Below are 230,686 nucleotides of genomic sequence, written 5' to 3' on the forward strand. Positions count from 1 at the left end.
TACTATCTGAGTCACTCACAGGCCTGATTTTCCAAGTCTGGATGCTCGGTTATCGGGGAGAGGGTCAGCGGAGTCATCAGCCCTGAAGCGGGTAGTGCAGAAAATAGGGGTAAACAGATCATTGCCGTTATGCCTTGCGATTAGTAAACACCATGCACTGCTGGTGTGAAATAAGCCTCGCATTCTAACAGCCATTTGCTTGATCTGCATCCTTGCCGTCCTGTGGCTACTCCTACCTTACGCCGTTTGCAGGGTGCCCAGAAGCTCTCTTTTGGCGTACCATTGCCAGCAAATAACGCGCTATTTAAGTCCCACTGATCACGCTGATACGGCACCACTTGTTTACTAAAGGGCGCCGAACCAGCCTGACGCGAACCTGACGTTTAAAGAGGAGCAGTACATGAGCCAATCTATTGCAGTCATCAAGGGCGACGGCATCGGCCCCGAAATTATGGATGCCACGCTGCGAGTACTCGACGCCTTAGATTGCGGCTTGACCTACGAGCATATCGACGCGGGTTTAGGTGCGCTTGAAAAACACGGCACGTTGATTCCTCAGGAATCACTGGATGCCATCGAAAAACACGGCATTGCGCTTAAAGGCCCGCTCACCACGCCCATTGGCAAGGGCTTCTCCTCGATTAACGTTCAGCTGCGTCGTCACTTCGACCTCTATGCCAACGTACGTCCGGCGATCAGCTTTCCCGGCACTAAATCGCGCTATGACGATATCGATATGATCACGGTGCGGGAAAATACCGAAGGCGCGTACCTTTCAGATGGCCAGGAAATGATCGACGATGGTGATACCGGCATTTCGGTCATCAGGGTCACCCGCAAGGGCTCCGAGCGTATCATTCGCTATGCCTTTGAACTGGCCAAAAACAACGGCCGTAAAAAGGTCACCGCCGTACATAAAGCCAATATCATCAAAACAAGCTCGGGCCTGTTCCTGGATGTCGCGCGGGAGATCGCCAAAGAGTATCCCGAGCTCGAATTTCAGGAGATGATCGTCGATAACGCCTGCATGCAGTTGGTGATGAACCCGCACCAATTTGATGTGGTGATTACCACCAACCTGTTTGGCGATATTCTTTCTGACCTGTGTGCTGGTTTGGTCGGCGGTTTGGGCCTGGCGCCTGGCGCCAACATTGGCGAAAAAGCAGCGATCTTTGAAGCCGTGCACGGTTCAGCACCGGATATCGAAGGCAAAAACATCGCCAACCCCTGCGCCCTGCTGCTGGCCGCCGCTCAGATGCTGGAGCACCTGGGCATGAATGAAAAGGGTGACGCCATCCGCCAAGGTATCCGTAGCGTGCTGGAAACCCGTCGAGATATGGTCACCCCCGACATGGGCGGAACCGGCAGCACCGATTCCTTCGCCCAGGCATTGGTAGAATACGTACAGGGCTAGTGCTTATAGGCGAGTACGCATAGGGCTATCCGGGTTGTTTGGTCTTAGACATCATTGACCCGGTAGCGCAGCAGGTACAACGCATTGAGGGTGACCAGTACGGTCGCCCCAGTGTCGGCCATGACCGCCACCCACATCCCCGTGATCCCCATCACCGTCGAAACCAAAAACAGGGCTTTGAAACCAAGCGCTAGCGCCACATTGGTTTTAACGTTGCGCATGGTGGCTCGGGAAAGCCCAATCATTTCGGCAATCCCGGTTACCCGGTTTTTAAGCAACGCGGCATCGGCGGTTTCAAGCGCTACATCGGTGCCGCTGCCCATGGCGATGCCTATCTCTGCCGCGGCGAGCGCCGGAGCATCGTTAATACCATCACCCACCTTACCTACTGGACCAAGCCCTTGTGCTTGCCACTCGCGAACGCGCTGCGCTTTATCTTCTGGCATCAGCTCGCCCTCGGCCTCAATACCCAGCTGGCCGCCGATGGCAGCCACACTTCTGGCATTGTCACCACTGAGCATGATGGCTTGCACCCCCAAGCGCTCTAGTGCCTGGAGGCCCTGGCGCGCATCTTCACGCGGCTCATCCCGCAGCGCGATAAGCCCCAGGAGGCGTTCATTTTCTATCCCCTTCCCTGTTTCTAATCCTTTGTCTATTTCGATCAACACTGCAAGACTCTTGCCCTGCGCTTCAAGCGCCGCTATACGCTTAAAGTCATCGCCTTCGCGGTGGGCAACGCCTTGCAGATAGCGCGGGCTCACCAGCATCAACTCACGCCCTTCCACCTGCCCGGCCACGCCATGGCCTGCCAGTGCACGCGCTCCCTGCACGGTGGGAAGCGTCGCTGTCGTTGGTTGGCCAGCATCGGCATGTTGAAAATAGTCACTAATCGCCACGGCAAGAGGGTGACTTGACCCCTGCTCCAGAGCCGCAGCAAGACGGACGACTTCATCGGCGCTGGCGTCAGCGGCAAAACTCTCCACATCGGTGACCGCGGGCGTGCCCGCCGTCAGCGTGCCTGTTTTATCCAGGGCAACGCGCTTGAGCTTACCTAACTGCTCGAGTACTGCGCCGCCTTTCATCAATAGCCCATGGCGAGCGCCTACAGATAACCCGGCCGCAATCGCCGCAGGTGTGGAGATCACCAATGCGCAGGGGCAAGCGATCAACAACAGGGCCAGCGCGCGGTAGATGGACTCCGACCACACCATGGGCGACACCAGTGGCGGTACAATAGCGACCAATAGCGCCACCCCAACCACGGCGGGCATATAGAAAAACGCAAAGCGATCAATAAAGCGCGCCACCGGTGCTTTAGAGGCCTGGGCCTCTTCTACTAGCTTAATCACCCGGGCGATGGTGTTATTTTCGGCGCTACGGGTCACCTCGACCTCAAGCACACCGTCTAGATTTACGGTACCGGCAAACACCGCTTCTCCTTCTTCTTTCTCGCGCGGCACCGACTCCCCATTGACCGGGGATTCATCGATTGACGAGCTGCCGGCAATAATCTTGCCATCGCAAGGTAAGCGGTCGCCGGGGCGAACCTGCACCCGCTGACCGGGCACAAGCGATGTTGCAGACACCTCGCGCACTTCACCCTGTTCCAGCAGTCGTGCCGTGGAAGGTGTCAGTTGAGAAAGTGCTGAAATACTCCGGCGTGCCTGGGCAGCGGCAACCCCTTCCAGCATCTCGCCCACCGCAAATAGAAATACCACCACGGCTGCTTCGGCGGCGGCATTGATAGCAAGCGCCCCTAGCGCGGCAATACTCATCAGCATTTCAATGGTGAACGGGTTGCCCAACCTGAGTGCTTGGAAAGCACGCTGAACAACCGGCACAAGGCCAACGACCGTCGCGATAATGAAGGGCCAGGTGCCCAGAGCAGGCCAAATGAATTTTAGCGCCCAGGCGAGGGCCAGCAATACACCGCTGACGATCACCAACCGTCCTTTAGGCGACTGCCACCAAGCGGGCGATGTTTCCGAGTCAGCGGCGGTCGCTGAGTCATCCATCACTTGATAGCCCAGTGCCGTGATCGTTGATTCAATCTCAGCCTGGTGCAGCGTTTTTCCAGGCGGTGCGGTTAAGCGCACTGAACCGGTGACGGAGCTAGCAGAAACATGCTCAACATGGTGTAAGCGCTTTAGGGCGGATTCAACTTTACGTTCACAACCGCCGCAGTCCATCCCCTGAACGCGTAGGGTGGTCGATGCAGTCGTGGTGGATGTTGTGTTGTTCATCGCAGTGAACTCCAAGTTCGTCTATCTTACCCATAGCGTAATACCTATAGTTACTAGAGGTTCAAGAGATGAAGGAGCATTCTTTAGCGCAGCCTACCCATGAGCGACATATTGGTATCGGTGAGCTGGCGCGCGAGTCAGGCTGCAAACCCGAAACGGTGCGTTATTACGAACGCATTGGGCTGTTGCCTTCAGCCTCGCGCAATGAAGGCAATCAGCGCCGCTATGACACAGCCGCCATTCGCCGCTTGACGTTTATTCGCCATGCACGGGACTTTGGTTTTTCTGTTGAAGCGGTAAGAGAGCTGTTACACATGGCGGATTGCCCGACCATGCGCTGTGAAGAAGTTGATATGCTGGCAAAACGCCACCTAGCCGAAGTAGAGGCGCGACTTGCACGACTCACCGCAGTACGAGATGAGCTACAGCGCATGGTTAATCAGTGCGCCGGGGGCAGCATTGGTCAGTGTCATATTATTGATGTACTTAGCGACCACCGCCTGTGCCATCAAGCGGAACCTCATGGTGGCGCAGAGGTGATCGGTTAACGCAGGCTTAACCCAGCCAAACATCCAGAAACAGCATAATTACCAGGCCCATTGCCAAGCCAAAAGTGGCTTTTTTCTGGTGACCGCAGTGGTGGGTTTCAGGAATGATTTCGTGGCTGATGACATACAGCATGGCACCGGCAGCGAACGCCAGCCCCCATGGCAGCAATATCTGGGAGACACTAACAATACTGGCACCAAATAGCCCGCCGATGGGTTCAATGAGGCCGGTCAGTGCAGCGATCGACCAGGAGCGCCATTTGGAATAGCCCTCGCCCATCAAGGCGACCGCAACGGCCAGCCCCTCGGGCATATTCTGAAGGCCAATGCCGATTGCCAGCGGCATACCACCCTCTAGCCCATTGGCGCCAAAGCCGACGCCCACCGCCATGCCCTCTGGCAGATTATGAATGGCAATAGCGAACACAAACAGCCACACACGGCGTAACGATGCAGCTTCTGGGCCTTCACGCCCCTGGGTAAAATGCTCATGAGGCAAATACTCATTAAGCACGGCAATCGCGCCCATCCCGAGTAAAATCGCGGCACAGACAATCGTCGCTGGCACCGGCCCACCCGCGTAATAGATTTCTGCGGCATCCAGCGCCGGGATAATCAGCGAAAAAAATGAGGCCGCCAGCATCACGCCAGCGGCAAACCCTAATGCCAGGTCGCGAAACCCTCGGCTGGGTGTCTTGCCGAGCAAAACCGGTAACGCGCCCACCGCCGTCAGCAACCCGGCAGCCAAGCTTCCCAAGAATCCTAATAACAACGTATTTTCCATGCGCTAAAAGAGCCTTATATCAGAAAGTACGTAAACGCTCAGAGCGTATCGCTCCTCTAACCGCGCTGAGTATAGTCTACCATTTGTAGCGCCTAGTGCTTTGACGCGTCGCTTTTCATCCATAACGCCCCATGGGAACACGCTTAAACCACCTCCGATACGTCAACATTGAAAACCTCCATAACGCCAGCCACTTGAATCTGCCTTATTGTTAACGTGTTGCTTACTGGCTCTGACGTTTGCCCTGGATTAGTAGCCCTGGCTAGAAGCTAGAAAACGGCCCAACATCGCCGCGACATCATTAGGGCATTCTTCGGTTATCCAGTGCGCCGAGTCGACCCATTCAATTTCCGCATGAGGTATCGTGCTCTGCAACTTTCTAGCATATTCTGGCTTCTGAAAAGCATCATGCCGCCCCCACAGTATCAGCGTTGGATGGGGTAAATACTGAAGCTCATCGGCAATAGCCAAGGTGTATTCAGGATTTAGCCGGCGCAGGTTGCGAAAGAAAGCCCTTTTACCCTCTTCTCCTTGCCAGGGCTCAACGATCATATCCGCTAGTTCAGGGGTAGCGGCAGACTCGTCATGCATACCGTTGGGTAGAAAATCCCTGAGCATTTGCTCAAGTTCCTGTGGGCTCATCTTCTCTTCAGCCTCGGGTTCCTGAAGAGGTTTGAATTCCGGAATAGGCCAGGAATCGAAACAGACGGCATCTGCCAACACCAGGCGATTGATGCGCTCAGGAGTGTTCACCGCGATAATTTGGGCAACGCCACCAGCAATATCATGGGCAACGATATCGGCACGGCGAATCCCCAGCGCATCCATGAACCCCAATAGCATTCTGGCTTGAGCCTGAATGGAAACATCGGCATCGCGCGGTTTGTCAGATTTGCCATAATTGAGCATATCGGCGCTATTACCCGGCGACTGCTGGCCAGCTCGGGAATGATATTGCGCCAAAGCAAGCTGGAAGTAGGAATACCGTGAAGTAAAATGACCGGCGGTCCCTCTCCACGCTCTAGGTAGGCAATACGGTGCCCGTGGACATTCACGTAGTGGGTATCTAATTCGGATCTGGCCATTGTCATTCTCCTTTTGACGTTTTCCCTTTCAGCATAGACCTTTTTAAACAGTCCTTTTTAGATAGCACTTTTTAGACAGTACTTTTTAAACAGAGCTTTTAGACAGTACTTTTTAACAAATGCGTTTTTACTACACAGCGATCAATGTTAGAAAAGCGCCATCTCTCCGCCGCAGCTTAGCTAAGCAACACAACCTTTATTAAATTTAATGACTAATTATTCATATACTTGTTAGCGCTAGCTCACCTCATCACTGCTGTCTTTATGACACTTGACGTTATAAACCATTGTCAGCCTAACCGAGAAACAACAATGCCGAGTAAGAAACCCCACCGAATATAAAGGGAAGAATGCGGCTATTCCTCTCTTCTGGTAGTTCTTCTTTCAATACGTTTAGAATAATACCGCCGGCTACAAAGGCGAACAGCATGCCCGTTGCAGCCTCACTTAACTCTACGTAGAGGCCAACCAGCCAACCCAAAATGATAGCAGCGGAAAGCACCCAGCGCCCATAATGAAGATAACGCCGGTTATGATGGTGATAAAGAGAGTGATCATTAACTAAAAAGTGGAACGCCATCGCCAGGAAATAAAAGAACTCTTCAGAAATAGAGCTATCGCGATAGACCATTAAGTAACCAATCAGCGCGTTATATAAAGAAAAAGAGCCAATATGTAGCCAGAAAATCCATTTTCCGCTCCCTTTGCCAGGTTTGGCTTTATCGCCTGTTGGCGCGGGGTGATTTCTCTTTAATAAAAACCTTTCCAAGCCATAGAAAAAAGACAGGCCAATTAACGCCACAAAGTAAGCGTGATGTTCTAGAAAGTAAATAATATTAAACTCTTCAAGTGATTGTTGCGCTTGCTCAAGCTCAGGAAAAATATGCAAGAATACATAGGCAATTGAGACGCCACCAGAAAAAGATAACCAGGCACTCCGAGGTATAAAACTTAAGCACAACAACCAACCTGCCGTCACATGAACAAATGCTAATATCATGATAAACGCCAGTTGCAATAAAAACATCTCATTCATCTACATTCTCAACCAACATCAAAAAAACATTAAAAATTGAAATTAACTAATAACCGAGCAGTAAAAACAAAAAAATCTTTCAACCACAATACAATATAAAATTATAACGTGAATGAAATATTTATCTTCGAACCAGAGCATCTTTAATCATTGTTAAACATCAACCACAAGCATTAGTCGCTAGTTTCCCTTTAGTAATAACACATTTTTTTGACTATGATGGTATGGCTTAATGAGGTTAGATTCCTCAGCCCCCTCTCAAGCTTAGAGATGAGCTTGAGGATGAAAAGGGAGTGGCGTGATAAATGCCTGGTTGAAGTGTATGAGAAAAAATGTTCCGTTAAAGTAGATGAGACGGCGCGAGCAATTTGGAGCTTCCTTGCCAAAGATGACGGCTTCATTAATTCATGCTCATGTAATGCTTACCCGACCTTCATCATAGAAACCTGCAAAGCAGATGAAGGTTGATGTCATCAAATCGCCAAACTATCTCAATGCATAGGCGACCCGCTTTACCCTAAACCAGATTAAACGTAACGGCATATCGAAATTAAATACGCTAGCGGAGTAATGAAATGTTCACGTTTCTTGATGACATGTCGTTAACCATTGCCTTAGTGCTGTTTAGCATGTGCGCAGCCGTTATTGGTTTCGTGGGTACCAAGCTGGCCGGAATCGTGGATGAAATAGCCGACCGCACCGGGCTGGGAGAAGCCATTGCTGGTGCCGTGTTGCTTGGCATGGCCACCTCATTGTCGGGTATTGTCGTATCAGTCACCGCCGCCTGGACTGGCAAGCCAGAACTCGCCATGAGTAATGCTCTGGGTGGCATTGCTGTTCAGACGCTATTTTTAACCATTGCCGATATAGCGCACCGACGTGCCAACTTAGAGCATGCAGCCGCCTCGTTAGGAAACATAATACAGGCAGCCCTATTGCTATGTTTACTCAGCTTATTGCTGATAGGGCGCTTTGCTCCTGACTGGACAATTTGGCACGTGCATCCTGTTACCCCGCTATTGTTTATCGCTTACCTATTCGGCTTACGGTTGGTTAAAAGCTCCCAACAGCATCCGATGTGGAACCCAGCCAAAACCCATGAAACACGTGAGGATGAACCCGACGAAGCGTCTGGAAAACTATCATTAGTACGTTTATGGCTTAGCTTCCTAGGCTTCGCTATTACTATTGGTGCCATGGGTTGGTTATTAGAAAAAAGCGCTACCGTGATTGCTGTCGAAACGGGGCTAAGCCAGGCGGCTGTTGGCGTGCTGCTTACGTCGGTAGCAACATCACTACCAGAACTAGTAACGACGGTGGCAGCAGTACGCCGTGGGGCGCTAACCCTTGCAGTGGCTGGCATCATCGGGGGCAACGCTTTTGATACTCTATTTGCCGCCGTCTCGGACGTGGCTTATCGAGAGGGCTCTATTTATCATGTAACGCCCGATCATGTAATGTTGTGGGTTGCCATCACCGTGCTAATGACCGGGGTATTGATGCTGGGATTACTGCAGCGTCAAGAGCAGGGACCGGGCCGTATCGGTTTTGAGAGCATATCAATCATCGGCTTATATCTAGCGGGAATAGCCATACTGTTGATGGGTTAACGACTAGGATGTCAGCGGAAAGTATTGAACACAGGAGCGTTCAACATGATCGGCAGCACGTTAGTAGGCCTCATTGGAACCCTACTCATTTTACTAGTAGCTTACGATGCCATTCGCACCACGCTGTCCGTTTCGAGTGTCGGCGGCCCTCTCACTAACCGTTTGGTAAGCGGTATCTGGTCTGTATTGCTGATGCTACACCGTCAGCATAAAAGCCATAAAATGCTGTCATCCGCGGGTCCATGGATAACCATAACGCTACTGATGGCGTGGTTCCAGTTCGCATGGCTGGGATGGTTCCTGCTCTTTTGCAGTTCAGCACAAGCCGTCGTTGATTCCTCAACAAACGCCACCGCCAGCATCGTTGAACGCGCCTACTATGCCGGCTATACCATCACAACCCTGGGTTATGGCGACTTTATTGCTGGTACTGAGAGATGGCGATTTCCGCCAGTATTAGCAGCGGCAAACGGTTTTTTCCTGTTCACGCTATCGATTACCTATATTCTCAATATCATTACCAACGTTATCCAGAAACGCCATACCGCCTTAACGGTCAGTGCGCTTGGAGAAAGCCCGTGGCAAATTCTCGCGACGACTCACGACACTGGAAAATTCAACACGCTCACCAGCCAACTCCAACCGCTACAGCAATCTATCAGCACCTTGGGACAGCAGCACCTCGCCTACCCCATACTGCACTATTATCACAGCGAAACTGGCAGCAAGTCGCTGTCGTTAGCTATCGCACGGCTTTATCAAGTAGTCGCGTTGATTTGCTATGCCTGCCCTCGGCTTGAATCCACGACGCTTGAACAGTTGTTAATCATGCGCAAAGTGCTTGAACAGTTTATGGATACGCTTGGTAGTGCCTTCATCAATCCTGACGATGCTGCCCCGCCTATTCCAATGCTAAACGCGTATGTGGAACTTCCGGGTGTGGATAAGACGAGCCAGGAAATGCACGATTATTTGGCGTCACTGCCTTATCAGAAACTCTTGGCGGCTTACGTTCATAAGAATGGCTGGCAATGGCAGGATGTGTGGGAAACATCCCCCAACCGGTAAGTAGCGGCTCTCTCGCTCGCCATCCTTCGCAATATTGATGTTCAAAAAAGCCTCGCGCCTCCCATCGGGCCGGCGCTTTTTTGTGCCCGACGCTTAAGCCTACTTAAGCCGAGGAAAAATACATCTCTTTGATTATTAAATATTAATTTCAAACCTACCTGCAAGATTAGCCCCTCAATTGCAACACTTTGTGACGTTTGATGCCAAGGGGATGTTTCCCAAGCGGGATTCCACTAATCTCTACTCAATCAACCTTGCACACAAAGCATTAACGCCCAAACAAAAGGATTCTTTATGCTCAAGCTATTAACCACCGTTGGGTTACAGAGTGCAGTTTTTGAACATACTGCCTGCATCTCTTTTTCACCAGAAGGCATCATCAAAGATGCCAGCGAACAGTTTCTGAGCACGGTAGGCTATCGTCTTGAGCAGGTAAAAGGACAACACCACCGCATGTTCTGCTTTCCTGAACAGACCGCTAGCCGTGAATATCAGGCCTTTTGGGCATCCCTCGCTGCAGGCCATAGTCAACAGGGCCGTTTTAGGCGAGCAAACGCACAGGGTAAGGAGATCTGGCTGGAAGCGACCTATCTACCGGTCAAGAATCGCCGAGGCAAGGTAGTATCGGTCTTCAAGATCGCTAATGACGTTACGACTGTGCATCAAGAAGCAGAGCGTAAAAATGCCGTATTAGAAGCATTAGATAGCTCCATGGCAGTCATCGAGTTTACCCCAAGCGGCGAAGTACTTAATGCCAACACTAACTTTGAAAAGACCATGGGATATGGCAACGAAGAACTAGTGGGTGCCCATCACCAACTGTTTTGCCCTACCGACTTTTCCCGAGCCAACCCACACTTCTGGGAATTACTCGCTCAGGGGGAGTACATGCAAGGTAAATTTGAACGGCTGAATTCTCGTGGACATAGCGTCTGGCTTGAAGCTACCTATAATCCGATCAAAGATAGCACTGGCAATGTTGTCAAGGTTGTCAAATTTGCGACGGATATCACCCGCTCAGTTGAAGCTGCAGACTCAGCCACACGTGCCGTCACTGCCGCCCAAAGTACATCCTCGCAAACAGAGCAGATTGCTCAAAACGGGCTCAACCATTTGCAGCGAGTTATGAGCGATTCCAAACAAGCCGCCGACACCTTAAACGAGGCACAGCAGTTAATCGCCGCGCTTAATAAGCAGGCACAAAGTATCAACAGCATTACTGAGTCGATTGCCCGTATTGCCAATCAAACCAACCTGTTGTCGCTCAATGCGGCGGTAGAAGCGGCTCGCGCCGGGGAACAGGGCCGAGGGTTTGCCGTCGTTGCCAATGAAGTACGTCGTTTAGCCAAAGGCTCAAGCGAAGCAGTCGATGAGATTACACGGGTGCTGAAAGAGAACAATGCACTGGTAGAACGTACGACCCATGCCATGCAGCAGGTAGTAAAGCAAGGTAAATCAAGCCAAACCAGCGTTGGAGAAATTGAAACGATCGTCAACGAGATACTCACCGGAGCGCGCAGTGTATCGAATTCGATTGAACAGCTAGCGCTGGAATCCGCCTAATGAGCGATTAAAAAGCCAGCAAGAGTGTCGCTGGCTTTTGTTCGTTCGCTTAGCTATTTACTTCAAGGAGGTTTTGCGTAAATAAGGCAGGACGGTTTCGTAATCGCCATACCTCTGCTTAGCATCAGCATCAGACACGCTTGGTGGAATGATCACATCCTGACCCACCGTCCAATCAGCCGGCGTGGCAACACCGTGTTTAGACGTGGTTTGCAGCGCATCCAGGGCGCGTAGAATTTCAGCAAAGTTACGCCCTACGGTCATGGGATACGTCATGGATAGCTTCAACTGCTTATCGGGCCCGATAATAAATACCGAACGCACCGTCGCGCTGTGCGCAGGTGTGCGGCCATCAGGCAAATAGGCATCTTCAGGCAGCATATCGTATAGCTTGGAAACGTTGAGCCCATCGTCTGCGATAATCGGGAAATCAACATCGCTGCCGCTAACGGTTTGGATATCATCGCCCCACCGCTTGTGGTCTTCAACCCCGTCTACCGACACACCGATTACCTTGGTGCCACGTTTTTTCCATTCTTCACTAAGCGTTGCAACCGCCCCAAACTCGGTGGTGCAAACGGGGGTAAAATCCTTCGGGTGCGAAAACAGAATGGCCCAGCTGTCGCCAATCCACTCATGAAAGCGAATAGGCCCCTGGCTGGTTTGTGCTTCAAAATCGGGAACCACTGCGTTAATACGTAATGACATGCTGCCTCCTTCGCGGGTGATCAATTTTTAAAACAAATTTTTAAAACCTTAACGTTTTAAAAACTCAAAGTTTTAATACCATAAACCACCTTTAAAAAATTCACTATAGATCATTTAGCAATAAGACAGTAAGAACCGCGACCGCGTTCCCCTTCTGTTTGTCGCAGAACTGTTTCTCGAAGAACTGTTCCTCACAGCCCCGAGCAATTACCCACCCTGCCCTCAAGTGGTCAATAGACAGTCGAAGGCGGGGGTCTTTACGCTAGATCCTCACACCAGTCGCTAAAACGCCTCCCGCAGGAGGCGTTGGACTGATGGTAAAGACACTTTCAAAAAGCTTTAAGCGAACACTTCTGTCCATTCACTACGCTTGGCAAGTAGCTCACGGGCAAGCTTCTGAGCGCCTTCCAGACTGTGGCTTGCCGCCCAGCCGCACTGCATTTCATTGCAGGCAGGGACATCAGTCGCCACTACTACATCGTTCAGCGTTTGTTCGATGATGGCAAGCACGTCGTCGTAGTCGTCGTGATTGATCATCGCAATGTAAAACCCGGTTTGGCAGCCCATCGGGCTGATATCCACGACTTTATCGGTATGGTTGCGAGACAGCTCAGCCATCAGGTGCTCAAGGGAGTGCAGCGCAGGCATCTCCATATGATCTTTATTGGGCTGGCAGATACGCAGGTCATACTTGTGGATACGATCGCCATTCTGGCCTTCTTTAATATCGGCTAACCGTACGTACGGTGCTTTTACCTTGGTGTGATCCAGGTTAAAGCTTTCGACGTTCATCTTTTGCTCGGTCATATTGGCTCCTTCTGCGCTTAGCTTATCTATTCCGCACTATTGTACACCCTTAAGCTATACCTTGGGCGCATCAAAATTCCACGGCTCGTCGGTGTAAACACAGACATTGGCATCTTCTATATCGCCATCGGGTGATTCAACATGCTGGGCAAAAAAGTCCTGGATTTCCTTGCGCTGGCAGTGTGCTTCAAACTCTTCTCGGCTCGCCCAGATTTCATGAAAGACAATCGGGTAGCCAGTACCTTGAGCAAAAGGATTATCGATTTGACGCGTCACCGTGTAGTGAATGCACGCATCTTCACGGTGGGTGTTGGGCTCTAGAGACTGAAGCGCTTTAAACACGGCTTCTTCTTTGCCGGGCTTGGGCTTAAAACCTGCGATGCAATAAATTTTTTCTGACATGGTAATACCTTGAATCATTGAGCGTACGTCATTATGCGGCCTGTCGACGGCGCTTAACAAGCTAGCGAATAATACGCTCAGCCAGCGTTTCCAAGTCTGCCACCGTCATCGTGGGCTCAATGCCCCACGGGTCGAAAGGTGCGTCTGACGACCGCCGAATCCAGGCGCTGCGTAACCCAGCGTGAGTGGCGCCAATGACATCAAAGGGATTGCTTGACACCACCCACGTCTGCTCTGGCGGCGTTTCTAAGCGGCTACGCAGATGCGAATAGACGGCGGGGTCGGGTTTAAAGCGTTTTACCTCGTCGGCACTGATGACGTCGTCCATATGTCCCTCAACGCCCGCACGAGTGAGCAGCGAGGAAACCGCCTCGGCGGTACCGTTGGAAAACGCCACGCAGCGTATGCCTGCATCGCGCAGTTGATCAAGGGCTGGCACCACATCGTCAAAGGCGGATAACTCACTATAGACCGCCAATAAATGGTCTTGATCATTATCCGAAAGGCCAGTTTGTAAGGCACGGTCAACGAACACCAACGCTTCTCGGGTACATTCTGAAAACGGCACATACGCCCCCATCAGCCCATGACGAAAGCTGTACTCAAGCTGTTTATCACGCCAGCGACGCGCAAATTCTGCGGCCTGGGAAGCATCATCTAGGCGTCGTTCTAGCTCAATTTTGACGCCCTGGGTATCAATCAGCGTGCCGTAAACATCAAAAGCCAATACCGGTTGCATCGTTGCCTACTCCTGTCGCATTCCAGTGGTCAATGATGTTAAGCGTAGTGGGCTTAACCAAAACCTCCAATCAATGTATTGAGTAGCGCCTGCTACCGTTATGAATACTCGAATACAACCATGCCCGCTAGGTTAGCGGGCATGGTTTTTAACAGTGAGCGTTTTTAGTAATGAACGTTTTTAGCCGCGTCAGCGGCCGCCCTCACACAGTAAAGGCAGCTTCTTGCTGACCGGTCTTGAGGTCGCCAGCGCGCGTCAGTTCATCCGTCACGCGGTCGATGGCGCGTTTGGTGCGGCCAATCATCTCGTCAATTTCACTCCGATTAATCGTCAGCGGCGGCGCAAAGCCCAGAATATCGCCTTGGGGCATAGCGCGGGCTATCAGGTTCTCTTCCATGGCCGCCGCTGCCACACGCGGGCCAACCTTGAGCGCAGGATCAAAGTGAAGGCGCTGCTTGGCATCCGGTGAAAATTCCAGAGCGGCCATTAGACCAACCCCACGCACATCGCCCAACAGCGGATGACCTTCAAAAGTAGCTTTTAACTGCTGCTGAAAGTAACCGCCGGTTTCGGCAGCATTACCGACCAGATTTTCACGCTCAATAATATCCAGATTCGCCAAGCCTGCCGCGCAACCCAACGCATGGCCGGAGTAGGTCCAGCCGTGGCCGATAGGACCATACTCACCGGTGCCTTGCTCAAGCACTTGCCATACCGTCTCACCCACAATCACCCCGGATAGTGGCTGGTAGGCGCTGGTCAAGCCTTTGGCGATAGTGACCAGATCAGGCTTCATGTTGTAGTGGTGGCTGCCAAAATCGGAGCCGGTACGGCCAAAGCCACATACCACTTCATCGGCGATCAGTAGCACATCGTATTTATCTAATACGGGCTGAATAGCGTCCCAGTAGCCTTCTGGCGGTGGCACGATACCGCCGGTGCCAAGTACTGGCTCACCGATGAAGGCGGCGACGGTATCCGGGCCTTCCTCAAGGATCATCGCTTCCAGCTTTTCGGCGCAGAAAGCTGAAAACTCAAGTTCGGTCATGCCGTGCTGCTCGGCGGCGCGCAGGTAATAGTGCGGCGCTTCAGTATGGCGAATGGTGTCGATAGGCAGGTCGAAATGATCATGAAACGCTTTCAAGCCGGTCAGCGAGCCAGACGCAATACCCGAGCCGTGATAGCCGCGCATCCGCGAAATGACCTTTTTCTTCTGCGGGCGACCTAATACGTTATTGTAATAACGCACAATTTTGAGCTGGGTTTCGTTGGCATCACTGCCCGACATGCCGTAATACACTTTAGACATGTTCATGCCAGCGATTTTCAAAATGCGCTCAGAAAGCTCGATCTGGGGCTCGTTGGAGTGGCCCACATAGGTGTGATAATAAGAAAGTTCCAGCGCTTGCTTATAGATTGCCTCGGCCACCTCGGTACGGCCATAGCCGATATTGACGCAGTAAAGCCCGGCAAAGCCATCGATAAACTCGCGGCCATCCAAATCCACAATATTGATGCCTTTACCACCGGTAATCACCCGGCCCGGCGCATCACCGTGAGCAAAATCACGCAGATGGGTAGAGGCATGAAAAGTAACCTTGCGGTCACGTTCGATCAGATCCTGATGCAGGCTCATAGCGTTCTCTCTGTACAGTAAGGCTCCCGGCATTGGGGAGATTGTTCAATAATGATGGCTACCACTTCGCTGGAGAGCTTTGCGAGCAATGGCCAGACAAGGCGGATTCTGGAGAGAACAGCGGAGTTTACGTCCTGTAAATGAGCATGTTCGAACCGGAATCCAACGCCGTATGGCCGAAGCGCAGCTAGCTCCCAGATACCGAACCCAGTGCTCCCAAGCAGTAGTACTTGGTTTCGAGATACTCATCAATACCGGTGGCACCACCTTCACGGCCAAGGCCCGACTGTTTCACGCCGCCAAAGGGAACCGGCGGGCCAGTCATTTTCACTGAGTTGACGCTAACCATGCCGTACTCCAGCGCACGCATCAGCTTCCAGATTCGGCGAATATCGTGGGTATAAATATACGCTGCCAGGCCGTATTCAGTGTCGTTGGCCATCTCGATCACTTCATCGTCGCTGCTATACGCAGTAATGCCGGCGACTGGGGCAAAGTTCTCTTCGCGCCAGACTTTCATCTGCGGCGTTACTCCAGTCAACAGCACTGGCATAAAGAAGTTCTCGCCGGGCGCCTGACTTTGATCCCCCGCCACCAGCGTAGCGCCTTTGGAAATCGCGTCATCGACAATCGCGGCCGCTTTCTCGACCGCCTGACGGTGAATCAGCGGGCCAAGGTCGATCTCGCCTAGCAGGCCGTTACCCACGGTAAGCGCCGCCATACGCTCAGTAAACTCCGCCACGAATTCATCATGGATAGATTCATGCACCAGAATGCGGTTAGCGGCCAGACAGTCCTGCCCGGCGGTCTGAAACTTGGCGTTGACTGCTGCATAGGCCGCCTCTTTTGGGTCCATATCCGGCCCGACAATAAACGGCGCATTGCCGCCAAGCTCCAGCGACAGCCGTTTAACGGTATGCGCGCTCTGTTCAATCAGGAGTCGGCCCACACGGGTAGAACCAGTAAAGGACAAGGCTCGAATGCGAGACTCCGCGCAGAGAATTTTCGAGACTTCCGCAGGCTCGCCCAGCACCACGTTGAAGACACCTTCAGGAATACCGGCACGCTCGGCAAGTTCCGCCAGCGCCAGGGCTGAAAAAGGCGTTTCATTGGCCGGTTTGACAATCACCGGGCAGCCTGCCGCCAGCGCTGCCGCTGCTTTTCGGGTAATCATGGCCAGCGGAAAATTCCAGGGGGTAATCATTGCGGCAATGCCCACTGGCTCCTTGATGGTGCCTAGTGACGCGTTGGGGATATGGCTGGGAATGGTTTCGCCATAAGTACGTTTGCTTTCTTCAGCAAACCAGCGCACGAAGCTAGCCCCGTACTCAACCTCACCACGAGCGTCGGGCAACGGTTTGCCCTGCTCCAGCGTCATAATAATGGCAAGGTCTTCCCGGTTGGCCTGAATCAGGTCGTACCAGGCCAGCAGGCGCTCACAACGTTCATCGACGCGCAGCGCCCGCCACTGCGCAAAGGCAGCCTCGGCGGCGTCCACGGCAGCAGTAATCTGCTCTGCTTCCAGTAGCGGGATGTGGCCAATGGCCTCGTTAGTTGCCGGGTCATATACCGCTTCTTCGCGGCCACCTTCACCGTGGGTCCACTTACCGTTCACGTAGGCGTACTGACGAAACAAGCGTGGATCTTCAAGGCGCTTGGCAAGCGTGGTCGATAGTGACGTCATGGGAGCCTCTCGTAACGTTATGACATTGTCAGCAAGCGCTTATTAGCCTTGCCGTTGAATGCCTTCAGGTTAGCGGAGAAGCGACACGAAGAGTTTTTGAAAACCGAGGCTTATGAGACAACTTTTTTTGTCCACAGCGGATTGGCAGTGGTTTTTTTTTGGTGAGCTTGCGTTGGCAGGGCAACTCGCTACAACACGTCATCGGTATCAATCCCGATAGGTGCGTGCTTCACCGTTTTAGTGACGATATAAGTGAAGTAGCGCTCGATGCCCGCATCAGACACCAGCCATTTATCCATCAGGCGCTGGTAGCTATCAATGGTGCGGGCTTCAAATTTCACCAGATAATCCACCCCACCGCCTACCGCCACGCACTCGGTGACATCCGGGGTTTCCATCACCAGAGCTTCAAAGCGAGAGAAACTCTCGGCGTTATGTTGCTTGAGCTCAATCTGTACCCAGACGGGGTTACGCGGCACCAAGACATCGGTATTGATGCGCGCGCTGTAGCCTTGGATAACCCCGGCTTTTTCTAACCGTTTTACCCGCTCCCAGCAGGGGCTCACCGAGAGGTTAATCGCCTCGGCCAGCTTGGACTTGGTGATTCGCCCATCGCGGGAGAGAATATCAAGTATCTTCAGGTCGTAACGGTCAAGTTTCATCATGCCAGATGCTACGCCTCCAGGCGCTCAACAACATCGGCAATCACCGCTAGCGTGTCACCCATACTGATCAGTGAGGGCGCACGACGAGCCATCAAAATACCGTCCCGCTCCGCTTGATAAGCGACCGGTTCGACACCGCTCCGGGTCATGTCATAGACATAGGCAATGGTTTGGCCTTTTTTGACCTCATCACCCAACGCGACCAGCAGCTCTAATACGCCGGCATGCTGGCTCTGCACGTAACAGCTCGCATCGGGCATATCGAGATACATTTGCCCGCCAGCGGGCATCTCGACCTCGCCCTCCATCAACCCATAGTGGATCAGGAAGTTGCGCACGCCCCGCTCGGCAATAGCGATACTTTCCGGTGTTGAGGTGCCGCCACCGCCAAGCTCGGTCGCCACAAAGACTTTTCCCTGACGCTCGCAGGCGGTGTCAAACAGCTGTTCCGCATCCAGCTCGAACATCACCATCGCGTAAGGAGCGCCAAAGGCTTTTGCACCTTCCAGCGCATCGTGTTGCTGCTGTTTGTTATCCAGTACATGGGAAGCACCAAACGGCAGGATATCCAACGTGCGTCCGCCAGAGTGCAAGTCGAGCACCACATCCGCCATGGGCACCAGCACACGAGTGAAGTAATCGGCAATTTGCGGCGTCACGCTGCCATTGGGATCGCCAGGAAAGCTGCGGTTCAGGTTGCCTTTATCCAAAGGTGAGGTGCGTCTTCCAGCCATTACCGCCGGCATGTTCATGCAGGGGACGATAATGACGCGCCCGGTCAAGTTTTCCGCTTTCAGTGACGAAGAGAGCTTTAGCAGCGAGGTAATGCCTTCGTACTCATCACCATGGTTACCCCCGGTCAAAAGTGCCGTAGGCCCCTCACCGTTCTTAACCACTGTTACCGGAATCATTACCGCCCCCCAGGCGGACTCGTCCACCGAGATCGGCAGCTTCAGAAAGCCGTGCTGTACGCCCTCGGCGTCAAAATCAACGGTGGCGGAAATCGGGCTTGGTCGCATCGTCATGACAAATTCCTTTAACTTACGGATAGCTACTGAAGTGAACCGCTACTTAACAAACAGCTGGCGCGGAAAATTCGCCAGCGTTTCGCAGCCATCCTCGGTAATCAAAATACTCTCGGTAATTTCCAGCCCCCAATCCTCGACCCATAACCCCGGCATAAAGTGAAACGTCATACCGGGCTGTAAAATGGTGTCATCGGAGGGCCTGAGGCTCATGGTGCGCTCGCCCCAGTCCGGTGGGTAGGAAATACCAATCGGATAACCGCAGCGAGCACCGCCACGATCAAAACCATATTTATCCATGGCGGCGCCCAACGCCATGGCGATATCCGCAGTGCGATTACCCGGCTTGGCAACCGCGAGACCGTTTTCGATGCCTTCCAGCAGAGCCGATTCAGCGCGGATAAAATCGGTCGGCGGGGTCCCCAGATAGACCGTACGAGACATCGGCGCGTGATAGCGCTTAAACACGCCGGCAATTTCAAAGAAGGTGCCCTCCCCTTTGCGAAACGGGGTGTCGTCCCAGGTAAGATGGGGAGCAGCGGCATCCTTACCGGTGGGCAGCATGGGCACGATGGCTGGATAATCACCACCAAATACTTTGCCATTCCCATCCACGAAGCCTTCAATGCCAACGCGATAAATCTCCGATACCAGCTTGCTCTTGGGCAAGCCTGGCTCGATCACCTCAAGAATGCGCGAATGCATGCCCTCAACGATCTTGGCGGCAATGCGCATATAGGCAATTTCCTGCTCGGACTTGATTGCCCGGCACCAGTTCACCAGCGCGTTGGCATCCATAAAGCGCGCATGGGGCAGTTCACGCAGAAGACTTAGGTAGGCTTTGGCGGAAAAATAGTAATTATCCATTTCCATACCCACTACGCCGAGATGCCAACCGCGATCCGGCATAATCGACTGAGCCAGGTACTCCATGGGATGCATATCCGGATTCTGTACATAGTAATCCGGATAGTAGGTAATGTTGTCTGGGTCAATCCAGCAGGTGCGCAAAGCACCGTTGGCATCCATGCGCCGCCCGAACCATACCGGCTCGCCTTCAAGACCCACCAGCACACACTGATGCACATAAAAAGACCAACCGTCGTAGCCGGTTAGCCAGGCCATATTGGAAGGGTCACTGACGATCAATACGTCAATACCACGACTGGCCATTTCAGCACGCACTTTCCACAGGCGATTGGCGTACTCTTCGCGAGTGAAAGGCAGGGAAACCTGAGTCATCGGGCAACTCGCCATTAAAGATCACCAAGAACCAGCATGCTGCCAAACGGCATGCCACGCTGGGCCACAGGATCGACCTGGCCACCACCGATCAGGCGTCGGGGTTGCATCTGCCGCGCTTGCAGCAGGCCCGCCAATGTCGTCTTAACCCGATACTAGCACTCCCCCTTGGCTCACGGTCAAAGGCTTTATAACAAAAGTTACTCAAAAAAAGAGCAAAAGCGCATAGTTGTTAACCACATGCAGCTACACGCTTGTTCGTTTAAGGCCGTGGCCATTCATTACCCGACAGCGTCGTCATGCCGTACGCATTGCCTCTCTTGCAACGCTCACCTTACCTCGCCCATGATAGTTATTAATCACAATCCAGCGACAACACCGGAGGCAAAAATGAAAATTGTCGTACATACCGATGACGCAGCACAGTGGCAAGCGGCGCTGTCAGACGCGCTACCTCACGCTAACGTCATGACCAGTGACGCCCCTGCCGATGAGCGAAAAAACGCTGACTACCTCGCCGTGTGGAAAGCCCCTTCCCACTTGCTTAGCGAACAGACGCAACTAAAAGGCATCATTAACTTAGGCGCTGGCGTCGATTACCTGCTTAACACTCCTGGACTGCCTCGCAACGTGCCAATCGTAAAGTTACGCGACGCAGGCATGGGCGACTCAATGGCGGATTATGCCCTATATGGCGTTCTGCACTTTTACCGCAGCATGGATCGCTATGCGCAGCAGCAGCATGACGCTGCCTGGCAACCACACCGGCTAGTGGAAAAATCCCAGTGGCCGGTCGGTGTACTGGGTCTGGGGGCGATCGGTGGTTTTGTAGCCAGTGCACTACAGCAGGCAGGGTTTCCAGTACTCGGCTGGAGCCGCTCTCCCAAACAGATTAGTGGGATTCGTTGCTTTCACGGCGATGACGGTCTAAGCGACCTACTAGGCCAAGTGCAAAGCCTCATCACTATCCTCCCCGACACGAACGCTACTAAACACATTATCAATGCTCAGCGTTTGGCCCAATTGCCCAAAGGCGCCAGCATCATCAACCCTGGGCGCGGCAGTTTAATTGATGAACAGGCTCTGCTAAACGCGCTGGGAAGCCCAGACCAACCGGGGCACTTGCGGGGAGCATTGCTGGATGTTTTCCATGAAGAGCCGCTGCCCGCGAATAATCCTCTATGGCAGCACCCTAACGTGATAGTGACGCCCCATATGGCGGCACCCACTCCGCTTAACGCTGCCATTGATCAAGTCATCGCTTATCTCCAGGCCTTTGAAGCAGGTGAACAGGTCACCACCGTTGACCCGGATGCTGGTTACTGACGTCGCGTTACCCCCTGGGCTATACTAGCTCGCCGGGAACCAAGCACAGACTAAAGGCTCTTAGGAAGACATCGATTGAGGGAGATAGAGCCTTGCATACTGTTTTTAAAAGATTTTCTAGTCGAACATTAACAGCAGTGGGCGTGAGCGCTTCCGCACTCTGCGCAAGTGAATTAGCCATTGCCGCAGACACGCTACAAGCTCCCCAACCCTTTGAAGCCAACTATCGGCTAGAGGTACGCGGCTGGCCTGGAGCGACCATTACCCACCGCCTTTCTAATGAAGGTAATCATTGGTTAAGCGATATGAGCTTTTCAATTGCCGTCGCTCGGGGGCAGGAATTTAGCCGTTTTTCGTTAAATGACGATGAGCCCCATGCCTTGCTCTATAGCAGCAGCTACTCGGTGCTGGGCGTAGGCGATAGTTATCAGTTAAGCGACCGAGAAATACCCACGTTGGACCGCCAAACGGCTCTGTTTGAGCTATCGCGGCGAGCAGGACATGAAGACTGTACCCAGCAAGCTCCTTGTGACATCGAGTTTGTCGATCATAAAGGGCGTGATGAGCACTTCCAATACTACGTGACGGAGCCATCTACCATCAGCGTACCGGCAGGCGACTTCGAGGCGCTCAACGTATCGCTGATGGATGCTGAAAAACCTGATCGCGTGCTTAACATCAGTTTTCATCCTGATTGGCCTGGGCTAATTCTCTCGGCGGTTTATGAAAAAGAGGGGCGCCGTGAAACACGGTTAACATTGACTCAGTTCACACCTAATGGGGGCGCGACGCCCTAAATGCTTTCGGGTTTATTAATCGTTCTACTACCGCTCGTCCTGGGCTATCTGGTTCGGGTGCGTTCCACACCGTTATTACGGCTGATCAACCAGGCGGTTAACGGCTCGGTGTATCTGATATTACTGCTGATGGGGATAAGCCTTGCCGGCCTTGAAAACTTCTCCAGTCAGCTCTCGCGCCTGGGCAGTAATGCGCTTGTGCTGTTTAGTATTACCACACTGTTTAATCTAGCGGCGCTATGGTGGTTATCGCGCCGTTTAACGCTTCAGGCAGGCAACTCACCGGTGGTGAAAAATGCCCCTATCAGCAAGCTGGCCGCCATGCGTGGGTCTTTACTGCTAGTCGTGGTGGTCGCGGGCGGTACCATGGCAGGTCTGCTGGCGGGCCCATCGGTGGGAGACGGCCTTTTCAGCACAGCCGATGCGCTGGCGGAGGGCGTGCTGTATGTATTGCTCGCGTTGATTGGCTGCCAATTGCGTAACTCCGGCATGCCGCTGAGGCAAATCCTGCTCAATCGGATGGGGCTGGCCATGGCGGTGACGCTGGCGTTGAGTTCGCTGCTCGCTGGAATTATCGCCGCGCCGCTGCTCTCGCTGAGCTGGAACGAGGGTCTAGCCATGGCGGCTGGTTTTGGCTGGTACTCCCTCTCGGCGATTCTGATTGGTGACCAGCTTGGCCCGCTGATGGGAGGAGTGGCTTTTTTTAATGATCTTTTCCGTGAACTGCTGGCTTTTATATTGATCCCGCTAGTGATTCATCGTCACACCGCCCTGGCCATTGGTTATGGGGGCGCTACCTCAATGGATGTCACCTTGCCGGTCATACAGCAACACGGTGGTGTGGCCTGCGTGCCGATTGCGGTCGTCAGTGGCTTTTTGCTGTCGCTGCTTTCTCCGCCGCTTATTCTGTTTTTCCTGTCGCTATCACCCTGATTCGCCAAGCGTTACATCACCTGCCACTACGTCCCCAGGCAAGCCTCTCAGCTTGCCTGGCCGCTACCCTGTATTATCCATGATGTATTACGCATGCTGCTGAGCATTGCTTTTACTGCTCTGTCGGTGCTTGGAAAACAACACCTCTCCCGCTACTTAGCCAATGCTGCGCTGCAACTAAAAAGCATTTAATAAACAAGTAAAATCCTCTAAAAATATACATAAGTTAAAAACTTTAATAACAGCATTTAAAAATAAATTTTATTTTTAAATGCAACAACATCACTACTCTTAACACTTGTTAAAAAACCACCATAAGCATTTAATAAGAAAGCCTTTAGCAACCTTGTAAACATTTTATAAACACTACCACAGTCATTTTTTTAAACAACCAAGACTAAGGGTTGATGTAGGTTATGGCTGCTACCCTCTTCGCCACCTTATGATTTTTCAACTACAGTTTGTAATGCTGGTGGTTAGTTAAATAGCTCGCGTAACAAAAGCCACCCGTTTAGCAAAAACTCCCGACGCGAGGCCTGGCGGCAGGATAGCCCGAGGCACAGCCAGAGAGTCAGTAGTTAACATGAATTCTCTAGTTAAATGTTATTAACCATGATATTCCAGGGAGGTTGAACATGGGCGAAGTGGCTTTGAGCGAAGTTTCTACTGATGAAAGCATGACTGAAGAGACCATGCTAGAAGGTAAAGAAAAAAAGACATTAAGTCTGCTCAAAACTCCCTTTACGCAGCGTCAAACAGTTTCTAAACAATCTTTACATCAGCCGACTAGCGAACATCATAATGATATTATTGATCGCTCTAGTGATGATCCAGACGATGCCCAACGCATTTTATTTGTCACCACAGAAATTACTGATTTCGTTAAAGTAGGCGGATTGGGTGATGTCTCTTCAGCACTCCCCAGGGCGCTTGCAGCGCACCATGATGTGCGCGTATTGATCCCTGCCTATCGGGAAATGCTTCAGTCTGAGTACGATATCGTGACCGTTGGCCATGTGCCCGCGTTTGCCGGGATGCCCGCCTGCGATATTGGCCGCATTACCTGTAGCGACGGGCTAATCCTGTACGTATTGCTATGCGATGAGCTGTATGACCGCGAAGGCACCCCTTACGGTGTTGGCTCAAGCGGTTATGGCGACGGCCAGGATGAAGGTTGGCATGATAACGATATCCGCTTTGCGCGCTTATCCCGCGCGGCCGCCGATATCGCGTTGGGCAAGGCCGGCCTGGACTGGCAGCCTCAGCTTTTACACCTGAATGACTGGGCGTGTGGCTTGGCGCCCGCCTATATGCAATGGGAAGGCAAGACCATCCCCAGTGTGTTCACTATTCACAACTTGGCGTATCAGGGCGTTTTTGACGCCTCACGTCTTGACCCCCTGGGCATCCCACGCGACGCGTTTCATATCGACGGCGTTGAATTCTATGGCGACGTATCCTTCATGAAAGCCGGGATCGTGTATGCCACCCAGGTGACCACGGTCAGCGCGACCTACGCCCAAGAAATCACCACGCCGAAATTTGGCTGTGGGCTTGATGGTTTACTCCGCTGTAAAGCCGAGCATGGGTGTTTAAGCGGGATCCCCAATGGTATTGACGACTCATGGGATCCAAGCACCGATAGCCATTTAGTTCAGGCTTTCTCTTCCAACGATTGGCGCGGCAAGCAGGCCAATGCCGACTATGTACGTCGCTATTTTGGCCTGACGCCCGGCCAGGGCCCGTTATTTGCAGTCATTTCCAGAATGGTCCATCAAAAGGGCCTGGACCTGACCATCGAAGCGGCGAAGGCCATTGTTCACGCAGGCGGCCAGATTGTCTTTATGGGCTGTGGTGAATACCACGTCGAAGAATCTCTGCGCCAGCTGGCAGCCCGCTTTCCAGGCGCCATAACGGCCTACATCGGCTTCGATGAGTACCAAGCTCGCTGCCTGTTCGCGGGAAGTGATTTTCTGCTCATGCCGTCACGCTTCGAGCCATGCGGTTTGAGCCAGCTGTATGCCCAACGTTTCGGCTCCCTGCCGATTGCCCACCGCACTGGCGGTCTAGCCGACACGATTGAGGATGGCGTAACCGGCTTTCTGTTCGATGACATGCAGTTCGGTAGCTACATGCATGCAATCCAGCGTGCGTTTGCAGTGCATAAGTCGACCGATCTGTTCAACGCCATGCGTTGTGCCGCCATGACGGGGCGCTACCACTGGCGGCAGTCTATCGTGCCCTACAGCAAGCTCTACTTACGGGCACTCGAGCAGGCAGAAGACAAAGCGACGCTACACCAGTAAAAGGAGGCGATACGCGATGTTTGATAGCAGCCGGTCTCAGGAAGCACCGTTTCAACCTACCTTTGGCGCACAGGTCGACGAGCATGGGCATACCCGGTTTACGCTCTGGGCGCCGGGGGCACAGCGTGTCGATGTAGAGGTCGAAGGCAAGCCAAGCGTCACCATGAGCAAGACAGACGATGGCTGCGTTACGGCCGAGGTAGCCTGCGGCCATGGCGCCCACTACCGCTACCGTATATTCGCCGATGACAGCGACCACACAGGCACCTTGGTGCCTGACCCCGCCGCGCGTGCCCAGGCAGGTGATATCGACGGCCCTAGTGTGGTCATCGACGCTAACCGCTATCAGTGGCAACACACCGATTGGCAGGGGCGCCCGTGGCACGAAACGGTACTTTATGAGCTGCATATTGGCACGCTCGGTGGCTTGCAGGGCGTTCGTCAACGCCTGCGCTACCTTGCCGAGCTCGGCATTACCGCCATTGAATTAATGCCGGTCTCGGAATTTCCCGGTGCTTGTAACTGGGGCTACGACGGGGTGCTTACCTATGCGGTGGAAGCCTCCTACGGCAGCCCTGATGATCTGAAGGCACTGGTCGATGAGGCCCATTCACTGGGCATCATGGTGTTTCTTGATGTGGTCTATAACCATTTCGGCCCCGACGGCAACTACCTGGCTTCCTATGCGGACGACTTCTTTCGCGAAGATATCGTTACCCCGTGGGGAGCTTCCATCGACTTTCGCCAACCGATGGTACGGCGCTATTTTATCGACAACGCGTTGATGTGGCTGCAGGAGTATCGCCTGGATGGGCTTCGCTTTGATGCCGTCCATGCGATTAGCGAGCAGGACTTTCTGGTCGAGCTTGCCGAGACAATCCGCACCCGGATAGGGCCGCAACGCCATGTTCATCTAGTGCTTGAGAACGAAGCCAATTCGGCCAGCCTACTCAAGCCTGAGCTGTTTACGGCGCAATGGAACGACGACTGGCATAACGTACTACACGTATTGCTGACCGGTGAGCAGGAAGGCTATTACAGCGATTTTGTCGACAACGCCACGCCTCGGCTGGCTCGCTGTCTGAGCGAGGGGTTCATCTTCCAAGGTGAATCATCACGCCATGGCCGTTCTCGTGGCGAGCCTAGCGCCCAGCTCCCCCCCACCGCCTTTGTGGCGTTTCTTCAAAACCATGACCAAACCGGCAATCGTGCCTTGGGTGAGCGATTAAGCCTGCTCGCTGACCCCGACTCGCTCGCGGCAGTGACGGTACTACTGCTGCTTTCGCCGATGGTGCCGCTGCTGTTCATGGGCGAAGAGTGGGGGTCCAAGCGGCCCTTCCTGTTCTTCACCGAACATAAGGAAGAACTCGCCCAAGCGGTTCGTGAAGGGCGGCGGGCCGAATTTGCCGACTTCAGCGCGTTTCTCGATGAAGCATCGCGGGAGCGCATACCGGACCCCAATGCCCAATCGACCTTCGAGGCCTCCCTTCCCGATTTTGACGCGCGTGAAACGCCTCCCTATGCGGACTGCCTGGCGCAATATCGCACGCTACTCGCGCTGCGCCATCGGCACATCGTACCGCGGCTTCAAGGAGCCATGGCATTGCGGGCCGACGTGCTGGCGGACAAGGCGGTGCTGGCTCGTTGGCAAATGAATGATGATAGCCAACTTGTCATCGCGCTCAACCTTGGCGATCAGCCGGCGCCCACTCCTGGCCTGGGAGTCGGTCAGCTACTTCATGAAACAATCGAAGGCGTCGCGATAGCCGCCGAGAAAGGCCAGCTACCGCCCCGCGCCGCTGCCGCTTGGTTGCGTCACAACCCCGGTGACGAAGAGGTAAGTGCATGAAAGCGTCGTTAAAAGAACTCGCCGAAGCAGCCGGATTGCTGCTGGAATGGGAAAACAGCGACGGCGAGCCGTGCCAGCTCTCTGAACAGGTCCAGCGCAACCTTTTGCAGATACTCGGCTTTCCTAGTGAAAGTGACGCCGATATTGAGGAAGGACTGCAACGTTTACGGCGCTTGCACACACCGGATAGCCCCGCAGAATGGCCGCCATTGCTCACCACTGATGGCGATATGCCGACACCGTTGCCGACCTCGCTGGCGGCTGGCACCGCCTTTACCGTGATGCTAGAGCAAGGTGGCAGCGTAGAAGGGCATCTCAGTAAACAAGGCGTTTTACCCGGCATTACCGAAATCGGCTATCACCAACTGCGTATAGCCGGTAGCGACGTCACCCTGGCCGTTGCTCCAGCCAAGTGTTTTTCACCCGCCGATGCCTGCGGTGAAGCGGTGCCACGCCTTTGGGGCTTGGCAGCGCAACTTTACGCGTTGCGCCGTCCGGGTGATGGCGGTATAGGTGATGTCCTGGCGCTTGAGCAGTGTGTGACCCGCGCCGCTGAGCAAGGCGCGGATGCATTGGCCATCAGCCCCACACATGCCATGTTCAGCGCCAATCCGGAGAATTACAGCCCCTATTCCCCCTCTACCCGGCTGCTCCATAACGTGCTTTATAGTGCCGCAGAAACGCTGTTCGGCGAGCACTATGTCAATGAGGCCCAAACGCGTAACGGCTTGCAGCAAGAACTGCGCCGCCTCGAAGCCAACGATTACATTGATTGGCCGGAAGCCGCGCGAACCAAGCTTTCATGGCTGCGCTTTCTTTACGATGACTTCATGGCCCGCGACGATGACGACGCCGAGGCCTTACGCCAACAGTTTCAGACCTTTCGCCAACAGGGTGGCGAACTGCTTGAGGATCATTGCCGCTTCGAAGCGCTGCAAAGAGAGTTCGGCCCCAGCGACTGGCGAGAGTGGCCCGAGGAGCTACGCGACCCCGCCAGCCCAGAGCTTGCTCGCTTTGCACAAATCCGCGCCGATGAAATAGGCTTTCATGCGTTTTTACAGTGGATCACCGCCGATGGCTTGGCGCGTGCCCAGCAAAGAACGCGTGAGAGTGGCATGGCGATAGGCTTGATCGCCGACCTGGCGGTGGGCGTCGATGCAAGCGGCAGTCAGACATGGAGCCGTCAGGGAGACATGCTGGAAGGCGTCTCCATCGGTGCGCCACCCGACCTATTCAATGGCCAAGGCCAGGACTGGGGCCTGGCGCCCTTCTCTCCTGATGGCCTGAAACGCTCGGGGTTTCGCAGTTTTATCGACATGCTGCGCAGCGCTTTTGCTCATGCGGGCGGTCTACGCATCGACCATGTGCTTGGTTTATTACGGTTATGGCTGGTCCCCCATGGGAAATCAGCAACCGAAGGCGGCTACTTAAGCTACCCACTGGACGACATGTTGCGGTTAGTTGCCCTGGAATCATGGCGCCACCGCAGCATCGTGATCGGTGAAGACCTGGGCACCGTGGCTCCCGGCTTTCGCGAGCGTCTCGCTGCTCGCGGCATATTGGGCATGCAGGTGCTGTGGTTTGAACAGGATGAGGAGCAGCATTACCTGGCTGCCAACGAATGGTCTGGCGACGCCATGGCCACTTCCTCGACCCACGATCTTCCCACCGTCGCTGGCTGGTGGACGGGCCGTGATATTGAATGGCGCAGCCGCCTGGGGCTGCTCAAAGAGACACAAACCGCTGACAGTGAACGCCAAGCTCGCCGCCTGGAGCGGGCCAAACTGGCCGCCACGCTGGGATTGCTGGGCAGCGCACCGACCACTGAAACACTCGAAGCGGCTGACATTCCCGCGTCACAGATACTCAATGCCTGCGTTCATCATCTGGGGTCTACGCCCGCACCGTTGGTACTACTTCCGGTCGAGGATGCCCTGGGTCTAGAAGAACAAGCCAACTTGCCAAACACCATAGATGAACACCCTAACTGGCGCCGCCGCTGGACATCAGAGGCCGATCAACTGTTGACCTCTGACGAAGTTCATCAGCGACTTGCCACGTTAGCCCGCGCGCGCAAAGTAGCCTCTCAAAAACAACCGTCCCACTCCGCCTTATTTGGCAGGTCTATACATGAATGAGATCCGCGCCACCGTACGCTTGCAGTTTCATCGAGGCTTTACCCTTGCGGACGCCGAACGCTGGGTAGACTATTACGCCTCCCTTGGCATCAGTCATTTTTACGCCTCGCCACTGCAAGTGTCGCGTGCAGGCTCCTCGCATGGCTACGATGGTGTCGACCCCACCCGCATCGACCCGGAACTAGGCGGCGAGGCAGCGCTAGAACGGTTAGTGACTCGGCTACGCTCAAAGGGCATGGGGCTAATTCTCGATATCGTGCCCAATCACTTGGCGGTAGGCGGCTCGGAAAACCACTGGTGGCAGAATGTATTGACCTGGGGGAGCGACAGCCCTTATGCCGGGTTCTTTGATATCGATTGGAACTCCGCCGATCCACAGCTCACCGGCAAACTGCTGATGCCGTTTCTGGGCGCTCCGTACGCTGACGTCCTGCATTCAGGTGATCTGGTGCTGGGCTACGACACGGACGCCGCCAGTTTTCATGTGTCGTATCACGAACACCGCTTCCCTATCGATCCCCGCCATTATGGCGACATATTGCGCTTTGCCGAGCATAACGTGCTGCATGAGCAGGCGGCCTTTTTTGATACTTTGCAGCAAAACGACGACGCCTATAACGCCGCTGACGACGCGCGTCGCCAGCTAAAGACGGTAATGGACGCTCCTGCAGCCCAGCAGGCGCTCAACGCTGTTGTCGCGCTGTTCCATGGCACAACCTCCCACGGGGCCACTCGACTGCATCGCTTGCTTGAGCGCCAACATTACCGGTTGGCATGGTGGCGCACCGCGTCTGATGAAATTAACTGGCGGCGCTTCTTTGATGTTACCGAACTGGGCGGAGTACGCGTTGAAGTGCCGGAAGTGTTTGATGCGGTGCATGCGCTTCCCTTGAGGCTGGTTGAACAAGGCGTTGTCGATGGTCTGCGGGTCGATCATGTCGATGGCCTGGCCGACCCCGGGGGTTACTGCCTGAAACTGCGCCGGCGACTGGATGCATTGGAGTCAAAGCGCCCAGATGAGGTACCCCGTCGTGTCGCCCTCTATGTAGAAAAAATCCTTGGTGAAGGCGAAACGCTGCATACCGACTGGGGCGTTGACGGCACCAGCGGCTATGAATTCATGAACGAGGTCTCGGGGATCCAGCATGATCCTGCCGGCGCTGAGCCTTTACGCCAGTTATGGCACGACGTCAGCGGTCGTCACGCGGACTTCCCTGAAGAGGTGCGCTTAGCCAGACGCGAGGTACTTACCTCTCTGCTGGCCAGTGAATTCCACGCGTGTGCGCGGGCTCTACACGCCGTTGCCCGCACCCAGTTGGCGAGCCGGGATATTACCTTGCCAGCGATTAGCCGCGCCCTTGAGGCGCTCATCGTCCACTTCCCCATCTATCGCAGCTACGCCGACGATAGTGGCCGCCCCGAGGCAGATGCCCCCTTCTTCGCCCAAGCCATTCAAGGGGCTCGACAAGCGCTAAGCCCCCCTGACGCTTTCGTTCTAGAGGCACTGGCGCGTTGGCTGGGCGGCGAAGCACCGCGTGACTGCACGGATGACGAGGAACGTCGACAGCGCCAGCGCGCCATTACTCGGTTCCAGCAGCTTACCTCGCCGGTTGCCGCCAAGGCGGTCGAGGACACCGCCGGGTATCGTAGCGCCGCGCTTATTTCGCGTAACGACGTCGGTTTCGATGGCGAGAACTTCTCCCACTCAATCAGTCACTTCCATTCGGCCAATGGGTGGCGCGCTCGCCATTTCCCCCATGCCATGGTGACGACCGCTACCCATGACCACAAACGAGGCGAGGATGTTCGCGCCCGTTTGGCAGTGCTTAGTGAGTGCTCCGCCCTGTTTACCGCTCACGTTGAGCATTGGCGGCGGATGGCGGCGCCGTTGCGCCGTTCACTGCCTGAGGGTGTGGCGCCCTCTCCTGGCGATGAACTCATCCTTTACCAACTTCTATTAGGCGCCTGGTCACCCACGCTAGACCCGCTGGATGACGACGAGATGCAGACGTTTACCCAACGGCTCATTGACTGGCAGCAAAAGGCGCTGCGCGAAGCCAAACTGCGCAGCCATTGGCTGTGGCCAAATGAGGCCTACGAGTCGGCCTGCCAGGCCTTTCTTGAAGGCGTGCTGACGACGCCAACACTGCGTGATTCTATCGCTTCGGCGGCGCACCTACTCGACTTGCCCGGCGCACTTAATGGTCTGGCGCAAACGGCATTACGTTTATGCGTTCCCGGTGTCCCCGACCTCTATCAGGGAAATGAGTTTTGGGATTACAGCCTCGTCGACCCCGACAATCGCCGCCCCGTCGATCATGAGGCGCGACAAGCAGCTTTGCAGGAGGCGTTATCGCCGTTGGCAACCCTGCCTACCTGGCGTGATGGAAAGATCAAGCAAGCGCTTGTTAATCGCCTGCTGATGCTGCGACAACGCTATCCAATGCTATTCGACCTCGGCGATTACCAGCCGCTGTTGGCCTCCGGCGGCCAATCGCAACACGTGGTGGCCTTTACCCGACGTTATGAGGGTCATCAACTGTTGGTGGTGGTTCCTCGGCTCACCACAGAGCTACTCGATGACGCGGTGCGGCCGCATATTGCGCCGCATCAATGGGGCGACACTCACCTTCAACCGGAAAGCGGTAACTGGCAGGCGGTGCTGACCAACACCACCGTGAGCATTGGCAACGCTGGCGTTCCCCTCGCCACGCTGCTGGCGGAGCTGCCAGTGGGGATTTTTCTGCGCGATAACGAAACGGCCAGTAGCAGCGGCGATCCCCTGCGATGACATCAATCTTGTAGAGCACACCAACATTATCTGTTGGCAAACAACATCCACACAGAACTTCGAAACAGAGCTTCTAAATAGAACTTCGAAATAGAACTTCGAAACAGAACATCGAAACAGAACTTTGAAATCGCACATCGGGAGAGCTGACATGACTGATGAAGACCGCGTACGTCAACTGGCCTACAGCATTTGGGAAGCTGAAGGGCGTCCCGAAGGGCAGCAGCAACGCCATTGGGATAGGGCGCTGAAAATAGTCGCCGCGGAGCAGGCGGCAGGTAACGAAGCCGAGTTGGAAGACGTGAATGAGCCGCTAGACGAAGCGCCTATTCTAGAGGATGGACTCCCACTGGAAGAGGACGAAATGGGCATTCAGGAAAACCGTTTGCCGCTGGAGGACGCCGATGGTGACCCCACCTTAGATGAAGTCCCCTTTCGGGACGACACCTTGGCGGATCAGGACCTGACTATCGAGGATATGCCCATTGAGGATGCCCCGGCTGATGACGTGCTTGCCGACGACGTGCTTGACGAAGATGCACCTGCTGAAGATGCGCTGATAGAGGACGTGCCGGTACAGGATCGTGGTCATCCGCCTCAGACGCCGACGCCAGATGACGCGTCAGGAACGATGGAGCCTATGCCTGAAGAGTCCCATACGGTAGCCCGAAGTAGCCATCCTCGCAGCGACAGTGACCCGCTGGCCTCTGACAGTGACCCGCTGGCCTCTGACAGTGACCCGCTGGCCTCTGACAGCGAGAGCGACACGTCGCCAACGCCTGCCAAGAAACCCCGGCGTGCCTCGTCTTCGCGCAAGACCAGCACGGCTGATAAAGCCGACGCCAAAACGACGAAAGCGACCAAGACCACCAAGAAAGCAGCACCAAAAGCGAACAAACCGAAAACCACCAAGTAGGACGACCGTCACTAGCAAGGTAGTCCAACAGTAGCGTAACCGAACGGCCCAAGGATGAAGTCAATGGATACAAGCCAAGCCACACGGGATAGTGACAAGTCAGTTGCCACGGATGAATCCCCCAGTGTATTGCGGCGCTCGCGTGTGCATGAAGGATGGTCGTTTCCGTTGGGGGCAACATGGGATGGCCTGGGGGTAAATTTTGCGCTGTTCTCGGCGCATGCCACCAAGGTCGAGCTATGCCTGTTTGATGACACCGGCCAGCACGAGCTGGAACGCATTGAACTTCCCGAATATACCGACGAAGTATGGCACGGCTACCTGCCCGATGCCCGACCTGGCCAACTCTACGGTTACCGCGTCTATGGGCCTTATTTGCCCGAAGAAGGCCACCGTTTCAATCATAACAAACTTCTGCTTGACCCTTACGCCAAGCAGATCGTCGGCGAAATAGACTGGGATGAGGCACTGTTCGGCTACATCATCGGTCATCCTGATGGTGATCTAAGTTTCGATGAGCGCGACAGCGCACCGTTCATGCCGCGCTGTCGCGTGGTCGACCCAGCGTTTACCTGGGGGCGCTCGCGCGGGCTACAGCTTCCCTGGGACAAGACCATTGTCTACGAGACGCATGTTCGCGGGTACACCATGCGCCACCCCTCGGTGCCTGAAGCGCTACGCGGCACGTTTGCTGGGCTAATGGTTAACGATGTCGTCGACTACATCAAATCGCTCGGTGTGTCATCGGTGGAGTTAATGCCCATTCACGCCTTTGTTGACGACCAGCATCTATTGGAGCAAGGGCTGCGCAATTACTGGGGTTACAACACCCTGGGCTTTTTTGCGCCTCACTCACGCTACCTGTCGGGCGAAAGCATTCATGAGTTCAAGGAAATGGTGGCGCGCTACCATGCCGCCGACCTGGAAGTGATTCTGGATGTGGTCTACAACCACACCGCTGAAGGCAATGAGTTAGGCCCTACCCTCTCTCTCAAGGGCATCGATAACGCCTCCTATTACCGGTTGATGCCCGAAGAACCGCGCTACTACATCGATGACACCGGCACTGGTAATACGGTGAACCTGAGCCATCAGCGCGTATTGCAAATGGTCACCGACTCACTGCGCTACTGGGCGACAGAAATGCGTGTCGACGGTTTCCGCTTTGACCTTGCCACCATCCTCGGTCGCGAACCCCATGGCTTTGATGAAGGTGGCGGCTTTCTCGACTCCTGTCGCCAGGACCCTATCCTCAGCCAGGTGAAGCTCATTGCTGAACCCTGGGATTGTGGCCCGGGCGGTTATCAGGTCGGCGGCTTCCCCCCGGGGTGGGCTGAGTGGAATGACCGCTATCGAGATACCATGCGGGCTTTTTGGCGAGGAGATGAGGGGCAGCTACCCGAGCTTGCCACTCGCCTGATGGGGTCAGCGGATTTCTTTAACCGCCGCGGTCGGCGGCCGTTTGCATCAGTCAACTTCGTCACCGCCCACGACGGCTATACGCTTCATGACCTAGTCGCCTATAACGACAAGCATAACGAGGAGAATGGCGAGAATAATATGGATGGCCACGACGATAATCTGTCGTGGAACCACGGCGAGGAAGGCCCCAGCGATGACCCCGAGATTCAAGCGCTGCGGTTACGCCAAATTCGCAACTTCATCGCCACCACGCTGTTCTCTCAAGGAACCCCCATGTTGGTGGCCGGTGACGAGCTATTGCGTACCCAGCAGGGCAACAATAACGCCTACTGTCAGGATAATGAGATCAGTTGGCTGGATTGGAATCTCGATGGTGACGCCCATTCAATGATCGAGTACGTGCGCCGAGTAAGTGCCCTACGGCTGCGCTATCCCATTTTACGCCGGGGACGCTTCCTGTCAGGTGAATACAACGAGGAAATGGGCCTTAAAGAAGTCACCTGGCTAGCCCCTGACGGCAATGAAATGGACGTTGAGCGCTGGGAAGACCCTGAAGCACGCACTCTTGGCCTGTTATTGGACGGCCGCGCCCAGCCGAGCGGCATTCGCCGTGCCGGCGCCGATGTCACCTTGCTGCTGATTTTTAATGCTCACCACGAAGCCGTGGCGTTCCAACTACCCGAAGCCCCGAGCGGTAGCGGCTGGCTATGCCGCCTCGATACTCATCGGGCCGTAGAGGAAGAGCCTTTTCAGCGAGCGTTTGGTGAGGAACATGAGATGGAAGGTCGTTCGCTGGCTCTGCTCGAGCTAGTGCAGCAAGCCGACAATCCTGTTACCTAGATCGGTTACCTAACCACTGGCGGCGCGGACATAAGCGCAACTGTTTTCGCGCTGCAAGGAGAAACATGCGATGAGTTCAACTGTCACTCCAGCGCCAGGGGCCGCCCCGGCGCAAGAACAGGAGTCGAGCCATGGCCTCGTGGCCGCTCAGGCCCCGCGTATTGCCATTGAAGCCGTCTCGCCCTCGCTGGATCAAGGCCGTTTCGCGGCCAAGGCGATCGTCGATGAGCCGGTAACCGTGAAGGCGACGATCTTTGCCGACGGCCACGATGTACTGGCAGCCGCCGTCTGTTGGTACGATGACAATGGGCAGCAGCAGCGCGAAACCATGCGCCAGGTGGAACCCCTGGGCCTGGATATATGGGAAGGGAGTTTTATCCCCCACCGAGTGGGACGCCATAGTTTCATCATTGAAGCCTGGTGGGACACGTATTCTACCTACTGCTATGAGTTAACGAAGAAACACCAGGCAGGCGTGCCGATCGCGCTTGAACTTGAAGAAGGCCGACAGCTGATTGAGCATGCCGCCGAGCGCAGTGAGGGGGCCCTTAATGAAGCACTAGCGGCCCTTCACAAGCAGCTTGAGCAAGCTGGCCACGATAGTGACCGGGTCGCTCTACTCTTGAGCAGCGACACCGCCCGGCTGATGCATGAGGCCGATACACGCCCTCACCTGACCCGCAGCGATGAGTCTTACCCAGTGGAGGTAGAGCGCCTGAAGGCCCGCTTTGCCAGCTGGTATGAGCTTTTTCCTCGCTCGGAAACCGACGATCCTCATCGCCACGGTACGTTTAAAGATGTTCATCAGCGGCTGCCCATGATCCGCGATATGGGCTTTGACGTGCTCTATTTCCCGCCTATTCATCCCATCGGTCGGGCACATCGCAAAGGGCCTAATAATACCCTGGAAGCAGGGCCGGACGATCCAGGCAGCCCTTACGCCATTGGCAGCGAAGAAGGCGGGCACGAGGCCATCCATTCGCAGCTCGGCACTCGTGAAGATTTCCGAGAGCTGGTGCAGGTCGCCGCCGACCATGGGCTTGAAATTGCGCTGGATTTTGCTATTCAGTGCTCGCAGGATCATCCGTGGCTGAAGGAGCACCCAGGCTGGTTTTCCTGGCGGCCCGACGGGTCAATCCGTTACGCCGAGAACCCTCCCAAAAAATATCAGGACATTGTCAACGTCGACTTCTACACCGACGAGGCCCTTCCTGAGCTGTGGTACGAGCTGCGTGATATCGTCCAAGGCTGGGTCGATGAAGGGGTCAAGATCTTTCGCGTCGATAATCCCCACACTAAACCCCTGCCCTTTTGGGAGTGGCTGATTGCTGACATTCGCCAGCGCGACCCTGATGTCATTTTCCTGGCAGAAGCCTTCACTCGCCCGGCCATGATGCTGCGCTTGGGCAAGGTGGGCTTTACGCAGAGCTACACCTATTTTACCTGGCGTCACACCAAGGCCGAGATTACGGAATACTTCACGCAGCTCAACGAAGCGCCATTGCGTGATGGTTACCGACCCAACTTTTTCGTCAACACGCCGGATATCAACCCTTACTTCCTGCAGTCATCCGGCCGCGCTGGGTTTCTGCTTCGTGCGGCACTGGCCACCATGGGGTCAGGCCTTTGGGGTATGTACTCAGGGTTCGAGCTCTGTGAAGGCGAGCCGGTACCCGGCAAAGAGGAGTACCTCAATTCAGAGAAGTATGAGATACGCCCCCGCGACTATAGCGCCCCCGGCAACATCGTCTACGAAATCGCCCAACTCAACCGTATTCGGCGGGAAAACCCAGCGCTGCATACTCACCTGGGGCTTACGTTCTGTCCGGTACACAACGATCGCATAGTGCTATTTGCCAAGAGCACGCCCACCCGTGACAACGTCCTCCTTATCGCTATCAACCTTGATCCCTTCGAGCCCCAGGAAGGCGCGTTTGAGCTGCCTTTAGGGCTGTTCGAGTTGCCTGATGAGGCAGCCTTGCATGGGGAAGACCTGATCAGTGGGAAACGCTGGACGTGGCACGGAAAGTGGCAATCGTTACGCCTAGACCCGGCAGGGCTGCCATTCGCCATCTGGCGTATCCGTTCGGTTCAGTAGTCATCCGAGGTGACTTTTAGCGTGGATTCGAAAACGTTTCGTTCTTATCAGCGTATCAGGATCGTTATGTACTCACCGATGAAAACAGAGAGGGCAAGCCAATGATGGATGCCAGCAGCGAAACACACGCCGTCGAGGCGATGGATTTTCTTGACGACCCACTCTGGTATAAGGACGCGGTAATCTACCAAGTACATGTCAAAGCCTTCTTTGATGCCAACGACGACGGCATTGGTGATTTTGAAGGTTTGATTCAGAAACTCGACTATATCGTCAGTCTGGGTGTGAACACGATCTGGATATTACCGTTCTATCCTTCACCTCGGCGCGATGATGGCTACGATATTGCCGAATATACCAGCGTCAGCCCCGACTACGGCACCCTCGAGGACGCCCGGCGGTTTATCGAAGAGGCGCACCGTCGCGGTCTTCGCGTCATTACTGAACTAGTCATTAACCACACGTCCGACCAACACGAGTGGTTCCAGCGCGCCAGGCACGCGCCGCCCGGCTCACCGGAACGCGACTTCTATGTCTGGTCGGACACCGACCAGGCCTACCCCGGCACACGTATTATCTTCCTGGATACCGAATCCTCCAATTGGACCTGGGACCCGGTGGCCGGCGCCTATTTCTGGCACCGTTTCTACTCACACCAGCCGGATCTTAATTTCGATAACCCAGTGGTGCTCGACGAGATATTAAAGGTCATGGAGTACTGGCTGGATATGGGCGTTGATGGCCTGCGTCTGGATGCCATTCCCTACCTGGTCGAGCGCGAAGGCACCAACAACGAGAACCTGCCCGAAACGCATGTGGTGCTCAAGAAGATTCGCGCAGTGCTCGACGAACGTTACCCCGACCGTATGCTGCTCGCTGAAGCCAACCAGTGGCCCGAGGATACCCGCCCTTACTTTGGTGATGGGGATGAGTGCCACATGGCGTTTCACTTCCCTTTGATGCCGCGTATGTACATGGCGCTCGCTCAGGAAGACCGCTTCCCGATTACCGATATTTTACGCCAGACGCCCGAAATACCGGCCACCTGCCAGTGGGCGATTTTTCTACGCAACCATGACGAGCTGACGCTGGAAATGGTCACCGACAAGGAGCGTGACTACCTCTGGAATCACTACGCTGCTGATCGCCGGGCGCGTATCAATTTGGGTATCCGCCGCCGTTTGGCACCGCTGCTCGAGCGCGACCGTCGGCGGATCGAGCTGCTCAACAGCTTGCTGCTGTCGATGCCTGGCACGCCTGTGTTGTATTACGGCGATGAAATCGGCATGGGCGACAACATTTACCTAGGCGACCGTGACGGTGTACGTACGCCCATGCAGTGGTCTGTGGACCGGAACGGCGGCTTCTCGCGCGCCGATCCAGCCAAGCTGGTACTGCCGCCGATCATGGATCCGCTCTACGGCTATCAGACTGTCAATGTCGAAGCCCAGGTGCGTGATTCGCATTCGCTGCTCAATAACATGCGCCGGTTACTCGCCGTGCGCAGCCAGCACCGGGCCTTCAGCCGTGGCACCATGCGGCCGCTCTACCCGGCCAACCGGCATATTCTTGCCTACCTACGCGAGATGACGCTCGATAACGGCGAAACGGAAACACTCCTGTGTGTGGCCAACGTGGCCAGCACCGCCCAGGCTGTAGAGCTCGGCCTTTCCGCGTTCACCGGCCAAGTCCCGGTGGAAATGGTCGGTGGTAGTGCGTTTCCTCCGGTGGGGCAATTGCCATACCTGCTGACCCTTCCGCCATACGGATTTTTCTGGTTCCTGCTGGCCCCGGCTACCGCCATGCCCGAATGGCACGTTCCGGTGCCTGAGCCAATGCCGGATTACGTCACTCTCATTATTAAACAGCGCCTTGAAGAAATTTTCACGGAGACATCCAGGCGATTGCTCGAACGCGAAGCACTCCCCAACTACCTGCCCAAGCGGCGCTGGTTTGCGGCCAAGCAGTCGCGTATCGAGGAAATCAACCTACAGGCTACCGCCAGTCTTGAGTACGGCGGGCATACGCTGTTGTTTAGTGAGCTGGCAATCAAGCATAACCACGGCAGCGAGCGCTACCAGCTACCACTGGCTTTCCTGGGTGAAGAGGAGCAGAGCAATCCGCTCTCTCAACAACTCGCCTTGGCACGCGTACGTCGCTTCCATGAAGTGGGGCTGCTAACCGATGCGGTCACCCTGGATGCCTTTACGCTGGGCGTGCTTGAAGGGATGCGCTCGGGCACCGTGTTGCCTTATGAGAACGGCGAAATCCACTTCTTGCCAACCGCCGCCTTCGCCGAACTGACGCTTCCCGAACATCCTGACGTGGTGCAGCAAAGTGCCGAGCAATCCAATAGTTCGGTGATCATCAACCATCAGTTGGTGCTCAAGGTGTTCCGTCGTCTAGAACCGGGCATCCATCCCGAAGCGGAAATCGGCAGCTACCTGACCGAACGAGGCTTTGCGCATACCGTGCCACTGTATGGCGTGGTAACCCAGCTTGAAGAGGGAGCCACGCAGACACTAATGATCCTGCAAGGCTACATCGACAACCAGGGCGATGCCTGGTCGTGGACCCGCTCGAAGCTGGAACGAGCAATCCGTGAAGCGCTGGCCGACGACGAGCGCGGCAGTGAAGTACACGAGGAGGACCGCTACGGCGCCTTTGAGGAGCTGGAAGAGTTTGCCACTACGCTGGGACGTCGTCTGGGCGAACTGCATATGGTACTGGCCACGCCTAGTGATGATCCGGCATTTGCGCCTGATCACGCCGGGACCTCCCATGTGCAGCACTGGACACAACGCGTGACGCAGCGCGTCGAGGAAGCGCTGGACATACTTGAACAGCATAAAAGCGCCGCCGACAAGGCTGAACAGCAACTCGCTGATACCGTTCTGTCTCAGCGCGCCAGAATCCCTGACGCGATCAAAGCCATGGCGGAGCTTGCCGAAGGCAGTCTGATCACGCGTATCCATGGCGACCTGCATCTAGGCCAGGTACTGGTGGCCCACGACGATGCCTACATCATCGACTTTGAAGGCGAGCCGGCGCGTCCTCTGGAGGAACGCCGCGCGAAGGATAGCCCGCTTCGCGATGTCGCAGGCATGTTGCGCTCCTTCGATTACGCCTACGCCAAGGTGGAAGAGGCGCGGCCAAGCGAGGGTGAAGGTGTCGATTCAGGCGCTGACGCCGGCCACGCGGTGGTGGAGCAGTATTTACTCAGGGGCCGTCAGGCTTTCCTCAATGCCTATTGGCAAGCCACCTTTGACATTCCTCACGAATGGAAAAAAGCGAACGGTGCCGCCGCGGCGGTTGACCTGTTCGTGCTCGAAAAAACCGCCTACGAGATTGCCTACGAAGCCGCCAATCGCCCGGCATGGTTAGGCGTACCATTGCGCGGTCTAGCGGCCATCGTCGAACAACTAAGCCCAGGAGAGCCACATGAATGATGTTAGTCACACCAGACCCATGCTGGATCGCACCTTGTGGTTGACCGAAGGCGACGCCGACGCGCTGACGCAAGGCGGCCACCGCAACCCTTTCTCAGTCCTCGGTATCCATAGCGATGCTGAAGGTCATTTTTTACGCGTATTTTTACCCGGTGCGGTCGGCGTGGATGTGCTCGACCGCGACAGTGGTGAATTGCGTTGCTGCCTAACAGGTATCCAGATCCCCGGCCTGTTCGCTGCTCGGCTACCGCATGCCGCGCCCTATGTATTGCGCATTCGCTGGCCTCAGGGCGAGCAGATCACCGAGGATCCTTACAGCTTCGGTCTGTTACTGGGCGAAATGGACCTTTACCTGCTGGGCGAAGGTAATCATCGTGATCTAGGGCATTGCCTGGGCGCGCAACCAATGACGGTCGAGGGCGTTGAAGGTGTTCGCTTCGCCGTGTGGGCACCCAATGCCCAGCGCGTCTCGGTAGTGGGAGAATTCAATAGCTGGGACGGGCGCCGTCATGTGATGCGCTTGCGTCACCCGGCTGGCGTTTGGGAACTCTTCATACCGAGGCTTGGGCCAGGGGAAGCCTACAAATACGAGATCCTCGATGCTCACGGCACCCTTGGGCTGCGTGCCGACCCTGTCGCCCTGGCGACCCAAATGCCGCCCCATACCGCGTCAGTGGTGGCCGATACCACCCCCTTTGTCTGGCACGATGAGGAGTGGATCGCGAAACGAGAAAACGCCCATGATCCGGCCCGCCCCATTAGTATCTACGAGGTGCATGCGGCGTCCTGGCGTAAACACGGCGGCGACAATGGCGAGCTTTACAGCTGGCGCGACCTGGCCGACCAGCTTATTCCCTATGTGCTCGAGTTGGGCTTCACCCATGTCGAGCTGCTACCCATCATGGAGCATCCGTTTGGCGGCTCCTGGGGGTATCAGCCATTAGGCCAGTTTGCGCCTAGCGCACGTTTTGGCAAACCCGCCGACTTCGCTTACTTTGTCGATGAATGCCATCGGGCAGGTCTCGGGGTGATTCTTGATTGGGTACCGGCCCACTTCCCCACCGACGCCCACGGTTTGGCACGCTTTGACGGCACGGCGCTGTATGAATACGAGCACCCTTTTGAGGGCTTCCATCAGGATTGGGATACCTATATCTACAACCTGGGCAGGCGTGAAGTGCATGGGTTCATGCTGGCCTCTGCGCTGCACTGGTTAAGGCACTTCCATGTCGATGCACTGCGGGTCGATGCCGTTGCCTCCATGCTGTACCGCAACTATTCACGTAACGAAGGTGAATGGATTCCTAACCGTTTCGGCGGGCACGAGAACCTCGAAACGATAGACTTCCTGCGTCATCTCAATGACGTTATCAATGAAGAAGTGCCCGGCACGGTGGTGATTGCCGAAGAGTCCACCGCCTGGCCCGGCGTGACTCAGCCAACCGCCGATAACGGGTTAGGGTTTGCCTACAAATGGAACATGGGCTGGATGCACGACACCTTGGAATACATTGCCAAGGATCCGGTATACCGTGCCTACTCGCATCATGATATGACCTTTCCCATGGTGTACGCCTTTTCGGAACGCTATGTGCTGCCGATTTCCCATGACGAAGTGGTTCATGGCAAAGGCTCACTCATTTGCAAGATGCCTGGTGACGAGTGGCAGCAATTTGCCAACCTGCGCGCCTATCTTTCCATCATGTGGTCGCAGCCCGGCAAGAAGCTTTTGTTCATGGGCTGCGAGTTCGGCCAGTGGCGCGAATGGAGCCACGACCGGGAGCTGGACTGGCCGCTACTTGGCGAAGCTCGCCATGCCGGTGTCAAGCGCTTGCTTGGCGATCTCAACCGCTGCTATCAGGCGCTGCCCGCCCTTCACGAATGCGATAGCGAACCCAAGGGCTTTACCTGGGTAGTGGGCAATGACGACACCAATAGCGTATTTGCCTGGTTGCGCTGGAGTGCGTCAGGCGAGCCGCTGCTGGTCGTTGCCAACATGACGCCGATTCCCCGCGAGGGCTATCGGCTGGGCGTGCCGAACACCGGCGAATGGGAAGAGCGCCTCAACAGCGATGCCGAATGCTATGGGGGCTCCAATATGGGCAACCTGGGTCGCCTCGTCGCCGAGGATTCCCCCCTGCATGGGCAAATCGCCAGCCTTCAGCTGACCTTGCCCCCTCTCGCGGTACTGCTGCTTAGCCCCACTGACCTAGCAAGCGACGCCAAGTAAACCTCCCGCCTCTGAAAGCCACATGACCTCGGTCATGTGGCACGTTTGGCTAGTAGACAGTACTGAGTGACACATCTGATTTAAAGCTCGCATTAATGGAGCCACATGCACGCATTCAATATTGGGCTATTAGTGGTGGCCACCAGTGCACTACTACTGGGGCTTTTATCAACGCCACTGAAGCGAGTGGGCTTGCCCGACTCAGTGTCCCTGTTGCTGATTGGCGCGGTGTTAGGGCCGACTGGGGTTGGGCTACTTGACCCCGCGGAATGGGGCGATGAAATGGCCATTTTAGAACAAGTGGCTCGTTTAGCGGTGGCCATTGGTTTGATGGGGATAGCGCTGCGTCTTCCCAAGCGCTACGTCATCACTCACTGGCGTTCACTCGGTTTGTTGTTACTGATAGGCATGCCGTTCATGTGGTTGAGCAGTAGTCTCCTTGCCGGTTGGGCACTCGGGCTACCGCTAGGCGCCGCGTTGCTTATCGGGGCGGCGGTCACTCCTACCGACCCCGTCGTCGCCTCCACCGTGGTGACAGGCCCCGTGGCAAAAGAGAACCTGCCCGCTTATCTACGTCATATCATCTCAAGTGAATCAGGCGCGAACGATGGGCTTGCGTTCATCTTTATCATGAGTGCCATCTTCATACTGACGCTTTCGGCTGAGCAATCCCTCACGAAACATCTATTGGAAGTTATCGTGATCGATATTGCGCTGGCGCTAGTGTTAGGCGCGGTTATCGGCTTTACGGTTGGCATTGCGATGCGCAAGGCGGAAAAATACAAGACCGTCGATCAATCTTCGATGCTGATGATCACCACGACGCTCGCGTTTGCGACGCTCACGGCGGTGAAGCTGATGGGTAGCGATGGCATCCTCGCGGTATTCGTAGCGGGATTAGCGTTTGATCAACAGGCCAACGCCTCAGAAAGACAGGAGGAAGAAAGAGTGGTCGAGGGCGTCGATCGTTTTTTCACCTCGCCCATCTTTATCTTGCTCGGCCTGATGATTCCCTGGCAACAATGGCTGGCGTTGGGGTGGCAAGCTTTGGCGCTGGTGGTCGCTGTGCTTTGCCTGCGCCGCTTGCCTCTATTGCTGCTGTTAGGCGGCCGGATGGGTGAGCTTCCCTGCAAGCGGGATGGGGCATTTTCAGGCTGGTTCGGCCCGATAGGTGTCGCCGCCCTGTACTACGCAGCCTTTGCACATCATCAAACCGACGTGGCTGAGATATGGCCCGTCGTGAGCTTATTAGTCGTGTCCTCCATAGTGATACATGGTTTGACCTCCATGCCCTTTTCCCACCTGTACCGGCGTTTGAAGAACGCCGGTCGTTTCTCGTAAGGCTGGTAGTGATTACCCGGCCGCTTACATAGCTACTATTTTACCAATCTTGAAAGGAGAGCAAGTGTCGATAGTCAGTACAGCGTTAGTCGCGCTCGCAGCGTTTTTTTGGGGGATCTCCGGCGGCATTGGCGGCATTCTGGTTGATCATGACTGGGCCCCCTCTGTAGTTTCCTTCTATCGCGGTTTTATAGGATTATTGTTAGTACTCGCTTGGCTACTGTTGAGGCCGCAACACAGCGGGCTATCGAGGCGTAAACTGTGGATATGGTCCGCTATCGCCGGAGTCGGTGTCGCGGGCAATTTTTCCTTTTATTTCTTAAGCATTGAGCATGGTAACGTGGCGGTTGCGGCGACCCTGATGTATTGCGCTCCGGTGTTCGTGTATCTCATCTCATTCGCGCTAAAGCTCGAAAAACCGACTGCGTTTAAGTGGATAGCCATCATCCTGGTGATGATTGGTATCGTACTATTAACCAACCTGTATGAGATTAGCTCAAGCGACTTATCGCTAATCGGGGTGGGCGCAGGGCTTCTGGCCGGGCTGTCCTATGCGGTGTTCATTTTTGGGTTTAAATATGCATCACCGCATGGCAGCCCACAGGCAATACTGTCAATCGCCTTCGCCGTGCTGGCCACTCTTTTACTCATACCAAGCGATATTGATCAGACGGTGGCGGTCGTGAGTTCGTCAGATTGGCCACTGTTTTTAGCGCTAGGTAGCTTGGGCGCAGGTCTGTCGTTTGTGCTTTATATTATCGGACTAAAACGTACTCAACCGGCCCTAGCCTCAATGGTCGCGATGGTGGAACCCGTCACGGCGACCCTGTTCGGCGTCCTCATATTAAAGGGTGACCTGGGTGGCATTCAGGTAACGGGCATGGCGATCATATTAATCACCGTGACCATGCTTAGCGTTATCTCAAATCGAGCCTAGCCCCGTCAGTTACGCCCATGGTCATACCTTCTCGGCAATGCGATGGGCTAACTTATGAATAAATGGCCCGCTGATAAACGCGATGATTCCAGCGGCTGGCCAAGCAAGCAGCCAAGCGTTTAGCCAAATGTTCACAAAGGCCGGATGTGATCCAATATTAACGTAAGTCACCCATGCGCTCATGATCAGCGAGAGCGTGAACGACATCAGTAATGCAAAAATGATTCTATGTTTCATAGCAGTCCTTGAGGCGATTTTGAAAGATGCGAAGGCTATCAAACCTCTATAACGGTAAGATATGGCAATATGTAAGAAACCATTTTACAGAATTGCAAAATGCGCAAACCGTCTCTGGATGATCTGAACATTTTTATCGTGGCGGCCAACCAGCATAGCCTCACCGCTGCGGCCGCCAAACTGAACATGACGATTGCGACCGTATCGCGGCGCATAAGCTCGTTGGAAGCCACGCTAGGCGTAGAGTTACTGCATCGCTCCACGAAGGGATTGACGCTAACGCCTCATGGGGAATCCTATTACCGCGAGTGCGAGGAGCTAGTGCTTGCGCTCGATCAACGTATTTTAGACTTGGATCAAACGCTGCATAGTTTGAGCGGGCCGTTAAAAGTCATGGCACCGGTCAATTTGGGGAGTGGCCCACTGGATGCATTCTGGCGACAGTTTATACATTGCCATCCGGAGATAGCACTCACCATAGAGCTCGACAACAACGTCGCCGACATTCGCGACCAACAGGCAGACATTGCGCTACGCTCCGGGCCTCAAAAAGACTCGACGCTGATTCAAAAGCATTTGGGCTATATCGAGCCGATCCTGGTGGCATCTCCCACCATGCAGTTCCCACTCCCCCGCACTATCGATGAGTTGGCAGGATGCCCTAGCGTGGCGGCAAAGATGTTTAGCGAATGGCAGTTGTTCAATCAAGAGGGGCATCAACAGACGTGTCATCAACAGCATTTTCATCTAAGTAATGATATGAATATCGTCCTCAACCTCACCAAAGCAGGCGCGGGCGTTTCATTGATGCCCGCCAGCATGGTCGCGAACAGCTTACAAAAGGGCGAGTTGGTACGCGTGCTTCCTGAATGGCGAGGCCGCAACAGAGATATCTTTTTGGTGTGGCCCTCGCGACGCAGCCTTTCCGCTCGAGCCAAGCTTTTCCGGAGCGAACTAAGCGGGTTTCTTAGCCAACAAACCTGGTTTCACTCCGCTGAGTAACCCGGTAACCCATGATTTTTCCACAGGCAGCGTGCCGCCCACAGCGAGTTGACCGGCAGAGTCGCTATAAGCCGATGCTGTGGGCGCTACCACAGCGATCGGCGGGTGGTTTGCTATTAGCGCTAACGAGCCAAGGCTACTGGTTTTTGTCAGCCAGATGATCGCTTAGCGCGTGGAAGAACTCGGTGACCGGCACGATCTCGAAGGCTTCCGCCTTGGGTTGGGCGCTCGTCATGGCAATCACCATGTCGTTATCCGGATCGACAAATATCCACTGGCCAAAGATGCCCACCGCCGAGAAGGCGCCCTCGCCCTCCGGCCACCAGGAGTAACCGTACTCGACCTCTTCACCACCGACCTCGTGGGGCCTGGCCGACTCGGCTACCCAGCCTTCGGGCAACACGCTAGGTGTATGGTATTCATCCAGCACAAACTGACCAAACCGGGCATAGTCGCGAAGGGTAATCAACAGTCCGCTGCCGCCGATTTCCTGACCACCTTCGCTATCCAGCCACCACTGGGCATCGTGTTCCATACCGTAGTTTGCCCAGATTTTCTCGGACAGATACTCAGAGGCGCTTTTACCCACCGCACCGTTGATGATCGCCGAAAGTAGCTGGGTTTCGCCGGTGCTGTAGTTCCACACCTCACCAGGCGCTTGTGCCCGCTCGAGCCCGCCCATGAATTCCAGCAGCGCGCCAGATTCCTGGGAAAGCTGCACTTCAAGCATTTGGCGACGCTGGGAGCTGGGGTCGGCGTAGGTCTCATCCCAGGCAACGCCCGAGGCCATTAATAGAATCTGTTCAACGGTAACGTCGTCATAAACACTGCCGTTGAGCACTGGCACGTACTTGCTGACGGCGTCATCAAGGCTTTCGATATGACCGTCTTTAAGGGCGGCGCCGATCAGCGTTGAGGAGATCGACTTGGCAATCGACATCGACATCCAGCGGGTATCCGGCGTGTTGCCCAGGGCATACTGCTCAAACACCACGTCGTTATCGTGCACCGCCATCAGACCGCTCACCCGGTTGAGCGCCATAAAATCATAGATATCGTAGGTGACGCCTTCGTGAGTGAGCGAGAAGTCGTCAAGCGAGGCATTACGCGTGCCGAACTCATGAGGCGCACTCGACGCTTTTACCGTACGGGTAGGAAAGAGACGGTCGATATGGCGCGAAAGCTCGACCTGTTCGTCAGGCATCATTTGACCGCTATAGAGCTTGCGCACTTCGCTATGGCTCTGTTCAGAACTTTGCGCCAGGCTCTCGGCTGACACAAGGGTGAGCGCCGCGGCAATCAAAGGTGAGCTAAAGGTCATCGATGTCATGACATTCCTTTTAAAGGGGGTAACAGATAGACGCAATTAACGCCGGGCTTAAACATAATTAACGCCGGACTAGGCCGCCCGAGCCGCCCTGGCAGCATGCAGCTTCTTGTAGCTTTCGATCAGACGCTGGTGGCGCTCAAGACCATCAAGCTGCATGTTGGTGGGCGTTAGGCCGTAGAAGCGCACATTGCCTTCCACCGAGCCCACCACGGCGGCCATGCTTTCTTCGCCAAACATGCGCTGTAGGTTGGGCAGGTAATCGTCGATTTCAAGCTCATCATCCAGGGCGATTTCCAACACCGCGTTGACCGCCTGATAGAACAGGCCGCGCTCGACGGTATTGTCGTTGTACTGCAGGAACATCTGTACGCAGTCCAGCGCCTCTTCATGGCGCTCAAGCGCCAGATAAATCAGCAGCTTCAGCTCCAGGATGGTGAGCTGGCCCCAGACCGTGTTTTCGTCGAACTCAATGCCGATCAGGGTGATGATATCGGCGTGATCATCCATCTGACTCTCTTCCAGCCGTTCGACTAGATCGAGGAGCTGTTCATCATCCAGGCGATGTAAGTTAAGAATGTCCTTGCGGTAATCCAACGACTTGTTGGTATTGTCCCAGATCAGATCTTCAATCGGGTAGACCTCGGAGTAACCCGGCACCAGAATCCGGCACACTGGCGCGCCCAAGTCTTCGTGCACCGACATGTACACTTCCGCTCCCAGCTCCTCGAAAATGCCGAACAGGGTGTCGGCCTCCTCTTCGTTGCTGCCGGAGAAATCCCATTCGCTGAATTCAAAATCGGGCTTGGCACTGAAGAAGCGCCAGGACACTACACCCACCGAGTCGATGAAGTGCTCAACGAAGTTATTGGGCTCAGCCACTGTCTGCGAGTTAAAGGTGGGCAAAGGTAGATCATTCAAACCCTCGAAACTACGCCCCTGCAGAAGCTCGGTCAGGCTGCGCTCCAACGCCACTTCAAAACTTGGGTGGGCGCCGAAGGACGCAAACACGCCGCCAGTGCGTGGGTTCATCAAGGTCACGCACATGACCGGGAACTGGCCGCCCATCGAGGCATCTTTTACCAACACCGGGAACCCCTGAGCTTCCAGCGCGTTGATGCCTTCAACAATACTGGGGTACTTCGCCAGCACGTCTTGCGGCACGTCCGGCAGGGTCAGTTCCTGCTCAAGAATCTCGCGCTTCACTGCCCGCTCGAAAATTTCCGACAGGCACTGAACCTGGGCTTCCACCAGCGTGTTACCCGCGCTCATGCCGTTGCTCAAGAACAGATTTTCGATCAGGTTGGAAGGAAAATAGACTGTCTCACCATCAGATTGGCGCACAAACGGTAGCGAAACGATGCCGCGGTCTTCACGCCCGGAGTTGGTATCAATCAGATTGGAGCCACACAGCTCGCCTTCCGGGTTGTAGATCGCCAGGCAATGCTCGTCGAGGATCTCTTTAGGCAGCTCGTCGTTCGGCCCCGGCTTGAACCATTTCTCATTGGGGTAGTGAACGAACGCGCTGCCCGCGATCTCTTCGCCCAGGAACTGATCGTTGTAGAAGAAGTTGCAGGACAGGCGCTCGATGAACTCGCCCAACGCCGAGCACAGCGCGCTCTCTTTGGTGGCGCCTTTACCGTTGGTAAAGCACATGGGCGAGGCTGCATCGCGAATATGTAGCGACCATACATGGGGCACGATATTGCGCCACGAGGCGATCTCGATCTTCATGCCGAGGTTGGCGAGAATCGCGCTCATGTTGGCGATGGTCTGCTCCAGCGGCAGATCCTTACCCTCAATGTAAGTGCTGCCGCCTTCCGGCGCGCCCATCAGCAGTGCCTGGGCGTCTTCATCAATGTTCTCGACCGTCTCGATCTGAAAATCAGGGCCGGTTTGAACGACTTTCTTGACCGTGCAGCGGTCAATGGAGCGCAGAATGCCTTGGCGGTCCTTCTCGGAAATATCTTCCGGCAGTTCGACCTGGATCTTGAAGACCTGCTTGTAACGGTCTTCCGGATCGACGATGTTGTTCTGCGATAGGCGAATATTCTCGGTCGGGATATCCCGCGCGTTGCAGTACACCTTCACGAAGTAGGCCGCGCACATGGCCGATGAAGCCAGAAAGTAGTCAAACGGGCCGGGGGCAGAGCCGTCGCCCTTGTAGCGAATCGGCTGATCGGAGATAACCGTGAAGTCGTCGAACTTGGCCTCCAAGCGGAGGTTGTCGAGATAGTTAACCTTGATTTCCATGAGCAGGCATCCGGAGTAATGAGTTTGCCTAGCAGCAGGCAGTAGGCGAATTGCCGCCCATTATCCAGTTTTTTACCCGCTCCGTCTTGTCAGACGCCTCAATCGCCGTCGAGCAGAAATGGCAGCGCTTGGACAAGCAGCGTCTCTGGAATTTCCTCGGCGATATAGTGACCGCAAGGGAGCGCATGGCCTTCCACCTGAGTGGCCACCTTGCGCCATTCATTGAGCGCATCGAAGCAGGCCTCAATAGCACCTTCAGCGCCCCACATTACTTTTAACGGACAGGTAAGTTTTACGCCTGCGTCGATATCCGCCTGATCATGCGCCAGATCGATCGTGGCGCTGGCGCGGTAGTCACCGCAGATACCTGTGGCGGTACCGGGAAGGGTGAGACAACGCTCGTACTCGGCCAGCGCGTCTGACGTGAACGGCGCCATGCCCGCACTGCGAGCGCCCATGACACTTTTCAGGTACTGGGCGGGATCTGACTGGATCAGCATTTCCGGTAACGGCTGGGGGCGAATCAAAAAGAACCAGTGCCAGTAGCTGCGCGCAAAGCCTTCGGTAGTACCACGATACATGGCCAGTGTCGGGGCGATATCGAGAAGCACCATGCGCTCCACGCGTTCGGCGTGGTCAACGCCCAAGCGGTGGGCGACCCGCGCGCCACGGTCATGGGCCAATACTTTAAAATGCTCGAAGCCGAGTACACCCATCAGCTCGGCCATATCGGCCGCCATGCTACGTTTGGAATAAGTGAGATGTTCAGGGTCGTCGTCGGGTTTACTGCTGTCGCCGTAACCGCGCAGGTCAGCGGCGATCACCGTGAAATGTCGTGCAAGTTCTTCGGCGACCTTGTGCCAGATAACGTGGGTTTGCGGGTGACCATGAAGCAGCAGTAGCGCAGGGCCGCTACCGCCCATACGAAAGGCAATATCCACACCATTAACCTGACGGGTCTGTTTATCGAAACCTTTAAACATGGCGGCTCCTGGCGTGGCGGGCACGAAGGCGAATAGCTAACGTTATGGCGTAGGCGGCGTCAGCACCTGCTGGAACAAAATCTTTTCAAACTGGTCCATGGGATCAACGGATTTAAGCGTTTTAGCGCGTAAGATTGCCCCTTCCCAACCGGTCAAGATAAAACTGGCAAGCGCCTCCGGTGACGTGTGAGTATCGATATCACCTCGCGCCAGGGCATCGTTCAAACAGTGCGCAAAACGTAGCTCCCAGCGCTGAAACACCAGATTCAACGCATCGCGGAACGTAGCGCTTTGGCCGGACAGTTCCTGTCCGAGATTGCCAATCAAACAGCCGGTGGTATGGTCGCACTCAAGCATGTAGGCACGGCCTGCCGCAAAGTAGCGTCTTAGACGCTCAAGCGGTGCTGTGTCACTATCTTCCAGTAGCGCTACCAGGGTTTCATCGTAGCGACTGGCAAAACGCTCGATGACCGCCAAGCCAAAATCTTCCTTACTGGCAAAGTAGTGATAAAAGGAGCCCTTGGGCACGCCGCATGTTTTTAACACGGCATTGATCCCCGTCGCGTTGTAGCCTTGCTGACTAATCAGAAGGGCACCACTGTCGATTAATTTGTCACGAGTCACATTGTTTTTCATACGCTCAAAGTAGACCGGTCAGTCTTTAGCTCTCAAATGAGTGCCAAGTAATTGAAAATTGCATGTTATTTGCACATTGTTTGACTAATCGCTACTCAACAATCGTTGATGCTAGCATCATACGCTTTTTTTAAAGAATTTTCGTTTAGCCAACGGGTGACGTGCGGTAATGACACAAACACGCTCTTTTTCTTCGTCCCAGCACGGCCGCTTTCGTTTGGGCGCTGTCGCGGCACTATTTATTTTTATCGGTACCCTTGCCCTCGCCTGGTGGATTATGACGCAACCGCCGCGTATTGAGCGCACGCCACCGCCACCGCCGCAACCGACGCTCGTTGATGCCGTCACGGTGACGACTAGCCAGCAAGCGCCTGACCTGTATGGCTTTGGCCGCGTTGAGGCAGAGCAGACGGCAAAGCTAGCCAGCCGTGTCACAGGCCAGCTGGAGCGTTTTGCCGAGGGCGTTGTGCCCGGCCGAGTGGTCGAGCAATCCGCCCCCCTCGCCTATATTGACCAAGCCGATCTGACGCTAACACTTGAAGACGCAGAAGCGCAGCTGGCCAATGCCCAGGCGGCGCTGGCGCTAGAGCAGGCGGAACAGCAGCGCGCTCGCAGCGAGTACGAATCTTTTGGTCGTAACCTCTCGGCGGAGCGGCGAGCGCTGGTCCTGCGCGAACCTCAACTGCGCCAGGCCCAATCGCAAGTGGCTCAAGCGCGAGTGGCCCGCGATCAAGCAGCGTTGAATGTCGAACGTGCAGTCCTGGTCGCCCCTTGGCGTGCGATGGTGCGAGAACGCCTGCTAGGCGCTGGCAGTTTACTTAGCCAGGGAACAGAGGTGCTCGACCTGGTGGGCGTCGAGCAATTTTGGGTACGCGTCTCCCTGCCTGGCGAGTGGATTGAATGGCTGGAAACAGCTAGCAGCGTCACCCTAACCAGCCGGGGGTGGCCCGAAGGCGCCACACGTGAAGGTACCTTGGTTTCGATACTGCCCAGCCTGGAAGAAAATGGTCTGCAGGCACAGCTGTTAATCGCCGTAAACGATCCATTGGCGCTTGAAAGCGACGGCCCCGCTCTGCGTTTGGGTGATGTGGTTCGCGCTGCTTTTGCCCCTGCCGTACAGGAAAATCTCATTTCACTGCCGTCGGCAGCCTTACGTCCGGGTGATATTACCTGGCGGGTAGACGAAGATAATCGCCTTCGTCGTACCCCGGTAACACTCGCGTTTCGGGGTGAAGATAGTGCCTTGATCCGAAGTGGTCTTGAGTCCGGAGAGCGGGTCGTCACCGCGGGCTTGGCTAAACCCCGCGAGGGTCAGTTGGTGCGTGTACGCCAACCCGCCGACACCTCGGCCCAGGCGGGAGATGAGTCATGAAGGTGCCACGCGGTCCACTGGCGTGGATGGTTGATCACGGCGTCGCCCCCAACTTGCTGATGGTGCTGTTTATTGCGGGCGGCTTAATGGCCTCGATGGCAATCAAGAAAGAGGTATTCCCTGAGTTCGACACTGAAGTTGTCCAGGTCAGTATCAGCTACCCAGGCGCCACACCGGAAGAGATAGAACAAAGCCTGCTATTACCCGTGGAAGCGGCAGTGGCTGACGTGGAAGGCATTGACGAGCTTACCGCCACCGCCAACGAGGGCAGCGCTAGCGTTAGCGCCACCTTGATTGACGGCATTGATGTCATGCGTGCCTATCAGGATATTCAGCAAGCAGTGAATGCCATCACCACACTGCCCAGCGCTGCCGACCCAGCACGCTTTACGCTGTCGGGGCGCTCGCGTAGCGTGCTGAGCCTACAGGTGTATGGCCAGGTCGGTCTTGAGGCACTCCACGATGCAGCCGAGGAGATCCGTGGTGAGCTACAGACCAGTAGCGGCATCTCACGAGTCGAGCTTTCCGGCAACCGCGAGCGGGAAATCCAAGTTCACTTGGATGAAGAGGCTATCGAGCGTTACGGCCTGGACCATCAGGCGTTAGCCAGCCGCATCGCGGAAGAGGCGCTTGATTTGGCCAGCGGCCAATTGACGACCGCGGAAGGCGAGTGGCTGATTCGTTACCAAGGGCGCCGTAATAGCGCCGAAGGCTTTGCCGAGCTACCCATTTTGACCAGTACCCAGGGGTCGCCCATTGTGTTGGGAGATATCGCCAGGGTCAGTAATGGCTTCGCCGAGACCGACCGCGAGGAGTTTTATAACGGTCAGCCCAGTCTTTCTGTCGATGTCTATCAAATAGGCGATCAAACCCCGACCAGTATCTCTAACGCGGTCAACACTGAGTTTGAGCGTCTGCAAGCCGGTTTGCCGGAAGGCGTTAGCCTGACGATTGCCTGGGACAGCTCCACCATTTACGAAGACCGCCTGAGCCTGCTGCTGAAAAATGCCTGGATGGGACTAGCGCTGGTGTTGGTGCTGATGGCGCTGTTTCTAGAAGCGCGACTGGCGTTTTGGGTCACGCTGGGCATTCCCACAGCGTTCCTGGGCGCCATGCTGTTTCTGCCCTGGGTGGGTGTGTCGCTCAACATGATGTCGATGTTTGCGTTCATTATTGCCCTGGGCATCGTGGTCGATGATGCCATTATTGTCGGCGAGAATATCTACAGCTACCGGGAAGAGGGCTACTCGCTGCGCGATGCCGCCGTAAAAGGCGCCAGCGAAATCGCCACCCCGCTGACCTTCGCCATTCTTTCCAACATTGTCGCCTTTCTGCCGCTGCTGTTTTTACCTGGCTTTTTGGGGCTCATTTTTGCCACCGTACCGGTCGTGGTAGTGACCATTTTCTTGATCTCCTGGCTGGAAGCACTGGTCATTCTGCCCGCTCATCTCGCCCATAGCCGTAAGCCGCGCCAAACGCCTGCTTGGCAGCGCCCGCTTGAGGCAGTGCGCCAGCGGCTTCAGGGCGGCTTGCACCATTTTACTTACCAGCAGTTCGAACCCTTCCTTCAGCGCGCATTGAACCAACGTCTGTTAAGTATTTCGCTGGGCATTGCCATTTTGCTCATCGCACTCTCATGGGCGATGAGTGGACGTTTGGGCTTTTCATTGATGCCCCGGGTCGAATCAGACCAAGTACAAGCCACGGTGACGCTGCCCATTGGCAGCAATATCACCGTAAGTCGCGAGCTTAGCCAGCAGCTGATCGATGCCGCCAATGCGCTAAGTGAGCGTGAAGAGTCACTGAGTTTTACCAGTACAAGAAGCCGCCTGGATGGTGAAAGTTTGTCCGTGCGTCTCGATATTGCAAGCGAAAGCCTGGAGGCGTGGCCGCCATCACGCATTGCCCGCGAGTGGCGTGAGCTTAGTGGCGATTTACTCGGCGCTCAGTCGGTACGCTTTGAATCAGACGTTGGTGGCCCCGGCAGCGGTGCGGCGCTGAGTTTACGCCTTTCGCATCCCGACACCCAGGTGCTGGAAGCCGCTGCCGAGCGGTTAGCCGAGACCCTGGGAGGCTATGGATTAACCGATATCGACAGTGGCTTAGGCGACGGCAAGCCACAGTTAGAAATACGCCTCTCTTCCGAAGGCCGCGCCCTGGGCCTCAACGGTAACCTTTTAGCTCAGGCGCTACGCGGGCCGCTTCAGGGCGCCACCGCCATTGAACAGTATGTCGGACGCAGCGAAATCAGCGTTGAAGTGCGCTTACCCAACGACAACCGCGACAGCTTGAATAAACTTTACCGCATGCCGATACGCACGCCTGACGGGATGAGCGTTCCACTGTCACGGGTAGCCGACATTACTATCAGCCAAGCGTCTAGCAGTCTTCAGCGTATCAATGGACGGCGTATTATCACTGTCACCGCCGACTCAGAAAGCGATCAGGCCATTAATCAGGTACTCGCCACGCTAGAGGAAGAGGTATTTCCCAGTATGACGGCAACCTGGCCCGGGTTGGAGGTCAGCTTAGGCGGACGCCAGCAGGACACAGCCGACAACTTAGCCACGCTAAAAACCTCCATGTGGTTAATGATCGCGGCACTTTATGCGCTACTGGCCATTCCGTTCAGAAGCTATCTCCAGCCGCTGCTGGTATTGGCAGCCATTCCCTTTGGGCTCGTGGGGGCTGTCGCTGGCCACATGATAATGGGCTTCGGGCTTTCCATTATCAGCCTGCTGGGTATGCTCGCCCTCTCCGGGGTGGTGATTAATGATGCGCTAGTGCTGATCGATTACGCCAACCGTAAACGCCGCGAGGGCATGGCCGCACGAGAAGCCATTGTGGCGGCAGCCACACGCCGATTACGCCCCATCATGATGACGACGCTGACCACCTTTTTAGGTTTGGCGCCGATGATCCTGGAAACCTCGCGTCAGGCACGCTTCATGATTCCCATGGCGATCTCGCTCGGTTTCGGCATCCTGTTCGCCACCGTGATTCTACTGATTCTAGTGCCCTGCCTTTACCTCGGCATGGAGAACATGCGCGAACGGCTTAGTGCGCCGCGCCCCCCAAAATCGAGTCAGCCAAGCCACGAAGGAGCCCCGTAATGGCTCGGTTTGCGGCCGTACGCCAATGGCGGCCTTCCCGCCTGGGGCTCAAGCTGTTTGTGATTATTCTCAGCGTCAACGTTGCCATCTCCGCCAGTATGTTTCTGGCGGTTTCCTATAGCATTGACCGGGGGTTTCTCGATTATCTCAACCAAGCACAGGAGCGCCGCGCAGCCTTGCTAGCCGATGGCCTGGTGACGCGCTGGGAAACCCAGCAGAGCTGGGAGTGGCTTGAGCAGGCCCCTCAGCGCTGGCCCTTTATTGTCCGTTTTGAGCTTGGCCAGGAGCGCCGGGGCCGGCCTTCCCCGTTAGGAGAGGCGCGGGATTTCACACTGCGCGCTGTCGATGGACATTTTATCGTTCCCCCCCATAGCGATCATAGAGGCGCGGGGAGTTGGCAGTGGCTAACGTTGCGTAGTGGTGAAACAACGATTGGCTCGCTCGGCTTCCGGCCTCCCCGAGAAATGATGGAGCATATGGAAAGCCGCTTTCTAGAGCGCCAACAGCGCAATCTAGTGCTGATCGTCATTTCTCTTTGCGTTGCCTCGCTGCTGCTGGCGGGCGGCCTTTCGTGGTGGCTGGGGCGACGCACCCGCGCATTGGCGGGAGCCACCTTGCGCCTTACCGAAGGCGACTACCGCACCCGACTCCCTGAACGCGGGCGTGATGAGCTGTCACGCTTGGCGCGAGACTTCAACGTGCTCGCTGCCACGCTAGAGGCCAGCCGCGATGCCCGAGCCCGCTGGGTTTCGGATACCGCCCACGAACTACGCACGCCATTGGCGGTCTTGCGCGGCGAGATCGAAGCTATGCAGGACGGTATTCGTCCGCTTAATCAGGAAAATCTGGGGTCTCTCGCTCAGGAAGTGGGTCAATTAGAGCGTTTGGTGACGGATTTACGTCTGCTCTCGCAAAGCGACGCTGGAGCCCTCGACATTCAGCTGGCGCCCATGGACCTGAGTGACTGCCTCACTAACCGTCTGGACGATGCCGACCGCTGGCTTGCCGACAGCGGCTTGACGCTGGTGACCCATATTGAGCCTGGCATCATGATTCGCGGCGACGCCCAACGCCTGCGCCAGCTATGGAATAACCTGCTTGATAACAGCTGCGCCTATACCCAACCGCCTGGCGATCTAAAGGTGACCCTTACCCGGCATAAAGGCAGCGCCGTGGTGAGCTGGGAAGATAGCGCACCGGGGGTCCCCGAAGGCGAATTAGCGAGACTGACAGAACGACTCTACCGCGTAGAAGGCTCCCGCAATCGCGCCAGCGGCGGCAGTGGATTAGGGCTGTCCATTGCCAGCGCACTGGTAAACGCCCATGGGGCCACGCTCTCGCCTTCTATTTCAACGCTGGGAGGATTGCGCTGGACGCTACAATTCCCTCTTTTAAGCCACGATTAGTATTAAAAATCAGCGTTACGTCATGCTGTTACCTTCACTGCTAAGCGAGTTTACCTCTATGTCTCATACTGCCTCGTTGTTGATTGTTGAGGATGAACCAAAAATCGCCCGCCTCATGACGGACTACTTAACCACCCACGGTTTTGATGTCACGACGCTAGGACATGGCGATGAGGTGTTGCCGTGGCTGGAACATCACTCCCCTGCCCTGGTGCTGCTCGATATTATGCTGCCGGGCAAAGACGGCCTGACGCTAAGTCGCGAAATACGCCAACAATGGCCTGCCATTGCGATCATCATGGTCACCGCTAAGGTAGAGGAGGTAGACCGCTTGGTAGGGCTGGAACTCGGCGCCGACGACTATATCTGCAAGCCGTTCAGCCCGCGTGAAGTGGTCGCCCGAGTGAAAGCGGTACTGCGTCGCAGCCAGGCGGCGGCCGACACCACGCAAGAGACTCAAAGCGCCCCGGTGGTATTGAATGAAGAGGGTTGGCAAGCGCTCGCCCATGGGCATGATCTAGGCCTGACAGCGGTCGAGTTTCAGTTGTTGCGGGTAATGATGCAGGCACCGGGGCGTATCTTTAGCCGCGAACAACTGATGGATCATATGTATCGCGACAACCGTATTGTCTCGGAGCGCACCGTGGACAGTCACATCAAAAAACTGCGTAAGAAAATCCACGAAGCGCTTCCCGATCTTGAGATCATCCGCTCGGTTTATGGCGTCGGCTATAAGTATCAGCCGGAGGGTTAAGGGTTTACCTGTTGGTTGAGAAACGCGATACCGGCCTTGATGGCGCCGCCGCGCAGTAAAAAGCTGGCGATATGGCCGCGCCAACGCTGTAGATATAGTTCGCTTTCAATGTTGTAGTCCTGCAGCGCTTGATAAAAGTCGGTAGCGTGATCGACCGGTACCAACTGATCCCATTTACCATGAAAAAGGAAAAATGGCGGCGCCTGGGCGGTAAGTTGCCTGGCAGGGGAAGCCAGCTGATAGGCGTCGGTCTTTTCAGCCCGCGTACCACCGATAAAATCGACCACCAGTGGCCCGTCATCAAACTTGAGCAGATCGCTGGGCAGGCCACCGGCCAACACCGCCGCCAAACGGCTCTGCGCACCGCCATACGGCTTAGCCAAAGGCCCTTCGACACCGGCCACCGCCAGCAAGCTCACCAAATGCGCGCCGGATGAATAGCCCACTCCCACAATGCGCTGAGTATCCACCTGCCATGCGTCAGCATTAGCGTGGATCCATGCCATCGCCTGCTGCAAATCGTGCAATTGCGCTGGAAAGCGATATTCAGGCGCAAAACGGTATTCAATATTGACCGCTACGTAGCCTTGTTCTGCTAACTTTTGTGCGATGCCCTGCATGTCGTCGGGGGAGCGATTACGCCAGCCGCCACCGTGTACCACTAATGCCGCGGGACGCCTTGTCGACGTGGTCGTATCAGGTAAATAAACGTGCGCTTTTAACGCCTCGGGCCAGGTGTCGGGGGTGTAGATTTTGGGGGCTAAACGAGTAAATGGCTGGGAGTCATGCAGGGGTGTGGTTTCTATAGCGGGTTCGCCTTGGCTTAGGTGATGGGAAGCACTGCATCCGCTCAATATTAATGCCAGCGCCCCCAGGCAGGTCGCCCCGCGTAGTTTGGTTAACGTGCTACGTGGCGACCATAGTCGATATAGCTCACTTCGCGACATCCTGTGCTCCTTAATGAATAGGTGACCCCTCACCTAGCGTTTATGACCAGTGACCAGCCAATAAGATCATGATTGTTGCACACTATCTGCAAACCGTTTGCACGTCACCTGGCGATACTGGCAACGTCAACTCACTAGGAGAAAAGCTATGAACATTTCCAGTGCTAGCGTTTCAGGGACTGCCGTTTCAAAAGCTACCGTTTCAAGGACTAAAAAAATGTCAGTTCGCCAACTGTTTGCCCCTGCCCTGCTGGCTATCGCCATTATGCCATTAGCGTTCACCGCTCAAGCGCATAACCACGATGGCGTTGAAGGCCAAGGGCCTGATCACGCACGAATGGAAGAGCGCATGGAGGAGCGTCGCCAAGAGGTATATGAGCGCGCTGAAATCTCCGAGGAGCAACAAGCAGCGCTTAACGACGCATACGCAGAACATCGAGACGCTATGCACGCACTGCGTGAAGAGCATCATGAGCGGGTAGCTGAGATTCTCACCGAAGAAGAGCAGGAAGCGCTACGCAGCGCTATGCACGATGTCCATGAAGAACATCGTGGCAAACGTGGTCATCACGGCAGTAATAGCAACGAGAATGCCGATAGCGAATAGGCGCAGGCAACACATTAAATCTAGTCCCAACGCCCGGTTTATTCCGGGCGTTTTTGTGTCTGCGCTTTCATCAGCACACCGTGACTCCACGCTCATTCAACCCAAATAGTAGCGGTTAACTTGTAGGCGGACGTTGAATCACGTATTTTATTTGAACGTTCATTCAAAATAAAATTCACCGTTCAAAAACAGGAGTCCGCCTGCATGGCGAAAGACAATCCCATTCTCCCCTCCCGAGACCGCCTCAATCCCGTGGTTTTCCACGGCAGTGTGGCGGGCATCCTCATCTTTTTAGTGCTCACCATGCTGTTTACCGAGCAAGCCGGCGCCTTTTTTGATGCTGGACTTGCCTGGGTAAGCAAAACGTTTGGTTGGTACTACATGCTCGCTATTGTGGCGTACCTGGTATTCGTGATCGCCATTGGCATGTCCCGCTTTGGCAGCATCCGCCTGGGACCCGACCATTCACGCCCCGAGTTTTCGCTGCTCTCTTGGTCGGCCATGCTGTTTGCCGCAGGTATCGGTATCGACCTGTTGTTCTTCAGCGTTGCCGAACCGGTAGCGCACTACTTGGCACCACCGGATTTAACCCCGGAAAGCCAAGCCGCGATGCGTAACGCCGTCGTTCAAACCTATCTGCACTGGGGGCTCTCCGGCTGGGGGCTGTACGTGTTGATGGGTATGGCGTTGGCTTACTTCAGCTATCGTCATCGCCTACCGCTGGCCATCCGCAGCGCGCTCTACCCGATACTGGGCAAACGTATCCACGGCCCGATTGGTAACGCGGTAGACATTACCGCGGTCATTTCCACCGTGTTCGGTATTGCTACCAGTCTCGGCATTGGGGTGATGCAACTTAACTACGGCCTCACCTATATGTTTGGCGTGCCGGAAACTCACACGGTTCAAGTGATCTTGATTGTACTGGTGGTGGTATTGGCAACGATTTCGGTGGTGACCGGTGTTGAAAAAGGCATACGCCGCCTCTCTGAATTCAACATGCTGCTGGCATTGGCGCTCATGCTGTTTGTGCTCTTTTCCGGCGACACACTGGTACTGCTGGATAAAGTGGTCAATAACGCGGGTGATTATCTGTCGGGTTTTGTCGGTGCCAGCTTTGACACCTATGCCTTTGCCGATGAGAGTGCTCAAGAGTGGAAAATGTGGTGGACCATCTTCTTCTGGGGCTGGTGGATTGCCTGGACCCCGTTTGTGGGTCTATTTCTGGCTCGCATCTCGCGAGGCAGGACCATTCGTGAATTTGTCGCAGGCGCGTTGTTTATTCCCCTGGCTTTTATGATGGTATGGATGTCGGTATTCGGTAACAGCGGTATTGAGCTGGTGGCCAATCAAGGCGTGGCCGAACTGGGTGAACAGGCCCTTAACACGCCGCAAACCACGCTCTATACACTCCTTGAGTACTACCCCTACGTGGGCATTACCGCCGCCGTGGTCACCGTGTTGGGTATCGTGTTCTTTATTACCTCTGCGGATTCCGGTGCGCTGGTATTAGCCAACTTCACCTCCATTCTGAGCGACGTAAATCACGATGCACCGGTAAAACTGCGTATTTTCTGGTCGGCGGTGATTGGATTGATCACCATTGCCTTGCTGATGGCCGGAGGCTTAAATGCGCTGCAGAGCGCCGTCGTCATCACCGCACTCCCCTTCTCAGTGGTCATTTTCGCGGTGATGGTCGGCATGTATAAAGCATTGAAACTGGAAGGCAGCAAAGCGGATGCGCGTCGTATGATCGCAGGCAGCGCGCCTGGTGGTGACTGGAAAGAGCGCTTGGATCGTGCGTTAGATACCTCTAATCGCGCAGGCGCCGCCGCGACCATTGAGCACTCGATTCGTCCAGCGATGACGCAGTTTGCTCAGGAGCTTGAACGTCGTGGCCAAACCGCCAATGTGGTCGAAGAGCATCTTGAAGGTGAGTCGTTACCGAACCTAACGCTTCAGGTCGACTTCGGAGAAGCCACCAGCTTTGTCTACCAGGTTTGTCCGCACCGGATGCGCACACCAAGCTTTATCTCGGCAGATGATGACTTTTATGTACGTCTCGACGTCTACTTGGCAGAAGGGGGTCAAGAAAAAGACCTTAACGGCTACACCCGCGGGCAGGTGATTGGTGATTTGGTGGCCGAGTATGAGCGCCATTTACACTTCCTCACGCTGGCTGGGCAACAGATGGGCCACGTTCAGGCGATGCCTGGCACTATCGGCGAACCGCCTCAAGATTCACAGATATAACCACGTTAGCGCTTATCCTGAACGACGAATCCCGGCCTGAGTGCCGGGATATTTTTGTGCGCGAACGGCTTCGCGATTAACGCCCTGTTGTGCAAATTTCACCATAGGCGTAGCGTAATGGCCTGTTTTCCCTATTTTTAGGAGGCTGGCCCCATGTCTCGTCCCCGTCGCTCCTCGGGTTACATTTTCCCGATGCCAGGCAGCGCAATCGTAAACGCCTGGCGTGAAGGATATACGCTCAGTAAATTGAAGCGTGATGTAATGGCGGGTCTTACCATTGGCGTGGTTGCCGTCCCCCTTTCCATGGCGTTAGCCATCGCGACGGGCGTGCCGCCTCAGCACGGGCTTTACACCGCCATTGTGGCGGGTGCGGTGATCGCCTTGACTGGCGGATCGCGCTTTAATATTTCAGGCCCTACCGCGGCATTTGTGGTCATCCTCTTTCCCATCGTCGCTAACCATGGTCTCGGTGGCCTACTGATCGCTACCTTCATGGCCGGAGCGATTTTGGTAGCGCTGGGGCTGTCACGACTGGGCAGCCTTATTCAGTATGTTCCTTACCCGGTAATACTTGGTTTCACGGCGGGCATCGGGGTCGTGATTGCGCTGTTACAACTGCCTGACTTTCTTGGCTTGGCCGGGGTGGAGCTAGGCGACAACACGCTGCATAACCTAATGCTGATTGGCCGAGCGATGCCCAGTCTCTCACCGACAGAAATCAGCGTGGGCCTGGTCACCTTGGCGACGCTACTCGTCTGGCCGCGTTTAAAAACGCCAGTTCCAGCGCCTTTGGTAGGGTTGGCGGTGGGCACACTGGCGGCATTATTGCTGTCGTTGGGAGGTATTGAGGTTGATACCATCGCCTCGCGGTTTAGCTGGGAGTTTCAGGGCGAAAGTGGCAGCGGTATTCCCCCCTTCGCACCAAGCTTTATGCTGCCGTGGCATTTTCCTGACGCCAATGGAAACCCGCTTGAGGTCAACTTTGCGCTGATTCAGGCGCTGCTCGGACCAGCTCTGGCCATTGCATTATTGGCCGCCATTGAGTCGCTGCTGTGTGCGGTGGTGGCCGATGGTCTGACCCGTACCCGCCACGACCCGAACACCGAGCTGATCGGCCAAGGACTGGGCAATATGGTAGTGCCCTTTTTTGGCGGCATTACCGCCACTGCTGCACTTGCCCGCACCGCCACCAATATTAAAAGCGGCGCGTTTTCACCCATTTCCGCGCTCGTGCATTCCCTGGTGGTGTTGCTGGCAGTCGTCGCGCTGGCAGGGGTGCTTGGCTATGTTCCCATGGCAGCCTTGGCGGCCCTGCTGTTTATTATTGCCTGGAACATGAGCGAGGCGCGCCACTTTATCCATACCCTAAAAACCGCCCCGGCCAGCGACGTGTGGGTGCTGGTCATCTGTTTTCTGCTCACCGTGATTTTCGACATGGTGATAGCCGTCGCAGTAGGCATTGGTCTGGCCGCCGCGCTATTTATTCGCCGGATGGCTCAATTGACCAATACTCAGCGCTTGACCGCCCCTCCCACAGGCGAGCACTTCCCTCCCCACGTGGCGCACTACAAAATCACCGGCCCACTATTTTTTGGTGCTGCTGAAAAGGCCATTGCCACGTTGAGGGTGATTGATCACGGCGTGCGTATCGTTGTGCTGGATATGCGCGAGGTACCCAGCCTGGATACCACGGCCATGGTAGCGCTGGATTCGCTACGCCGAGAGCTAAACGAGCAACGAGTGGGCGTCATCTTTGTTGGGCTGCCAGCGCGTATGGCGCTGAAGATCAAACGGGCGGGCATTAAGCGTGAGGCGGGCAAGTTAGCGGTCGTCAGTCATCTGGCCCATGCTGAGCGCATGGCAAAACGCTGGTTGGCTAGCGCCGACAAACAATAGGGGAGTTGCCTCCCCTGGTGGGGTTTTCAATTGGTCATATCAAGTACGATGCGGCCCTCTATCTTGCCGTCGATCATGCGCTGGAAAACATCGTTGATATTGTCCAGCGTATCGGTAGCGACGGTGGCTTTCACCTTACCTTCGGCGGCGAAATCCAGCGCCTCCTGAAGATCGTTACGCGTCCCTACGATAGAGCCACGAATGGTAATCCCGTTAAGCACGGTGCTAAAAATTGGCAAAGGGAAGTCCCCCGGCGGTAAGCCATTGAGCACTAGCGTGCCACCGCGACGAAGCATGTTCTGCGCCTGATCAAAGGCCTTGGGCGACACCGCGGTGACTAACGCGCCATGAGCACCACCAATCGTTTTTTTCAGGTACGCCGCTGGGTCGGTTTTCATGGCATTGACCGTGACCGTGGCGCCTAATCGCTCAGCCAGGGCTAACTTGCTATCATCGATATCTACCGCGGCCACGTTCAGGCCCATGGCCTTGGCGTACTGCACCGCCATGTGACCAAGGCCACCAATGCCCGAAATAACCACCCACTGGCCGGGGCGGGTATCGGTCATTTTCAAGCCCTTATACACCGTTACCCCGGCACACAGCACTGGCGCAATTTCAATAAAATCAATACTGTCCGGCAGGCGCCCCACGTAGCCTGCATCCGCGACGGTGTAATCAGCAAAGCCACCGTCGACACTATAGCCGGTGTTCTGTTGGGATTCACACAGGGTTTCCCAGCCGCCCAGACAGTGCTCGCAGAAGCCACAAGCCGAGTAGAGCCAGGGCACCCCAATACGATCGCCTTCCTTGAGCTGGCGAACCCCTTCGCCTACCGCCACGACGTGCCCCACTCCCTCATGTCCGGGAATAAATGGCGGCGAAGGCTTCACGGGCCAATCCCCATGGGCTGCGTGTAAATCGGTATGACATACCCCGGAGGCCGCTACCTTCATTAATACTTCGCCACGCTTGGGACGAGGCACGCTCACTTCTTCTATGACTAATGGTTGACCAAACTCACGAACAACCGCCGCACGCATTGTGCTATCCATAATGTAACTCCTAATGATGATCGATACGGCAGCTTAATGACTGCTCTAATCGTAGCGTCAGCGTCAGGGGAACTGACAATACCGCCCGGCTAACGCCAGGCGGAGTGGTTAGCAATACAGAAGACGAAAAGACGGGCGGATTAGAAGAAGCCCAGAGGGTTGATGTCGTAGCTGACCAGCAGATTTTTAGTTTGCTGATAGTGTTCAAGGGCGATTTTGTGGGTTTCGCGGCCAACGCCGGACTTTTTGTAACCACCAAAGGCGGCGTGGGCAGGATACTGATGGTAGCAGTTGGTCCAGACACGTCCGGCTTGAATACCGCGTCCCATGCGGAAAGCAACGTTAATATCACGGCTCCAAACGCCTGCACCCAAGCCAAATTCGGTATCGTTGGCAATCGCCAGCGCTTCTTCCTCATCCTTGAAAGTGGTTACCGCGACGACCGGACCAAAAATTTCTTCCTGGAAGACACGCATCTGATTATTGCCCTTCAGCAGGGTCGGCTGGATGTAGTACCCGCTATTGATGCTGTCATCCATTGTTTCTTTGTCGCCCCCTGTCAGGAACTCGGCGCCTTCTTCGCGGGCGATATCCATGTAGGACATGATCTTGTCGAACTGCTCCTGGGAAGCCTGGGCTCCAACCTGTACGTCGGTATCCAGCGGGTTACCACGCTTAATGGTTTGAGTTCGTTCGATCACTTTCGCCATGAAGTCGTCATACATGCTTTCTTGGATTAGCGCGCGAGATGGGCAGGTACACACTTCGCCCTGATTAAAGAACGCCAGTACCAGCCCTTCGACCGCTTTATCAATGAACGTCGGCTCAGCGTTCATAATATCGGCAAAATAGATATTGGGTGACTTACCACCTAGCTCGACAGTAGAAGGAATAATATTTTCCGCAGCGCATTTCAGAATATGCGAGCCCACCGGAGTCGAGCCGGTAAACGCAATCTTGGCGATACGCTTGCTGCTGGCCAGCGCCTGGCCAGCTTCAGCGCCAAGACCATTAACGATATTCAGCACCCCGGGCGGCAGCAAGTCACCGATCACTTCCACTACCTTCAGGATCGAGGCGGGGGTTTGCTCGGCAGGCTTTAATACCACGCAGTTGCCCGCTGCCAAGGCAGGCGCCAGCTTCCAGGCGGCCATTAAGACCGGGAAATTCCAGGGAATAATCTGCCCCACGACGCCCAACGGCTCGTGAAAATGGTAAGACACCGTATTGGCATCGATATCGGCGGCGGTGCCCTCTTGCGAGCGCAAACAGCCAGCAAAATAGCGGAAATGGTCAACCGCCAGCGGGATATCGGCATTCAGGGTTTCGCGAACCGCCTTGCCGTTATCCCAGGTTTCCGCCACCGCCAGCATTTCCAGATTTTGCTCAATGCGGTCGGCAATTTTAAGCAGGATATTGCTGCGTTCTTGCACCGGGGTTTTTCCCCAGGCAGGTGCAGCCTGGTGAGCAGCATCTAACGCTTTATCGATATCTTCCGCCGTAGAACGAGGGATTTCGCAAAAGACGTGACCATTAACGGGGCTAATATTATCAAAGTACTGGCCCTTTACCGGGGCAACAAATTCACCACCGATATAGTTACCATAGCGTTTTTCAAAGGACACTACTGAGCCGGTATCACCAGGGTTGGCGTAGATCATTTTATTGCTCCTGAGTATTATGATTATTAAAGGTGCCCTGACAGTGTTATTCACTTGCGCCGAAGGTGATATAGCCCGATGGCAGGATTATCCCTCATCCCTTGGTAGGAGACGCCATGTATTCCCTGTTGGTGGCAGATGATCACCCACTGTTCCGTGACGCGATGCAAGCTGTCATTACCGGTGGGCTAAAGGGATGCCAACTGATGGAGGCGGAGAGCCTTGCCGAGGCGATCACGCTAGTTGAACAGCACACCGAGCTGGACTTATTGCTGCTGGATCTTAGCCTGCCGGATGCTGAAGGATTGGAGGGCTTGACTCGGTTGCGCGAAAAATTCCCGTGGCTGCCCGTCGCCATTGTTTCCGCTCATCAAGAACGCCAACTGGTGCTGGATGCCATCACCCTGGGAGCGGTGGGGTATATTCCCAAATCTACCCCTCGAGCCGCGCTTCTGGCGGCGTTGTTGCAGATACTGGAAGGCCAACTCTATTTACCACCAGACATTATGCGTCGCCCGGCGCCGCGCGCCACGTCACTACCCTCAAGCAGCGACGATTCAGCCTCCAGCGAACGCTTGGCGCGCTTGACCGATAAACAGCTAGCAGTACTGGGCTGCATGGCGAAGGGTATGTCTAATAAGCTGATTGCACGGGAATTATCGATTGCCGAAACCACCGTAAAAACTCATGTATCGGCGATTTTACGTAAGCTGAAAGCGACTAGCCGGGTGCATGCCATCGTTATCGCCGGTGAGGAAGAGTTAATCGTTTACCAGGCTAAACGCACACGCTAGCTCACTCTCTCAACAGACTGGCTAGCAGCATGCGTAGTCGCAGGGGCTTTAGCGGTTTAAGCAAACAGTGCATGCCGGCTTCGCGCGTGGCGCGCTTAATGTCCGCCTCATGGTTGGCGGTAATCACTACCGACAATAAGCCTGGATAGCGCTGCTGCAACCGAGTCGCCACCGCAATACCGTTTTCGTAATGCTCCCCCAGATGGTAGTCGACCAGCAGAACATCCGGCTGTTCCCCGTCGCTGACCGCCTCTAATGCACTCGCCGTGGCGGCAGCACGAACTCGACACCCCCAGCTGCCCAGCAGCGCCTGCATACCCTCTATAATGCCCAGGTCATCATCAATGACCCAAATGACACAGCCGTGCAGCGCATCCTCTGGGGTGTGGGTAAGCCGCGCGGAAGATGGGTTCGAAAGGCTGGCAGGTTCCGTTAACGCATAGGGTACGGTGATTGAAAATAGCGCGCCAACCCCAGGGCGGGAGACGAGCGACACAGGATGTTCCAGCATCGTACTAATACGATCAACGATGGCTAACCCCAGCCCTAAGCCGCGGCTATGAGCACCGTTCGGCTGATTAACGCGACGAAATTCCAGAAAGATCGCTTCACGTTGCTGTTCAGGAATGCCGGGGCCGGTATCCGCCACGACAATTTCCAACCCGTCACGTCGCCTTCGACAGCCCAATACCACTCGCCCATGCTCGGTATAACGCACGGCATTACTTAAAAAATTCCGCACTACCCGCGCCAGCAGTGCTAAGTCAGACTCAATAACCGCACTCGAGGGTATGTAATGCAACACAAGCCCACGCACGGCGGCCACTTGGCGATACTCCTCGGCCAGCGCATCCAGCAACGTGCTCACTGCAAACGGTGCTTTATCGGCATGGAGCACGCCGGCATCCAGGCGTGAAATATCCACCAACGTACCAATCAGCCCCTCGACATCCTTCAATGAGCGGCCTATATGGCTCACCAGCATTTGTGATGCATCGGGAAGAGAGTGAGTTTCTAATGCGCTGGCAAACAGACGTGCGGCATTTAATGGCTGCAGCAAATCATGGCTCACTGCCGCCAGAAATTTCGTTTTGGATAGATTGGCGCTTTCGGCTTCCGCTTTTGCAGCCTGCAGGCGAACGTTGGTCTGCCCCAGCTCGTCCAGGGTACGGTGCAGCGCGTCGGTGCGCTCACGCACCTGTTCTGCTAGCAATACCGAACGCTCAAACGCTGCATAGGGCGCCTGGTTCGCGACGCCACCGCTTTCCACGCGCTCCATTAATGCATGGCATATTTTACGCAAGCGGCGATTCTCTTCTGCTAGCGTTAACGCCTCCTTGGCGTCACTGCTATCCGCTGCATCACTGTCGGTTGTTAACTGGAAGAGACCCAAACGCCACCCCCGTAAACGTTTGATTGACGTGCATACCATGCAACTGCTCGCCATAGGTATTAAAGCCTACGACCCCGGCCTGACGCAGCAGTTGCGACGCTTGATCCACATGTGCCAGTGCTTCGAGTTCCATGCGGCGCAAAAAACAGTCGCAGCCAATAATGATACTCGGCGCCCCTAGCCGGGCAGTAACACCGGCGAGCATCGACTGCAGATTTTCCAGCAGCGGCGTAGACTGCATGGCCGTCAACACAATGCCATTTTCCACCGCACAGTAAAAACTTAGGCTTTGATCAGCATTCACTCGCTGGATAGAGCGTATGTAGTGCTGGCCACCAATGCGAACTGCTAGCGGGTGGCGGGCAAACACTGCTGCATTAAGCTGCTCTGGGGCGCTACCTACCAGTTCTGCATAGACGTGAGCGGCGGGTAATCCGTTGAGTTCGATGACTCGTCGCTGTTCACGATCAGCGTCGGTCACTACCAGCTTATGGGTCAGCGGTACTAAGTGATGGGTGGAAAATACTTCAAAGGGAAGCCGGGTGTTGATCATGACGACTACCGCCGCGCGCGTATGAAAGCGTCCGGCGCTATACACGTGGGTATGCGTCAGATGATTATCATCGCCAGCCGAACCACCAAAGCTTGGGATACGTCCCAGCGCCGCATCCAGGGTAGCGAGCACCTGCTCCTCACGACTGGATAGTCCGTCCAGTAAAGTCAATGCAAAGCAGTGCTCGTTGATTGGCGCGACTGCCTGTCGGCGACAACGCTCCAACAGCGTGTCCACCAGTGGCTGGGCCTTGGCCAGTTCAAAATGGTTCAGGTCATCAATCAGCGCTACTTCGATGGCAAATAAACGATGGTCAAACCCCATCGCGACAATGGAGCTGCGGTCATAGCCCAAGGGCGTAATCTCCCCCGCGGTCGTGCAGCCACTGAGCGGCGTGGAGGGGAAGTGGCTTTCCAACGCGTCCGCCAAACTTGTTAAATCATACTCGGCACTGCAAAAAAACAGTACGAAGCCCAGGTGATCATGCCATAAAGCCTGCGCCAGCTCGGCCGCCGCCAAATGCGCATCGGGTTGTCGGCTGGCGGCGGTAACAATGCCCTGCTCAATGGGATAAGTGATCACGACGCCATTTCTCCAGAGCGGTTTGTGTGTGCACCGCAGTGACTCTTAACGTGCTGAACGCTTCGTCTCGTTGACCGGGAGTGGCTTGCTGGGTAGCGAGTGATATTTCAAGCCGCTTGGCATCGTCGGCAAGCTGGTCGGCTCCTATGCTGGCTGACTCACCTCGCAGTTGATGGGCAAGCCGTAAACCTTGCTGCGTCTGCTCAGGCGCTAGTGGCTTTACCGTCAGACAAGCCGTTAGTTGTTCGATGTATTCACTGACCTGCTGATGGTAAAGCATCATCAGTTGGATCAGGCTTTCATTGCCTAACGTTGTTTTAAGCATGGCGAGCGTATCGCTATTCAGCAGCGTTTGCTCCGCTTGAATGGTTGGTACGACCGGCGCTGTCAGAGGAGCTTCGCCGGGGGGCACCATTAGCTGCAACGCTAGCACATTACTTAACGCTGAAAGCGATAAAGGCTTGGTAATATAGTCGTTCATGCCGGCTGACAGACAGCGTTGACGATCATCTTCGATGCCCCCTGCCGTCATGGCGACAATCGGCACCGACGCCAACCAGCCGCCCTGCTTGCGTAAGCGCTGGGTGACCATTAAGCCATCCATATCAGGCAGCTGGATATCCATAAAAATCAGATGCACCTGATGTACATCAACCATGGCGAGTGCATCATGGCCATTCTCAGCCCACCTAACGTTGCACCCTAAACGAGATAATAACCCCATCGCGACTTTACGGTTAACAGCGTTATCTTCTACCAGCAGTAGCGTTGTGCCGGTGAAATCACGCTTGAGGGGCGCGGGCGAAGGCAACGACAATGAGACGGACGTCGCGGCCACCAAAGGTAGCTCGCACCAAAAGGTGCTCCCTTTCCCTAGCTGGCTTTCCACCCCTAAGCGCCCTTGCATGGCTTCACATATTCGCTTGCAAATAGCCAACCCTAATCCAGTGCCACCAAACCGTCGTGCAACGGATGCATCCGCTTGTTGAAAAGGTTCAAATAGGTGCTGTTGCTGCTGCTTGCTGACTCCACAGCCCGTATCGATGATCTCAAACACTAGCCGCTCAACGGTGGAGGAGACTTTTACTTTAACCTCGCCACGGTCAGTAAACTTAACCGCGTTAGCAATAAGATTAAGCAGAATTTGCCTTAACCGTCCCGCATCCACCTGCACCCACGCGGGCACCAGCACATCGATATGAACGCTTAACGCTACCCCTTTCGTTTTTGCCCGCGGAGCAAACAGCACAACCACGCTATCGATTAGCGGTTTGAGTTCCGTGGGGGTTATTTCAAGCGTTAAATGCCCTGCTTCGATCTTTGAAAAGTCGAGAATTTCATTGATCATTGACAGCAATTGGTTAGCACTATCATGGATGGTGCTCGCGTAATCCTCTATCTGCGCAGGGCTTGCTGGCTCACGTAACAACTCACTCATCCCGATCACACCGTTCAACGGCGTGCGGATTTCATGGCTGACCATGGCTAGAAAATCTGACTTAGCTTGATTCGCCGCCTGTGCCTGTTTGGCAGTGATGTCCAACTGCTGGCTAAGCTGTTCCTGTTTCCGCCTTATCGCCGCGCTTTCACGCATTTCCCGTACCAAAAAGGCAATCACCAGGAAGGCTGCTAAGCTCATGCCAATAATCAGTATCATGAGCAGTTTATAGAGCAGACTAAGCTGAGCACGCTCTTCTGTTGCGGATTCAGCCAAGTAGCCGTTTATCACAATCACCAGACGTTCCGTCAGCCGGGTTAGCGCCTTTAACTCTTCCTCGAGTGAGCTTTCAAGCGCGGCTGCAGACAATTGATTGACGACATTATAGGAGGCAAAAATAAGATCCAGCACATCAAGCTGCTGCTGGATTTGACGCATAAGCTCACTGGCAGTACTGATTTCTTGCAGTAGGCCGCTTACTTCCCCTTCATTCAGCAGGGTTAACCGGCTATACAGTAATTCAAAGCGCAGATTTAGCTCATCATGCTCTGCCGGGGTTAAGGATTCACGCGTTACTGCCAACAAATGATTTAATAACTGAACCGCGTCCCGATCCAGTTTATAGATTACCCAGGCGGTATCTTCGCGCAGGCTTTGGGTAAGATTTTCCTGACGCCAGGCCGCCAGCGTAGCCACAACCAGCGCTGCAGCAAACAGCACAACAGCTACAATCGCTACGAGCTTAAAGCGTCGTGGGTAGCGCAGCAGGCTGGCGGGCTGCTCGGTTGATGCGCTAGCGAACATCAATATGCATAACCTGCCATACCGCTCTGAACCGTATTTTTTCGTTTAATAGCGCTGCATCCTGATCAAACGGATAGAGCACCCATAAAGGTCCATATTCACGAATCGGGATCGCATGCTGATCTTTGCGCAGGGCCAAGATAACCTCATATTCTTCAAAGTCACTGACCGGTATGCTCGCTTCATAACCGTTAAGGGCGGAGACATGCACCTCGTCGCTTTCAGCGTGTAAACAGGCTAGCAGATCACGCATTAAAGGCCCGCTATAGTCACTGGTACCTTCCGTCCAGGGCGTACCGGTCGCGAAGTCATGTTGCGGTAACGCCTCTAACATGGCGCGGTCAAACTGCGCTTCGTTGCCAACGTTGGTATTAGCAATATTACCGCTGACCGTCAAAATAACAGGGCCGTCAGGTACGTCCAGGTCGCAGCTTGTGTCAGCCAGCCCCGTTAGCGGCATGTTAAGTATCAGCATGCCCAACCCCATTAATAACACTTTCACTTTCACCACCTCACAATGGGCTAATCACTGGTTGAAACATCCAGCCATCATAAAAGAAGACCGCATAAAGATTACGCTATCTACTTAAATAGATCAGGCCCTATCGTGTTTTTTCGTCGCTTGAGCGCTATAACGACCCTTATAGGTGAGTGAACGACTCAACTTATTCTATCGGCTCAAACCGCACTAAATCTCTATAGGCGTGCCAACTGGCATGCCCCAGCACCGGCAAAATCAGCGCCAACCCAATATAGAATGTCATGACCCCTACCAGTACGCACAGCGTCAAAATGGCTGCCCATAGCAGCATCACACGAAAATTACGCGCAACACAGCGTACGCTGGCTTCGATACCTTCCATAAAGGTGAGATCTTGATCCATCAACGTAGGGATAGCGACGACGCTGATCGTAAACGCGCCGAATGCAAGAATACCGCCCGCTACGGTGCCCACCGCCAGCATGCTTATGCCTTCTGACGTCGTGAGAAGCGCCGTATACAGCATCGCCGGGCTAGGGATCTCGAAGCCAAAAAAGAGCGCAAACAGAAGGGTTGCCAGACGAATCCAGGCGAGGAAGAAGAGCATCATCATCACGCCCATCATGGCCAATTGCCCCGCATGAGCTCGCCAACTGCCAAATGCATCGCCCAGATTCGGCACCTGCCCTCGATTAAGTGCTCGGCTAATGCCATAGGAGCCAACCGCCACCAACGGGCCGATAAACATGAAGCCAGCAATCAACGGCAGCAACCAATACCAATACCCTAAGGTAAAAGCACCCACGGTGATGGCAATACTCAATCCTACCCAAAACATGCCGTAAGAGAGGCTGATCGCGGCAGCACGGCGAAAATCCTCCACCCCTGCTGCCAACCAAACGCGTGGACGATCAAAACCGACTTTATTGATAGTAATTTTAACGCTTGGTTGATCCAGAGGGCTGTGTGTTTTTGTAGTCGCCGCTTTCATAGTGTCACTCCTGTCGCTTTGATCATGTCTATCGTCAGGATGTACCTCAACGCTCCATCCTCTTTGCGAATGCCTCTAATTTACGAATGCCTCTAAGTATGGTTGATGAGGTAGGTACTCTCTTACTGTAGCTGTACAACGCTATCTTCGGGCGAAGTAATGGTAGGTGCGTACAAAAAATCCTCGATAACGGTCTGAAGCGCTAATTAAATTGAAGTGTTATATATTCGCTATGCGCCACCCGATGACACGCCAATAAAAAAGCGTCGGGTTAGTACCCGACGCTTTTAATGGCTTCTCGCTATCTGTGTATCAGCGTGCAGCGTGCTAACGCACAATCATGACCGACACTTTAGCGTGATGTACTACATGTTCAGCGTTAGGACCCAGTACGTAGTCAACAAATTTACGTTTAGTATGAGAGGCCATCACGATCAGGTCGATATCCAGCTTTTTACCTACCTTGATAATCGCCTCCCACGGTGAGCCATCGACAATGACGCTTTGGGTTTGAATACTCTCCGGCACATTCTTCTCCATGAACGCATGCTGAGCTTCTTTGATCGCCTCATGCGCCTTTAGTGAAAAATCTTTAGGAAAGAACGCCCCTACCATGGGCATCTTGAATTCCGGCACCACGGTAATGACGTGCAACGATGCCCCAAAGGTTTCACACAACGTAATCGCGGTGGGCAGCGCCTTTGACCATGAAGCTTCCTCATTCAGATCCACCGGCAACATAATCTTGCTGTACATGGCACTCTCCCTCATGCGGCGGCATTCGCTGACGTTTTCTCACGACGGCGACGTTGCATTAATACAATCAACCCAAAGATCAGGAAGGCAGGAATCCACATGAGTTCCTTAGTCCAGCGGTCGACGGGGGCCAGAATCTCAATAATTTCTTGATCAAAGTCGAAGCCAAGGTTTGCCGCCTGGCTGCCGTAGGCCACCATATCTACGACCGCCTTGCCATCCTCAACAAAAAGCTCCATGCCTAGATTATCGAGCCGCTCCTGACCTGTTTCGCCCTCCGGAACCGGTAGCGTCATATAGGTCGTCATGGGATCGCCATAATCGTCGAGACCGGCAATTTGCAAGCGCATGGTGGAATCTTCGTCGACATCACCCAGGGCTTCAACGAATTGCGCTGGAGGAATGGACTCGTAGGGATCATGGATCATGTCCATCCAGAAACCGGGCCGGAATAGCGTGAAGGCAATCAACAGCAACACGATAGACTCATACCAGCGGTTGCGAGTAATCATGAAACCCTGCGTCGCCGCCGCAAAGATCAGCATGGCGATGGTCGACACCACGAAAATTAAAATCCCCTGCAAAAAGGTCACATCGATGAGCAGCAGGTCGGTGTTGAAGATGAACAGAAACGGTAACGCCGCGGTACGAAGACTGTAGTAGAACGCCTGGAAACCAGTACGAATGGGATCGCCACCCGATACTGCCGCTGCAGCGAAGGACGCCAGCCCTACCGGCGGCGTAACGTCAGCCATGATACCGAAGTAGAAAACGAACAGGTGTACCGCAATCAATGGCACCAGCAAGCCATTTTGAGCGCCGAGGTTGACGATGACCGGTGCCAGTAACGCCGATACGACGATATAGTTAGCGGTCGTAGGTAACCCCATGCCGAGAATCAGGCTGAGCACCGCAGTAAGCAGCAAGATCAGCATCAAATTACCCATGGCCAGCGTTTCCACGACCTCGGCGAGTACCAGCCCTACCCCGGTCTGCGATACGGCACCCACAATAATGCCAGCGGTGGCCGTGGCGATGCCGATGCCGATCATGTTGCGGGCGCCCGTGACCAGACCGCTCCACAGGTCCATAACCCCTTCACGCAGATCCGCACTCATATCGCTACGACCACGAAAAATCGACGTAATAGGGCGCTGGGTAAGAATGATGAAGATCATGAACACAGTGGCCCAGAACGCTGACAATCCTGGCGACAACCGCTCCACCATCAGACACCAAACGAGTACCACGACAGGCAGAATGTACTGCAAGCCCACCAGCACCGTCGGTTTGGTCTGTGGCAATGAATAGATGGGCTCGTTAGGATCATCAATCTCGAGCTCAGGATACCCTGCTGCGAGCTTAAGCAATGCGACATAAATGAGTGTAAGCCCCACGGCCACTACCCAGGGCGTGGCCTCGCCCAGCACCGGTTTGAGCCAGCCAAGTCCATAATAAACCACCAGGGCGGTGATCATCATCAGTAGCAAACCACCCAGAAAGCCGATCACCTTGTTGACCAGTGGTTTAGGCGGATTACTACTTTTCAACCCCTGCATATTAGCCTTCAGGGCCTCGAGATGAACGATATAGACCAGCGCGATATAGGAAATCAGCGCGGGCAGGAAGGCATGCTTGATCACCTCTACATACGAGATACCAACATACTCGACCATCAGGAAAGCCGCAGCGCCCATCACCGGGGGCATAATCTGCCCATTAACCGATGACGCCACTTCGACTGCACCCGCCTTTTCAGAGGAGAACCCAACACGTTTCATCATCGGCACCGTAAAGGTACCGGTGGTCACCACATTGGCAATGGAAGAGCCGGAAATCAGGCCGGTCATGGCCGAGGCCACCACGGCGGCTTTAGCGGGCCCGCCGCGATAGTGCCCAAGCAACGAGAACGCCACCTTGATAAAATAGTTGCCAGCACCCGCTTTATCGAGCAAGGCACCGAACAAAACAAACAGGAACACGAAGCTGGTTGAAACCCCCAGCGCGATACCGAAGACACCCTGGGTCGTCAACCACTGGTGATTAATCAAGCCAAACAGACTAACCCCACCATGGGAAAGAATACCCGGCATCCAGGGGCCTGCGAGGCTGTAGGCAAGAAAAACCGACGCCACGATCATTAACGGCGGTCCAAGCGCGCGACGAGTTGCCTCAAGCAGCAACAATATCCCGGCTATGCCAATGATAACGTCCTGCAGTATGGGCGCCCCGGGCCGCTGGGATAGCTGCTCGTAAAATATGAACATGTACGCGCCGCAAAAGGCGGCAGCCGAGGCAAGCACCCAATCCTGAATCGGAACACGATCGCGGGGTGAACGCTTAAGTGCCGGATAGGCCATATAGGCCAGAAACAGCGCAAATGCCAAGTGAATAGAGCGGGCTTCAGTGGCGCTAAACACCCCAAACCCCAGAATAAAGGGCACCGGGGACGCGATCCACAGCTGAAAAAGAGACCACGCTGCCGCAATGCTTACCAAGAGTTTCCCAGGCATGCCGGCTGGTTTTCGGGCTCCCGTGTCGCTGGAGGCGACCATGTCTTCCAGGTCGACCCCCGCTTGCGAAGACCTGTTTTTATCGTCTGTCATATGCCTGCCCTGCTCCGAGTCGATTGACACCTTATGGCCATATCGAAATGCTCTATTAACATCCTCAACGCCCTATCAACATCCTCAACCAAAAAGCGCGGCACCCTAGGGGAGCCGCGCATTCCTTACTGAGGTAGTAACACCTCAGACGGCAGGATTATTCAATCCAGCCTTGTTCACGGTAGTAACGTGCTGCGCCATCATGCAATGGTGCGGAAAGACCTTGAGTCACCATCTCTTCTGGATCGAGGTTCTCGAAGGCTGGGTGCAGTTGCTTGAAACGATCAAAGTTGTCAAAGACGGCCTTGACGGTCTGGTAGATAACGTCCTCGTCTACCTCAGCGGAAGTGACAAAGGTCGCCGCCACGCCGAAGGTTTCGACATCTTCATCATTACCACGATACAGGCCGCCAGGAATGACCGATGAAGCGTAGTAAGGGTATTCATTGACGATGCCCTGAATGTCTTCATCGTTCAGCGGAATCAGGCGAGCATCCACGGTAGTGGTCGCTTCTTGAATGGAACCGTTCGGGTGACCAACCACATATACCATGGCATCGACGTTATTATCGGCGAGTGCCGCAGCTTGCTCGGCAGCATCAAGTTGTGAGGCTAACGAGAAGGTATCTTCGGTCCAGCCTTTGGCATCCATCACCACTTCCATGGTGTTGCGCTGACCAGAGCCCGGGTTACCAATATTAACGCGCTTGCCTTCCAAATCATCGAGTGTCTCGATGCCTGAATCCGCCCGCGCCAGCAAGGTCAAAGGCTCACCGTGAACACGGAATACAGCCCGCAGATCTTCGTAGGCATCACCTTCGAAGTTGCCAGTGCCGTTATAGGCTTGGTACTGGACGTCGGATTGAGCAACACCCATATCCAATTCGCCGGACTTGATACCATTGATATTGGCGACAGAACCACCGGTAGAAGGCGCATTACACTTGATGTTGGCGTCATCTAAACGATTTACCAACCGACAGATCGACTGACCAACCACATAGTAGACACCGGTTTGGCCACCGGTACCGATCGTGATAAAGCGTTCCTGTGCAACCGCTGGAGACGCGAACGAAGCGGCAGCAATCAGCGCGCCAGAGAAGGCGGCAGTGGAAAATACATGGCGTTTCATGAATACACCTCTATCTTGATGTTGTGAGCGTATCTTGATGTGGTAAACATCGCACGTTAGGTCTCACCTGATGTATGGTTGCCTCAGATGATGCTGTTCCCAAACGTTGTCAAGACATTCTATTATTCAGACAATCTGCTTTTTAGACAATCTGTTACAGGCACCTGATTGGGCACCTGCTAATACTACTTTAGCTAAAAACCAAGCCATTAGCGAAAAACATTTCGATACGCTAAAAGGCCCTCTCGCCAAAAATCGAACTACAAGGAACTACGCCCCTGGCGACATGCAAAGCGTATTTCCGATTCAATAATACCAGCTTAGCCCTTGACTACGTTTACTAAGCGTTAAGTCATATACCATATCGGCATAGCAAATAATGATAGTGGCAATCGGCTCGACATTGACCGCTGCTTGTGAATCGTTTTAAACCAGCCTAGATGCCTGACTCACACGTTGTAGCCCAATACGCTAGGCAGCCACAAAGCGATAGCGGGAAAAAGCGCGACCAGCGCCAACGCACAGCCCATCGCGATCACAAACAGCAGTGCCCACCCCACCGTATGTTCCAAGCGAATCTTCGCTACTTCGGTGGTCACCATCAAGTTCACCGCCACTGGCGGGGTAAACTGACCAATAGCGATATTCATCGCCAGCAGAATCCCAAACCAAACAGGATTCCATTCGAAGTGTTGCATGACGGGAATTAAAATCGGCATCATGATCAGGTAAATTGAGATAGCGTCTAACAGCATGCCAGCCATCAGCACGGCTAACATCACTAGAATGAGCAGCAGTACGCCGTTATCCGTGAGACTAATGATCCATTCTGCCAAGTGGCGGAAGGTGCCTAACATGGTGCCCGCCCAGGCAAAAATCCCCGCCAAGGCGATAATCAGCATCACTACACCGGAAATAACCGCCGCCTCACCTAGCAGGTCCCATATATCTCGCAGCGACAACTCGCGAGTAAACAGCAACCCGACAATGGCACCGTAGGCCACCGCCACCACCGCCGCCTCGGTTGGCGTAAACAATCCCGAACGCAAACCACCTAAAATCAGTACGGGAGCAAACAGCGCCGGAATAGCCTGTTTGAAGGTGGTTTTTATGCTCAGCCGCTCGGCGCCTTCCACCGGCGTACCGCCTTCCCAACCGTAGCGTTTGGACACGATGATGGCAGGTACCAGCAGCGCTAGTCCCGCCAAAATACCGGGAAACAGCCCCGCCGCAAACAGTGCGCGCAAATCGACGCCAGGCACTACGATGGAGTAGAGAATTAATGCAACCGACGGCGGAATAAGAATGGCGGTTGATGCCGAGGCGGCAATCAGTGTAGCGGAAAACGGCTTCGGGTAACCTGCCTTGGTCATGCTCGGTAACATTACCATCGCCACCGCCGCCGCATCGGCTGGCCCTGAACCGCTCATGCCGCCCATGATCATGCACACCAGCACCGCGACCAGCGCTAAACCGCCATGGCGTGGGCCGATTAATGCCTGAGCAAAGCGTACCAGACGCAGCGCCACGCCGGAGCGCTCAAAAATAAGCCCGGTCAAGATAAACAAGGGAATGGCGATTAACGGGTATTTGGCAATACTGTTGTAAGTATTGGTACCCAAGGTGGCGAGCATATCTGGCGACAGCCCCACCACGATGCCGACCGCCCCGGAAAGGGCTAGCGAAAATGCCACCGGCACGCCAGCAATTAATAAACCAGCAAACGCTAAGATCATCCATACATCAGGGCTCATCGGTGAGTCTCCCTGACAAACGATCGGCGGTTTGCTGGCCCAACCGCCATAACATGGCCGCAGATAATACGGGCAGCCACACTAAATACCACCACTGAGGCAAGCCAAGCCCTGGCGAAAGCGACTCCCACTGATACTCCTGCCAAGCTAACTTGGCGCCGTACCAGGTAATCAGCCCCAGCACGATGACGCCGCACAGTGCCTGAAAAAGAATCAGGGCGTGGCGGTATTTAGGCGGCAGCGCACGCTCTAGAAAGCTAATACGAATATGCCGATTTCGACGTAACGCCACCGAGGCACCGGTGAAGGTCAACACCACTAACAGGAAAACAGAAAACTCTTCAGTAAAGGAAAAAGAGCCGCCTGTCAGGTAGCGAGTGACCACATTCCCCAGGCTGATCAACGCGATAACAATTAATGCCAGCGCACCCAGCCAGCGCTCAGGGCGTGCATCAGGAAAGCCTTTCATGACAGCCTCACAACAAAAACTCCCAGCCGCCGGGGCTGGGAGTGACAACATCAGGGGTGGTTAGCGCGCATCAATGGCAGTTTGGGCAGCGTTGACCACCTCTTCACCAATTCGGGGCGCCCATTTTTCATAGACAGACTGCGTGGCTTCAACAAACGCCTGGTATTGCTCATCAGAAAGCTCGGTCACCGTCACCCCGCGCTCTTGAATAGCCGCCAAGCGCTCGCTCTCTTGTTCACGCGTCATGGCGATTTCCCATTCACCGGCTTCGATAGCCGTTTCGCGCAGCAGGGTTTGCTGCTCTTCATCAAGTGACTGCCATACCTGCTGGTTAACAGCGAAAATCAGCGGATCGTTCATATAGTTCCAGAGCGTCAAATGCTCTTGGCCTACTTGGTCGATACGCGCCACGTCAAACACCGACAGCGGGTTTTCCTGACCATCCACGGCGCCGGTGGTCAGCGCAGGCTGGGCGTCAGTCCAGCTCATCTGGGTGGGGTCAGCGCCTAGGGCCGAGAAGGTATCCTGGAACAGCGGCGAGCCGACCACGCGGATTTTCAAGCCGTCCAGATCATCGGGCTGGCTAATCGGCCCACGCGAGTTTGAGACCTGGCGAAAACCGTTTTCGCCCCATGCCAATGGCATTACACCGCGAGACTCGATGGCTTCAAAGACCAACTCCCCCGCCTCCCCACCGGTTACCGCATCAACAGCGGCTTCATCAGGGATAAAAAACGGTAACGAAAAAAGATTCAGTTCTGGCACCTGCGGCGACCAGTTAATCGTTGAGCCTACAGCAGCATCGATTAATCCAGAACGCATCGCGGAAAATTCACGGGTTTGGTCGCCAGAAACTAGTTGTGAGTTGGGATAAACACGCAGCGTGAGTTCACCGCCGCTGCGCTCTTCCACCAGATCCGCCCACTTCTGTGCCGCCTGCCCCCAGGGAAAAGCGTCAGATAACACCGTAGAAACCGAGAGTTCACGGGCCTGTGCAGAAAGGGAAGCGGAAAGCAGTGCCGCACCAGCCAAGCCAGCGGTGAAACGAGCCATTGAGCGTGTCAGCGTCATAGTAGATCCTTTTTTATCGATTTTTATGGTGTCTTTATTATTCGCGTCAGTTAGTTACCGCCAGGATAAGCAGCTCCTCGCGATAAGCCTTCTATTGTAGGTATTCTTCTGTTGAAAGAAAGCCATTCCGGAAACGGCTACCAACGACTTTGGGTGGATATCCGTAGCAAATTATACCAAAGTAGTAGCAGCTGATATCCTGCCTGAGCTTAACTCCCTACCAACGGACACCATTTTGCCATTTCGCGACCTTTTGCTAGGCCTTTTTGTCATCGTCATCTGGGCGTTGAATATCATAGTTATCAAGGTGGGCGTAGCGGAGCTCCCCCCGCTGTTAATGACCACGCTGCGCTTTATGCTGGTGGCGGTATTGCTGGTCCCCTTTTATCCCGTCACGCGGGCACAGCTGCCCTTTTTGCTACTGCTATCGGTGACGTTTGGCAGCCTGCACTTCGCCTTGCTGTTTATTGGCTTGGGACAGGCAGAGGCAGGCACCGGGGCTTTACTAGTGCAGATGGGCACGCCCTTTGCCACGCTGTTAGCCGTGTTCTTTCTTAAAGAAAAACTAGGACTTAAACGACTCATCGGGCTGCTGCTCTCTTTTGCCGGCGTCATCGTGCTCGCTGGGGGACCGACGCTGCCCTCGCCGTTACCGTTAAGCATCCTGCTGATGAGCGCATTCGGCTGGGCGGTATCGCAGTTGCTGATTAAACGTGGCCCGCCCATTGCGCCCTTGGCGCTGGCAGGGTGGGTGGCGCTGTTCGCGGTGCCCCAGGTAGGCCTAGGCTCGTGGCTGTTGGAACATAACCATTTGCACGCCATACAACAGGCAAGCTGGCTCGGTTGGGGAGCGGTTATTTATACCGCGGTCATGTCATCAATTGTCGCTTACGGAATTTGGTATACGCTGTTGCGCCGTCACCCCGTCAATCGTGTGGTGCCCATGACGCTACTGGTGCCGGTGCTGGCAGTCGGCCTGGGCGCCCTCCTGATGGATGACAGCCTAGGCATTCATAAGTTAATCGGCGGCGGCTTGGTAGTCGCGGGCATCGCTCTGATTGTTATTAAGTTTCGTCGTCGCCCCGCTTAATGGTCGGGCTGACGGAAACTGGCCTCGTCAGGAATACAAACGCAATCTAGACAGGAATCAGCGAAGGTAGCAGCGTCGTCATCGAAACGACACATACCCGGACGGAGCAGTCGGTTAGACTAGGCCTTCACCGAATCGGGAGTTTCCCATGCAAATGCTGGCGCTTTACAGTATCAAGGGTGGCGTGGGCAAGACCGCCTCCGCCGTCAATCTCGCCGCCGAAGCGGCACGCGACGGCAGACGAGTGTTGCTGTGGGATCTCGATCCGCAGGCGGCCACTACCTTCTACCTGCGCAGCAAACCCAAAGTGCGCGGTGGCGTCGACAAGCTGGTCAAGGGCAAGGCCGATCTCGATCGGGCGATCCGCGGGACTGATATTGATGGGCTCGACCTTCTGCCGGCGGCGCTGGGCTCGCGTGACCTGGAAGCGTCGCTGGAAACCCGTAAAAACAGCCGGCTGCGCAAGATTCTCAAGCCGGTGATGGACAGTTACGATCTAGTGATACTCGACTGCCCGCCGAGCCTCTCGGCGCTCACCGAACAGGTATTCTCAAGCGTCAATGCCCTGCTAGTGCCAGTGGTGCCGACTACCTTGTCGTTACGTACCCTTGAGCAACTGGACGGTCATCTCGACGCAGTCGACCATGCCTGCCCGATCTGGCCGTTCGTGACCCTTGCCGACCGCCGCAAGACACTGCACCGCGAGGTGATGGAGAGCCTTAGCGGACGCTGGCCGAAGCGCCTTTCAACGACTATTCCCAACGCCAGTGAGGTCGAGCGCATGGGTATCGAACGCGCGCCGGTCGGGCATTTCGCCCGCAGCAGTCGCGGCAGTCGTGCCTACGCCGCGCTGTGGAAAGAGATCGCGCAGCGGTTGCAATGACGCCCGGCTCAAGGCCGAGGCGACGGTATGATTGACACTGGCATAGGCCTGATGGTGATCAGATTTCGTCGTCACCGGGCTTAATTGTCGGGCTGACAGAAACCGACTTCGTCAGGAATGGAAACGCAGTCACCCACTTTAATGCCGCGCTCGGCGAAGTAACCGCCGTTAACTTCTAATGCGGAATGGTACGCCGCCCCCGCCGGGTAGGAGGGGCACTCACTGGGCGAAAAAGATTCACAGGGTGGCATGGTATTGATCGCCACGATCCGACCGTTCGCATCGATAAAAGCGATGTCGAGGGGAATCAGCGTGTTATACATCCAGAAAGCATTGCTGGCCGATTGCTCATTTTCAAAGCGAAATAGCATGCCTCGTTCTTCAGGCAAATTCTCCCGCCCCATCAAGCCGCGTTGCCGCTGCGACGCCGTTTCGGCTACCTCAGCCTCCAGACGATGCGGCCCACTCGCGCTATGAATGGCCAGCGTCAGTGTTTGCATCTTCTGTGCCGCCTGCCCCCAGGCAAACGAGCTAAGTAACGACATCGGCAGCAGCGCCGCCAGCGGTAATAGTAACGATGCTTTAAGCAGCGTGCGACGCGAGGGATCCATGCTTACTTCCTTTCATCATGCGCGTTGGCGCGAATTCGATGGTCTGGCATCAGATGGATACCTGACGCCAATAATGAAACGCTCACGTCTGCCCCACTGATTAACTGGTTGCGACGCGCAGCATGAGTGGCAATGTCAAAACGTAACATATCACCATTGCTGACGCGCAGTGAAACGGAGGTAATTCCGCCCAGCACCACGACTTCACTCACCGTTGCTGCAACCGGGTTTTCCCGTTCGCCCTGTGACGGCCGGCCACGTCGATGAAGCACAATATCGGAGGGAGGCAGAAACCAGGTCACTGTCTCACCAAGGGGCGGATTGACGAGCCCTTCGGCAACTTCCAGAAAGTACTCTCCCCACTGCAACCTGCGCTGTCCATCCACGTCAACGACAACGCCTTCAAACAAGTTATGACGATCGAGCAAACGTGCCACCAGCGGCGATGCGGGTCGGCTGAACAGGGCCGCAGGAACATCCTGCTGAAGGCTTTTGCCGTTATGTAATACACATATTTGATCCGCCAGCGCAGTCGCTTCTTCCAGATCGTGAGTGACCAGCACGATGGGGATATCGATCTGCTGGCGCAGTAACGCCAACTCGCGCTGCAGGCGCCGCCTAGTAACCTGATCCACTGCCGAGAAGGGCTCGTCGAGTAACAACACCTTGGGGTCACGGGCCAAGGCACGCGCCAGCGCAACCCGCTGGCGCTGACCACCTGACAGCGTATTGGGATAGCGCTCACCCAGCCCTTCCAAACGCACCCTGGCAAGCCACTGCTCGGCCTTTTCACGACGTAGAGGTTGCGCCAAGTGACGTAAGGGAAGCTGCACGTTTTGCGAGACAGTTAAATGAGGAAATAGCGCATAGTCTTGAAAAACCATGCCCACCTGCCTGCGCTGTGGCGAGAGTGAATGTTTACTGGCAGCGTCAAACCAAACATCACCGTCACATGTCACTTGCCCGTAGTGGGGACGGTAAAGCCCGGCGATCGTGCGCAACAGCGTTGTTTTCCCGCTGCCGGAGGGGCCCACAAGCGCCAGCAGTTCGCCGGGCTGACAAACGAAATCAACGTCCAGCGCAATGGGTCCTGCTTGCTGGACCGCCACACGTAAACTCTCGGCACCCGCGTCAGCCACGCGCCCACCGACGGCGTCCAGCCAACCCATAGACCAATCCAAGGGTGATAAACGATACTCCCAGCAGCAGCGCCGACATCTGTGCGGCCCCCTGTTCGTCGAAGGCCTGGACGCGATCATAAATGGCGATGGCGAGCGTGCGAGTTTCGCCATCAATCGCGCCGCCGACCATCAGGACCACGCCGAATTCCCCCAGCGTATGGGCAAACGTTAGCGCGATCGCTGACATAATGCCTGGCCATACCAGCGGCAGCTCAATTCTTAACAGCGTTTGCCATAGGCTTAATCCACTGCACCAAGCCGCTTCACGCAGGTTATCGTCAACGTGTTCAAAGGCGCGTTGAATGGGCTGGACAGCGAACGGTACATTGGCAATCAGGGAGGCCAGCAGGATGCCGCTGAAGGTGAAGTTAAGCCCGCTTCCGGTTATTGCTGACCCAAAAGAGCCCACCGGCGCGTCGCGGCCAAAGCTCATCAGCAGATAAAAACCCAGCACGGTAGGCGGCAGCACCAGCGGTAACGCGACCAGCGCTTCGCACAACCCCTTGCCGCGAAAGCGCGCGTAGGCCAGCGCTCGACCTAGCCAAATGGCAAAGGGAATCAGGATCAGGCAGGTAAACGCCGCCAAACGCAGCGATACGGTAAGCGCCGTCCAGTCCATTACTCGACGCTAAATCCATAGGTGCGCAAAATGGCCTGCCCCTCATCTTCTTGCAGCCACTGATAAAAGGCGTTGGCGACCTCTCCTGCTTGATTGGTCAACACCATGCGTTGACGCAGCGGGCTATGCCATTCCTGGGGGATAAGTACATACTCACTTCGCTCGCTTAGCGCAGGTGCTAGCGCCAGTGAGTAAGCAACCAGGCCGCCGCGCGCATCGTCTGACAGTGCAAACTGAGCCGCCTGGGAAACATTTTCACCCAACACACGAAACGACTCAGTCTGCTCCCACAGCCCCGCGTGCTCCAGCGCCTGTTTGGCTGCGACACCGTAGGGTGCGTGCTCTGGGTTTGCCAACGCAATACGTGTCGCGGCATCGCCGGTGCCGCTTGCCACTACTTCTTTTACCGCTGCAAGTGGCGAAGCGTCGCTCGGCGCACCATCGCTCGGCAAAGCGTCGCGCCCGGCACGCTCAAGCCATACTAAACGACCAATGGCGTAAATGACCCCCTCATCCCTGGTATGGCCCTCTTCGTAGAGTGCCTGCACGTATCGCTCATCGGCAGACAGATAAAGCTCAAAAGGCGCGCCTTGCGCAATCTGGCGACGGAAGTTGCCAGACGACCCAAAATTCAGCCGCAAAGAGTGCCCTGTTTCCTGCTTAAACTGCTCTGCGGCGGTAGTAAGCGCAAACTGCAGATCCGAAGCAGCCGCTACAATCGGTGCTCCAGCCATGGCAGGAGAGCCGATCATTAGCAGGCAGGCGAGCAGTAGACCGCGCATCTTGTTACCGCTTAACAGCTCAAGCATGCTGATCGGTAATCTCGATGACTTTCATGGTATTAGTACCACCATGAGCGTTCATATGATCGCCGCGAGTCAGAATCACATGGTCGCCTGGTTTAGAGATGCCGGTCTTGACCAGCAGTTCAAGGGCACGATCATTGAGTTCAAGGGCGGTCATTTCAGAGGTATCAAACGGCAGCGAGACAACGCCCCGATAAAGCGCCATACGGCGCTGGGCAATCGGGTTATGCGCCAAGCCTACAATGGGCAGACCCGAGCGAATACGTGAGGCAATCAGCGGGGTATAGCCCGATGAGGTCATGCAGGCAATAGCGCTGATACCCGTCATGTGATTCGCTGCGTACATGGCGGAAAGCGCAATGGTTTCATCGGGGCGGGAAAAGCCTTCATGAATACGGTGGCCCGACTCTTGTGCCGATTTCTCTCGTTCAGCGCCCAAACAAACCCGCGACATGGCTTCCACCGTTTCCAATGGATAATCGCCCGCGGCGGTTTCTGCCGACAGCATGACCGCATCGCTGCCGTCCAGCACCGCATTGGCCACATCGAAAACCTCGGCACGCGTAGGAAGCGGCGCTGAAATCATGCTTTCCATCATTTGCGTGGCGGTAATCACCGCACGGTTGAGCGTACGTGCGCGCTTGATCATGCGCTTTTGTACGCCTACCAGCTTGGCATCGCCAATTTCGACGCCCAAGTCACCGCGTGCCACCATGACCGCTTCTGACGCCTCAATAATACCGTCTAGCGTGGCGTCGTCGGCGACAGCCTCGGCGCGCTCCACTTTGGCGACTAGGCCAATTTCCTTGCCCGCTTCGCCCAGTAACCGGCGCGCTTCCAGCATATCTTCGGCGTGACGCGGAAATGAAATGGCTAGATAGTCGACGCCAATCTCAACGGCGGTTTTAAGATCTTCCTTGTCTTTTTCAGTCAACGCCGGGGCCGACAGGCCGCCGCCCTGCTTGTTGATGCCCTTGTGATTGGAGAGCTTGCCACCAACGACCACGCTGGTATGCACCTGCTGCCCTTCCACACGGACGACATCCAACACCACACGACCATCGTCCAAAAGCAGTCGGTCACCGGCGGCGACGTCTTGGGACAAGGTTTTGTAATCGCAGCCAACCTGATGAATATCACCAGCATCACCATCTAGCGCCATATCGAGAATAAAGGGCTGCCCCTCTGTGAGCACCACAGCACCTTCTCTAAACCGCGCAATACGGATCTTCGGGCCTTGCAGGTCACCCAAGGCAGCCACGCTGCGGCCCAGTTTTTCGGCAATTTCACGTACCTGGGTTAACCGGCGGCGATGATCATCAGCGGTGCCATGGGAGAAATTCAAACGCACCACATCCACCCCTGCCTTAAGCATGGCCTCCAATACGCCTTCACGGTCGCTGGCGGGGCCAAGGGTGGCGACAATTTTGGTACGACGAATCGAAGATAAATGCAGTGCGCTCATAAGATTCCAACCATGCAAATTAGCGTGTAGTGATTCTAACGAATTCCCCTAGCTTATCAGTTTAACGCATGCCATATGACAGCCGTACCACATAGCCGCTGGATTTAAGCTAACGTGACGCTCACCGACAGGGGAAACTCGTCGCAGTTATTGCCATCGCCGCCTCGGTCCACTACCAAAAACTCCCCCTCACGCTCCAGCACCGATTGAATAGCGTGCCAGGTGCCCGCACGGTAGTTGACGCCTTGACGACCATCGGTCACAAAGGCGCATACGTCATCAGGATTGATCTGCTCACCTGGAGGGGCGACCACCACGATAAAACGCTCCTGATGCAGCGGCATGAACGCCTGACTCCCCTGGGGATGGCGCTCCAGAAAGGTTAGTTCTAACGGCAGTGTAACCGGCTGGCTGACAAAGATATTAATCAGCGTGTGAGCGTTTTCACCCAGCGTTTCCACCTTGGCAAGATCATGATGGCGTTGGGTGCGGCCCGCATTGATGGGAAACGACGCAGCGGTACGTGAATCAATCACATCGCCGAAAGGAGCAAAGGCCTCCGGCGTTAGCGGACGGGCAGTCAGGTTCAGCATCGTGACTCCTTAGCGGGACGAGAGCTTGAGTGCAGCATGTCGATTAACATCTTTATACAGCAGATACCGGAACGGCCCAGGGCCTGCGGCATAACAAGCCTGGGGGCAGAAGGCACGGAGCCACATGAAATCCCCCGCCTCTACTTCCACCCAGTTCTGGTTCAAGTGGTAAACAGCCTTGCCTTCCAATACATAAAGGCCGTGCTCCATGACATGGGTTTCATCAAAGGGGATCACACCGCCGGGCTGAAAGGTCACGATATTGACGTGCATATCATGGCGAACATCAGCAGGGTCGACAAAGCGCGTGGTGGCCCAGCGCCCGTCAGTATCGGGCATTTCGATAGGCGCGATATCCTGCTCGTTGGTGACAAACGCCTTCGGCACCTCAAGCCCTTCCACAAACTCATACGCTTTACGTACCCAATGGAAACGCACCGGTTCGCTAGCGTCGTTGCGCACCTGCCAATTGCTACCGGGGGGAATAAAGGCGTAACCGCCCGGAGCCATCGTGTAACGCTCGCCTGATAACGTCAGCGTTAACTCACCCTCTACAATAAACAGTACACCTTCTGCCTGGGCGTCGGGCTCCGCCTTATCACTACCGCCGCCCGGCTGAACTTCCATAATGTATTGAGAGAATGTCTCGGCGAACCCAGACAGTGGACGCGCCAGCACCCATAAGCGAGTACCTTCCCAGAACGGCAAGTTGCTGGTCACAATATCGCGCATCACGCCCTTAGGAATCAGCGCATACGCTTCAGTGAACACGGCGCGATCAGCGGTAATTTGGGTTTGCGGCGGATGTCCGCCGGTAGGGGCGTAGTAGGTAGATTTATTCATTATATTACCTTTCAGCGAGTCTTGACCGGGTGGTGCTCTGCCCAGTGTCGGGCGATATCCACGCGACGGGCTACCCAAACGCGGTCGTGAGTTTCGATATAATCCAAAAAGCGCTGCAGCGCGCGAAAACGCCCTGGTCTTCCTAATAAGCGGCAGTGCATACCTATTGAAAGCATTTTCGGTGCTTCCTCGCCTTCCGCGTAGAGCACATCAAAGGCATCGCGCAGGTAGGTAAAAAAGTGATCCGCGGTGTTAAACCCCTGCGGGGCGGCAAAGCGCATATCGTTGCTGTCCAGCGTGTAAGGCACGATCAGATGATGATGGTCACTGCCCTGGCTATCGGTTACTTGCGTCCAAAAAGGCAAGTCGTCGCCGTAGTAGTCGCTATCATAAAGAAAACCACCTTCATCCAGCACCAAGCGCCGAGTATTGGGGCTGTCGCGACCGGTATACCAGCCTTGGGGTTTTTCACCGTAAAGACGCTGAAAAATCTCCATGGCCTTCTCTAGATGTTCACGTTCAATGTGTTCGGGCACTTCCTGATAATGAATCCAACGGTAGCCGTGGCAGGCAATCTCGTGGCCTAACTCTTTAAATGCCAGCGCTACATCAGGATTGCGCTCCAATGCCATGGCCACACCAAACACTGTTAGCGGTAAATCACGCTTTTCAAATTCGCGCAGAATGCGCCACACCCCAGCACGAGAGCCATACTCATAGATAGACTCCATGCTTAAGTGGCGGTCTGGATAAGCTGGTGCGCCAATAATTTCAGATAAAAACTGTTCAGAGCCGGCATCGCCATGAAGCACGGAGTTTTCGCCGCCCTCTTCATAGTTGAGCACAAACTGTACGGCTATTTTGGCTTTATTGGGCCAGTTAGCATGTGGCGGATTGCGCCCGTAGCCAATTAAATCTCGGGAGTATTGATTTTGTGAGGGTGACGACATACCTAGCTCCTTCGTTTATATCCCTGGCACTTCTCTAATGACAGCATAGCTTGAAGAGCATATAGCCTGAAGAAAACGTAGCCTTCAATCATATCGTCTCCAGCACACTGCTTTCAGAACCATCTCTTTCAGAGCTAATGTTTTCAGGACTGATGTTTCCAGAACTCTGGTTTTCAGAACTCTGGTTTTCAGAAGCACCGCCTGTAGCAACGTATCATCACAGAAGCTAAACGTGACTTGTATACAAAATAGCGACATTGATAATGAACCGCAACGCAGGCTGTGTGCTAATCCCATGACATGCCTACGCTTTTTAAGCTTAATTCATATCAATTCAGCGCTAACGTGTGCGTTTTATTAAACTATTAGACGACATATTTTACCTAATCTCGTCATTTGAACGCTTGCGTCGCGATATAAACGGCCCTATTTTTGTATACAAGATAAACATACTGTTTACCCACGGATTCCCTAACGTGCATATAAGAATCATCAACCCTAATACCACCTCATCCATGACGGCGGCTATTCACCAAGCGGCACAGCAACAGGCCGGGCCAGCCACAACGGTGAGCGCGTCACAGCCCGAGGCGGGGCCAGTATCCATTGAAAGCCATTTTGATGAAGCAATCAGTGCGGTAGGCGTTGCCGAAGAAGTGCTTAAAGGCGAGCGCGAAGGCGGGATCGATGCTTACGTAGTGGCCTGCTTTGGCGACCCAGGTTTGCTTGCCGCACGCGAGTTAACCCGGGCGCCGGTCATCGGCATTGCCGAAGCGGCTTTTCATCTCGCTACGCTGATCAGCACGCGCTTTTCTATTGTCACCACCCTGGGCCGCACCGGCATCATCGCCGAGCATTTACTTCAACAGTATGGCTTCAGCCATCACTGTCGGCGTATTCGCGCCGCGGAAATCCCCGTCCTGGACCTTGAGCATCATCCAGACGCGGCGTTTAACCGTATCGTTGAAGAGTGCTGCCGCGCCCGCGATGAAGATGGTATTGGCGCGATCGTTTTAGGCTGTGGCGGCATGGCTAACTTGACCCATCGAATTAGCCAGGAAGTAGGCCTGCCGGTGGTCGAGGGCGTCACCGCCGCGATGAAACTGGCAGAGTCGTTGGTCAGCTTAGGTCTGCATACCAGTAAGCACGGTGATCTTGCCTACCCACGCCCAAAAGCGTTCACCGGCAAGTTTTCTGGACTTTCTGACCTTGCACTACCGTTTAAGTCATAACCGATCCAAAAATTAATGACTAAAAACATTTAACAACAATAGTTTAAATAGATTTGTAGAAAGCACGTCCATTATTGAGCCTTTGATTAACGTGATGAACGCCGTATAGGCACGCGCACTAGTTAATCAGAGGTTTGGTAGCACGCCACGCCGCAAGCGTCTCCCGATGACTCATCGGGAACCAATAAAACCGATAATCTTGCGAGGACGACATCATGAGCGCAACACCCTCTGCTCTTGCGTCAGAAGACCGACCCGATACCGGGTCAAAAGGACTCGGGGCAGAAAGCCTCGCCCCTCAACAAACTCGGATCATGGGGCGCGGTTCCTATTTTCTGGCCTGGTTTGGCGGCTGCGTTTCCATCGGCACCTTTGCCATGGGCTCAAGCGTGGTGGGCACCTTAAACCTATTGCAGGCCACCCTGGCCATTGCCATCGGCTGTTTTGTGATTGGTATTGCCTTGGCCATCAATGGTGCCGCTGGCTACAAATACGGCATCCCGTTTATGGTTCAGGCACGCAGCGCCTTTGGCTTTACCGGCACACGCTTGCCGGGGCTGGTCCGGGCGGTGCCCGCGGTGGTGTGGTACGGTTTTCAAAGCTGGATTGGCGCAGGCGCACTTAATATGGTGTCGGCCACCCTGTTCGGTTTCGATAATCTTATCTTCTACTTCATTACCTTTCAGTTTCTTCAGATCGGCCTATCGGTAATGGGCTTTCAAGGCATCAAGTGGCTGGAAAATATCGGTAGCGCGTTTATCCTCGCCTCGCTGATGTACATGTTCTATGCCACGGTACAGCGCTATGGCGATGAGCTGTCGGCGAGCCTGCTGACCATGGAAGGCTCATGGGGCATGCCCTTCTGGAGCGCGACCATGCTATTTTTGGGCATTTACAGCACCATGATGCTTAACGTTAGCGATTACTCGCGTGAGCACAAAAAAGGGACTGCCCAGAGCCTGCTGACCACCATTTATGCCATGTCGATTCTGCCCTGCACCCTGTTCATGGGGTTAATCGGTTATATGGTCTCTGAGGCCACTGGCACGGCAGATCCTATCCAGGTGTTTGCCAACGCCGTCGACAACACACCGTTGTTGATGACCACGCTTCTTTTCATTGCTTTCGCGCAAGTCACCACCAACGTACTCAATAATGTGGTTCCCCCCACGTATGTATTGATGGACGTCTTCAAGATCAAGTTTTCGGTCGCGACGGTGATCGTCGGACTACTGGCGTTCGCCACTTTCCCCTGGAAGCTGGTTCAGCCTGGCTCTGCGGCGGGTCTGCAGCTGTTTGTTCAGACATACTCAGCTTTTTTAGGCCCCATCTTTGCCATTCTGGTCGTGGATTATTACGTTATTCGTCGCCGCACGCTGGATGTGAACAAGCTGTATGACATCCACGGCCCTTATCAAGGCATTAACCTGGCCGCGTTCATCGCGACGGCGGTCGGTATTGTCGCGGCGCTCTCTTTCTCAGTGATTTCCTGGTACGCCAGCCTGCTTCCTGCCGGTATCACGTATTACCTGCTGATGAAGTACTGGGCTCCCTGCCAACGCTTTAGCCAGTAAGCCACTTCGCCAACCTACGAACCAAGACAATGAAAGAGAGCAGTAATATGAGTGATCTGGATATCAAGCATATTGATCCCACGCTATATAATGAGGATCTCGCGCCGCTTAAACCACAGGACCGTAGCTGGGGCGCGTTTGAGATTTTTAACGTCTGGTCTAACGACATCCAGAGCCTGTTTGGTTACACCCTGGCGGCCTCGCTGTTTTTAACCTACGGCCTGAATGGCTGGGCGGTCATGGCGGCGATTATCCTGGCCGGTGTCATCGTGATGTTTTTGGTTAACCTGTCCGGCAAACCCAGCGTTAAGTACGGCATTCCCTTTCCAGTAATGGTACGCGCCAGCATGGGGGTACGGGGCGCGAACCTGCCTGCGATGCTTCGCGCGATCGTGGGGATATTCTGGTATGGCGTGCAAACCTACTTTGCCTCAACGGCCGTCGCTCTGCTGATTACCGCCTTCTTTGGTGCAGGCAGTGGCAGCACCTTCCTGGGGCTTTCAGGCGTTGCCTGGGTATCGTTCGTGATCGTGTGGCTGTTTCAGATCGCGATTTTCTGGCAGGGCATTGAGCGCATTAAGCACTTCTTGAACTGGGCAGGCCCGCTGGTCTACGTGGTCATGGTGGTACTCATGATCATCGTCTGGTATCAGGCAGGTAGCGAACTGATCCCAGCCATCGATACTATCTTTAGCGGTGGTGTTAGCGGTGACGGTGAACCTGGCGAAAGCTCAATTGCGGCCTTTATGGCGATTGTCGGCACCATGGTGGCGTATTTTGCGGCAGTGGTGATCAACTTCGGCGACTTCACCCGTTTTGTAAAAACCGAGCGTCAGATGAAGCTTGGTAACTTGCTTGGTCTGCCGCTCAATGTGGCGTTCTTCTCGTTTATTGCACTGATTATCACCGCAGGTACGGTGGTACTGTTTGGCGAGGCGCTGACCAACCCCGCCGATATCGTTGAGCGTGTGGATTCGTTGCCGCTGACGATCATTGCTGCCCTCACCTTTTTTGCCGCCACCGTCGGCATCAATCTGGTCGCCAACTTTATTCCTCCCGCCTACGATCTGGCTAACCTGTTTCCCAGTAAAATCAGCTTCAAGATGGGCGGCCTGATTACCGCCGTCATCGCGTTCTTTGTCGGCGCGCTATGGATCTCGGTCATCAGCCAGATTGGCGTCCCCGGTTTTGTGAATGCGCTAGGGGCTATCGTCGCGCCCTTCTACGGCATTATCGTGGTCGATTACTACCTGATTAAGCGTCAGCACCTGAATATGCAGGAGCTATTCTCCTCAGCGCCAAGTAGCGCCTACTACTACGTCAACGGCTGGAACACTCGCGCCCTCATCTCCTTTGGGGTGGCAGCGCTATTCTCGCTCTCGACCGTGTTAGTACCCGCGCTATCCAGCCTGGGCGGCTACGGCTGGCTGATCGGTGCAGGCCTTGGAGGGCTGTTCTACTACGGCTTGATGCGCCAGTTTAAGGCAGCGCCTACATTTGCTGAGCAGAAGGCAAGTTGAGGTGAGTTAGTCGCCTCTAACAGCTTAGCTAATAGAAAAAGCGCCATCGGCATAAAGCCGATGGCGCTTTTTTTGGGAAGCGGGCTGGCGCGACCGATTTGGAACCTGCTGGCATGCTCCCCTGGCTCTAGTCATTGCAGCGTTAGGAGTGGTCGTAATGCCCTCCCATGGCAAAAACATAAATGGATTTGTCATCAAATCGATATATGAGTCTGTCTTTCTGTGAGATACGCCGTGACCACAAGCCTGATAAGTTGTGTTTAAGCGGTTCAGGTTTGCCGATGCCAATTGATGGGTCGTCAGAGCGGAGCATTTCTTTCAGCAATTTGCACAGAGCTCTGTGCAACCTTTTGTCCTTCTCGCGCATCTTTTCGTAGGCTTCCCAGGTACTGCCCTCAAAGACCAGTGATCTCATTCATCTGCTCATTATTAGGCGTATATCCTTGGCCCCGGCTGTGAGTATCGAGTGAGACCGCAATCTGCTGCATCAAGTCTTGGCTCTGAAGAACATGCAGGGTTTCTTGTTCTCTTTCCCAGTCTTCAGCACTCATAATCACGAAAGCCTCTCCGGCACGGCGTGTCACCTTGAGGGGTTCATGCCTACTAATAACCTGCTCTACAACGCTTTTCAGGTTGTCTCTGAATTTGTTTACACTAATGATATCCATAACGTCACCATTACGTACGGTAATTCCGTACGACTATATAGCAACAGCCCTAACAAGGCCAGCCAAGAGGCGGCGGCTCATAAAGGCTTTGGCGCGCTCGCCATTGCCTGCTTCAGGCCTCTCAAGGCAGAGGTAGCCGATCTCCCCCACCCACTAATGATTCTTCTCCAGCGCCAAATGGTTGTCTATTTCTTTTATTTTGTCTTCGGTGTGGTGATTAACGTACAGCACCGTAGTTTCGTTGCCTTCACAAATTTTCTCGATCAGGGCTAGCACGAGCTGGCGGTTCATGTCATCGAGACCGAGGCACGGCTCGTCCAGGATCAACAGCGGCGGGTGTTTTACCATGGCACGGGCGATGAGCAGTAAACGCTGGTCGCCATAGGAGAGTTTGTTAAAGGGCTGATCGGCGCGGTCTTTCATGCCGAGTAGTTTGAGCCATTGGTCGGCAATTTTCTTCTGATTATCGGTGGCTTTGGTGTATACGCCGATGCTGTCGTAGAAGCCTGAAATAACCACGTTTTTGCAACTGGTGCTGACGCGATATTCCCACTGCAGGGCGGTGGAGACATAGCCAATAAACTGTTTGATCTGCCAGATGCTTTCGCCGTTACCGCGCTGGAAGCCAAACACAAAAATATCATTGGTGTAGCACTGCGGATGATCGCCGGTAATCAAGGACAACACGCAGGTTTTACCACTCCCGTTAGGGCCACTTAGTTGCCAGTGCTGGCCCGACTTGATCGTCCAGTCGAGCTTATCGACGATCACGGTATCGCCGTATTGAATCGTCGCTTGCTTGAGTTTAACCAATGGCTGGCTGGGGTCGAGCGCAGGTAGTTTATTAGCTGGGTCGGCCTCGGGCACGCTGAGATCGGTGGTTTTCAAATGCAGCAATTGATAAAGCTCATTGAAGGCGGCATCGTCCTGGCGGTCTACCGTGAATGCTAATCGCCCCGTTTCTCCGCGCTTTTTATCGCCTCTCGTTTTATCCGAACGTTCTTTATCCCCACGCTCTTTATCCAAATAGGCCACATGGGTAATGAAGTCGGGCATTTCATCAAAGCGATTCAGCACCAACACCATGGGAACGGTATCAATGATAGAGGCGAGATGGGCTTGCAGCATGGCGAGCGTGTCGACGTCTAAACCATCAAACGGCTCGTCCAAGATGAGCAAATCCGGCTTGTTAGCCAGCGCGCGAATCAGCATGACTTTGCGGGTTTCGCCCGTGGAGAGCTTACGAAAAGCACGGTCGAGGAGCTTCTTAAGCCCAAACTTTTCGACTAGGTCGCTGGCAAGTTCAGTGTCCTGGCAGTGTTCGAAAATCATTTCACTGACGGGGGTGCCGAGTGAAATGATGTCCATGATATCGGCATCGTCTTTTTTCAGTTCTTTGGCAATAAGTTCTGCTTGAGCCTCGAAAGAGACCAAACCGACATTGTGGGGAAGCCCTTGAACACTGCCCGCTTCAATTTTCCCAACGCCCGCAAGCGCCGCCGCAAGGGCCGACTTGCCTGCGCCATTGGTGCCGGTGATAACCCAATGCTGGTGCGGTTCGATGGTCCAATCAATCTCGCTTAGGCTGAAGCGATCGTCGAAACTGATCGTCGCTTTGTTTAGCTGAATATTGGCTAAGCGGTTTGAAGGCTCCATCGAACTATTCCTTACGGTGTTAGAAAAATCAGGCTTGAATATAATAGCGACGAAAAAGCCGAGCATATCCTGTGATATCTCGGCTTTTAAGCGTTTTAACTAGCTAGCGGTTACCTAGCCGATTAAACGATCTTCTTCATGTCCGCCATATGGCCACGCAGCACTGCGCCAACGGCTTCAACCGGGTGAGCACGAAGCGCATCGTTGACTTCGATCAAACGCGCGTTATCGACGCCGTTGTCATCTACATCAAGGCCTTTACCGATAACATCGGATTTAATGTCTTTCATGAAGTCAGCCAGGAGCGGTACGCACGCGTGGTTGTAAAGGTAGCAACCGTACTCCGCGGTATCGGAGATCGTCGCGTTCATTTCGTACAGTTTCTTACGCGCGATGGTATTAGCGATCAGCGGCGTTTCGTGGAGCGACTCGTAGTAGGCCGATTCGGCGATAATGCCAGCCGCGGTCATGGTTTCGAACGCAAGCTCGACGCCCGCCTTCACCATCGCCACCATCAAGATGCCGTGGTCGAAGTACGCTTGCTCAGAGATCTCTACGTTACCCGCCGGGGTTTTCTCGAAGTTGGTTTCGGCTGTTTCTGCGCGCCATGCGTGAAGTTTTTCATCATCGTTCGCCCAGTCTTCCATCATGCCAGCAGAGAAGTTGCCGTTCATGATGTCGTCCTGGTGCTTGTTGTAAAGCGGACGCATGATCTCTTTCAGCTCTTCTGCAAGATCATAGGCTTTGATCTTCGCCGGGTTAGAAAGACGATCCAGCATGTTGGTGACGCCGCCGTACTTCAACGCTTCAGTGATGTTTTCCCAACCATACTGAATCAGCTTGGAGGCATAACCAGGCTCGATACCTTCTTCGATCATTTTGTCGAAGCAAAGAATCGAACCGGTTTGCAACATACCGCAAAGGATCGTTTGCTCACCCATCAAGTCGGATTTAACTTCCGCAATGAAAGAAGACATCAACACGCCGGCTTTGTGGCCGCCAGTACCCACCGCGTAGGCTTTTGCCAGGGCAAGTCCTTCGCCTTTAGGATCATTGGCTTCGTGTACAGCGATCAAGGTGGGAACACCAAAACCACGCACGTATTCAGCACGCACCTCAGAACCTGGGCACTTGGGCGCTACCATGATGACGGTTAAGTCATCACGGATCTTCATACCTTCTTCTACGATGTTGAAGCCGTGTGAGTAAGACAGGCAAGCGCCTTCTTTCATCAGCGGCATCACTGCTGTCACAACAGACGTGTGCTGCTTATCGGGCGTCAGGTTCAAAACAACGTCTGCCGCGGGAATCAACTCTTCATACGTACCGACAGTAAAGCCGTTTTCAGTGGCGTTCTTCCAGGACTGACGCTTTTGTTCGATGGCTTCAGGGCGCAATGCGTAAGAGACGTCCAAGCCACTGTCGCGTAGGTTCAAGCCTTGGTTAAGGCCTTGCGCGCCACAGCCGATCACGACCATTTTTTTGCCTTTAAGCGCTTCCACGCCATCGGCAAATTCAGAGCTGTACATAAAACGGCATTTTGCCAGTTGAGCCAGTTGCTCGCGTAGCGGCAGTGTATTGAAGTAGTTAGCCATCGTTTACATCCTAATGATTAATAAGCACGGTATCGATGTCACACACCGATACGAAAAAGAGTGACATAGCGGCTAAAGGCGGCGTCAAGCGCTATGTGAGTAAGGCCAATCTACCTAAAAACGATCATTTCTTAAATTGATATATTTGCAACAGCATATCCCTTTTTCTGCAAAGCTCTATTATCATGCCAAGTATGAACTTTAAAACTTTAAAACAATTCCTCGCCCTGGCAGAAACCCTGCATTTCGGTCGCGCGAGTGATGAGTGCTATGTCAGCATTTCTGCCTTGTCGCGCAACATCCGCCATTTAGAAGACGAGCTGGGTGTGTCGCTATTTAACCGCGACAACCGTACCGTGGTGTTGACCCAAGAAGGCCAAAAATTTCTCAAGTATGCCCGCGATGCCAGCAGTCAGTGGAATTTGATTCGTCATCAGTTGACCGACAATCCGGATCAATTAAGCGGTGAGATCAGCTTGTATGGCTCAGTGACTGCCAGCTATAGCTTTTTGCACGAGCTGCTGCGCCGCTTTCGTATTGCCTATCCGGTTATTGAAATCAAGTTACGTACAGGTGATCCCGAACACGCTATTGCGCATGTGCTGGATGGTAAAGAAGACCTTAGCATTGCGGCTCAGCCTGCCAACTTGCCGCGTGGCCTGGCATTTAAATCCATTGCGACGTCGCCATTGCTGTTTATTGCGCCGCTTGAACAGCAAGTGCCGAATGCACCCACTAGCCCCCCCCTCACACCGGCTGAGTGGGCGAATACTCCCATGATTTTATCGGAAAGCGGTGTTTCTCGGGCGCGGGTGGATGAATGGTTTCGTCAGCAAGCCATCTCTCCGCGTATTTATGCCCAAGTCACCGGTAATGAAGCCATTGTCAGTATGGTGAGCTTGGGTTTTGGCATTGGCGTGGTGCCTAAAATCGTCCTCGACAACAGTCCATTGATGGATCGCATTCGAGTACTCGACGTAACGCCGGAACTGGAACCCTACGATATTGGTTTGTTTACCTTGAAGAAAAACCTAAAAAACCCGTTGGTCGACGCGTTTTGGAGCTTGATGTAAGCCTTCTTCAATAAGCCCTAAGCGCTGTTTTTAGCGATGCAACACCCGCATTTATTCGCCAAATATCTGTTGTAGATCAGGCACGTTCTCGTCCTCCTCGACCATGGAGAGCGAGGCTTCGATAGCTTTTAGGTGGCGGCTCATAAAGGCTTTGGCGCGTTCGCCGTTGCCAGCTTCAAGATGACCGATCAGGTCATCGTGGTCGTGGGACTCACAGCCCAAATGGCCACGATGGCCGTAGACGGCGAGTATCAGCGAGGATCGCGAGCAGAGTCGCTCGACAAACTCCGCCAGGGTCGCATTGCCGGAAAGCTGCGCCAGGCGCACGTGAAAATCTGCCGATAGCCGGATAGCCACGCTTTGTTGGCCGCTGCGCAGCGCTTGGCGTTCACGCTTGGCCATTTCGCGCAGCTCTCCTGCTTCTTTTTCACTCATGCGCCGCGCCACGTCGCTCATCAACCCACACTCGACCAACTGGCGGGCATCGAAAACGTCTTTGGCTTCATCAGCGGTGGGCCGGGTAACGCTGGCACCGCGCCGGGGTGTTAACGTGACCAATTGCTCGAGTGCCAGGCGCTGCAAGATTTTACGGATACCCGTGCGGCTGATAGCAAACACATCGGCCAGGGCATCTTCACGCAGCCGCGCGCCGGGCTTTAAGCGTTGTTCCACAATCGCATCGCTAACGGCACGATAGATCGCTTCATGCCGCTCATCGCCCTCTTTGTTATCTTTCACTTCTTTGACGGAAGCGCGCCGCTTTTTTTCCGGCACCTGCGCATCACTCATAGCTATCCTCTCAAGGCCTTGGGGTTTGTACGAAAAGTTGGCGGGCACAGGCCATTTTCGTACAAAGCCTGATCATTCCTCCCAAGCGGCAATAATATCGCGCTCTTCATCGCTCATGTTGGTCATATTGCCTAACGGCATATAGCGGTTGGCCACCACCTGCTGAATGTGGGCCTTTTGACCAATAATCTCTTCCCAGCTTTCAAGCACAATGCCCGCTGGCGGCGCCGAGAACCCCGCCTGCGCTGGAGTACGAGCGTGGCATTGAACGCAGTGCTGCTCAATCAGGCCGGTGATTTGCGCCTGGTCTGACTCCTGAAGCGCTGGCTGCTCACCGCCCGAAAAGGAAGCATTGGGGGCAGCCACCCAAAATGCCAAAAGAATAAGCCCCACCCCGACCGCAGGATACGCGGGCTGCGTTTTACCTGCATGCATCAAGACAAAGAACTGACGGATCAAGGCGCCGGCAAAGATAAACAGCACCATCACTACCCAGGCAAGCTCATGAGAGTAGATAAAGGAGTAGTGATTACTCACCATCAACAACACAACCGGCAGCGTGAAGTAAGTGTTATGCACCGAGCGCTGCTTACCACGCTTGCCATCCAGCGGATTCGGCGCCTCACCCGCTTTCATGGCCTTCACCATGCGGCGCTGACCGGGAATAATCCAGAAGAAAACATTCGCCGACATCGCTGTCGCCATCACGGCCCCCGTGAGCAGAAAAGCCGCTCGGCCGGAGAACATCTGGGTGCTCAGATAAGCCACGCCGATCATCATCACAGCGACCGCCACGCTAAGCAGGCCATCGCGGTCCATATTGGGACTAATACGTTTACATAGCGCGTTATAAACCAGCCAACCACCTAGCAAGAAGGCCAGTGCCAACAGATTGGCCTGCCAGCCTGTCATGTTCGCCGCCCACTGCCAGGAGCTTGCAGGGTTAACTAGATAAAAGCCCGGATTCACCATGTATAAAATGACAAACAGTGCAAAGCCGGAAAGCCAAGTGGTATAGGCTTTCCAGAACGACCAGTGCAGTTCATTGGGCAGCTTGGCGGGCGCGGTGGCGTACTTTTGATTGTGGTAAAAACCACCGCCATGTACCGACCACATTTCACCAAAAACGCCTTTATCGCGATCTTCTTCTGCCTTCGGTGCACGCAGACTGTTATCCAGCATAACAAAATAGATCGACTCGCCGATCCAGGCGATAGCCGCAATCACATGCAGCCAACGCAGTATCAGGTTAGCAAAATCAATAACATACGCTTGCATAGAATAAATCCCGTTAGGTTTGCCTGAAAACTCAGCGAACGCCGCCAGTTTCAGACAAAGCTTCAGCTACCGCGATAGGTAGAATATCCATAGGGCGAAAGCAGCAACGGCACATGGTAGTGCTGACTGGCATCAGCAACGCCAAAGCGTAGTGGAATCACATCGAGAAAGCGTGGCTCAGCAGCGGCAACACCTTGGGCGCGCAGGTAGTCCCCTGCATGAAAGACCAGCTCATACTCTCCAGGGACAAACGCCTCGCCGTCTAAAAGGGGGGCATCACAACGGCCATCGCTATTGGTGACCACCGTGCTCAGATGTTGGCGTTCACTGCCTTCCAGGCGGAATATTTCAATCGTAATGCCCTGGCCAGGCTGGCCTTTTGCGGTATCCAATACATGGGTGGTTAAGCGCCCCATAGCCACTCCTTTGTGATGACGTTGGTGTGATGAGAATGTTTGACCTATCGGTCAAAGAGTACCGTTACTGTCATTTATTGTATACAGTCATCCAGTGCCTGCACGTTTTGACGAGCGCACGCGTTAGCCTTCCCGCTTTGGAGAGTTTCAGTGCCCACACCTCAACCGTTACAGCTGTCACCCGCGCCTAGCCAATGTACTCTTGATATGTTTATTCGCCACTATGGTGATGTTTACGAGCACTCCCCCTGGGTGGCGGAAGCCGCTTGGCAGCATGGTCTGACGACTGATTTTGACAGCCCTGACGCACTGGCCGAATTAATGGGAGAAATGCTAAAGCAGGCAAGTAGCGACCACCACATCAAGGTGATCCAGGCGCACCCCGATTTAGCGGGCAAAGCGGCCATGGCGGGCGAATTAACTCAAGATTCAACTAGCGAACAAGCAGGTGCTGGACTGGATCAGTGCAGTCCCGAAGAGTTTGCGCGTTTTGAAGCGCTCAATAGGGCGTACAAGGAAAAATTTGGCTTTCCTTTTGTAGTAGCCGTTAAAGGGTTGGATCGCTATGCCATATTAGCGGCCTTTGAAAATAGACTACACAACGATGCAGCAACCGAACGGCAAACGGCTATTGAACAAATTATTCGTATTGCCCGCTTGCGCTTAGTAGCTCGGGCGAGCTAGCCAGCATTGTAAAACGCCATCAACTAGCACCTTCAACCGCTAGCAAAAAAAACGCCCTACCCAATAAAGGTAAGGCGTTGATGAGCAGTAGGGCTAACAACTACTGCTTAACTGTATTAGCCGCTTTCTGCGTTGTATTTTCAGCCATTTGTTGGCTCTCTTGTGCAAAGCCTTGACCGATTGACGTTACTTTTTCAGTGTCGCCTTTCAAACGCTCCATGAAATCACTGGCCGTTTTCTGCTGGCTGTCCATGGCTTTTTTGAAACTATCGGCATCTTTTACATCAAGCCACGTACGCGCTTGGGCGATGGCCATATCCGAATAGGCGCGAGCTGCGTCCATTTGAGCGCTAACCATTTGATCATAATAATCCAACGCGGTGAGCGTGTAGGCGCGCATCGGCGAAACAAACACGGATTCAAACTGCTGGTTGGTCTTTTCAGTCGCTTTACTCATCAGTATATCTCCAGGTGTGGGCTAGCACATCAACACGCCTTGAACAGGCGGTTCGTAGCCAGGCTTTTGCCTTTGCTATTAGTAAAGCTAGCAGTGCTTTTTGTGCAGCGCAACATGAATTTTCCTGATACTTTCCCTACCCAGCGATTGATGTTCATCAGCGCGTTTGCACAGACCCTATCAGTGGTTACCAAACAAGTGCTTACGCGCCTGCTCATCCATTTCCACCCCCGCTTGAGGATTAATCTCATCTATCAGCGCATAGGCTCGTCGCACGGCAGGACGCGCTTTAATCGTCTCGAACCAGCGTTCCAAATCAGGAAACTCTTCTAATGTTTGACGCTGTTTTTCCCAAGGAACAATCCACGGGTAGATAGCCATATCGGCAATCGAATAGTCATCGCCTCCCACATAGGTTTGTTCAGCCAGACGATGATCCAACACGCTATAGAGGCGGTTGGTTTCCCGCACGTAACGTTCAATAGCGTACTCAATCTTTTGCGGTGCATAGTGGCAAAAGTGGTGATTTTGGCCTGCCATGGGCCCTAAGCCGCCCATTTGCCAATGCAGCCATTGCAGAACAATAAATCGCTCGCGTCCTGAAGGGGGGAGAAATAGCCCACTCTTGTCGGCCAGATACTCAAGGATCGCGCCGGACTCAAACAACGAGAGCGGCTGACCGCCATCATTCGGTGCGTGATCCACAATGGCAGGTATGCGGTTATTGGGGGCGATGGAGAGAAATTCAGCACCAAACTGCTCGCCTCGACCAATGTTAATCGGCTTCACTCGGTACGCCAGCTTGGCTTCTTCGAGCATAATGGAGATTTTATGGCCGTTGGGCGTTGTCCAGTAATACAGGTCAATCATTGCCATCTCCTTGATGAACACCTTGGGTATCTCATTATGAGCCTACCAAGGCGTTCAAATACTATCGCTGATACAAGGCAGCACCAGCAGGTACCGCCGCGTTACGTTATAGATCGCGCACGGTTAAGGCATTACTGGCAAAGCCGTTGTGTGCCGTCAGCATGCGCTTAAACCATTCATCTACCGGATCACCTGGCTCAACCACTTCCTGGGTCGACACGACGTGGGCCCACATCATGCTGCCAAACAGTAGATAATCAGCGCCAGCGGGTGCGTCGCCGTCTAAAAAATCACTTTCCCGCAAAAGGTCTCTCACCGGCGCCAACACCTGCTTGAGCTGCTGTTTACCTTGCTCTGGCTGATGGAACTCTTCCAGCGTGCAGCCAAACCGCGCTTCGCGGGTTTCGCGGAAATAGTCGCGATCGTCGGGATGTATCGCTGCCAGCAGATCCATTCCGATAATGCGGAACAGCGCTGGTGTCACGCTACGCTCAACAAAGTATTTAAACAGCAGCACCCGTTGGTAGCTCACCCCCTCGCCCACTATTGGCGACTCCGGATAAGCCTCATCCAGATAGCGCATAATATTAAAGCTATCTGTCACCACTTGATCGCCATCACAGAGCACCGGTACCTTGTCGTAGTCAGCAAATTCCAACGCTTGTTTATCGAGGAATCGCCACGCCACGGTGGTGAACTCTAACCCTTTATGGGCCAGCGCCATACGGGCACGCCAACAGTAGGGAGAAAAGCGTAGCCGCTCGTCCCGTCCACATAAATCATAAAGTTTTAACGCCATCATTGCCGCCTTATGGTTGGTCACGCTGTGAATGAAAAATGCTTAGCTGGGTCAACATCACACCCTGCTACCGCGTTTAGTGTTCTCAAACAATGAGGCCAAGCAACGAACCGTGCAAGAGCCTCTACGCGGCACTGTCTATTAGTCTAACGGCACGGTTCGCGCCCCCTTCGACCCAATCACCTTGAATTCCATATAAATCAGAAAGTTAAAATAAATAAATTGATATTTTTAGTTATTCTAAACAAGCGTATAAGTGGTAAGACCAATTTTCCAATCTAGTCATATTGTTAGCCTAAACGTATCTTTCACTTACCCCGACTGGCGAGATAATAGCCAGAGGGTTATCGCGGAGCATACCAAATCAAAAACAAGGGGCAGTTCCTCCCATGAATGAAACGATACTTGCACTCCTGGCTTTCCTGCCGCTGTTGCTGGCCGGTATTTTGCTTATAGGCTTTAAAATACCTGCCAAAATAGCGATGCCTATTGTTTTTCTAACCGCGGCCATTATCGGCCTAACCGCCTGGGATATGAGTTTTAGCCGGGTGGCGGCATCCACTATTCAAGGCTTGATCCAAACCGCTGGTCTGCTTTGGATTATCTTTGGCGCCATCCTGCTGCTTAATACCCTTAAGCACTCGGGCGGCATTACCGCGATTCGTAACGGCTTCTCCGGCATTAGCCCAGACCGTCGCGTACAGGCGTTAATTGTTGCTTGGCTGTTCGGCTGCTTTATCGAAGGCGCCTCTGGCTTCGGCACCCCTGCCGCGGTTGCAGCGCCATTAATGGTAGCCCTTGGTTTTCCTGCGCTGGCGGCGGTGGTCGTTGGCATGATGATTCAGTCGACGCCGGTTTCGTTCGGTGCGGTGGGTACGCCCATTGTAGTAGGTGTCGGTAGCGGCCTGGATCGCGCTGGCATTACCACTCAGCTTGACTCGGTGGGCTCTAGCTGGGACACCTTCTTCCAGTTAGTGACCAGTGAAGTAGCGATCACTCATGGCATCGTGGGTATATTGATGCCGCTGATTCTGGTCACCGTCATGGTGCGCTTCTTTGGTGCTAACCGCTCCTGGAAAGAAGGCCTATCGATTACCCCTTTCGCCATCTTTACCGGCATCTGCTTCGTCGTACCTTACATGCTGGTAGGCGTGCTGCTGGGACCAGAATTCCCTTCGATGATTGGCGCAATGGTAGGCTTGGCCATCGTGGTACCGGCCGCCAAACGTGGCTTTCTGCTACCTAAAGACACCTGGGACTTCCCTGAAGAGAAGTCTTGGCCAGATGAGTGGATCGGTAACCTGCAGATCAAGCTTGAGGATGTAGCCGGCAGAGCCCCAATGTCGACCTTCAAAGGCTGGATTCCCTATGTTCTGCTGGCGCTGTTCCTGGTGGCTTCACGCACTATTGAACCGCTGCGCGTGGCGCTAACCTCTATCAACCTCAGTTGGAGCAATATCCTTGGCGAAGCAGGCATTAGCGGTGGCGTTCAGCCTCTGTACTTGCCTGGCGGTATCATTATGGCGGTAGTGATCGTGACCTACTTCTTGCACCGCATGAACCCACAAAAAATCAGTGCTGCCGTGTCGGAGTCGACTAGAACGATTTTCGGTGCAGGCTTTGTATTGATCTTTACCGTGCCAATGGTGCGCATACTGATCAACTCGGGTGTAAATGGCGCGGATCTTGTGTCTATGCCGGTCATGATGGCCCAGGCAGTAGCCAATAGCGTAGGCGGCATCTATCCCTTCTTTGCCCCGGCAGTGGGTGCAATGGGGGCCTTCATCGCCGGTTCCAATACCGTCTCGAACCTGATGCTGGCTGAGTTCCAATTCAGTGTTGCTGAGACACTGGGGCTTTCCACCGCCATGATGGTAGCGCTGCAGGCGGTTGGTGCTGCTGCGGGTAACATGATCGCTATCCACAACGTGGTCGCTGCATCAGCAACGGTCGGTTTGTTAGGCCGTGAAGGGGCAACGATTCGTAAAACAATCCTGCCCACGATTTACTACCTCATCTTTACCGGCATCATCGCGCTGATTGCGTTCTACGTGATTGGGGTCACCGATCCCTTGATGTGATCATGACATAGCACTTGTTCTAATAACGACGCGCTAATAACCACGTTAGAAACGCAAACCCCCAGGCCTAGGCTTGGGGGTTTGCTATTTAGCACAATGGGTTTCGCACTCATCGATACGTTTTGGTCAGTCTATTCGCTTAAGTTCCTGGCCATGGAGTTTAGCGCGCTCTACGTAGCTCTGAGCATTTTTCTTCAAGCCTGCGATCGCGTCCTCGGAAAGCTCGCGTACCACCTTGGCAGGCGAGCCAACGATTAACGAGTTAGCCGGAAAAACCGCCCCCTCTTTAATAAAAGCGCCAGCGCCTACCAAGCTGTTCTCGCCAATTACTGCGCCATTAAGCACCACCGCTTGAATGCCAATTAAGCAACCATCACCAATGGTACATCCATGCAACATCGCTTGGTGGCCCACCGTCACGCCTTTGCCAACCTTTAGCGGAAACCCTAGGTCTGCGTGAAGCACGGCGCCATCCTGGATATTGCTCTCTTCGCCTACCTCAAGGTGGTCGGTATCACCACGCAACACGGCTTGATACCAGACGCTCGAGCGTGCTTTAAGGGTAACTTGGCCGATCACATCGGCCGTTTCCGCAATGTAGACGTCGTCATGAACCGCTGGGCGATGTTCGCCGTATTGGTAAACTGCCACGTTAACCTCTTGGGTTGTTATTTACTGCCACTCTTCAAGACGCATCGAGGAACGCTCCAGCCGATCGTGCTCCACCTCCAGATCACGCAGCAGCTGACTAATACTGGAAAGGTGTTCCAGCGCCACCTGTTTCGCCTGTTCGGCGTCGCCGCTCACGACGGCCTCGTGTAGTTGGGCATGCTGTTGGTTAATCATCGCCCGAGGTGTCGGCAAATGGTACAAATGTTTAACCGAAGCAAACACCGAGCTCAACAGTAAATCGGTCAGGCTCTGGAGTGTATGCACCAATACCGGGTTATGAGAGGCTTGAGAGACCGCTAAATGAAACGCGTGATCAAGCCTAGCCAGACGCTCGACATCTATCGACTCCGCGTTTTCAACATAATCAGCCATTTCGCGATAGCGCCGGGTGATCAACACCCGGTCTGCCGAGGTCCCTCGGCTTGCCGCTAAACTTGCCGACTCTCCTTCCAATAGTGCCCGCACCTCTAACAGATCAAACAGGGTGCGGGGATGATCCTTGAAGAGATGCATCAAGGGCGTTTGGGTCCCCACCGGCAGCAGCGTCGCCACCGTTGAGCCATGGCCTTGGCGGGTATCGATAATTCCTTTGCTACGCAGAATTCTTAAGCCTTCGCGCAGCGAGGCACGTGACACATCCAATCGGTCACATAGGCGACGCTCCGACGGCAGCAATTGGCCAGGACGAAAAACACCGTCCAGAATTAGCCGCTCAAGCCTAGTGGCTACATGCTCGGGCATTCGTTGCCCAGGGGACAAGGCTTGGTTTTCTGCTGCCATACTGACGCTCCTGATGGTCCATTCACTCAGTTTGCCAGGACTAGGCCAAGAACACATCACTGTCGACTAATTACTGGTCTGACCAATGCACCACGCGCTAGACAGAGGCGTAAAAAAAGCCCAAATTGAGCCCATGTTACAAAGCGGGTAGGCGCTCAAACAGTACCAGCGCTTACCTTTGATGATAATAAACATGGGATGTCGTGATGAATATCCTCTTTGATGAGCGTCTGGACGGTGAGTTAGTTCGGCGCGATAAAGCCGACGTGTTAAACGATCTGCAGCAAGCGGTTCCCGAGATGACGCTGCTGCATCGTGAAGAGGACCTGCGTCCTTTCGAATGCGATGGCTTGGCGGCCTATCGCGTACTCCCCATGCTGGTGGCTCTGCCGGAAACCCTAGCGCAGGTTAAAGAGCTGCTGAAGCGCTGCCATGCGCTGGGCGTTCCCGTGGTCACGCGCGGCGCGGGCACCGGCCTTTCCGGTGGTGCGCTGCCGCTGGAGCAAGGGGTGCTGCTGGTTATGTCACGCTTTAACAAAATATTGAGTGTTGATCCTGATGCCCGCATGGCTCGCGTTCAGCCTGGCGTGCGTAACTTAGCGATTTCTGAAGCCGCCGCTCCCTACGGGCTTTACTATGCCCCGGACCCTTCCTCCCAAATTGCCTGCTCTATCGGCGGGAATGTGGCTGAAAATGCCGGCGGCGTGCACTGCCTTAAATATGGCCTGACGGTGCATAACGTGATGCGTGTGGACGTGCTCACCATTGAGGGAGAAGCGATGACGCTAGGCGCGGAGTCCCTCGATGCGCCAGGCTTCGATCTATTAGCGCTCATGAACGGCTCCGAAGGCATGCTCGGCGTGGTCACCGAAATTACCGTTAAGCTGTTACCCAAGCCGGAAACCGCGAAAGTACTGATGGCAAGCTTCGATGACGTGGAGAAAGCGGGCCGTGCGGTAGGCGATATCATCGCGGCGGGGATTATCCCGGGCGGTTTGGAAATGATGGACAAACTCGCCATCAAAGCCGCCGAAGATTTTGTCAAAGCGGGCTACCCGCTCGACGCCGAAGCCATTCTGCTCTGCGAACTGGATGGCGTTGAGGCCGATGTAGATGACGATTGCGATACCGTGCGCCGAGTGCTGGAGAAAGCAGGAGCCACCCATATTCAGCAGGCCCGTGACGAGGCGGAGCGTGCCAAGTTCTGGGCGGGGCGTAAGAACGCATTCCCGGCAGTAGGCCGCATGTCGCCTGACTATTACTGCATGGACGGCACGATTCCACGCCGCGAACTTCCCCGGGTACTTAAAGGGATTGCTGCGCTTTCCGAGGAGAGCGGCTTGGCAGTGGCCAACGTTTTCCACGCTGGCGACGGCAACATGCACCCACTGATTCTGTTCGATGCCAACCAAGAGGGACAGCTTGCGCTGGCTGAAGACGTGGGCGGTAAGATTCTTGAGCTGTGTGTGGCGGCAGGCGGTTCGATCACTGGCGAGCACGGTGTCGGGCGGGAAAAGATCAACCAAATGTGCAGTCAGTTTCAGGCGGATGAAATCAGCGTTTTTCATGCGTTGAAAGCGGCCTTTGATCCACAGCGCCTGCTAAACCCTGGCAAGAATATTCCGACCCTGGCGCGCTGTGCGGAGTTTGGCGCCATGCATGTTCACAATAACGAACTGCCGCATCCGGAACTGCCACGTTTTTAATAGCGACCTAGTCAAGATAACCACTAGGCATAATAAATGTTGAGATGACCATGACCGAATTAGCGATGCATGCCGCCGACCGCGATATCGCTGACGACCTGTGTGAACAGGTACGCAGCGCGTATGACGCACGCACTCCGCTACGTATTGTAGGCGGAGACACCCGCGCCTTTTATGGCCGACCAGTGGAAGGCCAAACGCTACAGATGGCCGAACATAGCGGCATCGTAAGTTACGACCCGGTAGAGCTGATCGTTACCGTGCGCGCCGGCACGCGACTTAGCGCGCTGCAAGCGGCGCTGGCGGAGAAACATCAAATGCTCGGATTTGAGCCCCCCACCTTTGGTGAACAAAGCACCATTGGCGGCGCGGTCGCGTCCGGGCTTTCAGGCCCGCGCCGCCCCTGGGCGGGCGCCGCACGCGATTTTGTGCTCGGCACCCGGGTGATTACCCAAGAAGGCAAACTGCTACGCTTTGGCGGCGAAGTGATGAAAAATGTTGCCGGCTACGATCTCTCACGCTTAATGGCAGGCGCCCAAGGCACCCTCGGTGTGTTGACCGATATCTCGTTTAAAGTGCTGCCTATTCCCAACGCGACGCACAGCCTGCGCTTATCGCTCAACCTTACCGACACGCTTAAAAAGCTCGCGGAGCTGGGTCGCCAGCCGTTACCCATCACAGCGGCAGCCTGGCATGACGACGAACTCTTTCTGCGCTTAGAAGGAGGCAAAAGCTCGGTAAAAGCCACCCAGGAGCGCTTAGGCGGCGAACCGCTTGATCCCCGCTTTTGGGCATCCCTACGCGACCATAGCCACCGTTTTTTCCAGCTCCACGACGGTCAGGCATTGTGGCGGCTGTCGCTGCCACCCAATACCCCGCCGCTGATGCTCGATATTGCCGAAACCGATATTTTTTACGACTGGGCGGGTAGCCAGCGCTGGGTAAAAACATCTCAGGACGCCGATACGCTACGTGCTGCCTGTGCCAAGGCGGGGGGGCATGCCACCTGCTACACGCCTCATGCTCAGGGCGGCGCCGCAGACCCCTTCACACCACTGAATACCGTGGTAGAAAAATATCATCGCAATTTAAAGGCGGAGCTGGATGCCCATGGCATATTCAATCCCGGTCGTCTTTATGCGGCGTTTTAATCAGGAGAGCTGACATGCAGACGCACTTTACCGATGCCGATCGTCAGAAGCCGCACATTGAAGAAGCAGAGCGCATTTTGCGCACTTGTGTCCACTGTGGCTTCTGTAATGCTACCTGTCCGACGTACCAGCTATTAGGCGATGAGCGTGATGGCCCGCGTGGACGTATCTATTTGATGAAGGAGCTGCTTGAGAGCCCCGACGATGACACTCAAGTCACCGATGAGACGCGCCTACATCTCGACCGTTGCCTCACGTGTCTTAATTGCGAAACGACGTGTCCCTCGGGCGTGGAGTACCATAAGCTGCTCAACATTGGCCGTGCTGAAATAGAACGCCGCGTCCCCCGCCCTGCTGGTGAGCGGGCTCAGCGCTATGCGCTACGCAAGATGATGGTCGAGCCTAAACGCTTTCAGGCGTTATTGAAGCTGGGGCAAACGTTTAAGCCGTTAGTCCCAGGCAAGCTGCGCGATAAAATGCCTGCCGCCCCGGTGGATGCTGGCGCACGCCCCGAGGCGCATCGTCATCAACGGCAAGTGTTGATCCTTGAAGGCTGCGTTCAGCCGGGCCTGTCACCCAACACCAATGCAGCTACTGCCCGTATTCTCGATCGCCTCGGGATTAGCGTCACGCCAGTGAGCGAAGCGGGCTGCTGTGGTGCCATCGATTTTCATCTTAACGCTCAAGACGATGGTAGGGCTCGCATGCGCGCCAATATCGACGCTTGGTGGCCACATATTGAGCAAGGGGTGGAAGCCATCGTGCAAACCGCCAGCGGCTGCGGCGCTTTTGTTAAAGAGTACGGCTATATGCTCAAGGATGACCCGGAGTACGCGGTTAAAGCACAAAAGGTCAGCGCCCTGGCGAAAGACATTGTTGAAATCCTGCGCAATGAGCCGCTTGATGCATTAAACGTCAATGCTTCACAACGACTAGCATTCCACTGCCCCTGCACCTTGCAACACGCCCAGAAGCTAAATGGCGCAGTTGAAGGGGTATTGAGCAAGCTGGGCTTTGCGTTAACGCCCGTCCAGGATGCTCATCTTTGCTGTGGATCGGCAGGTACCTACTCCATCACCCAGCCTGAGCTTGCCACTCAACTACGTGACAACAAGCTGAATGCACTGGAGGCTGGAGATCCTGAGCTTATCGTGACGGCTAATATTGGCTGCCAGACGCATTTGGCAAGCGCCAACCGCACCCCAGTACGCCACTGGGTGGAAATCGTCGATGCGGCACTAGCTTAGATAACACACCTGTCCGTTAATACTTAACCCCGTGGCGCGCTGCTATAGTAGGGCGCAGCCACTTCACTCCTCCTTAAAAAGGATCTAAATATGCAAACAAAAGCCATTCTTGCTCAAGCCGACGTCATTAGCGTGATGGATGCTGCCCAACAGGAGGCTGACAGCAATCATTGGCCAGTGACCATTGCCGTGACTGACGATGGTGGCCATTTGCTGGGCCTGCGTCGTTTAGATGGCGCAGCTCCTTTCAGCGCTGAGGTCGCCACGCAAAAAGCGCGCAGCGCAGCATTAGGGCGCAAAGAAACTCAGGTGTTTGAAGAGATGATTAACGGTGGCCGTACTGCGTTTGTGTCTGCGCCGCTGAAAGGCATGCTGTCCGGCGGCGTACCGATTACGGTCGACGGCCATGTCGTAGGTGCAGTAGGCATTTCCGGCGTAAAACCCGACCAGGACGTCCAGGTCGCCAAAGCAGGCGTTAGTGCAATCACTGGCTAAATAGCAGTCAGCAACGCCGCATACGAAAAACCCCGAATCGAATGATTCGGGGTTTTAGAATTCGTTCGGCTTAAATGCCGATAATAATATCATTACCAGTGCTTAATGGCGGACCGGACGAGACTCGAACTCGCGACCTCCGGCGTGACAGGCCGGCATTCTAACCGACTGAACTACCGGTCCACGTTAAGGCACTTATTATAAAAACGTCTTTAACAGCAACGTTCTTATATCACCATCATAAGCTTCACATTTCCAAGCGGTTCAGAGGCGCTTTTAATGCTAGGCGATGGTGGGTGGTACTGGGTTCGAACCAGTGACCCCCAGCTTGTAAGGCTGGTGCTCTCCCAACTGAGCTAACCACCCAATCTAGCGTTGTCGTTATCGTGGCGGACCGGACGAGACTCGAACTCGCGACCTCCGGCGTGACAGGCCGGCATTCTAACCGACTGAACTACCGGTCCGAATAGCGATAACAACGTGCTGCATAGATACTTATTTAATGTTGGCGGACCGGACGAGACTCGAACTCGCGACCTCCGGCGTGACAGGCCGGCATTCTAACCGACTGAACTACCGGTCCGTTATGCACATCAAATTTATATCGTCTTTCATTACTGCTTTATAACGTTTCCAACCCATCTTTTAAGCTTACTTAGATGGTGGGTGGTACTGGGTTCGAACCAGTGACCCCCAGCTTGTAAGGCTGGTGCTCTCCCAACTGAGCTAACCACCCGCTGGTCACGTGGCGCTGCATTCTACAGAAGGCGTGTCAGATGTCAACATACTGCGTTTAAAATTTGTGATTTAAACCAGCGCGTTGCTTTTATCCGCCAAGCCTTGGCTGTGAGCGCGGACGAAGGATGCCGCAACCTGGGTGGCTTCGTCAATCAAAACTGCTTGAGAAAGCCCAGATGAACGACGAGGCTTGAAATCATGATCACCATCTTTTAGCCAGGCGAGCTGAGTATTAGCGGGTAGCTGATACCCTTCAACCTCCTCCCGAGTACCAAAAGGGTCTCGCTCACCTTGTAAAATTAAGGTAGGGCACGTCAACGCAGACCAATGATCCAGACGTAGTCGATGACTTGCTTTTGGAGGATGAAATGGGTAGCCAGCGACCACCACGCCAGGGCAAGATTGTTCACTGGCGAAGAGCGTTGCGACTCGTCCACCCATGGATTTCCCGACTACCCAAAGCGGCCCTTCAAATAGGCTGCTCAATAGCGTATACCAGTTAGCAAAGATACCCACTAACTGGGCAATAGGTGGCGGTGGCCGACGCTTGCCTGTTTGCTGTATTTGTTGCATGTAGGGAAAATCGATCCCTATCACCTGTATACCCTGACTCGCCAATCGAGTGGTAAATTGGCTCATGAAAAACGATTGCTGGCCCGCGCCCGCCCCATGGGCAAACAGTAAGCGCCCCTGCGTGGGTTGGCCGTATATCGCCATGGGCCCTAGTCCATCAATCAAGAAATAACCGTTCGACTGATTATTTAGTGCCGTGTGAAGCATGTCGGGCGAGAGTGACAAATAATGAGAAAAAACAGACTCTGACAAGCAAGGCTCCTAATAATTCAGTATTTAATCTATGGTCAAGTTTAGATTAAGTCGGTGCTGCGCTAGAATCTTGGTTTTAACTTGACCTGCATCATCAAGCGGGCGGCCACATCCGTGCAAAATGTAACGGGTCACCTCTTAACCGCGTTCGATGGGAACATCACATGAGCACAACATTTGAACATCCGACCTACAACTACAAGGTAGTTCGGCAGTTCGCGATCATGACCGTTGTGTGGGGCATTGTAGGAATGATCGTCGGCGTCATTCTTGCCTCGCAACTGGTCTGGCCGCAACTGAACCTTGGCATCCCCTGGACTAGCTTCGGACGCTTGCGTCCGCTACACACAAACGCCGTCATTTTCGCCTTTGGTGGTTCGGCACTGTTTGCCACATCGTATTACGTGGTGCAGCGAACCTGCCAGACACGCCTTTTTTCTGACAAGCTGGCTGCCTTTACGTTTTGGGGCTGGCAAGCAGTCATTATTTCGGCGGTCGTGACGCTACCCATGGGTTACACCACGACCAAGGAGTACGCTGAGCTGGAGTGGCCGATCAACATCTTGATCGCCGTGGTCTGGATCAGTTACGCCATCGTGTTCCTAATGACGATCAAGAAACGCACAACCTCACATATTTATGTCGCCAATTGGTTCTTTGCGGCGTTTATTTTGACCGTTGCGGTGCTTCACATCGTTAACAATGCGGCTCTTCCGGTTACCCCAATGTACTCGACATCGATCTATGCGGGCGCAGTCGATGCCATGGTGCAGTGGTGGTATGGCCATAACGCGGTTGGTTTTTTCCTGACGGCGGGCTTTCTGGGCATGATGTACTACTTCGTACCGAAGCAGGCAGAGCGTCCTATCTACTCGTACCGTCTATCGGTCGTCCACTTCTGGGCGTTGATCATGGTCTACATGTGGGCTGGCCCTCACCACCTGCATTATACGGCACTGCCTAACTGGGCACAGTCACTGGGCATGGTCATGTCGATTATTTTGCTGGCGCCCTCCTGGGGCGGCATGATTAACGGCATGATGACCCTTTCAGGCGCCTGGCATAAGCTACGCACCGACCCCACGTTGCGCTTTTTGGTTGTCGCCCTCTCGTTCTATGGGATGTCTACCTTTGAAGGCCCAATGATGGCGATTAAAACCGTCAATGCGCTGTCGCACTACACTGACTGGACCATCGGCCACGTCCATGCGGGCGCCCTGGGCTGGGTCGCGATGATCACCATTGGTTCTATGTATCACCTGATCCCGCGCGTCTTCGGACACACGTCCATGTACTCGGTCAAATTGATTGCAGTGCATTTCTGGCTAGCGACTATCGGCACCGTGCTGTATATCGCCTCCATGTGGGTTAACGGTATTTTGCAAGGCCTGATGTGGCGTGCGATCAACCCTGACGGCACCTTGATGTACACCTTCGTTGAAGCCGTTGAAGCCAGCGCACCGGGCTACTTTGTACGCTTAATCGGTGGCCTCTTCTGGGTGACCGGCATGCTGATCATGGCCTTCAACGTTTACATGACCGTCAAACGTCGTGAAGCCTTCAGCCCTTCAGCACCACAAGCGGCTTAAACCGGGGAAGATGAGACCAATGAAACACGAGATTGTCGAAAAGAACGTTGGCCTTCTTGCCGTGTTGATCCTTGTCGTGATCAGTTTCGGTGGCTTGGCCGAGGTCGTCCCGCTGCTTTTCCAAAAACAGACCACGGAGCCTGTGGCCGGCCTCAAGCCGCTAACAGCGCTGCAGTTGGAAGGCCGGGATATTTATCGTCGTGAAGGTTGCGTGGGCTGTCACTCGCAAATGGTGCGCCCCTTCCGTGCAGAAACCGAACGCTACGGCCACTATAACGTTGCCGGCGAGGGAGTTTATGAACACAACTTCCTCTGGGGTTCCAAGCGGACAGGGCCTGACCTGGCGCGCGTAGGCGGCCGTTACAGTAACGATTGGCACCGTGCTCATCTCTATAATCCTAGGGATGTCGTACCAGAATCAATCATGCCGGCCTACCCCTGGCTGTTTGAAAATACTATCGACGGCGAAGACACCCCGGCCAAAATGCGCACCCTGCGTCGGCTAGGCGTGCCTTACACCGATGAAGATATTGCCACGGCAACGGCGGATGTAAGCGGTACTCAGGAAATCACCGCGCTAGTCGCTTATCTACAGCAATTGGGCATCCTGCTTGAGGGCACTCGTTAAGCTATGGATACGGGAACTTTTCGCGGTCTCATTACGCTGATCTTGATGGTCGCTTTTATCGGCATCGCTCTTTGGGCGTACTCCAAGCGACGTAAACCAGATTTTGACGAAGCGGCCCATCTGCCCTTTGCCGACGACGATGAGCTACCGCCCAGTGACAAGCAAGCTTCGCAACAACGCGACAGCGAAGCGAATGCCCGCCACGATAGGGGAGAGAACAAATTATGAACAACCTATGGGGTGACTCCCTATCCAGTTTCTGGAGCGCCTGGATCATTTTCATCACGCTAGGCACGATTGCCTTGAGCGTATGGATCCTGCTTGCCAACCGGCGCACCGATAAAACGCCTGGCCCAGAGGGAAACGTTGAAACTACCGGGCACGCCGCCGATGGTATCGAAGAGTATGACAATCCGCTGCCACGCTGGTGGTTTCAGTTATTCGTATTAACGGTCGTGTTTGCGCTGGGCTACCTGGTGCTTTATCCCGGCCTTGGTAATTACGCAGGTATATTGGGTTGGTCCCAAGAGGGACAGTGGGAAGAGGAAGTCGCTCAGGCCGAAGAGCGTTTTACGCCTATATTTGCCCAGTATCAGGAAGTGCCAATCCCCGAACTTGCTGAAGATCCCCAGGCGATGCAGGTTGCTGAGCGTATTTTCCAGAATAACTGCGCGGTGTGTCATGGCTCTAACGCTCAAGGCGGGTACGGCTTTCCTAATCTGACCGACGACGATTGGTTATACGGGGGTGATCCCGATACGATTGTACAGACGCTGACGAACGGCCGTAACGGCCTGATGCCTTCCTGGCAGCAGCTTGGGCAAGAAAATATTGAAAACCTCACTCAATATGTACTTTCGTTGTCCAATGAAGAGCATGATGCTGCCCGTGCGGAACAAGGCCAAAGCACCTTCATGTCCGTTTGCGCCGCTTGCCATGGCCCTACGGCCACCGGCAATACGGCATTGGGGGCACCCAATCTAACCGACAATACCTGGCTTTATCTTGCGCCTGGCCAAGAAGTGGGTGACTCCATTCGTCAAACACTTCGTAACGGTCGCAACGGTCACATGCCAGCACAAGCGGCGTATATTGGTGAAGAACGAGTACACCTGGTTGCTGCCTACGTATATAGCCTGCGCTTAGCTGACTAATACTTCTCCACCATCAGCCGCCGGGCTGCTCAAGTAAGGGTGCGGTCTCAAACCGCACCCTTTCTGCATACACAACCCGATACAATATCACCATGTGCATAAGTGCACTTCTCCTGCCTTTTGAGCCGGGAACAAAGCCATGGAAAAGATATCTACCCAAGACGTCACACCACCCCAGGTGGGACATTACCCTTCGCCTGAACCCGTTAGCCAGGAAATGTACGCCAAGCGGCGCCACATTTATGTGCGTGAGATTAAAGGGGTCTTTCAGAAGCTACGTCGCAGCACCAACTGGTCGTTAATGCTGGCATTCTTTCTCATCCCTTGGATTAACCTTGGCGATAGACCGTTAATCCTTTTCGATCTGCCTAATCGTGAATTCCATATCTTTAGCGCCACCTTCTATCCCCAGGAATTCATCCTGCTGTCGTGGCTGCTGATTATCTGCGCCTTTGGGCTATTCTTTATTACCGTGTTTGCTGGCCGGGTGTGGTGCGGCTATACCTGCCCACAAAGCGTGTGGACCTTTCTCTTCATATGGCTTGAACACCGTATCGAAGGGTCACGCAATCGGCGCATGAAGCTTGATAAACAGCCGATGAGCATAGACAAGGCATGGCGCAAAACAGCTAAGCATAGCGCTTGGCTGCTGATTGCTCTTGCCACGGGTATTACCTTTGTCGGCTACTTCACGCCGATACGCGAGTTAGTCACAGAATTACCGACCCTGGAAGCTAATGGTTGGTCGTATTTTTGGGTGGGCTTTTTCCTGGTATTTACCTACCTGAACGCTGGCTGGCTTCGCGAGCAGGTGTGCATGTATATGTGCCCCTATGCACGATTCCAATCCGTGATGTTTGACCGTGATACGCTGATTGTCTCCTATGATGCAGCACGTGGTGACCCGCGAGGACACCGTAAAAAGAGCCTCAGCCATATGGAGGCCCGCGAGGCAGGTTATGGCGACTGTATCGACTGCGACCTGTGTGTACAGGTATGCCCTACCGGTATCGATATACGTGATGGTCTGCAGTATGAATGCATCACCTGCGCCGCCTGCATCGATGCCTGCGATAGCGTGATGGACAAAATGGGCTATCCGCGGGGATTGGTACGCTACACCACAGAGCATGCTCTTGAAGGCAACAAGAGCCATATCCTGCGCCCACGTTTAATAGGCTATTTTGTGGCGCTAGTGTTTATGATGGGCACCTTTGCCTGGGCTATCAATGACCGTATGCCGCTCAACTTCGATGCTGAGCGAGAGCGTACTCAGCTGTATCAAACGACTCGCGACGGACGCATTAGCAATGTTTACAGCCTCACGGTTCGTAACCTTGACGATCAAAATCACACGTATCAGCTCAGCGTATCGGGCTTACCCGGCTTAACGCTGGACAACCGCTTGCTGACCGTACCCGCAGGGGAGTCGCGCTTACAGGTGGTGACCGTGACGGCCAACCCAGAAGAGCTACAACAACCTAGTCATAGCATTACTTTTTCATTACAGGCTCAACAAGATGAGCGTATTCATCTTGAGCGCGACACAAGCTTCTTGGGCGACATTAGGAGATAAACACGCATGCCATCCACTCCCTCGGTAACGCCTTGGTATAAGCAGTTTTGGCCATGGTTTTTGATTGGCCTTTTGCTGTCATCGATCGTTGTCAGCACTTCCTTTGCCGTCATGTCGGTCAAAAGCTTCGATGGCATGGTCGTTCAGGAGGATTATTATGAGCATGGCAAAGCCATTAACCGTGTGTTTGCCAAGCAGGATGAGGCGCGTCAACTGCATTTGAGCGCCGACCTACGCATTGATCCACTAACGAGCGATATTGTGGTGGATTTAACGGGCGATACACACCCGGAAACGCTCTACCTCGACCTGATTTTTCCGACCGAAGATAATCGCGATCAATCGTTTGTGCTTGAGCATGTTCGCGATGGCCGTTATGTCACCCAAGGCCCCGACAACCTGCGTTATCGCTGGTACCTAACGCTTCAGCCATCCCTGCAAGATGCCGACTGGCGACTTACTGGCGAGGCAATTTTCCCCAATGAGAATAGCGTCGCGCTACTGCCAGGAGGCCGTACAGAAAGCCAATGAGCAATGCTGCGCAGGCCTGCTACCATTGTGGCAATCCGGTGCCCCCGGCGGCCCCTTGGATAATCACTCTGGATGAGGAGACTCACCCCCTTTGCTGCCCCGGCTGCGAAGCAGTGGCTCATGCCATCGTCAATGGCGGGCTGGAAAGCTATTACCGCTACCGAACCGAACTGCCCGAGCGCCCCAACGACCGCCAAGCCGCTAAAGCAGATACATGGTCGGTATTTGACGATCCAGGCTTGCAGGCTCAGTTTGTGCATGCTGATGGCGATGAGGGCAACGTATACGCCACCCTTTCCATTGAAGGCATCACCTGTGCCGCCTGTGCATGGTTGATTGAGCACCGCTTGAATGTCTTGCCGGGCGTTACGTCCAGCGCGGTGAATTTAACTCATCACCGGCTGCGGGTTAGCTGGGATCCCCAGCAGTTAAAGTTGTCTCAACTGCTAGCGGAGCTGGCGGCCATCGGCTACGAGGCACAGCCCTACGAACCCGACCAAGCCCAGGCGCGACTACAGCACGAAGAACGTATGAACGTACGCCGGTTGATTATCGCCGCGGTAGGCATGATGCAGGTGATGATGTTTTCGATCCCGATTTATGTCTCCGGTCCCGGTGAAATCAGCGATGATTTTTATGCGCTTTTTCAATGGCTCTCTTTTGCTCTGGCGACGCCAGTAGTGTTCTTTTCAGCACAGCCATTTTTCCGCAATGCATTGCGTGATATACGCACGGGCGTGCTAGGCATGGATGTGCCGGTATCGCTGGCGATTGGCGGCGCCTACTTAGCTAGCAGCTATGCCGTGCTGTTTAATATAGGCGAGGTTTATTTTGACTCGGTCACCATGTTCACTTTCTTTTTGCTCTTTGGCCGCTATGTGGAGAGCCGCGCCAGACGGCGCAGTGGACATAGCGGCAACGCCCTGAGTGGTGTGCTGCCAATCTCAGCCACACGACTTGAAAACGATGGGAGTGAACGTATTTTGCCCGCCAGCGAGCTAACGCCTGGCGACCGCGTATTGGTTAAACCCGGTCACGGCGTTCCCGCCGACGGCATGATTGAAGAGGGCGAATCAAGCCTCGATGAGTCGATGCTAACCGGCGAGTACCTTCCCGTGACTCGTCGTGTTGGCGACCGGATTACCGGCGGCAGCCAAAACATGGAAAATCCGCTGGTGGTCAGGGTCACCCATGCCGGACGTGACGCCCGTGTGGCCGGGATCGTTGACCTCACCGACCGCGCCTTTGCCAGCCGCCCGCGGCTGGCTCAGATGGCGGCCCGGATGGCGCACTTATTTGTCCTGCGCCTGCTCGTGGTAACCGCCTGCGTCACCGTGGCCTGGTGGTTTATCGACCCATCAAAAGTATTGTGGGTGCTGCTGTCGGTGCTGGTCGTGACCTGCCCCTGTGCACTGGCGTTGGCTACCCCTGCTGCGTTAACTGCCGGGCATGGTCAATTGCGCAAGCGCGGCGTGTTAATTACCCGCGCCGACGCCATGGAAACGCTTTCCAATGTTACTCGAGTAATCTTTGATAAAACCGGCACGTTAACCCGCGGCGAGATGCACCTTACCCATACCCAGCCGTTTGGGGAATTGACCGCCGAGCGCGCCCAGGCTATTGCTGCCGCCCTTGAGGCTCATTCGGAACACCCCATTGCGCGTGCGTTCCGCCCTTTCAGAGCAGCAACGCTGCAAGCCAAAGATATTCAAAGCCACACCGGCCAAGGGTTAATAGGCACCCTAAACGGTGCCCGCTGGCGGCTAGGCAAACCGGACTTTGCGCTGAATAACCCCATCGCCCCACCTGCACAAGGCCAGTGGCTGATGCTGAGTGAAGACGGTCAACCGCGCGCCTGGTTTGGTTTGCATGACGGCGTAAGAGAAGACGCGGCCGAAACTATCAAAGCGCTTAGCAGCACCGGCCTTACCATCGAGCTACTATCCGGCGATACAGAAGAGGCCGTTGGAAGTCTGGCGCACCAGCTTACTATCGACACCTGGCACGCAGGCGTTAGTCCGGAAGGGAAATTAGCCCGCCTACGCGAGCTGCAAGCAGCAGGCGAAACAGTGGTGATGATAGGCGATGGCATTAACGACGTGCCGGTGCTGGCCGGCGCCGATGTCGCGATTGCGATGAACGGAGCGACGGACCTGGCCCGCACTCGGGCCGATGCCATTCTGCTCAGCCCACGTTTAATACGCATTTATGAGGCTATCGAGATTTCCCGCGCCACCCGGCGTATCATGCGTCAAAATATGATTTGGTCAGTGTGCTACAACTTTTCGGCGCTACCGCTGGCGGCCATGGGGCTAGTGCCACCTTGGCTCGCGGCCATTGGTATGTCGCTTAGCTCATTGGTAGTGGTAGGCAATGCCTTACGCCTTTCACGCTGGCGACGTCAGCCCGTGTCAACGCTCAACGCTGCAACCCCGGTAACCGCATGACGATTCTGTATCTGCTCATCCCGCTATCGCTGATATTACTCGGACTTGCCGTCTGGGCATTTTTTTGGGCGGTGAAAAATGACCAGTTCGATGACCTTGAAGGCCCTGCGCACCGCATTTTGTTTGATGAAGATGAAAACGACTTCACGCCCGAGCAGCGCCGCCAGAGACAACAGGCAAAAAAACAACCAACCGCTACGCCTGAGGCGAACACTCATAGCGATCAAGAGCCACTCCCATGAACCCAACCGGCTTGGATCTACCGCCGCTACTGGCGGCGTTTGTGTTTGGCCTGATGGGTGGCGCGCACTGCATTGGCATGTGCGGTGGCATCATGAGCGCACTGACCTTTGCCGTGCCTCCCAGCATGCGCCATCCCGCGCGGATGGGCGGGCTATTACTCAGCTATAACGCAGGCCGCATCAGTAGCTATATGATGGCAGGCGCCCTGGTCGCCCTAGTAGGCACCCTCTTTTCTCTGTCGGCCACCGCTCGTTTATTGCTTCAGGTGTTTGCCGCCCTAATGCTGATATTAATGGCTCTGTATATCGCTAACTGGTGGAAGGGCTTGCTTAAAGTCGAAGCCATTGGGCGGCGACTATGGCGTTATCTGGAACCGATTGGAAGACGCTTAATGCCGGTGGTACACCTTCCTCAGGCCTTCGCGCTGGGCGCCGTTTGGGGCTGGCTGCCCTGCGGGCTGGTTTACTCCATGTTGGCCTGGAGCTTGGCGATCGCCGACCCACTGCAGGGCGCTTTGCTGATGGGCGCTTTTGGGCTTGGTACTCTTCCCGCGCTGCTCGTCACCGGTCTGGCCGCACGCCAACTCAATCAGCTAATTCGCCACCCCGCGACGCGCAGCGTGGCGGCATTAATCATTATTGCTTTTGCGCTATGGCAACTTTGGACGCTCACCGCCCACCATCTTCATTAACCTACCCGCGTCATTCACATGACGTAGCTCAACATTTAGACAGCGACTGCGCGTTAGGCTTGCCGTAACCGCTATCACGTCGTCCCTAATGCCGGAGCACTCCCTCATGTCCGTTCACGCCCCTGGGGCTCCTTCTCTCTCCCCCGCTTGCGCGCAGACGGATTGGGATGAAGCCTTGCTGCGCCGCTACGATACTAGCGGCCCACGCTATACCTCTTATCCTACGGCGCTGTCGTTTCATGAGCATTTTACCCCTGATGACCTGACTCAGGCGTTAATGCGCAGTAATGCTGGCAGGCGCCCCCTCTCGCTATATGTGCATATCCCCTTCTGTCGGAATATCTGTTTCTACTGTGCGTGTAATAAAATTGCGACGAAAAACACCGCGCTGGCCGAGTCTTATTTAGCCCGACTTGATCGCGAAATGGTCTTGATCGCTCGCCATTTGGACACCTCTCGAGCGGTTGAGCAGCTGCATTGGGGAGGTGGTACCCCCACATTTCTTAACCTCAATCAGATGGGTGATTTGATCGATCGCCTGGACGCTCGCTTTGGCCTTTCTTCATCGCCGGATCGCGATTACGCCATTGAAATAGACCCCCGCGAAGCGGACGTATTAACGCTGCGCCACCTTCAGTCGCTCGGGTTTAACCGCGTTAGCCTGGGCGTGCAGGATTTAAACCCGTTAGTGCAAAAAGCCATTAACCGTATTCAACCGCGAGTGCTGACCGAAACCCTGATGGACGAGGCGCACCGGTTGGGGTTTCGTTCGCTTAATCTTGATTTGATCTACGGCCTACCTTTTCAAACTGAAAAAAGCTTTGCCAAGACGTTACAGCAAGTTATTGAGCTGAACCCCGCCCGACTATCGGTATTTAATTACGCGCATTTGCCCGAACGCTTTGCCCCTCAGCGGCGTATTAATGCTGATGACCTGCCGGGAAGCGACGAAAAGCTGGCAATTCTGCGCACCACCATAGAGCTACTGACCGCAGCAGGCTATGTCCACATTGGCATGGATCACTTTGCGCGAGCCGATGACAGCCTGGCGACTGCCCAGCGTGAGGGCTCGCTCCAGCGTAATTTCCAAGGCTACTCCAGTCATGCCCAGTGCGACTTGATAGGCCTGGGTGTTTCCGCCATTTCACGGGTGGAAGATGTATATGCACAAAACCCGAGCGATCTTTCCCGCTACGAAACGTCGCTGGATAACGGCCATTTGGCCACGCTGCGCGGGTTGCGCTTAAGCGACGACGATCTCATTCGCCGCGACGTGATTGAGCATTTAATGTGTGATATGAGTATTGATCTGACGGCTATTAGTCAGCGTTGGAATATTGATGCGCCAAGCTACTTCGCGCCAGCGCTTGCACGCCTACAGAGTGCCGAGCAGGATGGGCTGCTAACGCATAGCGGTGACAAAATTAATGCGACACCCAAGGGTCGCTTACTGATTCGCCATTTGGCCATGGCGTTTGATGCCCACTTGCCGCAACAATCGGAACAGCATTACTCAAGAATTGTTTAATCAGCTTGTCGATGATGAGGTATAGATTCCATAATAGGCAAAATATCTTAACTGTTATTAAATAAACAGCCACTCAAAACGCTACTCAAGGAGCTATGCATGCTGGATTCCATGGGCCGCCGCCGCTCGCTTCTGCACGAAGCACGCTGCCAAACCTGCAGTTTGAGCTCACTATGCTTGCCCCTAGCGCTTGAGCTAGACGATATGAGCCAGTTCGATGCCATTATTCGTCGCCGCGCCCCGTTGAAAAAAGGCGAACCGCTGTTTCGCCAAGGCGATGTGTTTACCAGCGTTTACGCGGTACGTTCAGGTAGCTTGAAACAGGTCACGGCAGAAGGTAACGGCAGCGAGCAACTGACCAATTTCTATCTGCCCAGCGAACTGGTGGGGCTGGATGGGATTGACGAAGAGTATTATCCCGGTAGCGTGATTGCGTTAGAAACCACGACCGTGTGCGAAATTCCCTTTGATCGCCTGGATCTTCTCTCACAGGAGTTACCGGAGTTACGTGGCCAGCTGTATCGCAGTATGAGTAAAGAGCTGCGTGATGACCGTCGCATGATGCGCCTACTCTCGCGTAAAACCGCCGATCAGCGGCTGGCAAGTTTTTTGATTACCCTGTCGGAGCGTTTTCGTCGGCGCGGCTACTCACCGTATAGTTTTCGCCTTTCTATGCCCAGGGCCGATATTGGCAACTATCTGGGCCTAGCGGTCGAGACCGTTAGCCGCATTTTAAGCCGCTTCCAACAGCAGGATGTAGTGGCCGTCTCCGGGCGAGAAGTCAACATTCTCGACATGCAACGCTTGGTCACCCTCGCCGAAGAAGAAGAGCAGACGATTAGCTGACGTTAAAGGCGCGAATTCGTCCGGCTAGTAACGCTTCTTGTTTAGCCTCTAAGCCTTCAAAATCAAATAACTGCCGGTCGGCCAACTGGGAAGGAGCGATATTAGTAACGGCTTTGAACATGCTTTCCAGGCGGCCAGGAAATTTTTTATCCCACTCGGCAAGCATCTCTTTAACCACCTGCCGCTGCATATTAGGTTGGGAACCACAAAGGTTGCAGGGAATAATCGGGAATGCCATCAGCCGTGAAAACTCGGCAATATCCGCCTCTTTACAGTAAGCCAGCGGGCGGATCACGATATTCTTACCGTCATCGGACAGCAACTTGGGCGGCATCGCTTTCAGATTACCGCCGAAGAACATATTCAAAAACAGGGTTTCAAGAATATCTTCACGGTGATGGCCCAAGGCAATCTTATTGGCCCCAATCTCTTCAGCAAAACCATACAATGAGCCGCGCCGCAGGCGTGAGCAGAGCGCGCAGGTTGTCTTCCCTTCGGGCGTTTTCTCTTTAACGACCGAGTACGTATCCCGCTCGACAATATGATACTCAACGCCCTGCTTATCCAAATACTCAGGCAGTACGTGCTCGGGAAAGCCTGGCTGTTTCTGGTCCAGGTTGACAGCCACCAGAGAGAAATTGATCGGCGCGTTACGCTGTAGGTTGCGAAGAATCTCCAGCATCGTATAGCTGTCCTTGCCGCCGGAGAGGCACACCATGACGCGATCGCCTTCATTGATCATTTGATAATCAATAATCGCATTGCCCACTTCCCGGCGCAGACGCTTTTGCAGCTTGTTGAATTCCCGCTTTTGTTTGGCGTCGATCAATGCTGGATGATCCGACGAGAGAGTCGCCTGTGGATCAACGTCAGAAGTGTCAGCAGGCGGGGTAAAATAATCAAGAGATTGCATGGGATAAGTACTGCCGGTAGTGAAAGGCGCTGAAAATAGGGTTGCCGTTCATTCTACCAACACTCGTCGCCTGACCCAACTAATCTCCCCACCAACCTGCATCGTTAAGCGGCGTCGGCCATGACGCGCTGCAGGCGAATATAGAGCAGGGCACTAGCGGTCGCCTCCCCCAGCACGCTTTGTAAGTCCATGACGGGCACTTGCCAGCATGTCATCGCCTGGTTAAGTGTGTTTGTCGCTTTAACGTCTGGGTGCAGGCGGCGCAGCTGGCGTTGGTGCAACTTCGCCACATCCACCTGGGCATTGGGTAACGCAAAATCCAAGCGCTCACTAAGCAGTGCGTTGAGGGCACCAATACGTTGCGCTAATTGCCAACCGATCACCGGTCGATTGCCGATAAACTCGACTAGCTCGCTTAAGTTTTCGCGGCTGGGGGGCCTCATCGCTCCCGCCTGACATAACAATTGATGCTGGCGCAGGGACGCACTCTCAGCTTGATCCGGCGCCCCTAATGTCATCACAAAGGCACGACTGGTTCGCACCTGATGCTGGCTCAATACCACTGCTGCCAAGCTCATCACCGACGAGGTAGGCGTGGGCGTGGTGTAGCTTGCCAGCGCTACCAGCTCGTCGCCCATATAGGGTTGAAAGAGCCAAGCATAGGGGGAGTCAGCATAGCGGCGCCGGTCGCTTTCGCGCCGTAGCAAGGTGCGTAGCGAGCCTCTAAATAACCCCACGTGTCGATCTAATAGCCCCATGCCGCTCACGAATACTCCAAATGGTAGCGATGCGATAGTCGTTGCTTAAAATCTTTCACAATATGCAGCGCCTCGCGCAGCAGATCGCGCTCGAGTGACGAGAGCGTTTGCACCACCACACGATTGGTGTTGTTGGAGGTAAGCGGGGAGCTGGGCTTATGGAGAGCAGCAAGCTGTTGTTTAAGACGCAGCTCAGTAAAAAGCGCCAGTGCTTCGCCCAAATCATCCGCAAAGCGCCGGTCCAAACGGCCATCAATTGCCAGCGCATCCAGCCGATCCAGGGTCGACGTCGCGGTAATGCGCCGCTCAAGTGCCATCGTGCGTACCCCATGCACAATCGGGAAAATACCGCCTTTCTTGATATCGATACCATGCAGGGGCTTTTTCAATGACCCAAACAAGGTGAGCGGCGTCGAGAAACGCAGCGCCGCTCGGGCAAAATAGGAAAGCAGCATTTCATCATGGGAACAGCGGTCAAATAGCTCATCCCGAACACGATCAAGCAGGCCAGGATTACCGGCAACCGCATGGGAATCGAGCATAATGGCCAACTTCATCAGGCTGTCACCGTCCCGGGTGAGCGCCCAACCCGCAATTTTACTTTTCCACTGCGATACCGTCGCGACCCAGTCAGGGTTAGACACCATGATGTTGCCGGGACAAGGCGGATAGCCGAGCTTTATTAAGGTGTCGGTGAGCCCTTGCATATGGCGTTCAATATCCGGTAATTGGGCCCCGTCGGCGATAATCAAACCATTATCCTGGTCCGTTTTCAGAATCTGCTCACCGCGCCCTTCACTCCCCATTACCATCAGGCAGCTCTGCTCGCGATAACGCGCGTCAACGGTAAACTCCCAGGCTTTATGGATAATGCGTCCGTTCAGCGCCGCCAGCAGATCCATCGCGAAACGCAGCTTGACGCCTTGGGCCATCAACGCATTGACCAGCTCAGGCGTACGTTGGCTAGCCGCCGAAAGCGCTTCTAAACTGTTCGCCTGTTCGACTTGTAAACTCACCACGTAACTGCGGCTAGAGAAGTAGCTCAACACGTCGGTAAGCTCTACCACCCCCTTGAGCACGTTCTGCTCAAGCACCACTACCCGCGCTACTTTATGACGCGTCATCAGCACCAGCACTTCAAACAGGTACTGATCCGGCGCAACGGTTACCAAATTAAAATGGGCCACCTCATCGACCGGCGACGACACCATGCTCCCCCCCAGCACTAACCCGTTGAGCAGATCGGTTTTGGTGACCATTCCCAACTGCCCCTGCGTCTCTACCAGCAGACTATCGGCATGGCTTTCATTGAGCTGCTGGACGGCACTGGCAATGTCAGTGGTCGCCGCCATTAGCAAAGGCTTGCGCATGCATTCGCTTACCTTGGCCAACATAAAGCCTGCCATCGTGACGCCGCCGTCGGCACGCTTTTCGGTTAACAGGCGCGCTTTATGAGCTAATGACTGACGAAAGAAATTGTTAAAATCAGCGTAGTGATGACACAACTGCAAGAACAGCGCTTTGGGTAATAGGTAACATAAGCACTCTTGCTCGGCTTTAAATCGGTAGCGGCTATTGCCGTTTAGAATACTAATAGCGCCAAACAGATCCCCCGCCGTGTAGTGCCCAATGCGAGCGGTAGACGAGGGTAGTGTCGGATCAATTTCCGCCACCTCGCCTTTATGAATCAGGAAAACACACTCGCCTACCTGACCAGTCTCTAGAATGATGTCGCCACGATCAAAATAGGCAAGGTCGAGGCCTTGCCGAATGAGGTCACGCCCCTCATCGTCAAGAAGCGTAAACGGCAGCTGGGACAGATCCACATCAACCATGTGAGCACGACCTCGATCAACTAAAAGCAAACAAGAATAGTAATGAAAATAAATAAAGCCGCAGCCTCTCGACAGCTTTAATCGATAGACTTTAACAACGGCTGTTATTGTTTATGGGACAACGACTATATGGGTATAAAGGAAACACTTCTTCACTAGCAAGTAGAACATGGTTATACCTTTAGCTATCACGCTAAAGTCGAAGCGACGTTAGATGCGCGACCAAAGTATCAAATACTCTTAATCTCAATTAGACCAAAAGCACAACACCTTTATTTAAAGTAGTCAAAAACCGCCTTTTTGCCCCCACTAGACCATCGTCCTATAGCGCTAAAAAGGCTTGCAAAACTTACTTAAAAATATTAAAAAACGCATTGGTTTCAATAACATTAACAATTAGAAAAGCATTTGCCCTGTTTATTGATACCAAAGTCTGGGATTTATTTTTTGACGTTTATTGCCCAGTATTAACCATGAGTCATGCAGGGTAATCGCACGTCACTAACTAACTCGACGTTTTATCTCGACCAATAAGGTGGCGTACTGTCTAAAAAGGAGCCATCACTCCTGACGACTGAGTGGCTTTCGACGTACGATTGCCCTGATGGGTCACACGCTATTCCTCGTGAACTTTCCCAACCTTAAAAATCACAAGTGGAGAGCAACACAATGGCAGACGACAAAACCAATGCTGCTGAATACTGGAAAGCTAACGTCCGTTTAATTTTCGGATGCCTCGCGGTTTGGGCATTTGTTTCTTATGGATGCGCTATCCTTTTCCGTCCTCTTCTCGCCGGCATCCCGGTGGGCGGTACTGACCTGGGTTTCTGGTTTGCACAACAGGGCTCCATTTTAACCTTTATCGTGCTGATCTTCTTCTATGCCTGGAAGATGAATAAGCTCGATCAAAAATTTGGCCTTGGGGAGTAAACCGGTATGAGCCAGTTTGCAATTAATTTACTGTTCGTCGGCGCCTCGTTTGCCTTATATATAGGCATCGCGATTTGGGCCCGCGCCGGCTCGACAAAAGACTTCTATGTGGCCGGTGGCGGTGTTCATCCGATCACCAACGGGATGGCCACTGCCGCTGACTGGATGTCAGCGGCGTCGTTTATCTCCATGGCCGGTTTGCTTGCCTCAGGCGGCTACGCTAACTCCACCTTCCTAATGGGTTGGACCGGTGGTTACGTGATCCTGGCGATGCTGTTGGCCCCTTACCTGCGTAAATTTGGCAAGTTCACGGTGCCCGACTTTATCGGCGACCGCTTCTACAGCAACACGGCTCGTCTGGTAGCCATCGTCTGCTTGATTACAGCGTCGGTTACCTACGTAATCGGACAAATGACCGGTGCGGGCGTGGCATTCTCACGCTTTCTTGAAGTCAGTAACACCTGGGGTATCTGGCTGGCAGCGTTGATCGTGTTCCTGTACGCCGTATTTGGCGGCATGAAAGGCATCACTTACACGCAGGTAGCTCAGTACATCGTGCTTATCATCGCGTACACGATCCCGGCAGTATTTATCGCCTTCCAGCTGACCGGCAATCCGATTCCAATGTTCGGCATGTTTAGCACGCATACCGAATCTGGTATTCCACTGCTTGAAAAGCTGGATAGCGTTGTCAGTGCGCTCGGTTTCCGGGACTACACAGCTGATGTGGACAACAAACTGAATATGGTGCTGTTCACGCTATCGCTGATGGTCGGTACCGCCGGCCTTCCCCACGTTATCATTCGCTTCTTCACCGTGCCTAAAGTCGCTGACGCACGTTGGTCGGCCGGTTGGGCGCTGGTGTTCATCGCCCTGCTCTACCTCACCGCCCCAGCGGTAGGCTCAATGGCTCGTCTGAATCTGATGACCACGGTCTATCCTGAGATGGCCGGTCAAGTAGAGAATTATGACGAAGCAGCCCAGAACCCGATTCTTTACGAAGAGCGTCCTGAGTGGGTTCGCACCTGGGAAGAAACAGGCCTGATTAGCTTTAACGACCTCAACAATGATGGCCGCATTCAGTTCTACAATGATGGGACGGACTATACCGACCGTGGCTGGGAAGGTAATGAGCTGACGGTGAATAACGATATCCTGGTACTTGCCAACCCGGAAATCGCCAATCTTCCTGGCTGGGTCATCGGTTTAATCGCGGCAGGCGGTATCGCGGCGGCTCTCTCTACTGCGGCCGGTTTGCTGTTGGCGATCTCGTCGGCCATCAGTCATGATTTGATCAAGACGATGATCAATCCCAAAATCAGTGAAAAGGGCGAGATGCTGGCAGCACGTATCTCAATGGGGGGCGCCATTCTATTGGCTACTTACCTGGGGCTTAATCCGCCAGGATTCGCGGCCCAGACGGTGGCTCTTGCCTTTGGTATCGCGGGCGCATCGCTATTCCCTGCGCTGATGATGGGTATCTTCTCTAAACGGATGAACAACTCAGGCGCGATTGCCGGTATGCTGGCAGGCTTGATTTGCACCCTGCTGTACATCTTTACCTACCTGGGCTGGTTCTTCATTCCAGACACCAACACCCTGGCCAACACCCCAGAGAACTGGATACTGGGCATCTCGCCGCTCTCCTTTGGTGCCGTAGGCGCGATGATTAACTTCGCTGTCGCCTTCGCGGTTTCTAGAGTGACGGCAGCGCCGCCTCAAGAAATTCAGGACCTGGTGGAAAGCGTTCGCTATCCCAAAGGTGCGGGTATGGCGATTGACCACTAAGTATTTATCTTCCTGGCGTAGCATCGCAGTGCGATAATGACGCTTTGGAATCGATCTCACCATCGGGCTTCCTCAGGGAGGCCCGATGGCTTTTATAAAGGATAATTTATGATATGGCATTTGATTGCTGCCGTATTTGCGGGCCTTGCGGCCGCTGGCATTGGCTTGATACTGCGCACCCTGAGCGGCAAACGACTACCCAAGTGGATCGTGCCCGTGTTTGGCGGGCTGGGCATGCTCGGCTATCAAATTCAGGTGGAGTACAGCTGGTTTGACCATAAGAAGGCACAGCTCCCCGACACTGCCATCGTCATCTCCACCGACCGCAGTAGTGCTGTGTGGCGTCCATGGACCTTTGCGTTCCCAATGACAACGGCCTTTAGCGTGGTAGACAGCGACAATATCCGGATCATCGAGCAAGAAAATGCCCGACTGGCGGAATTCATCCTTTATCAGTTTGAGCGCCACCACACCGATATTCTGCTCACCCAACCCTATCTGCTGAACTGTGACAGTCGCGAGTTGATGCCGCTGGCGGATGAGACCCGTGAGCCTATCATTGACGAGTTGCGTACATTACGCGAAACCTCGCCGCTACTCACCACGGTTTGCTCAGCCCAGGCAGGTTAGCCGCGAAGAAATCTCCAATGCATGCCCTTTCTGAGCGCACAGAACCGTCCATTTCGCCTAGAATGGAGCCTTTCAGTCGTGTCGCTGGCGAGAAAGGCACACCTTACGCATCAATCGGGCTCGGGAGTAAAGCATGTTTCACGGCGGGCTACTGGTCGCGGTTTCGTTACTCTATATTGCCGTTTTATTCGGCATTGCCTGGTACGGTGACCGCCGTGCCCGCACCCATGGGGCTAGCCGGCGACGCCCGATTATCTATAGCCTTGCGCTGGCTATCTATTGCACCTCGTGGACCTTTTATGGTGCCGTAGGCCAGGCAGCCACGGCGGGCTGGTCGTTTGCGAGCATCTTCGTTGGGCCTATCTTAACGTTTTTACTCTTCTGGCCAGTGCTGGCCAAGATGATTCGTGTCGCCAAACACCAAAACGTCACCTCCATTGCCGACTTCATTGCCTCCCGCTACGGTAAAACTCAGTCATTAGCTGCCTTTGCCAGCTTGGTTGCCCTGGTAGGCACTCTGCCCTACATCGCTCTCCAGCTAAAGGCGGTATCGACCACATTTAGTGTCCTCACCGATGCCTCCGATGTGACCCATACGCCGCTATTTGGCGATACGGCGTTCTATGTCGCTATCGTGATGGCTATCTTTGCCATTTTGTTCGGTACTCGGCATACCGATGCCACTGAGCACCACGAAGGCTTAATCCATGCGGTGGCATTTGAATCACTCATCAAGCTGCTCGCTTTTCTGGTGCTGGGTGCCTTTGTTACCTGGGGCATGTTCGATGGTCTAGGCGAGTTAATGGGTCATGCAGAGCGCCAACTGGGTCTACAGCGCCAGCTGGCTAACCAGGATTTTGGCCAAAGTTTCTGGGCGCAGACCCTGCTCGCGATGCTGGCCATCTTGTGCTTACCTCGCCAGTTCCATGTGGCGGTGGTGGAAAACATTCATCCTGACGATGCCACTACAGCGCGCTGGTTATTTCCGCTCTACCTATTGGCCATTGCCTTTTTTGTAGTGCCCCTGGCCGCCGCAGGGCTGTTGCTGTTTTCAGAAAGCGGCGTTGAGCCCGACACCTATGTGCTGGCGCTTTCCATGGCCTCCGACCATCAGTGGCTGACGATCCTCACCTTTATCGGCGGCTTCTCGTCCGCCACCGGCATGGTGATTGTGGCCGCGGTAGCGGTGTCGATCATGATCTCCAATGAAATTGTTATTCCGGCCCTGTTCAGGTTGCGCTGGTTTGATACCAAAGCACGCGATTACGGTCGCCTGGTGCTGCGTGCGCGCCGCTTGACTATCGTTGCCGTGCTGGCCATGGCGTACGGTTTTTACCAGTTGATTGCCGAGTTCACCTCGCTGGCCTCCATCGGCATGCTGTCGTTTGCCGCTGCTGCGCAATTTGCACCCGCATTGATTGGTGGCCTCTACTGGAAACGCGGCAATCGGCTCGGGGTTATCGTTGGGATGAATGCCGGCTTCGCTATCTGGGCTTACAGCCTGCTGATGCCAACCATGATTAATGCCGGTGTATTGCCCATCGAGTGGTTGCAGGGCGGCCCGCTAGGCCTTAAATGGTTGTCACCTACCACCTTGTTCGGGCTTAACCTGGGAGACAGCTTTACCCACGGCGTCATGCTGTCGTTGGGGGTGAACCTGTTCTGCTATATTTTTGTTTCCCAGATCACGTCGCAGCGAGTGGTGGAGCGAATTCAAGCGTCGCTGTTTGTGGATAGCGTAGAAACGCGTCAAACCTCAGTAAACCGCCCCTGGACCGGTGCAACCACGGTAGGAGACTTGAAAGTGCTCTGCGAGCGCTTCCTGGGGGCTGGACAGGTAGACCGCGCTTTTGATGACTACGCTCGCCGAGCGGGAAAACCGTTGGATAACGGTACCCGCGCCTCGATTGATATTATCCAGTTCACCGAACGCTTTTTAGCCTCCGTGCTGGGCGCCTCTTCAGCACGTATCGTGGTTAACTCGGCGCTTCAAGGCCGCGGCATTGGTATTTCGGATGTGATCTCGATTGTCGATGAAGCGTCTCAGGTACTGGAGTTCAACCGGGCGCTGCTGCAAGCCACCATCGAAAACATCAACCAGGGCATCAGCGTGGTGGATCAGAGCCTACGCCTGGTGGTGTGGAACCAACGCTACCTTGAGCTATTTCGCTTCCCCGACCACTTGATTCGTGTCGGCGCGCCGATTGATCGGATCTTTCGCTATAACGCTCATAATGGTGAATATGGCCCTGGCGATCCGGAAGAGCATGTGCAACTGCTGCTCGACAACATTCGCGAAGGGCAACCCCATCGCTACGTGCGCTACCGCCAGGATGGCAGCGTGCTGGAAGTACAGGGTAACCCCATGCCCGGCGGCGGCTTTGTGTATACCTACCAAGATATTACTCAGCAAAAGCGCATCGAAGAGGCATTGATCCGGTCAGAAAACAATATCCGTATCTATACCGACAACGTGCCCGCGTTGATCGCCTACTTTGATAAAGAGTGCCGTTACCTATTTACCAACCGTGCCTACGAACAGACCTTTAATATTGACCGCAATGCGGTCATCGGCCGACGTTTTGAAGACGTGCTGCAGGTCAAACAGGCAGAAGAGCGGGCTCCATGGGTCGCCCGTGCGCTCAACGGTGAACGCGTAAGCTTTGAGGTTTCGCTGCGGGTCAACGAGGCCATGCGCTATATGCTGGTCACTTACACCCCTCACTTTGGCGATAGTCAGACGATTCTCGGCTTTTTTTCGCTCTATCAAGATATTACCGAGCGGCGCCAGGCCGAAATTGCGCTTAAAGAGACCAATGAAACCCTTGAGGAGCGCGTACGTGAACGCACCCAGGCGCTGTCTGAAGCCAACGCAGCGCTGCGCCAGGAAAACCGTGTACGCGCCGAGGCAGAGCTGGCGCTGCGTCAGGCCAAGCAATTGGCGGAGGATGCCAATGCCTCTAAAACCCGCTTTTTGGCCGCGGCCAGCCACGATCTACTTCAGCCGCTAAATGCTGCACGACTATTTACGTCCGCTTTGATGCAGAACGTCACAACGCCGGATACTCAGCGCGTGGTGGGCCATATCGATAACTCGTTACAGGCCGCCGAAGAGTTGCTGAGCACGCTCCTGGATATCTCCAAGTTGGATGCGGGTGCGTTAACGCCGCGTCGCAATCATTTCCCTCTGGCGGATATCTTTCGTCCGCTACGTGCCGAATTCGAAGTCATGGCAGATGATCGGGGGCTCGATTTAGAGGTAGTGCCAACCCAACTATGGGTCGACTCAGACCCCCAGATGCTGCGCCGCATAGTACAAAACTTTTTATCCAACGCCATCCGCTATACCCAGGACGGCCACGTACTGCTGGGCTGCCGCCGACAGAACGGCTGGCTGTCCATTGAAGTATGGGATAGTGGTCCGGGCATCCCCGAGTCCAAGCTCAGCGAAATTTTTCAGGAATTCCGTCGTTTGGACCAGGTATCACGGCATAAAGAGAGCGAAAAAGGCTTAGGCTTGGGGCTCTCCATTGCTGACCGTATGAGTCGCGTACTCGATCATCCGATCAAAGTCCGCTCGACGGTGGGCCGCGGCACGGTATTCTCGGTTAGCGTGCCGATTGTCAGCGCCCGCGAAGCGAGCAATACCGATCAGGAGACTCAAGCCCGACGCAGCAGCAGTAAGCTTAGCGGTACACGGATTGTGTGCATCGACAATGAGACGCTGATCCTGGAAGGCATGACCGCCATGTTAAGCGGTTGGGGATGTGAGGTGTTTACTGCCACCAGCATCGGTGGCGCCAAATCTATTCTGCGCAATATGGACGGGGAGCCCGACGCGATTCTCGCCGACTATCACCTGGATAACGAAGTGACCGGTTTGATGGCGCTGGAAGCGTTGAGTGAGCGTTTTAAAGGCGCGGTGCCGGGGATTGTTATCACCGCAGATCGAACCGAAGTGGTCGCCGAAGAGATCAAGCGGGCGGGCTATCAACTCCTGTTGAAGCCCGTCAAACCTGCAGCGCTGCGCGCCTTATTGACGCGCACACTGCAGGCCCATCGCGCGGCGCGCTAATAAGCGCGCTGTTAACGATTAAACAACCGCCCGTGCTGGTAAAACCGCGGGCGTTATGAAACGACTTTGGGCGGCTCGACTTCCAGTTTCTGGGCAGCGATCACCGCTTGGGTCCGCGAGTGCACGCCAAGCTTACGTAGAATCGCGGTCACGTGGGCTTTAATAGTCGCTTCAGAAACGCTCAGTTCGTAAGCGATCTGTTTATTCAACAGCCCTTCTGTCAGCATGTTTAATACGCGGAATTGCTGAGGTGTTAAGGAAGCGATCGCTTCGGCAAAGCGCGACTCTTCTTCGCTGGTCTCTTCCAGTACGTTAACCAACGCCTCTGGCAACCACACTTCGCCCTGCAGGATTTCACCGACGGCCTCAGCAATTAGTTGCAGAGACGATGATTTAGGGATAAAACCCGACGCGCCGTAGTCAATAGCACGACGAACCACATAGGGCTCATCACTACCCGATACCACCGCGACAGGAACATCGGGCATCTGACCACGTAGCTGGATCAAGCCTGAGAAACCATGGGCTCCCGGCATGTGCAGATCGAGAAGAATCAAGTCGGCATCCGGATGGCGATTGACCACATCGGTGGTGGCTTCCATGGTATCCGCTTCGACAATTTCCGCCTGCGGGGCCAATTGGCGTAACGCTTGGGTCAGCGCTGCACGAAACAGCGGGTGATCGTCAGCGACGATAAATTTATGAGCTACTGCCATGGATATTCCTCCGGTTCCTCGAGCAGCGGGGTTGCCTGCCGCCGCGACGCTAGGCTCTTGCGGTTGTGAAGCATGGTACCCCATGGGCTTCATCATGCCCAAGCATCACATGCACAATTTATAATAGATAGGCCATACAAATTAAACGCACACTCACAAAAACAACAGCGCCAGCCTGCTCGGGCTGGCACTGCTGCCATTCAAACACATGTTTAAATGAATGTCGTGGTGGCTGATCAGTTTACCGTGATGTCAGCGTTATTGATTGGCGCGGTGCTCAATCAATTCATCAACCACCGACGGATCAGCCAATGTGCTGGTATCACCTAATCCATCACATTCGTTAGCGGCAATTTTGCGCAGAATGCGGCGCATGATTTTGCCCGAACGTGTTTTGGGAAGACCTGGCGCCCACTGAATGACATCCGGCGATGCAATCGGGCCAATATCCTTGCGCACCCATTGCGTTAGCTCTTTTTTCAGTTCGTCAGACTCCTCAATGCCGTCATTGAGGGTGACATAGATATAGATCCCCTGCCCCTTGATATCATGAGGAAAGCCGACTACCGCCGCCTCCGCAACAGCGCTATGCGCCACCAGCGATGACTCAATTTCAGCCGTTCCCATACGGTGACCGGAAACGTTCAGAACATCGTCTACCCGCCCGGTGATCCAGTAGTAACCATCTTCGTCACGGCGACAACCATCGCCGGTAAAATACATACCGTCGTAAGTCGAAAAATACGTTTGTACAAAGCGCTCGTGGTCGCCCCAAATCGAGCGGGCCTGCCCGGGCCAGGAGTCAAGAATCACCAGGTTACCGTCGGTGGCACCTTCAAGGATGTCGCCTTCGTTGTCGACCAGGGCGGGCTTGACGCCAAAGAACGGCGTAGTGGCAGAACCAGGCTTCAAAGGCGTCGCCCCGGGTAGCGGGGAAATCATGATGCCGCCTGTTTCGGTTTGCCACCAGGTATCGACTATCGGGCATTTCTCGTTACCGATAACCCGATAAAACCATTCCCACGCCTCGGGGTTGATCGGCTCACCCACCGAGCCCAGCAGGCGCAGGCTATCGCGCTTGCTGGAATCCATCACGTTGTCGCCGTGGGCCATCAGCGCGCGAACCGCAGTAGGCGCGGTATACAGAATATTGACGCTGTGCTTGTCGACGATTTCACCCATCCGACCATGGCTCGGATAGCTCGGTACACCTTCAAACATTAACGTCGTCGCGCCGTTGGCCAAAGGCCCATAAACGATATAACTATGACCGGTAACCCAGCCCACATCGGCCGTGCACCAGTAAATTTCGCCTTCTTGATAATCAAACACGTACTGGTGCGTCATCGCGGCATAGGTCAGGTAGCCGCCGGTAGTGTGTTTCAAGCCTTTGGGAGCACCGGTAGAGCCCGAGGTATAGAGAATAAACAGCGGATCTTCTGCCCCCATGGCTTCGGCTTCACACTCTGTTGACTGCTTGTCGACAAGCTCATCGAACCAGACGTCACGACCGTCGTTCCAGTCGATCTCACCGCCGGTACGCTTCACCACCAGAACGTTTTTGCACACATCGGTGCCTTCACGGGTGAGCGCCGCATCAACGTTCTCTTTTAACGGTACATGCTTGCCGCCCCGCACTGACTCATCGGCGGTAATCACCAGCTTGGAATCCGCGCCGATAACCCGTTGTGCAACAGCGTCAGGAGAGAAGCCGCCAAATACCACCGAGTGCACCGCACCGATACGCGCACAGGCCAGCATGGCCATGGCAGCTTCGGGGATCATCGGCATATACAGCGTCACGGTATCGCCTTTCGCAATACCTAGCGCTTTCAGCGCATTGGCTAGCTGATTCGTGCGCGCATACAGCTCCCGATAAGTGATGTGCTTGGTTTCATCGGGGTTATCACCTTCCCAAATAATCGCCGTTTGATCACCGCGCTTGTCTAAATGGCGATCCAGGCAGTTGGCGCTGACGTTGAGCAGGCCGTCTTCAAACCAGCGAATATCGACGTTGTCACGTGCAAAGGAGGTGTTTTTTATTTTGCTGGGCGCTTTAATCCAGTCAAGGCGCTTGGCCTGCTCGGCCCAGAAGCCTTCCGGATCGTTCATCGACTGCTCATACATGGCCGCATACTTGTCTTGATCGGCCCACGCATTGGCGGCGATAGCGTCGCGCACCGGATAGACGTTCTGTTGCTCGCTCATAAAAATTGCCTCTGTCCGTGAACATGCACTTTTATATAAAGTGCCATCTAAAGAAACTGTAGTCGATACTCATAAGCAAGGCATTGTTAGAGATAAGTGGCCGTTATCAAGCGTATCGACTGCTTATAATGTTCCCCTAGCATAAACCTCCTCGCCCAGGCTTCCCTTTAGACATTGGTATTATCAATTTTTATTTATAAAACAGTTGTTTATAATAAAATCATAACGCTGTTTCTGGCTTGTAGACCAAGGTCTTAGCACAGTGTCGACAGCGGTAAGAGCGACCGTTTACGGCTAAGGCATGACGTCTTGGCGTAAACCGATGCACGCGACAGTCGCAATGGTAGCCATACGGAGCTGACTGAGCTTGCTGGATATCAAACCGGTGGGTAACCCGGGGGACTAGGCCAAACAAGTCCCGCATCACCGTTTTCCACTCTTGTCCATGGGGTTTCAAGCGTGTCCCATTAGCTAGATGGAAGACCAGCCAGTGGGCCACTTCATGGGGAATAACGTCATCAAAAAAAGCCGTTCTATTTTCCCTCAGCAGCACCGGGTTCAAGCGTACGCCGCCATGCCCCATGTGGGCCTGACCTGCGGAGGCACCGCGCAGGTTAAACCATACTGTCGGGGCGGGCAGCGATGGATACACTTCACAACAGCGCTGCCACGCCTGCTCTACGCGTATCCGCGCGGCTTGCTGCAGTGCTGTTTCCGACATAGCTGCCAGCTCATCGGCTGGCCATGGAGGCAGTGGTGATGTCTTCATTAGTGATAAACTAACCGTTATAGGAATATAGTGTCCGATGATTACCGATTCGCATTAACGAGGCTTTACTCATGGCAGAGCGTAGCGACACGCCTGAAACAAATACGCCACCGCAGCCACTGCTTGATGATGAGCAGTTGGATAGACTGGATGACTTCCTGGACTCTGATCAGGTCGATGAAGACGCGCTGGATCTGATTTCCGCGCACGGTTTTTTAGTCGCTTTGGCGGTTGCTCCCAGTGAAGCACCGCCTTCGCAGTGGCTCTCCGAGCTGTTCCAAGGGGAGCCCCGCTACGCCAACGACGCCGAGCGTAATGAGATTACCAGCCTCCTTACGCTACTGCGCGACAATGCGGTGGCGGTACTTGAACAAGGCGGCTTGCCGGAACTCCCTTTCGAGCTAACGCTGGGCGGCGACCCCGCCGAAGAGACGCCTATTGGCGACTGGTGTGCGGGCTTTATGGAAGGCGTTTTCAGCGATGAAAGCGCGTGGTTTGAAGACGATGAAGAGGCCGCCGCCACCTTATTGCTGCCGTTTATGCTGCTCTCCGGGCTGTTTGATGATGAACCGGATATGGCCGAACTCGCCAAGGATCAGCAGCGCCAGGAGTCGCTCGTCGTGCAGTTACCGGAACTCGTTTTGGATCTTTACCTGCACTACCGCGTGCCACCGGAAACGGCCAAGCCCAAACCGCGCAAAAAGACGCCCGCCAAAGGCAAAAAACGCTAACGCTATTTAAGCCGCATTACCAGGCCATCCAGCACTCCATACACCCATTCGCGCGCGCGCTGCCCCCAGGGGCGCGCGGCCCAAACGGCTGCGTCCACCTCTTCACTGGCGGCAAAATTGCGCTCAAAAAGGGCGCGTACATCCTCCGCCAGATGAGCGTCCATTGCCTCTTGATTAGCCTCCAGGTTCCAGTGCAGATTCCAGTGATCAAAGTTACACGACCCCAGGCTCACCCAATCGTCGACCAGCACAAACTTGGCGTGAATGAAGGTGGGCTGGAACTCAAAAATGCGCACCCCTGCCTTGAGCATGGCTTGATAAAAACGCTGGCCCGCATAGCGTACTCCAGGATGATCATGCTTGGCTCCCGGTAGCAGCAAGCGTACGTCCACCCCGCGGCGAGCGGCCTTCACTAAGCGTCGGCGAAGCGCAAAGGTCGGCACGAAATAGGGCGTGCATAGCCACAGCCGGGTTTGAGCGTTGTTGACGCGCGCATGTAATGAATGACGAATCGCCTGATAACGATAGCCTCTTGCCGAAATCGCCCGGCCCGCTGCGCCATCGGCATGGGTCGTTGGAGAACGCCGTTCTGGCAACGCTCCGGTGCCATGATCGCCCTTTTCTGCCCGCGTCAGTCGTGAATTCCAGAGTCGACGAAACAGCCCTTCCCACTCCTCCACGACCGGGCCATCAATGCGCAGCGCGATTTCGTACCAGGCCTCCAGAAATTCATCAACGGCCCCAAATCCACCGGTAAATGCTAGCTCACCATCTATCACCACTATTTTCCGATGGTCGCGGCTCAAGTTAAGCGCTAAGGAGTGGAACCCTATTGGATTAAAAAAGCGTAATTGTACGCCGCCGTCTCTCAGCCGCTGACGGTCATCATCACCTAGCCCCATCGAGCCGTAGCCATCCAATAGCAGGTACACCGGGACGCCGCGTTGAGCAGTATCAATCAGGGCATCGCTGACTTGGTCAGCCAGCTTCCCGGACTCCATCAGGTAGAGTTCGACCAGCACGTAGTGCTGAGCGGCTTTTACTGCGTCCAATATTGCTGGCAGAAAACGCGAGGCCTCCGGCAGCAGGGTAAATTGGTTTCCTTCTCGCCACGCACTGGGCATGAGTGCTCCTTGCATTACGACTGATGAGCGCACTGATGTACGTATTAATGAACGACCGTTTTAATAAGTTACCGTACTAATGAACGGTGAACATACAAATCATAGCGACTGGTTTTACCCTCGATGGTGTGCTGTGGTGCAGGCCCCTCAATAGGAGGTGCTTTGCGCGGACGCTTAACCACCACACGATGGGTAGCCACCTCCAGCGCGGCAGCAAGCAACCGTGGAGCGTCGTCATCATTGCCTGCCAGCTCACGAAACAGGCGCATCTCTTTTTTTACTAGCGCCGACTTTTCCCGGTGGGGAAACATCGGATCCAAATGAATGACCTGCGGTGCGAACTGGGCGCTTTCAACGAGTGCTGCCAGCGAATGAACGGCATCACCGTGACGCAGCGTCATGCGGGCGGCGATATCCGCCGTGTCGCCATGTCTTGATGCACGCTTCAAGCCATCCTCCAGCAGCGCCGCAATGGCCGCGACCCGCTCTATTAACAACACTTCGGCACCTAAGCTTGCCAGCACAAAAGCGTCGCGTCCCAGCCCGGCGGTGGCGTCCACAATGCTGGGGGTGACTCCCTTGGAAAGCCCACAGGCTTTGGCGACCAACTGGCCCCGACCACCGCCAAAGCGCCGCCGATGGGCGGCCTTACCCGCTGCAAAATCGATATTAAGCGGCTTACCGTAGCGTTTTTCATCGCCAGCCAGGGTCAGTCCATTATCGCCTTGGACTAGCCGTAGACCGTCAGGCAGAGCGATGTTTTCAACGCCAGATATCTCCTCAGTCATGCAGGTTTTTTCCAGGCAACGTCGTTGCGCAGATACACCGGTTGCACTAGATGCGCCGCTTGACCAAGCCCAGCGGTAAAGTCACGTGCCGCCAACCATGCCATCTCTTCGGCACGCGGCTCCAAATCATTCAAATGCTGAGGCATACCAAGCTGAACATCGGTGGAGAACCTATCCCAAAGCGTAAAACCGCTGCCTACCCCCACCCAGTCGGTTTCATCAGCCGATAGCCGAACCCTTTCGGGGGCTATCACCGCTTCGTCGCTCATCGGTGAAGTAACGTCTTTCAAGCAGTGCCAAGTCGCTATGTACACTTCGCCCATGCGGGCATCCAGCGCCGTTACGATATGGCGAAAGTGATACCGGCGGTGCGCCTGGAGGGCCAGCGCCTCCAACGTCGAAATACCCAACAGTGGACGATCCAACCCAAACGCCAGGCCCTGAGCGGCACCCGCGGCAATACGTAGCCCGGTAAACGACCCCGGCCCGCGACCGAAAGCCACGGCGTCCAGTTGAGAGGGCTGTATCTGCGCCTCGGCAAGCACTTCATCCACCAGTGGCAGCAGCCTGCGAGTGTGGGCCCGGGGTGTCATTTCAAAACGCGCCAGACACGCCGTATCGGCCTCGTCTTGGCGCAGCAAGGCGGCGGAGCAGGCGCTTGAAGAAGCATCCAGGGCAAGCAGATATAACGGCATAACAAAGGGCCACTCGAAGGAAAGATGCGGACATTATACCTACACCACGCCATCACGACGATGGCCCGCATAAAGCGGGCCATCATGACAAGCGACACGTATCAGTCCAGAAGATGGAGCCGGGTAGACTAGCTCAGGGCTTCTTTCACCTGGCGGGTAATATCGGTCACGCTGCCCACACCCTCAATGCGATGGTACTGGGGGGCGCTTTGGGGGTCCTGCTGAGCCCACTGCTGGTAGTAATCCACCAACGGTTCGGTTTGATCATGGTAAACCGACAGGCGATTACGCACCGTGGACTCTTGATCATCCTCACGCTGAATAAGCGCTTCACCGGTGACATCATCCTTGCCAGGCTCTTTAGGCTGATTATGTTCAATGTGATACACACGGCCCGAAGGCTGATGAACACGGCGGCCAGCGAGGCGATTCACGATCTCTTCATCCGGGACCGCAATTTCCACCACGTGATCCAACTTGACCCCACCCTCTTTCATTGCTTCGGCCTGAGGAATGGTGCGCGGGAAACCATCGAACAGAAAGCCGTTTTCGCAGTCAGGCTGGCTGATGCGCTCTTTGACCAGATCGATAATGATGTCATCGGACACCAGGCCACCGCTGTTCATGATCTCTTTCACTTTTAGACCCAGCTCAGTGCCATCTTTAATGGCGGTGCGCAGCATGTCTCCGGTGGAAATCTGAGGAATCTTGAAACGCTCGCAAATAAACTGAGCTTGAGTCCCCTTCCCCGCGCCGGGGGCACCCAACAGGATTAAACGCATGGCACTGCTCCTTGTATTTTAAATATGAGAAATCTGTTCACCGACAATAACCGTGCCTTCCAGGCGACACAACTCCCCAAAAGCCTGAGAGACCCGCTTTTATTTCATTTTTTTAACGTCAAACCGTCAAACATCACCAAATCACTACTTTGGTAGTCCCCAACCCTCAAGTCGACTAGCTGACGAACCTTCTTGCTAAACACAAGCGGCGCCCCGAAGGACGCCGCTTGTGAAACCAAGTCGCTAACGTTTACAGCAGCAAGCGACGAATATCGGTCAATACATCAGCCAGGAAGGCGGTAAAGCGAGCCGCATCGGCACCATTGATCGCCCGATGATCATAGGAAAGCGACAGCGGCATCATCAGACGCGGCTGGAAGGCGCTGCCATCCCATACCGGCTTCATTTGGGATTTAGACACCCCGAGAATAGCCACTTCAGGCGCGTTAACGATCGGCGTGAACGCAGTGCCACCAATCGAACCTAGGCTCGAAATAGTGAAACAGCCACCGGTCATCTCGTCGCGCTTGAGCTTCTTGGTTTGTGCTTTCTTGCCAAGCTCCGCCATCTCTTTGGCAATCTCAACCAACGATTTCTGATCGGCGTTACGTACCACCGGCACCATCAGGCCGTCAGGCGTATCAACAGCAATACCGATATGGACATAGTTCTTCCATACCAGCGTTTCGCCATCGCCTTTCAGGCTAACGTTAAACTGCGGGAACTTACGCAGTGCAAACGCACAAGCCTTGACCATAAACGGCAACGGTGTGAGCTTGGCGCCTTGAGTTTCCACCTCTGCCTTCATCGCTTTACGGAAAGCTTCAAGCTCAGTGATATCAGCTTCGTCGAACTGGGTAACGTGAGGCACGTTAAGCCAGCTACGATGCAGGTTAGTGGCGCCCATCTTGAGCAGACGCCCCATCGGCTTCTCTTCGACTTCACCAAACTGACTGAAATCGACCTCTGGGATAGGCGGAATACCCGCGCCCCCAGTGGTGGCAGCTGCGCTACTGCCAGCCGACGCCTTGCCCTGGTTGGCAATCGCCTGCTTCACGTAGGACTGCACGTCCTCTTTGAGCACACGATCTTTTGGCCCGCTGGGCTTCACCAGCTCCAGATCAACGCCTAGTTCGCGGGCCAACATGCGCACCGCGGGACCTGCGTGAACCAGTTTGCCATCGCGAGGCTTATGAGCCGCCATCTGTGCTTCAGGGCTAGGTGTACCTGCCGGTGACTCAGCCCCCTTGGCGCTGACGTTGCTCTGCTCAGCTTTTTTAGGCGCCGCTTTTTGAGACTCAGCGTTAGATTCGGCTTTCTCTGGCGCGGACTTTTTCGGCGCGGCTTTTTTGCTACCAGCCACTTCGATATAGCCAATCACATCGCCTTCAGAGACGGTGTCGCCCTCTTTCACGGTCAGCTCAACGAGCTTACCCTTATAGGGGCTGGGCACGTCCATGGAGGCCTTGTCCGACTCAAGAGTGATCAGCGGATCTTCTTCGTTGACCTCATCACCCACCGCGACGCCAATCTCGATAATCGGCACATCCGTTGAGCCCGAGATATCGGGTACACGGATTTCCTTACGCTCGGGTTCTGCACTCTCACTTTCAGAGCCTTCTGTTTCAGCGTCCTCAGCTTCAGCACCCTCTGTTTCTGTACTGTTGCCTTCTTCGTCGGCAGTGTCTTCAGCCGCCGCCAGGTCGTCAGAATCCTGTGGATCGCTGTCGCCCTCCGCGTTTTCACCCGCCATTTCCATCTGGCCGATTACATCGCCCTCGGAAACGGTGTCGCCCTCTTTCACGGTAAATGAGACGATCTTACCGCTATAGGGACTGGGCACATCCATGGAAGCCTTGTCAGACTCCAGGGTAATCAGGGTATCTTCGGCAGCGACCTCATCGCCTTCGCTGACCGCGACTTCGATGATTTCAACGTTATCCGAGCCACCGAGGTCAGGCACCTTGATATCCACGGTCTGTTTGCCACCGCTGGATTTTTTAGCGCTCTTTTGCTCAGTCTTGGGCTGCTCTTCTTCTGCTGGAGCTGAGGCTTTTTCCTGCTTAGGTTCGGACGCTTGCTGCTCGTCCTCTTCCTCGGCATCGCCACCGCCTTCGACTTCAAGCTCTACGATGTCATCTCCTTCAGAGACGCTATCGCCTTCCTTCACCAGCACCTTAAGCACCTTACCCCCTTTAGGGGCCGGTACGTCCATGCTGGCTTTGTCAGATTCCAGAGTGATCAGGGTGTCTTCCGCTTCAATGACGTCGCCTTCTGACACCGCAATCTCGATGATTTCGACATCGGTATCGCCACCGATATCGGGAACTTTGATGATTTCGCTACTCAAGGTCGCGCTCCTTCCAAATCGGATCGAGCCGGTGGGCAGTGCCCACCGGTCAGCGGGTTAGCTAGTCAGCGGATTAGGCTTATTGACATCAATGCCATATTTCTTAAGCGCTTCCCCAACCTGCTTACGATCAATATCACCACGCTCAGCCAGCGCACGCAGCGCTGCTACGGTAACGAAGTAGCGATCTACTTCGAAGAAGTAACGCAGCTTCTCGCGAGTGTCTGAACGGCCAAATCCATCGGTACCCAATACAGTGTAGTCACCCGGTACCCATGCGCGTACTTGATCCGCATAGAGTTTCATATAATCCGTTGAAGCAATGACCGGACCGTCGCGTCCTTCCAGGCACTTAGTGACGTGAGGCTTATTCGCCTCGGCATCCGGGTTCAGGAAGGCTTCTCGATCCAGCAATAATGCTTCACGACGCAGCTCGTTAAAGCTGGTCACGCTCCAGATATCGGCGCCAATACCCCAGTCGTTTTCGAGCAACTCTGCAGCGGCTTCGACTTCGCGCAAGATGGTGCCAGAGCCCATCAGTTGAACGCGGCCCTTGTCGCCTTTCGTTTCACGCAGCAGGTACATGCCCTTGACGATATCGTCAACCGGGACGTTCTCAAGCTCCGGATGCTCGTAGTTCTCGTTCATGACGGTCAGGTAGTAGAAGCAGTTCTCTTTATCAGTGAACATGCGCTTCAGACCATCCTGCACGATAACAGCGACTTCATGACCGTAAGTGGGGTCATAGCTACGGCAGTTGGGGATGGTAGAGGCTTGAATCAAGCTATGCCCATCCTGGTGTTGCAAACCTTCACCGTTAAGCGTCGTACGCCCAGCGGTGCCGCCTACCATAAAGCCGCGCGCCTGCAGGTCACCTGCCGCCCACGCCAAGTCACCAATACGCTGGAAACCAAACATGGAGTAGTAGATATAGAACGGCAGCAACGTGACATCGTTGTTGCTGTAGGAAGTGGCCGCCGCCATCCACGCCGACATCGCGCCCGCTTCCGTAATACCTTCCTCAAGGACCTGGCCTTTCTGGTCCTCGCGGTAGTACATGATCTGGCCTTTATCCATCGGCTCGTACTTCTGGCCTTCGGCGGTATAGATACCCAGCTGACGGAACATGCCTTCCATGCCGAAGGTACGTGCCTCATCAGGGATAATCGGCACCACCTGCTTGCCGAGTTTCTTATCTTTCACCAAGCCGTTAAGCACGCGCACAAACGACATGGTGGTAGAAACTTCACGCCCTTTCGAGCCGCCCATCTGCGAGGCAAACATCTTGTCTTCGAGGCTGGGGATTTCCAGCGCTTCGAAGTCGCTTTTGCGGCTCGGCAGATAGCCGTTCAGGCGCTCACGCTGCAGGTGCATGTACTTGAGCTCGGGAGAATCATCGTCCGGCTTGTAGTACGGCACTTCTTTAAGCTGCTCGTCGGTGAGCGGAATACCAAAACGGTCGCGGAATTTCTTCAACGCCTCGTATTCCATGCTCTTGACTTGGTGCGCTTCGTTGGCCGCTTCGCCGTCGCCACTGCCCATACCGTAGCCTTTTACGGTATGCGCCAGGATGACCGTGGGCTTGCCATTAGAGGTGTTAACCGCTTCGTGATACGCCGCATACACTTTGAAGGGGTCGTGACCACCACGGTTGAGTTTCCAGATATCTTCATCGGAAAGCTCTTTGACCATTTCTTCGGTTTCAGGGTACTTACCGAAGAAGTGCTCGCGTGTATACGCGCCACCGTTGGCCTTGTAGTTCTGGTACTCGCCGTCGACCGCTTCATCCATACGCTTTTGCAGAAAGCCTTTCTTGTCTTTCTCAAACAGCGGATCCCAGTGGCGACCCCATACCACCTTGATGACGTTCCAGCCGGCACCGCGGAACACGCCTTCGAACTCGTCCATAACGCGAGAGTTGCCGCGTACCGGGCCGTCCAGGCGCTGCAGGTTGCAGTTGATAACGAAGATCAGGTTATCCAGGTTTTCACGCCCTGCCAGCGAAATAGCGCCAAGAGATTCTGGCTCATCACACTCACCATCGCCCAAGAAGCACCAGATCTTGCGATCGTACATGTCCTTCATCTCGCGATGATGCAGGTACTTCATCACGTGCGCCTGATAGATCGCCTGGATGGGACCAAGCCCCATGGAGACGGTCGGGAACTGCCAGTAATCCGGCATCAGCCAGGGGTGGGGGTAAGACGATAAGCCGCCACCATCCACTTCCTGACGGAATTTATCCATCTGCTCTTCAGATAACCGACCTTCCAGGAAGGAGCGTGCGTAGATACCTGGCGCCACGTGGCCCTGGATATAGACCAAGTCGCCCGCGAAGTCGTCTTTGGCCGCGCGGAAGAAGTGGTTGAAGCCCACATCGTAAAGCGTTGCCGAGGACATGAAGCTGGCAATATGGCCGCCAAGACCTGGGTTGGCGCGGTTGTTGCGAATGACCTGAGCGATCGCATTGTAGCGAATCAGCGAACGGATACGCCGCTCCATGAACAGGTCGCCAGGCATCGGCGCTTCACGGTGAAGCGGAATAGTATTGCGGTGCGGGGTTGTCACCGAGAAGGGCACCTTCATCCCGTCCCGACGCAGACGATCCGCCAAGCGGGTCATCAGGTAGCGGGCACGATCTTCGCCCTCACGATCCAATACCGATTCCAGGGAATCAATCCATTCCGTGGTTTCGATCGGATCGAGATCTTCTCTTGTCTCCAGACTCATAGAGGTCTCTCCGAATGACGATAAATGACGATAAACCCCGCTACCCTGAAGGGTCTGGGGCGCGGTGTGGAATTCCACTACCCGCCAATATTCTACCGATGAGTGAACGCCGGATAAGGGTTTTGGCTCTACATTCAACAAGCTACGATTTTCTTGATGTAGTAAAGCTACCCAAATGTCGTAAAAGTTAGCCTTTTGTATATGTGAAGATACCGCAAAGTCGTCACTCTGCCAATTATGTCTCTGCGGAAAAGCCTATCGAAAACAAACTATTGCACTGCAACATAAGCGACATTTGGGGTCTTTGGGGACGTGTTTAAAAGTGAGCGGGTTGTAATTAAACTACCGTTTTATTTCGTTACCGTTGAAGCACTTAATTATTTGTTGAAACGTTACCGGGGTGTAAGCAACTGTAGAAAATAAGCCCAGTCAAAGGCCGGACCTGGATCTGTTTTGCGCAACGGCGCGACATGCGCATGGCTGGTCATTCGCTCTATATTAAGTTGCGGATAGCGTTTCTGTAGCCATTTGACGGCCTCAACCAAGGCACAGTACTGAGCGCGGGTATAGGGGGTATGATCGTCCCCTTCAAGCTCAATACCCACTGAAAAATCGTTAAGCGCCTTTCGCCATATGGTTTGGCGAGCATCCCACCAGCACGACCGTCCAGCATGCCACGCCCGTTGATCCGTATCGACAAACTGCACGCACTCTCCGTCGCGCCGGATAAGCAGATGTGCCGATACCCTTAAATGGGCAATGCTAGCAAAAAACGGGTGCTCATCGACCATCAATTGGTTGGTAAACAGTGCTTCAATGGCGTGGCCGCTAAACTCACCGGGGGGCAAGCTAATCGAATGCAGGAGTAGTAGCGACACCTCCGCGTTGGGGCGGGCATCGCAGTTGGGTGAGACGACGTGCCGCGCCTGCGACCACCAACCCCTTAGGGTTTCTCTCTTTTCCACGCGCAAAGTCTCCTGTTGGTTAGGGCGCTCTTCATTGCATTCTTTCCCAGGCACGCTTTCCCAGTTCTTTTTCACTATAATACTGCTCACACTTGACGACGTTCAGAGAGTTCACTGTCATGCACTATCAATCCGCCCTTGCTGAAGAAATCCGCGCCAGCGCTGCCCGCCTGCTGGCAGAAGACGTTGGCCCGGGTGATATTACCGCGCAATTGATTCCTGAACACCAGTGGGCCAGCGCCGAAGTAATTACCCGTGAAGCCGCCGTACTATGCGGTGTCCCCTGGGTGGACGAGTTATTTCGCCGCCTCGACAGCCGAGTCAGTCTCAACTGGCAAGCCGCCGACGGAGACCGCCTTGACGCGGGCCAGTGCTTTTTGACCCTGGAAGGCCCTGCTCGCACTCTGCTGACCGGAGAGCGTGCAGCCCTCAATGTGCTGCAAACGCTATCGGCGACCGCCACCGCCACTCGCGCCTATGTAGACTTGATCGAAGGCACCGGCGTGCGCCTGCTGGACACCCGCAAGACGTTGCCCGGCATGCGCTTGGCGCAAAAGTATGCCGTTACCTGCGGTGGCGGACACAATCATCGCATTGGCCTGTGGGACGCCTTTTTGATTAAAGAGAATCATATTACCGCGTGCGGAGGCATTCAGGCAGCGGTTGCGCAGGCGCGCAAGCTCGCTAAAGATCTGCCGGTCGAGGTCGAGGTGGAAACGTATGAAGAGTTAGATCAGGCACTGGCCGCCGGGGCAGATATTGTAATGCTCGACAATTTTGCCATTGAAGATCTACACGTGGCGGTCGAAATCAACGGCGGTCGGGCCACCCTTGAAGCCTCCGGCAACGTTGATGCCACCACGTTGCGGGCAATCGCAGAGACGGGCGTTGACTGTATTTCCAGCGGCGCATTGACCAAGGACATCGCCTCCATCGACCTTTCAATGCGTATTACCCGTAGTTATAGCGAGTAACAACATCCACGATTATTGGTGGAACACTGCCCTCGGCATCCAGGGCAGCATAGCCGTCGCTACGTTAGCGACGCTTCCTAGGTCTCGACAGCCTTCAGCGCTTTGGAAAGCCGATACCGCTTGAGCGACTCCCCGCTACGTTCAACCCATTGTTCGCCGTGGCTCTCCCAACCTCGGCGCAGCAAACGCTCATAGAGAATCGCACTGGCCTCAATTTCAACCCGCTGCTTACCCTCTTCAAGCAATAAACGCTCGGCATGTACCACCAGCGTGGTGCCGATGCCACGCCCTGCCAGCGAGGGCCAGACATAGAGAGTTTCAATACGTTGCTGGTCCAGGTCCAGCTCTAAAAAACCAACACAGCGTCCGTCACAGGTGGCCACTAACGTGGTATAGAGCGCTTGGCGTACCGCCCATGCACTGCCTTCGCGGGGGAGCGCTTGTGCCCATGCTCGCCGCTGTGCCAGCGAGTAGTGTGTCGTCGCCCCCTGCATCACTGCATGGTAAAACACTTCCGCCTGGTCAGCCGCATCGCGTGCCAACGCCGTGCGATACATGATCCTTGCACTGGCGGGTGCAGGTGTTTGATGCCCCTCGGTATTGGTCATACATCACCTTTGAGCCGTTCAATCATCAATTGATTATGCCGCGTCCATTACACCCATTTTGAACACATGAGCCGTCGGCCTGCTTTATACTATGCTAACCGTTTTTCGTAAAAGGTAGTGTGATGGACGATGTCCCTAACAGCGAGCACTTTGCGCTGACGCCCATTGGTCACGTCATCAGTGATTACCCCGACAAGTTCGGTATTCCGCGTCAACCAGGGCTAGCCCTTGCCGCTCACGCAAGGCTTGTGCTGACACCGCCTTATAACGACCCCTTGGCGGTTCGTGGTCTGGAAGATTTTAGCCATCTCTGGCTGAGTTTTATCTTTCATCAAAGCCCTGAACGCTGGTCGCCGCTGGTCAGGCCTCCACGCCTGGGTGGCAATAAAAAGGTCGGCGTGTTTGCCAGTCGCAGCACCCATCGCCCCAACCGCCTGGGACTATCACTAGTACGCTTGACCGGTATCAACACCCATCAGGGCGTGGAGCTGACACTTGAGGGCTGCGACTTGGTCAGCGGCACACCGGTCGTCGATATCAAGCCTTATCTACCCTGGGCCGAAGCATACCCCGATGCCCAGGCAGGTTTTGCGCCCGCCATGCCCGCTCAGAGTAAGGTTGTTTTTCAACCATCCGCGCTAAAGGTGATTGCCAAGCGGCAAGACGGCGCCACCCTACAGGCGTTAATCGAACAGGTACTAGCTCAGGACCCACGACCGGCTTACCAGCAAGGAATACCCACTGAGCGTCTTTACGGGATGCGTTTACGCGATGTAGATATCAAGTTTCGTCCGCGCCAAAACGGCGAAGCCACCACCTTGGAGGTAGTGGCTATCGAACCTTATGGGAGCGCTTAATCAGAATTGATTAGCGTTAAGCGGGAAAGGTGATGCCCAAACGGCGGCCAACTTCCTCATACGCCTCAATTACCCCGCCCAGCCCTTGGCGGAAACGGTCTTTATCCAGTTTCTCACGGGTGTTGGCATCCCATAGACGGCAGCCATCGGGAGAGAATTCATCACCCAGCACGACCTCGCCTTTAAATACACCAAACTCAAGCTTGTAATCCACCAGCAGCATGTCGCCTTCAGCAAATAGCGCTTTAAGGATGTGGTTAACCTTAAAGGTCAATACCTTCATCTTGGCTAACTGCTCGGGCGTCGCCCAGCCAAACGTTTCGGCCAGCGATTCATTGATCATCGGGTCGCCCTTCTCGTCATTCTTTAAGAACAACTCAAACGTAGGAGGGGTCAGCGCGATCCCCTCCTCCACGCCCAACCGTTTTACCAGGCCACCGGCAGCAATGTTGCGAACCACGCACTCCACAGGAATCATCTGCATCTTTTTGACCAGACTTTCCGTATTGGACAGCTGCTTTTCAAAGTGGGTAGGAATACCCGCTTCCTGCAGTCGCTCCATGATGAAGGCGTTAAAGATATTGTTGACCATCCCCTTACGGGCCAGCGACTCTTTCTTTTTACCGTCAAAGGCGCTGGTGTCATCACGAAAGTTGAGCACCAACAAATCCGGATCGTCGGTGGTGTACACAGATTTTGCCTTGCCGGCGTAGAGTTCTTGGCGCTTTTCCATGGGGGCTCCGTAAGGGATAAAGGATCAACAAATTAACGTAAATAGCCGGAGACACGCTCAAGCAGCTCGCGCTGATCGTCAGCGCTAAAGGCCCGCTCGCTGGCATTAATGGCACGCAGAATGGACTGATCGCCATTAGCTTCCAGAACAAGACGGATCTCTTGTGACATCTTGCGTACATCGGCGCTGAAAACGATTTGCAACGGGTTACGGTTACGCTCGGTTTCGGTCATGTATTCGACCAGAAACGCGTGATTTTCCGGGTCGGCTGCCAGCAGCTGTCGCTGCCCTTCCTGGGCAAAGTCCAGCTCAAGATAGTGATTTAGCTCGGCCCATACGCGATCAATCGGCTGAGGAATAACCACTTCCCACTCGTCACCCTGCTGACGAATCTGCATGGTTTGCTCATTAGAGAGGCGCTGAGCGGTCCACGAAGAGGAGACGCTGGCAGAGGCACTGCGGGCACTCAGATGACTTTCCAGCGCTTCCAGGCAGCTCGTCATGGTTTGTCCGCCGCGCTCACAACGCACTTCGCTACTGCCGGCGCGGAGCGCACTCTGTAAGCGAATTTCTGCCTGAGGCGTGACGATAACGCCTTGAGAAGCACTGCTTTGCAGCACATTCAACTGGCGGCTGCGCACGAACTCTTCCAACTGCGGCCACACCGTACCCGTATCGGCGGCAACCACCAGCCAGGCTTGATCGCCCACTTCACGGCGCTCGACGTATTCAGGCTCCAAGCCACTGCCAATGGTCAGCGACTGAGGCGGCTGAATCTCTGCCACTTCATCGCGCCGTGCTCGTTGATTGGCAGCTTGAGGAACCGGTAGCGCATCACGATAACGTTGCGTATTACGGGTCTCTGGCAACACCAAAGGCGGGGCTAATGCGGCGTCGGTATAGTCCAGGTTACGATCATCGTAAAAACCATCCCGCGCGCAGCCAGTGAGCGCGACAGCCGCGGCAAGTGCCAGCGGAACCCATTTAAGCGCACGTATTTCAAGCACAGAGCTCATCAAGCCACCTTAAGTTAACAAATCAAGTACCCAGCCCCGTCGTCAGCGAGCTGGGTCGCAAAGGATATTGCGCTACATCACTCTTCAACGACACCCGCGAGTTGAAGCGCTTCGCTCACCGTGGCGTGGTACTTTTCGGACAGCCAGGTCAGCGGCAAACGAATACCGGGCTCAGCGTAGCCCATGCGGTGCAGTGCCCATTTCACAGGGATAGGATTAGACTCTATTCCCAGATTGGTATGCAGCGGCATCAACCGGGTATTGATCTGGTGCGCCTTATCGGCATCGCCAGCAACCGCGGCCGCACACAAGTCATGCATCGCCTGGGGAACCACGTTGGCGGTTACGGAAATATCACCATGACCACCCATCAGCATAAAGTCACAGGCAGTGGCGTCGTCACCAGAGTAGAGCATGAAGCCGCTACCCTTTAGGCGAGTGATTAGATCTTCTGCACGCTCCAGGTTCCCGGTCGCGTCTTTTAAACCAATAATATTATCGACGTCGGCTAAACGTAAGACGGTCTCGTTGTAAAGATCAGAACAGGTCCGGCCCGGCACGTTATAAAGAATCACCGGCAATTTGCTGCCTTCAGCGACCGCCTTGAAGTGCTGGTATAGGCCTTCCTGAGTCGGCTTGTTGTAATAAGGGCAAACTGACAAGCAGTAGTCGGCGCCCACTTCACCGGCGTAGCGAGCAAGCTCTACCGCTTCAGACGTCGCGTTAGCGCCGGTACCGGCAATAACGGGAATGCGCCCATTGACCTCTTCCACGACACTGCGAATCACATCGAAGTGCTCTGCGAAAGACATGGTCGTTGGCTCACCTGTAGTGCCCGCGGCAACGATGGCATCGGTGCCATTTTCCAGGTGAAAGTTCACTAGACGGCGAAGCGCCTCCCAGTCGATGTCGCCATTGACCTTCATAGGCGTCGCCAGGGCGACGATGCTGCCTGTGATCATCCGTTTATTCCTCACCAGCTAAAAAGTGATATCAATTATCGATGTGTATTGCGTACCACCTGGCTAAAATGCCAAGAGGCTTACGCGCTGTATCTAGCGTTTCGTATAGCGAGCGTGCTGCATGCTTGCCTACGGTAAGCGTAATTACGGTCGCTTTCCTCAAACGCTTTCATCGCGCCGAAGGCAAATGGTACTCAGGCGCTTCGAGCCTGTACAGCGCAAAGCGGTGTGAGTTTGTGGGCAGTATGGTTTGCACTTTGACAATCGCCCTTGGCTTACGTGTAATCGAGCTTAACGATTAATCTTACCACCCACCCAACAAGGGATGCCTTATGTCTGTTGAAATCGGCCAACCTGTCGCAGATTTTTCCGCCCCTGCCACTGGCGACACCACCGTGACACTCTCGGAACTGCGCGGCAAACACGTGGTTATTTACTTTTACCCCAAAGCCAGCACGCCTGGCTGCACGACCGAAGGGGGCGACTTTCGAGATCGCAAACCCGCCTTTGATGCGGCTAACACCGTCATTCTAGGCGTCTCTCGCGATGGTTTACGTGCCCAGGAAAACTTCAAAGCCAAGCAGGATTTTAACTTTGATTTGATTTCTGACCAAGATGAAAGCGTCTGCACGCTATTTGACGTCATTAAGCTCAAAAAAATGTATGGCAAGGAGCACGTGGGCATCGAGCGCAGCACTTTCTTGATTGATAAAGACGGCAACCTAGCTAATGAGTGGCGCGGCGTTAAGGTTCCAGGCCATGTTGATGAGGTGCTTGCCGCCGCACAAGCCCTTGATGAGGCTAAATAAAGCTGCTGGGTTTGATTTCCGGCAGCGTCATTAGCTGAGCTAATCCCCGCGCATAATCGGCGCGGGGATTAGCGCGTCATTCATTGGGCCGTGGCGTACGCTGCAAGCCTAGCTGCTCATCTCGTTTAAGCATGCTGCGTGGCCAGGCGTAGATCAGCGCTTTCAACAAGGTCGCCAGCGGGATCGCAAAGAAAATGCCCCAAAATCCCCAGATACCGCCAAAAAACAGCACCGCGACAATAATCGATACGGGATGAATATTATTGGTTTCTGAGAATAAAACCGGCGCCAACACATTGCCATCCAGCGCTTGAATCACCCCATAGGCCACCAGCACATAGAGGAAGTCCTCACTGAGCCCAAAGTAGAAGCCAGCCACAGCGGCAACCGGTAGCGTGGTGACCGCAGCGCCAATATAAGGCACTAGCACGGACAGCCCCACTAAAACGGCCAATAACGCGGTATACGGCAAACCAAAGAACATAAAGGTAAAGAACGCCACCGAGCCGACAATGATAATCTCAATGAATTTGCCGCGGATATAGTTGGCGATCTGATGATCCATCTCGCGCCAAATACGCGACAACAACGTACGCTTCTGAGGCAAGAGCGACAGCATAAAACCAACCAGTACGTCGCGATCCTTGAGCATAAAGAAGACCAGAATCGGCACCAGCACAAGATAGATAATCAGCGACATAATGTTGCCAAGCGACGCCAGCGATAGCGTTAAGGCCCGTTGCCCTAATAAGCTAATCTCCCGGCTAGCGACACCAATCCAATTCTGGATCTGGTCGGGGGTAATAACGCTTGGATAGCGCGCCTGTAGATCATCCAACCACCCCTGGCCACTGGCAAACATGCGTGGCATTTCCTGCACCAGCCCGACCAACTGATTCCAAATCAGCGGCATCAAAATAAATGCCAGGGTCAGCAAGACGCTGATAAACGCCAAAAAGACAAGAATAACGGCGAACAGATGCGGCAGCCCGCGCCGGGTAAGCGCACCGACGACCCCTTGAAGTAAAAACGCAATGACCAAGGCGGTAAAAAACGGCGCCAGCATCCGACCGAACCAGATAATCGCCGCGAAACCGGCCACCAGCACTACCAGTAGAATGAGCGCTTCTTCGTCGGAAAAGTAGCGCTCCACCCAACTTTTAAGGATCGTGCGCAGCGTCATGAGTGCGCATCCCCAGCTTTACGAATCCAGTACACGTACACCTCGCCCTGCTGTTCGCGGCCTTCCAGAACGTGGGCACTCTGGTCGGTAAATGACGCCATGTCACGCCATGAGCCAGCATCCGTCGACCGCACCTCCAGCAACTGCCCTGCTGCCAACCCGGCCAAGGACTGCTTGGCTTTTAGCAGTGGCAACGGGCAATGCAGCCCGCAAGCATCAAGCACCGTATCGGGCTGAAAAGCCCCGGTTTGCTCAGACATACGCTCTCCCTCAAAATGCCCTGCTAATCACGGCATTGTTGCATAAACTGTTGCATAAACGATCTACTTAGCGATTACTTTCGCCTGTGCCGATTTAACGGCACTTCCCTGTCTTAATCAATGTCATACCGCTAACGTTACGCCTTACCACTACTCAAGAGGATGCCATGCCAACTCTTCGTACCGCTTACCCAGGCTGGATATGTGCGTTCGCGTGTGCCTGCGGCAGCCTGCTGTTTAGCCCGCCAAGCGCCGCCATTACCGATTACAGCCTACCTAGCCTGGGCACAGCATCCACATCGGTCAGCAATGAAGAGTACCGCCTGGGCCGTGCGTGGCTGCGTCAGTTTCGGGCGCGCGCTCCTCAGTGGCAAGACCCCATCGTCAATGATTACTTGCAGAGCCTGATTGCTCGCCTAGCCCCGCACAGTCAGATTAACGGCCTGAGCACAACGACGGTGATGGTCGACAACGGCACGCTTAACGCTTTCGCGGTTCCCGGCGGGGTGGTAGGCATTAACTCAGGCCTGTTCGCCTTTGCCGAAGATGAAGGGTCGTTTGTTTCGGTGCTGGCCCACGAGCTTGGTCATCTATCCCAACGCCACTATGCCCGGGGAAGTGCCCGCGCAGCGCAGACTCAACTGCCCGCCATGGCGGCTATGCTAGCAGGCATGCTGATTGCCGCTAGCGGCGGCGGCGACGTAGGCATAGCAACCGCTATGGGCTCCCAGGCGGCGCTGATTCAGGATCAGCTCAGCTACTCACGCCTGTTTGAGCAAGAGGCCGACAACATCGGCTTACAGGCCATGGCCGACGCGGGTTATGACCCTGCCGCCATGGTGCGGATGTTTTCATCGATGCAGCGGATGGCTCGCCTCCAGGGCGATACGCCGCCCGAGTTCCTGCTGACCCACCCGGTCACCGAAAGTCGCTTGAGCGCCGCCCAGGCGCGTGCTGCGCAACTCAACATCGCCGATGCCTATACCAGCGACACCCTCTACGACATGATGCGGGCCCGAGCGTTGCTGAGCATCTACACCAACACGCCTCAGCAAGCAGCTTCACGGCTTGCTGAGGAAGACGCCGACCAAGCCGCACAACGTTATGTAGCGGCACTGATCGACGCGCGTAATGGTCAGACGGATAGCGCTCTGGAGCAACTGGATAGGCTTGCCAACGATTTTCCCGACTTTGCGATGCTGCCCGCCTCATCAGCCGACGTTGCGCTCGACGCGGGTCGATATGACGAGGCCATTCAGCGCAGTCAACGACTGCTACGCTTCATCCCCAACTACCTGCCTGCACAGCTAATATTGGCCGAAGCACAGCTTCAGCGCGATCCTCAGTCAGCGTATCAACTGCTCTCTAACGTGACCTCACAACACCCTGAAAACCCACAAGGGTTCAATCTGCTCGCCGAGGCCGCTGGACGCAGTGGTCATGATAGCTGGGGGCATCTGGCGCGCGCCGAGCACCTTCAACTGACAGGGCGTGTCGACCGCGGTATTCGACAGCTCTCAATCGCCAAAGACGCCGCCGAGCGCGCCAACGACACGCAGGCGCTTGCGCGTATTGAGCAGCGCCGCGAAGCGTTTATTGAGTACCGGGAAACGTTGGAAACGTTTAATTAGCGCCGGGCAATCCCTCACCACTGCCCGCGCTAACGCGGCACGGGCAGCAGCAGTGCTGGCGGCTAGGCGTTGAAATTCAGCATTCTCTCAAGCGGCTTTAACGCCTGTAGGCGCAGCGTTTCATCGACCTGAATTTCCCCGCCCCCTTCTCGCAAGGCCCCTGCCAGGTTATCCAGCGCGTTCATGGCCATCCAGGGGCAGTGGGCGCAACTGCGGCAGGTAGCCCCATTCCCGGCGGTGGGCGCTTCAAAAAGCGTCTTATGCGGCACCGCCTGCTGCATCTTGAAAAAGATGCCTCGGTCGGTGGCGACAATCAGCTTATCGTGCGGCAACTCTTTTGCGGCTTTGATCAACTGGGAGGTGGAGCCTGCCACGTCGGCAAGTCTTACTACCGGCTCGGGCGATTCTGGATGCACCAGGACGGCCGCCTCTGGGTAAATACGCTTCAGATCTTCAACGCCTTTGGCCTTGAACTCCTCATGGACGATACAGGCCCCGTCCCACATCAACATATCCGCGCCGGTCTTCTTCTGTATGTAACCGCCCAAATGCTTATCGGGCGCCCACAGTATTTTTTCGCCTTTGGCCTGCAGGTGCTCAATGACCTCGACAGCAATCGACGATGTGACCACCCAGTCCGCACGTGCTTTCACCGCTGCGGAGGTATTGGCATACACCACCACGGTACGCTCAGGATGGGCATCGCAGAAAGCACTAAAGGCATCAGCCGGGCAGCCAATATCCAGCGAACAGGTAGCGTCCAGCGTGGGCATCAGCACGCGCTTTTCGGGGGAGAGTATCTTAGCGGTTTCGCCCATAAAGCGAACACCCGCCACCATCAATGTCGTCGCCTCGTGGCGGGCACCAAAGCGCGCCATTTCCAACGAGTCGGCGACACAGCCGCCGGTCTCCTCAGCAAGCTGCTGAATCGCATCATCGGTGTAGTAGTGAGCTACCAGCACCGCGTTATGGGCTTTCAAAAGCCGTTTGATCTCTTCAACCCGGGCCTGATCTTCCGCTGGAATGCGAGTCGGGCAATAGGCCGTCGGTAGCGGAGCATCAAGCTCTGCCTGCGTAGTCATAATAGTCATTGTGTCTACCACTGTGACGAACAGGGAATCCCCCTGTTAAACACTGGGTCACGGCATAGGGTCAGCTTGCGTCCTATGCCGCTCGCGTGCGCGATGGGCTGCTGCGTCTGTCGCGTTGGCCTACCGCCTGAAAAGCAATTCTAGACTATTGTGGTGGGAAATGGCTTGGCACTGCAACTGGATTATCCTGCCAGCAAGATGCGTATCCAACAAAGCAAAACGCCCCTGGCAATAAATTGCCAGGGGCGCTAAATTTGGTGGGTCGTGCAGGATTCGAACCTGCGACCAATTGATTAAAAGTCAACTGCTCTACCAACTGAGCTAACGACCCAAATTTGTCTTGCTAATGATTCACTTCACATTCAGTCACGCATTTCAGCACTATTATTAAAACATTTCATCAAACAATGTCTTAAAACACTTTGAAATGGTGGGTCGTGCAGGATTCGAACCTGCGACCAATTGATTAAAAGTCAACTGCTCTACCAACTGAGCTAACGACCCGCCTGAACGGATGCATATCCTACGCTTACACCCCTTTGATAGCAAGTGTTTTTTATCTTAAAACCTCGTTTCCGCTCCTTTCACGTACCTGACGAGGAGCGCAACGTCGTCAGGCAGCGGGATCAACCAGCGATATTTAACACGACGCTAAAAATAGCTTAGGAGGCGTTACCAATCGCTTAGCGGGGGGCTCTGCTTTTAGGCTTGCGCATTGCCTGTACCGGCTTACGCTTGTGTTTATCGCGGTTCCAACGGTTTTTCTCATCCGGCGTTAAGGCAGGCACCTGACGCGTTTCCAGGTTCGCCAACGTGGCCAAATCGTCCACTTCATCCTGGGTAAGTTCGACCCATTCACCTGCTTTGGCACGCTTATCGAGGAAAATATTGCCATAGCGCACGCGTTTCAAGCGGCTAACGGTGAGTGCCTGAGACTCCCAAAGGCGACGCACTTCGCGATTCCTGCCTTCCAGAATCACCACGTGGAACCAGGTATTGATACCTTCACCACCAAACTCTTGTACATCAGTGAAGCGTGCAGGCCCATCTTCCAGCATAACGCCGTCGACCATCGCTAAAATGTGCTCGCGCTTTACCTCACCCATCACCCGCACCGCGTATTCACGCTCTACCTGGGTAGAGGGATGCATCAAGCGATTGGCGAGTTCACCATCGGTGGTAAATAACAATAGACCGCTGGTGTTGATATCCAAACGCCCAATGGCAATCCAGCGCTCCCCTTTTAGCCGCGGCAGACGGTCAAACACCGTGCGGCGGCCTTCCGGGTCCTTGCGGGTACACAACTCACCTTCCGGCTTGTTGTACATAATGACCCTACGCGGTACTTCCTCTTCAGGGCGCAATGTCACTGGGCGATCATCAAAACTGACCTTGTCGCGCGCTTCGACGCGATCACCCAGCTTGGCCACTTGGTTATTGACTTTAACGCGACCGGCGGAGATAGCGGTTTCCATCTCGCGTCGCGAGCCCAGGCCGGCACGGGCCAGCACTTTTTGCAGTTTTTCACTGGTAGGGGGCGTCGTGTTATTACTCTGACTCATGGTCGTCTGACCTCACATCGGTAGTCTGCGTGCGCGCGCGCTCGTCATGGTTAGCGCGCTGCGCACGTGCCGCAAGCCGCGCCTCTAAATCGGCAAAGCTCAGCGGCTGGGTTAACGCCGTCTCGGCGTGCTCGTCGGCTATCGTAGCCGAAATTATCTCGTCTTTACGGGGTGGCGCATCCTGCACCGTTTTGGCCGTTTCGTCTAGTGCTTCAGTCTCTGCAACAGGCGAATGGTCTTGCTGGGCTTCACTGCCTGGCTCACTTTCGCTTGCCAAGGTCAGCTTCTCGTCAGTTAATGCCTCCGTCAATGGGGCCTCTTCCCAGTTCACCAGGGTATGCATAGGTGGCAGCGCATCCAGGGTTTTTAAACCAAAATCGTCCAGAAAACTACGCGTCGTGGCATACACCGCCGGGCGCCCTGGCACATCACGGTGGCCCACCACACGAATCCAGCCGCGCTCCATCAGCGTGCGCATGATCGAGCTGCTCACGCTAACGCCGCGCACCTCTTCAATATCACCCCGGGTGACCGGCTGCCGATAGGCAATCAACGCCAGCGTTTCCAGCAGGGCGCGTGAATAGCGCTGTGGGCGCTCGTCCCACAGCCGCGACACCCAAGGAGAAAGGCGGGGGCGAATTCTTAATTGATAGCCCGAGACCGATTCGACAAGCTCCAGCGCGCCGCCGGAATGGCGCTGTTGAAGACGCTCAATCACCTCACGAAACTCCCGACGTGTCGGGCATTCGTCGACCAGAAAAAGCGTTTCCAACCGCTCAACGGGGAGCGGCTCACCGGCGGCCAGCAGCGCAGCTTCAATAATCTCATCTAACGCGGTAGCGGCATTACTCATAGCGACTCCTCGTCGGAGGCAAACGCACTTTCATCGGAAGGAAGGTCGTCAAACGCATCCTCTTCCAACGCCTCGTCGTCGGCTGAATAGGGCGCTGCGCGTGCGCGCACATGAATCGGCGACAGCGGTGCGTTCTGCACAATCTCAATCATGGCTTCTTTAGCGAGTTCCAATATGGCCATAAAGGTGACCACCACACCTGCCCGCCCCTCTTCCAGCGTAAACAGCGCTTCGAAGGGAGTGTAGCGCTGGCTGGCGTCCGCCTGGGCTAGCTGCTCCATTATTTTCAGCATGCGTTCGCGAGTAGACAGCACCTCGCGACTGATCTGATGCGCCTGTACCAGCTCGGCACGCTTGAGGATATCCGACAACGCGCTCAGCAGCTCATCCAGCTCGACGTCAGGATGAATGATGCGGGATTCCAACGGCGGCAGGCCGGCCTGCACACTAAACCAGTCACGGCCGGTACGCGGTAGCGTATCCAGCGTCTCTGCCGCCTCCTTCAGGCGTTCGTACTCCTGCAGGCGACGGATAAGCTCCGCCCGCGGGTCTTCTTCATCCTCGCCTTCCGCCTTGGGAGGGCGGGGCAGCAGTGTGCGTGATTTGATTTCCGCCAGCATCGCCGCCATTAGCAGATATTCACCCGCCAGCTCGATCTCCATGGCTTTCATTAGCTCCACGTACTCAATGTACTGATGGGTAATGGTGGCCACGTTGATGGTCAAGATATCCAGGTTTTGGCGCCGAATGAGATACAGCAATAAATCCAGCGGGCCTTCAAACGTCTCTAAAAAGACCCGCAATGCCTCGGGAGGAATATACAGATCTTCGGGCAACTGGGTAATCGGCTCATTAAACAAGCGCCCAAGCGAAACCTCCACTGGCTCATCGGCGGTCATCGGTGGGTCTGAATCGACAGGGGCGCTGTTAATCTCGCTCACTCAGTGGCTATCTCTTGGTCAATGGGCGCTTACGCGCAGTGTCACAATGTCGGCACGCAACGCAGTGTTGTGTAGTTCATCCATTACCCCGCCTCATTCGCCTTGCGGTAACGGCCTTGGTAGTCGAAAAGCTTGTCACGGATTTGGATGTGGCGTCCTACCTTTCGCCCGACCACAAAATCTGGATGACGCAGCCGGTGCTGCTCTGCGACCACCTCGTCGGCGCTTGACGGCTGCCACTTACCCCCTGGTGCACGCAGATGATAACGCAGAAATGCCACATAAAAGGCCCGCCGCTGCGCGGGAGTTTCCAACGCAAACCATTCACAGAGATGAGCGCCGTCTTCGTCATGGTAGGTCACTTTCAAGCGCACCAATCCACGCCCATTGGTAGTGGCCTCTACCTGCATACCGCTTACCCGCAACACCTTGGCGTCTTTCAGTTTCAGGGCATCTTTGAGCTTGTCATCGGCATCGACCAATACCTTTTCGCAGCCGTGGCAGCGGCGAGCGGCGATATCGTTCTCCGCACCACACTCCTCGCAGACTTTAAACCGGAAACGGAAGTCGCATTGCTTTTTATAGGCGCCCGAGACCGCGCCACGCTGGCTGCCCGTTACTTTAGAAGGCCGATCAGGGTCATCAATCAGCCCCTGGCACCGGCGGCCAAAGTGCTCGATGACTACCTCACCATCGCGCTTGCCCCAGTATAAATTAGCATGACCACAGGCCGGACACTCGACCTGAACCGGCTCGCTGTCGCTATCGGGCTTTGGCTCGCCGACTTCGGGGGCAAAGATATCCCAAGGGTTGCCAGCATAATCAAGAATCAGACAATCTTGCTTCCCCGGCGATAAGCGCAGCCCCCTGCCGACCATTTGCTGATACAGGCTAACCGACTCGGTGGGTCGCAATATAGCGATCAGATCCACATGCGGCGCGTCAAAGCCGGTCGTCAGCACCGCCACGTTAACCAGGTATTTCAACTCGCGGGCTTTAAACGCGTCAATCAATGCCGTGCGCTGTACTGAAGGCGTCGCGCCGGTGATGAGCGCTGCGGTGTCACTGGGTAAGTAGCCCATTATTTCTTCAGCGTGGGCCACGGTCGCTGCAAAAATCATCACGCCCTGACGGTCATGGGCGCGCTGTATAATTTCGCCAATAATGTCGGGCGTGGCTCGGCTGCCCGCCACCACGCGGTTAAGCGCTTCTTCTTGAAACAGACCACTGGACGACGGCATTAAGGCAGAAAAGTCATAGCCTTCCACCGCCATGTCCAGCCGTTTAGGCGCAGCAAGATACCCCTGCTTGACCATTAACCGTAGCGGCTGTTCAAACACACAGTCACGAAAGAAGCTTTCCTCACCGCCCCGCACCATGCCGTGGTGATGGCGGTAATAGATAAATCCCTGCCCTAATCGGTATGGCGTCGCGGTCAGGCCAAGTATTTTCAGGTGCGGATTATAGTGGCGAAGATGCTCGATCACCTGGCGATAACTGGCGTCCTCGCTGAGAGAGACACGATGGCTTTCATCGATAACCAACAGCGTAAAGTTAGCATCGCTGAAACTCGGTAAGTTACGCACTACCGACTGCACCGAGCCAAACACGACTTGGCGTCCAGCTTCCTTACGCTTTAGCCCTGCGCTAAAAATGTCGGCGGTCAGCCCGTAAGCCTGGTACTTGGCGTGGTTCTGCTCGACCAGCTCACGTACGTGGGCAAGCACCAGCACCCGCCCCCGTGCCAGCCGCGCCAGCTCAGCAATCACTAACGATTTACCACTTCCGGTGGGCAGTACTACCAAGGCGGGATCGCTGCTGGCGCGAAAGTGCGCCACCACGCGCGCTACCGCTTCCTGCTGGTAAGGGCGTAGCCGAGGCAAGGATGAAGAAGTAAGTGACGACAAATTAATTAGCCTGCTATTGAACTATCGAGACGTTAGTCGCATCTTAACAATGACAGTAATGACTTTTTACCTTTCATCTCGCTAGTGCATAGCGGGAATATAAAAAGAGGCGCCCCATGACACCTAATCAGTTCAGCCTTGAATGCCCCGAATGCAGCAGCCGTTTAAAGCGCCTACCGGCTACCCGGCGCGATAAAATTCATGTGTACTGCATGGATTGCGGGCATGACTTTGGTCGCTACGAGCAACTCGTCGAGCGCTACCGCCAAACCCTTGAGACGCTGGAAATCAAGCTTGGGCTACCCGTTGGCAACGAAACGCCGGTTAACGTTTCCCCTCAGCTCATTTGATGGCTTCTTGGTGGTCAACCCAACGTAATGGGTAACGGCGGCATGCCTGCCGCCGTTACCTGGGCGCTAACCCAGGCCAACCGAACGATTAGTTAAGCCAAACGCGTGCATTGCGGAATAACCGCAGCCATGCGCCATCTTCACGCCACTCAGTGGGACGCCAGGAATTGCTAACCGCCCGAGTCACTCGTTCGGGATGTGGCATCATAATGGTTACCCGGCCATCCGGGGTGGTTAAGCCGGTAATCCCGGAGGGCGAGCCGTTAGGGTTGGCAGGATAACGCGTGGTCGCCTGACCGTAATTATCGATGTAGCGCAACGCAATTTGGCTGCTCGACTGCATGCTACGTAGATGAGCGCTATCACGAAACTCTGCGCGTCCTTCACCGTGGGCCACGGCGATGGGCAGTTGAGAGCCTTCCATACCGGCCAGCAGAATCGAGGGACTCTTCTCTACGCGCACCATGGAAACCCGCGCCTCAAACTGCTCGGACTCATTGCGCACAAACGTCGGCCAGTCTTCAGCACCGGGGATTAGCGACTTCAGTTGCGAAAGCATCTGGCAACCGTTGCAGACCCCCAGCGAGAAACTGTCATCACGGGCAAAGAAAGCCGCGAACTGCTCGCGGGCACGTTCGTTGAACAGCACCGATTTAGCCCAACCGCCGCCAGCTCCCAATACATCACCATAAGAGAAGCCACCACAGGCGACCAACCCTTTGAACTCGTCCAGCGACACACGCCCTTCAAGGATGTCACTCATGTGAACATCCACCGCTTCAAAGCCGGATTTATCGAAGGCCCAGGCCATCTCCGTTTGGCCATTGACGCCCTGCTCACGAAGTACCGCCATGGCAGGCTTGGCACTGTTGATAAATGGCGCACTGATATCGTCGTTAATATCAAAGGTAGGCGTGGCGGAAAGCCCTGGATCCCGGCTGTCGAGCAGGTTGTCAAACTCGTTCTTGGCACATTCGGGGTTATCACGAAGTGCCTGCAGCCGGTAGCTGGTTTCCGCCCAGGTGCGCTGAGTAAGCTGGCGAGTGGTTTCCAACAGGGGTTCTTCGAACAGCGTGACGCGCACTTGATCGTCGTAACGCGGGCGGGCAATGACGCCACAGGTTTCAATTCCGGCCACGGCAAACTGTGCCAACACTTCTTCCGTGTGTTTACGATTGACCTGTATGACCGCACCCAGCTCTTCTGAAAACAGCGCGTTCAACGCCTCCACCGGCTCATCGATCATCCAGTCGAGCTTGATTTCTAGCCCGGCATGGCCAGCAAAGGCCATTTCCAGCAGTGTCACTATCAGACCGCCGTCACTGCGATCGTGATAGGCCAATAGCTTACCGTCGCGATTAAGGCCCTGAATGACTTCAAAGAATGCCTTGATATCTTCCGGGTCATCCACATCAGGGCAGTCGTTACCCACCTGACCGTATACCTGCGCCAAGGCCGAGCCGCCCAACCGGTTCTGGCCGCCACCCAGGTCGATCAAGATCAGGTCCGACTCATCTTGATCCAGATTGATCTGCGGCGTCAGCGTTGCCAGCGCATTGGTCACCGGAGCAAAGCCCGTCACTACCAATGACAGCGGTGAAGTAACGCTCTTTTCTTCGCTTTCGTTATCGCTGTTCTCATCCTGCCAGGATGTGCGCATCGACATGGAGTCTTTACCGACTGGAATCGCGATGCCCAGCGCCGGGCACATTTCCATTCCCACCGCATGAACTGCATCGTACAACGCCTGATTTTCACCAGGGTGGTCGGCAGCACTCATCCAGTTAGCGGAAAGCTTGATATCGCCAAGCTTGGCAATCGGCGCCGCCGCCAGGTTGGTAATCGCTTCAGCCACCGCCAGGCGGGCACTGGCCGCCGGGTTGATCAACGCCACCGGCGGACGCTCGCCCATGGCCATCGCTTCACCGGCGTGGGTATCAAAACTGGCAGTAGTGACCGCCACATCGGCCACCGGCACCTGCCAGGGGCCCACCATTTGATCCCGCGCCACCAACCCTGTGATAGAGCGATCGCCAATGGTGATTAGAAAGTTCTTGGAGGCCACCGTGGGCAGACGCAACACGCGGTCCAGCGCTTCACGCAGGTCAAGATTATCGAGCATCATGCCGGAAAGTTCCGGCTCGCGACGCTCGAACTCGCGTTGCATTTTAGGCGCCTTGCCGAACAGGACGCTCATCGGCAAATTGACCGGTTTGGTATCGAAATGACCATCGCGCACTTCAAGGTGATGCGCGTCCAACGCTTCACCGACGACCGCATAGGGGCAGCGTTCCCGTCCGCAAAGGGCCTCAAAGGTGGCTAAATCCTCTGGCGCCACGGCTAGTACATAGCGCTCCTGGGCTTCGTTGCACCAGATTTCAAGCGGGCTCATGCCCGGCTCGGCGTTGGGCACCGCGCGCAGATCAAACAGTCCCCCGCGGTTGCCATCCTTGACCAGCTCGGGCAGCGCATTGGAAAGCCCGCCGGCACCCACATCATGAATAAAGCGAATCGGGTTATGGTCGCCCAGTGCCCAGCAGCGATCGATCACTTCCTGAGCGCGACGCTCAATCTCGGGGTTCTCACGCTGTACCGAGGCGAAATCCAGGTCGGCGTTGGAGGTGCCCGAGGCCATGCTGGAAGCGGCACCGCCGCCTAGACCAATCAGCATCGCCGGGCCGCCCATCACGATCAGCTTGCCGCCCACGGGAATATCGCCCTTTTGAACATGATGGGCGCGAATATTGCCGTAACCACCGGCAAGCATGATCGGCTTGTGGAAGCCGCGCCGCTCGATGCCCCCTTCGTTAAGCGATTCCTGCTCGTAGGTGCGAAAGTAGCCGGTCAAGTTGGGGCGACCAAACTCATTGTTGAACGCGGCCCCGCCAATCGGGCCTTCCAGCATAATCGTCAGCGCCGACTCCATGCGCTCCGGCTTGCCGTAATCGAAGGCTTCCCAGGGCTGCACGAACTCGGGAATACGCAGGTTAGACACGGTAAATCCCGAGAGGCCCGCCTTGGGTTTGCCGCCGATGCCGGTGGCGCCCTCATCACGGATCTCCCCGCCCGACCCGGTAGCGGCGCCGGGGAAAGGGGCAATCGCGGTCGGGTGGTTGTGGGTTTCCACTTTCATCAAGATATGAATAGGCTCCTGATGCGTGGCGTAGTTCGCCCGTTCGTTCTCAGCGCCTATCAGCGGTGTGGCAAAAAAGCGCCCGCCCTGACTGCCTTTAATCACGGCGGCGTTGTCGCTATACGCCGAAAGCACGTTGTCCGGCGAAGAGGCAAAGGTATTTTTTATCATCTTGAACAGCGAGTGGCTTTGTGGCTCGCCATCGATGACCCAATCAGCGTTGAAGATCTTGTGCCGACAGTGCTCAGAATTGGCCTGGGCAAACATCATCAGCTCAACATCACTGGGATTACGCCCCAGCTCATTGAAAGCATCGACAAGATAATCAATTTCATCGTCAGCAAGCGCCAGCCCCAGCGCTTGATTGGCGGTGGCCAGTGCCTCTCTGCCGCCGTTGAGGATATCCACGCTGCCTAGCGGTGCCGGGTCGTGTTGAGCAAACAGTTTCGCGGCATCCGACGCATCGGCCAGCACGGTTTCGGTCATGCGATCATGCAGCAGGGCCGCCAGCGCGTTGAGGCTTTCTTCGTCAAGTATCGTCGTGAAGCCAACCCGGTAATCGATGCCACGCTCAATACGGCTAACGGCTTGGAGCCCGCAGTTATGGGCAATATCCGTCGCTTTGGACGACCAGGGCGACTGGGTGCCCAAGCGCGGCACCACCAAAAAGCGCTGGGCACGATCAGGAATATCTACCTGTGAGTGCGTGCCATACTCCAGCAGTTGCGCCAACCGCTCGCGCAGGGTGTCATCAAGCCCCTCGCCGCGCTCCTGGGAGTGAACATCAATGAAATGAACATAATGGGCAGATAGCGCTTCCACCTCGGGAACACGTTCACGCAGCACCGTTAACAGCCGAGCATGACGGAAGGCAGAAAGGGCGGGCGCGCCTCGCAGTTCGAGCATATCCTGAAGCCTCTAGAGCAGGGAAATTCGAGCAGGGAAATCACCGGGCCGCTATGCGGCCATACTTTTTATGGTGCCGTAACGCCACAGTTTTGGTTTCGGAAAACCTATATCGCGGTGTCGGAATATGGCTATGATACTGGAAACCTGCCGCCACACGAAATCAACAAGGTGACAGGATCACCCAGGCTGGGTATCGTGGCAGCTTGTTTCATGCCGACAATACGCCATGCTGACGTTGATTTGCCGACATTTTTTAGCCCGTGCCAGCGCTTATTATGCGCTAACCGCGATTACCTTGCTGGTTATGGTGCCCACTCTATCGCTCGTGCCTCCCGGCGAGCATCTTACGCATATCTTTGCAAAAGACTTTATTACCGTTCATACCCGCAACACCCCCACCACCTATTATGAAGGGCGTCATGGTCCTGTGGGTTTTGAGTATGAGTTAATGCACCGCTTTGCTGACTATTTAGGCGTCAGCCTCAACCTTAACGCCAACCATCATCCTGAAAGCGTACTTCCGGCGGTTCGCGAAAGTGGCGACCTTGGTGCAGCGGCGCTGCCACTACTGCCCGCCCCTCCTGGTATTCACTACACTCGCCCGATCATTCAAATGCAGCCGCTGGTCGTTTACCGCCGAGGGCTACATGGTATCCAACAACCCAGTGACCTGGTTGGCCTGGAGCTTGGCACGCTCAGTGAAGCAGGCACCGATGAAGCATTACGCGACCTGCAGCGCAGCTATCCGGCCTTGAGCTGGAAAGAGTCTCATGAACTGGAAGTCGCCGAGCTGCTGGCGCGAGTTGAAAACGGCACCCTCGATGCCGCCGTTATTTTCGAGCATCAGTTTCGTTTGAACCGGCTGTTTTTTCCCAATGTGGAGCGTGGCTTTACGCTGGGTGAGCCGCTTTCCATGGTGTGGGCGGTTCCCAGCGGCCAGGGGCTAGGCCTACTCGAAGACGCCAACCGCTTCCTCGAAGACCTGCAGAACAGTGGAACGCTGGACCGATTGGTCAGCCGTTACTTTGGCCATGACGACTATTTAGAGTATGTCGGCACACGCACGTTTCTTGACCACCTTGACGCGCGCTTGCCCCGCTATACTGACTTATTTCAGCAATCTGCTCGCGAAACCGGCTTTGACTGGAAGCTGCTTGCCGCGGTGGGATACCAAGAGTCCCACTGGGACCCGGACGCTGTGTCGCCCACGGGCGTGCGCGGCTTAATGATGCTGACCAACCCTACCGCCAGCGACATGGGCATTGCCGACCGTACCGACCCGGCCCAAAGCATTGATGGCGGCGCACGCTACCTACGTAGCATCAAGGATCGTTTACCGGATAGCATTACCGGCGATGACCGGCTGTTTATGGCGATGGCGGCCTATAATGTCGGCCTTGGTCACTTATACGACGCGCGCAAGATTGCTGAAATGCGTGGCGGCGACCCCAACCGCTGGGCCGACGTGCGCGCGGCGCTACCACTCTTACAGCAGCGGGAATGGCATAGCCAAACGCGCCATGGGTACGCGCGTGGCGGTGAACCGGTTATCTACGTGCGTAACATTCGTCGTTACTACGAAATGATTCAGTATGTGGAGCGCAGCCGTCAGCAATTTTTTCAATTGGAACAAACGCCGACAAACGATGATCCGCTCCTGCTTTTCGAGCTTGTGCCACCACTTAACTAAGCACGGCCACGCCTTGCGGCAAAAAACGCTTTCAACAATTTTTTGGAAGCCGGCGCCAGCACCCCTGCGCTGACCTCAATCTGGTGGTTAAACCACGGCTGGGCGAGCAGATTGGCTTTTGACTCCACCATTCCGGCACGCGGCTCGGCGGCGCCATACACCAGTCGCTTCACTCGGGCATGAATCATCGCGCCTGCGCACATCATGCAAGGCTCCAGCGTGACGTAAAGGGTGCACCCCTCCAAACGGTAGTTACCGCACTGTTGGCCCGCCGCACGCAAGGCGCGAACTTCAGCATGTCCACTCGGGTCACAGCTAGCCACCGGGGTGTTGTAGCCGACGCCGATAATGTCTCCCAGCGCATCGACGACCACCGCCCCAACGGGCACCTCGCCCTCCTCCGAGGCCAGACGTGCCTGATCCAGGGCCCGGTGCATGTAAAATTCATCGCTGCGCATCAACATAAACTCCGCTAAGGTAGCTAAACGATCGTATGAAAGAGTTACCCTTAGCGGCAGACGTTCGCTTTCACCGATGACGGCATCATATAGAAACATCAGCAAGGATAACGAGAATGACAGACGCGCTTAATACACTGGTGGACCTACTGGCGCTAGAACCCCTGGAAGAAACGCTATTTCGTGGACAGAGCCAAGACCTAGGTTTCCCGCAACTCTATGGCGGCCAGGTACTCGGTCAAGCGCTAGCGGCCGCCGCGCATACCGTGCCTGACGAGCGCCGCCCTCACTCTCAACACGGCTACTTCCTGCGCCCCGGCGACCCTCATCGGCCCGTCGTTTATCAAGTGGATACGATTCGCGACGGCGGCAGCTTCACAACGCGCCGCGTCACGGCTATCCAGAAGGGACGCCCGATCTTTTTCTGCAGCGCCTCCTTTCAAAGCGAAGAAACAAGCTTTAGCCATCAGCGCGCCATGCCGGACGTACCGACCCCGGAAACATTAATCGAGAACGGAGAAGCCAAGCATGAGCGTTTTCCCGGCCATCCGATCGAGTTTCTGCACCTTACCGGCAACCCCGACAACGGCACGCCCGCCGGGCAATGTTTATGGTTTCGTTTTTCGGGCTCGCTGCCCGATGATCCGGCACTGCACCGCCATCTGCTCTCTTATGCGTCTGACTTTAACCTGCTGACTACCAGCCTGATACCCCACGCTATTCAGTTTCGCGATCCCAAACTGCGCATCGCCAGCTTAGACCACTCCCTGTGGCTGCATCAGGACACGCGTTTAGATGACTGGCTGCTCTACGTTATTGATTCGCCCTGGGCAGGCGGCGGCCGCAGCTTGGCGCGCGGACATATCTATAGCCGCGATGGCCGTTTGGTAGCCTCTACCGCTCAGGAAGGTCTCACCCGCTATTCACAGGGCTGAATTAACGCCTTATTAAACATTTACGCCCGCTAGCAGCGGGCGTAAATGAACCTCTCAGGCAGTAACGTTAACCGTAGACATCCTCGATGGAGGTCAGCGGATAATGGGCCGGATACGGCTTGCGGGCCACGCCCGAGTCAACCGCGGCCTGAGCCACTGCCGAGGAAACCCGCGCCAACAAACGAATATCCACTGGTGTGGGAATGATGTACTCGCGACCAAAGCTCATTTCGGTGCGCTCGTATGCGTCCAACACTTCTTGCGGCACCGGTTCGCGAGCCAAGTCTTTAAGCGCATGTACAGCGGCCAGCTTCATCTCTTCGTTAATACGGGTAGCACGAACATCAAGCGCACCACGGAAAATAAACGGAAAGCCCAACACATTGTTAACCTGGTTCGGAAAGTCCGACCGACCGGTGGCCATGATCACATCCGGGCGTGCTTCACGGGCAACATCCGGGTGAATTTCCGGGTCCGGGTTGGTGCAGGCGAAAATCACCGGATCAGGCGCCATCGTTTTGACCTGCTCGGCAGAAAGCAGCCCCGGGCCTGAAAGACCGATAAACACATCCGCGCCGTTGATCGCATCATCCAAGGTGCGCATATCGGTATCACGCGCGAACTCGGCTTTATATTCATTAATGCCTTCGCGGTCGGTATGAATAACCCCGCGTCGGTCGAGCATGATCAGGTTATCTTTGCGCGCACCGCAAGAGATCAGTAATCGCATGCAGGCTATTGCCGCTGCGCCAGCGCCCATGCAGACAATCTTAACGTCTTCGATTCGCTTGCCAGCAATATCCAACGCATTCAGCATACCGGCCGCCGTCACAATGGCGGTACCATGCTGGTCATCATGAAACACGGGAATGCTACAGCGCTCAATAAGGGCTTTTTCTATTTCAAAACATTCCGGCGCCTTGATGTCCTCAAGGTTAATACCGCCCCAGGTATCGGCAATGCGCGCCACGGTATCGATAAACGCCTGAGGGTTTTCTGCATCTACTTCAATATCGACAGAATTAATGCCAGCAAAGCATTTAAACAATACGCCTTTCCCTTCCATGACCGGCTTGCTCGCCAACGGCCCCAGATTTCCCAGCCCCAGGATAGCGCTACCATCCGAAATCACAGCGACCAAGTTGCCTTTCCCGGTATAGCGGTAGGCGTTTTCTGGCTCCTGAGCAATCTCTCGCACTGGCTCAGCCACGCCAGGGCTATACGCCAACGCCAAATCCCTTGCCGTCTGGGTGGGTTTGGTTAACTCCACCGACAGCTTACCGGGGATCGGTTTGGCGTGATAATCCAGCGCAGCCTGCTTATTTGCATCCGTCATCGTCAGAGTCCAGTTAACATACAGTAGATAAGTAACTTCAGAATATAGAAAAAAACTAGGCGCCTCAAGCGCACCGTCAACCCAAAAAGAAACGCTCGTTTAAGCGCTTTTTAGCTTCACATTCATTGCATTTGACAGCTATTTACTGAAACTTATGCATGGACGCTCTAGCTATAACGCTTTCCTTATTACTGTGCTGCAGCATTAATGGAAAATTTTTCCATTAATGCACCAACTTACCACGCTTTCTTCAGCACACAAAAAACCCACGCCGAGGCGTGGGTTTTGCACAAACACGATACTTAACGAACGTTCCCGTCAAGCACGCGCTAGCGGCATGGCTAATCGTGAGGATTAACCGCGCTTAACAGCAGCGCCGAAACGCTTGTTGAAGCGCTCTACGCGGCCACCGGTGGTCGCTTGCTTCTGCTTACCAGTGTAGAACGGGTGGCAGTTGGAGCATACGTCCAAGGAAAAGTCCTGACCAGAAGTAGAACCAACCTGGAAGCTAGCACCGCAAGAACAGTTAGCGGTGACCGTGTTGTAATTCGGGTGGATACCTTGTCTCATATTGAACCTCATCAGCTATATGCCGCCACCTGATCTTGTGCCAGGCACCGCATATGGGTTTGGAAAAACTACTAACCGGTTACCCGCTTCATCGTTAAGATTGAAAGCGGTCGCATATTATAGCAAAACTCATGCCGGAGGCCAATTGGCTGACTCTTTTTCTTCGCAGACGCCGCCACAGACACTACCTCTGATACTCAAAGTAGCGCTACCGTCACCGCTGCGCCGTCTGTTCGACTACTTACCCGCCGCCCTGACGCCTACCTGTGGTTGGCAGCCGGGACTAAGGGTGCGCGTGCCTTTTGGGCGACGCGAGGTGGTCGGCGTCATCGTTGAAGTGACCCACCACAGCGAGCTTCCGACCACGCAGCTACGGCCCATTAGCGAGACATTGGACGACGCACCACTACCAGCCGACTGGCTCTGGCTATGCCGTTTTGCTGCCCGCTACTATCAACATAGCTTAGGCGATACCCTCCATCACGCGATGCCTGCGCGACTCCGTCAGGGTCATCCTATGGCGGGCCGTACGCATACGCTTTGGCTCGCCCAGGGAGAAGACGCAGAAGAAACATTAAGCCGTGCGCCCAAGCAAGCCGAGCTTTATGCGTTGCTGCACCAACACCCCCATGGTCTACCTAGCCGAGCGGTGAGCGCCCATGGCTTTAGCCGCGACCAGCTGTTGGCGCTGGAGAAGAAAGGCTTGGCCACGTCGATGGAGCATATTCTCACCGCTCCCTCCCCGCCCAGCGGTAATTTACTGGCCACGCCAGCGCTCCCCCTTAACCGCGAGCAGGCAACGGCCCTGGCTGCCCTGCATGAAAAACTTGATGGCTACCACCCCTGCCTGCTGGAAGGCGTTACGGGGAGTGGTAAAACGGAAATTTACCTGCAATTGATTGAAGCGGTGGCGGCCAAGGGGAAACAGTCACTGGTGCTAGTACCGGAAATTGGCCTGACCCCACAGACCCTGGCGCGCTTTAGAAGTCGTTTTCGGGTGCCGGTGGTGGCGCTACATTCAGGCCTTACCGACCCAGAGCGCCTGGATGTCTGGGAGGCCGCCGCGAGTGGCCGCGCGCTGATTATTATTGGCACGCGCTCAGCGATTTTCACTCCCCTAGCCAACCCCGGCTCGATCATTGTCGATGAAGAGCACGACGGCTCCTACAAACAGCACGACGGGTTACGCTACCACGCTCGCGACTTGGCGGTTACGCGGGCGCACTACCATCGCATTCCGCTGCTGATGGGCAGTGCGACACCTTCGCTTGAGAGCCTGCACCAGGCGCTTTCTGGCAGCTACCGTCATCTTCGCCTGACCCAGCGCCCTAGTCGCCACCCCCCCGCCAAGCTAGAGCTAATCGATTTGCGCCATCAGCGCCGCCAAGGCGGCTTACTACCGGGGGCAATCAAGGCCATTAAAAGTACCTTAAGCGCGGGTAAGCAGGTGCTGATTTTCATCAACCGGCGCGGTTTTGCACCCACGCTTGCCTGCCATGCCTGCGGCTGGATGGCCGAGTGCGGGCAGTGTGATGCGCGCATGACCCTGCACCGCCAGCCCCCGCTACTCGCTTGCCATCACTGCGATAGCCGGCGTGCACTGCCAGATGCCTGCCCTGAGTGTGGTAGCGGCGATCTCCGTGCGCTCGGCAGCGGCACCGAGCGCACGGAAGAAACCCTTCAGACGCTATTTCCCAAAACCACTGTCCACCGCATCGACCGGGATAGTACGCGGCGTCGGGACAGCTTTGAGCAGGTACTCAAGGAGATTCAACGCGGCGAGCCGTGCGTGTTGGTCGGCACCCAGATGCTGGCCAAAGGCCATCACCTGCCCCATGTAACGCTGGTCGTGGTGGTGAACGCTGACGGCGGTCTCTACGCCGCTGACTTTCGCGCCCTGGAGCACAGCGCGCAATTGCTTGAGCAGGTGGCCGGCCGCGCTGGACGTGCCGCTCACCCTGGCCGGGTATTGGTGCAAACGCTACATCCGGATGATCCTCATTTGGGCCAGCTCGCCGAACACGGCTACGCGGCGCTCGCGCGCAACATGCTCGAAGAGCGGCGTATCGCCCAACTGCCGCCGTTTTGCTTTATGGCGCTGCTGAGAATTGAAAGCCCACGAGAAGAAGCCGCCTTAGCCATGGCGCAACAGGCCGCTCAGGCGCTGCGACAGTGGTTAAAAGAGTCCCGCGTGGCCACGCGCTGCCTGGGACCGGTGCCAGCACCGATGGAAAGACGCCAGAATCGCTACCATATGCATGTCATGATGGCCGCTGATAAGCGCAGCCAACTTCACCCCGCCGTTAGCTGGCTGGTGCAGTGGCTGGAGGCAAATCGCGAGGCACGCAAAGTGCGCTGGTCGATTGATATTGACCCGCAAACACTCGCTTAGCACAGCCTGTTTCGTAACATGGCTTTGAAACTGCGGCTCAATTGCCGATAATAGCCGCTTTATCGACGCGCCTTCACGGGTGCGCGTTAGCACACGCCGCCACCGACGACACCGGATACCTACATGAAAGATACGATAGTTTCTCTGCTCGAAGGCGCGGTCGCCGCGCTCAAGCACCAAGGCGTGCTGCCGAACGATCTTCAGCCCACCATCAAAGTAGACCCGACCAAAGACAAGGCGCACGGCGACTACGCCACTAATTTGGCGCTCATGTTGGCCAAACCAGCAGGCATGAATCCACGTGAGCTGGCCACGACGCTGGTTGCTGCGCTACCTGACAGCGACGCGATCCAAAAAACGGAGATTGCAGGCCCGGGCTTTATCAACTTCTTCGCGTCCGCCGATGCCGCTGCGCAAATTGTGGCCCAAGTGCTGGACTGCGGCGATACCTTTGGTCGCAGCCTGATCGGTAAAGGCGAGAAGGTGCAGGTCGAGTTTGTGTCTGCCAACCCGACCGGGCCGCTACACGTGGGTCATGGCCGTGGTGCGGCGATAGGTGACTGCTTATGCCGTCTGCTCGAAGCGACCGGTTATGACATCACCCGTGAGTTCTATTACAACGACGCTGGCGCCCAGATTACCAATTTGGCTCGCTCAGTTCAGGCGCGGGTGAAAGGTCTCGGCCCTGACGATGCCAGCTGGCCGGAAGATGGCTACCGGGGTGAGTACATCATTGATGTCGCCAACGACTATGTCGCGGGCAAAACGGTTAGCGCCGATGATCGTGAAGTTACCGCCAAAGCCGACCCAGAGGACCTAGCGGCGATTCAGGCGTTTGCCGTGGCATGGCTGCGTCGCGAGCAGGACCTGGATCTAAAAGCATTTGGCGTCGAGTTTGATGTTTATTTCCTGGAATCGTCACTCTACGAAGATGGCAAAGTCGAGGCCACGGTTGAAAAGCTGATGGCCGCAGGCCATACGTATGAGGAAGATGGCGCCATGTGGCTGCGCACCACCGATTTTGGCGATGACAAAGACCGTGTCATGCGCAAACGTGAAGGCGGCTACACTTACTTCCTGCCCGACGTGGCCTACCACCTGGATAAGTGGCAGCGCGGCTTTAAAACCGTGATTAACGAGCAAGGGGCGGACCACCACTCTACCGTCACCCGCGTTCGCGCTGGGTTACAGGCGCTCGAAGTCGGCATTCCCAAGGGCTGGCCTGACTATGTCCTTCACCAGATGGTCATGGTTACCCGCTCAGGCGTCGAAGTAAAACTCTCCAAGCGGGCCGGAAGCTACGTCACCGTGCGCGACCTGATCGATGAAGTCGGCCGCGATGCCACGCGCTTTTTCCTCGCCGCACGCCGCGCCGACTCTCAGTTGACCTTTGATATTGACTTGGCCCGCTCGCAGTCGAACGACAACCCGGTGTACTACATCCAGTACGCTCACGCACGGGTATGCAGCATGCTGCGCAAAGCCGAGGAAGCCGAGCAGCCGTTTGACCATGCAATCGCGCTGGCCAACCTGGCGCTGCTGGATAGCGATCAAGAAAAAGCCGTATTGAACCGCCTGGCACGCTTTCCTGAGGTCGTGGACACGGCCGCCAAAAACCGCGAACCGCAGCAAATCGCTCAGTATTTGCTTGATTTGGCCGGCGACTTCCATACCTGCTACAACGCCGTCAAAGTGATGGTAGACGATGACACCCTGCGCAATACCCGCCTAGCACTAGGGCTCGCGACCCGCCAAGTGCTGCGTAACGGGCTCGACTTAATGGGTGTTAGTGCCCCTGAGGAGATGTAACCCATGGCTAGCCCGCGTAAAAAGCCCACTCGCCGCGGGGCTACCTCGCAGCGCAAGTCAACCCGCGCCTCTAGCGGAGGGTTTCGCCTTCCCGGCTGGCTATGGGGGCTTGCGGGGATGGCGGCGGGTTTCTTTTTGGCTCAACACCAGCACGGCACCGCCCCCTGGCAAGAGCAGAGTGACGCTCCCCAGGCAACGGTACTTTCAAAGCCTGCCGACAGCGAAGAGCGTGCTGCCGCCCGGGAAACCGAGCAGGCTGCCGAACCGTCGATGCCCACCTTCGAGTTTTATACGCTACTGCCTGAGACCGAAGTCATTGCACCGGGCGTTACCCTGCCTTCCAACGTGGTTCGCCCTGAGCCTGCCGCGCAGGTAGCCGATAGCGATGCGGACGCCAATGCGACTGACGACCCTATCGCTCAAGTCATTGCCGCCAATACGCGACCAGAAGATCAGGTGTCGACCGCCCAAGTGAATGAAGCGGCGACCAATACACCGGCCCGCTATATGCTGCAGGCAGCCTCCTTTCGGGAAGCAAGCGACGCTGAACAGCTACGCGGGCGGCTGCGCAATTTGAGCCTGCTGGCGGAAATTAGCGAAGTACAGGCCGACGGCAATACCTGGCACCGCGTTCAAGTAGGCCCTTATGATGACACCCGAGAGCTTAACCGCGCCCAGGATTTAATGACTACCCAAGGTATTGAGCCACTGCTCATCCAATTACAGCGCTGATAATCCTTCACCTAATGCTTGCGGGCGGTTGATTTTTTATCAGCCGCCCGCATTTTGTTTGAAATCGCTTTTTTTTACGGCCGCCCAGGGCGGCCGATCAGTCATCGGGAGCACGTATCCCCCCAAGGAGTTATCTCCATGACCACCATTGTCTCCGTTCGTCGCGGTAATCAAGTCGCCCTCGCGGGTGATGGTCAAGTATCACTGGGCAATACCGTAATGAAGGGTAATGCCAGTAAAGTACGCCGCCTTTATCGTGGCAAAGTGCTGGCCGGCTTTGCCGGGGGCACTGCGGATGCATTTACGCTATTTGAGCGCTTTGAAGCACAGCTTGAAAAGTATCAGGGCCACCTCACCAAAGCCGCAGTGGAACTCGCCAAAGACTGGCGCACCGACCGTGCGTTGCGTCGCCTGGAAGCATTGCTGGCGGTTGCCGACCACAGCGCGTCGCTGATCATTACCGGTAACGGTGATGTGGTCGAGCCTGAGCGCGGCATCATCGCCATTGGTTCGGGTGGCAACTTCGCCCAGGCCAGCGCCCGGGCACTATTAGAAAACACCGAGCTGTCGGCGCGGGATATAACCGAAAAATCGCTAGCCATCGCTGGTGATATCTGTGTATTCACCAATCACCACGTGACGCTAGAAGAGCTGTCGATTGACGATCGCTAATCCACTCTCGCGATCTTCAACCGCGCTCAACGGACATTAAGGTTACCTTTTATGACTCAGATGACACCTCGCGAAATCGTACACGCCCTGGACCAATACATCATTGGTCAGCAGGATGCTAAACGTGCCGTTGCAATCGCCCTGCGTAACCGCTGGCGCCGGATGCAGCTGGATGACGATCTTCGCCCTGAAGTGACGCCTAAAAACATCTTGATGATCGGCCCCACCGGCGTGGGTAAAACCGAAATTGCCCGGCGTCTTGCCAAGTTGGCCAAAGCGCCGTTTATCAAGGTCGAAGCCACCAAGTTCACCGAAGTGGGCTACGTTGGCCGTGATGTAGAATCCATTATTCGTGACCTGATGGAAGCGGCGATCAAAATGGTGCGCGAACAGGCCAAGGAAGAAGTCAGCCATCGCGCCGAAGATGCCGCCGAAGACCGTGTGCTCGATGCACTTCTGCCCCCGCCGAGAGGCCAGGAAGATAAGCCTCGTGAAGAGAGCGGCACCCGCCAGAGCTTCCGCAAAAAGCTGCGCGAAGGCCAACTCGACGATAAAGAGATCGATATTGAAATCTCCGCTCAAGGCCAGGGCATCGACATCATGACCCCGCCGGGCATGGAAGAGATGACCAGCCAGCTGCAGAGCATGTTCTCCAACATGGGCCAACAGAAGCGTGAAAATCGCCGGGTGACGGTCAAAGAGGCGCTCGTTCTGCTGCGCGACGAGGAAGCAGGCAAGCTGGTGAACGAAGAGGAGATCAAATCCCGCGCGATCTACTCGGTGGAACAGCACGGCATCGTGTTCCTGGATGAGATCGATAAAGTGGCCAAAGGCAGCGGCCAATCCAGCGGTGGTGAAGTGTCTCGCGAGGGGGTTCAGCGCGACCTTTTGCCGCTGATTGAAGGCTCCACCGTATCGACCAAGTATGGCATGGTCAAAACCGATCATATTCTGTTTATCGCCTCGGGCGCCTTCCATCTATCGCGCCCGTCGGATCTGATCCCTGAACTTCAAGGGCGCCTGCCCATCCGCGTGGAACTGGATGCGCTGACACCCAATGACTTCAAGCGCATTCTCACCGAGCCTTCAGCCTCGTTGACCAAGCAGTACCAGGCACTACTGGCCACCGAAGGGCTAGACGTTGAGTTCACCCCGGACGGTATCGAGCGCATTGCGCAGATTTCCTGGCAGGTGAATGAAGGCACTGAAAACATTGGTGCCCGCCGGTTGCATACGGTCATGGAGCGGCTGCTGGAAGAGGCCTCGTTCAGAGGTGGCGATATGGAGAGCCCGCTAATGATCGACGGTGATTATGTTAACGCTCAGCTTGGCGAGTTGGCGGTCGACGAAGATCTGTCGCGCTATATCTTGTAAGCACTTGCCGACCTTTATATAGACTTAGCGGGGCGTAGGCGGTGATGATCCCCTACGCCCTGTTTTTTTTGGAGGTTCATCATGACCGCTCCTACCCCGACACAAGTGCACTATCACAAGCAGGCCCGCGAGCTGGAACTTGGCTACGCCACGGATGAACACTACCGGCTGCCGGTAGAGTTGTTGCGCGTCTACTCCCCTTCCGCCGAAGTGCGTGGTCACGGTGGCGACTCGGCCGTGCTGCAGGTAGGTAAAAAAGACGTCGGCCTACAAAACATCACCCAGGCGGGCAACTATGCGCTGAAGCTACACTTCGATGATGGTCACGACAGTGGTCTGTTTAGCTGGAACTATTTATATGATCTGGCGACGCATCAAGACGCATACTGGAACAACTACTTGCAGCGTTTAAACGAGGCGGGTGCCTCGCGAGAGCCTGCCGGTATTCAGTTCAAGCAACTATGACCCACTGACTATGACCCACTGGTTAAGTAATCATGATCGACTGATTCAGACGTCTCCTCACAGAAGCCGGGCAGACAAGCCAGGGTGGACAAGGCTACAATAACGCTACTCTATTTACTCGCGTCGATCTTGAGATCGATTTGATATCGCCTCGAACTCGGGAGCTACTTGCCCAATGAGCCCCACAGAAAAGCGCACCACCGACTTTGGTTTTCAAGAAGTCCCCATTGATGAAAAAGCCTCGCGAGTGGCCGATGTGTTCCATTCAGTGGCTGCCCGCTACGACGTTATGAACGACCTGATGTCGATGGGGATTCACCGACTCTGGAAGCGCTTGACCATTGAGCGCGCAGGCGTGCGCCCCGGCCATCACGTCCTCGACATCGCCGGTGGCACGGGCGATTTAACCCTTAAATTTTCGCGTCTGGTCGGCCCGCGGGGCAAAGTAGTACTGGCCGATATCAACGCCTCGATGCTTAAGGTCGGCCGCGATAAGTTGATGGATAACGGCGTTGGCGGCAACGTCGAGTATGTTCAGGCCAATGCCGAAAAGCTGCCGTTTCCGGATAACAGCTTCGACTGCATCACCATCGCCTTCGGGCTGCGCAACGTCACCGATAAAGACGCCGCATTACGCTCCATGGCGCGCGTGCTTAAACCCGGTGGCCGGCTGCTGGTGCTTGAGTTCTCAAAGCCCAATAACCCGCTACTTTCCAAAGCATATGATGAGTACTCTTTCCGCCTGCTGCCCAAAATGGGCGAAATGGTCGCCGGTGATGGTGAAAGCTACCGCTACCTGGCAGAGTCTATCCGTATGCATCCTGACCAGGAAACCCTCAAAGGCATGATAGAAGCCGCGGGGCTTGATCGGGTCGAATACACCAATCTAACCGGCGGCATCGTTGCGCTGCACCGTGGCATCAAGTTATGACCCGAGCCATAGAAACGCTAACCAAGAGGTCAGCATGCTGGTAACCCCGACCCTGCTGTTGGCCGGTTGTGAACGCACGCTCAATGCCTTGCTCGCCCGCGACCCGGCAGCCCCTTCACGGCTGGCGGCGTTAGCGGGTAGCCGTTTACTGGTGCGGCTGGAGCAACCCCATCTGGAACTGATCATTCACTATCATTACGCCGGACTCGACTTGATGCGCAGTGACGGCACCGATGAAACCGATGTGGATGCGGTAGTGGAGCTCACCCCGGAAACATTTTCAGAGTGGCTTAGCGGCGCCTCTATTGAACGACTAATGTTTGACGGCAAACTGGCCGTTCGTGGCCGGATTCAGTTGCTTGAGGCGACCCGCGACTTGCTTTTCGATCTCGACCTTGACTGGGAAAGCGAACTGGCCCGCTGGCTGGGTGATATGCCTGCCCACTCGCTCGCCGAAGGCTTACGGCGGGCCGCTCGCTGGGGGCTACGGGCGAAAGATGAGCTGATGCAGGATGTATCAGAGTATGTCTTTGAAGAAGCACGCCTACTCCCAGGCCGCCAGCAGCGCAACGTTCTGCGCGAGTACCTGACCGATCTAGAAATAGCCACCGACCGCCTTGAAGCACGGTTTCAGCGCTTACAGCGTACTCTGGCAAAACAGCAGACCACTACTCAGGAGTCACATCCATGAGCCTGCGCCTGCTACGGATAAGCTGGGTGATTACCCGTCACCGCCTGGACACACTGCTGCCATTGGCACGTCTGCCCTGGTGGCTTCGGTTTCTGCTATGGTTTTCACCGCTACGCTTAATGCCTATCGGCAAACGCTCCAGAGGAGAGCGTTTACGCTTGGCGTTAGAAGCGCTTGGGCCAATTTTCATCAAATTCGGTCAAATGCTATCGACCCGCCGCGATCTACTGCCCCCCGATATTGCCGATGAGCTGAAACGGCTGCAGGATCAGGTGCCGCCCTTCCCTGGCAATCTTGCCATCGCCCGAGTCGAGAAAGAGCTTGAGATGTCGCTGGCGGAGGCATTTGCCGATTTTGACCATGTGCCGCTAGCCTCTGCGTCAATAGCCCAGGTCCACGCTGCTCGCCTTCACAGCGGTGAAGACGTGGTGGTAAAAATCATTCGTCCCAGCATTGACCGCATCATGCGTCAGGACATGGCGCTGATGTATCAGGTTGCCAAGCTGCTTTCCAAGGTGCCCGAGGCGCGCCGACTTCGCCCGGTAGAGGTTATTCGCGACTATGAGTCCACGCTATTTGATGAGTTAGACCTCTACAAAGAAGCGGCTAATACCTCGCAGCTAAAGCGTAACTTCAAAGATTCCCCCCTGCTGTTTGTCCCGACGATTTATTGGCCCTTCACGCGGCGCCATGTCATGGTGCAAGAGCGCATTCGCGGCATCCCAGTCGCCGATTTGGAGACGTTGATCGCCCGGGGCACCAACCTGAAAAAACTTGCCGAGCGTGGCGTTGAGCTCTTTTTCACTCAGGTATTTCGGGATAATTTTTTCCATGCGGACATGCACCCAGGCAATATCTTCGTCAACTGCGACAATCCCGAGGATCCGCAATATATCGCCATTGACTGCGGTATTGTCGGCAGCCTGACAAGAGAAGATCAGGACTATTTGGCGCGCAACCTGCTAGCGTTTTTCCATCAGGACTATTATGAAGTGGCCGCGTTGCATATCGAGTCCGGCTGGGTGGGAGAAAATACCCGCGCCAACGAATTTGCGGCGGCTATCCGAACCGTATGCGAGCCGATATTAGAAAAACCGCTAAAAGATATTTCGTTTGGTCAGGTACTGCTGGGGCTATTTCAAACCGCACGGCGCTTTAATATGGAAGTGCAGCCACAGCTGGTGCTGCTGCAAAAAACGCTGCTGAATATTGAAGGCCTCGGCCGCCAACTTTATCCCGAGCTGGATCTCTGGAGTACCGCCAAACCCTATTTAGAGCAGTGGATGAAAGAGCGCGCCGGCGTTAGCGGCTTATGGGAATCACTCAAGCGTCAAGCGCCCGAGCTTTCGCATCAGTTGCCGGAGCTACCCGTGCTGGCCCACCAGGCACTTAGCCGCATGGAACATGAACACCGTCAACGCCACCAGCAGGTTGACGCTATCCACGCCATGCGCGTGCAAATGGCCCGTCAGGGCAAGCGTCTTTATCGTCTACGTATTGGTTTAATTTTGCTGGCGATAGCCCTAGCCTGGCAGCCCTTGAGCGGCTGGGTTGAACTCCAGGAGTGGCCGGTACTGGCGGCTGCCGCGATTGGCTTACTGCTGCTGGTATGGCAATAACGTGGCGCATTAAACGTTAAAAGGATTCTCATGGACAGCAAGCCAAAATCGCCTAACCTTTCATCCACCAATGGCGTATCTGAAAACGGTACAGCTAAAAAGGAGGCATCAATAGACGCTCTTTCCAGCAACAAACGATCGACGAATACGGCCCATGTGCTGGATACTCTCAATGACGTACTTGCCCAGCGGCGCCATGCGGCAGTGGAAGATTCTTATGTTGCCTCCTTGCATCATAAAGGCTTGAACAAGATACTCGAAAAGGTGGGTGAAGAAGCCACTGAAACGCTGCTGGCCGCAAAAGATGCCCAGCATGGTGGCGAATCTGAACGCCAAGCATTAATTTCTGAAACTGCTGATCTATGGTTTCATAGCTTGGTAATGTTATCTCACTTAGACTTGGATCATCATGCTGTTCTAGAAGAGCTGGCACGGCGTTTTGGCATTTCTGGGCATGATGAAAAAGCCTCTCGTCAGTCGTAATCGCGCGTGATAACGACAGCCGAATGGCAGCGACAACATTAGTATCAACGATGTGAATAGCGTCGATGTTAATAGCAACACTCGAAAGTTAACCTGCTCCCATGAGGAAACGCATATGTTAGGTGGTATTAGTATTTGGCAGTTGCTGATTGTTCTGGGCATTATCATCCTGGTTTTCGGCACCAAAAAACTGCGCAATGTGGGCACCGACCTAGGCGGGGCGGTTAAAGGCTTCAAGAAAGCCATGCACGATGAAGAAAAAGACAAAGAAAACGAAAAAGACGATGCTGGTCAGCCTCATGCCAAGGTGAGCCATGATGAACCTGGCAACACGTACGACGTTAAAGCGGAAGAGAAGCAACCCGCCGATGGCCGCACCACCGACGTCCGTAACGAAGAGCGCAAATAAACCATGCTGGATATCGGCTTTCTTGAACTGATGCTTATTGGTGTCGTTGCGCTGTTGGTACTTGGCCCGGAGCGACTGCCTCGCGCGGCCCGCACAACAGGCATGTGGATTGGCAAAATCAAGCGCACGGTATCCGGTATGCAGCGTGAAATCAGCGCCCAGCTGGAAGCTGAAGAGCTGCGTCAAAAGCTCAACGAGCAGCAGCAGAAGCTCGACAATAGCTTGAGAAAAGCCAAACTGGACGTAGAGAGCATCGCCGATACCTCTACTAACAGTAACGCTGGGCGATCAACGGCCTCCTCCACCGACGCGTCACAGCGCGATACCGAGCAGCGCGTTGCCAAGGCCGCTGCTCGCTTGGATGATGCCCTGGATACGGTACACGAAGAGCCACCGTCGTCCTCGTCAGCGCCCGACTCGACCGCGCACTCCCCCACGTCTGAACCTGATACGACTGACGTTACAAAGGCTGAATCAACCAAGGACCGACATCACCAATGAGTATGCCTGGCGAATCAAAGGAGCCGCGTGAAGAACAAAACCAAGCCCCTCTCATTGAACATCTGATTGAGCTTCGCTCACGGCTGATGCGCGCCGTGATAGTGATTGTAGTGGTCTTTTTGGGGCTCTATTCGTTTGCAAACGATATCTATACCTTTGTTGCCGAGCCGTTAATGGCCCTGCTGCCCGAAGGTTCTCAGATGATCGCCACCGAAGTGGCTTCACCGTTCTTGGCGCCGTTCAAACTGACCCTGGTGGTCGCGATATTCATCGCTATCCCCTTCGTATTGCATCAGGCATGGGCATTTATCGCGCCCGGGCTTTACGATAACGAGAAAGCGCTGGCCATTCCCATTCTGGTATCCAGTATTGCGTTGTTTTACGGTGGCGCAGCGTTTGCCTATTACGTCGTGTTTCCGCTGCTGTTTGAGTTCTTTACTCAAACCGGGCCGGAAAACGTAGCCGTCATGACCGACATTAACCAATATTTGAACTTCGTGCTGAAGCTGTTTTTTGCCTTCGGTATCGCGTTTGAAATCCCCATCGCGACTTTTTTGCTTATTTTATCTGGCGCTACCTCTGTGGAAAGCCTGTCTAAAAAGCGCCCTTATATACTGCTGGGTTGTTTTGTTGTGGGCATGCTAATGACCCCACCCGACGTTATTTCCCAAAGCCTGTTAGCAATACCTATGTACTTGCTTTACGAAGTAGGATTGCTGTTTGGCCGCCTGGTACGCAAACGCAGGGCCGAACAGGAAGCTGCCGAGGAGCAACAAGCCGACCGTTAGTTCTGACGCTTGTTTCGTAGCCATTTAAAAGCCGCCGCCATCAATGATGGCGGCGGCTTTTTATAGGTTCACAGCGTATATATTCCCGCTGCGGCTTACTCCATCATTTCGTTGATGCGATCCACCAGTTTAAAGATACCGGTGGCGGCTTCGCTGATACGCGTTGCCAGCATATACGCGGGAGTGGTCACCACGCGATGCTCAAAATCAACCACAATCTCCTCGACGCCAGCGCTTCGGTGCAGCCCGCCCATTGAGCTTATGGCACCGGAAACCGCTGGGTCGTTGCCCACGGTGACGGCAATGCCGTCTTCAAAAAGACGCGGCACCAGCACGGCTGCAATACACATCAAACCAATCGGCTTGGCTTCTTGGCGAAAGCCCGTCAGGGCCTCTTTCAAGGCCTCCAGCACCTGCATATTGGCGCCAGCGCTGGCAAAATCCGACAGGCTTTTGGCGACGCCAAAACCGCCGGGCACAATGACGGCGTCAAAATTTTCTGAGGCTAATTCGGCCAGCGGGCTAATGTCGCCGCGTGCCAGGCGAGCCGACTCCTGCAGTACGTTTCGCGTCTCGCCCTCAACGACCTCTTGATTAAGATGGTTAACCACATGGTGCTGCTCTATATCCGGGGCAAAACAATGGTACTCAATCCCTAACTGATCCAGGCGCAACAGCGTTAACGTGGTTTCATAAATCTCCGCACCATCGTAAACACCGCAGCCAGCTAAAATCACCGCCACCCGTTTGGTCATGCCTTTCTCCTCATCCCAGGGTCTGCCGAACGCACTACCGCAAAGCAATTGCTCACTTTAGTCAGTCTGCTCTGTTGTCACAACACGGCTTTCGCCGCAGGGTATGGCTGATATACTCACCTCAGGCCTTCGGGCATCCTTACTTGCCATTGATGTTGGAGAGTACCCTTGAGCGCACCCATTCCACGCCACTTTCCCGCCACACGTATGCGCCGTATGCGTCGCGATGATTTTTCACGTCGGTTAATGCAGGAAAACAGCTTACGGCCTTCAGACCTAATCCTGCCGGTTTTTGTACTGGAAGGCGAGCAACAGCGCGAAGCGGTAGCTTCCATGCCCGGCGTTGAACGGCTCTCTATCGATCTACTGATTGAACAAGCCCGTGAAGCGTATGAACTGGGCATCCCGGCGCTGGCACTGTTTCCTGTGGTCGGTCCCGAGCAAAAAAGTGAACTGGCTGAAGAGGCGTATAGCGCCAGTGGCTTAGTCCAGCGTAGCGTGCGTGCGCTCAAAGAAGCGCTGCCTGAGCTAGGCATTATTACTGATGTTGCGCTGGACCCCTACACCAGTCATGGCCAGGACGGCATTCTTGATGAGCACGGCTACGTGCAAAATGATCGCACGGTGGATACGCTGCTAAAACAGGCGCTCTCCCATGCCGAGGCTGGGGCCGATGTCGTCGCTCCTTCCGACATGATGGACGGTCGTATTGGTGCCATTCGTCAAGTGCTTGAGCAAGAGAATCTACACAACGTGCGTATCATGGCCTACAGCGCCAAGTACGCCTCTAATTACTACGGTCCTTTCCGCGATGCAGTGGGGTCAGCGACCAACCTGGGCAAAGCGGATAAGCGTACCTATCAAATGGACCCTGCCAATAGCGATGAAGCGCTTCACGAAGTAGCCATGGACATCGCTGAAGGGGCTGACATGGTCATGGTCAAACCCGGCATGCCCTATCTGGATGTCGTCCGTCGGGTAAAAGATGAACTCAAGGTGCCTACGTTTGCCTATCAGGTCAGTGGTGAGTATGCCATGCACCGCGCCGCCTTCGACAACGGCTGGCTGGACGCCGACTCAGTAATCCTTGAATCGTTAATGTGCTTTAAACGAGCGGGTGCGGATGGCGTACTTACCTACTTTGCCATCGACGCGGCTCGATTACTTCAACAGCGCTAAGAGTGCACTTGCTTAGATGACAACTAGGTGACACTTATTTGTCATCTTCTCCCCGCATACTGATGTGATATAACAGCATCAGCCTACGATACCTTCGAGCTATCAACGCGGGGAGATCCACTATGGACGAGCAAGCTGCCGAGCCTTTATCACTATCGTCTACTGATCAAACCAGCAGCGAAGGCGATATGCCTCTCCGCATCAACCGAACGCCTACCGGGGTTCAAGCACGAGAAGCAGTGCCGGAAACCGATCTTGACGATACACAGCTCTACTTTAATCGCGAGCTATCACATCTTCAGTTTAATATCCGGGTGTTAGAGCAGGCATTAGACGAGGCCCATCCACTACTCAATCGACTAATGTTCCTGCTCATATTCTCATCCAACATGGATGAGTTTTTCGAGATCCGCGTGGCGGGGCTAAAGCACCAAATAGCCTTGGGCGATGATACGACGGCCGCGGACGGCCGGTTGCCCAAAGCGGTACTGGCCGAAATAGCGCAGACCGCCCATGCGCAAATTGCCCGTCAATATGAAATCCTCAACGACACCTTACTGCCTGCGCTTGAAGCTCAAGGGCTGCGTTTTCGCCGTCGCGATCAGTGGACCGAGGATCAACAAGCCTGGGCACGGGCGTTTTTTGATAATGAAATCATGCCGGTCATCAGCCCCATTGGACTTGACCCTTCGCACCCCTTTCCACGCCTGGTGAACAAAAGCCTCAACTTTATTGTTGAACTCGAAGGTAAAGATGCCTTTGGCCGTGCCGGCGGCATGGCGATTCTGCCAGCGCCGCGCTCCCTGCCGCGCTTGATGTCCCTGCCCAAGGAGCTGTGCGAAGAGGGCTTTTCCGAGTATGTATTCTTATCCTCCATGATCCACTCCCATGCCGATGAGTTATTTCCTGGCATGCGCGTACGCGGCTGTTATCAATTCCGTTTGACCCGTAATGCGGATATGAGCGTTGACCCCGAGGAAGTCTCTGACTTGGCCTCAGCGCTGCGCGGCGAGCTACTGGCACGCCGTTATGGCAGCGGTGTGCGATTGGAGGTGGCGGACAACTGCCCCGAGGATCTTGCCTGTTTTCTGCTGCGCCAATTTGAGCTGGAGAACGACGACTTATATCGCGTCAAAGGGCCCGTCAATTTAACCCGAATGATGTCGGTACTCGGCGACGTGGACCGCCCCGAATTGCTCTATCGTCCCTTTATCCCCAGCATTCCCAAAGCACTCAAAACGGGCAGCCTGTTCGATGCAATCGCCAAGAACGACATTTTGCTTCACCACCCTTTTCAATCGTTTACCCCGATTGAAGACCTGCTGCGTGAAGCGGCCCGCGACCCCCATGTTCTCGCCGTAAAACAGACACTTTACCGCACAGGCTCGGACTCACCGATCGTCAGCGCGCTGGTTGATGCCGCCAGCCAGGGTAAAGAAGTCACGGTGGTGATTGAGCTTCGCGCACGTTTCGATGAAGCTGATAACCTACAGCTGGCGTCACGCCTTCAGGAGGCTGGTGCGATCGTGGTCTATGGCATTATGGCCTATAAAACCCATGCCAAAATGCTCCACATTGTGCGCCGGGAAAAAGGCGAACTGTGCTATTACGCCCACCTGGGCACCGGCAATTATCACTCCAAAACGGCCAAGCTATATACCGATTACAGCCTGCTAACCGCCAACAAGGCACTATGTGCCGATGTACACAAAGTTTTCCAGCAACTCTCGGGGATGGGCCGGGCTCGCAAAATCGATACCCTGCTCCACGCGCCGTTCACCCTTCATGAACGGTTAGTGGAAATGATTGACCGAGAAGCACAAATAGCGCGAAAGGGTAAGCGCGCCCATATCATCATCAAGTGCAATTCGTTAACCGAACCTAAACTGATCAAAGCGCTTTATCGTGCCTCCCAAGCGGGGGTTGAGTGCGATTTGATCATTCGCGGCATGTGCTGCCTGAAGCCTGGCGTGCCCGGCGTCTCTGACAATATCCGAGTACGCTCCATCATTGGCCGTTTACTGGAACATACCCGTGTGTTCTATTTCCACAATGATGGCAAGCCCGAGACGTGGTGTTCCAGCGCCGACTTTATGTCGCGCAACATGTTCCACCGCGTTGAAACCTGTTTCCCGCTGCTGGATAAGAAACTCGCCACCCGGGTACGCAAGGATCTGGAGACCTATCTAGTGGATAACTGCCAGAGTTGGTTACTGCAGAACGACGGCACTTATCAGCTCCAGGATCCAGGCGAGAGTGATGCGATCAGCGCTCAGGAGACACTGCTCTACGCCTACGCATCGAAAAACTAGTGATTGGTAACCCGGGTCAGGCCTTGGCGAGAGCTAAGGCCTATTTTATTACCTCTTCTTGTCAACGACGCTCACTAGACACCAGCGAGCCTCTTACTAGTCCTGCCATTACTTCAAGCGCAGGTAATGTCCCCGTTGTTTCTCAAACAGCTAGATCATCCTTATGCGTTGTGGCCTTTTTCGCCCACCCTAAGTTCCGTACAGGATAGCCGACAGTATGAGAATCTGTCATGATAAGAGCCTACTAACATGAGTATTATTTACAGCCATCAAAAATGATAGATACTCTGTATGACTAACCTCACGTCCTCCGCGCTAAGCGAATAACGCCATGATTGAACTATGCCATGATTGAACTACGTCACCTCCGCACCCTGCTTGCCTTACGCGAAACCGGCTCGCTAGTCGATGCCGCCGATCGTGTTCACCTGACCCAATCAGCGCTGTCACATCAGCTCAAGGATCTTGAGAGCCGCGTTAACAGCCCCTTATTTGTGCGCAAGACGCGTCCAGTCGAGTTTACTCGCGCGGGACTTCGCCTGCTCACGCTGGCCGATCAAATATTGCCAGAGGTGCGCAAAGCAGAAAGGGATTTGGCGCGTTTGGCGGGAACCGAGCAGGGCCGACTGCATATGGCGATTGAGTGCCATAGTTGTTTTCAGTGGCTAATGCCAACGGTGGATTACTTTCGCGACCATTGGCCAGAAGTAGAAATTGATATTCCCAGCGGCCACCATTTCGATCCATTGCCAGCACTTGCCCGTGAGCAGCTCGACTTGGTCATCACCGCGGACCCGCAACCCCTGGAGGGCATTCATTACGTCGCGCTGTTTCGCTACGAAGGGTTATTAGCCGTGGCCCGACAGCACCCGTTCGCGGGGCGTGGAGTGGTGGAACCCCAAGATCTCGCCGCTGAAACCTTAATTACCTATCCTGTCGAGCAGTCGAGGCTGGATATTTTCACCCAGTTTTTAAACCCTGCCAATGTGCGCCCCAAAGAGATCCGGACAGCAGAGTTGACGCTTATGATGATGCAGCTGGTCGCTAGTGGTCGCGGCGTCTGCGCCCTGCCCAACTGGGCGCTGACTGAATACCTAGAGCGCGATTACGTTAGCGCCGTAAAGCTGGGCAAACAGGGGGTGTGGAGTACGCTGTATGCGGCGATTCGGGAAGATACCCTGGAAGCGCCGTGGATGCAGGATTTTCTTCGCACGGCGAAGGAGACCTCCTTCGCCGTGCTGTCAGGCATTAAACCAGCGGATCGCGACGAGGCACCAGTAACGTAAAGCGCGCACCCCCCAAGTTAGGGCTCGTATCAACGGTCACGCTGCCACCGTGGCCGGCCATAATTTTTTGCACAATGGACAGCCCTAACCCATAACCCCCAGAACTGCGAGCGCGGCTGTCGTCCAAGCGCGCAAAAGGCTTGAAGATATCGGCACGCGCTTCGGGGGGAATACCGGGCCCGTCATCCTCTACGTCAATACGTACCAGATGAGGCTCATCCCAAAGCAGGATCGATACTCTGGACTGAGCATGCCGGCAGGCGTTACTGACCAAGTTTTGCAACGCTCGCTGTAGGTAGCGCGGCTCGGCCAACAGCTCAATCTCAGGACCCGGGGCAAGCTCAAGCGTTAGACCTTTATGCAGCGGCGACAGCGTATTGATCACCCGCTCCGCCATTGCCCGGCACTCGACATCGGCTGTCTCAAGTTCTGCGCCGTTAACCGACTCCCCACCCAAGCGGGCATAGGTAAGGATTTCATCGACCAGTTCATCCAGCTCGGCAATGTCTGCATCAATGCCCTGAAGCTGACGTCTGATGGCGGGTTGGTCGGTCATGTCCTCGACCATTTGAACGGCAAATCGAATGCGGGCCACCGGCGTGCGCAATTCGTGGGAAACCGCACGAATCATCTCTTGCTGGCCACGTAACAGGCTCTGAACCTGATTGGCCATGCCGTTAAACGCCATGCCTAAACGGCCCAAGAAGTCTCCACTTTCTACCTTCACACGCGTTTCCAGGCGGCCGCTGGCTATCCGCGTCGCGGCAAGTTCCAAACGGGCCATACGGGCTTCTATGCTGCGCATGATTAAATAGATAATCAGGCTGAGAACTAACATCAGCCCTACCAAAAGCGGCAAATGTAGATTCGGTGGCAAAGTATTTCCGCGTGAAATAGGCCCCGCCTGTAGCCATGTCGTTTCGCCTGGCAGCTGATAGAGCATCGCAATGGATAGCTCGTCAGAGATCATTTGAGTGACGACATTACCATTGGCCAACTGTGTCTGACTTTGAGCGGTCAAGTTATCAGGCAGCGTCGTTAATAACGTAAGTGGCCAGCTGCCCTGGCTTAGTTCAGCCATATACGCTTCTCGCGACTCACTAGGCATGGCGCCCAGCCAGTCGCCCAGCAGAGTAATACTGCCCTCCCACTGCTGCTCGCTCCAGTCGTCCAGCCGGGCTTGCAGCAACCAGTTATCGTCCGGCAAGCGCTGTTGTAACAGCCACGGCTTTTCAGCGACCAGGAGTTTGCCCTGCTCTAAACGTAAGCGTTCAAAATAGCCTAAACGGGCCTCGCTCATCGGCAGCAAAGTAAGTTCTAGTGCTAACTGTTCAGCAACGTTTTCCAGCAGGTCTTGTCTCTGCTCGATCGGTGTCCCGGCTAGCTGTTGCGTCATCAACGACATAGGCAACGCAGCCAGCTGCTCGCGGTAGTCTTCGCGGCGCACCTGCTCAATAAATGAGCGCCCCGCTAACGCAATGATAAACACCACCAACAGCGCTACACCCAGCAACACATAAAAGCGTAAAAACGAGCCGTTACTGAGCACCCGCCGCATAATGCAGTCCCTCGACATCATCAACTGTCTTTAACAAAGAGATACCCTTTACTGCGCACGGTTTTAATCCGATGGGGATGATTGGGATCATCGCCAATTTTGGGTCGAATACGTGACACGCGTACATCGATAGAACGGTCTTGGCCGTCATACTTAATACCGCGTAAATCACTGAATATCTCTTCTCGGGTAAGCACTCGCCCCGCGTTACGGCCCAGCAGCCATAACAGGTCAAATTCGGCGCTGGTTAAGTCAATGCGTTCACCAGAGAGCCAAGCTTCTCGCGTAGCGTTATCTATCTCAAGATTTTCAAAACGTAACCGCATTTCGCCGTCGGGCGCAGGCCCATCGGCGCGGCGCAGTAGCGCTCGCATACGTGCCAGCAACACCCGCGGCTGTACCGGCTTGGGCACGTAGTCATCAGCGCCCATTTCGAGACCCAATACCTGATCGAGATCATCGGTGCGTGCCGTCAGCATCATGATGGGACCCGCAAAGTTAGGTCTAACGCGACGACAAATAGCTAAGCCGTCCTCACCTGGCAGCATTAAATCAAGGATCACTAAATCGGGCTGCAAGGTTAAAATGCGATCAACCCCTTTCGCACCATCGGCTTCAAGCGTTACCTGGAAACCGTTCGCTTCCAAGTAATCACGGGTAAGCCCAGCCAAGCGCTGATCATCTTCAATAATCAACACATGATCTTGATCGGGATAGTCAGCCATTGACGACTCTTGTGATTCAAGTGACTGAAATTGCTGCTCTAAATGATCTACCATCCTCTTTATGCACTCCGCTTAGATTGCTGATTTTCTCACCCGCCTACCCACTATGACTGCGAGTGCCCCACCGCAGGCTCTCAGGATACCTCAAAACCCTCAAAACACCTGCTTCTGTCATTATCATTGTGTTTATTCGAGAATACCTATGGCTTGATACTTGATTCTCCCACTATCGAGAGCTAATGTAAGAGAGCTAACTGTCGACAATGTGACAGGAGGGACCTGCCATGGGAAGTAGCAACACGAAAAGCGTTATAAAGCGCGTTTACGTTCCAACCCAAGTGCGCGACCTGCCTAATGGGGAAAAGTTAAAAATCCCTGGGCATTATAAAGCGCCCCCCGGTGACGGAAACGGTGCAACTGAGTAATAAGACGTACTCATATTATCAAAAAGGCAGGCCATTATTGGCCTGCCTTTTTTTATAGGTCATCACGCACTATTCAGCAACTACCCCTTAGGGCCGAATATAAACCATGCAATTAAGCCAATAAGCGGGAAGAGCAGCAAGACTAAAATCCATATTAGCTTAGCCAAACCTCCTGCAGTACTTTTAGCTACTTTAACAATGGCCCATATTACAATAATGAGCCAAATTAATCCTAATAATCCACCTACTTCAATGCCCATAGCAACTCCTTAGCGTGTTGGCACTTATGTTAATTTAGCTAACCATATCAATAGCACATTTACAAACTACACTCACTGCTCGGGAAGGCTCATCACCATTTCTCCCGCCTTTATTTCAATCGAGAACAGGTTTAAAAAGCTCATGCCGAGCAGAACCGTGTCGCGTTCCATGCCTGGGCTAATCGACCCCTGTACATTTTGCACGGTTAATCCGCCCAACGAAACCTCTTCAAGCGTGGTGAGCGCCCCCTCTACTCTGCCATTGGCAGTATTAAACCAAGCGCTCCGCCCTGGTTCCAAATTTAAGTCATGTGCCAAATCGGACGGTACCGCCACGTAGGTGGCGCCCGTATCGAGTAAAAAGGTTACCGGTGTGCCGTTAATCCGGCCCGGCGCTTCAAAGTGCCCGGCGCGGTTTCGCTTTAACGTTACCGGCTCACCCGCCGGTAGCGTGTGCACGATGTTGGCATTGGGATTCATCATCCTTTCCAGGCCACCATGGATCCACCACGTGCCCACCGCGATTAGCAATACCCAAAACAGCAGCATCATGATGATGCCACCACGCTGTGTCGTGTGCGCTGCCATATTCCACCTCACTGAGGTAAGGGTGCCCTTTTTAAGCGTTATTATTTCCTTGGCACGCGGGTTAGCGGTTCCAGTTTAGCGCCGCTTCCCGACCACGGCGCTCATTGACCGCCGCACAAACCATCATCGCGATCAAAAACAGAGCAACACATAATAGAATAGACGCTTGCAAGCCAATCAACGTTTGCAGCACGCCCAGCATCACGATACCCAACACCCCGGCCAACTTGTTTGCCAGCCCCCAGAAGCCGAAAAACTCTGCTGATTTAGCCAGCGGTGAAAACAAGCCAACCAATGCTCGACTGGCCGATTGACTCGATCCAAGGCTAAGCCCAGCCAAGCACCCTACCACCAGAAATACGTACTGAGCTTGCCAGGCCAGGTCAAAGCGTCCGTTCACCCATTGGGTAACCTCAGGCGTTGCCCAGATGGCCAGAATCGCCAACACCCATAACGCCAGCGTCATTTGATAAGTGCGTTTAGCCCCTAGCTGATCCTGTAGCCAACCAAACCCCAGCGCGCCCGCTGCAGCAGTAACCTGAACAATAATGAACATGATATTGCGGACACTTTCATCCCAGCCAATCACCTGCGCGCCATAAATAAACGCAAACGCGATGATGATGTAGACACCCGCCATTGAGAACAGCAGCGATATCAAGAATACCGTCAGATCTTTAAAATGACGTAGCTCATGGAAGGTGGCCATCACGCGATTCAAGGCAATGTGGCGATACGAGACGCCACGCGGCTGGGGAGTCCCACGCTCTTTGAGCCATAAGAACGTCGGAATCGCAGCGACCAGGAAAAAAACCGCGGCAAAGGGGCCCACCCAGCGGATGCGCTCAAAATTAGCGGCGCTCGCCTCGCCCAGCACTATCAGCGTGAAGCCGGCTGCAAATAGCCCACCGATATAGCCCAACGCCCAGCCGAAACCAGAAATTTTACCTAACGCCTCGGGAGGCCCCAGTTCGGGCAGAAAGGCCGCAATAAATGACTCCCCCATGGAGTAGGCATAGTTGGACAGCACAATCAGCACTAGCCCTATAATGACGTAACCCGGCTCAACGAAGTACAGCATCCCAGTGGTGACGATGGTGGCAAGATAGCTCATCAGCAGAAAGCGCTTTTTTTCTGCCCGGTAGTCCATAATCGCCCCACATAGGGGCGCCGTGATCACCACCATCAGATAACTAATGGCCAAACCAAGGCTCCACAAGAAGTTAGCCAGGCGAAAGTTATCCCCCCGGTCACCCACAATCACGGTAGTAAATAGCTCGCCAAATACCACGGTAATAATCAGCAGCGTATAGGCTTGGTTAGCAAAATCGAACATTGCCCAGCCGAAAATTTCTCGACGAGATGCGTAGGCAGCCGTAGCCTTGGCGGTGTTAGCAGGCAGCATTAATTATCTCTCATAGAGGAAGCCATAAGCCTATCAGGTGGAACCGCTGCGGCGCCACGGCTGACCTAGCCAGGCGACAAGGGCAGCCGTGAGCCTCTTATGACATTGGGGGACAAAACATAGCACTACCCAAAAACGCCCGACCACCCCACATTGTGCCGGCCATTTCAGATACTGCGCTGGGCATTTAACATACGGCCTAGTACACGAACGTTAGAGCAGCCAGTGGGCTACCACAGCGGCAAGACCAATCACCAGTGCCGTCAATACGGCAACGGTTACTACCCGATCAAGCCAGCGATCAAAGGTCACTCCTTTTGGCTGCCTTCGTGTCGCTCCGTGGCGCCCTTGCCGAGCCATTAGTATAGTCGCCCCCTGTGGCGTATCCGTTACATCGCTTAACCAGGCATAGGCAAGCAGATCTCATACTATTGATGCTAACTATTAATGCGCCGGTTGACCACACTGTCGTGTCGCCATGGCGACGATAAGGCGGCGTTAAATGATCTTGTGCGCCGCGGGTAACGCTTTATGGGTACACATGATTGGCACAAACCCCATCATATACCGATTAAAGGTGGATGGCAGTGGCGATGCTTTCTAAGTAGCGGCAAGCAGTGAACTTGCTAGCGCAACTATGTTCCAATAAGTGCGAATAACCCATGGAGGCTTTTATGCCACAGATGAATCGCGACCAACGCAACGCAGCATGGCAAGCGGCTAACCAATGGCGCGCACGTGCAGCACAAACCCAGCCCACCGGTCTGGCAGGTAGTTTAAAACTGCTTTTTACTTGGCTGGCTTTTGGTGCGTTAATGATTGTTGGCGTCGTATTGGGACTGTTTTTCTTATTGATTGGCTGGGCAATGATGCCGTTTATGCGGCACAAAATGAAAAAGCGCATGGAACAGATGCGTGCTCAACAGGCGCAGGATATCGGCGGTGGTTATGCATCTCCACATGCATCGACACACAGTCGTCCGGCTCATCAGGACGCTTTAGAAGGTAGTTATGAAGTAAAAGAAAAGCGTTAACAGAGCCCCACGCTCGGCCTTAGCTCTATATGATGGGGGAGTAAGTGGCTGTTTCGATTAGTTTCCAGATGACCTCACCGATTAAGTTATTAGATCAGTTTTTAGATTAGCCAGGCGCGTATATCCAAGTAAATGCCGCCGCCAAGGTGAGCGGCATTACCACCAGACTACCCAGATTACCAATCAGTACCAGCGACGCCACTTTATGCGGTGCAAGCTGGTACTGTTCTGCCACTAAATAATTCAACACCGCTGGCGGCAACGCGGCAAACACCAGCAATACCGCCATTTGCAAGGCATTGATGGGCAACAGCCACAACAGCGGCAATGCAATCACTAGTCCGGAAAGGGGGCATAGCACAGCGCCCAGCAATCCCGTGCGCCAATCGCTAAAGTCGATCTCCAGTAGCCGTACCCCTAACGCGAACAGCATCAATGGAATACACACGCCCCCCAACATATGCATGGCTTCGAGCAGCCAGCCCGGCAGCGGTAGCCCGCTGATATTGACCATTAACCCCGCCAAGCTCGCCAAGACAATCGGCATACGCACTATTCGCCACAGCGAGGTGCGTGGATTGAGCATATAAAGCCCGACTGAAAAGTGCAGCAGCATTTCGACCATGAATACCACGATCGCTGCAGGCAGTGCTTCTGGACCGAAAGCCAGCACCAGCAAAGGCACTCCCATGTTGCCAGCATTATTGAACATCATGGGAGGCAGAAAGGTTTTGATGTCTAGCCTTAACCACTTAGCCAATGGCCAAAGCAAAATCCCCGAGCCCAGCACTACTGCGACGGCAGCCGTCGCAAGCCACGCATAGTCGGCTAACGGTGCCTGGCGGTCAGCCAGCACGGCGAACACCAATAGCGGAACGAATAGCTCCATATTGAGCGTATTGAGGCTGCGGATATCCGGCGTTCGATAGCGACCGTAGGCAGCGCCGCAGCCCGCGATTAAAAACACCGGCAATAACGTGGCCAAAATGTGTCCTATCATGCGGGCCACCTCGCCCTACTCCATCGCTGCATCGCTGCTTCCTGGTAACGTCTACTTAGTTGTTATTAGTGTCAGCGTTATCATGAGTGGCTGAGTTGTTATGAGTGGCTGAGTTAGCATCGGCTGATGGCTCAAGAAAGCGTTGCCAAAGCGCAATGACGGTTTCGCGGTGTTCACGGAAAACCTCACCATCGCCAAGCGCTTTTTCACCGGTTAGCGCGGCCCGATGGGTAGCGCTACGATAGGCTAAATAAGCCTCTCTCAGGCGCTCAGCCTCTTGCGCGGGTAAGTGCCCACTCTCTGTCAAACTCTCTAAAATTCGAATGTTATCGCTATAGGTCAGTAGCGCAGGGGTTTGGTGAGCAAGTGCTAACACCGCGTATTGGCAGAGAAACTCGATATCGACCATACCGCCCGCATCGTGTTTGATGTTAAACGTATCGCTCGGCGTCTTTGAGCCCAAATGGTCGCGCATTTTCTGGCGCATCTTGACGACCTCTTCTCGTAGCTCGGCATTGTCCCGCTGATTAGCCAATATCTCGCCACGAAGTTGGCTGAATGAATCCGCCAAGCTGGGGCTGCCTGCCACTACCCGAGCTCGCACCAATGCCTGATGCTCCCATGTCCAGGCATGATGATGCTGGTAGTCCGCAAAGGCTTTAAGGGAGGTGACCAATAGCCCCGAATTACCCGATGGGCGCAGACGCATATCGACTTCATAAAGCGAACCGGTAGGGGTCACGGCGGTCAGCAGATGGATAATGCGCTGACCCAGACGGGTAAAAAACACCGGTGTATCAATGGGGCGAGGCCCATCCGTCGAGCCCAGGCCATCACTATCGTGCAGGAACACCAAGTCTAGATCTGAGCTATAGCCCAACTCGATGCCACCAAGCTTGCCATAGCCAATAATCAAAAAAGCCGCTTCACTGGGGTCTAGCCCCTCAGGAACGCCATGCTTGCGGGTAATATGTTTCCACGCCATCGCCAACACGGCGTCGAGGATCACCTCAGCGATAAAGGTTAAGTAATCACTTACTTTCATCAGATGTCGTGTACCTGCGATATCGGACGCCGCGACGTGCAGGGTTTGCGCGTGCTTGAAAACGCGCAGTGCCTCTAGCTGCGCCTCCTCGTCATCTTCTGGCAGGCGGTTCAACGTTTGGCGTAGCTCATCAGCCAGCCGTGCTTTATCGGCCGGCGTGTAGAGCGTTTCCGGCGTCAGCAGTTCATCAAGTAGAATCGGGTAGCGCGATAGCTGTTCTGCAATCCATGGGCTGGCCGTGCACAGCCGCATCAGGTGTTCCAGCGCCTGGGGGTTTTCACGCAGCAGAGCAAGGTAAGCCGTACGCCGCAGCACTGCTTCAATCAGCGGCTGCACCCTTACCAGCGCCGTATCGGGCGCGTCGTTGTCGGCTACGGCGTCAAGGAGTAACGGCATTAAGGCATCCAAGCGTTCAAAGCCAATCCGCTGCATACTTTGCACCTGGCGTGAATGGTACAGACCTTGCAGTCGTTTCAAGGCTTTTTCCGGCGCGTTAAAACCAGCTTCGGTCAGGTGTGCGGTGGCCTCCTCCGCCTCTAATTCGCCACGCCAGATGAGTCGCCACTGTGCCAAGCCAAGCTGGCTATCATCGTTGGCTTCCTCGACATCCTCTTCGGGGTCCGCAATGACAGCATCAAAGTGCTGGCGTACTCGTTCGCGAACTTCATCAAGCTGGGCGATCAACCCCGGCCAGCCTTCATGCCCCATGGCAAAGGCGATCCGCTCGCGATCGCTGTCATCGCTGGGCAAGGTTTGCGTCTGGCGATCTTCAAGCGCCTGCAGGGCGTGTTCAATATCGCGTAAAAACGCGTAATCCGGCAGTAATTCATCGACGACGGCTTGGGGCAACAGACCTAATTCGGGTAAGCGTTGGAGGGCTGTTTTTAGCGAGGTCACCTGCAGTTCCGTATCACGTCCGCCGCGAATCAACTGAAATGCTTGCACCACGAACTCAACCTCACGGATGCCACCCGGGCCAAGCTTGATATTATCGTGCATCCCCTTGCGCTTCACTTCGCGATTGATCATCGCTTTTAGCTCACGCAACGACTCGATAGCGCCAAAGTCGAGGTATTTTCGATACACAAAAGGACGCAGGCTGGCCAGCAGTTCGTCGCCTGCGTCAACATCGCCCGCCACCGGGCGTGCTTTCAGCATCGCGTAACGCTCCCACTCGCGGCCTTGATCCTGATAGTAGCTGGATAACATGGCAAAACTGCCCACCAGCGGGCCACCGTCGCCCAACGGACGCAGGCGCATATCGACGCGAAAAGCGAAGCCGTCGGCGGTCATGGCATCAAGGGCGGCAATCAGCTTCTGCCCGAGCTTGGTAAAGTATTCCTGGTGCGCCAGCGGCTTGCGCCCCCCCTGCGTATCGCCCTTTTCCGGAAACGCGAAAATCAAATCGATATCCGAGGAGAGATTCAGTTCGCGTGCGCCCAGTTTTCCCATTCCCAAGATGACCAGACGCTGGGGGGAGCCATCGCTACGAGGGGCAGGCAATCCCCAGCGAGGCGCATAAAATTGCTCAAGCCAGGTTAGCGCGGCGTCCAGGCATAGCTCGGCAAGCTGGGATACCGCCGTTGCGGTATCCCACATGGTATAGCTGGAAACACGATTAAGGTCGCGCCAGATCACCCCCAACATACGCTTGCGGCGAAACCGGCGTATCGACCGCTGCATGGCCTCTTCGTCATCGGCTTTCCCGAGTGCTTCCTGCAGCTCATTGGCCAGCTCCTCCCGCCCTGGGCTGGCATCCAACTCACCGCTAATATCCAGTTCAGTCAGCCAGTGGGGGTAGCGGGCCAGGGTGTCCAGCGCAAAGGTCGAAATAGCCAGCACCCTGGCCAGGGCTTCCCTGCGTGACTCAGAAAGTGTCTGCCAAGGGCTAGAGGGCAGTTCTTGCTGGGTCATTTCAGCAATATTGTCGGCTTGGGAAAGGGCCTCGCTCAAGCGCTGCCAGGCGGACTGCGCCGCTATTTTCAACGACGCCGGCAGCGTCGACAACGGTAAAAAATCGTCGTTCACTTGCATAACCACCTCGCAGCCAAGCGTATTAAACGCTGTTAATAGCCTCGGCGTTAACGAACGCCTTAGCTAAAGAATTTTTCCCAACCCAACAATCCCCACGTTAGCCCAGCCATAATCAGTGACAGCATCACCGCGGCAGACCCAATATCTTTCGCCCGCCCAGACAACACGTGATGCTCGGTGCCAATCCGGTCAACGACGTTTTCAATGGCGCTGTTCAGTAGCTCTACTATAAGCACAAAAAACAAGCTACTGACTAGCAATAGCCAACTGACAGGCCCCTCGCCAATCCACCAGGCAAGTGGCAGCATGACCGCTGTAATCCCCACTTCCTGGCGGAAAGCCGCCTCATTTCTAAACGCCGCTTTTAGGCCTTTCCATGAATAACGCGTGGAGTGGATCAAATGTGTTAAACCGGTATGCCCAGGTTTCATGCACGTTGCCTCACCTTGTGAGCGTAGAGTGGAATCAATTCGCCAATATCATCGCATCCAGATCCAGTGACAAAGGATCCAGCACCTCAGACCAGCTTAAGTAAGGCGTACTTCCGTTGCCGTTAACCAACACAGTGAACACGCCCCAGCGTCCTTGCGCGGTACGGAAATAGCCCGCCGCGGCGCGTACGGCAAACGGCTGGTTAAGCGTACCGGTTTTTAACATGACATTGTTTTGAAACGTAGTAGAGCCGCGACGAATAAAACGCATGACGCCATTGGCGGGTGACTGAAAGGCGGCGACATAGCTTGGGAAGAGCGCGCTTTGACGAAACATGCTCTCCAGCATCACGTTAACACCGTGGGCCGAGGTACGGTTTTCAGTGGTTAACCCGCTGCCACTATAAAGCGTTAACGGGCCATGTCCCGGTATCCCCTGAGCGTAATTTTCAATAGCTTGCCCTGCTTGGTGTAGTTGCACCTGAGGACCCTCTACCAGGTTCAGCGCCAGCACATCGGCCATATAGTTATTGGAGTAGTTCATGATACGCAGCACCAGCTCTTGAAGAGGCTGGCTGTCCACGGCGGCCAGACGCTTCGCGGTGCTGGGCGGCTGGGACGAGCTGACCCGCCAGGGATCACGCATGAAAATCCCCGCCTGGGTGAGCATCCCAGTCAGCACCTGAGCCGTTTTTTCAGCGGCATCACCCGCGCCGCGGTAGACGTCGCGGGCGCTGGCATTGGTGGATATTTGCCCTGTCAGCCGCATGACATCGCCACGCTCGTCGGTGATACGTTCAGCGCTAATCTCAGTGCCGCTATTGGCGGGCCGCGTCACTACTTGATTGTCGATGGTGATCAACGACGTTTGGCTATCGCACAACCCCACCCGGGCAGGTTCACCACTGTTAACACCGGGTGCTACATTGACGCACCAGCTGCCGAAGTTAACGCCGGCTGACGAAAGCGGCGCGCTGTAGGCGTTGGCTACCCGCGTTAGCGCATCGCAGCGGTCAGTGGTAATACACTCAACCGGTCCAAAACGCCATTGGCTAACCACCAACGCACCTTCGACCTCGCGCACCCCGGCTAAATACAACCGTTGTACCAAGCGCCACAAATTTTCAGTGGTCAACCCTGGGTCACCGCCACCCTCAAATACCAGGTCGCCTCGCAGTACGCCATTCTCAATACTGCCGGTGCTAACCAACTGGCTCGTAAAGCGATGCTGGGGACCAAACCGCGTCAACGCCGCCGCGGATAGATATGCTTTGGTGACCGAGGCAGGCGATAGTTGACGTTCAGGATTCACGCTGCCTAACAGCGTTGGCGCTCCTGAGTCGGCATCCAGCAAGCGCGCTTCGGCACTAATTGAAAAGCCTTTATTCTCTAGCTGGCTCAACCGATTAAAATCAGCCATCAGGCTAGTGCTGGCACACAACGCCAGCGACGCAACGCCAGCGACCAGCGCACGGCGCCACTTAAGGCCAGACATACACAAAGAACCCATTACGCTACCTCAATGCACATTCATATTAGAAAACACTTGCAGCGTCACCACGCCCGCCACTATCAGGCTAATGCCCACTACCGCCGCTAAATCAGGCTTTTCACCGAAGACAACAATACCTACCAGGGTAACGAGCACGATCCCCAAGCCCGCCCAGATGGCATACGCCACGCCTACCGGCAACGTGCGCAACACTAGGCTAAGCAAGTAAAAAGCAGTCCCATAACCCACGACTACCAACACGCTTGGCAGGGGTCGCGTAAATCCCAAGGACGCTTTTAAGGCACTGGTAGCCACGACTTCAGCCACAATGGCCAGAATTAAATAGACAAACGTCATGTCCGCTCCAAATCAACGCATAACCGCCATAGCGCCTGACCACTTTGCGCATACTTCGCTTCAAACGGCGTTAAATAATCCTCTTTGGGTGTCCACTCAGTCACCGCGGCTTGCCTGCCCGTCACCTGAGCCACCGCCAAGGCGAACTCTTCAACATAGAGTGACCAGTTTGAGCGCAGCTCAAGGTGGCCTCCAAGCGCCAACAGTGTGGGGAAAATAGCATGACCATGCCAACGCATTTTTAAGTGGCCTGACTTGGGATACGGGTTTGGATACAGCAGGTAGTGACGCTCAGGTGCCCAGCCTGCCTGATAGGCTAAGCGCCAAAAGTCGACAAGATCGGCTCTCACTAGCAGCGCATTGGCAGGCAGCTCGCCATGCTCACGCCCCAGGCGATCCTCACTACGGTCAATGCCAATGATGCTATGGGTCGGAAAACGGTTCGCAAGATGGCGGGTTGATAACCCTACTCCACAGCCTGAATCAAGGATCAGAGGCGCTTGTCGGTCTTCGTACCACTCGGCTGCGTGAGCAAAGCTGTCCTGAGTGTGCGCAGCGATCGGCTTTCTCAACGGGTGCGTAAGCGCACGGTCTACCCGGCGTGCTAAATCGTGGTGCGGCCCAGGCTGGTTAGATATCACGGGACGAGAATTATGCTGCATGCCATCTCTCGGCTGAAAAGCGTGATTCTATCAGTCTCTAACGCTTGCGGCATGACGCCGTTGCGTGGCCAGTGCTATGATCACGCTTTACGTACCTATATAAGCGCATTGTTTGGTGTCTCGCTGACGTTGAACATTGCCAATAATTGTCATTACCACCACCGCATCACGAGGAACCCGGCTTGTCACACTTACCGGTGATTGTCGGCATGGGCGGCATCAACCCTGCTGGCAGAACTTCTGGCCATCAGGCCTTCCGCCGCACTGTGCTTGATGCCCTCTCTGCTGACCAGCAACGCCAGACACTGGAAGGCTTAGCGGCGCTTATGCGTTTAGTAGAGCATTCAGAAAATGGCTGGCACGACAGTGCAGGCCAATCCATAGACGACCCAGCTCAGTCGCTGCGTGATCAAGTACTCAATCATACGCTGATCCGGCGCAATGAAGACGCCCGTTTTCTTGAGCCTGGCCTACCGGCTAACCGACAGGCCAGCCTGCAACTTGCCGAGCCGATGCGCTTTACGCTGCGCCGTCGCCAGCTGCCGGAAAACCTGCCGGCGAACTGGCAGGTGCGTCATATCGATGCCCACGAGGTAGAAGTCAGCGTTCCCGCCAGTGCACTAGAGGTATTACTGCCTGATGCGCAGGTGCCCAAAGTACGTGCGGCGGCGCAGCTACCCAGCGGCTTCGACCCTGCCAGCCTTTACCGCAGCGTGCACCACCCGCGCGGTCTGTCATTGGCCATCTTTGGTGCTAGTGACTGCCTCGGCGCCAGCGGCCTTCACTGGGAGACATTGCGTCAACAGTTGAATCCTGATCATGTCGCCGTGTACGCCGGTAATTCGATCGGTCAGTTAGACGACCAGGGCTGGGGTGGCTTGCTAAAAAGCTTGGTGAGTGGCCAGCGGGCCACGTCCAAGCAGATGCCGCTGGGCTACGGGCAAATGCCTGCCGACTTCCTGAATGCCTACGTGCTGGGCAGTGTCGGCGGTACCGGCGCCGCATTAGGTGCCTGTGCCAGTTTCCTTTACAACCTGCGGTTAGGCATTGATGACATCCGCGCAGGGCGCCGCCGGGTAGTGATGGTAGGCACCGCCGATGCGCCGATCACCCCAGAAATTATCGAAGGTTTCCGGGCAATGGGAGCCCTAGCCGATGATGCAGGCTTAAAGGCGCTGGATGCCCTGGAGCTATTAACCGATAGCGACTACCAGCGCGCATGTCGTCCCTTTGCGCGTAACTGCGGTTTTACCATGGCCGAAGCCAGTCAGTTTGTGCTGCTGATGGATGATGCCCTGGCGCTTGAAGTGGGCGCAGACATTCTCGGTTCAGTACCTGACGTGTTTGTTAATGCCGACGGCTATAAGCGATCGATTTCAGCGCCGGGAATTGGCAACTACATTACCCTGGGCAAAGCTGCCGCCCTGGTACGTGATATGTTGGGTGAGAAAGCCCTCAAAGAGCGCACTTTTTTACACGCTCATGGCACCAGCACCCCCAAAAACCGCATTACCGAATCGCATGTATTTGATGAGATTGCCCGCGCCAATGGCATCACCGACTGGCCGGTGGTAGCGATCAAGGCGTTTATTGGTCATTCCCAAGGCTCGGCGGCAGGCGATCAATTGGCAAGCGCGCTAGGCAGTTTCGCTCACGGATTATTACCGGGTATCCCGACCCTGGATGCGGTGGCTGACGATGTGCATGCCGAGCGGTTACGTTTTTCGCAAACGGCCCAAACCTTCCATGCGGACGCTGCCTTTATTAACGCCAAAGGCTTTGGCGGTAACAATGCGACCGGTGTGGTGCTGTCACCGGCGGTTACCGAGCGCCTGTTGACCCAACGCCACGGCGAAGTGGCAATCAATGCCTGGAAAGAGCGTCGTGAAGCCACCCGTCAAGCAGCTGCGGCCTATCTCACTCAGGCAGACCGTGGCCACTACGCGCCACGCTATCAGTTTGGGGAAGCGGTGCTTGAAGGTCCGGAGCTTGATATTCATAGCGATCGGATTCATATCCCCGGCTATGACCATGCCGTCTCGTTAACGAGCGATAATCCGTTTGGCCGACTGGATGAGGAGACGTAATCATGGATAACGGCAAAGTGAATATTGCGGTCTATCCCGGTACCTTCGACCCCATCACCAATGGTCATTTCGACCTGATCGAGCGCGGCGCGCGCATGTTCGACAGCGTGGTGATTGCCATCGCGGCAAGCCCTGGTAAAAGCCCCCAGCTTGACCTGGAAACACGTATAAACCTGGTCAAAACGGTGTGCGCGCCACTCTCCAACGTTAAGGTGATTGGCTTTTCCTCCCTGCTCACCACGATGATGCATGAGCAGGGCGCGACGATCATTCTGCGCGGTTTACGAGCGGTATCCGACTTTGAGTATGAGCTGCAGTTGGCTAATATGAACCGTGCCCAGAACCCCGAACTGGAAAGTGTATTTTTAACCCCAGCGGTCGAAAATTCGTACATTTCATCCACCATCGTGCGTGAAATCGCCAAGCTGGGCGGCGATATTTCGCCACTGGTGCATCCACAGGTCGCCGAAGCCCTGCATAACCACTACACTAGCTAGCCAACGCCATTGTTGAGTAAAACACTCAGGTATTGAGTTACAATAACCTGAGTGCGACTGCTATACGCGAGGTATGCCCATGGCCCTGATGATTACTGACGAATGCATTAACTGCGACGTCTGCGAGCCCGAATGCCCCAATGATGCCATTTCTCCCGGTGAGGAAATCTATGTCATCGATCCCAATTTATGCACCGAGTGCGTTGGCCACTATGATGAACCCCAGTGCCAGCAAGTCTGCCCAGTGGACTGTATCCCGCTTGACCCTGAACGCCACGAAAGCCAAGAGCAACTAATGACGAAATACCGCCTTATAACTGCCGCTTAAACGTTTAGACAGCCATCACGTGCGGATATGGGCCCTTGCCTGGCCAATCATTCTCTCCAATATCACCGTCCCGCTGCTTGGACTGGTCGATACCGCGGTGGTCGGGCATCTTCCCGACTCCCGCTTTCTAGCCGGCGTTACCCTGGGCGCTACATTATTTAGCTTCCTCTACTGGGGGTTTGGCTTTTTACGTATGGGTACCACCGGTCTGGTGGCCCAAGCCATGGGGCGCGATAGCGACAGTGACGTGCGCAACCTGCTGGGGCAATCGCTGATCATGGCAGTAGTGATTGGCACGTTGCTGATTGTGTTTGCCTCGCCGCTGATTTCGCTAGGCTTATGGCTGTTAGAGGGTAGCGACGTGGCGACCGATATCGCTTGGGAGTACGCCCATATACGTATTTGGTCGGCGCCTGCCGTGCTTGCCAACTACGCCATTCTAGGCTGGTTTCTAGGCCAACAGAACGCCCGTGTGACGCTGATGATTTTGCTGCTGACCAACAGCGTTAACATCGTTTTGGACGTATGGTTTGTGGTGGCCCTGGAAATGACCAGTAATGGAGTGGCCTGGGCCAGCGTGATCGCTGACTACAGCGCACTGGCCTTTGGCAGCGCATTGGTAGTGCGCCAAGTGGCTAAGCTGGATGGTCGCTTCTTGCGCGAGCGCCTGTTGGCGCTACCGGCCTATGCCGCTTTGCTTAACGTTAATGCCAATCTGTTTGTACGTACGCTCGGTCTGCTTTTCGCCATGGCGTTCTTTACCTCACAGGGTGCCCGCCAGGGCGATACGGTATTAGCTGCCAACGCCGTATTGTTGCAGTTCATTATGCTCACCAGCTACGCGCTTGATGGCTTCGCCCACGCCGCCGAGTCCCTGGTCGGACGCGCCTATGGGCGCAAAGACTGGCACGAGTTTGCTGACACCGTGCGCGCCGCCATGCGTTTTTCACTATGGACCGCACTTGCTGCCACCGTCGTGTTCGCCTTCGGCGGCAACGCGCTTATCGCACTGCTGACGGGCCTTGAAAACGTGCGCGCGACCGCAGCGCACTACCTGCCATGGATGGTCGCTATGCCGCTGATCGCGGTATGGAGCTACCTGCTGGATGGGGTCTTTATTGGCACCACTGCCGTGCGTGAAATGCGCAACAGTATTTTTATTGGTCTTGCTGTCTACTTACCGGTGTGGTGGCTCAGCCAAGGGTTAGGCAATCATGGCCTATGGCTTGCCTTTATGCTGTTTACGCTAGTTCGTTCGGCGGTTTTAATCTACTACTACCGGCACTACCGGCATACTCGGTGGCGTTAACGCCAACCAGCTAAACAGTGCCTACGGCACATCGCCAAAGCGGCCAGCTTTCACGTGAAAAACATCGCTCTCCCCCGTATATTAACCAGGCACTTGATGAGCCACGTCCTAATAATGAATAAAGAGAGCATCCCATGCTTAAAATGATCTCAAAACCAGCGGTCAAGCTGGTGGAGCGCTATCTACCCGACCCTTATATTTTCGTATTATTGCTGACCTTAATCGCCTCGGTCGCCGCCATCGCCATTGAGCGTCAAACCCCGCTGGCGGTGCTACGTTTTTGGGGCGACGGCTTCTGGGGATTGTTGACCTTCTCCATGCAGATGCTGCTGGTACTGGTAACGGGCTTTATGCTGGCAAGCTCACCGCCTGTTAAGCGTATTCTGCAAAAGATAGCCGGCACTGCCAAAACACCCGGCGGCGCCATTATTCTGGTCACGTTGGTGTCGCTGGCCGCCAGTTGGATCAACTGGGGCTTTGGGCTGGTGGTCGGGGCGTTATTCGCGAAAGAACTGGCCCGCCTAATTCGCGTTGACTATCGCCTGTTAGTCGCCAGTGCCTACTCGGGCTTTGTGGTATGGCATGGAGGGTTGGCCGGTTCGATACCGCTCACCATCGCCACAGAGGGCCACTTTACCGCCGACCAAATCGGCGTAATAAGCACCGGCTCGACCATTTTTGCATTCTTCAACCTTGCCATTGTGGTCTGTCTGTTTATTTCCATCCCACTGGTCAATCGCCTGATGCTGCCGGATGAGCAGGATAGCGTCTATGTCGATCAGAATATGCTCAACGATGAACCTGAGCCGGTGGGTCGCGCTAACCGTCCTGCAGAGCGGCTTGAGAACAGTTTAACCCTGTCACTGTTGGTAGGTGTGCCGGGGCTGCTGTTTTTACTTGATCACTTTTTGCTACGCAGCGGCGGTTTAAACCTTAACGTCGTCAACTTCATGTTTCTATTCCTGGCCATTGTGCTGCACCGCACGCCCCGCAATCTGCTTAATAGCCTTAACGAAGCGATCAAAGGCGGCGCGGGTATTGTTATTCAGTTCCCTTTTTACGCTGGCATTATGGCGATAATGGTTCAGTCAGGGCTGGCAGAAAGCATGTCTGAATGGCTAGTGTCGTTTGCGACCGCAACGACGCTGCCTTTCTGGTCATTCCTCAGCGCTGGGATTGTGAATCTCTTCGTTCCCTCCGGTGGTGGGCAGTGGGCGGTGCAGGCGCCAGTAATGCTACCCGCAGCACAAGCACTGGGCGCCGATATTCCACGCATCGCCATGGCCGTAGCCTGGGGCGATGCCTGGACGAATCTGCTACAGCCTTTTTGGGCACTGCCGGTGCTCGCCATTGCCGGTCTGAAGGCGAAGGACATTATGGGCTTCTGCCTGATTCAGCTAGTGATTACCGGTGTTATCATCTCCGTTGGTTTAGTGTGGCTCTAGCCTCCAGCCGTTACTTTACTCCGTCGCTCAGCGTCTTCATCGACTTCGACCAAGCCACTGAGCGGCGGTAAGTCATTCAATAGAGAGCCCTCCTATGTCCAGCCCCCCTATCTCCAGCCCCCCTATGTCCAACCACGACCTCAGCACGAATGCCGCCCTTCCTGGACAGCATGAACTTTCCATGACCGTACTAATGACGCCCGACATGGCGAATTTCAGTGGGAAGGTACATGGCGGCGCTATTTTGAAAAAGCTTGATGAAGTTGCTTTTGCTTGCGCCAGCCGCTATTCCGGTCACTATGTAGTGACCCTATCGGTGGATCAGGTGTTGTTTAAACAACCGATTCATGTGGGTGAACTGGTCACTTTCTTAGCCAGCGTCAACCATGTGGGACGCTCATCAATGGAAATTGGCATTAAGGTCGTGGCCGAAGATATTCGCAATAAACTGATCCGCCATACCAATAGCTGTTACCTCACCATGGTCGCGGTGGATGAGGACGGTAAGCCAGCCAGCGTGCCTCCGCTGAATTTGGTAACGCCGCTGCAGAAGCTACGTTTTGAAAAAGCGGCACTGCGAAAAAAGCTCCGTAAACAGGCGGAAAGAGAGGAGTTGCTGACCCAGCAACAGCATCAGGCCCAGCCACTCGCCTAACGTCACCCAACGACAAGGAGTCCGTATGCTCGCCAGGGAACGCCACCCGCACCTGCCGAAAGCGGTCGAATACGCCCATATTGGTTGGGATTTTTTCATTTTAGTACTCGTGGTAATAAATCTCGGGTTACTGCTGTTTGATTCACTCTTTATAATCGGCCCTATAAGCCAGGGCATCGAAAGCATCGCGCCTGGTTTTCACGCCTTTTACGCTGACACGATCCATAGCCGCTTTATCACCATCGACTTGGTGTTTGTCAGCTTTTTTATTGCCGATGTACTGCTGGGCTGGTCAATCGCGATTGCCGAGCGACGCTACCACCGCTGGTTCTTTTACCCTTTCGTGCACTGGTATGACGTGCTGGGCTGTATTCCCCTGGCAGGCTTCCGCCTACTGCGTATTTTACGTGTCGTATCGCTGCTTCACCGGCTGCAGCGCCTAGGCATCATTAATGTTAGACACTGGGATACCTTTCAGTTTTTTGCCAAGTATTACGACATCTTGCTTGAAGAGCTTTCCGACCGTATTGCCTTGAAACTGTTGGGTAATGTACAGCAACAGGTAGGCGCTACTGACTCACTTACCCAACAGGTCATCGATCGAGTGATCATGCCCCGCAAAGCCCAACTGATTCAGGAAATCGCACAGCGCCTGGAGGGCACCGTCGGCAACGCCTATCAAAACAACCGACAAGCCATCATGGCGGCAATTAGTGACCTGGTCACCCGGACCTTGCGAGAAAGCCCTGAGATTCAACGTTTCAACCGCCTGCCCATGGGCCAGCAGGCGACCAGTGCGATGGAGGCATCGCTTAGCGGTGTTGCCCAGCGTCTGGTGGATGAGCTATTGCTGGGCATTCATTCAGATGAGTTTAAACGATTGGTTGAGCGCACCGCGGATAGTGGTTTTGACACCTGGCTCACAGTGGACGAAGGCAGCAATCGCGTCACTGAACAAGTGCTATACGACACGCTCGAAATGCTCAAGGAGCATATTCAACGTCAACGCTGGAAAGATCGCTATGATTAGCACTGGCACCCAAACCGTACGCCCGAAACGTTCTACAACACTGACTTTCCATGTGACAGGATCCGTTAAATGAACGAAGAATGGTTAATCCTTGGCCCTGCCGCGCTTTATATGCTGTCGATGACGCTGACGCCGGGGCCGAACAATGTGATGCTCACGGCTTCCGGCGCGAATTTTGGTTTTAAGCGCACGCTTCCGCACATGTGGGGGATCCTCGGCGGCTGCTTTTTACTATTTGCCGGCATCGCCCTGGGCTTAGGTGTCCTGTTTGAACGCTATCCGCCCATTCAAACCGCGCTGCGCTGGATAGGTAGCGCCTATTTACTCTATTTAGCCTGGAAAATTGCCAGTGCCCCACCGCCCAATCTAAACGCCCATCAACATAGCGTCCCGTTATCGTTTTGGCAGGCCGCCGCATTCCAGTTTGCCAACCCTAAAGCATGGGTAATGGGACTTGCCCTGATGGCGGGCTTTCTTCCCGAAAGCGGTCAGCCGGTCGTCAACGCACTGATACTGGCGAGCTTTGCGGAGCTGGTAGCGCTGCCGTGTGCCGTGCTGTGGGCAGCCTTTGGCACCGCGATTGGTCAGTGGATCAAAAGCGACGGCGCATGGAGGGCATTCAATGTCACCATGGGAATATTAACCGCCGCCTGTGTCGTGCTGATTTTACGCTAGGGCCGCTGTCGTTAGCCGCAGCGCAGCTCTTCAATAACCTCTTGATCGTTTAGATGAATGTTCAAACGATCCGAACGGTAATCCATGGTGGCGACATCGCCAGGGTGCAGCACACGGACGTGACGTGCGTCGCTTTCGCGCTGCAGCTTGGCCTCACTCGTCTCCTCAAATGACTCGCCTACGGCATACTGAATCGCGGCGATATCACACTCGACGGCTCCCTCTGCGCGGGGATTATTTGCCTCGACATTGGGCGGCGGTGGCGCCGCGTCCACGTCGTCGGTCGCCGGGGACATCGGCATCTGGGCGCTAACACAAGCCGTCAGCATCATCGTGCCAACAGTGGTCAGGGAGAGCTTAGCCAGCGTCATACTAGACTTCATCCTTGAATCTCCAACAATGGGTAATTGAAAACCGGAAGTGGAAAATCCGGGTTAAAAAATCGAGCAAGGTTACGAGGCTTACCCTCTAACAACCAGGTATAAAACGTCAACGGGCTGGACAAATGCCCAACCCGTTGGTTACCACTTTTGGCTTATGCGGTATTACTTAGTTTGCTGCATCTTGAACGGCTTGACCGCCTTCTTCCACATCCTGGCCAGCGCCAGCGATAGTGTTGCAGCCAGCTAAAACGCCAGCGGTCATTAGCAGCATAAAGCTCATGGCCAATAATTTTTTCATTTCCGTTCTCCATAACGAGTTGTTCGATATCGTAAACTCCACTGACAATCAACATTGTCGCTTGGGAGTTTTTTAAGGGTAACAGCGTTTTAGCAATTGCGCTTGCTTTCCCTACGCCTGTTTACCGCTGCTATGCTAACAATTATCCAACCTGTTGTCTGGAGCTACGTCTTTGATCAATTTCGAGCTAGATGAACGTCTTGCCGCTGACACGTTCCCCGTTACCGACCTTCCCCTTTGCCGCGTGCTGCTAATGAATGACGCGCGTTACCCATGGGTCATTCTAGTACCGCGAGTCGCCGCTATTAGCGAAGTGTTTGAACTCTCGACCGCTGATCAGCAAACGCTATGGCATGAAGCCAGCCATCTAGGGGAGGCGATGAAAACGGCGCTAGCGGGCGACAAAGTCAATATTGCCACGTTAGGCAATGTGGTCAGTCAACTGCATGTCCATGTGGTGTTACGTCGACACGCTGATGCCTGCTGGCCAGCGCCGGTGTGGGGCAACGGCACGCCCGAGCCTTATTCACTGGAAGAACAAGCGCAATTACGCGATCGCTTGCTAGCGCTAACTGATGGGCTCAACGTCGCCAATCATTAACCCGTCAGTGGATGACTGGGCTGAGCATTGGGCTGAATCAATAGCGGCCCGCTAGCAGGTTGAGTAGCGCCCGCAATGCTCAGCGAGATGCCCAGCGCAATGATCAGCGCCCCACCCGTTAACGCCAGCCAGCCAGCCGCTTTTTGTACATGGCGCGGGCTATAGTGCTGTCGGGATAGGCGACGCTGTGCCCAACCACGAGCAAAGATACTTGCCATCGCTAGAGCAGAAACGGTGAGACCGGTGCCAAACGACATTGCCACTACCGATAGTACGCCAACCTCAAACTGACCCAGCAGGCTGGCCGCACCCAGCATTAACACCGCGCCACTGCAGGGGCGCATGCCAATGGCCCCCACGGTTATCATTGCCGTGCGCCAATCTAGCGCCTGCTGAGGCTCAATATGATGCGCCCCACCGCAGCAATGATCGTGGTGATGGTCATGATCATGGTGGTGATGCTGTTGATGATCGGCATGCTCAGCCATGGGCGCTTGAACTTGATCGGCAGGCCGATAAGCACGCCGCAGCTGTTTAACCGCCCGCCAACACAGCCAGGCTCCTAACGCGGCCACCAAAATAAAGCTTGCCTGCTCCACCCAAGCCACACTGCCCATGGCTTGCCGGGTAATCCAACCAAGGCCATAAACCAACACAACAATCAAGGCGATGGCTGAGACACCTTGTAATAGTGAAGCAGCAAACGAGAGCCCCAGGGCACGCTTTACCGCGCCGCCGTGGGTAGTTAAATACGTCGCCAATACGGCTTTACCATGCCCAGGCCCTGCCGCATGGAACACGCCATAGGCAAAGCTGATACTCAATAAGCTCACCCATGTTGCCATCGAGGGAGCCTGAGACAGCTCGCTAATCGCCAGCGTCAGCGAGCGATGTAAATCACGCTGCCAACCGAGCAGTTGATAGCTCACGCTCTGAAATCCGCCTTGCCAAACGATGAGCAGCACCCCCACCGCTAGTAGTAGACCCAGCATTAGCCCCGAGTAACGTATTATCGGTCGCGGTAAAGACATCACACTGCTCCGTAGCGAAAATAACTCTAAAAACGTGTTTATCAATCAACATTACTGACCATCAAAATGGTAACGACATAACATATCAATTTTACCATGGCGTTTTAACAGCGTGTCTGAAGCAGATCCTCGGCCATCACTCAGCGCCCCTTTTTAGCGGCAATCAACCCGGCCAGTTTCAGCAAAAAAACGACCTAAGCCCGGCTCTCCGCTCTCATCGACATCTAACATGGCGGCTTTCATCACCACGTCAGGGTCAGGATCAGCGGGCAGGATAGCGAGCTCGCATGAAGGAAGGCCGTTAAGTATCAGCGCATCCTCGCGAGGCTGATTGTTTTCCGCCTGGTGGACGACTTCAATGTAATAAGTGGGGTCGAACACTTGATACGCTAGTAGAGAACCCGCCAGCGGTGTTGGCGTTTCAAGCGGCAGAATAAACATAAAGGTTAACCGCCCACCGTGCTCCATCAGGGTATATTCGCTGACCTCTCCGAATGCCTGGGGCTCGTCATCAATGGTCACGTTGGACAAATAGTGTTGTCCGGTCAGATTATCGCGTATCTCTGTTCCCAATTGATCCAGTCCTTCCTCAAGACTTACCTCCCCCATTTGTTGAAGCTCCTCAAACACGACCAGACTGTAGAAAGGATCCATCTGCCACGTTTGGTGTAAGCCGCTCACCCGCCCCTCATCGTCGGTGATGATACGTACACTCAGGTCAATCCAACCATGCGGATGAGCCTGAGCGACTGAGCTCGCCAGAAAACTCATCACGCCGAGTACCAGCATGACTGGGGTAATCCCTTTCCTCATGGGGCCACTCCTAACTTATGCTGCAAGGCAACCAGCCATGGGTCTAATAAATAGGGGGGCAGCGGCTGGTTTCCGCGTAAGGCTGACACGCGCACACGACTACCGCTGCCTTCCTCGCTCACCTGTAGCTGCACTCGATATCCCGGCCAGCGAGCAAGCGCCGCCTCGGCACGCCCTAGCGAAAGATCCGCATGGCGAACCACGTAGCCCTGCTCGACCATTAAATCAACGGCTTCGCGAAAGGTTTCGTCTGATGGAGTGGTGTACACCAGCTCACGAGGCTCCAAGGGCGCTGAAGTGGCGCATCCTGTCCCGACAATCCCTAACAGTCCGATTAAAAGCCAGCGATAACTATTCATAACGCCCCCCTTGTCGCAGACACAGCCTGCATAAATTGCGTTTGAAAACGCTGACAGAAATCATCGTTACTGGCGCTGTAGGATTCGCGCATATCGCCCCACTGATCGAAGCGGCGAACATCACGGGAAAGGCGCACGTGAGTGTTGTTTATGAGTACCGATACTCGCTCCACTTCCAGGGGAGGCTGACCTATCCCGCCCCGAAACCCCATTCCCCCAACGCCGATACCGAACCCACCCCGCCCGACACCAAAGCCGCCGAACAGACGCATTCCAGGCGCATAGTCGTCTTCATAAAGATTGTAGTAACCGGGCAGTGTTCGCTCACGGCTAGCGCTGATCAGCCCCAACTCGGTATCGGTCGAATCCAGCGAAAAATCCCATTCGGTGAGCACTTTTACGCTTTCGTCCAACGCGGCTTCAGCACTAATGGCGGGAGACCGGAGCGAACTGGCAGTGGCATTGCTGGACGGAGTAACGATAGCAAAGTAGCACGCCGCGGCGGGGGCGGGTTCCGCTTGCGGCAGGCGATCAGGAACCGTTTGACAGCCAGCAAGCGCCAGCAGGCAAGTTAGGCTTATCGGTATCGATTTCATGTTAGTTCCTCTAACGGACCAAGTCGCTGGTTTGCGGCGGGCTAGCGGGCTAAGCTCCCCAAGGTGATCATATCTAATAGCAACGTATTGAAGACACGCAAGTAAAAACACCAAGTTGTGGAGATCGTGCTGATGAATGTTTTGCTTTGCCCGGACAGCTTTAAAGATGCGCTCAGCGCCCAAGACGCCGCGGCGGCGATGGCGTGCGGCGTTCTTAGCGCCGCCCCATCGGCGCACGTTATCACGTGCCCTTTAGCAGATGGCGGCGAAGGCAGTTTAGCGGCATTGATCGCCTCAACGGGTGCCGGACAGCGCCAGATCAACGTTCAAGACGCGCTAGGGCGGCCAAGACAAGCCTCCTGGGGCTGGCTTAGCAGCCAGCGTACCGCGTTTATTGAGCTGGCAGAAGCCAGCGGGTTACAGCATCTTGCATCCGATGAGCGCAATGCCCTGCATACCTCAACGTTTGGGGTCGGCGAACTGCTGCTGGCGGCGCTCGATGAAGGGGCTGAAAAAGTTCTGCTGTTGCTGGGCGGTAGCGCCACTAATGACGGCGGCGCGGGTATGCTTCAAGCGCTAGGTGCACGCTTGCTGGATCAACACGGTAATTCACTTGCCCCCGGCGGTGCGGCGCTGAGCCAACTCAGCCGGCTAGAACTAGCGGCTCTGGACCCTCGCTTGGCCTCACTGACGGTTGAGGCCGCCGTTGATGTGGACAACCCACTGCTTGGCCCACGCGGTGCCAGCGCCATTTTTGGCCCGCAAAAAGGAGCATCACCTGCAGAGGTTGAACAGCTGGACCGTGCCCTTGGTCACTTTGCCGATATCAGCGCCCAGGCGCTTGGCCATGACTATCGAGAGTTGCCGGGAGCGGGGGCTGCAGGGGGCATGGGATTTGCCGCCAAGGCGTTTTTAAACGCCACCTTAAAACCTGGCATTGAAATGATTATACAGCAGGCCGATATGGAGACCCTGCTGGCTAGTGCTGATCTAGTGATCACCGGCGAGGGCCGTTTAGATGGTCAAAGCCTGGCGGGTAAAACGCCTATTGGGGTTTCCCGTGCAGCCCAACGCTTCAATAAGCCCGTCATAGTGCTGGCGGGTGGTTTGGGCGATGGCTGGCAAGCCTGTTTTAACGAAGGCGTTACCACCGCGATCGCCCTGGCCGATGGCCCCATGAGCTTAGCCGAAGCACTACCACGCACCGCCGAACTTCTGGAAGCACGCTGTGATAGCTTGCTGCGGCTATGGTTAGCCGCGCGTGGATAACGGACATTTGCTCACCTGACCTTGAAAAAGGCAATGAGCGCCAGCATCTATTTACTAGCCACAAGCAGACATCCGTTTGATGTCGTTGAGTTTGATGTGGTTGAGCTCGCTTAATGTTGTTGAGCTATGGTGGCGATGCAAAAAACTTGTTTTGCACAGCCCCACCGACCTCTTAAGCTTGAAAGATGCATTTATCGCCGCTGATGGCGGCCTCACTAGGGAGCAGGATATGACTGATACCAATAGCATTGGCCTACACGAAGGTAGCGCAAGTCAACTCGCCGAAAAGCTCAACCACCTGCTGGCCAACTACCAAATTTTCTACATGAACGTGCGTGGTTACCACTGGAATGTACGCGGCAGCGATTTTTTTGAACTGCACGCCAAATTTGAAGAGTTTTACACCGATTTGTTGACCAAAGTGGACGAGGTTGCCGAGCGCATCCTGACCCTGGGCCACAAGCCGGTACACGCCTACAGCGACTACGTAACGCTTTCCCGCATTCAGGAAGATAAAGACGTTCACGATGGCAGCACCTGCGTCAAAGGCGTGCTGACGGGTTACCAAACCATCATTGAACTGCAGCGCGAACTGCTGGCACTTGCTTCTGACGCCGACGATGAAGGCACCGCGTCTCAAGCGGGCGATTACATCCGCGAACAGGAAAAAACCGTCTGGATGCTCAACGCCTATTTAAGTAAATAAGTTAAGCAAATAAGCGCGCTCTGCAATGTTTGCAAACAGACGCCATGGCGATACACGCCAAGGCAACAAAAACGGCACCGTTCAGGTGCCGTTTTTTTATGCGCTTCTCACTACCAGCGAGAGCAGCACAAGCAAGGCCTAGCGCTGGTCGGCAAGATCCTCTATCAAGGCGCGCAGCATCAGCCAGAATTCCTCAACCGAGGCAAGTTCCACCCGTTCATTGGGAGAGTGGGCGCCGCGAATCAGCGGACCAAACGAGATCATATCCAGATGCGGGTATTTGCTGCCTAAAATACCGCACTCAAGCCCCGCGTGAATCACTTTTACGTCTGGCTCGCTGCCCAGCAGGGCTGCGTGGCGCGCCTTGAACGTCGCCAGCAGCTCGCCATTGGGATTGGGCGCCCAGCCTGGATAGCCATTTTCGACTTTGACACGCGCACCAATCAACCCAAACAGCGCCTGAAAGCGATCCGCCATGGCCGTAACCGCACTGTCGTGCAGTGAACGCACCAGCGCACAAATGTGTAGTCGGCCCTGCTTCAGACTCAAGACGCCAAGGTTATTGGAGGTTTCTACCACCCCCGGCACATCCGCACTCATGCGCTCGACCCCACAAGGCGCTGCGTGCAGAGCAGCCAGCAACATCGCGCTGGCATCCAGCGTTAATGGTTCGTCCTCAGGGGCCGCATCGACACGTTGTGCGCTGATGGCAAGGCCGCTATCACCGCTGCCTAATTCTCTCAACAGAATAGTTTCCAACCCAGCAATAGCGACCATGGCGGCCTCTACTTCATCACTGGGCAGCGCCACCTGGGCAAAGGCTTCACGAGGAATGGCATTGCGTAAGGTTCCCCCCTCATAACTGATAAGACGCGCGTCAAACGCTTCCAGCGCGCGCAACACTCGAACCAGCAGCCGGTTAGCGTTACCCAACGGCAAATGGATATCCACGCCCGAGTGACCACCCTTCAGGCCGGTTAACGCAATATTGATGATTCGCTCATGATCGCCCACGGCGGCGCTTGGCAGTTGGGCATCGACCTCAACATCGGCTCCGCCAGCACAGCCAATGTAGACCTCTCCCCGGTCCTCACTGTCCAGGTTGAGCAGTAGCGAGCCTTCCAGCCAGTTCTCGGCCAGGTTCAGCGCGCCCCCCATGGACGTCTCTTCTTCCAGGGTAAACAGGGCTTCCAAAGGGCCGTGGCGTAGTTCAGGGTCTTCTAGTACCGCAAGAATCGCGGCCACACCCAAGCCATTATCTGCGCCCAGGGTGGTGCCTTCAGCGTGCAGCCAGCCATCAGCCACATAGGTACTGATCGGGTCACGCGTAAAATCATGGGGGTGGCTGCTATTGGCCTGGGCCACCATATCCAGATGACCTTGAAGAACCACCCCGGGCGCCTGCTCACAGCCGGGCGTTGCCGGTTTACGCAGGCGTAAATTACCAAAGCTATCGCGGTCGTGAGCAACGCCCTGGGCATCGGCCCATGCTTCCAGAATAGCGACTAATGCCGCTTCGTGACCCGAGGGGCGAGGCGTATTGCAAAGGGTTCGAAAGTGGCCCCAAACCAGGCTGGGGGTAAGCGCTTCAAGATGTTCGTTCATAGTGACTCTTCGTTAATGGCAGTGAACCTACTTTACCGGTCTGCGTTATTTAGCAAAAGCTAAATAGACCAAGCAGGCTGGATGCATGAAGTGAAAGCATGTTTTTTTGTAAGCACATTGTAACCCGTTATGAGCGGCCTTCGCTTTTTAACGCGCTTTTACGTCAATATTAACCTGTTCAAGCAGCGTTACCGCTGCCTGACGTAAAGCGCTAACCGCGTCTCCATGGGTAGTCGCCAGCGCTTTATTTTGGAACGCCCAGGCAGCTAGCTGTTGATGCGCCTGCTGTTGCGCCTCGCTCAATGGGCAGTGGCTGGCCTCCCGCACCCAGGCTTGCAAAGCGGCACGGGCAAGCACGGGATCGCGATGGGCGCGCGCGACATCTTCAATATCTTGCCACTCGCGGCCGCTCAGCGGCACGCGAGGCAACTGGCCCAGCAGCAATACCAACACCGCGGCAGGTAACGTGTTTAACTCAAACGCCAACAGGCCGGGGAGTCCCGCTTGAAAGCGCTGACTGAGATCCGCCACTACCTGCTCACCCTCGACAGTTAGTGCGCGTGCCACCATGACCGCAAACTCACCGGTCGATGCCTCGCGGGTAAGTCCTAGGCGTACCGGGGTAAATCCAAGCGCCAACCAAAACTGTAATAGCGATGCCTCAGCGCCGAAGGCCGCCCCATACAGCGCGACGCCCTGCTGCGTGGCAGCGTCCATGTCATTATGCAGCAGCGTTTTAGCTAACCCTTCGCGTCGCCGCTCGGGGTGCGTGGCAATGCGCGCCACACGCCGCCAGCGCGCCGTCAACGCATCTCGGCTGCCCATATGGGTCGCCAGCGACTGCGCCAACAGATGCCCCTGTGGTCGTCGCTCGCCACGGGCGACATGGTTGGCAAGTTCGTGGTCAAAGCCTCCCTCTTCGCGCGTCACCAACACCGCCTGTGGCTCGCCTGCCTGCTCGATGATACGCAGCGTTGTATCGGGACCATCGAGTAACTGGCGCAGGTCGCTTGGTGTTGTACGGTAGTGCGACTGCACGAGTAGCCCAAACAGCTTTTCCAGCGCGTGGTCATGCTTGGCGAGCCAATCACGATCAATCAGAGGCGTTGCCACTGTATGCCCTGAATGCTGGGCAATCGGCAGTGCTGCCTTTAACAGCAGCAGTTGGTTAACGACGCTTTCCAGCGGGTCGCCTTGGCGCCAACGAATCGGGGTCTCAAGGGTCAACGTTTTCCATTCAGGCGTCAGGCGGTCGAGCGTGGCACGAAAGCGCAGCGCAAACCCACGCCCTGAGCCCTCGTAGCCATGTACTGTGGTGGCAAAAGCAATGCGCGGAAAGGCACTTAGCCACTGCCCCAGCAGTGCAGCAGGAATCGCCGCCGCCTCGTCCACCAATAAATAACTCCCGTTGCCACCCTGTTGCTGAGCATTGACTTGCTCGGTCAACACGTCGGGGGTTAAAAACAACAGCTCACTGCCCTGCTCCAACACCATATGACCGGGCGCCACTCGACGGCCTTGCGGACACAGCGCCATGACCCGTTCAAAGACACTCTCTACCGCGCTGAGGCGGGGGGCGGTAAGCACGATCCGACGAGGCTGCTGGGTAAGTAACCTTGCACACGCGATCCCCAGTGCAGCACTTTTACCGCGCCCACGGTCAGCGGTTATCACCAGCGGTCGACGGCGTTTTAAGCCCACCAGTTGCCTGACCGCCTGCGCCTGATCATCGGTTAAACAGGCGCTGTCCCCGGCAAAGCATTGATGACTATCTCGCTGTTGATGACTGGCGCTTGCCGCGGGCAGCCGAGGCAAATGCAGCGCGTGACCCACGTGCCAACGCACCACCTGAGGAGAGGCTTCTAATTGCCTTGCTAACCGCGCCAGATAGCGAGTGCTGAGATCGGGCCATTGCCAGGGATAGTCAGCAAAGCGGGCATAATCAGGGTCAGGTGTATCGCCCCACGGGTGTGGCGTGATAAGCACCAACAAGCCACCGGCCGTGATCGTGCCCGCCAGCGCTCCTAATGCGTCCGGGTCAAACCCGCTATAATGCGTATCTAGGACGATGAGTTGATGCTCCGCGCCCAGGCGCGAACGCGCTTTTTGTGGCGACAGCAGCGGCGGTAAGTCGACTCTTTGTTGGTTAACGGCGTTTGTCTGGTTACCAGGGCTTGTTTGGGTACCCCGGGCCTGATCGTCTACCCATGATCGACTACCTACCCACAAAGGAGCCTGCCAAGCGCGGGCTTGGCATAACGCCTGTGCCACCCCGCGACACTGCTGCACATCGCCACTTAGCCATACCAGTTGGCGCCAGCGGCGTAGGGATAGACGCTGAGCGTGGTGAACGAGCGCCGCCACGAGCCGTGTGTGCGGTAATTTCTCTAGTGCGCCGTGTGCTAACACGTGGTTGTATACTCCTGCCCAATATTTACCTTAACGTCATTTTCTCCGCCTACCGGGCGACCATAGAGCGCCCCGCCACTTAGAACTTTGGTTTAATACTTAACCCCTTTCAACGTTTTCAGGCCAAGTTGCCGCTGCCCCAGTCTTTTCGTAAACCATCGTAAGCCATTGTTTAAAATTATCTATTAGCGCTCATAGGCAACCATTAGCTGAGAAATCCGCTTATTCTTCGGTTATTGCGCTGCAGCGGGTTGTATGTGCTAATTTAGCAGTGCAGCCCAACAACCCTTGTTTACGTAAACGTAACCCAACAACGCTGCATTTTCCTGCATTCAGGTATCCAACACTAACAACGCCACGCGCCAAACCAGGAAATATACCATGAAAAAAACGACACAATTGACCCTCACCGGCCTCGCCGCTGGTATTGCCTTCGCTGCTTTGTCCACCTCCGCCCAAGCACAAGAACAGTGGACAATGACCACTACCTGGCCGGAAAACCTTGATCTCATCAAGATTGATCAGCACTGGGTAGAGTTGGTTAACAAGCTGGCAGGTGAGGAACTGCAGATCAATTTCCGCGCGGGCGGAACGCTCATGCCAGGCACCGAAGTCTTTGACGCCACCGAAACAGGCAGTATCGAAGCTTCAGGCGACTGGCCAGGTTACTGGGCAGGCTTGAACCCGGCCTTTTCACCCCTCGCGACGACCACCAGCCTTTTTAACGGTGTTGACTACCTCAACTGGATTCAGCAATGGGGTGGCCGTGAACTCTATGAAGAGATTTACGGCCAGTTCAACATGGTGTATCTCCCTTACGGCATTACCAACAATGAATCGGGCTTTATGGGCCGCACCCCGATTGAGAGCATTGCCGACCTGGAAGGTAAGCGACTGCGTCTCTCGGGTCGCGATCAGGGCCGTGTGTTGGAAGAACTAGGCGGCTCGCAGGTGACGCTGGCGGGCGGCGAGGTCTATCAAGCCATTGAACGCGGCGTTATTGACGCGGGCGAGTTCTCGACCCCAGGGGTTGATTTTAACGCTGGTTTTGCCGAAGTCGCCGACTACTGGGCAACCCCCGGCTGGCACCAGTCTGCCAGCGTATTTGGTGTCATGATCAACAAAGATGCCTGGGACGCTCTCTCCGAAGATACCCAAGAAATTCTGCGTATTGCGGCAGATGCCACCATGGCATGGTCGCTCGCCTGGTCTGAGCGCCAGTCCACCGAAGCCACGCAAAAGTTCATTGATGCCGGGGTTACCATTAACCAGTTCTCCGAAGAGGACCTGGCGCGCATTCAAGAAGTCACTAACGAGGTCATCCTGCGCGGCGCTTGCGAAGCGCCCGATCATGCCAAGGTTTATCAATCCATGATCGCCTATCTGGAGCACTACGCAACATGGCGCGATGTATCGGCTCCCTACAACATGAGCCGCGTAATGGATAATTTACCCTCACTGGAAGAGATCGAAGCCTGCATGTAAGACGCTTCTGTGCCGCCCCGTTATTGCCGGGGCGGTTTTTTTGTGATGACTGCGGAGATCTTCCATGAATGCGATTGCCAAGGCGATCGACGCTATCAATGAAGCGTTTGGGCGCCTGATAGCCCCGTTGATTGCCATTATTACGCTCATCGTGCTTTACGACATTGCGTCACGCTTTCTCTTTGGCCGCCCCAGCGACTGGGCGTTTGACGTCACCAAAATGCTATTTGGCGCTCACTTCATGTTAATGGCGGCTTATGGGCTACGTCACCATGCCCATGTAGAGGTCGATGTGCTGAAGCGCTTGCTGTCGCGCAAGAAGCAAGCCGCCCTTGAAGTACTGGGCTACCTGATTTTCTTTGTGCCGTTTATCTGGATGCTGATTACCTTGGGCTGGAGCTTTTTTGAACGCTCGTGGAGTCGCAGCGAAACCACCTATGGCATGGTCGCGATCCCGGTGTATCCCATCAAAGGCGTCATTGTGGTCGCCGCCGTACTGATATTGCTACAGGCAGTCGCTATTGTCATACGTGCCTTCATGCAGCTTCGCGAGGAGAAATCCGCATGAACCTAAGCCCTGAATTACTCACTCTGGTGATGTTTGGTGGATTGCTGGTGGGGCTCTTCATGGGGCATCCATTGGCATTTGTGCTGGGGGGCGTGGCGGTGATCGGGGCCTTCTTGGGTCCTGGCGAACGCATTCTCGGCACCCTCATCAATAATATTTTCGGTAACGCCATGGACAACTATGTACTGGTGGCGATACCGCTGTTCATTTTAATGGCACGCTTCTTAAACGACTCGGGCGTGACCGAAAAGATGTTTGACGCCATGCGGCTGTTGCTGGCGAATCTTCGTGGTGGTCTGGCGCTTACCGTGGTGATTGTGTCGGTGCTACTGGCCGCCACTACCGGCATCGTGGGCGCCTCCATCGCGGTAATGGGCATGATTGCACTAGTGCCGATGCTCAAGTATGGCTACAACAAAGAGCTGAGCGCGGGGGTTATCATGGCCAGCGGCTGCCTGGGCATATTAATTCCCCCCAGCATCATGCTGATCCTGATGGCCAGCTACTCGCCGGTGTCAGTGGGTGCCCTGTTTGCTGGCGCCCTTGTGCCAGGCTTACTGCTTGGAGTGATGTACGCACTCTACGTATTGATCATCTGCTATCTCAAACCCCATTACGGCCCCAAAGTACCTGCAGAAGAGCGTGCGGAAGTTAGCACGAAGCAACTGCTGGTCATGCTGGCGAAGTTCGTGGTTCCGCCCATGTCGTTGATTCTGGGCGTATTGGGCGCCCTCTTTACCGGCATTGCCACGGCCACAGAAGCCTCGGCCATCGGTGTTTTTATCGCCTTCATCCTGTTTTTGATTTTTGGTGATCGCAAGCTGTCGACCTGCTTCTGGACCATGGTAGAAGCGGGTAAAACCACCACGATGGTGATGCTGGTGCTGGTCGGTGCTACTGCCTTTACCGGGGTATTCTCTCGTGGCGGTGGCATGAGTGTTATCAGTGAACTGGTGCTGGCGATGCCTGGCGGCACGGTGGGCGCCTTGATCTTGATGCTGTTTCTGGTGTTTATCCTGGGCATGTTCCTGGACTGGACCGGCATCGTACTGCTGAGTTTCCCGATCATGCTGCCCATCGTCGAGACCATGGGCGTGGATATGCTGTGGTTCGTGGTGATGGTTGCGGTCGTCCTGCAAACGTCGTTCCTCACGCCACCGTTTGGCTATGCCCTGTTCTACTTGAAGGGCGTGGCACCGCCCGGGGTCGAAATCGTCGACCTGTATAAAGCGGTCATCCCATTTGTGGCGTTGATTCTGCTGGCATGCACTCTGATGGCCTTCTTTCCATGGTTGATTACCGGCTTACCGAGCATGATGCTGGGTTACTAAGCACCCTAAGAGAGAATGAAATCCGCGTAAGCGATAGACAACATCCTCAACACGGCCCGCTTCGGCGGGCTTTTTTGTCCACGTAGCAATGCCTAACGCTGCAGCGGCAAACCACTAATGCTACTCTTTACACCCGCCAGTGATTCGCGTTACGCGCTAACTGCCCTTATTGCTGCCACCAGGAAGGTTCACTTGATTAGATCCAGCTATCGTGGGTTGTTCGCTGTTTCCTCGTCACTTAGCCGTCGTGCTACCCCCTGGTCGTTGGCGCTGATCGCAGTGGCCTTGGTGGTGGCGTTGCCGGTGCTGGTGATATTTGCGCACATTGCCATGCCCACCGATGGGGTCTGGCAACACCTGACCAGCACGGTGCTAAGCCGCTATTTAACCAATACGTTTTGGCTGGTCCTCACGGTCGGGCTTGGCACTTTAATTATCGGTACCGGCACAGCGTGGCTGGTGGTGATGTGTCGCTTCCCCGGTAAACGGCTGTTTGAATGGGCATTATTGCTCCCCCTGGCGGTACCCACTTACGTGATCGCCTACGCCTACACCGATTTCTTTCAGTTTGCCGGGCCGGTACAGAGCTGGCTGCGCGACACGTATGACTGGTCGTATGGCGATTACTACTTTCCTAACGTGCGCTCTTTGGGTGGCGCCGCGACGGTCATTACGCTGGTGCTTTATCCCTACGTTTATTTGCTGGCGCGCGCCTCATTTCTGGAGCAGTCGGTATGCGTGCTGGATGTGGGCCGAACGCTCGGCCGCGGCCCCTGGAAGCTGTTTACCAGCGTTGCCGTACCGCTGGCCCGACCGGCGCTGGTAGGGGGAGTTTCACTGGTGCTAATGGAAACAATCAACGAGTTTGGCGCCGTACAGTTCTTTGGCGTTGATACCTTTACCACCGGTATTTATCGCACTTGGTTTGGCATGGGCGAGCAGACGGCGGCGGCGCAACTGGCCGCTTGCTTGCTCGCCTTTGTGATCGTCTTGGTGCTGTTGGAGCGCTGGTCGCGGGGCAAGCGCCGTTATTTTCATACCACCAACCGCTATCAACAACTGCCTGAGTATGCGCTGCACGGCTGGCGCGCCACCAGCGCGACGCTGGCGTGCTTACTACCGGTACTGGGAGGTTTTCTATTGCCCAGCGGTATTTTGCTCTCGCTGGCGCTGCAGGGCGGCGATTCACTCTGGGAGTCACGCTTTATCGGCTACGCCTGGAACAGTTTGACGTTGGCGAGCATGGCCGCGCTCATCGCCGTTGGTCTGGCCGTGGTGCTGAGCTATGGCGTGCGGATGCATGATACCCCCTTTGCGCGGATCGCTTCCCGTGTTGCCTCCATGGGTTATGCGATCCCAGGCTCGGTGGTCGCTGTAGGGATTCTTATCCCTTTTGCCTGGCTGGATAACGCCCTTAATACGTGGCTGCAACAACACTACGGCTATCTTATCGGCCTTGTATTCAGTGGCTCGGCGTTTATTTTGCTGTATGCGTACGTCGTCCGCTTTTTGGCTGTCTCGTTCAACGCAGTCGAGGCAAGCCTGGGCAAAGTAACCCCGAGTATGGACGCCGCCTCGCGCACCCTGGGCCAGACAGCCGGCGGTACACTTCGCCATATTCACACGCCGATGATGCGCAGTAGCCTGCTGGCGGCGGGGATTTTGGTCTTTGTCGATGTCATGAAGGAGCTGCCCGCGA

Annotated in this window: 195 protein-coding genes, 7 tRNA genes and 1 pseudogene (1 of these 203 cut by a window edge); 95 read left to right on the forward strand and 108 right to left on the reverse strand. The window is 55.0% G+C overall.

All coding sequences use genetic code 11. The features are described from left to right. The first annotated feature begins 400 nt into the window (after positions 1-400). Positions 401-1,414 (forward strand): isocitrate dehydrogenase, encoded by a 1,014-nt coding sequence (locus ACFFLD_RS01640; RefSeq protein WP_386035695.1) that lies wholly within the window; start codon positions 401-403, stop codon positions 1,412-1,414. Positions 1,415-1,458: 44 nt separating this feature from the next. Here the strand turns inward: ACFFLD_RS01640 and ACFFLD_RS01645 are convergent, their stop codons facing one another. After that, complete coding sequence (locus tag ACFFLD_RS01645) at positions 1,459-3,657, reverse strand: heavy metal translocating P-type ATPase (protein ID WP_386035698.1); 2,199 nt, start codon at positions 3,655-3,657, stop codon at positions 1,459-1,461. Positions 3,658-3,725: 68 nt separating this feature from the next. Between ACFFLD_RS01645 and ACFFLD_RS01650 the strand changes: the two genes are divergently transcribed. After that, a complete protein-coding gene (locus ACFFLD_RS01650) occupies positions 3,726-4,205 on the forward strand; it encodes a MerR family transcriptional regulator (protein WP_386035701.1) in 480 nt (159 codons plus the stop codon). 7 nt (positions 4,206-4,212) lie between these two features. On the opposite strand, the gene ACFFLD_RS01655 is transcribed toward ACFFLD_RS01650, so the two are convergent. The 3 genes and pseudogenes from ACFFLD_RS01655 to ACFFLD_RS01665 all read right to left on the reverse strand — a co-directional run bounded on the left by ACFFLD_RS01655 (position 4,213) and on the right by ACFFLD_RS01665 (position 7,110). Then, complete coding sequence (locus ACFFLD_RS01655; RefSeq protein WP_386035703.1) at positions 4,213-4,989, reverse strand: ZIP family metal transporter; 777 nt, start codon at positions 4,987-4,989, stop codon at positions 4,213-4,215. A gap of 249 nt (positions 4,990-5,238) precedes the next feature. Continuing rightward, positions 5,239-6,080, reverse strand: a pseudogene (locus tag ACFFLD_RS01660) (alpha/beta fold hydrolase). A 289-nt stretch (positions 6,081-6,369) separates the two neighbouring features. Next, positions 6,370-7,110 (reverse strand): hypothetical protein, encoded by a 741-nt coding sequence (locus ACFFLD_RS01665; protein WP_386035706.1) that lies wholly within the window; start codon positions 7,108-7,110, stop codon positions 6,370-6,372. 575 nt (positions 7,111-7,685) lie between these two features. Between ACFFLD_RS01665 and ACFFLD_RS01670 the strand changes: the two genes are divergently transcribed. The 3 genes from ACFFLD_RS01670 to ACFFLD_RS01680 all read left to right on the forward strand — a co-directional run bounded on the left by ACFFLD_RS01670 (position 7,686) and on the right by ACFFLD_RS01680 (position 11,351). After that, on the forward strand, positions 7,686-8,720 hold the full coding sequence (locus ACFFLD_RS01670; RefSeq protein WP_386035708.1) for a sodium:calcium antiporter: 1,035 nt from the start codon (positions 7,686-7,688) through the stop codon (positions 8,718-8,720). 45 nt (positions 8,721-8,765) lie between these two features. Further along, positions 8,766-9,788: a potassium channel family protein gene (locus tag ACFFLD_RS01675; protein ID WP_386035711.1), complete on the forward strand. Its 1,023-nt coding sequence runs from the start codon at positions 8,766-8,768 to the stop codon at positions 9,786-9,788. Between the two features lie 294 nt (positions 9,789-10,082). Continuing rightward, complete coding sequence (locus tag ACFFLD_RS01680; protein WP_386035714.1) at positions 10,083-11,351, forward strand: methyl-accepting chemotaxis protein; 1,269 nt, start codon at positions 10,083-10,085, stop codon at positions 11,349-11,351. A gap of 57 nt (positions 11,352-11,408) precedes the next feature. Here the strand turns inward: ACFFLD_RS01680 and ACFFLD_RS01685 are convergent, their stop codons facing one another. From ACFFLD_RS01685 to doeA, 9 genes are all read right to left on the reverse strand, one after another. Then, positions 11,409-12,059, reverse strand: coding sequence for a peroxiredoxin (locus ACFFLD_RS01685; RefSeq protein WP_386035717.1), 651 nt, complete (start codon positions 12,057-12,059; stop codon positions 11,409-11,411). A 339-nt stretch (positions 12,060-12,398) separates the two neighbouring features. Continuing rightward, positions 12,399-12,866: an S-ribosylhomocysteine lyase gene (locus ACFFLD_RS01690; protein ID WP_386035720.1), complete on the reverse strand. Its 468-nt coding sequence runs from the start codon at positions 12,864-12,866 to the stop codon at positions 12,399-12,401. 54 nt (positions 12,867-12,920) lie between these two features. After that, entirely contained in the window at positions 12,921-13,268 is a 348-nt protein-coding gene (locus tag ACFFLD_RS01695) for a putative quinol monooxygenase (RefSeq protein ID WP_386035723.1), read from the reverse strand. Between the two features lie 61 nt (positions 13,269-13,329). Next, positions 13,330-14,007 (reverse strand): haloacid dehalogenase type II, encoded by a 678-nt coding sequence (locus ACFFLD_RS01700; protein ID WP_386035726.1) that lies wholly within the window; start codon positions 14,005-14,007, stop codon positions 13,330-13,332. A gap of 202 nt (positions 14,008-14,209) precedes the next feature. Next, a complete protein-coding gene (locus tag ACFFLD_RS01705) occupies positions 14,210-15,643 on the reverse strand; it encodes an aspartate aminotransferase family protein (RefSeq protein ID WP_386035729.1) in 1,434 nt (477 codons plus the stop codon). A 187-nt stretch (positions 15,644-15,830) separates the two neighbouring features. Continuing rightward, positions 15,831-17,327, reverse strand: a complete 1,497-nt coding sequence (locus tag ACFFLD_RS01710) for an NAD-dependent succinate-semialdehyde dehydrogenase (RefSeq protein ID WP_386035732.1) — start codon at positions 17,325-17,327, stop codon at positions 15,831-15,833. 188 nt (positions 17,328-17,515) lie between these two features. Next, positions 17,516-17,992, reverse strand: a complete 477-nt coding sequence (locus ACFFLD_RS01715; protein ID WP_386035735.1) for an Lrp/AsnC family transcriptional regulator — start codon at positions 17,990-17,992, stop codon at positions 17,516-17,518. 8 nt (positions 17,993-18,000) lie between these two features. Continuing rightward, positions 18,001-19,017 carry a N(2)-acetyl-L-2,4-diaminobutanoate deacetylase DoeB gene (gene doeB, locus ACFFLD_RS01720; RefSeq protein ID WP_386035738.1) on the reverse strand — a complete coding sequence of 339 codons (1,017 nt, stop codon included), beginning with the start codon at positions 19,015-19,017 and terminating at the stop codon, positions 18,001-18,003. A 42-nt stretch (positions 19,018-19,059) separates the two neighbouring features. After that, positions 19,060-20,259: an ectoine hydrolase DoeA gene (gene doeA / locus ACFFLD_RS01725; RefSeq protein WP_386035741.1), complete on the reverse strand. Its 1,200-nt coding sequence runs from the start codon at positions 20,257-20,259 to the stop codon at positions 19,060-19,062. A gap of 390 nt (positions 20,260-20,649) precedes the next feature. Here doeA and ACFFLD_RS01730 point away from each other — a divergent pair, with 390 nt between their 5' ends. The 14 genes from ACFFLD_RS01730 to ACFFLD_RS01795 all read left to right on the forward strand — a co-directional run bounded on the left by ACFFLD_RS01730 (position 20,650) and on the right by ACFFLD_RS01795 (position 45,632). Then, positions 20,650-21,585, forward strand: coding sequence for a 2-hydroxyacid dehydrogenase (locus ACFFLD_RS01730; RefSeq protein ID WP_386035744.1), 936 nt, complete (start codon positions 20,650-20,652; stop codon positions 21,583-21,585). Between the two features lie 143 nt (positions 21,586-21,728). After that, the gene (locus tag ACFFLD_RS01735; RefSeq protein WP_386035747.1) at positions 21,729-22,382 is read left to right on the forward strand and encodes a hypothetical protein; all 654 of its coding nucleotides are present in this window, start codon (positions 21,729-21,731) and stop codon (positions 22,380-22,382) included. Next, positions 22,383-23,315 carry a lysine exporter LysO family protein gene (locus tag ACFFLD_RS01740; RefSeq protein ID WP_386035750.1) on the forward strand — a complete coding sequence of 311 codons (933 nt, stop codon included), beginning with the start codon at positions 22,383-22,385 and terminating at the stop codon, positions 23,313-23,315. Between the two features lie 635 nt (positions 23,316-23,950). Further along, the gene (glgA, locus tag ACFFLD_RS01745; protein WP_386035753.1) at positions 23,951-25,621 is read left to right on the forward strand and encodes a glycogen synthase GlgA; all 1,671 of its coding nucleotides are present in this window, start codon (positions 23,951-23,953) and stop codon (positions 25,619-25,621) included. Between the two features lie 16 nt (positions 25,622-25,637). Then, the gene (treZ, locus tag ACFFLD_RS01750) at positions 25,638-27,470 is read left to right on the forward strand and encodes a malto-oligosyltrehalose trehalohydrolase (RefSeq protein WP_386035756.1); all 1,833 of its coding nucleotides are present in this window, start codon (positions 25,638-25,640) and stop codon (positions 27,468-27,470) included. Next, positions 27,467-29,608, forward strand: coding sequence for a 4-alpha-glucanotransferase (gene malQ, locus ACFFLD_RS01755; protein WP_386035759.1), 2,142 nt, complete (start codon positions 27,467-27,469; stop codon positions 29,606-29,608). Before treZ ends, malQ begins: the two co-directional genes overlap by 4 nt. Beyond that, positions 29,601-32,399, forward strand: coding sequence for a malto-oligosyltrehalose synthase (gene treY, locus ACFFLD_RS01760; RefSeq protein ID WP_386035762.1), 2,799 nt, complete (start codon positions 29,601-29,603; stop codon positions 32,397-32,399). The genes malQ and treY overlap by 8 nt, the downstream gene beginning before the upstream one ends. A 151-nt stretch (positions 32,400-32,550) precedes the next feature. Further along, positions 32,551-33,315, forward strand: coding sequence for a DUF2934 domain-containing protein (locus tag ACFFLD_RS01765; RefSeq protein ID WP_386035764.1), 765 nt, complete (start codon positions 32,551-32,553; stop codon positions 33,313-33,315). A gap of 63 nt (positions 33,316-33,378) precedes the next feature. Then, positions 33,379-35,577: a glycogen debranching protein GlgX gene (gene glgX, locus ACFFLD_RS01770; RefSeq protein ID WP_386035767.1), complete on the forward strand. Its 2,199-nt coding sequence runs from the start codon at positions 33,379-33,381 to the stop codon at positions 35,575-35,577. Between the two features lie 70 nt (positions 35,578-35,647). Beyond that, the gene (locus tag ACFFLD_RS01775; protein ID WP_386035770.1) at positions 35,648-37,675 is read left to right on the forward strand and encodes an alpha-1,4-glucan--maltose-1-phosphate maltosyltransferase; all 2,028 of its coding nucleotides are present in this window, start codon (positions 35,648-35,650) and stop codon (positions 37,673-37,675) included. Between the two features lie 101 nt (positions 37,676-37,776). Further along, on the forward strand, positions 37,777-41,124 hold the full coding sequence (gene treS, locus ACFFLD_RS01780; protein WP_386035773.1) for a maltose alpha-D-glucosyltransferase: 3,348 nt from the start codon (positions 37,777-37,779) through the stop codon (positions 41,122-41,124). Next, entirely contained in the window at positions 41,117-43,354 is a 2,238-nt protein-coding gene (glgB, locus tag ACFFLD_RS01785; RefSeq protein ID WP_386035776.1) for a 1,4-alpha-glucan branching protein GlgB, read from the forward strand. The genes treS and glgB overlap by 8 nt, the downstream gene beginning before the upstream one ends. A gap of 105 nt (positions 43,355-43,459) precedes the next feature. Further along, complete coding sequence (locus ACFFLD_RS01790; protein ID WP_386035779.1) at positions 43,460-44,695, forward strand: cation:proton antiporter domain-containing protein; 1,236 nt, start codon at positions 43,460-43,462, stop codon at positions 44,693-44,695. Between the two features lie 64 nt (positions 44,696-44,759). Beyond that, entirely contained in the window at positions 44,760-45,632 is an 873-nt protein-coding gene (locus ACFFLD_RS01795; RefSeq protein ID WP_386035782.1) for a DMT family transporter, read from the forward strand. A 21-nt stretch (positions 45,633-45,653) separates the two neighbouring features. Here the strand turns inward: ACFFLD_RS01795 and ACFFLD_RS01800 are convergent, their stop codons facing one another. After that, the gene (locus tag ACFFLD_RS01800; RefSeq protein WP_386035785.1) at positions 45,654-45,869 is read right to left on the reverse strand and encodes a DUF2798 domain-containing protein; all 216 of its coding nucleotides are present in this window, start codon (positions 45,867-45,869) and stop codon (positions 45,654-45,656) included. Between the two features lie 99 nt (positions 45,870-45,968). Between ACFFLD_RS01800 and ACFFLD_RS01805 the strand changes: the two genes are divergently transcribed. Then, on the forward strand, positions 45,969-46,871 hold the full coding sequence (locus ACFFLD_RS01805; protein ID WP_386035788.1) for a LysR family transcriptional regulator: 903 nt from the start codon (positions 45,969-45,971) through the stop codon (positions 46,869-46,871). A gap of 136 nt (positions 46,872-47,007) precedes the next feature. Here the strand turns inward: ACFFLD_RS01805 and ACFFLD_RS01810 are convergent, their stop codons facing one another. The 4 genes from ACFFLD_RS01810 to ACFFLD_RS01825 form a co-directional block, all read right to left on the reverse strand. Continuing rightward, a complete protein-coding gene (locus tag ACFFLD_RS01810) occupies positions 47,008-48,201 on the reverse strand; it encodes a serine hydrolase domain-containing protein (protein ID WP_386035790.1) in 1,194 nt (397 codons plus the stop codon). 69 nt (positions 48,202-48,270) lie between these two features. Beyond that, complete coding sequence (locus ACFFLD_RS01815; RefSeq protein ID WP_386035793.1) at positions 48,271-50,451, reverse strand: OsmC domain/YcaO domain-containing protein; 2,181 nt, start codon at positions 50,449-50,451, stop codon at positions 48,271-48,273. Positions 50,452-50,549: 98 nt separating this feature from the next. Continuing rightward, positions 50,550-51,434 (reverse strand): alpha/beta fold hydrolase, encoded by an 885-nt coding sequence (locus tag ACFFLD_RS01820; protein WP_386035796.1) that lies wholly within the window; start codon positions 51,432-51,434, stop codon positions 50,550-50,552. Positions 51,435-51,476: 42 nt separating this feature from the next. Further along, a complete protein-coding gene (locus ACFFLD_RS01825; protein ID WP_386035799.1) occupies positions 51,477-52,070 on the reverse strand; it encodes a TetR/AcrR family transcriptional regulator in 594 nt (197 codons plus the stop codon). A 169-nt stretch (positions 52,071-52,239) separates the two neighbouring features. On the opposite strand from ACFFLD_RS01825, the gene ACFFLD_RS01830 reads away from it, so the two are divergent. Genes ACFFLD_RS01830 through ACFFLD_RS01845 form a run of 4 tightly spaced genes read left to right on the forward strand, consistent with a single transcriptional unit; the run spans position 52,240 to position 58,715 of the window. Then, positions 52,240-53,442: an efflux RND transporter periplasmic adaptor subunit gene (locus tag ACFFLD_RS01830; protein ID WP_386035802.1), complete on the forward strand. Its 1,203-nt coding sequence runs from the start codon at positions 52,240-52,242 to the stop codon at positions 53,440-53,442. Then, entirely contained in the window at positions 53,439-56,555 is a 3,117-nt protein-coding gene (locus ACFFLD_RS01835) for an efflux RND transporter permease subunit (protein ID WP_386035805.1), read from the forward strand. Before ACFFLD_RS01830 ends, ACFFLD_RS01835 begins: the two co-directional genes overlap by 4 nt. Next, complete coding sequence (locus ACFFLD_RS01840) at positions 56,555-57,961, forward strand: ATP-binding protein (protein ID WP_386035808.1); 1,407 nt, start codon at positions 56,555-56,557, stop codon at positions 57,959-57,961. Before ACFFLD_RS01835 ends, ACFFLD_RS01840 begins: the two co-directional genes overlap by 1 nt. A gap of 58 nt (positions 57,962-58,019) precedes the next feature. After that, on the forward strand, positions 58,020-58,715 hold the full coding sequence (locus tag ACFFLD_RS01845) for a response regulator (RefSeq protein ID WP_386035811.1): 696 nt from the start codon (positions 58,020-58,022) through the stop codon (positions 58,713-58,715). On the opposite strand, the gene ACFFLD_RS01850 is transcribed toward ACFFLD_RS01845, so the two are convergent. After that, complete coding sequence (locus ACFFLD_RS01850) at positions 58,712-59,662, reverse strand: alpha/beta hydrolase fold domain-containing protein (protein ID WP_386035814.1); 951 nt, start codon at positions 59,660-59,662, stop codon at positions 58,712-58,714. The genes ACFFLD_RS01845 and ACFFLD_RS01850 overlap by 4 nt on opposite strands. A gap of 217 nt (positions 59,663-59,879) precedes the next feature. Here ACFFLD_RS01850 and ACFFLD_RS01855 point away from each other — a divergent pair, with 217 nt between their 5' ends. The 3 genes from ACFFLD_RS01855 (at position 59,880) to dauA (ending at position 64,418) form a co-directional block, all read left to right on the forward strand. Beyond that, entirely contained in the window at positions 59,880-60,269 is a 390-nt protein-coding gene (locus ACFFLD_RS01855; RefSeq protein ID WP_386035817.1) for a hypothetical protein, read from the forward strand. 204 nt (positions 60,270-60,473) lie between these two features. Further along, the gene (betT, locus tag ACFFLD_RS01860) at positions 60,474-62,522 is read left to right on the forward strand and encodes a choline BCCT transporter BetT (RefSeq protein ID WP_386035820.1); all 2,049 of its coding nucleotides are present in this window, start codon (positions 60,474-60,476) and stop codon (positions 62,520-62,522) included. Positions 62,523-62,675: 153 nt separating this feature from the next. After that, on the forward strand, positions 62,676-64,418 hold the full coding sequence (gene dauA / locus ACFFLD_RS01865; RefSeq protein WP_386035823.1) for a C4-dicarboxylic acid transporter DauA: 1,743 nt from the start codon (positions 62,676-62,678) through the stop codon (positions 64,416-64,418). Between the two features lie 26 nt (positions 64,419-64,444). Here dauA and adhP read toward each other — a convergent pair whose 3' ends face one another. Together adhP and exaC are read right to left on the reverse strand one after the other, a co-directional pair. Further along, positions 64,445-65,473, reverse strand: coding sequence for an alcohol dehydrogenase AdhP (gene adhP, locus ACFFLD_RS01870; protein ID WP_386035826.1), 1,029 nt, complete (start codon positions 65,471-65,473; stop codon positions 64,445-64,447). Between the two features lie 140 nt (positions 65,474-65,613). Then, positions 65,614-67,134: an acetaldehyde dehydrogenase ExaC gene (exaC, locus tag ACFFLD_RS01875; RefSeq protein WP_386035829.1), complete on the reverse strand. Its 1,521-nt coding sequence runs from the start codon at positions 67,132-67,134 to the stop codon at positions 65,614-65,616. 116 nt (positions 67,135-67,250) lie between these two features. Between exaC and ACFFLD_RS01880 the strand changes: the two genes are divergently transcribed. After that, positions 67,251-67,928: a response regulator gene (locus ACFFLD_RS01880; protein ID WP_386035832.1), complete on the forward strand. Its 678-nt coding sequence runs from the start codon at positions 67,251-67,253 to the stop codon at positions 67,926-67,928. A gap of 1 nt (position 67,929) precedes the next feature. Here the strand turns inward: ACFFLD_RS01880 and ACFFLD_RS01885 are convergent, their stop codons facing one another. The 11 genes from ACFFLD_RS01885 to ACFFLD_RS01935 form a co-directional block, all read right to left on the reverse strand. Next, entirely contained in the window at positions 67,930-69,321 is a 1,392-nt protein-coding gene (locus tag ACFFLD_RS01885) for an ATP-binding response regulator (RefSeq protein ID WP_386036343.1), read from the reverse strand. After that, positions 69,290-70,456, reverse strand: a complete 1,167-nt coding sequence (gene nosP, locus ACFFLD_RS01890) for a nitric oxide-sensing protein NosP (RefSeq protein WP_386035835.1) — start codon at positions 70,454-70,456, stop codon at positions 69,290-69,292. Before nosP ends, ACFFLD_RS01885 begins: the two co-directional genes overlap by 32 nt. After that, entirely contained in the window at positions 70,437-72,698 is a 2,262-nt protein-coding gene (locus ACFFLD_RS01895; protein ID WP_386035838.1) for a hybrid sensor histidine kinase/response regulator, read from the reverse strand. The genes nosP and ACFFLD_RS01895 overlap by 20 nt, the downstream gene beginning before the upstream one ends. Beyond that, the gene (locus ACFFLD_RS01900; protein ID WP_386036346.1) at positions 72,688-73,173 is read right to left on the reverse strand and encodes a molybdopterin-dependent oxidoreductase; all 486 of its coding nucleotides are present in this window, start codon (positions 73,171-73,173) and stop codon (positions 72,688-72,690) included. Before ACFFLD_RS01900 ends, ACFFLD_RS01895 begins: the two co-directional genes overlap by 11 nt. Before the next feature lie 190 nt (positions 73,174-73,363). Then, positions 73,364-74,170, reverse strand: coding sequence for a DUF2189 domain-containing protein (locus ACFFLD_RS01905; protein WP_386035841.1), 807 nt, complete (start codon positions 74,168-74,170; stop codon positions 73,364-73,366). Positions 74,171-74,497: 327 nt separating this feature from the next. Then, positions 74,498-74,926 (reverse strand): universal stress protein, encoded by a 429-nt coding sequence (locus tag ACFFLD_RS01910; protein WP_386035844.1) that lies wholly within the window; start codon positions 74,924-74,926, stop codon positions 74,498-74,500. Positions 74,927-74,937: 11 nt separating this feature from the next. Then, entirely contained in the window at positions 74,938-77,532 is a 2,595-nt protein-coding gene (locus ACFFLD_RS01915) for a TRAP transporter permease (protein WP_386035847.1), read from the reverse strand. Between the two features lie 157 nt (positions 77,533-77,689). Continuing rightward, positions 77,690-78,664, reverse strand: coding sequence for a TAXI family TRAP transporter solute-binding subunit (locus tag ACFFLD_RS01920; RefSeq protein ID WP_386035850.1), 975 nt, complete (start codon positions 78,662-78,664; stop codon positions 77,690-77,692). A gap of 449 nt (positions 78,665-79,113) precedes the next feature. Next, on the reverse strand, positions 79,114-80,418 hold the full coding sequence (locus ACFFLD_RS01925; protein WP_386035853.1) for a TRAP transporter large permease: 1,305 nt from the start codon (positions 80,416-80,418) through the stop codon (positions 79,114-79,116). Continuing rightward, on the reverse strand, positions 80,408-80,887 hold the full coding sequence (locus tag ACFFLD_RS01930) for a TRAP transporter small permease (protein ID WP_386035855.1): 480 nt from the start codon (positions 80,885-80,887) through the stop codon (positions 80,408-80,410). Before ACFFLD_RS01930 ends, ACFFLD_RS01925 begins: the two co-directional genes overlap by 11 nt. Before the next feature lie 60 nt (positions 80,888-80,947). Continuing rightward, a complete protein-coding gene (locus tag ACFFLD_RS01935) occupies positions 80,948-81,958 on the reverse strand; it encodes a DctP family TRAP transporter solute-binding subunit (RefSeq protein ID WP_386035858.1) in 1,011 nt (336 codons plus the stop codon). A gap of 235 nt (positions 81,959-82,193) precedes the next feature. Here ACFFLD_RS01935 and ACFFLD_RS01940 point away from each other — a divergent pair, with 235 nt between their 5' ends. Next, positions 82,194-83,048, forward strand: coding sequence for a DMT family transporter (locus ACFFLD_RS01940; RefSeq protein WP_386035861.1), 855 nt, complete (start codon positions 82,194-82,196; stop codon positions 83,046-83,048). A 148-nt stretch (positions 83,049-83,196) separates the two neighbouring features. Then, the gene (locus tag ACFFLD_RS01945) at positions 83,197-83,931 is read left to right on the forward strand and encodes a ParA family protein (protein ID WP_386035864.1); all 735 of its coding nucleotides are present in this window, start codon (positions 83,197-83,199) and stop codon (positions 83,929-83,931) included. A gap of 80 nt (positions 83,932-84,011) precedes the next feature. Here ACFFLD_RS01945 and ACFFLD_RS01950 read toward each other — a convergent pair whose 3' ends face one another. The 8 genes from ACFFLD_RS01950 to puuE all read right to left on the reverse strand — a co-directional run bounded on the left by ACFFLD_RS01950 (position 84,012) and on the right by puuE (position 90,999). After that, positions 84,012-84,542 carry a DUF192 domain-containing protein gene (locus ACFFLD_RS01950; RefSeq protein ID WP_386035867.1) on the reverse strand — a complete coding sequence of 177 codons (531 nt, stop codon included), beginning with the start codon at positions 84,540-84,542 and terminating at the stop codon, positions 84,012-84,014. A gap of 2 nt (positions 84,543-84,544) precedes the next feature. Beyond that, positions 84,545-85,711, reverse strand: a complete 1,167-nt coding sequence (locus tag ACFFLD_RS01955) for an ABC transporter ATP-binding protein (RefSeq protein WP_386035870.1) — start codon at positions 85,709-85,711, stop codon at positions 84,545-84,547. Further along, positions 85,674-86,342: a molybdate ABC transporter permease subunit gene (modB, locus tag ACFFLD_RS01960; RefSeq protein WP_386035873.1), complete on the reverse strand. Its 669-nt coding sequence runs from the start codon at positions 86,340-86,342 to the stop codon at positions 85,674-85,676. The genes ACFFLD_RS01955 and modB overlap by 38 nt, the downstream gene beginning before the upstream one ends. Next, positions 86,342-87,151, reverse strand: a complete 810-nt coding sequence (gene modA, locus ACFFLD_RS01965) for a molybdate ABC transporter substrate-binding protein (RefSeq protein ID WP_386035876.1) — start codon at positions 87,149-87,151, stop codon at positions 86,342-86,344. The genes modB and modA overlap by 1 nt, the downstream gene beginning before the upstream one ends. Further along, positions 87,144-88,613 carry a pyruvate kinase gene (gene pyk / locus ACFFLD_RS01970; RefSeq protein ID WP_386035879.1) on the reverse strand — a complete coding sequence of 490 codons (1,470 nt, stop codon included), beginning with the start codon at positions 88,611-88,613 and terminating at the stop codon, positions 87,144-87,146. Before pyk ends, modA begins: the two co-directional genes overlap by 8 nt. A 104-nt stretch (positions 88,614-88,717) precedes the next feature. Then, the gene (locus ACFFLD_RS01975; protein WP_386035882.1) at positions 88,718-89,206 is read right to left on the reverse strand and encodes an ureidoglycolate lyase; all 489 of its coding nucleotides are present in this window, start codon (positions 89,204-89,206) and stop codon (positions 88,718-88,720) included. A gap of 9 nt (positions 89,207-89,215) precedes the next feature. Beyond that, the gene (locus ACFFLD_RS01980; RefSeq protein WP_386035885.1) at positions 89,216-90,049 is read right to left on the reverse strand and encodes a bifunctional allantoicase/(S)-ureidoglycine aminohydrolase; all 834 of its coding nucleotides are present in this window, start codon (positions 90,047-90,049) and stop codon (positions 89,216-89,218) included. A gap of 11 nt (positions 90,050-90,060) precedes the next feature. Then, complete coding sequence (gene puuE / locus ACFFLD_RS01985) at positions 90,061-90,999, reverse strand: allantoinase PuuE (protein WP_386035888.1); 939 nt, start codon at positions 90,997-90,999, stop codon at positions 90,061-90,063. Between the two features lie 476 nt (positions 91,000-91,475). Between puuE and ACFFLD_RS01990 the strand changes: the two genes are divergently transcribed. From ACFFLD_RS01990 to ACFFLD_RS02000, 3 genes are all read left to right on the forward strand, one after another. Continuing rightward, positions 91,476-92,231: an aspartate/glutamate racemase family protein gene (locus ACFFLD_RS01990; RefSeq protein ID WP_386035891.1), complete on the forward strand. Its 756-nt coding sequence runs from the start codon at positions 91,476-91,478 to the stop codon at positions 92,229-92,231. Between the two features lie 215 nt (positions 92,232-92,446). Continuing rightward, positions 92,447-93,805: an NCS1 family transporter gene (locus tag ACFFLD_RS01995; protein WP_386035894.1), complete on the forward strand. Its 1,359-nt coding sequence runs from the start codon at positions 92,447-92,449 to the stop codon at positions 93,803-93,805. 29 nt (positions 93,806-93,834) lie between these two features. Beyond that, a complete protein-coding gene (locus tag ACFFLD_RS02000; RefSeq protein WP_386035897.1) occupies positions 93,835-95,325 on the forward strand; it encodes an NCS1 family nucleobase:cation symporter-1 in 1,491 nt (496 codons plus the stop codon). A gap of 142 nt (positions 95,326-95,467) precedes the next feature. On the opposite strand, the gene ACFFLD_RS02005 is transcribed toward ACFFLD_RS02000, so the two are convergent. The 4 genes from ACFFLD_RS02005 to ilvC form a co-directional block, all read right to left on the reverse strand. Then, on the reverse strand, positions 95,468-95,740 hold the full coding sequence (locus ACFFLD_RS02005; RefSeq protein ID WP_386035900.1) for a Txe/YoeB family addiction module toxin: 273 nt from the start codon (positions 95,738-95,740) through the stop codon (positions 95,468-95,470). Next, positions 95,721-95,993, reverse strand: coding sequence for a type II toxin-antitoxin system Phd/YefM family antitoxin (locus ACFFLD_RS02010; RefSeq protein ID WP_386035903.1), 273 nt, complete (start codon positions 95,991-95,993; stop codon positions 95,721-95,723). Before ACFFLD_RS02010 ends, ACFFLD_RS02005 begins: the two co-directional genes overlap by 20 nt. 153 nt (positions 95,994-96,146) lie before the next feature. Further along, positions 96,147-97,649 (reverse strand): molybdate ABC transporter ATP-binding protein ModF, encoded by a 1,503-nt coding sequence (gene modF / locus ACFFLD_RS02015; RefSeq protein ID WP_386035906.1) that lies wholly within the window; start codon positions 97,647-97,649, stop codon positions 96,147-96,149. Between the two features lie 122 nt (positions 97,650-97,771). Next, a complete protein-coding gene (ilvC, locus tag ACFFLD_RS02020; RefSeq protein ID WP_386035909.1) occupies positions 97,772-99,244 on the reverse strand; it encodes a ketol-acid reductoisomerase in 1,473 nt (490 codons plus the stop codon). A 194-nt stretch (positions 99,245-99,438) separates the two neighbouring features. On the opposite strand from ilvC, the gene ilvY reads away from it, so the two are divergent. Then, a complete protein-coding gene (gene ilvY / locus ACFFLD_RS02025) occupies positions 99,439-100,317 on the forward strand; it encodes an HTH-type transcriptional activator IlvY (protein ID WP_386035912.1) in 879 nt (292 codons plus the stop codon). A gap of 51 nt (positions 100,318-100,368) precedes the next feature. On the opposite strand, the gene ACFFLD_RS02030 is transcribed toward ilvY, so the two are convergent. The 3 genes from ACFFLD_RS02030 to uraH all read right to left on the reverse strand — a co-directional run bounded on the left by ACFFLD_RS02030 (position 100,369) and on the right by uraH (position 102,800). Next, positions 100,369-101,106, reverse strand: a complete 738-nt coding sequence (locus ACFFLD_RS02030) for a GntR family transcriptional regulator (RefSeq protein ID WP_386035915.1) — start codon at positions 101,104-101,106, stop codon at positions 100,369-100,371. Between the two features lie 72 nt (positions 101,107-101,178). Beyond that, positions 101,179-102,384 carry a urate hydroxylase PuuD gene (locus tag ACFFLD_RS02035; RefSeq protein WP_386035918.1) on the reverse strand — a complete coding sequence of 402 codons (1,206 nt, stop codon included), beginning with the start codon at positions 102,382-102,384 and terminating at the stop codon, positions 101,179-101,181. Between the two features lie 62 nt (positions 102,385-102,446). Then, positions 102,447-102,800, reverse strand: coding sequence for a hydroxyisourate hydrolase (gene uraH, locus ACFFLD_RS02040; protein ID WP_386035921.1), 354 nt, complete (start codon positions 102,798-102,800; stop codon positions 102,447-102,449). 150 nt (positions 102,801-102,950) lie between these two features. Here uraH and uraD point away from each other — a divergent pair, with 150 nt between their 5' ends. Continuing rightward, positions 102,951-103,484 (forward strand): 2-oxo-4-hydroxy-4-carboxy-5-ureidoimidazoline decarboxylase, encoded by a 534-nt coding sequence (gene uraD / locus ACFFLD_RS02045; RefSeq protein WP_386035924.1) that lies wholly within the window; start codon positions 102,951-102,953, stop codon positions 103,482-103,484. Positions 103,485-103,584: 100 nt separating this feature from the next. On the opposite strand, the gene ACFFLD_RS02050 is transcribed toward uraD, so the two are convergent. The 3 genes from ACFFLD_RS02050 to ACFFLD_RS02060 all read right to left on the reverse strand — a co-directional run bounded on the left by ACFFLD_RS02050 (position 103,585) and on the right by ACFFLD_RS02060 (position 105,610). Next, positions 103,585-103,941, reverse strand: coding sequence for a phasin family protein (locus ACFFLD_RS02050; RefSeq protein ID WP_386035927.1), 357 nt, complete (start codon positions 103,939-103,941; stop codon positions 103,585-103,587). 180 nt (positions 103,942-104,121) lie between these two features. Further along, entirely contained in the window at positions 104,122-104,811 is a 690-nt protein-coding gene (locus ACFFLD_RS02055) for a glutathione binding-like protein (RefSeq protein WP_386035930.1), read from the reverse strand. A 106-nt stretch (positions 104,812-104,917) separates the two neighbouring features. Next, positions 104,918-105,610, reverse strand: coding sequence for a glutathione S-transferase family protein (locus ACFFLD_RS02060; RefSeq protein ID WP_386035933.1), 693 nt, complete (start codon positions 105,608-105,610; stop codon positions 104,918-104,920). A gap of 389 nt (positions 105,611-105,999) precedes the next feature. Between ACFFLD_RS02060 and ACFFLD_RS02065 the strand changes: the two genes are divergently transcribed. Next, positions 106,000-107,691 carry an L-lactate permease gene (locus ACFFLD_RS02065; protein WP_386035936.1) on the forward strand — a complete coding sequence of 564 codons (1,692 nt, stop codon included), beginning with the start codon at positions 106,000-106,002 and terminating at the stop codon, positions 107,689-107,691. A 126-nt stretch (positions 107,692-107,817) separates the two neighbouring features. Here ACFFLD_RS02065 and ACFFLD_RS02070 read toward each other — a convergent pair whose 3' ends face one another. Together ACFFLD_RS02070 and glcC are read right to left on the reverse strand one after the other, a co-directional pair. Continuing rightward, complete coding sequence (locus ACFFLD_RS02070; RefSeq protein ID WP_386035939.1) at positions 107,818-108,342, reverse strand: gamma carbonic anhydrase family protein; 525 nt, start codon at positions 108,340-108,342, stop codon at positions 107,818-107,820. A gap of 21 nt (positions 108,343-108,363) precedes the next feature. Further along, positions 108,364-109,143, reverse strand: a complete 780-nt coding sequence (gene glcC / locus ACFFLD_RS02075; RefSeq protein WP_386035942.1) for a transcriptional regulator GlcC — start codon at positions 109,141-109,143, stop codon at positions 108,364-108,366. 206 nt (positions 109,144-109,349) lie between these two features. Between glcC and glcD the strand changes: the two genes are divergently transcribed. The 4 genes from glcD (at position 109,350) to ACFFLD_RS02095 (ending at position 113,742) form a co-directional block, all read left to right on the forward strand. Continuing rightward, complete coding sequence (gene glcD, locus ACFFLD_RS02080) at positions 109,350-110,849, forward strand: glycolate oxidase subunit GlcD (protein ID WP_386035945.1); 1,500 nt, start codon at positions 109,350-109,352, stop codon at positions 110,847-110,849. 50 nt (positions 110,850-110,899) lie between these two features. Beyond that, positions 110,900-112,000, forward strand: a complete 1,101-nt coding sequence (gene glcE, locus ACFFLD_RS02085; RefSeq protein WP_386035948.1) for a glycolate oxidase subunit GlcE — start codon at positions 110,900-110,902, stop codon at positions 111,998-112,000. 14 nt (positions 112,001-112,014) lie between these two features. Continuing rightward, positions 112,015-113,247: a glycolate oxidase subunit GlcF gene (gene glcF, locus ACFFLD_RS02090; RefSeq protein ID WP_386035951.1), complete on the forward strand. Its 1,233-nt coding sequence runs from the start codon at positions 112,015-112,017 to the stop codon at positions 113,245-113,247. A gap of 90 nt (positions 113,248-113,337) precedes the next feature. After that, positions 113,338-113,742: a heme-binding protein gene (locus ACFFLD_RS02095; RefSeq protein WP_386035953.1), complete on the forward strand. Its 405-nt coding sequence runs from the start codon at positions 113,338-113,340 to the stop codon at positions 113,740-113,742. 106 nt (positions 113,743-113,848) lie between these two features. Here the strand turns inward: ACFFLD_RS02095 and ACFFLD_RS02100 are convergent. The 6 genes from ACFFLD_RS02100 to ACFFLD_RS02125 all read right to left on the reverse strand — a co-directional run bounded on the left by ACFFLD_RS02100 (position 113,849) and on the right by ACFFLD_RS02125 (position 115,305). Then, positions 113,849-113,925, reverse strand: a tRNA-Asp gene (locus ACFFLD_RS02100). A gap of 107 nt (positions 113,926-114,032) precedes the next feature. Then, positions 114,033-114,108 (reverse strand) — tRNA-Val (locus ACFFLD_RS02105). Between the two features lie 21 nt (positions 114,109-114,129). Further along, a tRNA-Asp gene (locus ACFFLD_RS02110) sits at positions 114,130-114,206 on the reverse strand. Between the two features lie 42 nt (positions 114,207-114,248). Then, a tRNA-Asp gene (locus tag ACFFLD_RS02115) sits at positions 114,249-114,325 on the reverse strand. Between the two features lie 77 nt (positions 114,326-114,402). Next, positions 114,403-114,478, reverse strand: a tRNA-Val gene (locus tag ACFFLD_RS02120). A 71-nt stretch (positions 114,479-114,549) separates the two neighbouring features. Continuing rightward, entirely contained in the window at positions 114,550-115,305 is a 756-nt protein-coding gene (locus tag ACFFLD_RS02125; protein WP_386035956.1) for an alpha/beta fold hydrolase, read from the reverse strand. A gap of 164 nt (positions 115,306-115,469) precedes the next feature. Between ACFFLD_RS02125 and ccoN the strand changes: the two genes are divergently transcribed. The 11 genes from ccoN to fnr all read left to right on the forward strand — a co-directional run bounded on the left by ccoN (position 115,470) and on the right by fnr (position 126,538). Continuing rightward, positions 115,470-116,894, forward strand: a complete 1,425-nt coding sequence (ccoN, locus tag ACFFLD_RS02130; protein WP_386035959.1) for a cytochrome-c oxidase, cbb3-type subunit I — start codon at positions 115,470-115,472, stop codon at positions 116,892-116,894. A 19-nt stretch (positions 116,895-116,913) separates the two neighbouring features. After that, positions 116,914-117,522, forward strand: a complete 609-nt coding sequence (gene ccoO / locus ACFFLD_RS02135; RefSeq protein ID WP_386035962.1) for a cytochrome-c oxidase, cbb3-type subunit II — start codon at positions 116,914-116,916, stop codon at positions 117,520-117,522. A gap of 3 nt (positions 117,523-117,525) precedes the next feature. Continuing rightward, positions 117,526-117,750, forward strand: coding sequence for a cbb3-type cytochrome oxidase subunit 3 (locus tag ACFFLD_RS02140; protein WP_386035965.1), 225 nt, complete (start codon positions 117,526-117,528; stop codon positions 117,748-117,750). Then, on the forward strand, positions 117,747-118,676 hold the full coding sequence (gene ccoP, locus ACFFLD_RS02145) for a cytochrome-c oxidase, cbb3-type subunit III (protein ID WP_386035968.1): 930 nt from the start codon (positions 117,747-117,749) through the stop codon (positions 118,674-118,676). Before ACFFLD_RS02140 ends, ccoP begins: the two co-directional genes overlap by 4 nt. 139 nt (positions 118,677-118,815) lie before the next feature. Continuing rightward, the gene (gene ccoG / locus ACFFLD_RS02150; protein ID WP_386035971.1) at positions 118,816-120,252 is read left to right on the forward strand and encodes a cytochrome c oxidase accessory protein CcoG; all 1,437 of its coding nucleotides are present in this window, start codon (positions 118,816-118,818) and stop codon (positions 120,250-120,252) included. 6 nt (positions 120,253-120,258) lie between these two features. Further along, a complete protein-coding gene (locus tag ACFFLD_RS02155) occupies positions 120,259-120,783 on the forward strand; it encodes a FixH family protein (RefSeq protein ID WP_386035974.1) in 525 nt (174 codons plus the stop codon). Then, positions 120,780-123,230 (forward strand): heavy metal translocating P-type ATPase, encoded by a 2,451-nt coding sequence (locus ACFFLD_RS02160; RefSeq protein ID WP_386035977.1) that lies wholly within the window; start codon positions 120,780-120,782, stop codon positions 123,228-123,230. Before ACFFLD_RS02155 ends, ACFFLD_RS02160 begins: the two co-directional genes overlap by 4 nt. Beyond that, positions 123,227-123,472 (forward strand): cbb3-type cytochrome oxidase assembly protein CcoS, encoded by a 246-nt coding sequence (ccoS, locus tag ACFFLD_RS02165; RefSeq protein ID WP_386035980.1) that lies wholly within the window; start codon positions 123,227-123,229, stop codon positions 123,470-123,472. The genes ACFFLD_RS02160 and ccoS overlap by 4 nt, the downstream gene beginning before the upstream one ends. Further along, positions 123,469-124,164 (forward strand): sulfite exporter TauE/SafE family protein, encoded by a 696-nt coding sequence (locus ACFFLD_RS02170; RefSeq protein WP_386035983.1) that lies wholly within the window; start codon positions 123,469-123,471, stop codon positions 124,162-124,164. The genes ccoS and ACFFLD_RS02170 overlap by 4 nt, the downstream gene beginning before the upstream one ends. Positions 124,165-124,270: 106 nt before the next feature. Continuing rightward, positions 124,271-125,692 carry an oxygen-independent coproporphyrinogen III oxidase gene (gene hemN, locus ACFFLD_RS02175; protein WP_386035985.1) on the forward strand — a complete coding sequence of 474 codons (1,422 nt, stop codon included), beginning with the start codon at positions 124,271-124,273 and terminating at the stop codon, positions 125,690-125,692. Positions 125,693-125,791: 99 nt separating this feature from the next. Further along, complete coding sequence (gene fnr, locus ACFFLD_RS02180) at positions 125,792-126,538, forward strand: fumarate/nitrate reduction transcriptional regulator Fnr (RefSeq protein WP_386035988.1); 747 nt, start codon at positions 125,792-125,794, stop codon at positions 126,536-126,538. Here the strand turns inward: fnr and ttcA are convergent. The 3 genes from ttcA to ACFFLD_RS02195 all read right to left on the reverse strand — a co-directional run bounded on the left by ttcA (position 126,531) and on the right by ACFFLD_RS02195 (position 130,044). Continuing rightward, a complete protein-coding gene (gene ttcA, locus ACFFLD_RS02185; protein WP_386035991.1) occupies positions 126,531-127,451 on the reverse strand; it encodes a tRNA 2-thiocytidine(32) synthetase TtcA in 921 nt (306 codons plus the stop codon). The genes fnr and ttcA overlap by 8 nt on opposite strands. A 104-nt stretch (positions 127,452-127,555) precedes the next feature. After that, complete coding sequence (locus tag ACFFLD_RS02190; protein ID WP_386036349.1) at positions 127,556-128,209, reverse strand: DNA polymerase III subunit epsilon; 654 nt, start codon at positions 128,207-128,209, stop codon at positions 127,556-127,558. 5 nt (positions 128,210-128,214) lie between these two features. Further along, on the reverse strand, positions 128,215-130,044 hold the full coding sequence (locus ACFFLD_RS02195; protein ID WP_386035994.1) for a DUF294 nucleotidyltransferase-like domain-containing protein: 1,830 nt from the start codon (positions 130,042-130,044) through the stop codon (positions 128,215-128,217). A 669-nt stretch (positions 130,045-130,713) separates the two neighbouring features. Between ACFFLD_RS02195 and ACFFLD_RS02200 the strand changes: the two genes are divergently transcribed. The 4 genes from ACFFLD_RS02200 (at position 130,714) to ACFFLD_RS02215 (ending at position 137,467) form a co-directional block, all read left to right on the forward strand. Further along, positions 130,714-130,974, forward strand: a complete 261-nt coding sequence (locus tag ACFFLD_RS02200) for a DUF4212 domain-containing protein (protein WP_007113808.1) — start codon at positions 130,714-130,716, stop codon at positions 130,972-130,974. Positions 130,975-130,980: 6 nt separating this feature from the next. After that, positions 130,981-132,762 carry a sodium:solute symporter family protein gene (locus tag ACFFLD_RS02205; protein WP_386035999.1) on the forward strand — a complete coding sequence of 594 codons (1,782 nt, stop codon included), beginning with the start codon at positions 130,981-130,983 and terminating at the stop codon, positions 132,760-132,762. Between the two features lie 108 nt (positions 132,763-132,870). Next, positions 132,871-133,392: a hypothetical protein gene (locus ACFFLD_RS02210; protein WP_386036001.1), complete on the forward strand. Its 522-nt coding sequence runs from the start codon at positions 132,871-132,873 to the stop codon at positions 133,390-133,392. 133 nt (positions 133,393-133,525) lie between these two features. Further along, positions 133,526-137,467 carry a hybrid sensor histidine kinase/response regulator gene (locus ACFFLD_RS02215; protein ID WP_386036004.1) on the forward strand — a complete coding sequence of 1,314 codons (3,942 nt, stop codon included), beginning with the start codon at positions 133,526-133,528 and terminating at the stop codon, positions 137,465-137,467. Between the two features lie 53 nt (positions 137,468-137,520). On the opposite strand, the gene ACFFLD_RS02220 is transcribed toward ACFFLD_RS02215, so the two are convergent. The 3 genes from ACFFLD_RS02220 to ACFFLD_RS02230 all read right to left on the reverse strand — a co-directional run bounded on the left by ACFFLD_RS02220 (position 137,521) and on the right by ACFFLD_RS02230 (position 141,160). Further along, complete coding sequence (locus tag ACFFLD_RS02220) at positions 137,521-138,183, reverse strand: response regulator (RefSeq protein WP_386036007.1); 663 nt, start codon at positions 138,181-138,183, stop codon at positions 137,521-137,523. 258 nt (positions 138,184-138,441) lie between these two features. Continuing rightward, positions 138,442-140,391, reverse strand: a complete 1,950-nt coding sequence (gene acs, locus ACFFLD_RS02225) for an acetate--CoA ligase (protein WP_386036010.1) — start codon at positions 140,389-140,391, stop codon at positions 138,442-138,444. Between the two features lie 220 nt (positions 140,392-140,611). Further along, positions 140,612-141,160 (reverse strand): SprT family zinc-dependent metalloprotease, encoded by a 549-nt coding sequence (locus ACFFLD_RS02230; protein ID WP_386036013.1) that lies wholly within the window; start codon positions 141,158-141,160, stop codon positions 140,612-140,614. A gap of 71 nt (positions 141,161-141,231) precedes the next feature. Between ACFFLD_RS02230 and ACFFLD_RS02235 the strand changes: the two genes are divergently transcribed. After that, entirely contained in the window at positions 141,232-141,891 is a 660-nt protein-coding gene (locus ACFFLD_RS02235) for a YecA/YgfB family protein (protein ID WP_386036016.1), read from the forward strand. A 2-nt stretch (positions 141,892-141,893) separates the two neighbouring features. Here ACFFLD_RS02235 and ACFFLD_RS02240 read toward each other — a convergent pair whose 3' ends face one another. The 7 genes from ACFFLD_RS02240 to ampD all read right to left on the reverse strand — a co-directional run bounded on the left by ACFFLD_RS02240 (position 141,894) and on the right by ampD (position 151,331). Then, positions 141,894-143,015: a phospholipase D-like domain-containing protein gene (locus ACFFLD_RS02240; protein ID WP_386036019.1), complete on the reverse strand. Its 1,122-nt coding sequence runs from the start codon at positions 143,013-143,015 to the stop codon at positions 141,894-141,896. A 68-nt stretch (positions 143,016-143,083) separates the two neighbouring features. After that, on the reverse strand, positions 143,084-143,803 hold the full coding sequence (locus ACFFLD_RS02245; protein ID WP_386036022.1) for a class I SAM-dependent methyltransferase: 720 nt from the start codon (positions 143,801-143,803) through the stop codon (positions 143,084-143,086). Next, the gene (gene tsaB / locus ACFFLD_RS02250; protein WP_386036025.1) at positions 143,800-144,498 is read right to left on the reverse strand and encodes a tRNA (adenosine(37)-N6)-threonylcarbamoyltransferase complex dimerization subunit type 1 TsaB; all 699 of its coding nucleotides are present in this window, start codon (positions 144,496-144,498) and stop codon (positions 143,800-143,802) included. The genes ACFFLD_RS02245 and tsaB overlap by 4 nt, the downstream gene beginning before the upstream one ends. A gap of 128 nt (positions 144,499-144,626) precedes the next feature. Then, complete coding sequence (gene adk / locus ACFFLD_RS02255) at positions 144,627-145,280, reverse strand: adenylate kinase (protein WP_386036028.1); 654 nt, start codon at positions 145,278-145,280, stop codon at positions 144,627-144,629. Positions 145,281-145,530: 250 nt separating this feature from the next. Further along, positions 145,531-147,630: a dihydrolipoyllysine-residue acetyltransferase gene (aceF, locus tag ACFFLD_RS02260; RefSeq protein ID WP_386036031.1), complete on the reverse strand. Its 2,100-nt coding sequence runs from the start codon at positions 147,628-147,630 to the stop codon at positions 145,531-145,533. Positions 147,631-147,687: 57 nt separating this feature from the next. Then, the gene (aceE, locus tag ACFFLD_RS02265) at positions 147,688-150,360 is read right to left on the reverse strand and encodes a pyruvate dehydrogenase (acetyl-transferring), homodimeric type (RefSeq protein ID WP_386036034.1); all 2,673 of its coding nucleotides are present in this window, start codon (positions 150,358-150,360) and stop codon (positions 147,688-147,690) included. A 392-nt stretch (positions 150,361-150,752) separates the two neighbouring features. Beyond that, positions 150,753-151,331 (reverse strand): 1,6-anhydro-N-acetylmuramyl-L-alanine amidase AmpD, encoded by a 579-nt coding sequence (gene ampD, locus ACFFLD_RS02270; protein ID WP_386036352.1) that lies wholly within the window; start codon positions 151,329-151,331, stop codon positions 150,753-150,755. A 113-nt stretch (positions 151,332-151,444) separates the two neighbouring features. Between ampD and nadC the strand changes: the two genes are divergently transcribed. Further along, positions 151,445-152,299 (forward strand): carboxylating nicotinate-nucleotide diphosphorylase, encoded by an 855-nt coding sequence (nadC, locus tag ACFFLD_RS02275; protein ID WP_386036037.1) that lies wholly within the window; start codon positions 151,445-151,447, stop codon positions 152,297-152,299. 77 nt (positions 152,300-152,376) lie between these two features. Here the strand turns inward: nadC and ACFFLD_RS02280 are convergent, their stop codons facing one another. After that, positions 152,377-152,907, reverse strand: a complete 531-nt coding sequence (locus ACFFLD_RS02280) for a GNAT family N-acetyltransferase (RefSeq protein WP_386036040.1) — start codon at positions 152,905-152,907, stop codon at positions 152,377-152,379. Positions 152,908-153,029: 122 nt separating this feature from the next. Here ACFFLD_RS02280 and tsaA point away from each other — a divergent pair, with 122 nt between their 5' ends. After that, positions 153,030-153,764, forward strand: coding sequence for a tRNA (N6-threonylcarbamoyladenosine(37)-N6)-methyltransferase TrmO (gene tsaA / locus ACFFLD_RS02285; RefSeq protein WP_386036043.1), 735 nt, complete (start codon positions 153,030-153,032; stop codon positions 153,762-153,764). Positions 153,765-153,780: 16 nt separating this feature from the next. Here the strand turns inward: tsaA and purC are convergent, their stop codons facing one another. The 3 genes from purC to dapA form a co-directional block, all read right to left on the reverse strand. After that, positions 153,781-154,497: a phosphoribosylaminoimidazolesuccinocarboxamide synthase gene (gene purC / locus ACFFLD_RS02290; protein WP_386036046.1), complete on the reverse strand. Its 717-nt coding sequence runs from the start codon at positions 154,495-154,497 to the stop codon at positions 153,781-153,783. A 32-nt stretch (positions 154,498-154,529) separates the two neighbouring features. After that, a complete protein-coding gene (gene bamC, locus ACFFLD_RS02295) occupies positions 154,530-155,513 on the reverse strand; it encodes an outer membrane protein assembly factor BamC (RefSeq protein ID WP_386036049.1) in 984 nt (327 codons plus the stop codon). 77 nt (positions 155,514-155,590) lie between these two features. Next, positions 155,591-156,475 carry a 4-hydroxy-tetrahydrodipicolinate synthase gene (gene dapA / locus ACFFLD_RS02300; RefSeq protein WP_386036052.1) on the reverse strand — a complete coding sequence of 295 codons (885 nt, stop codon included), beginning with the start codon at positions 156,473-156,475 and terminating at the stop codon, positions 155,591-155,593. 332 nt (positions 156,476-156,807) lie between these two features. On the opposite strand from dapA, the gene ACFFLD_RS02305 reads away from it, so the two are divergent. Further along, complete coding sequence (locus tag ACFFLD_RS02305; protein ID WP_386036055.1) at positions 156,808-157,284, forward strand: peroxiredoxin; 477 nt, start codon at positions 156,808-156,810, stop codon at positions 157,282-157,284. Positions 157,285-157,360: 76 nt separating this feature from the next. Here ACFFLD_RS02305 and ACFFLD_RS02310 read toward each other — a convergent pair whose 3' ends face one another. Together ACFFLD_RS02310 and ACFFLD_RS02315 are read right to left on the reverse strand one after the other, a co-directional pair. Beyond that, on the reverse strand, positions 157,361-158,467 hold the full coding sequence (locus tag ACFFLD_RS02310; protein WP_386036058.1) for an AI-2E family transporter: 1,107 nt from the start codon (positions 158,465-158,467) through the stop codon (positions 157,361-157,363). Continuing rightward, positions 158,464-158,727, reverse strand: coding sequence for a sulfurtransferase TusA family protein (locus ACFFLD_RS02315; RefSeq protein WP_386036061.1), 264 nt, complete (start codon positions 158,725-158,727; stop codon positions 158,464-158,466). Before ACFFLD_RS02315 ends, ACFFLD_RS02310 begins: the two co-directional genes overlap by 4 nt. Before the next feature lie 167 nt (positions 158,728-158,894). Here ACFFLD_RS02315 and ACFFLD_RS02320 point away from each other — a divergent pair, with 167 nt between their 5' ends. After that, a complete protein-coding gene (locus ACFFLD_RS02320; RefSeq protein ID WP_386036064.1) occupies positions 158,895-160,358 on the forward strand; it encodes a M48 family metalloprotease in 1,464 nt (487 codons plus the stop codon). Positions 160,359-160,420: 62 nt separating this feature from the next. On the opposite strand, the gene nadA is transcribed toward ACFFLD_RS02320, so the two are convergent. The 7 genes from nadA to ACFFLD_RS02355 form a co-directional block, all read right to left on the reverse strand. Further along, positions 160,421-161,449, reverse strand: coding sequence for a quinolinate synthase NadA (nadA, locus tag ACFFLD_RS02325; protein ID WP_386036067.1), 1,029 nt, complete (start codon positions 161,447-161,449; stop codon positions 160,421-160,423). A 255-nt stretch (positions 161,450-161,704) separates the two neighbouring features. Further along, positions 161,705-161,780: transfer RNA gene (locus ACFFLD_RS02330), tRNA-Lys, on the reverse strand. Positions 161,781-161,877: 97 nt separating this feature from the next. After that, positions 161,878-161,953: transfer RNA gene (locus tag ACFFLD_RS02335), tRNA-Lys, on the reverse strand. A 179-nt stretch (positions 161,954-162,132) separates the two neighbouring features. Continuing rightward, on the reverse strand, positions 162,133-163,011 hold the full coding sequence (gene rluB, locus ACFFLD_RS02340; RefSeq protein ID WP_386036070.1) for a 23S rRNA pseudouridine(2605) synthase RluB: 879 nt from the start codon (positions 163,009-163,011) through the stop codon (positions 162,133-162,135). Beyond that, complete coding sequence (scpB, locus tag ACFFLD_RS02345) at positions 162,998-163,864, reverse strand: SMC-Scp complex subunit ScpB (RefSeq protein WP_386036073.1); 867 nt, start codon at positions 163,862-163,864, stop codon at positions 162,998-163,000. Before scpB ends, rluB begins: the two co-directional genes overlap by 14 nt. Next, positions 163,861-164,763, reverse strand: coding sequence for a segregation and condensation protein A (locus tag ACFFLD_RS02350; protein WP_386036355.1), 903 nt, complete (start codon positions 164,761-164,763; stop codon positions 163,861-163,863). The genes scpB and ACFFLD_RS02350 overlap by 4 nt, the downstream gene beginning before the upstream one ends. Positions 164,764-164,888: 125 nt before the next feature. Continuing rightward, the gene (locus tag ACFFLD_RS02355) at positions 164,889-166,688 is read right to left on the reverse strand and encodes a DEAD/DEAH box helicase family protein (protein ID WP_386036358.1); all 1,800 of its coding nucleotides are present in this window, start codon (positions 166,686-166,688) and stop codon (positions 164,889-164,891) included. Positions 166,689-166,828: 140 nt separating this feature from the next. On the opposite strand from ACFFLD_RS02355, the gene ACFFLD_RS02360 reads away from it, so the two are divergent. Then, positions 166,829-167,062, forward strand: a complete 234-nt coding sequence (locus ACFFLD_RS02360) for a hypothetical protein (RefSeq protein ID WP_386036076.1) — start codon at positions 166,829-166,831, stop codon at positions 167,060-167,062. A gap of 88 nt (positions 167,063-167,150) precedes the next feature. Here the strand turns inward: ACFFLD_RS02360 and purL are convergent, their stop codons facing one another. After that, complete coding sequence (gene purL / locus ACFFLD_RS02365) at positions 167,151-171,101, reverse strand: phosphoribosylformylglycinamidine synthase (protein WP_386036079.1); 3,951 nt, start codon at positions 171,099-171,101, stop codon at positions 167,151-167,153. Positions 171,102-171,330: 229 nt separating this feature from the next. Between purL and mltF the strand changes: the two genes are divergently transcribed. After that, entirely contained in the window at positions 171,331-172,794 is a 1,464-nt protein-coding gene (mltF, locus tag ACFFLD_RS02370) for a membrane-bound lytic murein transglycosylase MltF (RefSeq protein ID WP_386036082.1), read from the forward strand. Here mltF and tadA read toward each other — a convergent pair. After that, positions 172,791-173,252 carry a tRNA adenosine(34) deaminase TadA gene (gene tadA, locus ACFFLD_RS02375; protein WP_386036085.1) on the reverse strand — a complete coding sequence of 154 codons (462 nt, stop codon included), beginning with the start codon at positions 173,250-173,252 and terminating at the stop codon, positions 172,791-172,793. The genes mltF and tadA overlap by 4 nt on opposite strands. A 116-nt stretch (positions 173,253-173,368) precedes the next feature. Here tadA and ACFFLD_RS02380 point away from each other — a divergent pair, with 116 nt between their 5' ends. After that, positions 173,369-174,187, forward strand: a complete 819-nt coding sequence (locus ACFFLD_RS02380; RefSeq protein ID WP_386036088.1) for an acyl-CoA thioesterase — start codon at positions 173,369-173,371, stop codon at positions 174,185-174,187. A gap of 67 nt (positions 174,188-174,254) precedes the next feature. Here the strand turns inward: ACFFLD_RS02380 and ACFFLD_RS02385 are convergent, their stop codons facing one another. Both ACFFLD_RS02385 and rpmE read right to left on the reverse strand, forming a co-directional pair. After that, positions 174,255-175,523, reverse strand: coding sequence for a malic enzyme-like NAD(P)-binding protein (locus ACFFLD_RS02385; protein WP_386036091.1), 1,269 nt, complete (start codon positions 175,521-175,523; stop codon positions 174,255-174,257). Between the two features lie 354 nt (positions 175,524-175,877). Continuing rightward, positions 175,878-176,093, reverse strand: coding sequence for a 50S ribosomal protein L31 (rpmE, locus tag ACFFLD_RS02390; protein WP_087105934.1), 216 nt, complete (start codon positions 176,091-176,093; stop codon positions 175,878-175,880). Positions 176,094-176,112: 19 nt separating this feature from the next. Between rpmE and ACFFLD_RS02395 the strand changes: the two genes are divergently transcribed. The 13 genes from ACFFLD_RS02395 to tatC all read left to right on the forward strand — a co-directional run bounded on the left by ACFFLD_RS02395 (position 176,113) and on the right by tatC (position 188,959). Next, positions 176,113-178,485 carry a primosomal protein N' gene (locus ACFFLD_RS02395; protein ID WP_386036095.1) on the forward strand — a complete coding sequence of 791 codons (2,373 nt, stop codon included), beginning with the start codon at positions 176,113-176,115 and terminating at the stop codon, positions 178,483-178,485. Between the two features lie 123 nt (positions 178,486-178,608). Beyond that, complete coding sequence (gene argS / locus ACFFLD_RS02400) at positions 178,609-180,294, forward strand: arginine--tRNA ligase (protein ID WP_386036098.1); 1,686 nt, start codon at positions 178,609-178,611, stop codon at positions 180,292-180,294. 3 nt (positions 180,295-180,297) lie between these two features. After that, positions 180,298-181,026, forward strand: coding sequence for an SPOR domain-containing protein (locus tag ACFFLD_RS02405; RefSeq protein WP_386036101.1), 729 nt, complete (start codon positions 180,298-180,300; stop codon positions 181,024-181,026). A gap of 138 nt (positions 181,027-181,164) precedes the next feature. Then, positions 181,165-181,698 (forward strand): ATP-dependent protease subunit HslV, encoded by a 534-nt coding sequence (gene hslV / locus ACFFLD_RS02410; protein ID WP_386036104.1) that lies wholly within the window; start codon positions 181,165-181,167, stop codon positions 181,696-181,698. Between the two features lie 51 nt (positions 181,699-181,749). Then, a complete protein-coding gene (gene hslU, locus ACFFLD_RS02415; protein WP_386036107.1) occupies positions 181,750-183,072 on the forward strand; it encodes an ATP-dependent protease ATPase subunit HslU in 1,323 nt (440 codons plus the stop codon). 81 nt (positions 183,073-183,153) lie between these two features. Continuing rightward, the gene (locus tag ACFFLD_RS02420) at positions 183,154-183,537 is read left to right on the forward strand and encodes a gamma-butyrobetaine hydroxylase-like domain-containing protein (protein ID WP_386036110.1); all 384 of its coding nucleotides are present in this window, start codon (positions 183,154-183,156) and stop codon (positions 183,535-183,537) included. A gap of 175 nt (positions 183,538-183,712) precedes the next feature. Beyond that, complete coding sequence (ubiE, locus tag ACFFLD_RS02425) at positions 183,713-184,468, forward strand: bifunctional demethylmenaquinone methyltransferase/2-methoxy-6-polyprenyl-1,4-benzoquinol methylase UbiE (protein ID WP_386036113.1); 756 nt, start codon at positions 183,713-183,715, stop codon at positions 184,466-184,468. Between the two features lie 34 nt (positions 184,469-184,502). Next, positions 184,503-185,159: a ubiquinone biosynthesis accessory factor UbiJ gene (locus tag ACFFLD_RS02430; protein WP_386036116.1), complete on the forward strand. Its 657-nt coding sequence runs from the start codon at positions 184,503-184,505 to the stop codon at positions 185,157-185,159. Beyond that, the gene (gene ubiB / locus ACFFLD_RS02435) at positions 185,156-186,778 is read left to right on the forward strand and encodes a ubiquinone biosynthesis regulatory protein kinase UbiB (protein WP_386036119.1); all 1,623 of its coding nucleotides are present in this window, start codon (positions 185,156-185,158) and stop codon (positions 186,776-186,778) included. Before ACFFLD_RS02430 ends, ubiB begins: the two co-directional genes overlap by 4 nt. A gap of 111 nt (positions 186,779-186,889) precedes the next feature. Continuing rightward, positions 186,890-187,261 carry a phosphoribosyl-ATP diphosphatase gene (locus ACFFLD_RS02440; protein ID WP_386036361.1) on the forward strand — a complete coding sequence of 124 codons (372 nt, stop codon included), beginning with the start codon at positions 186,890-186,892 and terminating at the stop codon, positions 187,259-187,261. 115 nt (positions 187,262-187,376) lie between these two features. After that, positions 187,377-187,670, forward strand: a complete 294-nt coding sequence (gene tatA / locus ACFFLD_RS02445) for a Sec-independent protein translocase subunit TatA (RefSeq protein ID WP_386036122.1) — start codon at positions 187,377-187,379, stop codon at positions 187,668-187,670. A 3-nt stretch (positions 187,671-187,673) separates the two neighbouring features. Continuing rightward, positions 187,674-188,171 (forward strand): Sec-independent protein translocase protein TatB, encoded by a 498-nt coding sequence (gene tatB / locus ACFFLD_RS02450; protein ID WP_386036125.1) that lies wholly within the window; start codon positions 187,674-187,676, stop codon positions 188,169-188,171. Beyond that, complete coding sequence (gene tatC, locus ACFFLD_RS02455; protein ID WP_386036128.1) at positions 188,168-188,959, forward strand: twin-arginine translocase subunit TatC; 792 nt, start codon at positions 188,168-188,170, stop codon at positions 188,957-188,959. Before tatB ends, tatC begins: the two co-directional genes overlap by 4 nt. A 95-nt stretch (positions 188,960-189,054) precedes the next feature. On the opposite strand, the gene elbB is transcribed toward tatC, so the two are convergent. After that, positions 189,055-189,714: an isoprenoid biosynthesis glyoxalase ElbB gene (elbB, locus tag ACFFLD_RS02460; protein WP_386036131.1), complete on the reverse strand. Its 660-nt coding sequence runs from the start codon at positions 189,712-189,714 to the stop codon at positions 189,055-189,057. A gap of 168 nt (positions 189,715-189,882) precedes the next feature. Between elbB and hemB the strand changes: the two genes are divergently transcribed. The 3 genes from hemB (at position 189,883) to ACFFLD_RS02475 (ending at position 194,491) form a co-directional block, all read left to right on the forward strand. Next, entirely contained in the window at positions 189,883-190,893 is a 1,011-nt protein-coding gene (gene hemB, locus ACFFLD_RS02465) for a porphobilinogen synthase (protein ID WP_386036134.1), read from the forward strand. Positions 190,894-191,015: 122 nt separating this feature from the next. Beyond that, a complete protein-coding gene (gene ppk1 / locus ACFFLD_RS02470) occupies positions 191,016-193,205 on the forward strand; it encodes a polyphosphate kinase 1 (RefSeq protein WP_386036137.1) in 2,190 nt (729 codons plus the stop codon). Positions 193,206-193,552: 347 nt separating this feature from the next. Next, positions 193,553-194,491, forward strand: a complete 939-nt coding sequence (locus tag ACFFLD_RS02475; protein WP_386036140.1) for a LysR family transcriptional regulator — start codon at positions 193,553-193,555, stop codon at positions 194,489-194,491. Here ACFFLD_RS02475 and ACFFLD_RS02480 read toward each other — a convergent pair. The 5 genes from ACFFLD_RS02480 to ACFFLD_RS02500 all read right to left on the reverse strand — a co-directional run bounded on the left by ACFFLD_RS02480 (position 194,454) and on the right by ACFFLD_RS02500 (position 199,452). Next, positions 194,454-196,049, reverse strand: a complete 1,596-nt coding sequence (locus ACFFLD_RS02480; RefSeq protein ID WP_386036143.1) for an ATP-binding protein — start codon at positions 196,047-196,049, stop codon at positions 194,454-194,456. The genes ACFFLD_RS02475 and ACFFLD_RS02480 overlap by 38 nt on opposite strands. Positions 196,050-196,069: 20 nt before the next feature. After that, the gene (locus ACFFLD_RS02485) at positions 196,070-196,828 is read right to left on the reverse strand and encodes a winged helix-turn-helix domain-containing protein (RefSeq protein ID WP_386036146.1); all 759 of its coding nucleotides are present in this window, start codon (positions 196,826-196,828) and stop codon (positions 196,070-196,072) included. A 451-nt stretch (positions 196,829-197,279) separates the two neighbouring features. Continuing rightward, positions 197,280-197,459, reverse strand: a complete 180-nt coding sequence (locus ACFFLD_RS02490) for a PLDc N-terminal domain-containing protein (protein WP_386036149.1) — start codon at positions 197,457-197,459, stop codon at positions 197,280-197,282. 72 nt (positions 197,460-197,531) lie between these two features. Next, entirely contained in the window at positions 197,532-198,047 is a 516-nt protein-coding gene (locus tag ACFFLD_RS02495) for a retropepsin-like aspartic protease family protein (protein ID WP_386036152.1), read from the reverse strand. Positions 198,048-198,108: 61 nt separating this feature from the next. Then, the gene (locus ACFFLD_RS02500; RefSeq protein WP_386036155.1) at positions 198,109-199,452 is read right to left on the reverse strand and encodes an MFS transporter; all 1,344 of its coding nucleotides are present in this window, start codon (positions 199,450-199,452) and stop codon (positions 198,109-198,111) included. Between the two features lie 674 nt (positions 199,453-200,126). Between ACFFLD_RS02500 and ACFFLD_RS02505 the strand changes: the two genes are divergently transcribed. Further along, positions 200,127-200,486 (forward strand): hypothetical protein, encoded by a 360-nt coding sequence (locus ACFFLD_RS02505; RefSeq protein WP_386036158.1) that lies wholly within the window; start codon positions 200,127-200,129, stop codon positions 200,484-200,486. Positions 200,487-200,592: 106 nt separating this feature from the next. Here the strand turns inward: ACFFLD_RS02505 and ACFFLD_RS02510 are convergent, their stop codons facing one another. Genes ACFFLD_RS02510 through trmB form a run of 6 tightly spaced genes read right to left on the reverse strand, consistent with a single transcriptional unit; the run spans position 200,593 to position 207,507 of the window. Beyond that, a complete protein-coding gene (locus ACFFLD_RS02510; protein ID WP_386036161.1) occupies positions 200,593-201,486 on the reverse strand; it encodes an AEC family transporter in 894 nt (297 codons plus the stop codon). Between the two features lie 55 nt (positions 201,487-201,541). Further along, on the reverse strand, positions 201,542-204,565 hold the full coding sequence (glnE, locus tag ACFFLD_RS02515; RefSeq protein WP_386036164.1) for a bifunctional [glutamate--ammonia ligase]-adenylyl-L-tyrosine phosphorylase/[glutamate--ammonia-ligase] adenylyltransferase: 3,024 nt from the start codon (positions 204,563-204,565) through the stop codon (positions 201,542-201,544). Between the two features lie 59 nt (positions 204,566-204,624). Next, positions 204,625-204,996 carry a diacylglycerol kinase gene (locus ACFFLD_RS02520; protein WP_386036167.1) on the reverse strand — a complete coding sequence of 124 codons (372 nt, stop codon included), beginning with the start codon at positions 204,994-204,996 and terminating at the stop codon, positions 204,625-204,627. Positions 204,997-205,030: 34 nt separating this feature from the next. Further along, positions 205,031-206,491, reverse strand: coding sequence for a D-alanyl-D-alanine carboxypeptidase/D-alanyl-D-alanine endopeptidase (gene dacB, locus ACFFLD_RS02525; protein WP_386036170.1), 1,461 nt, complete (start codon positions 206,489-206,491; stop codon positions 205,031-205,033). 24 nt (positions 206,492-206,515) lie between these two features. Continuing rightward, on the reverse strand, positions 206,516-206,845 hold the full coding sequence (locus ACFFLD_RS02530; protein ID WP_386036173.1) for a DMT family transporter: 330 nt from the start codon (positions 206,843-206,845) through the stop codon (positions 206,516-206,518). Next, the gene (trmB, locus tag ACFFLD_RS02535) at positions 206,842-207,507 is read right to left on the reverse strand and encodes a tRNA (guanine(46)-N(7))-methyltransferase TrmB (RefSeq protein ID WP_386036176.1); all 666 of its coding nucleotides are present in this window, start codon (positions 207,505-207,507) and stop codon (positions 206,842-206,844) included. The genes ACFFLD_RS02530 and trmB overlap by 4 nt, the downstream gene beginning before the upstream one ends. A gap of 209 nt (positions 207,508-207,716) precedes the next feature. On the opposite strand from trmB, the gene ACFFLD_RS02540 reads away from it, so the two are divergent. The 8 genes from ACFFLD_RS02540 (at position 207,717) to ACFFLD_RS02575 (ending at position 215,533) form a co-directional block, all read left to right on the forward strand. Continuing rightward, entirely contained in the window at positions 207,717-209,594 is a 1,878-nt protein-coding gene (locus tag ACFFLD_RS02540) for a beta-ketoacyl synthase (RefSeq protein WP_386036364.1), read from the forward strand. A gap of 2 nt (positions 209,595-209,596) precedes the next feature. Continuing rightward, positions 209,597-210,091, forward strand: coding sequence for a pantetheine-phosphate adenylyltransferase (coaD, locus tag ACFFLD_RS02545; RefSeq protein ID WP_386036179.1), 495 nt, complete (start codon positions 209,597-209,599; stop codon positions 210,089-210,091). Positions 210,092-210,170: 79 nt separating this feature from the next. After that, positions 210,171-210,419: a YfhL family 4Fe-4S dicluster ferredoxin gene (locus ACFFLD_RS02550; RefSeq protein WP_386036182.1), complete on the forward strand. Its 249-nt coding sequence runs from the start codon at positions 210,171-210,173 to the stop codon at positions 210,417-210,419. A 19-nt stretch (positions 210,420-210,438) separates the two neighbouring features. Beyond that, on the forward strand, positions 210,439-211,728 hold the full coding sequence (locus ACFFLD_RS02555; protein WP_386036185.1) for an MATE family efflux transporter: 1,290 nt from the start codon (positions 210,439-210,441) through the stop codon (positions 211,726-211,728). A gap of 134 nt (positions 211,729-211,862) precedes the next feature. Then, entirely contained in the window at positions 211,863-213,173 is a 1,311-nt protein-coding gene (locus ACFFLD_RS02560; RefSeq protein WP_386036188.1) for a short-chain fatty acid transporter, read from the forward strand. Positions 213,174-213,297: 124 nt separating this feature from the next. Continuing rightward, positions 213,298-213,828 carry an acyl-CoA thioesterase gene (locus tag ACFFLD_RS02565; RefSeq protein ID WP_386036367.1) on the forward strand — a complete coding sequence of 177 codons (531 nt, stop codon included), beginning with the start codon at positions 213,298-213,300 and terminating at the stop codon, positions 213,826-213,828. A 25-nt stretch (positions 213,829-213,853) separates the two neighbouring features. After that, a complete protein-coding gene (locus ACFFLD_RS02570; RefSeq protein WP_386036191.1) occupies positions 213,854-214,858 on the forward strand; it encodes an ion transporter in 1,005 nt (334 codons plus the stop codon). Between the two features lie 69 nt (positions 214,859-214,927). Further along, complete coding sequence (locus ACFFLD_RS02575) at positions 214,928-215,533, forward strand: LysE family translocator (RefSeq protein WP_386036194.1); 606 nt, start codon at positions 214,928-214,930, stop codon at positions 215,531-215,533. 11 nt (positions 215,534-215,544) lie between these two features. Here ACFFLD_RS02575 and ACFFLD_RS02580 read toward each other — a convergent pair whose 3' ends face one another. Both ACFFLD_RS02580 and ACFFLD_RS02585 read right to left on the reverse strand, forming a co-directional pair. After that, complete coding sequence (locus ACFFLD_RS02580) at positions 215,545-215,916, reverse strand: I78 family peptidase inhibitor (protein ID WP_386036197.1); 372 nt, start codon at positions 215,914-215,916, stop codon at positions 215,545-215,547. Between the two features lie 166 nt (positions 215,917-216,082). Continuing rightward, positions 216,083-216,214: an entericidin A/B family lipoprotein gene (locus ACFFLD_RS02585; RefSeq protein WP_386036200.1), complete on the reverse strand. Its 132-nt coding sequence runs from the start codon at positions 216,212-216,214 to the stop codon at positions 216,083-216,085. 172 nt (positions 216,215-216,386) lie between these two features. On the opposite strand from ACFFLD_RS02585, the gene ACFFLD_RS02590 reads away from it, so the two are divergent. Further along, complete coding sequence (locus tag ACFFLD_RS02590; protein ID WP_386036203.1) at positions 216,387-216,815, forward strand: HIT domain-containing protein; 429 nt, start codon at positions 216,387-216,389, stop codon at positions 216,813-216,815. Here ACFFLD_RS02590 and ACFFLD_RS02595 read toward each other — a convergent pair. The 4 genes from ACFFLD_RS02595 to ACFFLD_RS02610 all read right to left on the reverse strand — a co-directional run bounded on the left by ACFFLD_RS02595 (position 216,812) and on the right by ACFFLD_RS02610 (position 219,614). After that, positions 216,812-217,846 carry a nickel/cobalt transporter gene (locus ACFFLD_RS02595; protein WP_386036206.1) on the reverse strand — a complete coding sequence of 345 codons (1,035 nt, stop codon included), beginning with the start codon at positions 217,844-217,846 and terminating at the stop codon, positions 216,812-216,814. The genes ACFFLD_RS02590 and ACFFLD_RS02595 overlap by 4 nt on opposite strands. Positions 217,847-217,999: 153 nt before the next feature. Next, positions 218,000-218,659, reverse strand: coding sequence for a DUF1007 family protein (locus ACFFLD_RS02600; protein WP_386036208.1), 660 nt, complete (start codon positions 218,657-218,659; stop codon positions 218,000-218,002). Beyond that, a complete protein-coding gene (locus ACFFLD_RS02605) occupies positions 218,656-219,018 on the reverse strand; it encodes a hypothetical protein (protein WP_386036211.1) in 363 nt (120 codons plus the stop codon). The genes ACFFLD_RS02600 and ACFFLD_RS02605 overlap by 4 nt, the downstream gene beginning before the upstream one ends. Next, positions 219,015-219,614 (reverse strand): hypothetical protein, encoded by a 600-nt coding sequence (locus ACFFLD_RS02610; protein ID WP_386036214.1) that lies wholly within the window; start codon positions 219,612-219,614, stop codon positions 219,015-219,017. Before ACFFLD_RS02610 ends, ACFFLD_RS02605 begins: the two co-directional genes overlap by 4 nt. A gap of 132 nt (positions 219,615-219,746) precedes the next feature. Between ACFFLD_RS02610 and ACFFLD_RS02615 the strand changes: the two genes are divergently transcribed. Then, the gene (locus ACFFLD_RS02615; protein ID WP_386036217.1) at positions 219,747-220,883 is read left to right on the forward strand and encodes a glycerate kinase; all 1,137 of its coding nucleotides are present in this window, start codon (positions 219,747-219,749) and stop codon (positions 220,881-220,883) included. A gap of 229 nt (positions 220,884-221,112) precedes the next feature. Continuing rightward, complete coding sequence (locus ACFFLD_RS02620) at positions 221,113-221,589, forward strand: Dps family protein (RefSeq protein WP_386036220.1); 477 nt, start codon at positions 221,113-221,115, stop codon at positions 221,587-221,589. A gap of 138 nt (positions 221,590-221,727) precedes the next feature. On the opposite strand, the gene ACFFLD_RS02625 is transcribed toward ACFFLD_RS02620, so the two are convergent. Continuing rightward, on the reverse strand, positions 221,728-223,194 hold the full coding sequence (locus tag ACFFLD_RS02625) for an aminoacyl-histidine dipeptidase (protein ID WP_386036223.1): 1,467 nt from the start codon (positions 223,192-223,194) through the stop codon (positions 221,728-221,730). A 147-nt stretch (positions 223,195-223,341) separates the two neighbouring features. Next, positions 223,342-225,603: a tRNA(Met) cytidine acetyltransferase TmcA gene (locus ACFFLD_RS02630; RefSeq protein WP_386036226.1), complete on the reverse strand. Its 2,262-nt coding sequence runs from the start codon at positions 225,601-225,603 to the stop codon at positions 223,342-223,344. 381 nt (positions 225,604-225,984) lie between these two features. Here ACFFLD_RS02630 and dctP point away from each other — a divergent pair, with 381 nt between their 5' ends. From dctP to ACFFLD_RS02650, 4 genes are all read left to right on the forward strand, one after another. Continuing rightward, positions 225,985-227,088 (forward strand): TRAP transporter substrate-binding protein DctP, encoded by a 1,104-nt coding sequence (dctP, locus tag ACFFLD_RS02635; protein WP_386036229.1) that lies wholly within the window; start codon positions 225,985-225,987, stop codon positions 227,086-227,088. A 64-nt stretch (positions 227,089-227,152) separates the two neighbouring features. After that, positions 227,153-227,656 carry a TRAP transporter small permease subunit gene (locus ACFFLD_RS02640; RefSeq protein ID WP_386036232.1) on the forward strand — a complete coding sequence of 168 codons (504 nt, stop codon included), beginning with the start codon at positions 227,153-227,155 and terminating at the stop codon, positions 227,654-227,656. After that, entirely contained in the window at positions 227,653-228,987 is a 1,335-nt protein-coding gene (locus ACFFLD_RS02645) for a TRAP transporter large permease (RefSeq protein WP_386036235.1), read from the forward strand. The genes ACFFLD_RS02640 and ACFFLD_RS02645 overlap by 4 nt, the downstream gene beginning before the upstream one ends. 192 nt (positions 228,988-229,179) lie before the next feature. Continuing rightward, positions 229,180-230,686 carry the 5' portion of an ABC transporter permease gene (locus tag ACFFLD_RS02650; RefSeq protein WP_386036238.1) on the forward strand. Its footprint extends 173 nt past the window's final position, so only the first 1,507 of its 1,680 coding nucleotides appear in the window; its start codon is at positions 229,180-229,182; its stop codon lies beyond the right edge, outside the window.

Source organism: Vreelandella sulfidaeris, assembly GCF_042429665.1.
In the GTDB taxonomy this organism is placed as follows: Bacteria; Pseudomonadota; Gammaproteobacteria; order Pseudomonadales; family Halomonadaceae; genus Vreelandella.

Bases quoted from the DNA above. Each gene is read 5' to 3' on its own strand.
- ACFFLD_RS01640 (WP_386035695.1), top strand. From the start codon at position 401: ATGAGCCAATCTATTGCAGTCATCAAGGGCGACGGCATCGGCCCCGAA.
- ACFFLD_RS01645 (WP_386035698.1), bottom strand. From the start codon at position 3,657: ATGAACAACACAACATCCACCACGACTGCATCGACCACCCTACGCGTT.
- ACFFLD_RS01650 (WP_386035701.1), top strand. From the start codon at position 3,726: ATGAAGGAGCATTCTTTAGCGCAGCCTACCCATGAGCGACATATTGGT.
- ACFFLD_RS01655 (WP_386035703.1), bottom strand. From the start codon at position 4,989: ATGGAAAATACGTTGTTATTAGGATTCTTGGGAAGCTTGGCTGCCGGG.
- ACFFLD_RS01665 (WP_386035706.1), bottom strand. From the start codon at position 7,110: ATGAATGAGATGTTTTTATTGCAACTGGCGTTTATCATGATATTAGCA.
- ACFFLD_RS01670 (WP_386035708.1), top strand. From the start codon at position 7,686: ATGTTCACGTTTCTTGATGACATGTCGTTAACCATTGCCTTAGTGCTG.
- ACFFLD_RS01675 (WP_386035711.1), top strand. From the start codon at position 8,766: ATGATCGGCAGCACGTTAGTAGGCCTCATTGGAACCCTACTCATTTTA.
- ACFFLD_RS01680 (WP_386035714.1), top strand. From the start codon at position 10,083: ATGCTCAAGCTATTAACCACCGTTGGGTTACAGAGTGCAGTTTTTGAA.
- ACFFLD_RS01685 (WP_386035717.1), bottom strand. From the start codon at position 12,059: ATGTCATTACGTATTAACGCAGTGGTTCCCGATTTTGAAGCACAAACC.
- ACFFLD_RS01690 (WP_386035720.1), bottom strand. From the start codon at position 12,866: ATGACCGAGCAAAAGATGAACGTCGAAAGCTTTAACCTGGATCACACC.
- ACFFLD_RS01695 (WP_386035723.1), bottom strand. From the start codon at position 13,268: ATGTCAGAAAAAATTTATTGCATCGCAGGTTTTAAGCCCAAGCCCGGC.
- ACFFLD_RS01700 (WP_386035726.1), bottom strand. From the start codon at position 14,007: ATGCAACCGGTATTGGCTTTTGATGTTTACGGCACGCTGATTGATACC.
- ACFFLD_RS01705 (WP_386035729.1), bottom strand. From the start codon at position 15,643: ATGAGCCTGCATCAGGATCTGATCGAACGTGACCGCAAGGTTACTTTT.
- ACFFLD_RS01710 (WP_386035732.1), bottom strand. From the start codon at position 17,327: ATGACGTCACTATCGACCACGCTTGCCAAGCGCCTTGAAGATCCACGC.
- ACFFLD_RS01715 (WP_386035735.1), bottom strand. From the start codon at position 17,992: ATGATGAAACTTGACCGTTACGACCTGAAGATACTTGATATTCTCTCC.
- doeB (WP_386035738.1), bottom strand. From the start codon at position 19,017: ATGACGATGCGACCAAGCCCGATTTCCGCCACCGTTGATTTTGACGCC.
- doeA (WP_386035741.1), bottom strand. From the start codon at position 20,259: ATGACTCAGGTTTCCCTGCCTTTCACTCGCGAAGAGTACGCCAATCGC.
- ACFFLD_RS01730 (WP_386035744.1), top strand. From the start codon at position 20,650: ATGAAAATTGTCGTACATACCGATGACGCAGCACAGTGGCAAGCGGCG.
- ACFFLD_RS01740 (WP_386035750.1), top strand. From the start codon at position 22,383: ATGCTTTCGGGTTTATTAATCGTTCTACTACCGCTCGTCCTGGGCTAT.
- glgA (WP_386035753.1), top strand. From the start codon at position 23,951: ATGGGCGAAGTGGCTTTGAGCGAAGTTTCTACTGATGAAAGCATGACT.
- treZ (WP_386035756.1), top strand. From the start codon at position 25,638: ATGTTTGATAGCAGCCGGTCTCAGGAAGCACCGTTTCAACCTACCTTT.
- malQ (WP_386035759.1), top strand. From the start codon at position 27,467: ATGAAAGCGTCGTTAAAAGAACTCGCCGAAGCAGCCGGATTGCTGCTG.
- treY (WP_386035762.1), top strand. From the start codon at position 29,601: ATGAATGAGATCCGCGCCACCGTACGCTTGCAGTTTCATCGAGGCTTT.
- ACFFLD_RS01765 (WP_386035764.1), top strand. From the start codon at position 32,551: ATGACTGATGAAGACCGCGTACGTCAACTGGCCTACAGCATTTGGGAA.
- glgX (WP_386035767.1), top strand. From the start codon at position 33,379: ATGGATACAAGCCAAGCCACACGGGATAGTGACAAGTCAGTTGCCACG.
- ACFFLD_RS01775 (WP_386035770.1), top strand. From the start codon at position 35,648: ATGAGTTCAACTGTCACTCCAGCGCCAGGGGCCGCCCCGGCGCAAGAA.
- treS (WP_386035773.1), top strand. From the start codon at position 37,777: ATGATGGATGCCAGCAGCGAAACACACGCCGTCGAGGCGATGGATTTT.
- glgB (WP_386035776.1), top strand. From the start codon at position 41,117: ATGAATGATGTTAGTCACACCAGACCCATGCTGGATCGCACCTTGTGG.
- ACFFLD_RS01790 (WP_386035779.1), top strand. From the start codon at position 43,460: ATGCACGCATTCAATATTGGGCTATTAGTGGTGGCCACCAGTGCACTA.
- ACFFLD_RS01800 (WP_386035785.1), bottom strand. From the start codon at position 45,869: ATGAAACATAGAATCATTTTTGCATTACTGATGTCGTTCACGCTCTCG.
- ACFFLD_RS01805 (WP_386035788.1), top strand. From the start codon at position 45,969: ATGCGCAAACCGTCTCTGGATGATCTGAACATTTTTATCGTGGCGGCC.
- ACFFLD_RS01810 (WP_386035790.1), bottom strand. From the start codon at position 48,201: ATGACATCGATGACCTTTAGCTCACCTTTGATTGCCGCGGCGCTCACC.
- ACFFLD_RS01815 (WP_386035793.1), bottom strand. From the start codon at position 50,451: ATGGAAATCAAGGTTAACTATCTCGACAACCTCCGCTTGGAGGCCAAG.
- ACFFLD_RS01820 (WP_386035796.1), bottom strand. From the start codon at position 51,434: ATGTTTAAAGGTTTCGATAAACAGACCCGTCAGGTTAATGGTGTGGAT.
- ACFFLD_RS01825 (WP_386035799.1), bottom strand. From the start codon at position 52,070: ATGAAAAACAATGTGACTCGTGACAAATTAATCGACAGTGGTGCCCTT.
- ACFFLD_RS01830 (WP_386035802.1), top strand. From the start codon at position 52,240: ATGACACAAACACGCTCTTTTTCTTCGTCCCAGCACGGCCGCTTTCGT.
- ACFFLD_RS01835 (WP_386035805.1), top strand. From the start codon at position 53,439: ATGAAGGTGCCACGCGGTCCACTGGCGTGGATGGTTGATCACGGCGTC.
- ACFFLD_RS01840 (WP_386035808.1), top strand. From the start codon at position 56,555: ATGGCTCGGTTTGCGGCCGTACGCCAATGGCGGCCTTCCCGCCTGGGG.
- ACFFLD_RS01845 (WP_386035811.1), top strand. From the start codon at position 58,020: ATGTCTCATACTGCCTCGTTGTTGATTGTTGAGGATGAACCAAAAATC.
- ACFFLD_RS01850 (WP_386035814.1), bottom strand. From the start codon at position 59,662: ATGTCGCGAAGTGAGCTATATCGACTATGGTCGCCACGTAGCACGTTA.
- ACFFLD_RS01855 (WP_386035817.1), top strand. From the start codon at position 59,880: ATGTCAGTTCGCCAACTGTTTGCCCCTGCCCTGCTGGCTATCGCCATT.
- betT (WP_386035820.1), top strand. From the start codon at position 60,474: ATGGCGAAAGACAATCCCATTCTCCCCTCCCGAGACCGCCTCAATCCC.
- dauA (WP_386035823.1), top strand. From the start codon at position 62,676: ATGTCTCGTCCCCGTCGCTCCTCGGGTTACATTTTCCCGATGCCAGGC.
- adhP (WP_386035826.1), bottom strand. From the start codon at position 65,473: ATGGATAGCACAATGCGTGCGGCGGTTGTTCGTGAGTTTGGTCAACCA.
- exaC (WP_386035829.1), bottom strand. From the start codon at position 67,134: ATGATCTACGCCAACCCTGGTGATACCGGCTCAGTAGTGTCCTTTGAA.
- ACFFLD_RS01880 (WP_386035832.1), top strand. From the start codon at position 67,251: ATGTATTCCCTGTTGGTGGCAGATGATCACCCACTGTTCCGTGACGCG.
- ACFFLD_RS01895 (WP_386035838.1), bottom strand. From the start codon at position 72,698: ATGTTCGCTAGCGCATCAACCGAGCAGCCCGCCAGCCTGCTGCGCTAC.
- ACFFLD_RS01900 (WP_386036346.1), bottom strand. From the start codon at position 73,173: ATGCTGATACTTAACATGCCGCTAACGGGGCTGGCTGACACAAGCTGC.
- ACFFLD_RS01905 (WP_386035841.1), bottom strand. From the start codon at position 74,170: ATGAAAGCGGCGACTACAAAAACACACAGCCCTCTGGATCAACCAAGC.
- ACFFLD_RS01910 (WP_386035844.1), bottom strand. From the start codon at position 74,926: ATGTACAGCAAGATTATGTTGCCGGTGGATCTGAATGAGGAAGCTTCA.
- ACFFLD_RS01915 (WP_386035847.1), bottom strand. From the start codon at position 77,532: ATGACAGACGATAAAAACAGGTCTTCGCAAGCGGGGGTCGACCTGGAA.
- ACFFLD_RS01920 (WP_386035850.1), bottom strand. From the start codon at position 78,664: ATGAAACGCCATGTATTTTCCACTGCCGCCTTCTCTGGCGCGCTGATT.
- ACFFLD_RS01925 (WP_386035853.1), bottom strand. From the start codon at position 80,418: ATGAGCCCTGATGTATGGATGATCTTAGCGTTTGCTGGTTTATTAATT.
- ACFFLD_RS01930 (WP_386035855.1), bottom strand. From the start codon at position 80,887: ATGAAAGGCTTTCCTGATGCACGCCCTGAGCGCTGGCTGGGTGCGCTG.
- ACFFLD_RS01935 (WP_386035858.1), bottom strand. From the start codon at position 81,958: ATGACGCTGACACGCTCAATGGCTCGTTTCACCGCTGGCTTGGCTGGT.
- ACFFLD_RS01945 (WP_386035864.1), top strand. From the start codon at position 83,197: ATGCAAATGCTGGCGCTTTACAGTATCAAGGGTGGCGTGGGCAAGACC.
- ACFFLD_RS01950 (WP_386035867.1), bottom strand. From the start codon at position 84,542: ATGGATCCCTCGCGTCGCACGCTGCTTAAAGCATCGTTACTATTACCG.
- ACFFLD_RS01955 (WP_386035870.1), bottom strand. From the start codon at position 85,711: ATGGGTTGGCTGGACGCCGTCGGTGGGCGCGTGGCTGACGCGGGTGCC.
- modB (WP_386035873.1), bottom strand. From the start codon at position 86,342: ATGGACTGGACGGCGCTTACCGTATCGCTGCGTTTGGCGGCGTTTACC.
- modA (WP_386035876.1), bottom strand. From the start codon at position 87,151: ATGCTTGAGCTGTTAAGCGGTAACAAGATGCGCGGTCTACTGCTCGCC.
- pyk (WP_386035879.1), bottom strand. From the start codon at position 88,613: ATGAGCGCACTGCATTTATCTTCGATTCGTCGTACCAAAATTGTCGCC.
- ACFFLD_RS01975 (WP_386035882.1), bottom strand. From the start codon at position 89,206: ATGCTGAACCTGACTGCCCGTCCGCTAACGCCGGAGGCCTTTGCTCCT.
- ACFFLD_RS01980 (WP_386035885.1), bottom strand. From the start codon at position 90,049: ATGAATAAATCTACCTACTACGCCCCTACCGGCGGACATCCGCCGCAA.
- puuE (WP_386035888.1), bottom strand. From the start codon at position 90,999: ATGTCGTCACCCTCACAAAATCAATACTCCCGAGATTTAATTGGCTAC.
- ACFFLD_RS01995 (WP_386035894.1), top strand. From the start codon at position 92,447: ATGAGCGCAACACCCTCTGCTCTTGCGTCAGAAGACCGACCCGATACC.
- ACFFLD_RS02000 (WP_386035897.1), top strand. From the start codon at position 93,835: ATGAAAGAGAGCAGTAATATGAGTGATCTGGATATCAAGCATATTGAT.
- ACFFLD_RS02005 (WP_386035900.1), bottom strand. From the start codon at position 95,740: ATGAGATCACTGGTCTTTGAGGGCAGTACCTGGGAAGCCTACGAAAAG.
- ACFFLD_RS02010 (WP_386035903.1), bottom strand. From the start codon at position 95,993: ATGGATATCATTAGTGTAAACAAATTCAGAGACAACCTGAAAAGCGTT.
- modF (WP_386035906.1), bottom strand. From the start codon at position 97,649: ATGGAGCCTTCAAACCGCTTAGCCAATATTCAGCTAAACAAAGCGACG.
- ilvC (WP_386035909.1), bottom strand. From the start codon at position 99,244: ATGGCTAACTACTTCAATACACTGCCGCTACGCGAGCAACTGGCTCAA.
- ilvY (WP_386035912.1), top strand. From the start codon at position 99,439: ATGAACTTTAAAACTTTAAAACAATTCCTCGCCCTGGCAGAAACCCTG.
- ACFFLD_RS02030 (WP_386035915.1), bottom strand. From the start codon at position 101,106: ATGAGTGATGCGCAGGTGCCGGAAAAAAAGCGGCGCGCTTCCGTCAAA.
- ACFFLD_RS02035 (WP_386035918.1), bottom strand. From the start codon at position 102,384: ATGCAAGCGTATGTTATTGATTTTGCTAACCTGATACTGCGTTGGCTG.
- uraH (WP_386035921.1), bottom strand. From the start codon at position 102,800: ATGGGGCGCTTAACCACCCATGTATTGGATACCGCAAAAGGCCAGCCT.
- ACFFLD_RS02050 (WP_386035927.1), bottom strand. From the start codon at position 103,941: ATGAGTAAAGCGACTGAAAAGACCAACCAGCAGTTTGAATCCGTGTTT.
- ACFFLD_RS02055 (WP_386035930.1), bottom strand. From the start codon at position 104,811: ATGATTGACCTGTATTACTGGACAACGCCCAACGGCCATAAAATCTCC.
- ACFFLD_RS02060 (WP_386035933.1), bottom strand. From the start codon at position 105,610: ATGGCGTTAAAACTTTATGATTTATGTGGACGGGACGAGCGGCTACGC.
- ACFFLD_RS02065 (WP_386035936.1), top strand. From the start codon at position 106,000: ATGAATGAAACGATACTTGCACTCCTGGCTTTCCTGCCGCTGTTGCTG.
- glcC (WP_386035942.1), bottom strand. From the start codon at position 109,143: ATGGCAGCAGAAAACCAAGCCTTGTCCCCTGGGCAACGAATGCCCGAG.
- glcD (WP_386035945.1), top strand. From the start codon at position 109,350: ATGAATATCCTCTTTGATGAGCGTCTGGACGGTGAGTTAGTTCGGCGC.
- glcE (WP_386035948.1), top strand. From the start codon at position 110,900: ATGACCGAATTAGCGATGCATGCCGCCGACCGCGATATCGCTGACGAC.
- glcF (WP_386035951.1), top strand. From the start codon at position 112,015: ATGCAGACGCACTTTACCGATGCCGATCGTCAGAAGCCGCACATTGAA.
- ACFFLD_RS02095 (WP_386035953.1), top strand. From the start codon at position 113,338: ATGCAAACAAAAGCCATTCTTGCTCAAGCCGACGTCATTAGCGTGATG.
- ccoN (WP_386035959.1), top strand. From the start codon at position 115,470: ATGAGCACAACATTTGAACATCCGACCTACAACTACAAGGTAGTTCGG.
- ccoO (WP_386035962.1), top strand. From the start codon at position 116,914: ATGAAACACGAGATTGTCGAAAAGAACGTTGGCCTTCTTGCCGTGTTG.
- ACFFLD_RS02140 (WP_386035965.1), top strand. From the start codon at position 117,526: ATGGATACGGGAACTTTTCGCGGTCTCATTACGCTGATCTTGATGGTC.
- ccoP (WP_386035968.1), top strand. From the start codon at position 117,747: ATGAACAACCTATGGGGTGACTCCCTATCCAGTTTCTGGAGCGCCTGG.
- ccoG (WP_386035971.1), top strand. From the start codon at position 118,816: ATGGAAAAGATATCTACCCAAGACGTCACACCACCCCAGGTGGGACAT.
- ACFFLD_RS02155 (WP_386035974.1), top strand. From the start codon at position 120,259: ATGCCATCCACTCCCTCGGTAACGCCTTGGTATAAGCAGTTTTGGCCA.
- ACFFLD_RS02160 (WP_386035977.1), top strand. From the start codon at position 120,780: ATGAGCAATGCTGCGCAGGCCTGCTACCATTGTGGCAATCCGGTGCCC.
- ccoS (WP_386035980.1), top strand. From the start codon at position 123,227: ATGACGATTCTGTATCTGCTCATCCCGCTATCGCTGATATTACTCGGA.
- ACFFLD_RS02170 (WP_386035983.1), top strand. From the start codon at position 123,469: ATGAACCCAACCGGCTTGGATCTACCGCCGCTACTGGCGGCGTTTGTG.
- hemN (WP_386035985.1), top strand. From the start codon at position 124,271: ATGTCCGTTCACGCCCCTGGGGCTCCTTCTCTCTCCCCCGCTTGCGCG.
- fnr (WP_386035988.1), top strand. From the start codon at position 125,792: ATGCTGGATTCCATGGGCCGCCGCCGCTCGCTTCTGCACGAAGCACGC.
- ttcA (WP_386035991.1), bottom strand. From the start codon at position 127,451: ATGCAATCTCTTGATTATTTTACCCCGCCTGCTGACACTTCTGACGTT.
- ACFFLD_RS02190 (WP_386036349.1), bottom strand. From the start codon at position 128,209: ATGGGGCTATTAGATCGACACGTGGGGTTATTTAGAGGCTCGCTACGC.
- ACFFLD_RS02195 (WP_386035994.1), bottom strand. From the start codon at position 130,044: ATGGTTGATGTGGATCTGTCCCAGCTGCCGTTTACGCTTCTTGACGAT.
- ACFFLD_RS02200 (WP_007113808.1), top strand. From the start codon at position 130,714: ATGGCAGACGACAAAACCAATGCTGCTGAATACTGGAAAGCTAACGTC.
- ACFFLD_RS02205 (WP_386035999.1), top strand. From the start codon at position 130,981: ATGAGCCAGTTTGCAATTAATTTACTGTTCGTCGGCGCCTCGTTTGCC.
- ACFFLD_RS02210 (WP_386036001.1), top strand. From the start codon at position 132,871: ATGATATGGCATTTGATTGCTGCCGTATTTGCGGGCCTTGCGGCCGCT.
- ACFFLD_RS02215 (WP_386036004.1), top strand. From the start codon at position 133,526: ATGTTTCACGGCGGGCTACTGGTCGCGGTTTCGTTACTCTATATTGCC.
- ACFFLD_RS02220 (WP_386036007.1), bottom strand. From the start codon at position 138,183: ATGGCAGTAGCTCATAAATTTATCGTCGCTGACGATCACCCGCTGTTT.
- acs (WP_386036010.1), bottom strand. From the start codon at position 140,391: ATGAGCGAGCAACAGAACGTCTATCCGGTGCGCGACGCTATCGCCGCC.
- ACFFLD_RS02230 (WP_386036013.1), bottom strand. From the start codon at position 141,160: ATGAAGACATCACCACTGCCTCCATGGCCAGCCGATGAGCTGGCAGCT.
- ACFFLD_RS02235 (WP_386036016.1), top strand. From the start codon at position 141,232: ATGGCAGAGCGTAGCGACACGCCTGAAACAAATACGCCACCGCAGCCA.
- ACFFLD_RS02240 (WP_386036019.1), bottom strand. From the start codon at position 143,015: ATGCCCAGTGCGTGGCGAGAAGGAAACCAATTTACCCTGCTGCCGGAG.
- ACFFLD_RS02245 (WP_386036022.1), bottom strand. From the start codon at position 143,803: ATGACTGAGGAGATATCTGGCGTTGAAAACATCGCTCTGCCTGACGGT.
- tsaB (WP_386036025.1), bottom strand. From the start codon at position 144,498: ATGCCGTTATATCTGCTTGCCCTGGATGCTTCTTCAAGCGCCTGCTCC.
- adk (WP_386036028.1), bottom strand. From the start codon at position 145,280: ATGCGTTTAATCCTGTTGGGTGCCCCCGGCGCGGGGAAGGGGACTCAA.
- aceE (WP_386036034.1), bottom strand. From the start codon at position 150,360: ATGAGTCTGGAGACAAGAGAAGATCTCGATCCGATCGAAACCACGGAA.
- nadC (WP_386036037.1), top strand. From the start codon at position 151,445: ATGCACTATCAATCCGCCCTTGCTGAAGAAATCCGCGCCAGCGCTGCC.
- ACFFLD_RS02280 (WP_386036040.1), bottom strand. From the start codon at position 152,907: ATGACCAATACCGAGGGGCATCAAACACCTGCACCCGCCAGTGCAAGG.
- tsaA (WP_386036043.1), top strand. From the start codon at position 153,030: ATGGACGATGTCCCTAACAGCGAGCACTTTGCGCTGACGCCCATTGGT.
- purC (WP_386036046.1), bottom strand. From the start codon at position 154,497: ATGGAAAAGCGCCAAGAACTCTACGCCGGCAAGGCAAAATCTGTGTAC.
- bamC (WP_386036049.1), bottom strand. From the start codon at position 155,513: ATGAGCTCTGTGCTTGAAATACGTGCGCTTAAATGGGTTCCGCTGGCA.
- dapA (WP_386036052.1), bottom strand. From the start codon at position 156,475: ATGATCACAGGCAGCATCGTCGCCCTGGCGACGCCTATGAAGGTCAAT.
- ACFFLD_RS02305 (WP_386036055.1), top strand. From the start codon at position 156,808: ATGTCTGTTGAAATCGGCCAACCTGTCGCAGATTTTTCCGCCCCTGCC.
- ACFFLD_RS02310 (WP_386036058.1), bottom strand. From the start codon at position 158,467: ATGACGCTGCGCACGATCCTTAAAAGTTGGGTGGAGCGCTACTTTTCC.
- ACFFLD_RS02315 (WP_386036061.1), bottom strand. From the start codon at position 158,727: ATGTCTGAGCAAACCGGGGCTTTTCAGCCCGATACGGTGCTTGATGCT.
- ACFFLD_RS02320 (WP_386036064.1), top strand. From the start codon at position 158,895: ATGCCAACTCTTCGTACCGCTTACCCAGGCTGGATATGTGCGTTCGCG.
- nadA (WP_386036067.1), bottom strand. From the start codon at position 161,449: ATGACTATTATGACTACGCAGGCAGAGCTTGATGCTCCGCTACCGACG.
- rluB (WP_386036070.1), bottom strand. From the start codon at position 163,011: ATGAGTCAGAGTAATAACACGACGCCCCCTACCAGTGAAAAACTGCAA.
- scpB (WP_386036073.1), bottom strand. From the start codon at position 163,864: ATGAGTAATGCCGCTACCGCGTTAGATGAGATTATTGAAGCTGCGCTG.
- ACFFLD_RS02350 (WP_386036355.1), bottom strand. From the start codon at position 164,763: ATGACCGCCGATGAGCCAGTGGAGGTTTCGCTTGGGCGCTTGTTTAAT.
- ACFFLD_RS02360 (WP_386036076.1), top strand. From the start codon at position 166,829: ATGACACCTAATCAGTTCAGCCTTGAATGCCCCGAATGCAGCAGCCGT.
- purL (WP_386036079.1), bottom strand. From the start codon at position 171,101: ATGCTCGAACTGCGAGGCGCGCCCGCCCTTTCTGCCTTCCGTCATGCT.
- mltF (WP_386036082.1), top strand. From the start codon at position 171,331: ATGCTGACGTTGATTTGCCGACATTTTTTAGCCCGTGCCAGCGCTTAT.
- tadA (WP_386036085.1), bottom strand. From the start codon at position 173,252: ATGCGCAGCGATGAATTTTACATGCACCGGGCCCTGGATCAGGCACGT.
- ACFFLD_RS02380 (WP_386036088.1), top strand. From the start codon at position 173,369: ATGACAGACGCGCTTAATACACTGGTGGACCTACTGGCGCTAGAACCC.
- ACFFLD_RS02385 (WP_386036091.1), bottom strand. From the start codon at position 175,523: ATGACGGATGCAAATAAGCAGGCTGCGCTGGATTATCACGCCAAACCG.
- rpmE (WP_087105934.1), bottom strand. From the start codon at position 176,093: ATGAGACAAGGTATCCACCCGAATTACAACACGGTCACCGCTAACTGT.
- ACFFLD_RS02395 (WP_386036095.1), top strand. From the start codon at position 176,113: ATGCCGCCACCTGATCTTGTGCCAGGCACCGCATATGGGTTTGGAAAA.
- argS (WP_386036098.1), top strand. From the start codon at position 178,609: ATGAAAGATACGATAGTTTCTCTGCTCGAAGGCGCGGTCGCCGCGCTC.
- ACFFLD_RS02405 (WP_386036101.1), top strand. From the start codon at position 180,298: ATGGCTAGCCCGCGTAAAAAGCCCACTCGCCGCGGGGCTACCTCGCAG.
- hslV (WP_386036104.1), top strand. From the start codon at position 181,165: ATGACCACCATTGTCTCCGTTCGTCGCGGTAATCAAGTCGCCCTCGCG.
- hslU (WP_386036107.1), top strand. From the start codon at position 181,750: ATGACTCAGATGACACCTCGCGAAATCGTACACGCCCTGGACCAATAC.
- ACFFLD_RS02420 (WP_386036110.1), top strand. From the start codon at position 183,154: ATGACCGCTCCTACCCCGACACAAGTGCACTATCACAAGCAGGCCCGC.
- ubiE (WP_386036113.1), top strand. From the start codon at position 183,713: ATGAGCCCCACAGAAAAGCGCACCACCGACTTTGGTTTTCAAGAAGTC.
- ACFFLD_RS02430 (WP_386036116.1), top strand. From the start codon at position 184,503: ATGCTGGTAACCCCGACCCTGCTGTTGGCCGGTTGTGAACGCACGCTC.
- ubiB (WP_386036119.1), top strand. From the start codon at position 185,156: ATGAGCCTGCGCCTGCTACGGATAAGCTGGGTGATTACCCGTCACCGC.
- tatA (WP_386036122.1), top strand. From the start codon at position 187,377: ATGTTAGGTGGTATTAGTATTTGGCAGTTGCTGATTGTTCTGGGCATT.
- tatB (WP_386036125.1), top strand. From the start codon at position 187,674: ATGCTGGATATCGGCTTTCTTGAACTGATGCTTATTGGTGTCGTTGCG.
- tatC (WP_386036128.1), top strand. From the start codon at position 188,168: ATGAGTATGCCTGGCGAATCAAAGGAGCCGCGTGAAGAACAAAACCAA.
- elbB (WP_386036131.1), bottom strand. From the start codon at position 189,714: ATGACCAAACGGGTGGCGGTGATTTTAGCTGGCTGCGGTGTTTACGAT.
- ppk1 (WP_386036137.1), top strand. From the start codon at position 191,016: ATGGACGAGCAAGCTGCCGAGCCTTTATCACTATCGTCTACTGATCAA.
- ACFFLD_RS02475 (WP_386036140.1), top strand. From the start codon at position 193,553: ATGATTGAACTACGTCACCTCCGCACCCTGCTTGCCTTACGCGAAACC.
- ACFFLD_RS02480 (WP_386036143.1), bottom strand. From the start codon at position 196,049: ATGCGGCGGGTGCTCAGTAACGGCTCGTTTTTACGCTTTTATGTGTTG.
- ACFFLD_RS02485 (WP_386036146.1), bottom strand. From the start codon at position 196,828: ATGGTAGATCATTTAGAGCAGCAATTTCAGTCACTTGAATCACAAGAG.
- ACFFLD_RS02490 (WP_386036149.1), bottom strand. From the start codon at position 197,459: ATGGGCATTGAAGTAGGTGGATTATTAGGATTAATTTGGCTCATTATT.
- ACFFLD_RS02495 (WP_386036152.1), bottom strand. From the start codon at position 198,047: ATGGCAGCGCACACGACACAGCGTGGTGGCATCATCATGATGCTGCTG.
- ACFFLD_RS02500 (WP_386036155.1), bottom strand. From the start codon at position 199,452: ATGCTGCCTGCTAACACCGCCAAGGCTACGGCTGCCTACGCATCTCGT.
- ACFFLD_RS02505 (WP_386036158.1), top strand. From the start codon at position 200,127: ATGCCACAGATGAATCGCGACCAACGCAACGCAGCATGGCAAGCGGCT.
- ACFFLD_RS02510 (WP_386036161.1), bottom strand. From the start codon at position 201,486: ATGATAGGACACATTTTGGCCACGTTATTGCCGGTGTTTTTAATCGCG.
- glnE (WP_386036164.1), bottom strand. From the start codon at position 204,565: ATGCAAGTGAACGACGATTTTTTACCGTTGTCGACGCTGCCGGCGTCG.
- ACFFLD_RS02520 (WP_386036167.1), bottom strand. From the start codon at position 204,996: ATGAAACCTGGGCATACCGGTTTAACACATTTGATCCACTCCACGCGT.
- dacB (WP_386036170.1), bottom strand. From the start codon at position 206,491: ATGTCTGGCCTTAAGTGGCGCCGTGCGCTGGTCGCTGGCGTTGCGTCG.
- ACFFLD_RS02530 (WP_386036173.1), bottom strand. From the start codon at position 206,845: ATGACGTTTGTCTATTTAATTCTGGCCATTGTGGCTGAAGTCGTGGCT.
- trmB (WP_386036176.1), bottom strand. From the start codon at position 207,507: ATGCAGCATAATTCTCGTCCCGTGATATCTAACCAGCCTGGGCCGCAC.
- ACFFLD_RS02540 (WP_386036364.1), top strand. From the start codon at position 207,717: ATGGGCGGCATCAACCCTGCTGGCAGAACTTCTGGCCATCAGGCCTTC.
- coaD (WP_386036179.1), top strand. From the start codon at position 209,597: ATGGATAACGGCAAAGTGAATATTGCGGTCTATCCCGGTACCTTCGAC.
- ACFFLD_RS02550 (WP_386036182.1), top strand. From the start codon at position 210,171: ATGGCCCTGATGATTACTGACGAATGCATTAACTGCGACGTCTGCGAG.
- ACFFLD_RS02560 (WP_386036188.1), top strand. From the start codon at position 211,863: ATGCTTAAAATGATCTCAAAACCAGCGGTCAAGCTGGTGGAGCGCTAT.
- ACFFLD_RS02565 (WP_386036367.1), top strand. From the start codon at position 213,298: ATGTCCAACCACGACCTCAGCACGAATGCCGCCCTTCCTGGACAGCAT.
- ACFFLD_RS02570 (WP_386036191.1), top strand. From the start codon at position 213,854: ATGCTCGCCAGGGAACGCCACCCGCACCTGCCGAAAGCGGTCGAATAC.
- ACFFLD_RS02575 (WP_386036194.1), top strand. From the start codon at position 214,928: ATGAACGAAGAATGGTTAATCCTTGGCCCTGCCGCGCTTTATATGCTG.
- ACFFLD_RS02580 (WP_386036197.1), bottom strand. From the start codon at position 215,916: ATGAAGTCTAGTATGACGCTGGCTAAGCTCTCCCTGACCACTGTTGGC.
- ACFFLD_RS02585 (WP_386036200.1), bottom strand. From the start codon at position 216,214: ATGAAAAAATTATTGGCCATGAGCTTTATGCTGCTAATGACCGCTGGC.
- ACFFLD_RS02595 (WP_386036206.1), bottom strand. From the start codon at position 217,846: ATGTCTTTACCGCGACCGATAATACGTTACTCGGGGCTAATGCTGGGT.
- ACFFLD_RS02600 (WP_386036208.1), bottom strand. From the start codon at position 218,659: ATGAGGAAAGGGATTACCCCAGTCATGCTGGTACTCGGCGTGATGAGT.
- ACFFLD_RS02605 (WP_386036211.1), bottom strand. From the start codon at position 219,018: ATGAATAGTTATCGCTGGCTTTTAATCGGACTGTTAGGGATTGTCGGG.
- ACFFLD_RS02610 (WP_386036214.1), bottom strand. From the start codon at position 219,614: ATGAAATCGATACCGATAAGCCTAACTTGCCTGCTGGCGCTTGCTGGC.
- ACFFLD_RS02615 (WP_386036217.1), top strand. From the start codon at position 219,747: ATGAATGTTTTGCTTTGCCCGGACAGCTTTAAAGATGCGCTCAGCGCC.
- ACFFLD_RS02620 (WP_386036220.1), top strand. From the start codon at position 221,113: ATGACTGATACCAATAGCATTGGCCTACACGAAGGTAGCGCAAGTCAA.
- ACFFLD_RS02625 (WP_386036223.1), bottom strand. From the start codon at position 223,194: ATGAACGAACATCTTGAAGCGCTTACCCCCAGCCTGGTTTGGGGCCAC.
- dctP (WP_386036229.1), top strand. From the start codon at position 225,985: ATGAAAAAAACGACACAATTGACCCTCACCGGCCTCGCCGCTGGTATT.
- ACFFLD_RS02640 (WP_386036232.1), top strand. From the start codon at position 227,153: ATGAATGCGATTGCCAAGGCGATCGACGCTATCAATGAAGCGTTTGGG.
- ACFFLD_RS02645 (WP_386036235.1), top strand. From the start codon at position 227,653: ATGAACCTAAGCCCTGAATTACTCACTCTGGTGATGTTTGGTGGATTG.